We start from the raw sequence: 227245 nt of genomic DNA on the forward strand, positions 1-227245 counted from the left end.
TTGTCGGGACGGTCGTGGCGGCTCCCGTGGCGTTCCGGCGAGCCCGTGGAGGTTGGGGAGGTCCCAGTCGCCCTCGACCGCGCGGACCGTCCCGGGAAGCGCCCGCGCGAGCCCGAGGGTGGTCGTCGTCTTCCCACACCCGCCCTTCCCGCCGGCGACCGCGATCATACGGCGGACTGGCTCGGCATCGGATAAGAACGTGGGGTCGAAACGGGGCACGGATCCCCGCAGGATCGCGGAGTCAACGTGGGATCGCGGAGTCAACGTAGGATCGCGGAGTCAACGTAGGATCGCGGAGTCAACGTAGGATCGCGGAATCGATGCAGGATCGCGGAGTCGATGCGGGAGCGTCGGGGCCTCGCGAGCTAGTCGTGACAGCAGCCGCCGGCCTCGCCGCCGAAGTCGACCGAGAGCGGCTCCGAGATCGCTTGGTTGACGGCTTCGAGCCGGTCGGTCAACTCCTCCTGTGCGTCGAGGTACTCGGCCATCTTCGGCATCGAGTGGAGTTCCTCCTGGACGCGCTGGACCTCGTTGAGGCCGGTTTGGGTCGCCTGGCCGGTCTGTTGGGCCGCCATAAACTCCTGTCGGAGTCCCTCGAACTCGTCGATCTTCTCCTGGACCGCGTCGTCGTTCTCGACCGCCGTTCGGGCCTCCTCGAACCGTTCGTACTCGGGGAGCTGGGTGATCCGGTCGCCGAGCTGTCGGCCGAGGTCCTCGACGGTGATCGCTTCGGCACTCATATTCCGGCGTTGGTGGCGCGACGGTTTCAACCTGCCGGATGCGGGGATCCGGTCTCGAACGCGGGGTTCGGGACCCGGACCGTCTCACCGATGTGCGTCGACGAACGCGACCACGTCGGCCAGTTCGTCGGGGCCGACGCCGTGGCCGACCGGGTACGTCTCGTAGGTGACGTCGGCGCCGAGCTCCTCGAACCGCTCGGCGGCCCCCTGCACGCGCTCGGCCGGGATGACGCGGTCGCCCGTACCCCCGCCGATGAAGACCGGTTTGTCCACGATCCCCTCCGGAGCCAGGTCGGTGTGGGAGTCGGGAAGGTAGCCGTGCAGCCCGACGACCCACGCGAACGTCTCTGGCGACTCGAGTACCAGGCTCAGACTCGTGATCGCGCCCTGACTGAACCCGAGCAGTCCCAGTCCGTCCGGGTCGAGCTCGTAGGCGTCGACCGCCGCCGCGACGCTCTCGGCGACCAGATCGAGGCTCCGCCGGAAATCCTCCGGATCCGGCTGGCTCTGATGGAGCCCGCCGCCGGAGAGGTCGAGCTCGTACCACGTGTACCCGCCCTGAAGCGGGTCGGGAGCGCGGAGGCTGACGACGTGGACGTCGTTCCCGAGCTCGTTCGCGATCGGCAGGAGGTCACGTTCGTCGGCGCCGCGTCCGTGGAGGACGAAGACGGCCGGCTTTCCGGCCGGGTCATCATCGGGCGCGACGTGGACGTGCTCGAGCGGGATCTCGCTCATACTCCCCGTTCGATCGCCGTCGGGATGTGCGTATCGGCTCAAGGCGTCTCCTCGCGGACCGCCGCCGGTTCCGTGTGGATAGACCGCACGGGCTGGCGGCCCGAACGGGCGATTTAACCGTCGTGGACGGTATCGTTCGTGTATGAGCGGCGGGTCAACGGAGGGCGATCTCACGCGGACGGGGATGGCTCTCAAACACGACCGGGAGTGGGACTACGAGCTGGAGCGCGTGATCGACGCGATCGAGGAGCGGGACGCCTCGACCGTCGGATTGCAGTTCCCCGAGGGACTCAAGCGACGCGGCCCGAAGGTCGCGGACGACCTTCGCGAGCGCGCGCCGGAGGACGTCACGTTCATGCTCTCCGGGCAACCCTGCTACGGCGCCTGCGATCTCGACACCTACCTGATGCGGCGAACGGACGTCTTCGTCCACTTCGGACACACGCCGATGAAGGAGTCCGACAAGATCATCTACGTGCCCCTCTTCTCGAACGTCGACCCGTTCCCGATCATGGAGGAGTCGCTCGACGAGCTCGCCGACCCCGAGGCGGACCCGGACGTCGGGCTCGTCACGACCGCCCAGCACATGAACCGGTTCGACGAGATGACCGAGTGGCTCGAGGAGCGCGGCTACGAGGTCCACACGCGCCGCGGCGACGACCGGCTCACCAAGGAGGGGCAGGTGCTCGGCTGCAACTACGCCTCGGCCGACATCGACGCCGACCAGGTGCTGTACGTCGGCGGCGGGAAGTTCCATCCCGTCGGGCTGGCGATGGAACACCCGGACAAGACCGTCGTCATCGCCGACCCGGTCAACAACGTCGTGACGATCGCCGACCACGAGAAGTTCCTCAAACAGCGGTACGGCGCGGTCCACCGGGCGATGGACGCGGAGACGTGGGGCGTCATCTTCTGTACGAAGATCGGACAGGGCCGCTGGGAGCAGGCCGAGGAGATCCTCGAGAACAACGACGACGCCTACCTCATCACGATGGACGAGGTCACCCCGGACCGGCTCCGGAACTTCGACATGGACGCGTTCGTCAACACGGGCTGTCCCCGGATCACGACCGACGACGGCCCGCAGTTCCACAAGCCGATGCTGACTCCCGGCGAGTACGAGGCCGCCGTCGGTCAGCGTCCGCTCGATGAGATCGAGTTCGACACGTTCCACGGCACCTGGTGACCGCTGCACCGAGGGACGCTTTTCACCCGGAACGGATCGCTCCGCCACATCGACCAGCAGCGCCGATTCTCAGCTCCGATCGTCAGCTCTAGTGGTCAACTCCGATCGTCACCGGCCGCCGCCTCGACGGCCGCGACCGCTTCACTTGGCGTGGCGACCGGCTCGAAGCGTTCGAACGCCTCGATCCCGTCGAGATCGTGCGTTCCGAGCCCGGCGATCGGCCGATCGTAGACCCCTGCCAGTCCGATCTCCGAGAGCGTTCCGGCGCCGCCCGCCAGCGCGATCACGGCGTCGCCGTTCTGTATCACGAGCGCGTTCCGCGCGTGGCCGAGTCCGGTCGCGATCGGAACCGTGACGAAGCGGTTCGCTGCCGCCCGCCGGTCACCGGGAAGGATCCCGATCGTGTCGGCCGGATCGTCGGCGGTTCGGGCGCCGCGACAGACGGCGGCCATCGTGCCGCCGAGGCCGCCACAGACGACGGTGTGGCCCCGGTCGGCCAGTTCGCTGCCGACCGCCTCCGCGATCCCTGTTTCCGTGTCGCTGATCGAACTCCCGCCGATGACGCTGACGCGCATACTGGCCCCTTTCCGGAGTCCAAGTTAGAGGGATCGATTCGCTGCGTCAGCTCTCGTCGGCGCCGTTCGCGGACCCGTCGTCGCCCGTTTCTTCGTCGGCCGTACCGTCCTCGTCGTCCTCGCTGGCTGCGTTGTCCTCATCGCCCTCCGTCTCGTCGCCCGATTCGGCCTCGGTGATGTGCGCGTCGGTGCTGACCGCCTCGAGGTCGACGCCGACTTCCTCGGCGACCGCGTCGAGGACCGCGCGCTGTTCGGCCATCTCGGTCTCGAGCTGCCGGACCCGGTCGCCGGTCTCGGTGACCGTCTCCTGTGTCTTTTCGACCTCCTCGCGCAGCTCGTTGAGTCGTTGATATGTCTGTTCGGCCTTCTCCGCGATCGCCTGGACCTTCTTGGCCGTGCCGCCGAGTCCCATACGCTTCGATACGACCGGAGGTATGTGTGCGTTTCCGTTCGCGGGCCGACCACCCCTGCAACGACCGCGAAGGCGATCCGCCGTCGTCCACGATCCGAGCGACTCCCGTCTCCCGTTTCGGTCAGGCGCCCTCCTCGATCCGGTCGTATCGGTCCCGGAACCGCGAGCGGCAGGAGCCGCAGCAGAAGTGGTACAGCGTGCCGTCGATGCGCGCGGATTCGCCCTCCTCGGTGACGGAGTTGCCGCACTCCACGCAGTCGATCGCGAGATCGACGTCCGGGCCGACCGTCGAATCCCACGCGTGGGATTCGAGCAGCCGGACCGAGACGTCCCTGGCCGCGTCGGGGTCATCGAGGACGTCCGCGAGCAGGTCGCCGACGACTGCCGGGTCGAGGGTGGCCGTGCAGACGACCTCGCCGTCGGCCGTTTTAAATGCGTGGTCGACGCGCTCGTGCTCGCGGAGGGCACCGTATGCTTCGTCGACCGCCGAAAGCGGCAGGTCGATCCGGACGAGGACGGCGACGCCGCTCGAGAGCGTCCCGGGGTCGACCCGGAGCGTGAACCCCTCGATCACGCCGATTTCCTCGAGCCGGTCGACCCGGTCGGAGACCGCCGGGGCCGAGAGGTCGACCCGGTCGGCGATGTCGCTGAAGGGGCGTCTGGCGTCCTCGCTCAATAAGGCGAGGATCTCGCGGTCGATGTCGTCGAGGGTGCGCATAGAGCGGTTTGGATGGCGAGGTTTAAACCTCGATCGGCTATCGTGTCCGAACCAGAACCGGGGTGAATGAATTCGTATCGAAAGGGAAACCGGCATCAATCATCGGTCCCAAGGTACGGATATGACGGAACTCACCGTATCCGGAATGTCCTGTGGCGGCTGTGAAACGGCGGTCGTCGACGCGCTCTCGGAGGTTCCCGGCGTCGAAGACGCCACCGCTGACCACGAGGCCGGGGTCGTCACGGTCTCCGGCGACGCCGAGACCGAGTCGGTCGTGGCGGCGATCGACGACGCGGGATACGAGGTCGTCGACGTCTGAGGTCGTCGACGTCTGAGGTCGGCGGCCGATTTCCCGACGACCATCGTTACCCTGGACGACCCTCCGCCGCGACGCGGCGTACGGTTTCGGCGGCATCCGCTCCGTAGGCGATGAACCGGACGTCCGAGAGCGTCTCCGGCGAGAAGGCGTCGATCTCCTCGCTGATGATCCGCGCCCCGCGCTCGAGGTCGAACCCGGCGACGCCGCAGCCGAGGGCCGGCATCACGAGCGACCGGTAGCCCTCGCGGTCGGCGCGTTTGAGCGCGTTGTGCGTTGCGAGTCGCACGCTCGCGGGCGTCGCCTTTCCGTCCCCGTAATGGGGCATCGCGGCCGCGTGGATCACGATCTCCGCGTCGAGGTCGTACGCGTCGGTGACCGCGGTCCCGCCGAGGTCGACCGGTCCCTTCGAAACCGCCTCCCCGTTGATTCCGGGGCCGGCGCCACGTCGGAGCGCGCCGGCGACTCCGGATCCCATTCGAAGGCTGGTCCCGGCGGCGTTCACCAGGACGTCGGCGGACCGTTCGGCGATGTCGCCCTGGACGACTGTGAACTCCATACGGGATCGTGGCAGTCCGAGACGCAAAACGACACCGGCGGGTCGGGACTCGCGGCGGATCCGAGGACGGGGTCCCGAACGTGAGGACGGGCCGGCACGCGAGGATCGGTTCCGAACGTGAGGGCGGGGCCCCGACCACGAGGGCCAGTTCCGAACGCGGGAACGAGCCCCGAACGGACGGAAGGGGAAGGTATACGACGGGGGCGTCGCATCGACCGGTATGGACCGTGTCGCGATCATCGGCGCGTCGATGACGCAGTTCGGCGAGCGTGACGGCTGGGTGCTCGATCTCCTCTCGAAGGCGGGCACGGCCTGCCTCGCGGACGCCGGCGTCGACGCGAGCGAGCTCGACCATCTCTACGTATCGAACATGGCGAGCGGCGAGTTCGAGGGCCAGACCGGGATCCCGAACGCGTTGGCCCACGATCTGGCCGCGACGCCCGCCTACACCGCCCGGATCGACCAGACCTCCTCCTCGGGCGGCGCGGGCGTGTACGCCGCCTGGCAGTCGGTCGCCTCCGGCGCCTCGGACCTGACGATGCTCGTCGGCGGCGAGAAGATGACCCACCGGAGCACGGCCGAGGCGACCGACGTGATCGCCTCGCTCACGCATCCGGTCGAGTACAAACACGGCGTCACGCTCCCCTCGTTCGCGGGGCTGACCGCCCGGCTCTACCTCGAGACCTACGACGCACCCCGCGAGTCGCTGGGCAAGGTCGCGGTGAAGAACCACCGCAACGGCGTCGACAACCCCCACGCGCAGTTCCGGAAGGAGGTCGACCTGGAGACCGTCCTCGACTCGCCGATCGTCGCCGACCCGCTGCGCCTGTACGACTTCTGTCCGATCACGGACGGATCGGCCGCGCTCCTCCTCTGCCCCGAATCGGTCGCCGAGGAGTACGTTCCCGCCGACGAGTACGTTACCGTTGCGGGGATCGGCGGCGCGACTGACACCCACGTCGTCCACGAGCGCGCGGACCCGACCACGATGGGCGGCGTCGTCGACTCGAGCGAGATCGCCTACGAGATGGCAGGACTGGGGCCGGACGACGTCGACGTCGCGGAGCTGCACGACATGTTCACGATCCTGGAGTTCCTCCAGTCCGAGGATCTGGGCTTCTTCGAGAAGGGCGAGGGGTGGCGGGCCGTCGAGGAGGGCGTCACCGACCGGGACGGCGAACTGCCGATCAACACCTCCGGCGGGTTGAAATCAAAGGGCCACCCGCTGGGCGCCTCCGGCGTCGCCCAGGTCTACGAGATATTCGCCCAGCTGACCGGGCAAGCCGGATCACGGCAGGTCGAGGCCGACGTGGGGCTCGCCTGCAACGTCGGCGGGTTCGGAAACTGCGTGACGACGACCGTGATGGAGGCGGGACGATGAGCGATCCGAACGCTGCCGGCGACGACGAGCCCGTCTTCGAGGCGGCGGAGTACGCGGACGGCACGGTGACCTACCCGCCGCATCCGGTCGGACCGAACGGCGCGGACCGGGTCGGGACGATCGACCTCCGCGAGTACGACGCGGCGGTGATCACCTGGACGGAGTCGACCGCCACCCCGCCGGGCGTGCGCGCGCCCAACACGCTCGCGATCGTCGAGTTCGACCTCGGCGAGGAGTACGACGGCCCGCCGGTCCGGGCGATCGGTCAGGTGGCCGACAACGCCGACGTGGACGTCGGCGACCCGGTGACGCCGGTCCACGCCGAGGAGCTCCGCGATCCCGACGCCGGGATCCGCGAGCCCGACAGCCAGGACTGGGACGGCTTCCGTTTCGAACCGGTCGAATAGTCGGGCGGGTCACGTAGCCAGGCCGGTCACGCGGTCGGCCCGCCATCCCCATCGCCCCGTTTGTCGTCGTCCTGTTTCCCGTCGTCCTCGCCGTTCTCCCCCTCGCGGTCGTCGTCGTCCCGCGCTTCGTCGTCCTCTCCGTTCGATTCCGGCTCGCCGTCGGTCTCGAGGCTCCGCTTTATCGACTCGAGTTCGGCGTCGACGTCGACCTCGGGTGCGTCCGAGTCACCGTCCCCCGACTCCGATTCCGGGTCGGCGTCGTCGTGCTCGTCGTTCGAATCGTCGTTCCGCGTCGGCTCGGTGACGTCGATCGAGACCGGTTTCGACCCGGCCCTTCCGGATTCGGACGTGACGCCGCCCGCGTCGTCGTCACGGCTGTCGCTCGACCGTCGTCGGCCGGATCGCTCCGGCTCGCCGGTCCGATCACGGTTCTCCGCGTCCGCCAGCAGGCCCTCGATCTCGGCGGTGAGTTCGCGCGCGTCCTCGAGGATCTCCCGGGAGGTCGCCTCCTGCGGGAGGTCCGACTCCGAGAGGGCGCGGCGGAGCTCCGAGAGCGAGCGCGTGAGCCCGGCGGCCGCCCCGTCGCGAACGTCCGCGAGCCGATCGCCTCCGGTCCGGGCTCGGTCGCCGCCGCGACGACCGGACATCGATCGATCGGCGGCCGGGCGCAGCTCGCCGTCAGGGTCGGCCAGACGGAGCGACGCCTGGAGCAACTCGAGCGACCGGATCGTCGTCTCGAGCAGCGCGATCAGCGTCGGGATCGTGTAGCGCTCGGTGAGCCGCAACAGCTCGACCGGATTCGGCGGCCGGAACGGTGGACGCCGGCCCGAGCCCGGGATCGGACTGCTACCGCCGGACCACAGTCCCGACGTCCGACGCTCGGACTCGAGATCCGACCGGAGCTCGGCGAGGACGTCGCTCAGTTCCGCGAGCCGGTCCTCAAGGGGCTCATCGAGGCGGTCGTCGGTTGGGTTGGTCTCGTCGGTTGGGTCGGTCTCGTCGGTCGGGTCCGACTCGTCGGGACGGTCGCGGTCGGAGGGAGTCATTACCCGGGATACGTCGTCCGGCGTCAAAAGGCTACGTGGCACGGAACCCGCTACTCGAATCGCGCGCGGCCGTACTGGACCGGCCACTCGACCTCGGCGCCGAGTTCGTGGGCCGCCTCCAGCGCCCACTGCGGATGGCGGAGATGTTCCCGGCCGAGCGCGACGACGTCGGCGCGTCCGTTCCGGACGAGCGCGTCGGCGTGGGTCGGATCGGTCACCTTGCCGACGGCCGCGACCGGCACGTCGGTCTCCTCGCGGATCGACTCGGCGTACGGGACCTGGTATCCGGGACCGGCGTCGGGAACCTGCTGGTCGGGGTGGATCCCCCCGCTGCTGACGTCGATCAGGTCGGCGCCCGCATCTGCGAGCGCGGGCGCCAGCCGGATCGAGTCCTCGAGGTCCCACGCCTCGCGGTCGGGGAGCCAGTCGGTCGCGGAGATCCGGACGAAGACCGGCTTCCCGTCGGGCCAGACCTCCCGGATCGCGGCGGTCACCTCCCGCGTTAGCCGGGTTCGGTTTCGGAAGCTTCCGCCGTACTCGTCGTCCCGGTCGTTCGCGACCGGCGAGAGGAACTCGTGGAGCAGATAGCCGTGGGCGGCGTGCACCTCCGCGATCTCGAAGCCCGCGTCACGTGCGCGTTCGGCCGCCGCGACGAACGCGTCGATCACGTCCGCGACGTCGTCGTGATTCATCGTGCGCGTTCGCGGCGGCTCGGCGTCGGGGTAGGGATACGGCCCGCTCGGCGCGATCGTCTCCCAGCCGCCCTCGTCGGGGCCGAGCGGATCGTGACCCTCCCACGGTCGCGTGGTGGCGGCCTTTCGCCCGGCGTGTGCGAGCTGGATCCCGGGCGTCGCCCCCTGTGACCGAACGAACGAGGCGATCGGCTCGAGCGCCTCGGCGTGGTCGTCCGACCAGATCCCGAGGTCCTGCGGGGATATCCGCCCCCGTGGCTCGACGGCGGTCGCCTCCGTCATCACGATCCCGGCGCCGCCGACCGCACGGGACCCGAGATGGACGCGGTGCCACTCCGTCGGGAACCCGTCCTCGGCGGAGTACTGGCACATCGGCGACACCATCACGCGGTTCCGGATCTCGGTCTCCCGGAGCGTGACCGGGGAAAACAGCGATGGCATATCGGATCGACGGCCCCGGAACGGTAAGGCGATCCGATCGACGTCGGCGGGGGATCGCGACGTGGAGCCGCCTGCGACGTGCAATCCCTCGCGACGTGCAATCCCTCGCGACGCGCAATCGCGAGGGAGCCGCGCGCGGCGGCGCGCGAAGGGAAACGCCTTAATGGACTACGCGCGCAGTTTCGGTGTATGAGCAACGGCGAGGACGACCCGGACGACGCTCCCGAGGAGGCGTCGGCCGATCAGGACGTGGACGCACCCGACCTCCCCGAGGACGTGACCGAGGAGAGCCTGACCGAGTACCTCGACGAGATCGAGGCGCTGCTCGACGACGCCGAGACGGAGGCCGACCTCGACGACGTCGAGGCGCTGCTCGACGACGCCGCCGACTCGCTCGCGGACGCCGACCTCCCGGAACCGGACGAGGAGGACGAGGACGCGACGGACCCGCGGGAGACGCTCGAGTCCCGGATCGACGACATCCGGTCGGCCCTCGAGGACGCCCGCGGCCCCTACGCCGAGGACGTCGTCGAGTCCATCGAGGAGGCGATCGGGACGATCGAGGACACGAAGTGGACCGCCGACGGGACGGCCGATATCGAGGACGCGATCGAGACGTTCGCCACCGACGTGGCGACCGAGCTCGACGTCGACGTCGAGCCCGAGACGGACGACGTCGACGCGCTCGTGTTGACCCTCGAGTCCATCGCGGAGGCGGTCTCCGACGCCGGCCTCGATCCGGACGCCGACGCCGACACGATCGGCGCGCTCGTCGAGAGCGTCGAGACGCTGTCGGACGACCTGGAGGCCGCCGAGGAGTGGGACGACCTCGAGACGCACGAGCAGCTGCACGCCCAGGGCTTTTACGACGTCCTCGGCCACTACAAGGACTACCCGGTCGAGTGGTCCGCGCTGAAGGTCCACGAGCAGGAGGGCAACGTCGAGATGATCCTCCTCGCGCTCGATTCCTTCCAGTCGGAGTTCATGGAGCGACACTGCCTCGAGGCGCTCCAGCGGATGGGCAAACGCGCCGCGACCGAGGACGCGGTCGACCGGATGCTCGAACGAGCCGGCAAACGTGACAAGCCCGCGATCCGGATCCTCGGGAAGATGGCCGCCGAGGAGGCGACGGAGACCCTCGTCGAGTACGTCGACACCGATTCGGACCCGCAGCTGCAGAAGGTGACGTTCAAGGCGCTCGGGGAGATCGGCGCGACGGAGGCCGTCCAGCCGCTGGCCAACAAGCTCGAGATGGAGAACGATCAGGTGCGGCCCTACGCGGCCCGCGCGCTCGGACTCATCGGCGACACACGCGCGATCGATCCCCTCGCTGAGACGCTCGAGTCCGACGACTCCGACGACGTCCGCGCCGCGGCCGCCTGGGCGCTGCGCCAGATCGGGACCGCGGACGCGCTCGAGGCGGTCGCCGAGTACGCCGACGAGCGTGTCTTCATCGTCCAGACCGAGGCCGAGAAGGCCGAGACGGCGCTCGAGGCGGCCGCGAAGCCCGCGTAGACGGCACCGGCAGTCGCGTTTCCGTTCGTTCGGGTTCGTTGCGACTCGTTCAGTTTCGGTTTCGTCCGTTCGACTTCGGTTTCGTCCGTTCGACGTCAGCTTCGTCCCTTCGGCGTTCCGATCGGGACGCGCCGGATCCGGCGTCCGGCCGGCGATTCCGACGTCTTCGCCACCCGGAGGTTTATAAGCGGAAGCGCGCCAGACGCCCCGTGCGATCGATCGACGTCGGAACGGCTCGTCTCCGGTGGTGGTTTCGCCTCCTCGTCGTCGCGCTCCTGCTCGGGACGGCGGTCGGCGGCGTGAGCGTCCCGAGCGTCGCCGGCGCGTCCGGCCCGAGCGTCGCCGGCGCGTCCGACCCGATGACGCTGGCCGATGGTGCGGACCAGCCGGCGGTCCCGTCACCCCGACACGCCGGATCCACGCCGCCCGACGCCGACGTAGCTTCGTCGGTCCCCTCCGAGGAGGATCCATCAGCCGCCACCGACGGGAACGCGTCGACCACGGCCGGCGCCGCGGCAGCTGCCGCCGACGGGGTCATCGTCGAGCTGTATCCGAACCCGATCGCTGCCGGAAACGAGGGCGAGTACCTGATCGTCGACCTCCCGGTCGCGGGGAACTGGACCCTCTCGGACGGGTACTACGACACGCCGATCCCGGCGAACGTCTCCGGACGGGTAGCTCTGAGCACGGCGCCGGCCGCCGCGAGCGACCACGTCGACGGACCCGTCCGCCGGCTGCCCGAACACTTCCCGCTGTCGGCGTCGGGCGACCGGATCGTCCTCGCCTACGAGGGGGAGCCGGTCGACGTCGTCGCCTATGAGCGTGCTCGGGAGGCAGAGGTTTGGAACCGGTCGTGGGAGGGACTCCGCGGCAACGGGTGGCGGCCGTACGGGTACCAGCCGCACGGCTCCGGCACCGACGAGCCAGCCTCGACACGGGGATCCGGATCGGCTCGATCGATGCGGCCGACGAACCGGACCGCGGAGGTGGAGGCGTTCGTCCTTCCGGACGCGAGCGACGCGCCGCTGTCGGCGGTCGAGGGTGCCGAGGACCGGCTGTTTCTCGCGGGATACACGCTCTCGTCGACCCGGATCGCCGAGGAGCTGATCGCGGCCCACCGACGCGGCGTGACCGTTCGGGTCCTCGTCGAGGGCGATCCGGTCGGCGGGTTCTCCGCCGGCACCGCCCGAACGCTGGATCGCCTCGCCGACGCCGGGATCGAACCGCGCGTGCTCGCCGGCCCGCGATCGCGGTTCGCCTACCATCACCCGAAATACGCGGTCGTCGACGGCCGGGCGGTGGTTCTCACCGAGAACTGGAAGCCCTCGGGAACGGGCGGCGCGGCCAACCGCGGCTGGGGCGTCACGGTCTTCGACCGGGGATTCGCCGACGAGCTCGCGTCGGTGTTCGATCGCGACGCGACCGCGATCGACGCGGTTCCGTGGACCCGCTTCCGTGAGAACGTGACCGTTCACGGCGGCGGGCGGGCCAACGGAACCTATCCGTCGCGGTTCGACCCGCACCGGACGACCGCCTCGAACGTCGAGCTGCTACTCGCACCGGAGAACGCCGCCGACGGGATCGTCGACCGGATCGACGCCGCCGACGAGCGGGTCCTCGTGACGGTCCCGCGGACGGCCGGACCGGAGTGGCGGCTCCTCGAAGCAGTGATCCGGGCTGCCGAGCGGGGCGTCGAGAGCCGCGTGCTCCTCTCGAACGCGTGGTACGACGCGGAGCAGAACGAGGCGATCGCCGCGAGGCTGAACGACCGGGCCGCCGCCGAGTCGATCCCGCTGTCGGTCGCGGTGACCGAGCCCCGAAGCCGGTACGCGAAGATCCACGCCAAGGGGCTGGTCGCGGACGACGCCGTCGTCGTGGGGAGCCTCAACTGGAACCCCTCGGCGGCCACGCTGAACCGCGAGGTGCTCGTCGCGTTCGAGAGCGCCTCGGCCGCGGACTACTTCCACGCCGTGTTCGCGGCCGACTGGCGCGGCGGCAGCGTCCAGTTCCCGATCGGTCTGGCCGGCGGGCTCGCGGCCGTCGGCAGCGCTGCGTGGATCCTGGTTCGTCGGGAGGTGTCGTTCACGTGAGAAATCGATCCGACGTCGGTACACGGCGCCGGCGGTCAGCGCCGACCGACTCTCGGCCGTCGATCGACCGTTGACTGCCCGTCCTACTCCTCGAGAACGGTTGCCGAGGAGAGCGCCTCGTCGATCTCGGCGTCGGCCATCTTCTCGACGAGCGACTCGATGACCTCCTCCCGGCGACCTTTCACGAACTTGATCGATCCGACGACGAGGTGGCCGCCACCGGAGACGCCGGCCTCCGGGAGTTCCTCGTTCAGCTCGGTGACCATTCGCGGAATGTCGAGCCTGACGCCGTCCGACCGGAGCACCGCGAAATCCGGCCCGTAGCCGACGGTTATCACGGGATCGCCGGTCTCCTTGACCTTCGTGTCGTGCAGCTCCCCGGTCGTCTTCCCCGGCGCGGGATAGGTGAACCGATGGGCGTACTCGTCGAGGTCGACGCGGTAGAGGTGCGCCTCGGAGGCGAGCCGCTCGTGCTCGACGTGGCCCTCGAGCGCCGAGAGCTGCCGGTCGACGTCGCGCTCGGCGCGCTCCGAGAGGAACTGGACGAGACGCTCGTGGCGGTCCGAGTCCTCGCAGCCGACGTTCAGAACGTCGTTGACGAGCGTCTTGCCCTCGGAGTAGCGGAGCCAGTGGGCGGCGTAATCGAGCGCCTCGCCGATGTCGAGGACGTCGTCGCGGTCGTAGCCGGCCGCGTCGGCCAGCTCGAGGTAGTCGGTCATCGTCTCGGCCTTCGACCGGTCGGAGAGCCCGGCGACCGCCGGAACGTGGTCCAGCTCGCCGTCGAACGTCGGGTCGATGAGGCGGGCGAGCTCGACGCACATCATTCCGGTCGTGATCCGGTAGTCCTCGTCGTAGAGGTACGGGTTGACGTGGGCGTCCAGCAGCGGCTCGACGGCCTCCGGGTCGGGATGGTGGTGGTCGACGGCCGCGATCGGGATGTCGTAGTGCGCGAGGTTCTCGTAGGCGGGAACGTCCTCCTCGGTCGAGCCGTTGTCGAGCATCAGCAGGAACGGCAGCTTCTGTCCGTGCCGCGCCTGCCCGTCGAGCGCGAAGTTGAGGTCGCGGGTGACGTCCTCCATCTCGTAGTAGGGCGCCTTGCTCGGCAGCCGCTTGAACAGGTGTCGCGGCGCGTCGAGGTCCTCGTGAACCGTTTGAACGAAGTTCTCGAGGGCGTGCTGGACCGGAATGGCCGCACACATTCCGTCGCCGTCGGCGTGGTGGCGAACGCGGATCGGCCGTCCCTCCAGGACGGTTCGTCGCAGGAGCCGCGCGAGATCGCGGAGGTCGTCGTGGATCGGCTCGAAGGCCGTCCACTCGACGAGCGGAGCGACGTCGCTCGGCTCCGCGCGCTCCTCGATGCTCGACTCGAGCCGCTCGCGGGCCGCCGCCTCGCGGTCGCCCGAAAGCGGGGTCATCGAATCGACCTCGATCTGGAGGGCGTCCTCGCGGGTCTCGACGTCGCCCTCGACGCGGACGAGGTCGCCGACCGAGACGTCGGGATACGCCCGTACGCCCGCCTCCTCGAAGGCGGCACAGGAGACGATCCCCGAGGCGTCGGAGACGGCGAATATCGTCGGCCCGCCGGTCTGTTTGGCCTGTACGACCTCGCCCTCGATCGTGACGTTGGTGGCCGGCTCGAGGCCACGAATCCGCGTGATGTTCGGTTCGTGCTCGCGGATCTCGGTTCGGTAGTCCGTCGGTGCGGCGTCGTCGAACGCGATGTCGCCGTTCTCCCGGATCTCCTCGAGGCGAACCACGAGCCGGTCCCCGACGCCATACTCGTCCTGGAGGTTCGACTCGTGGACGAGTCCCGAGACGGCATCCGAGACGTCGACGAAGACCCCGTACTCGACGACGCCGTTGACCTCGGCGTGATAGTACTCTCCCGTCTCGACGTCGGCACGCGTGCAGTCCGGCGCGAGATCGTAAACCACGGCCCGATCGGCGGCGCCGGCATCGGTCGCCGTGTCGGGATCGACCGTCGAATCGGACGCGGCGGCTGTACCGTTCGTCCGGCTCGGTTCCGCGTCGTCGACGTACTCGAACGTGTCGGTCCCCTCGGCGATGTCGGCCTCGGGTTCGGGACTCGAATCGTCCCGCGTGCCGGAATCCCCGGCGGTCTGGTCGGTCATACCGACCGATTGACGGCGAGCCGGTGTTAAGCTTGTTATCTCCGGTTTCGGACCCGAGTCCCGGAGCACTGGCGACGCGGACTCCGGAATCCCTTTGAATCGACGGAGCGGAGGACGGAGTATGCGCCTGTTCCGGTCGGACGAGCTTCTCGGGATCGCCCGGGAGACGATGGAGTTCATCCTCGAGGCGTGCGAGGACACGCACCCGAACGAGTATATGGGGTTCCTCCGCGCCGAGGACGCGCGCAAGCTCGATCTGGACACGGACCGGTCCGGACAGGTGATCACGGACGTCCTCGTCATTCCGGGCACCGAGTCGAACCCGGTCAGCGCGACCGTGCGGACGAATATGAAGCCGAACGACGTCCAGTCGGTCGGCTCGGTTCACTCCCATCCGAACGGGGCGCTCCGCCCCAGCGCGGCGGATCTGGCGACGTTCGGGCAGGGACAGGTCCACATCATCGTCGGCGCGCCCTACGAGTGGGGCGACTGGCGGGTCTTCGACAACGAGGGCGATCCGACGACGATCGACGTGCTCGACGTCGAGCTCCCGGAGTCACACTTCTTCGATTTTACCCAGGCGGACATCGACCGCGAGCTGGAGGCCGAGGGCGTGGACGCTCGGGATGCAGGCATCGCGGACGCAGGTGACGAGGACGGAAACGGACAGGAGGACGCCGATGACGGGGACGATTCCACCGGGTGGTTGCGGTGACTCGCGTGCTCGCACAGGGAACCTTTGATCTCCTGCATCCCGGCCACGTCCATTACCTCGAGGACGCCGCGACCTACGGCGACGACCTCCACGTGATCGTCGCCCGCGCGAGCAACGTGACCCACAAACGCCCGCCGATCCTCTCCGATGAACAGCGGCGCGAGATGGTCGCCGCCCTGGCCGCGGTCGACGAGGCACATCTCGGCCACGAGTCCGACATCTTCGTGCCCGTCGAGCGGCTCGATCCGGACGTCATCGTTCTCGGATACGACCAGCACCACGACCGGACGGCCATCGCCGACCAGCTCGCGGAACGGGGACTCGACTGCCGGGTCGAGCGGGCGAGCCCACGCGAGTCGAAATACGAGGACGAGGTCCTCTCCACGGGCGCCATCATCGACCGGATCCTCGCGGAGCGTGGTGCCGACGCGGACCGGAGCACCGACGCGGACCGGAGCACCGACGCGGACCGATAGCCGGTTCGGTCGACCGATCGAGGGAGCGTTCGCCGAAGCGCGGGAGATATATGTGGTCGACCCGAATCCCCGATCAGTGACCGTACCCGACCGCGTCCCCGCGTTGCTCTCGGCCGCGACGATCGGGATCTACCTCCTGCTGATCGTCGGCGCGACGACGGCCCTCTCGGAGGCGACCACCGCGTGCGCCGCCTGGCCGGCGTGCGGAACCGGGTACACGATGCCCACGGAGCCGATCGGCTGGGTCGCGCTCGGCCACCGGCTGGCGGCGGTCGTCGTCGGCCTCCTCGTTGTCGCGGCGGCGGCGGCCGTCTTCCGCGACGGCGCCGCCGATCGGGTCCGAATCGCGACGGCGATCGTCCTCCTCGCGTATCCGATCCAGGCGGGCTTCGGCGCCTACATCGCGACCACGGCGACCACGCGGGTCGTCTCGGTTCTCCATCTGGCCACCGGGATCGCCATCTTCGCCACGTCGCTGGCTGCGCTGACGTGGTGGCTCGAGGCTGCCACCGGGGATCCGGACGAGGACCCCTCTCCGTCCGGTTTCGCCGACGCCGATCCGGTCGACGACGACCCGTCGCCGTCCGAGTCCCCGCCGATTCCGGCCGACGGCTGGCCGCGACGCGTGGCGACCGCGCGGGCGTACTTCCGATTGATGAAGCCGCGGCTGATGTGGCTGCTGTGTCTCGTCGCCGCGGCGGCGATGGCGCTGGCCGCGGGAACGGTCGACGGAGCGGCGTTCACGCCGCGAACCGTCGCCCTCACGCTCGTCGGCGGCTCCCTGGCGATCGGCGCCTCGGGGACGTTCAACCACGTGTTCGAGCGCGACGTCGACAGGCGGATGCAGCGAACCGCCGACCGGCCGCTCGCGCTCGATCTGATCCCGGTCACCCACGCGGTGGCCTTCGGGCTGCTGTTGGCGGTCCTCTCGGTCGCCCTGTTCTGGCTCGTGAACCCGCTTGCGTCCGTGCTCGGGCTGACCGCGATCGCGTTCTACAGCGTCGTCTACACGCTCGTGTTGAAACCGAACACCGTCCAGAACACCGTCCTCGGTGGGGCTGCCGGGTCGCTCCCGGCGCTCATCGGCTGGGCCGCGGTGACCGGCGAGATCGGCGGCGGCGGGCTGTTGTTGGCCGCACTCATCTTCCTGTGGACGCCGGCGCACTTCTACAACCTGGCGTTGGCCTATCGCGACGACTACGAGCGCGGCGGCTTCCCGATGATGCCGGTCGTCCGCGGCGAGACCGCGACGCGGCGGCACATCCTCTGGTACCTCGGAGCGACGCTCGCGGCCGCGGCGGTCCTCGCCGCGGCGGCCGACGCGCTCGGAGTCGTCTACCTCGTCGCCGGCGTCACGCTGGGCGCCGTCTTCCTGTGGACCGTCGTCAGGCTCCACTACGAGCGGACGGAGGCCGCGGCGTTCCGCGCGTTCCACGCGTCGAACGCCTACCTCGGGCTCGTGTTGCTCGCGGTCGTGTTCGACTCCCTCGTGGTCTGAGGCGCGGACGGAACGGCACGTGAGCGGGTGAAACGGGAGGGGTTCCGGACGCCACGGGGCGGGGACCGATCCGAACACGCACTGCACGCCCACGGCACCGAAAGCGAACCCCTTAGGCGGGCTCGACCCGCAGCGACGGGTATGGAAAACGATCCGGACGTCGACGGGGGAGGCGTCGGCGATCAGGGCGTCGACGGGGCCGGCGATCCGGTCCTGCGCGCCGACGACGTGCGCAAGTCCTACGGCGAGGTGACGGCGCTCTCGGGTGCCGACCTCGCGGTCGGCCGCGGCGAGGTCTTCGGGCTGATCGGCCCGAACGGAGCCGGAAAGACGACCCTCGTCAGGGCACTCACCGGAACGACCGCGGTCGAGGGAACCGTTCGCGTGCTGGGGACGGCGCCGGACGCGGTCGATCCGGAGCGCGTCGGGCTGCTCCCGCAGTCGTTCGACCCGCCGGGCCGGCTCACGGCGCGCGAGCTGGTGGCCTACTACGCCGGGCTCTACGACGACGCGCGCGACGTGGAGGCGGTCCTCGAGGCGGTCGGGCTCGCGTCGGACGCGGACGCGTGGTACGAGACGCTCTCGGGCGGCCAGCGGCGCCGGGCCTGCGTGGCGACGGCGCTCGTCAACGACCCCGACGTGCTCTTTCTGGACGAGCCGACGACCGGGATCGACCCGGCGGGCAGACGGGACATCCACCGCGTGATCCGCGAGGCCGCCGCCGCGGGGGTGACCGTCTTCCTGACGAGCCACGCGATGGGTGAAGTCGAGCGGCTCGCCGACCGCGTCGGGCTGATCCGCGAGGGATCGATCGTCGCCGTCGGCTCGCCCGAATCCTTGATCGCCGCCCACGGCGGGGAGCCGACGCTCACGCTCCGGCTCGAGGGGGCCGCCGAAAGGGACGTCGTCGAGTCGGGAGTGAAGGCAGTCCGCTCCGGCACGCCGTACGATGCACGCCGGGCGGGGACGACCACCGCGCGGGGCGGTGGCGCGGCCGGTATGGCCGGTGCGGCCGGTGCGGCCGGCACGACCGATGCGGCAGGCGCGGCGACGATCGAAATCACCGGCGTGCCGCTGGAGGGAATCGGCGCCGTCGTCGACGCGGTGACTGACGCGGGAGTCGGCGTCGAGTCGGCGTCGTGGAGCGAGCCCTCGCTCGAGGACGTCTATCTCGAGCTCACCGGCGAGGCGTATCGGCCCGCCGGTCCGGAATCGGGGACCGAGGCGAGTACGGGCGCAACACCGGAGCCTGAAACGAAAGCGGGAGGGGACTCGGAGCGACCCGAGTCGACCGCCGCGGAGGGATCGCGGTGAGTCGCGTTCGTCGGATCCGGGCGGAGGCGGTCGCGGCCGCCCGGTCGTTCCTGCGACGGCGGACGGCGGTGTTCTTCACCTTCTTCTTCCCGGTGATCCTCGTCGTGATCTTCGGAGCGCTCGTGCGGACGCAGCCGACCGGCGGCGGCCTCTTCGCCGAGCCGGCCGGCTACTACCTGCCGGGATACATCGGCGTCGTCGTGCTGTTCACGCCGCTGTCGCGCGTCGGCTCCGAGATCGCACGCCATCGCGACGGGAACCGGTTCGAGAAGCTCGCGACGACGCCGCTGACCCGGGTCGAGTGGCTCCTCGCGCACACGCTGGTCAACGTGGCGATCATCGGTCTGGCAAGCGTTCTCGTCTTCGGACTCGTGCTTCTCGTGACGGACGCGGCCGTGCGCGTCACCGCCGCGCTGCCGGCCGTGGCGGCGTTCGTCGTCGTCGGTGTCGCGGCCTTCTGCGGCGTGGGCGCAGCCCTCGGGTCCCTCGCCGACACGCAGGACGGCGTGATCGCCGCCAGCAACACGGTCGCGCTCCCGATCCTCTTTCTCTCCGAGACGTTCGTTCCGCCGTCGCTGCTGCCCGAGTGGTTCCTCCCGGCGGTGGCGGCCTCGCCGCTGACCTACTTCGCGCGCGGGGTCCGGGCGATCACCTACGACGGCGGCCCGTGGCTCGGCGACCTGGCCGTGCTGTCGGCGATCGCGGTCCTCACGCTCGCGGTCGGGTCACGGCTGCTCCCTCGGACCGATTGAGCCAGCGATCGCGGTTCGGAGCCCGCCGATCCACCGCGGTCGGCGGTTAACGATCGACGGTCGCAGTCAGCGGTCTGATCCGGTCCTGCCGTCCGACGACGGGTTTTCGTCCGACGGCGGCTTCTCGTCCGACGCCGGCTCCTCGTCCGATGACGGTTCCTCGTCGGCGATCCAGCGGAAGCCGCCGGTAGCCGCCTCGTTCTCGGCCGCATCGGACGTCCTATGCTCGGCCGCATCGGACGTGTCGTTCTCGACCGTGTCGGGCGCGTGCTCGCCCGATTCGGTTTCGGCCGGTTCGGATTCGGTAAACGAAGCGCCGCGTGCCCGGCGGTCCGCCAGCGCCGACCGGAGCCGGACCGTGAGATCTTCGCGAAGCCGGTCGGCGTCGGCCGCGTCGACGTCCAGCGCGGCGGCGTCGCGGCCGATGAACCCGCCCGAGCCCGCCGTATCGGCGACGACCGTGGCGATCCCCCACCGCCGCTGGAACACCGTCCGGCGGTCGATCACGGTCTGGATCCGGTAGTACGGGACGATCCGCGTCTCCCGTTTCCAGAAGCCGACGCGGGTGAGGAGGTGGTTCTCGCCGAGCCAGTAGCCGCGGTGTACCCACTTGTAGTGGGCCGCGACCGGCGCGAGGAGCACCAGGCCCGCCGCACCGTACCACGGGATCGGGGCGGCGATGACGCGGTCGACGCCGAACGCGACCGCCGTGAGGACGGCGACGATGGCTGCGTACCGGATCGCGTACCTGACGCGAACGCGGCCGGGCGGCCGGCGAAACTCCGGATCGCCGAACGTCTCGATGTCGCGGGCCAGCTCCCGGACGCGGTCGGTCCGTGCGAGCGGGACGGCCGCCTGGCTGCCGTACGTGCCGCCCTGTCCCGGGGCGTAGCCGGCCGTCTCGATCGTTAGCGTCGCGTACCCGGCCAGCCGCTTGGCCGGGTTGTCGGCGATCGTCAGGCTCTGCACCTTGTCCGTCGGGATCGATCCCGAGTACCGCTTGAACAGCCCGCGTTCGTATCGGAGGTCGTCGCCGGACCGGGTCAGCCGGAACCCGTAGTAGTTGGTGATCGCCACGGCCGCGCCGATGAGCCAGGAGGCGACGAGCAGTAGCCCGACGGCGATGACGCCGGTGATCGTGACGACGAGGGCGGTCGTGGTCGGCAGGTACCCGGAGAGCACGGGCACCGATCCGGAGCCGAGGAACGCCAGCACTCCGATGAGCCGCGGGTCGAACGAGAGCGCCCCGACGAGCGCCAGCTCGGTCGGTGACAGGCTGAACAGTTCGGTCTCCGTGTCCCCGGTCGGGATGCTGTCCCCCGAGCCGTCGACGTCCGACCCGGCGGCGGTCTCGAAGCCGCTCGCTTCCCCGTCCTCGCCCCGCGACGCCTTCCGCCGCCGGATCTCGCGCTGGAGCTCGTCGGCCCGCTCCGCCGACACGTATCGGATCGCACCCTCGGTGGAGGATCCGCCGGCGGTTTCGAGGTCGACGGCGGCGATGCCCAGGAGCCGCTGGAGCACGTTCCGGGAGACGTCGACGTTCTGGATCCGTCCGTACGGGATCTCCCGGTCGCGGCGGGAGATCACCCCCGACCGGACGTCGAAGGTGTCGGCGGTGAACTCGTACTCGAACCGCCGGTAGTAGGCGGCCTCGTACGCGAGCGCCGCGCTCGCGACCGCCGCGCCGATGCCGATCGCGACCACGCCGCCGATCGTGCCCGACGTCCCGACGAAAAACAGCGCGACCAGGATCGTCGACGCCTTCTGGAGGGCCCGGTACGGCACCGATATCGGCGACAGTCTCACACCGCGTCCTCCCCGTCGGCACGGATGGCGAGCCGTTTGAGCGTCTCACGGAGGTCGTCGGCGTCCTCGGGGGTCAGCCCCGGGATCCGGACGTCGGCGCCGCGCGAGCCGGCCGTGTAGACGACGCAGGAGGCCAGTCCGGTGGCCCGTTCGACGGGGCCGCGCCGGGAGTCGACGTGCTGGATCCGGACGAGCGGCACGACCGTCCGAACGGTGGTGACCACCCCGCGGTCGAGATACAGCGCGTCGTCGCGGATCGCGTACGACCAGCGCCGGTACCGGACGATCGCGTACGGGACCGCCAGCGCCAGCGCGAGGCCGCCGACGAGGGCGGGCAGCCACCGCGGCGTCTCGACGAACCGGCCGACGGCGGCGGCGAGGGCGGCGAGGAGGGCGGCGACCAGGACCGAACGGAGGATCCACACGACGCGGATGCGGGGGTTGAGGCGGCGCGTGGTCGACGCCGGATCCGGGGGCGGCGGCGACTCGTCCGGGGAATCGGTGTTCATACCCCGGTTTGTTCCGCGTCCGGTATAAGTCTCGGGAGGAGGTGGGATGCGTCAGTCGGCGGCGATCGGTCCGGATCGTGGCCGATGTGGGTTCCAGTGCCGTGAGTGGCAAAATATGTCACGACCGAACGCACCCGAAACTGACTTCGGGGATGGCGGTGAGGTCGACCCATGGGCAACGACGACCCGTTCGAGAACATGCTCGCCCAGATGGACCGCGCCGAGACGTACGCCGACGTCGACCACGGCGTGTTCGAGCGGCTCAAATATCCCGAGCGGACGCTCAAGGTGACGCTCCCGGTCGAGCTCGAATCGGGTAACATCGAGGTGTTCGAGGGGTATCGGTGCCAGTTCGACAGCGCGCGCGGCCCTTTTAAGGGTGGCGTCCGGTATCACCCCAGCGTCACCCAGCGGGAGGTCGAGGCTTTGGCCGGATGGATGACCTGGAAGTGTGCGCTGGTGGACCTCCCGTACGGGGGCGCGAAGGGCGGCGTCATCTGCGAGCCCAAGGACCTCACCGAGAACGACCTCGAGCGGCTCACCCGGCGGTACACCGAGGGGATCCGTCGGCTGATCGGCCCGGAGACGGACGTTCCGGCGCCGGATATGAACACGAACCCGCAGACGATGGCCTGGATGATGGACACCTACTCGGTGTACGAGGGGTACACGGTGCCGAAGGTCGTCACCGGCAAGCCGCTCGAGATCGGCGGGACCCCCGGGCGCGTGGCCGCGACCGGCCGCGGCGTCTCGATCGTCACCGAGCGCCTCTTCGAGTACCTCGAGAACGACCTCGACGACGCGACGGTCGCGGTCCAGGGGTTCGGCAACGTCGGGTCACACGCCGCGCGACTGCTCGACGACGCCGGGGCGCGGGTCGTCGCGACCTCGGACGTCACGGGCGCCGCCTACGACCCGGACGGGCTCGACGTGCCGACGCTCGGCGCGCACGTGGACGCCGGCGGGCTGATCGAGGAGTACACGGCCGGCGACCTCAAGGGCACGGACCGCACGCGGTGGGACGAACCCGAGATGATCTCCAACGCCGAGCTGCTCGAGCTGGACGTCGACGTGCTCATCCCCGCGGCGGTCGAGGGGGTCATCACCGCCGAGAACGCCGACCGGGTCCGGGCGAACGCGATCGTCGAGGCCGCCAACGGCCCGACGACCGTGGCGGCCGACGAGGTGCTCTCGGAGCGGGACGTCCAGATCGTCCCGGACATCCTCGCGAACGCGGGCGGCGTCATCGTCTCCTACCTCGAGTGGGTGCAGAACTCCCAGGAGTTCTCCTGGCCCCTCGAGACGGTCAACGCGGAGCTCGAGCGTCGAATCGGGTCGGCCTTCGACGAGACGATCGAACGGTATGACCAGGGTGACGTCCCCGACCTCAGGACCGCAGCCTACACGATCGCCCTCGAGCGGATCGCGCGCGCCCACGAGTACCGCGGGCTGTTCCCGTGACCCGCGTGGGCCGTTCTCGTGACCCACGGACGCGAAAGGCGCCTTATAAATGGCGGACGCTTTCGAGGCCGTCACACCCGGCGGATCCGGTCGGCGGTGACCGGGAGCGACCGGCAGTAGTGGACGAGCGGATCCCCGTCCGGGTAGTCGTACCCGTTGGCCGCGAACAGCGTGTTGGCTCGGATCTCGGCGGTCGCCTCCCGGATCGGCCAGGGGTCGTGGTCGATGGCTCCACAGTAGAGCCCGCCGGGCAGCGGTGCGTCGGCCCCTGCGGTGGCGTAGAACCGGTAGTTCTCGACGAGGAACGCCGCGCGCGTTCCGGGCTCCGGCGGGGCGGGTTCGGGGTCGTTCGCCGAATCCGCGGGTCGGACGGTCGCGTCGAACGCGACCGGATCCACGCCCGGATGCGTTCGTCGGCTCCGAAAGTGAACGGCCGTGACGGGCGGATCCGGCGTCGCGGCTCCGCCGGCAGCGTTCGCGTGCCGGTCCGCGCTCGGGTCCGCGGTCCCGTACTCGCGTCGAACCGACGCGTCGGCGCGGTAGTACGGCAACGCGAACAGCGTCCGCGCGATCGCCACGCCGATCGGGTCGTCGGCGTCGAGCGAGTGGAAGTAGACGCCGCGGCCGGCCGGCCCGTCGACGTAGGTCCGCAGGTTGAGCTCGACGAACGAGAGCCCGATCGGGAGCCCGCGGAGCCGGATGTCGTCCATTCGGAAGGGAACCACGCCGAGATAGGCGTCGCCGTCGACGGTGGCCACCTCGAGCCGGTCGGGGATCCGGTCCGCGACGACGGCGGGATCGACCGGCCAGTGGAGGAACGCGACGTCCGTCCAGGTCATCCCGATCGGGTCACGGCCGAGCATACCGACGCGTGGGGCGGCCGACCCAAAGGCCTCACGCCGTCGAGACGAGGTAGACGCCGCCGATGGCGCAGACGATCCCGACGACCTTCCGGAGCGTCACCGACTCGCCGAGCGCGAGGACGCCGATCACCGAGCTGAACACGAGAAAGGTCGCGAAGATCGGCGTGACGACGCTCACGGGACCGAGCGCGAGCGCCCGGTAGTACGAGAGGATGCCGATCGCCAGGAAACAGCCCGCGCCGAGCACGTAGACGACCTTCGGGTTCCCGACGTGCCCGGTGAAGTCCTGGCCGCTGACGAGCACGACGGCGATCGCGGCCGCGACGAGGATGATGTTGGAGATCGCCGCGGCGACGTCGCTGGGGATCGCGTTCGCCCCCGACGTCGCGATCCGCATCAGGGGCGCGACGAGGGCGTAGGCGGCGACGGCCAGCAACGAGTAGGGGACGTACGGTTGCATGGTCTTGCCTCGATCCTGCGCGGTGGTCGGCTTGTCGGTTCCGATCGCTGAACGTCTTTCCGGGTCTCGCGGCGTTCGCGACCGGAACTCGCCGTTCCCGTGACCGTCCGGGATCCGCCGTCGTCCGCCCCCGTGGCTGTCGTCTTCCGTTCCCGTGGCCGTCGTCGTCCGTCCCCGTGGCCGTCGTCCTCCGCCCTCCGTCCTCGCAGCCGTCGTCGCAGCACGATCGACCACACGGATCGGCTCGAACGAGGCGGGCGACTCGACGCGGTCGGACGGCCGAAGCAATCGAACAACATATAATAAAAGAATAATATATTGAAATTCAATAGTTATCGAAACGCCACGGTATCCTCCGATCGTTCGGGTTCGAGGCGAAACGGGATATATTCCGGGTTTTAAGCCGTGAAACGATCGTTTACGGAACTCGTCACGATCGACGGAAAAATCGAGCCATATTCGACCTCGTCGCGAATTTTCGGTTTAACCGGCCTCTTCCCCGGAGTAATGCCGAGCCAACCAAACGATGTCGCGAACCGACCGATCGCTCCTAGTAATCATCATAGAATATATAGAATTTATAAAGCATAGATAATATTATATTTATTCCGACCAAAACGCCCGGCGTCGGAAACGCGTTCGGGATGGGGATTACAATATTAGGAGTGTAAATCGAGTCGGCGGTCAGGAGTATTCGAGCTTCAGCTCAATCTCGTTGGTGGCCGCCAACAACAGGTCCGGATACTCGCTGCGGAAGAGTTCGCCCTTGAATCGGTGTGCCGGGCCGGCGATGCTGATCGCGCCGTACACCTCGCCGTTGACGCCGGTGATCGTCGAGGCGACCGCCCGCAGGCCGAGGGTCGACTCCTGCTCGTTGAACGCGTACCCGCGTTCGCGGATCTCCTCGATCTCGGCGAGCAGCGTCTCGCGGTCGTCGATCGTGTGCGGCGTCACCTGTGACACGCCGTGTCGGTCGAGGACGTCCGCGACGAACTCGTCCGAGGAGGCGGCGAGGATGGCCTTCCCGGCCGCACTCGAGTGTATCGGGCCCCGCTTGCCGATCGTCGCGTCGGTCTTGACCGCGTTCGTGCCCGCCTCGGTGTAGACGTACATCCGACGACCGCCGTCCTCGACGATGAATTGCGAACGCTCGTCGGTTTCTCTGGCGATCTGGTCGACCTTCTCCTTGGCCAGGTCGAAGACCGGCTGGCGGGTCTGTGCGTGACCGCCGAGGGTGAGAAACCGGAGCCCGAGGTGATAGACGTCACCCTCCCGGTCGAGGTATCCGAGGTCGTCGAGCGTCGCGACGTGCCGGTGCACCGTGCTCGAGGCCATGTCCAGGTGCTCGGAGAGCTCGTCGATCCGGGCCCCGTCGAGTTCCTTGAGGGCGTGGACGATCGCGAACGTCTTCCGCGTCGTCTGGACGCCGCCCCCGTTCGTGTTCGCCATACGAACCGTACCGGTCGTGAATATATAAAGTCCCGCATATCGGAACGAGATACTGCCGCTCATCCCCGGCGATATGGGCTGGAACCGGGTCGCATCCGAATCTGATTCCGATCGGGCCACGCCCGTTACGTTATTTCGTGCGTATTCCGTATGTTTCGTACTCGTTCCCGAATCACGATCGTTATTGATCACTATTATTGGCAATAACATCGTCCTTCATTCAGCATCCACGACGAATCGACCGAGGAGTCCAATATCCAAGTTATCCCGTATTCCGGGACGGTCGAATCACGAACGCCTCGCTTACGGTCCGGTTCGCTTACGGTCCGGTTCGCTTCGGTCCGGAGCACGAGCACCGGCGGGAACGCGAGCCGATCGAGGGGAGAGCGATGGGTGGCGCGTGACGATAAGTGGAACGTGACGATGAGCGGAGCGCGACGATATGAAGGCGCGGCGAACGGGAAGGCGGTGGACGGGGAGCACGCTGGTGGGTCGGCAGCCAGGGACGTCGATGAGCGGGGCCGGAGCGACGACGTGGATGGCGATGCGGACGGGGACGTCGGCTCCCGCCGCGGCGGGACCCGGTTCAAAAGGTAACGACGGAGTCGTGACGACCTATTCCAGCAGCTCGGTCCGAAGTCGCCCGTCGTCGACGACGACGGTGTCGTCGAGCCGAACGGTCGGCGTCCGGATCACGCCGTCGAGGTGGATGTCGCTTTTGGTCGACCCGCCGAGCGACTCGTTGTCGCCGACCGCGAAGTGGATCGTGCCTGCACGCTTTTTATCCTCCGCGAGGTTTCCGATGAGCTTCGCCTTCGGATTCGTGCCGATCGCGAACTCGGCGAGGTTGCGGCCGTTTGCGTCGTTCGCCTCGAAGATCGCCTCGAGCTCCTCGGCGTCGGCGCCGCCGTCGACGTCGACGACGAACCCGTCCTCGAGGGTCAACTCGATCGGCTCCTCGAGCTGGCCGATGTTGTCCATCGAGACGTCGATGACGATCGTCCCGTTGGCGGTCCCCTCCTTGGGGTGGGTCGGCGCCTCGCCCGGCGGGAGGGTCGCGAAGCCGTACTCCTCGTGGAAGTAGCCGTCAAGCGAGAACGACTGGCAGCCCTCGATGCTGAACTCCACGTCGGTGCCCTTGTCGCTCGTGACGTGTGCGTGGTCCGCCTCGGTGATGATGTCCGCCAGCGCCTCCGTGCGCCGCCGGAGGGTCTCGAAGTCGACGGTCATCGCCCCCTCGACCATCATGTCCTCGGTGACGCTCCGAAGGATCCCGGTCCGGGTTCCGGCCTCGGCGGCCCGCAGCCGCGCTCGCGTGTGCGTGATCGCGTGTGTGGTGCAGGTGAAGGCGACGTCGGCCGTCTCCATCGCGTCCGCGACCATGTCGAGCGGCTCGTTGCCGTGGCTCTCGAGCAGCGGCATCACCGCGGTCACGACCTCGGCGTCGATCGCGTTCGCCGCCGTCGCGATGCTGCGGGCGACCTCGACCTTCCGCGGGTCGGCGATCACGAGGACCTCCTCGCCCTCCTGGACGTTCAGACAATCCTCGACGATACCGCGTGCGGCACTGGCCATTTCCAAGTCTAACATAGGTGACCTACTCACGCATTGCCGGCGACGGAAATATACTTTGGCTTCGCGGTCGCGCGCTTCCGCGGCGAGCCGGTTCGCACCCGGACGTCCCGTCCGGGCCCGGCGGCCGCGGCGCTTGCCTCGCTACTCCAGCGTGTAGTAGCCCGTGCCGTCCATCAGGCGACGCTGGGTCCGATACACCGTCACCGCGTCGACGGTGCCGGCGTCGGCGTCGACGTCCGCCGTGGCGGACATCGTGCCCTTCGGGTGCCCGAGCGTCACGGTGTCGCCGTCGAGGTCGGCGACCTCGTTCGGGATCGTCCCCGGCAGCAGCGCCGCGGCCGAGGTACAGGAGACGCCGGTCACGGCGTAGACCGGGTGTAGCTTCCCCATACTCATGTATCGAGCGAGGAGGTTGACTTCCGACGCCGCGACCGTCTCGCCGGTCGCGGTCTCGTAGTCGGCCGGCGGCGCGACCCAGACGATCTTCGGGTAGCCCGGCGACTCGGTCGACGCCCGTTCGGGGTCGTCGACGAGCCCGAGCTCCGCACAGACCGTTCCGCGGATGCGCTCGAGACGTTCGAGAAGCGCCTCGTCCGTGTCGACGTCCTCCTGTCTCTCCGTGGCGGTGAGCCCGAGGTCGGCGGCGCGGACGAACGCGATGGGCGTCGTGACGTCGATCACGCTCATCTCGATCGGGGCGTCCTCGCCCTCGACGTCGAGCTCGATTGTCGGACCGCCGAGCGGGAACAGCTCGTCGGTGACCGCGCCGGCGGGGTCGCGGAAGGTCGTGTCGTTCTTCGCGCCCGTCCCCGGGACGCCGTGGACCTTGAAGTCGCCCTTCGTCGCGGCGGCGCCGTCGGCAAGCGGCACGTGCTGGTCGATGTACGTCTCCGTGTTCGTGTTGTACAGCGCGAGATCGACCGCGTCGGCGTCCTCGTCGACGTCGACGAGCCCCTCGTCGACCGCGAACGCGCCGATCGCGCAGGTGAGGTTCCCGCAGTTGCCGCCGTAGTCGATGACCGGTTCGTCGACGGCGACCTGGCCGAAGGTGTACTCGACGTCGACGTCGGCCTCCTCGCTGGGGCCGACGATCATCAGCTTCGAGGTCGTCGAGGTCGCGCCGCCGAGCCCGTCGATCTGACGGTCGTCCGGGCTGCCGAACAGCGAGAGGATCGCCTCGTCCCGGTTCTCGTCGGGCACCTCGTCCTCGCGGATGAACACGCCCTTGCTCGTGCCGCCACGGACGATGGCGCACTCGAGGGACTGCTGGTCGCTCATTCGCTCGCTCCCGTGACCAACTCGTCGGCCTCCTCGGCCGCGATCTTCCCGTAGACGGCCGCGTTCGACAGGCCGGTGCCGCCCGGATAGTTGTCGAAGAAGAGGCCGCCGGTGGTGTTGCCCGCCACGTACAGCGAGTCGATCGGGCGGCCGACCGAATCGAGCGCGCGCGCCTGCGTATCCATTTTCACGCCGCCGAAGCCGAACGTGATCCCGCCGGTGACCGCGTAGCCGTAGAACGGCGGCTCGTCGATCGGGAGCGCCCAGTTGCTCTTCTCGAGCTCGAGGCCCTCGGTCGCGTTGCCGTCCAGCTCGTCGGGGTCGAACTCGCCGGGGTCACACGCCTCGTTGAAGCGCTCGATCGTCTCGGCACCGTCTTCGGGCGAGTCACAGCCGAGCTCGGCGAGGACCTCCTCGACGCTGTCGCCGACGACCGGGTCCGAGGGGCCGGTGGCGCGCATGTGCTCCTTCAGCGGATCGTCGATGACGATGAACGCCTCGTGGCCGGGCTCCTCGAAGATGATGCGGCCGAGCTTCGCGTAGGTGTGCGCGCGGGCGTCCTCGCCCTCGTCGAAGAAGCGCTCGCCGTCGTTGTTGATGAGCACGCCGAACTGGTAGCCGTCGACGCGGTTGGCGCCGCCCTCGAAGGCGGGCGCACCGCGGTCGATCAGGGCCATGTGTGCGCCGCCCCACTGGCCGGTTCCGTCGGCGCCGGCGTCGATGAGCATCTCGATGCCCTCGCCGGTGTTGTACCGGCTGCCGCGGACCGTCATCGCGTCGTAGTCGGAGCCGTAATACTTGGTCCGCTTCTCCTCGCTGGACTCGTAGCCGCCGGCGCCGACGATCACCGCGTCGGCGCGGAACTCGACGATGCCGTCGTCGGTTCGGGCCTTGATGCCGGCCGCGGCACCGTCGTCGTCGACGAGCAGCTCGCGGGCCTCGGTGCGGTAGTGGAACTCCGCGCCGTCGTCCTCGGCGGCCGCCACGAGGTCGGCGACGAGCTCCTCGCCGTCGAAGAAGGTGCGCGCGACGGTGTAGCCGACGTTGAGCGGCTCCATGTCCCAGGAGACGCCGCGCTCGGTCAGCCACTCGACCGTCTGCCCGGCGTTGTCGACGAGCGTTCGGGCGATGTCGTCGTCGGCACGCCCGTTCGTCTGCTTCATGATGTCGTCGAAGAAGTCGTCGGCGCTGTAGTCGGGAACGGCGAACTCGTAGCCGAACCGCTCCAGGTCCGCGTCGGTCGAGGGCACCCGGAACGACTCGCTGAACCGGGTGTGGCCCCCGCGGTGCTCCTTCGGCGCCTTCTCGAGGACGGCAACCTCGTGGCCCAGTTCGGCGGCCCGATTGGCGGCGGACAGTCCGGCGATCCCGCATCCCACGACGACGACGTCGTACTCCCTCGTTGCACTCATAGCTCTAGGTTAGTGCAACCGATAGATTGTAATAGGTGTTTCGTCAGCGGGACGAGGCGGTCCGCCTCCGGATCGGCAATGGGACCGTCGATCCCGACGGACCATCGGTTGCCGCCAGGTCGAGATTTGAGGCGTCAGAAACCTATTTACGTGCCTCATTGAAAGGGGAAAGCACGATGCACTCGGTTCAGGAGATGAAAGGTGCGAGTATCGTCGTCGAAACGTGTGCGGCCGTCGATCCCGGCGAGGACGTGTTGGTCGTCTCGGACTGGAAGGTCTCGGGCGTGGCCGAGCGGGTGGCCGCGGCCGCCAAGGAGCGCGACGCGAACGTCTCGATGGCGCTTATGGACCCGCGTGAGTACGACGGGAACGAGCCCGAGGAGACGATCGCGGCCGCGATGATGGAAGCCGACGTGATCATCACGCCCGTCCACCGGTCGATCACCCACTCCAGCGCCGTCGCGGAGGCCAAGGAGAACGGCGCGCGCGTCATCAGTATGGTCAAGTTCACCGAGGAACAGCTCGTCACGGGCGGGCTCTACGCCGACTACGAGGGTATGCGGCCCCACTGTGAGGAGATGGCCCGGAAGTTCACGGAGGCCAGCGAGGCGCGCGTGACGTCCCCGCAGGGGACCGACGTTACCGTCGGCCTCGAGGGACGCGACGGGAACGCCCACCCCGGGATCGCCGACGAGCCGGGCGAGTTCACCGCGCTGGTCCACATCGAGTCGAACATCGCCCCGGTCGAGGGAACGACCGAGGGGACGGTCGTCTTCGACGGCGCGATCCCCAACCTCGACATCGGCGTCCTCGAGACGCCCGTCGAGATGGAGATCGAGGACGGCGCGGTCACCTCGGTCGAGGGCGGCAAGGAGGCCGAGAAGATCGCCCGCGTCTGGGCCGACCACGACGACCCCGCGGTCTACAACATCGCCCAGCTCGCGGTCGGGATGAATCCCGAGTGTCCCGAGTTCAACGGCTGGTTCTCCAACGACCACGGCCGCTACGGGAACGTCCACTTCGGGATCGGCACCAGCAGCAACCTCGGCGGGACGACCCGCGCGCCGGTGCACTTCGACGCGATGATGGCCGAACCGACCCTCGAACTGGACGGCGAGGCGGTCGTCGAGGACGGGGAATTCACGTTCTTCTAGCGATCCTCGCATCCCGGGATCGTTCGTCATATTTCATCCACCGGACGGCGCCGAAGGATGACGACTTAAAACAGTACCAAAAATTATTTAAGTACTACTGGTCTCTTACCAGTCGGGTATGGCAGATAAACACACGACCTCGTCTACCGACAGACGTTCATTCATCAAGTACGCCGGAGCCGCATCGGCAGCCGCGATGACCGGCCTCGCCGGCTGTTCCGGAAACGGCGGCGGCAACGGAAACGGCGGCGGCAACGGAAACGGCGGCGGCAACGGAAACGGCGGCGGCAATGGCAACGGCGGCGGCAACGGAAACGGCGGCGGCAACGGCGACGGCAACGGTGACGGAAACGGCGGCGGGAGCGACTACCCGAACCAGGACATCCGCTACATCGTTCCGTTCTCGGAGGGCGGCGGTACCGACACCTACGCGCGCCAGATCATCCCGGAGATGGCGAACGAGCTCGGCGTGAACATCGCCATCGAGAACATCTCGGGCGCGGCGTCCCTCCGCGGGACCGGCGAGCTCTACTACTCCGACCCCGACGGCTACACCTTCGGCGGCTTCAATCCGCCGTCCACGCCGGTCTCGGCGATGGTGAACCCGCCGGACTTCGACCTGCAGGACCTCGTCGGCGTGGGCGCGTACGCCCGGACGCCGTTCGTGATCGTCGCGAACCCCGAACACGAGATCGAGAACATGGAGGACCTCGTCAGCCGCTATCAGGAGGGCGAGCTCTCGACCTTCGCCGGCAAGGAACGCGGCGGGGTCGACCACGTTCTCGCGCTCCTGATGCAGGGCAACGACGACTACAACCTCGCGTGGGAGCAGTACGTCGGCTACGCCGGGTCCGGTCCCGCCGTGCAGGCGTGTGTCTCCGGCGAGGTGCCGGCCACGATCAGTACCGACACCGCGGCCGAGGCTGCCGTCTCGGACGACCGCGTCGATACGGTCGCCTGTCTCTCCAGCGAGGGTACCTCCGTCTTCCCCGACCTGCAGTCGGTCACCGACGAGGGGTTCTCGAACATCGACTTCCTCGGCCAGCTGCGCCGCGGAATGTTCCTCCCGCAGGGTGCGTCCGACGACATCGTGCAGACGCTCACCGGCGCGCTCGAGACCGCGCTGCAGACGGACCGCGTCCAGGAATGGTCCGAGAACACGGGGAACGTGATCGAGTACGGCGGACCGTCGGCGGCCGAGGACGCCGTCGCGAACGCCTTCGAGCAGGTCCCCGAGAACGTCGACCTCGAATCGATCCGTCAGTCGTCCTAATCGGCTGCTCCCCGGTTTCGACGGCTCGTTCGAACAAACGGATATTTTTATAACAGTGTGCTCATCAATCACGTACGTATGGTGGCTATGACAGAACACGCATCGCATCCGCGTTCCGTCGGTGAACCATGACCGCACAGGAACTGTACCGCCGCCTGGTTGAGGACGTCATCGACGCCGAGAAGCTGCTCGTCGCGATGATGGTCGTCTCCTCGGGCTATATGCTCTGGGGAACGACCCAGTTCAGCATCGATCGCGCCGCGCGATTCCCTCGACTCGTGGCGAGCGTCGTCTTCATCGGCTCGCTGCTGCTGTTGTTCCAGGCGTACCTTCCCGCCGTGTTACGCAACGCGCTGCTCAGCGAGGGCGCGGCCTTCGAGGCGAGCGACGAGTTTACCGAAAAGGAGTCGGAGATCGAGGAACCGACGGCCGAGACCGAGTCGGAGGAGATCTCGTCCGTCGGTCGGCCGATCCACGACTCGGTGTTCACCGCCATCTCGGTGGTCGGCTACGGACTCGTCGGCTACGCGATCGGCCTCCTGTGGGCGAGTCCGCTGTTCGTGCTGCTCTACGCCCGCTGGTTCCGGATCGACCTGCTGCGGACCGTGATCCTCGCAGTCATCGGATTCGGGATCGCGTATAGCTTCATGATCGTCCTCACCGTCCCGATGGACGGCGGGGCGCTCCTCTTCCAGGATGGTGTCTCATGGCTGCCACGATAGCCGCCCTCACGGAGGCCGCCGGAACGCTGTTCAGCTGGCCGACCCCGCTGTGGGTCGCCGTCGGGCTGATCCTCGGGATGATCGCGGGCGCGCTTCCCGGGGTCGGATCGTCGCTGGGGATGGCCATCGTCCTTCCGCTGACCCTCCCGTTGGGACCGATCAACGCCCTCGTGCTGCTGGTGAGTATGTACAGCGGCGCGATGTACGGCGGCAGCATCGCCGCGATCCTGGTGAACGTTCCCGGGACCGGCGCCGCCGCCGCGACCACCTTCGACGGCTATCCGATGTCGAAGCAGGGACGGGCGATCGAGGCCCTCTCGATATCGGCGACGTCCTCGGCGCTCGGCGGGTTCCTGACCGTTCTCACCCTGATCGCGATCTCGCCGATCCTCATCGAGGCCGTCCTGCTGTTCGGAACGCCGGAGTACTTCCTGATGGCGGTGCTCGGGCTCTCGATGATCGGCGTCGTCGCACAGGGGTCGGTCGTGAAGGCGATCATCGCCGGCGCCTTCGGAATGTTGCTGACGACGATCGGGATCGCGCCGAACTCCCCGGAGCTGCGGTACACCTTCGGAAGCCTGGCGCTGTACGACGGGATCGACTTCATCGCGGCGCTGATCGGGATGTTCGCGATCGCCGAGATGATCAAGCTCTCCGCCCAGACCGGCGGGATCGCCGACTCGGACATCGACCTCGACGGGAGCGTGCTCGCGGGCATCAAAACCGCGATCAGCCGTCCGGTCACGCTGATCAAATCCAGCTTCATCGGGATGTTCATCGGCGCCGTTCCCGGCTCGGGAGCGACCGTCTCGAACTTCATCTCCTACGGCGAGGCGATGCGGAGCTCCGACAACCCCGAGGCGTTCGGGAGCGGCGAGCCCGACGGCGTGATCGCCTCGGAGGCGTCCAACAACGGCACCATCGGCGGGTCGCTGATCCCGACGATCTCGTTCGGGATCCCGGGCAGCGGATCGACCGCGGTCCTGCTGGGCGGGCTGTTGATGCACGGCCTCCGTCCGGGTCCGCAGCTGTTCGACGCGGAGCTGGCCACGACGTACACGTTCATGCTCGCTCTGCTGGCGGGGAACGTCTTCATCCTCTTCGTCGGCGTGTTCGTCGTGACGCGGCTGGGACACCTCACGCAGGTCGACACCAAATACATCGTTCCGACGATCATCGTCCTCTCGATGATCGGCGGGTACACGCTCCGAACGAACTGGGTCGACGTCGCGACCGTCGTCTTCCTGGGGCTCTTCGGATATCTGATGGTGAAGTACAACTACTCGGTCATCGCGTTCGTCCTGGGAGTCGTCCTCGGACCGATCGCGGAGGAGAACCTCATCCGGTCGCTCCAGCTGTCGGGCGGCTCCTACGACATCTTCGTCACCAAGCCGCTCTCGCTGCTCATCGTGATCGCGATCCTGGTCATCCTGTTCGGCCCGGTGGTCAAACCCCAGCTCGAACGGCTGATCTCCTGACGGCGGAGCAGTCTGCGGCTTTTCGACGGCGGACGTGATCCCGTTTTGTGACCGCCGGTACGATCCACGTTTTCCACGGCGCCGACCACGTCGATCCCGGTCGATCGGCGCCCGATTCGAGAGCGACGTCGGGACCGATCCGAGGTTCGAACCGGGGTTCCGAATGTCCCGGCGGTATCCCGGGGTTTCGACAGATATATTCGCCGATGCGTCATCTGGCCAGCCAATGCCAGCAGACGACGGTGGCTCGTTCTCGCCACCGACCCGGTTCGAACGGGTCCTGTCGGTCGAGGGGATAGGAGTCGGTCTCGCAGCAGTCATACTCGTCGCCGGGACGTGGCTCGTCTCGGTCCCGGGGATGAGCGCCGAGAGCCAGACCGTCCTGACCGTCTTCGGCGTGGCGTTGGCGCTGTGGCTCTCGAAGGCGGTGCCGTACACGATCTCCAGCGTGCTCGTGGTCACGCTGCTGTTCGCGCTCGGGGCGGTCGACAGCTTCGAGACGGCCGTCGGCGGGTTCGCCTCCACGCTCGTGTTCTTCCTGTTCCTCCTGTTGCTGCTCGGCCAGACGATCTCAAGCGTCGGCCTCGACGAACGGGCGGCCCAACGGCTGCTCTCGGCCCAGAGCACGCCGAAGCGGACGGTTCGGTCGCTCGGGGCCAACATCTTCGCGCTCTCGTTTCTGATGCCCTCGGCGGTCGCGCGGGCGGTCACCTTCATTCCGGTCGTCAGGCGGCTCACCGAGACGTACGGGCTCGCGGAGGACAGCGACTTCACCCGCGCGTCATACCTCGTTCTCGGCCACGTGAACCCGATCGCCTCGATGGCGCTGATGACCGGCGGCGGGATGGCGATCATCACCTCGCAGGTGATCAACGCCGACGTCCGGACGATCACGTGGGTCGAATGGGCGATCGTGATGATTCCGCCGGTGATCGTGCTCTACGGGCTCTCGACGCTGGCCGCGGTGCGCATCTACGACGTCGACGACACCGTCACGATCGACGACAAGGCGGCGACCGACGGCGGGGACCCGACCGCAGAGAACGAGGGGAAAACGGCGGACGACGTGGCGGACGACCCGTCCGCCGACGATCCGCCGACCGACGGTCCGGTCGACGACCTCGCTGAGTCCGTCGTCGACGGGACCTCGGAGCCGCTCACGCGCGACCAGCGCATCGTCGGCGGCGTGATGGGCGCCACCGTGATCGCGTGGATCCTCGGATCGTTTTTGGGCGTGCCGACGATCGTTCCCGCGATCGGGGCGGTCACCGCCCTGTCGCTGCCCGGCGTCCGGATCATCACCGCCGACGACGTCGCCGACGTCAGCTGGGGGATCCTCTTTCTGATCGGCGCGATGTTTTCGATCCTCGACGTGATGGAGACGTCGGGCACGCTGACGCTGCTCGTCGAGACGATCACGGTCTACATCCCCTTCGCCGCGATGGCGCCCTGGCAGGTCGTCGCGACGCTGCTCGTGATCGCCGCGGTGCTCCGGTCGTTCTTCTCGACCGCCTCGGCCGCGATCATCATCGTGCTCCCCATCGTGCTGGAGTTCGCGGCGTTCCTCGGCGTGAACCAGCTGTTCCTGGCCTTCTCGGTGCTCATTATGGTCGGGTCGACGACGTTCCTCCCGTTCAACACGACGTCGGTCCTGCTCTCGTTCGATTACGGTCCCCTCTCGAACCGGGACGTCCTCGCCTTCGGGCTGGTGACGATGGTCTTCGGAAGCGTCGTGATCGTTGCCTCATGGCTGTTCTACTGGCCGCTGGTGCTGTAGACGTCGACCGGGACGACTCGCTCGTCGTCACCGCCGCCGGATCGCCGTCACCGCCGCCGGATCGCCGCCACCGTCGGCGGGATCAACGTGCCCGCCCGCCGTCGCCGCCGTCCGGCGTCACGAACTGACGGCAACTACAACTTATAAGACCCACCCCGTCGTTGTACCCGATAGCTATGACAGTAGTCGTCACGGTCGACGTCGAGACCGCCGCCGACGAAGCCGACCGGTCAGCGGTGATCCGCGAGGCGGCGAAGATCGCATCGGCGTTCGACGAGGAGCTCCACGTCGTGCACGTGTTGAGCCAGTCGCGATTCAGGGAGATGGAACAGGAGAGCGTGGAGGACACCGGGAAGACGATCGAGATGGACGCCATCCGGGAGGTCGCCCGTGACGTCGCGGACGAAGCCGCGTCCGGGGTCGTCGAGGAGTACACCCCCGTCGGCCTCGTCGGGTCGGCGGACGACGAGATCGTAAAGTACGCCAAGCGGCAGGACGCATCCTACGTCGTGCTCGGCGGCAAGCGGCGCTCCGCGGTCGGGAAGGCGCTCTTCGGGAGCGTCACGCAGTCGGTGCTTCTGAACGCGCCGATGCCCGTGCTGACGGTGCCGCCCGAAGACGCCGACGCGTGATACTCGATGACCGACCGACTCACGACGCTCGTTGACCAGGACGTAAAGCCACGCGGCCCGCTGCAGGCGGGCCTCGACGACCGCTTCGACGTGACCGTCGGGGGATCCAACGTCCCCGCGGAGCTGATCGCCGACCTCGAGGGGGTCGACGTGCTGTTCACCACCTCGCGGCTCCCGCTCACCGAGGCGGTGATCGAGGCGAGCTCGCTGTCGATCATCGCCAAGATCGGGACGGGGCTGGACAGCATCGACCTCGAGGCCGCCGAGGAACACGGCGTCACCGTCGTCTACACGCCGGGAATGAACGCCCGCTCGGTCGCCGAGCACGCGCTCACCCTGCTGTTGGCGGTCAAGCGCAACGTGCGGATCGGCGGGAACGCGCTCCGGGACGGGAAGTGGCGCGACGAGGTGCCGAACGCCAGCCCCGTCACCGACACGACCGTCGGGATCGTCGGGTTCGGCAACGTCGGGAGCCGGCTGGCCGGGCTGCTCTCGGGGTTCACCGCGGAGGTGCTGACGAGCGACCCCTACGTCCACGAGATCGACACGGACGTCACCGGCGCGACCCTGACGGACCTGGAGACGGTCGTCTCCGAGTCGGACGCGGTCGTCGTCACCGCCGAGCTGACCGCGGAGACCGAGGGCCTGATCGACGCCGAGGTCCTCTCGACGATGAAGGACTCCGCGGTCCTCGTGAACACGGCTCGCGGCCCGATCGTCGACCAGGACGCCCTGATCGAGGCGCTCGACGCCGGGTCGATCGCGGGCGCCGGCCTCGACGTCTTCGAGGAGGAGCCGCTGCCGGCCGACTCCCGGCTCCACGAGTTCGACAACGTCGTGGTGACGCCGCACATCGCCGCCTCCTCCGAGGTCGCCCGAACGAACATCGTCGAGACGCTCGCCGATCTGACGACGCGATACCTCGCCGGGGAGCCGCTGCCGGAGCGGTTCGTCGCGACCGCGGCCGACGCTCCGGTGCAGGAGTAGATCGACCGAACCGATCTCCGGTGACGGAACCGATCCCCGGTGACGGAACCGATCCCCGGTGACGGGACCGGTGGTCAACCGCCACCCGACCCGACGCAGCGGGCGCTCGGCGGGAAAGCGCGTGTTTTTTTACGCCGCTCGGGCAATCGACACTCGATCATGACCACGGACCACGTAACCGTCCCCGAGGACGGCGAGAAGATCACGCTCGCCGACGAGGAGACCGGCGAGCTGAACGTTCCCGCCAACCCGATCATCCCGATCATCCACGGCGACGGGATCGGAACCGACGTCGGCCCGGCCGCACAGCAGGTGCTCGACGCCGCCGCTGAGGCGACCGGCCGCTCGATCGCCTGGATGCGCGTCCACGCTGGCGAGTCCGCCCGCGAGAAGTACGACGAGAACCTGCCCCAGGAGACCGTCGACGCGATCCGCGAGCACCGCGTCGCGATCAAGGGTCCGCTCACCACGCCGGTCGGCGCCGGCTTCCGCAGCCTGAACGTCGCGCTGCGCAAGAAGCTCGACCTGTTCGCCAACGTCCGCCCGACCTACTACCTCGAGGGCGTCCCGTCGCCGGTGACCGACCCCGAGGAGATGGACATGGTCACCTTCCGGGAGAACACCGAGGACGTCTACGCCGGCATCGAGTGGGAGGCCGGCAGCGAGGAGGTCCAGCAGGCCAAGGAGTTCGTCGAGGAGGAGATGGGCATCGACGACATCATCCACGACGGTCCCGTCGGCATCGGCGTCAAGCCGATCACCGAGTTCGGCTCGAAGCGGCTGATCCGCGAGGCGATCGACTACGCGCTCGCGAACGGCCGCGACACGGTGACGCTCGTCCACAAGGGGAACATCATGAAGTTCACCGAGGGCGCGTTCCGCGACTGGGGCTACGAGCTCGCCGAGGAGGAATACGGCGAGGACGTCATCACCGAGGACCAGCTGTGGGACGAGCACGACGGCGACCAGCCCGAGGGCACCGTCGTCGTCAACGACCGCATCGCGGACAACATGCTCCAGCAGGTCCTCACGCGGACCGACGAGTACGACGTCGTGGCGACGATGAACCTCAACGGCGACTACTTCTCGGACGCCGCCGGCGCCCAGATCGGCGGCCTCGGCATCGCGCCGGGCATCAACCGCGGCCACGGCCGCGCGCTCGCCGAGCCCGTCCACGGCTCCGCGCCCAAGTACGCCGGCGAGGACAAGGTCAACCCGACCGCGATGATCCTCTCGGGCCGCGAGATGCTGGAGTACCTCGGCTGGTCCGACGCGGCCGACCTCGTCCGCGACGCGGTCGAGGAGACCATCGCCTCCGGCCGGGTCACCTACGACCTCCACCGGCAGATCGAGGGCGGCGAGAAGCTCGCGACGAGCGAGTTCGCCGACGCGGTCGTCGAGAACATCGAGGACCTCGCGTAGACGCTGCGCCCGCGGCCGCGCCATCGCGGTTGCGGCGGCGCTTCCGACCACGACGCGCTTCATACTTTTCGACGCGCTCGACGTTCGACCACTGGCGAGGCCGAGGTATAAATACGCTCCGCGCATCCCTCGCGTATGGTACGCGACTACGATCGGGACGCGATCCCGTCGGTGTACAACCTCCAGGACGCACCGGCAGCCCGGGAGGGGCCCGGCTTCAGGCAGGTGGTCTTCCGCGGGATCGACCAGCTGATCGGCTTCACCGAGATCGGTCCCGAACGCGAGGCGAGCCCGCCGCACGACCACCCCTTCGAACAGATGAACATGCTGCTCGACGGCGAGCTCGACTTCCTCGTCGACGGCGAGCGCGTCTCGCTGGAGCGGTACGACGCCGTGACGATCCCGCCGGAGGTCGAACACGCCTCCCGGGCGGTCTCGGAGGAGACGGCGACCCTGCTCGCCGTCTGGCCGCTTCGTGAGGACCGGGTCGACGCGACCGACTACCAGCGGGAGTTCCCGACCGCGAACCCGGACGCGTGAACCTCGGTCGCCCAACCCCGGACGCGTAATCCCCGGCCGCCCGAACCCGGACCGCCCAAACCCGAACCGCCCAAACTCGAACCGCCCGAAAACAACCGGCAGCCGCTGCCGGATCCATCCCCGATAGGCCGACGGCCGTCCTCCGGGCGGTATGGATCTCTCCGGACGCACGGCGATAGTCACGGGCGCGAGTCGGAACATCGGCCAGGCGATCGCGATTCGACTGGCCGAGGCCGGCGCGGACGTGGGGTTGACGGCCCGGTCGAACGAGACGGGATGCCGTGAGACCGCGGACCTGATCGAGGAGACCGGCTCGAGCGCGGCCGTCGAACTGGGCGATCTGGCGGACCCCGAGGCGATCGAGCGGGTGGTCGAGGGGCTTCGCGACGAGCTCGGACCGGTGGACGTGCTCGTGAACAACGCGACCGTCCGGCCCTCGAAGCCGTTCGACGAGATCGAACCGGAGGACGTCGACCGCGTCACCGACGTGAACTTCCGCGGGCTCCTGCTGACGACGCAGGCGGTCGTCCCGGAGATGCGCGAGCGGGGCGGCGGCTCGGTGATAAGCCTCATCGGCGCGATGGTCTACCTCGGCAAGCACGGGCACGCCCACTCGTACGGCTCGAAGCTCGGCATCGAGGGACAGGTACGCCAGCTCGCCACCGAGCTGGGGTCGGACGGGATCCGCGTCAACGGCCTCTCGCCGGGACTGATCGACGTCGACCGTACCCGAACCGAGGAGTGGGAGCGGATCGAGCGGGAGGTGATCGAGTCGACGCCGCTGGGCCGGCTCGGACAGCCCGAGGAGGTCGCTGACGCCTGCTGTTTCCTCGCCTCCCCGGCGTCCTCCTTCGTCACCGGCCAGGTGCTTCACGTCAACGGCGGCACGTACCCGACGCCGACGCTGGTGCCGGAGTGAACGCGGAAATGGGGAGTTCCGACCCTACAGCACCCGCCGGCTCCAGCCGCCGTCGACGGGGATCACGGAGCCCGTGATGTAGCTGGCGGCCGGCGAGGAGACGAACGCGACGGCCTTCCCGAACTCCTCGGTGGTGCCCATCTCGGCCACGGGCAGCTCCGCGACGCGCAGCTCGCGGACCTCGGCCTCCGAGATCCCCTCGCGCTCGGCGCGGGCCTCGATCTTCTCCTCGATGCGGTCCGAGAGGACCCCGCGGGGGGCCACGCAGTTCGACCGGATCCCGTGGTCGCCCTCCTCGTTGGCGAGGACCTTCGAGAGCCCGTAGATGCCCGGTCGGAACACGTTCCCGATCGTGCCGTGAGGCGTCGGTTCCCGGGCGGAGGCCGCCACGAGATGGGTGATCGCGCCGCCGGACTCCCGCAGCGTCGGCAGCGCGGCCTTGCAGAGCGCGACCGTACTTCTGAGCACGTCGTTGTACCCCGAATCGAAGGCGGCCAGCGACGTGTCCGCGAACGACGTGTTCTCCGGCCCGCCGTGGTTGGTCACGAGGACGTCCAGCCCGCCGAGCTCGTCGATCGCCGACTGGACCGCGTCCTCGATCGCGTCGGCGTCGGAGAGGTCCAGCTCGACCGGCACGACCGCCGACGACTCGCGGTCGGTCGCCTCGAGGATCGACTCCCGTGCGGTCTCGAGGTTCTCCGGATTCCGCGAGGCGATCGCGACCGAGGCACCCTCGGCGACGAACTGCTCGGCCGCCCCGCGGCCCAGTCCCTTGCTTCCCGCCGCGATGAACACAGACGCGTCTTCCAGTCCGAGATCCATACCCGCGTGTGGGGCGCCCGCAGGTTAACCGATCCGGTCGCGGACGGCCGATCGATCGCTTGCAGCCGCCGGAACCGTTCGGACGTTCGCCGGAACCGTTCGGACGTCCGCCGAAACCGTTCGGACCTCCGCCGAAACCGTTACCGATGCGCCGAGCCGACGGTGTTCGATGCTCGATCGCCGTCCCGATTAAATATTTATAAAGTGATAGTTTTAAGATAGAAAAACGAATACGAATCCTCCGGCGTGTTCGTCGGCTCGCTCGCATCTTATAAAGGAACGCCCGTTTTTAACGGATCGACATATAAAGGGGCGTTCGATTATTTATATGACCTCCCGGGGATCGCCGTTGTGAAACCATTTGGAAATACTACCGTATCCGACGTGTTTCTTATAAATAATGTGGTTGTTTGAGCGATCCGGTTCGGCGGCCGGTTCCGGGTACGGTGCCTACAGATTGGACTTGCCGGAGCCGCCGTCGATCGGGATCGCCTGGCCGTTGATGTAGCCGGCCTTCGGCGAGGAGAGGAACGCGACGGTGTTGCCCAGCTCCATCGGGTCGCCGATCCGACCGAGCGGGTTCGAGGAGCCGCGCTCCTTGAGGCCCTGCTCGTAGCTCTCGTACTCGCCGCGCTCGACGCCCTGCTCGATCAGGTCCTCGATCCGGGAGGTCTCGTGGGCGCTCGGCAGCACCGCGTTGGCGCGAACCTCCGGCGCGAGCTCCTTGGAGACCGTCTTCTCGAGCCCGATGACGCTCATCCGGACCGAGTTCGAGAGCACCAGCGAGTCGATGGCCTCCTTGACGCTGCGGGAGGTGATGTTCACGATCGTGCCGCCGCCGTCGGCCTGCAGGGGGTCGGCCGCCTCGCGGACGAGCCGGACGACGCTCATCACCAGCAGGTCGTAGGCCTTGTACCAGTCCTCGTCGTCGGTCTCCATGAAGGGACCGCTCGGCGGGCCGCCGGCGGAGGTGACGAGGTGGTCGAGACCGCCGAACTCGTCGACGGTCGTCTCGACGAGATTCCGGATGTCGTCCTCGTCGGTCAGATCGCCCTGGATCGGGAGCACGCGGGCCCCCGCTGCGGCCTCCTCGCGAAGCTCCTCGGCGGCCGCCTCGAGTTCCTCCTCGTCGCGGCCGTTGATCGCGACGTTGACGCCCTCGCGGGCGAGCGCGGTCGCCGATGCGTTCCCCAATCCACGGCTCGAGGCCGTGACCAGTGCTGCGTTGCCGGCTATTTCCAGATCCATACCAACCGGTACCGAACCAGCCACTAAAACCCTTCCCGAATCCGGCCGGATCGACCGGAACCGACGACGCCTCGATCCGCGCACGGCCACGAAGTTTCGCCCGAGACGGAATCGTTATCACGCGTTGTGACAACACCGGGTATGGACCACGTCGCATTCGACGACGCGGAGACGTACGAACCGGACGAGGGCTGGATGCGCGCCGCCCTCGCGGGCAGCGACCAGTTCTCCTTCGAGTGGTTCGAGAAGCCGCCGGGGCACAGCTCCCCGATGCACGACCACGAGAACGAACAGGTCTGCCTGTGTCTCGAGGGCGAGCTCACGCTTCACGCCGAGGACGGAAGCTCGATCACCCTCGAGAAGTACGACTCCGCGCTCATCGAGTCCTGGGAGACCCACGCCGTCGAGAACACCGGCGACGAGCGCGCCGTCGGGCTGGACGTCTTCGCGCCGGGTCGGTCCTTCGACTTCTGGACCGACCGGGAGGAATGATGTCGGAGGGACTGGCGTCCGGAGCGCTGCGGTTCGCACGGACGGTTGACGGCACGGCGATCGTCGGCGACGACGAGGGGTTCGTTCCCCTCGCGGCCGCGCTGCCGGACGCCGACGGCGACCCGATCGCGGCCGCGCGCGCCGCCGAGACGATCGACCTCGACGCCGCGCCGGCCGACCGTATCCCGGAGGCGGACGTCCGGTTCGCCACCCCGTTCGACCCCGGCAAGCTGTGGGGGATCGGGCTGAACTACGCTGACCACGCCGCGGACCTCTCGGAGGACAGCCCCGACGAACCGGCGAGCTTCATGAAGCCGACGACGGCGCTCACCTCGCCGGGCGGCCCGATCCGGCTGCCGGCCGCAAGCGACCGGGTCACCGCGGAGGCCGAGCTCGGGATCGTGGTCGGTCGGACCTGCCGGAACGTCGACGAGTCCGACTTCGACGACGTGATCGCCGGGTTCGTCCCGATCATCGATATGACGGCCGAGGACATCCTCCAGCGGAACCCCCGGTTCCTCACCCGGTCGAAGAGCTTCGACACGTTCCTCGTGATGGGACCGTGGCTCTCGGCACCCGCAACGACGGACCGGCTCGACGACGTCGCGGTCCGCACCGAGATCAACGACCAGACGATCGCCGAGAACGGTCTCGAGGCGATGCACTTCTCGCCGCCGGAGCTGCTGGCGTTCCACTCCCGGGTGATGACCCTCGAGCCCGGCGACGTCATCTCCACCGGAACGCCAGGAGCAGGCGTGATCCGGCCCGGCGACCACGTCCGGTCGGTCGTGGAGGGCGTCGGCACCCTCGAGGCGGACGTCCGCTGAACCGCTCCTGACGGAGAGTCGCTGCGGATCGTTCGCGGCGGAGAGTCGCTGCGGCCCTCGAGAGGGGTCGATAGCGAGGCCGTGCCCGATTCGAGTGAGGACGTATATATGCCGCCGGCCCCTCGACCGCGTATGGTACACGTCGGAGACGAAGCCCCCGATTTCACGGTCCCGCTCGCCGGCGGCGAGGCGTATAACGACCTGACGGAGTTCACGCTCTCCGACCGGATCGGCGACGGGCCGATCGTGTTGGCGTTTTACCCCGCCGCGTTCACGAGCGGCTGCACCGAGGAGATGTGCACCTTCAGCGACCGGCTCCGGAGCTTCGAGGAGCTGGACGCCGACGTCTACGGGATCAGCGTCGACCTCCCGTTCGCACAGAACGTCTGGATCGACGAGGAGGATCTGTCGATCCCGATGCTCTCGGACTGGAACCACGAGGTGATCCGAACGTACGACGTCGTCTACCCGGACATGTACGACCAGGTCGAGGCCGCCCAGCGTAGCGTGTTCGTGATCGACGACGACGGGATCGTGACGTATCGGTGGGTTCGCGACGGCGACAACCCCGACTTCGGGACGCTCGTGTCCGAGGTTCGCGACGCGGTCGCGGACGCACGCGAGTGACCGCTCGATCGCGACCGGTCGACGTCGGCCGACCCCGGCCGTCGACGACGATCGGCTCTTTTTAAGGTATCACGGACGAAGCCGTCGCTATGAACGTCCGTCACCTCGCGCCGCGGGCCGGCGCGCTCGCGTGTCTGGCGACCGCGGTCGCCGGGGCCGCGCCGTTCCTTCTGATCGACGGCCACGCCGAGCTGCTCGGCGACTACTACGGGGCCGGCCCGGTCGGCCTCACGACGATCGTCCTCTTCGCCGCCGTCGGCGTGGTCGCGTTCGCCTCCGCGGAGCGCGGAAACGTGGACCCCGTCACGATGGCCGGCGGGCTCGTCGTCCTCGGCGTCGTCCTCGTGGTCGGGTCGGCGCTCTGGTGGCTGGCGATCGACGAGACGGTGCTGTACAGCTTCCCGCGGGAGTACCGGTGGCTCGAGTGGCATCCGCCCGTGGTCGTCGCCGCGTCGATCGCGGTCGCGATCGTCGGCGGCGGCTACGCGCGGGCCGTCCTCGAGTGACGGCGGCGTGGCGGCACGGTGCGTCGACGGCGGCTACGTGCGGGCCGGACCCTGCAGTCGGGACCCCGCGGAACGAAAGGCCCTTAAGGTGGACCGGTGTACGTGTAGGTGGACTAGGTCGGGCGGTTAGGCCCCGCTCGCAACCCGCGAGGTAGTCTTCAGCGGGGACCGAACGCCGGGAGAGTCCGGTCGGACCGACTCGGGCCCCGGGAGCCAACGTGGAAGCCTCGTCCGACGGGGACAGCGGTTCGCGGCGCCCGCTCGCAGGAGCGGTCCGCCGTGGTTCGTCGGCGGCACCGGGTCAGGCGCGGAAGCGAGCAGCCCATCGCCGGACGTGCGTCGCTCGTCGGATCGCGGGGTGGAGGAGGCAACCGGGATTCCCCGTGTCGGAACGCCGGGCAAACCCGGTCGTCCACCATTCATACCGCGTTCGTGTTCTGACTGCCCAGCGGTCACTCCGTCGCGCCGTCGCGCGACGCGACGACGTCGGCCAGGATCTCCTCGAGTTGTGCCGCCTCCTCAACCGTGAGCTCCGCGCTCGCGATCCCCGTGCCGTGGTCGCCGGCGGTCGTCTCGATGCTCACCACGATCCGGTCGTTGTCGTCGGTCGTCTCGACGTCGATCGACGCGTAATCGGGCGATTCTCGCGGTAAACCGACGGAGAGGTCGCTCTCGCCGACGCTCACGTCGATCGAGGTTCGGTCCGGTCGGTCCAGGTCGATCGTCGTCCACGGGTCCGTCTCGCTCATAGGGCCACCAACGGCGGCGATCCCCTTCAGTCGTCCGGCGACTGGAGCCGTGTACTTATAAGGGGTCTCCGCCGAACGTCGGAGCGTGACCGACCCACGGACGGTCCGCTGTCTCGGCTGTGACCGGGCGATCGACGCGGACGCCCGCGTGTGTCCCCACTGTGGCGAGCTCCAGCCGACGCCGATCCTCGCCGCCGGGGCGGTCGTGGTCGGGGTGTTCGCGTTCCTGTTCGGATTCCTGCTCGGGGCGTTCACGGTCGGGCTCACCCGGTGGGTCGGCTTCGCGCTCGCGGTCGTCGGATTCGGCCTCGTCGTCGGCGGCTACACGAGCTACCTGGACGCGAGGGCACGACGGGGCGGCCGGGCGCGGTAGGCGTCGCCATCGTCGACCCGTGGCCGCCCTCTCCGGCAGCACGCCGATCGATGGGTTCGAGGGATCGGGGACCGAAGCCGGCGTATGACTGATTCGACGCGCGGGGGCCCGACGTCCGGTGCCGACGATATCGGGGGAGACGACGCGACCGACGACGACGCAACCGACGACGCCGGCGCGACCGAGCGGATCGTCGAGAGTGACGGCGTCACCGCGAAGTACGTTGAGACCGACGACGAGCGCGTGCTGACGTTCACCCGCGAGGGTCGGACCGCGGCGATCGTCCAGAACGCCACCGGGTACGCGATGGTGAAGGTCCGGACCGCGCCCGACGGGGACGAACTGGAGCGGTACTACGGGTTCGATATGGCGCTCGATCACGCCGCCGAGCGGCTCGGCGTGACGGTCGCCGACCTCCCGGTTCCCGAGGCGGCCGCGGATATGGGAATGTGACCGCGGCGGTCCCGGCCGCGTCGGTCGCGCGGCCACTCGTCGAGCTACACCGGTCGCGCGGTGGCTCGCCGAGCTGCACCGGTCGCGCGGTCACTCGCCCAGTTGGAGGCCGTCGCGCCAGTAGAACCAGGGGCCGAAGACGAGGTAGGTGCCGGCCAGAAACAGCAGCGCGAACGCGAAGACGCGGCCCCAGTAGCCGGTGACGCCGATCGCGATCGCCTGGACGACGCCCATCACGATCGCGTCCTGCGCGTGAAGGTCCGGGTAGGTTATCCGCGAGACCATAAGCGCCGCGAGCAGGGCGGTTTCGGGGACCAGCACGACCGGATCGGTGTACCCCGCCAGGACCGTCGCGGCGATGATGGTCGCCGCGAGGGTCGTCTGGACGCCCTTCGTCTCGTCGCTGTCGAGGTCGTAGGCCGCGTAGAGCCCGAGCCGCGTGACCGCCATCGCGACGTAACACGCGCCGACGCCGATCCCGACCAGGAAGGCCGGATCGGTGGTCCCCATCCCGGTCGACTCGAGGGTGATCGCGACGATCGTCGCGGGGGCGACGCCGAACGTCGCGACGTCGGCCAGCGAGTCGAGGTGGTCGCCCGCGGGCGTGGAGCCGCGCTTCCGGGCGATGATCCCGTCGAGCGCGTCGGCGATCGCGCCGAACAGCACGAGCCGGGCCGCCAGCTCGACGTCGACGGTGGCCGCGGCGACCGCGAGGAAGCCGATCGCCGCGTTCGCGACGGTGACGGCGTCCGCGAGCCCGAGCCGGCCGGCGAACCGCGGCTTCATACCCATCGGGTCGTGGACGGGCTTTTTACGTGTTGTTATTCCCAGAACCTGGGACCGGACCGCGGTACATAAGCCCGCGGCGACCCAAGGAACGTGTATGCAGCGGAGACGGTTCCTCGAACGCGCGGCCGGGGCGGCGACGGTCGCGGCAGCGCTCCCGATATCGGGATGCTTGGGGAGCGTTGCCGGGGGGCAGTCCGAGCGTGACTACGACGTCGGGATGACCGCGACGACGTTCCGGCCCCAGGAGGTCACGATCGCGGTCGGCGAGTCGGTCACCTGGCGGAACACGAGCGCGCGGACCCACACCGTCACCGCCTACGAGGACGCCATCCCCGAGGACGCCGACTTCTTCGCGACCGGCGGCTACGAGGACGAGGCGACCGCCCGCGAGGAGTGGTGGAGCGACCGCGGCGGCGCGCTGGAGAACGGCGATGAGTTCACTCACACCTTCGAGATTCCGGGCCGATACGATTACGTCTGCGTCCCCCACGAACAGGGCGGGATGATCGGCGCCGTGATCGTCGAGGGGTGACCGATGGTCCCGACGGTCGCCGACCTGTTCGGCGTCGACGTGGCCCTGTTCCTGCTGGTCGGCCTGCTCGGCGGCGCCCACTGCATCGGGATGTGTGGCCCCCTCGTGACGGTCTACGCCGATCGGATGGGCCCCGGCGCGGATGAATCCGGGTCGGGCGGGGCCGGAGCGGACGGGCTCGGGCCGGACGCGGTCGGAACCGGATCGCCCGGCGCGGGCCGCGACTCACACCTCACCACCTACGAGGTTCGCCAGCACGCGCTGTTCAACGTCGGACGGGCGACGAGCTACACCCTGATCGGCGCGCTCCTGGGCGCGCTCGGCGGCGCGGTCTTTCTCACGGTCGAGTCGATCACAGCGACGGCGGGGCTGGTTCGCGGAGTCGTCGGCGTCCTCGTCGGGCTGTTCGTGGTCGCGATCGGCGCCCGCTACCTGCTGGGCGGCGCCGCGGCCGGGATCCATCTGCCGGGGCTCGAGCGCGTCACCGGCCGCCTGATGACCCACGTCGACCGGCTCGCGAACGGCCCCGGGATCGTCCTCCTCGGCGGGCTCCACGGGCTGTTGCCCTGCCCGATCCTCTACCCGGCGTACCTCTACGCGTTCGCCAGCGGCTCCGCGGCGTCGGGCGCGGTCGCGCTCGCTGCGCTCGGCATCGGGACGATCCCGGCCGTCTTCGCCTACGGGACCGTGATCGAGGCGGTCGACGCGGTCCACCGCAAGCGGCTCCATCGCCTGCTCGGCGTCGTGTTCCTGGCGCTGGGATACGTGCTGTTCGCTCACGGGCTGATGAGCCTGGGCATTCACGTCCCACACCCGATGTTCCCGTTCTACGACCCTCTGAGCGGGGCCGGCGGCCACTGACCGTGCTTGGCCACGGTCGCCGGACGAACGGGACGATTCCGACGTCCGATCCGGTTCCGGACACGCCGGTCGGCCCCAGACGCAACAGTCATTCACCTCCGGATCGAACTCACTGCAACGCGAACGGTCGGCCCATCGCGACGGAGCACGTCGCGGCGAGCCGACCGACCCACGTCCCCATTCCATGACCGAGGACCAGACCTGCACGCTGTGTGAGCTGCCCGCCGCCGACGTGGTCGACGAGGACGGCAACCCCTTCTGCTGTCCCGGCTGCCGCGACGTCCACGAGGCGCTGGGTTCGGTCGACGACGTCGATGCGGACGACGTCCGCGACCGGGTCGGCGAGGCCGACACGGGAGCGAACCGGGAGGGACCGGGAACCGGAAACGCGGCCGGGACCGATTCCGATCCCGTGGTCCCCGACGACCACGAGCCGACGTTCCTCGAGGTCGACGGGATGCACTGTGCGACCTGCGAGGCGTTCATCGAGTCGGCCGCCGAGGCGACCGAGGGCGTCAGCGCGGCCAGCGCGAGCTACGTGACGGAGACGGTCCGGATCGACCACGACCCCGAGACCGTCTCGCCGGCGGACCTCCAGGCGGCAGTCTCCGGACTCGGATACAGCGCGTACGACCGGGACGACGCCTTCAGCCGCCGCCGGGCCGACGCCATCGCGACGGTCCGGCTCGCGGTCGGCGTGCTCGTGGGGATGATGGTGATGTTACAGTACGTCGCGATCATCTATCCGACGTACTTCGACGGCCTATTTTATACCGACGCGATGGCCCGGTTCCTCACGGACGCGCTGCGCCACTCCTCGAGCACGTACTTCTACGGCTTCATCGGCATCCTCACGACCATCGTCGTGGTCGTGACCGGCAAGCCGATCCTCCGTGGCGCCTACGTGAGCCTCCGGACCCGGTCGCCGAACATGGACCTCCTCGTCGCGCTGGCGGCGATGAGCGCGTACGCCTATTCGGTCCTCTCGATCGCGACCGGCAAGGAGCACATCTACTTCGACGTGACCGTCGCGATCATCGTGATCGTCACGATCGGCACCCACTACGAGACGTCGATCAAGCGCCGCGCGACCGAGCGGCTCTCCGACCTGACCGCCGTCCGCGTCGACGAGGCGCGCCGGCTGGTCGGTGAGACCGCAATCGCTCCCGATGACGTTGCGGCCGCCGCCGACGTGACCGACGCTAACGTGACCGACGCGACCGACGCCGCCGACGAACCGACCGCTGCCGCCGAGACGGAGACCGTCGCGATCGAGGACCTCGAGCCGGGCGACCGCCTGCTCGTCAGAGCCGGCGAACGCGTCCCGGTCGACGGCGAGGTCGCGGACGGCGAGGCCGCGGTCGACGAGTCGGTCATCACCGGCGAGTCGCTGCCCGTGGACAAGCGGCCGGGCGACGCGGTCGTCGGCGGGTCGGTCGTCGCGGACGGGGCGCTCGTGGTGACCGTCGGCGCGGACGCGACGAGCAGCCTCGACCGGATCGCCGAGCTCGTCTGGGACCTCCAGAGCTCCAACCACGGGATCCAGGCGCTGGCCGACCGGCTCGCCACGGTCTTCGTGCCCGTCGTCCTCGCCATCGCCGCGGTGGCCGCTGCGGGGACGCTCCTCGTCGGCGCCGCGCCCGCCGAGGCGCTGCTGGTCGGGCTCACCGTGCTCATCGTCTCGTGTCCGTGCGCGCTCGGGCTCGCGACGCCGCTTGCGGTCGCCGCCGGGATCCGCGACGCGCTCGCGCGGTCGATCGTCGTCTTCGACGACACCGTCTTCGAGCGCGTCCGCGAGGCCGACACCGTCGTCCTCGACAAGACCGGGACCCTCACCACCGGCGAGACGCGGGTGGTCGACCACGACCTCGATCCCGACCTCCTCGAGCGTGCCGCCGCCCTCGAGGGGCGGTCCGCCCACCCGGTCGGCACGGCGATCGCGAACGCGGTCGCGGACGCGACGGACGGTGGCGACCCCGACGCGCCGGCGACCGACGGCGGATCGCCGGTCGTGTCTCGACGGTCGGACGCCGACGTCGAGGGTGACGCCGATCTCGAGGATGGAACCGATTCCGATGGCGACGACGCTGCCGATGCCGATGCCGACGTCGCCCCCGACGCTGACGTCGCCCCCGACGCTGACGTCGCTCCCGACGCACGCCGCGTCGAGTCCTTCCGAAGCCACCGGACCGGCGTTTCGGGAGTCGTCGACGGCGAGGAGATCCTGGTGGGTCACCCCGACCTCTTCGCGGAGCGCGGCTGGACCGTGCCGGACGCGATCGCCGACCGGATCGCTGATGCGCGCGCGGTGGGTCGCGTTCCGGTCGCGGTCGGTCGCGACGGCGAGGCGGAGGGGACCATCGTGGTCGGCGACGATCTCCGGGACGGATGGGCGGAGACGGTGACCGAGCTCGACGACCGCGGCGTCGACGTCGTCGTCCTCACCGGCGACGACGAGCGGGCGGCGACGGTCTTCGCCGACCACGAGGCGGTCTCGCGGGTGTTCGCCGGCGTGCCGCCGGAGGGGAAGGCCGAGACCGTCGGACGGCTCTCGGCGACCGGCACGACGGTGATGGTCGGCGACGGGACCAACGACGCGCCGGCGCTGGCGCGTGCGGATCTGGGGATCGCGCTGGGCGGCGGGACCGCGATGGCGGCCGACGCCGCCGACGTCGCCATCGTCGACGACGATCTCCGGTCGGTGACGACGACCTTCGACCTCGCCGCCGCCGCGGGCCGGCGCGTGAAGGGGAACATCGCCTGGGCGTTCTGTTACAACGCCATCGCCATCCCGCTGGCTGCGCTCGGGGTGTTGAACCCGCTGTTCGCCGCGGTCGCGATGGGCACGAGCAGCCTGCTCGTGGTGGCGAACTCCTCGCGGCCGCTCGTGAGCGACGGCGAAACCGAGGACGACGCTTAAACCGGGAACGACGCTTAAAAATGCGGGGACGGCGACGGAACCGGTCGAACCGGAATCGAATCGGCCGTCGGCGTCAGTCCACGTTCCAGTCGGTCTCGATCTCGGGCGGATTCACGAGCGTCTGATAGACGACGCAGTATCGCTCCGTCGCCCGCTCGAAGGCCGCCGCCGTGTCGGGATCGATCGCATCCCCGTCGGCCGGATCGACGTCGATGGAGAGGCGGACGTCCTCGAAGCCGACCGGTGCGTCCGCCGTGACGCCCATCGTGCCCCGCAGGTCCAGGTCGCCCTCGACCTCGACGCTGATCTCGGCGTCGAATCCGAAGTTCTCCGCGACCGCCTGCGCGGTGAGCTGCGAGCAGGCCGCCAGCGCGCCGAGCAGCAGGTCGCCCGAGCAGGCGCCCGCTCCCGGCCCGCCGGCGCCCTCGTGGAGCTCGGCCTCGTAGATCGCCCGGCCGATGTCGACGTTGCAGGCGCGGCCCTCCTCGGCCTGCTCGGAACCGGTGGCGGACAGCGTCACCTTCGCCGCCTCCGGGTTCTCCTCGTACTCCGCCTTCAGCGGCTCCTGGATCTCGGTCAGGTCCCGATCGGTGGATTCGGACATACCCGCCACTCCGCGGGGGCGGCAGGAACGGTTTCGGAGAGCGACAAATACCGCCGTCGTCTCGGACGCGTGACTCCTCCGACGCTTGCGGCCCGATGCCCTACTCCTCGACTGCGCTTGCGGCCCGGACGATCGTTTCCTCCCCGAACTTCGGGCCGATCAGCTGGAGGCCGACCGGGAGCCCCTCCGCGGTGCCGGCGGGCACGGAGATCGCGGGCAGGTTCGCCAGGTTGACCGGCGTTGTGTTCGCGTCGGCGAGATACATCGTCATCGGGTCGTCGATCCCCTCGCCCAGCTCGAAGGGGAGCACGGGCATCGTCGGCGAGGCGATCACGTCCACGTCCGCGAAGGCGTCGTCGAAGTCCGACCGGACCCACGCGCGGGCGTCCTGGGCCTTCGCGTAGTACTTCTCGTGGTAGCCGGCCGAGAGCGCGTAGGTGCCCAGGAGGATCCGGCGTTTGACCTCCTCGCCGAAGCCCTCGGATCGCGTCTCGGCGAACGTCTCGTTCCAGTTCCCGTCGTGGCCGGCGGAGTGGCCGTACCGGACGCCGTCGAACCGCGCGAGGTTCGAGGAGGCCTCCGAGGTCGCGATGACGTAGTACGCCTGGACGGCGTGCTCGACCGACGGGAGCGAGACCTCGACCGTCTCGGCGCCCTGCGCCTCGAGGTCGGACAGCGCCGCCTCGACGGTCTCGACGACGCCCTCGTGGGCGCCCTCGAAGAGTTCCGGGACGACGCCGACCGTCATTCCCTCGACGTCGCCGTCGGCCGCGGCCGCGTAGTTCGCGTCGGCCCCGGCCTCGCGGGTCGTCGCGTCGTGAGGGTCGGGACCGGCGATGACGTCGAGCAGCGCCGCCGCCTCCTCGACGGTCCCGGCGATCGGGCCGACCTGCTCGAGGGAGTTGGCGTACGCGATCAGCCCGTACCGCGAGACGAGCCCGTAGGTCGGCTTGATCCCGACGACGCCGCAGAAGGCCGCCGGACAGCGGACCGACCCGCCCGTGTCGGTCCCGAGCGCGACGTCGGCCTCGCCGGCGGCGACCGCGGCCGCGGACCCGCCCGAGGAGCCGCCGGGGACGCGGTCGGGGTCGACGGGGTTGCGCGTCGGGCCGAAGTGGGAGGTCTCCGTGGTCGTCCCCATTCCGAACTCGTCCATGTTCGCCTTGCCGACGATCGTCGCGCCGGCGTCGGCGAGCCGCGTCACGACGGTGGCGTCGTACGGCGGCACGTAGCCCTCGAGCATTCGGGAGCCGCAGGTCGTCTCCACGCCGGCCGTCGAGATGTTGTCCTTGACCGCGACGGTGGTTCCCGCCAGCGGCCCGTCGTCGGCCCCCTCGATCGTCTCCTCGGTGATGAACGCGTTGACGTCGGCCATCTACGACACCCGCGGCCCGCGGAAGTAGCCGTCCTCCGTCTCCGCCGCGTTCCGGAGCGCCTCGGACTGGGTGAGTCCCTCCCGAACCTCGTCGGGACGCATCACGTTCACCAGCTCCGCCTCGCGGTCGAACTCGGGGACCTCGTCCAGCGTCTCGAAGTACTCGAGGATCTCCGCGAACTGTTCGGGGAACGCCTCCCGCTCCGCCGCCTCGAGGTCGACGCGGGCGAGGCCGGCGACGTGGTCGACGTCCTCGACGTCGACGTCGGTCGCGTCAGCCGCCTCGGCCGCGTCCACCGTGTCCGCCGCGTCCGCGGCCGCCTCGGACCGTTCGTCGGGCGAATCGCTCATACCGGAGAGTGTGACGGCCCGGGAGTAAGGGTTTCGAATCGCGCGACGGACGACCCGATCGCACGTCGGATGGGCCTACTTCGGCGTGACCTCGAAGGTCGGGGCCACGCCGCGGAGGGTTCCCCAGACGGCACTGGCGATCGGGACCGCCCAGAGCGCGGCGTATATCGCCTGCGTGATCGGGTTCGAGAGCAGGTAGAACCCGACCTTCGCGCGTCGGGTCGCCAGGGGGACCGCGCGTCGGGTCGCCGCGTAGGTGCGGCGCGTGAACTCCGCCCAACAGAGGAGGTTGAACGCGACCAGAACGGTCACGGCGGTCGGCAGCGTGATCCCGCCGCCGGCGATCGCGACCCACGCGACGACGATGCCGACCGGGACGCCGACGAAGTTCGCGACCGAGAGGGCCTGGTTGGCCACCGTGAACGTCCAAAACCGGATCCGCTCCCGGAGCGTGAACTCCTCGCGGAACAGGTGGGCGTACGGCCCCCCGACCCAGCGGCGCTTCTGCCGGACCCACGCCCGGAAGTCGGTCGGACAGAGGTCCCGGACGTACCGGTCGACGATCCCGAGCCGGTACCCCTGGAGGTAGGCGGCCACGCCCAGAGTCATGTCCTCGGTGATCGCGTCGGGGTCCCAGGCGCCGAGCGCGTACAGGTCGTCGACGCCGACGAAGTATCCCTTTCCGAGCAGCTGATAGGGGCCGGTGCTGGTCCGCGCGTAGATCGCGTCCGACCACGCCGCGATCCCCATCGCCTCGAGGGTCGGCAGCCAGCCGTCAGCCACGTTTCGGACCGTCTGTTTGGCCTGCACGATGTCGTATTCCTCGAGTCCGCCGACGGCGAGGCGGAAGGTGTCCGGCGGGAGTTTCGTGTCGGCGTCGGAGACGGTGACGACGTCGTCCGGTTCGAACGACAGCGAGGCGAACGCGTAGGTGAGCGCCGCGGCCTTGGTTCGCGGGACGAAGTCCCCGGCGATCAGCCGCGCGTTCGCTTGCAGATAATACGAGAGTCCCTCCCGGTCGACCGCGTGCGGGACGACGTCCCAGCCCCGATCGGCCGCCGTCGCGGCCAGGTCGTCGACGTACCCGCCGACGAGCTCGTCGTCCGCCTCGTGGATCACGTAGACGTGGATCGACTCGGTCGGATACTCCTGGGCGAACACGTCGGCGATCGTCTCCTCGATGACCGCCCGGCGCTCGTTTCGGACCGCAAGCAGGACGTGTATCGGTCGGATACGCTCCGCGTCGGGCGTTTCCGTGCCGCCAGCCCCGCCGTCGCTCATCCCACTGCCGTCGCCCATCCCACCGCCGTCGTTTACCCCACCGCCGTCGCCCATCCCACCGCCGTCGTTCACTCCACCGCCGTCGACGGCGATCGCTTGCTCCTCCGCGATGACGTTGACCGGCTGGGTGTACAACAGCGAGGCCACCGAGAGGTTGATCAACCCGTAGACGACCTGCGTGGTCACGAACAGGCTCAGAAGCACCGGAAACAGCGGCTCGAGCACGCCAGTGACTGCTCGGCCATGGCATATGAAGGTTGGTACGGCGGCGAAAGACGGGCGTCCGGCAGCGGCACGATGACGCGTTCGGCAACGACGCGCTGATAGGACGTCCGCCGGGCTATCGGTACGCCGGGGCAGTCGCCGTCCCACGCCGGGGCAGTCGCCGTCCCGCGGATTCCCACGCGGTTCGGGATGGTCTGACACGGGAGACTTTTTACCACAGGGGAGGTAGCCACGGACATGATCTCACTCGAGGACGCCGTCACGGCTCGGCTCGAATCACACGGGGAGCGGTTCGAGGTGCTGATCGACCCCGACGCGGCGCTGGCGATGAAACGCGGCGACTTCGAGGGCGACCTCGAGGACGTGATCGCCGCCGAGGACGTCTTCGAGAACGCCTCCCGCGGCGACCGCCCCGCCGAATCCGCCCTCGAGGAGGTGTTCGGGACGACCGACCCGATGGAGATAATCCCGGAGGTGGTCGAGCGCGGCGAGATCCAGATCACCGCCGATCAGCGCCGCGAGATGCAGGAACGCAAACGGAAGCGGCTCATCAACACCATCGCGCGCAACGCGATCAACCCCCAGATGGACGACTCGCCGCACCCGCCCGAGCGCATCGACCGCGCCCTCGAGGAGGCCGGATTCACCGTCGACCCGATGGAGCCCGTCGAGAACCAGGTCGACGACGCCTTGGAGGCGCTGCGTCCCGTGATCCCCATCCGGTTCGAGGAGATCACGGTCGCCGTCCAGCTGCCGCCGGACTACGCCGGCTCCGGCCAGGCGAAGATCCGCGAGTTCGGCGACCTCGAGCGCGAGGAGTGGCAAAACGACGGCTCGTGGGTCGGCGTGGTGACGTTCCCGGCCGGCCTCCAGAACGACTTCTACGACCTGGCCAACGAGGTCTCCTCGGGCGAGGCCGAAACGCAGGTCGTCAAGGACAAGGACGACCTCCGGACGCGGTGACGCTCAGGGGGCGTCCTCGCCACTGAGACGAGCATCGTCACCGACGATCGAGACCCGGTGGCCGTCGGGATCGCGAACGCGAAACCCGCCGTCGATCGGTTCGAGCGCGCCGGCTGCATCGTTCGCGTCCGCGATCCGGGCGGCGTCGGCTTCGGAGTCGTCGCTCGCCAGGCCGAGATCGACGTGGAGGCCACCACGCGCGCCGGCGATCCCGAGATGGGGCTCCCACAGCTCCAGATCGAACGGGCCACGCAGGCGCACGCGGGGACGGTCGGAGCCGCGATCGACGACCTCGAAGCCAAGCGACCGGTAGATCGCCTCGCTTCGTTCGAGGGACGCGACCTCCAGAACGACCTCGAAGATCCCCGTCAGCTCGGGCGCGTCCTCGTCCCGGACGGCGGTGCCGGCGTCGTCACCGGGGTCGTCGTCACCGCAGTCGCCGGTTTCGCCGTCGTGATCGCCGGTCGTTCCCTCCGTCGTTCCGATCTCGACGCAGTGGCCGTCGGGATCGTCGACGTACAGCGACCGGTAGGAACCGAACGTCCGTTCGACCGGGTCGAGGTCCCGACAGCGTGCGATCCAGGCGTCGTAGGCGTCCCCGGTCGTCGAGAAGGCAAAGTGGGTGTGGACGCCGCCTCGCGGGACCGACCGCGGGCGACGGAGCACGAGGTGTGATCCGGAATCCCCGACCGCGTACGCGACCTCCCGGTCGGTGCGTCGGACGCGATCGCGACCGAGCCCGAGCCGGTCCTCGTAGAACGCACGTGCGCGATCGAGCGAACGAACTTCGAGCGCGAGGTGTGTGAGTCGGGTGACGGTCATCGGTGCGGGGATCGGATGAAGCGGAGGGTGACTGCCGGAACCGAAGCCGACCGATCTTCGGGCGGACCGGGCGGAATCGACGGCGACGTGGCCGGCTACTCGTTCGTTCCGGTCGCGCGGTGGAACGGCTTGTTCGCGATCGTCTCGCGGAGGTCGGCCAGGGAGTCGCGACCCGCGTCGCTGGCGGCGGACATCACGGCGAAGACCTCCTTCCGGGAGACCTTCACGCCGGTCTCGGTGAGCGCGTCCTCCGGGCGCGACCGGAGCTCCCGAAGCGTGCCGACCGCCAGGAGGTACGGGACGCTCCAGGCCGCCATCGTGTTGCCGTGTTTCAGCGGCATCGTCTCCAGGTACGCCTGCGCGTCGTCGAGGAACGAGTGGGCGTACTCGGCCGTCCGGTCGACGACGCGGGCGGAGGACTCGTGGTTCTCGGGGTCGACGATCGACTCCTGGTCGACGCCCTCCGCGGCGAGCCACTCGGCGGGGATGTAGACGTTGTTCTCGGCGGTGTAGTCGTCGTAGACGTCCTTCGAGACGTTGACGAGCTGGAGGAGGAGGCCGAACTCCTCGGCGGTGTCGTAGAGACGTTGGACGCGCTCGTCGTCGACGTCCGCCCGGGTCAGGAGGTTGGTGATCAGCGTGCCGACGGTGCCGGCGGCGTAATAGCAGTACTGCTCGAGCTCGTCCCGGTCGTCGATCCGGAGGCCGCCCGCCTCCGCGTGGCGGTCGAGGAACATCGCCATTCCGTCGACCATCTCCCGGACCGGCGGCACGATGGCTGCCCGGACGTCCTCGGGGAACTCCTCGAAGGTGGCGACGACCGTCGGCGACCGGGCGACGACCTCCCAGTCGGCGTTGCGCTCCCCCTCGGGTGGGACCCACTCGTCGACGGCCGCGCGGAACTCGTCGACGTCGGTGTCGTCCTCGGGATCGAGCACCGCGTCGTACGTCTCGAGCACGTCGGTCTGTGCCGCCGGCGGGATGTGACCCGCGTCCTCGACCGTGTCGGCGACCCGGCAGAGGAGATAGCCGAGACAGATGTGGCTCGCCATCGGTTCCTCGAGAACGTCGACGGTCAGCGCGAAGGTGCGAGACACGCCCTGCACCGCCTCGTGACACCAGTCGAGGTCCGCTCGGGCGGCCTCGGGGTCGCCGCCGGCGGCCGACCGTGAGTCGGCCTCGCCGGCGGATATGTTACGTCCGCTCATTCAGATATCGATCGGTAGGGTGCGAGGGGTAAAAAGTCTCGTGGGGACGGTCGGGAGTCCTCGCGGCTTCGTCTCGCGGCTGACGAGCGCGTTCGGATTCCCGGCACATTATAAATAGATATAGATATATGATATAATATATTTAAATATAAGTACTGTTTGGATTATATTTCCGTCGATCGACGGAATGCAGTCGACTTCCCGTCGTATGAACCGCTTATCCGCCGTCTTTCAGGTGAGTGAGCGTGATTAAACGTGTCTCGGGAATGGATCGATGAGTCCGTGGGGACGTGTGGTCGAAGCGACGAAATAGGGATGATACTTGGGCTTAGATGGTGATATCGTTCGTCATCGATCCGTGACCCGTTGATACATATGATATCATATATTTAAAATCAATACATATATTATACTAAATGTGTAATCAATCAATCACTCTCGAGGAGAGCAGCTCCGCGACGAGGACGATCGACAGGGAGAAGACGACGATCACGGTGCCGACGGCGTTGATGGAGGGATTGAGTCCCGTCCGGATCATGGAGTAGATGACGATCGGGAGCGTCTCCGTGTTGGTGCCGATCCAGAAGAAGGTCTGGGTGAAGTTGTCGAAGGAGATCGTGAACGCGAACAGCATCCCGGCGACGACGCCCGGGAGAATGAGCGGGAACGTCACCTCGAGGAAGGCGCGCGTCTCGGAGGCGCCGAGGTTCTTGGCGGCCTCCTCGAGGGACCGGTCGAACCCGTACAGCCGGGAGGAGACGACGAGGATCACGAACGGGAGCGTGATGATGACGTGGCCGAAGACGACCGACGCCATCGTCCCCTGCACGCCGAAGAGGTTGTACAGCGTGAGCATCGCGATCCCGGTCACGACCCACGGGACGACGACCGGCGACATGAAGACGGTGTTCAACACGCTCGCGTCCAGCAGCCGCGAGTCGAAGTCGTTCCGCACCATCCCCAACGCCGTGATCGTGCCGACGATCCCCGCCCCGATGGCCGCCAACACGCCGATCTGGAGGCTCTGAAAGACCGCGGCCGTGAGCCGTTCGTCCTCGAGCATCGTCGCGTACCACTCGAGGGTGAACCCCTCCATCGGGAACGCGGGCACGCGCGCCTCGGTGAACGAGAGCGCGATGACGATGACGATCGGCGCGTACAGGAAGACGTAGACGCCGCCGGTCAGCAGCCGGAGGAGCCGACCGCCGGTCCGGTCGGAGACGTCGACGCGCTCGAGGAGTGCGTGGATCCCCCTCACGAGGCCTCACCTCCGCCGTAGAGCCCCTCGAGTCCGACGACCCGGTTGAACAGGAACACGATCAGGAGGACGAACGCGGTCACGGCGATGGCCATCGCGCTCCCGAGGCTCCAGTCGAAGTACTGGATGTAGGTGTCGCCGATCACGTTCGCGATCATGATGTGGCTGTCGCCGCCCAACAGCAGCGGGATCACGAAGGCGCCGAACGCGAGCACGAACGAGATCGCGACCCCGGTCGCGGCGCCCGGGATCGACTGCGGAAGCGTGACCTCGTAGAACGCCTGCAGCTTGTTCGCGCCGAGGTTCTTGGCGGCCTCGACGTGTGACTCGTCGATCTTGTCCATCGAGACGTACAGCGGCAAGACCATGTACGGCAGCAGTACGTGCACCAACCCGACCACGATCGCGTTCTGGCTGAACAGCAGCCCCATCGGCTGGTCGACGACCCCGAGGACCTCGATGAAGAGGTAGTTGATGATTCCCTGCTCGCTGAAGATCAGCCGCCAGGCGTACGTCCGGATGACGAGGTTGATCCAGAACGGCAACACGATCAGCAACACGAGCACGTTCTTCCACCGGGTGTCGCTGAACGCGAGCAGGTACGCGACCGGGTACGCCAACGCCAGCGTCGCCAGGGTCGTCTTCACCGAGATGACGAACGAGTCCCAAAAGACCGACGTGTAGAGGTCGTTGTTGATGAACTCGACGTAGTTCCCGACGGTGAACCGGATCGCCTCCTCGGGCGGCGCCTGCTGGAGGACGCTGTAGAACACGATGATGGCGATCGAGACCAGAAACGTCGACAGGACGAGGAGTCCGACCAGCAGCTGTACGGCGGGAACGATCCGCCGGTTCCGGTAGACGTACCCGTTCAACCGGTCGACCGCCGCGAGAACCGACTCGGTGAACCCGCCAGGGATCGAACCGCCGCCGAGCGACGTCATTGTCCCTCCAGCAGGCAGACGTGATCCTCGGCGTTCCAGTACACCAGCACGTCGTCACCCGCCTCGAAGGCAGTCCCGGACTCGCGGCCGGTCGTTTCGACGACGATCTCCTCCCCGTCGGCGTCGACGAGGAACGTGGTCTCCTTGCCCTGGAACGTCTTCGACCGGATCGTTCCCGACACGGCGACGTCGCCGTCCGGCTCCGCTGACGCCATCCGGAGATTCTCCGGCCGGACGGAGAGGGTGACCGCGTCCCCCGCGTCGACGTTGCCGTCCAGCCGATCACCGGACGCGTGTACCGATCCGGCGGGAAGGTCCTCGAGCGCGATGGTCGCCCGCGTTCCGTCCATCGCGTCCACGGTGCCCGCGAGGAGGTTCGACTCCCCGATGAAGTCGGCCACGAAGCGGTTCGTCGGCTCGTGATACACCTCCTCCGGCGTCCCGATCTGCTCGGCGGTGCCGTCGTTCATCACGGCCAACCGGTCGCTCAACGAGAGGGCGACCTCCTGGTCGTGGGTCACGTAGATGGTGGTGATCCCCAGCTCGGTCTGGATCCGCTTGAGCTCGAACTGCATCTGCTTGCGCAGCTTCAGGTCGAGGTTGGAGATCGGCTCGTCCAGCACGAGCACCGAGGGCTCGATGACGAGCGCCCGCGCGAGCGCCACGCGCTGTTGCTGGCCGCCGGACAGCTCCCCGGGTGATCGGTCCTCCATCCCCGGGAGGCCGACGAGCTCGAGGCTGTCGGCGACGCGCTCGGCACGCTCCGCCTCGGGAACGCCCTCCATCTTCAGGCCGAACCCAACGTTCTCGCCCACCGTCTTGTGCGGGAACAGGGCATAGCTCTGGAACACCATTCCGACGTCGCGTTCGTAGGGAGGTCGGTCCGTGACGTCGTCGTCGCCGATCGAAACGGTTCCGTCGGTCGGGCGTTCGAACCCGGCGATCATCCGCAGCGTCGTGGTCTTGCCGCAGCCGCTCGGCCCGAGCAGCGAGAAGAACTCCCCCTCCTCGATCTCGAAGGCCATGTCCTCGACGGCGCGGACGTCGCCGAAGTCCTTGGTCAACTCGGTCACGGTGACCGATCGGGAGTCGGATTCCGTCATCGTTCCACCCGCATCACGGAATCACCCGAGCATAATGCTTGCCGAATACGTCGAGGTTTTGATGGTTCGAAGCGCACGATTGTTGCCTCGGTGAACGGGTCACTGTCGCGTGATCTCCTGGAACCGCTGGGCCCACTCCTGCTGGTTCGGCGCGAAGACGTCCTGGTCCCAGATGTGGATCCGGTCCGGGTACTGGACGTCGGGGATCTCCTGATAGGACTCGGGGGCGTCGCTGAACGCGTTGGCCTGACCGTAGTGGATCTCCTCGGCGAGCCGTCGCGACGGCTCCTCCTGAAGGACGTAATCTAAGAGCAGCTCGGCGGTGTATCGGCGCGGGTCCTCGATCTCGTCGTTGATCGCCCACACGCTCACGTAGCCCGTCGCGCCCTCCTCGGGAAGCGTGTACTCGACGGGAACGCCCTCCTCGTCCCGGAGCGACTGCACCCGACCGACCCAGCAGTTGCCGGCCACCGCGGACTCGTTCGTGTACAGCTCCTCGGCGGTCGCGGCGGAGTCCCACCACTGGTACATGTATTCGTTCTGCTGGCTGACCCGGTCGAAGACGGTGTCGACCGCGTCCCCGCCGCCCTCGAGCGTGTTGAAGTCGATCCCCTCCTCGAGCGCGGCGTTGCCCACCACCGGCGCGGTGAACCCGCTGTAGGTGAGCTGGCCGCTCAGCTCCTCGGTGTACAACTCCGACCAGCTCGTGGGCGCCGAATCGAACGTCTCCGTGTTGTAGGTCAGCCCGTAGGCGCCGTAGGTGTTCGGGACGTGGTGCACCCGGTCGCCGGGATCGTAGGGCACCTCCTCCGGGTGGAACGTTTCGATGGCGTCGTAATGTGGGATGTTCTCGAGCCGGAGCGGCGCGAAGATGTCCTCGTTCACGCCACGGTACAACGCCGGGTCGACCATCAACATCGCGTCGAGGTCGACCTGTCCCGCCCGGATCTGCGAGATGACCTGGTTCGCGTTGCCGTACGGCTGCAGGTCGACGGAGACGCCGTACTCCTCCTCGAAGGGGGTGATGATCGTCTCGTCCATCGCCCGCAGCCACGCGCCGCCGGTGGAGTAGAACGTGATCTCGTCGGCGAGCTCCGGATCACCGGACCCGGTCGTCTCCCCGTTCCCGTCGCCGTTCCCGTTTCCGCCGCCGTTGCCGTTCCCGTCCCCGTTACCGCTGCCGTTGCCGTTTCCACCGCCGCCGAGGCAACCGCTTACGGTGGCTCCGACGGTGACGCCGACGGCCGAGTTCCGGAGGAACCGTCGTCTCGTTGCGTGGCCCTCGCTACCGCGATGTCGATCAGTGTCTGTCATTGGCTGACACTCCCTATTCGTGAGTAATCCATATTAAATTTTTCTACAATATTCGCCGCTACCAGCCGTGTACTTTCGTCGAAGGTCGCGATTCGAGGAGTTCGGTCGTCGAGGAGCCCGGTCGTCGAGGAGCCCGGTCATCGAGGAGTTCGGCCGTCGAGGCGTTCAGCGGTCGAGGAGCGCCGCCCGCCGGCTCTCGTCTCCCGCCGGCACTCAGAACTCGATCCCGCCGCCGTGACCCCCATCGTCGTCCGCGAACCGCGACAGCGAGAAGAACTCGAGGTCGGTCAGCTCCGACCGTCCGTCCTCGATCAGGTCGGTCATCAGCCGACCGATCGCGGGCGCGTGTTTGAATCCGTGCCCGGAGAAGCCGCACGCGAGGTAACAGCCCGCGGGTCCACACTCGTCGAGGATGAAATCGTGGTCCGGCGTGTTGGAGTAGACGCCGCTGTACCGCCCCTGGACCCCGGCGTCCTCGAGTCCGGGAACGTACTCCGAAAGCGTCGCGTGGAGTTCGAGCAGCGTCTCCTGGTCCGGCGTGTTCCGGTAGTCGTCGGGATCGCAGGTCTCGCCGGAGTGGTGCGTCGCGATGAGGGCGCCGCCGCCGAACTCCGAACGTGCGTAGTACCCGCCCGGCAGACCGGCCGTCGGGAGCACGTCCGGATGTCGCTCGAGATACTCCTCGCTCGGGTCCAACAGGATGACGCGCTCGCGCGACGGCGTGATCGGCACGTCGACGTCGAGCTCCGCGGCGAGACGCGGGGTCCACGGTCCGGCGGCCAGAACCGCCGTCTCACATTCGACCGAACCGTCCGTCGTCTCAACCGCCGTGACGGTGTCGTCCTCGACGTCGAATCCCTCGACCGCCACGCCGGTGACGACCGTGCCGCCCGCGTCCTGCACCGCGCGGGCGAACCCGGACGCGACGTCGGTTCCGTCGGAGTAGGCGGCGTCGTCGTCGCTCACCGCGAAGTCGAACTCCTCGAGGTCGAACATCGGGAACTCCCGCTCCATCGCCGCGCCCTCGTATCGGGAAACGGGACGGTCGAGCCGCTCGAGGATCTCCCGGCCGTTCTCGGCGTAGTCGGCGGTCTCCGTTCCCTCCGCCGCGAAGGTGACGCGGCGGTTCCGCTCGAAGGCGATCGGCTCGCCGACCTCCTCCTCGAAGCGGCTGTAGAACCGATAGCTCCAGTCGGCCAATCGCGTGTAGCGCTCCTTCTCGCCGTAGTGTCGTCTGATGATCGCCGAGGAGTCGCCGGTCGATCCGGCGCCGATGGCGTCCTTCTCGAGCAGGGTCACCTCCCTGTCGGCCTCGGTGGTCAGGAAGTAGGCGATGCTCGTGCCGATGACGCCGCCGCCGATGACGACGACGTCGGTCTCCGTGGGTAGCTCGGGGGTCGTGCTCATGCTGTGGATCGCTGGTTCGCGGGTCTCGTTGTTTCGGTCGTCGACGTCGATTCGTCCGGTCACCGCCTCGATCGCGTCACTCCTTGACGATCAGTTCGCGCGGAACGTCGGCCAACACCTCCGCGCCGTCCTCGGTCACGCGGAACGACTCGCTGATTTCGATCCCGTAGTCGTCGAACCAGACGCCGGGGATCATGTGGAACACCATGTTCGGCCGCAGCTCGGTCTCGTCGCCGGGACGGATGCTCACCGATCCCTCCACCCAGGAGGGCGGGTACCCGATCCCCGTCGAGTACCCGATCCGGGATTCCTTCTCGACGGTAGTGCCCGCGATCTCCTCGCGCCAGGCTCGTTCGACCGACTCGGCGGTCACGCCGGGTTCGACGGCGTCCAGGGCCGCCTCCAGGCCGTCGATGATGACGGCGGCCGCGCGTTCGGCTTCGGCGGGCGGCTCGCCGAGGAACATCGTCCGCGTCAGCGGGGAGTGATACCTGTTCACCACGCCGGCGAGCTCGAGGATGACCGGCTCGCCCGCCTCGTACTCCTCGTCGGTCCACGTCAGGTGCGGCGACCCGGTCCCCTCGCCGGCGGGCATCAGGGGCACGATCGCGGGGTAATCGCCGCCGGTCCCGTCCGCGCCGCTGTAGAGAGCCTCGTGAACCGCGGCCGCGGCATCACACTTCCGGACGCCCGGTCCGATCGTCTCGATCCCGACCTCCATCGCCCGCTCGGAGATCGCGGCGGCTCGCTGGTGGTACTCGATCTCGGCTTCGCTTTTGACCATTCGGCAGTAGTTGACCAGCTTCGTCGCGTCCTCGACGGCCGCGCCGGTCGGCAGCGCGGCGGTAAACGCCTGATGGGCGCGAGCGGTGTAGTAGTCCGCGTCCAGTTCGACGCCGATCGTTCCGTCCGCGAGCTCCCACTCATCGAGGCGGTCGACGACGAACTCCATCGGGTGCAGCTCGGAGTCGACGTAGTCGTCGGAGTAAAGCAGGACGTGTTCCCGGTCCAACCACGTCGTCTCGCGGGCGCACGTGAGGTCCTGTTCGCGCCCGATCCAGACCGGCTGGTCCCGGTCGTGCGTGACCGCGAGGATCTGCGGCACATAAAAGGAGTAGGCGTCGTACCCCGAGAGGTAGTAGATGTTCGCCGGATCCGTCACCAGGAGGACGTCGAGCCCGCGATCGCGCATCCGTCGCTTGGCGGCTCGGAGTCGATCACGAAACTCGGACGTACTGAACGGCACTGACGCTGTCGAACCCATACCACCACCTGCGATCACGTTATACATAAGTTCTTTTATTATTTTATTTATACTTGGTCGGCTCGACGCGTGGCCGTCCGACTTCTGACGTCGGTCCCGGTCGCCGCTCCGGTTCAATATACACGAATTTCGTTGTTTTACATACGAAATCAGTGTACGATGTTCGGCTTCGCGACCGCGGTCGAGGAACCGCCGTTCGGGCGGATGTGTCGATCCCTCGGAGCCACGCACACATCGGTCGACGTCTCCCGACGTGGCGTTCGAGATGTGCGAACGAAAAACACGATGATCGTTCACAATATACGTCGTCTCGGATCGATCCGGCGCTTCGTCCCCGACGTGGATCCGATCTTAAAATTCGATTGTGAATGGATTCATTTAACTCTCCTCTTCGTGATTTAACCGTCGGCGTCGAAAGCCGTTCGATCATTGCGAACTTTAATGTGCGTGGGGTGTTGCCATCCCGTATGGACCGAACGCTCGAAACGACGGAGACGTCCTTCGACGTCATCGAGGCGATCCAGGACCTCGAGGGTGCCACCCTCTCCGAGCTCCGCGACCGGATGGACCTTCCGAAGAGCACGCTGTATTACCACCTCAACACGCTCGAACGGCGCGGCTATCTGATCAAGGAGCGTGGCGAGTACAACGTCGGGCTGAAGTTCCTCGTCCACGGCCAGTACGCCAGAACCCGGCGGCCCGAGTTCGAACTGGCGCGGGAGTCGACGTCCCGGCTGGCGAACCAGCTGAACGAGAACGCCGACTTCTCCGTGGAGGAGCACGGCCAGCTGATGGTGATCCACCACGTGGTGGGCGAATCCGCGAAACACGGGTTCCAGCTCGGACAGGCCGAGAACATGCCGACGACCGCGGCCGGAAAGGCCATCCTGGCCGAGTATCCCCGGTCGCGCGTCGAGGAGATCGTCGCCGAGCACGGCTTCGAGGGGACGGATCGGGCGCCGACCTCGGTCGGGGAGCTTCTCGATCGCCTCGAGACGGTCCGCGAGCGCGGGTTCGCGGTCAACGACGAGGAGTGGGTCGAGGGGCTCTGTGCGATGAGCGGGGCGGTGACCCATCCGGACGGATCGGTGCTCGGCGCGTTGAGCGTGATGCTTCCGAGCTTCCGGTTCGACGAGGAGACGATGGAGAGTTACGCGCTGCCGCTCCGGGAGTCGATCGATCGACTCGAGGGACGACTTGAGTCGCAGTATCGGTCCGAATAGATTACAGGGATATATTTGTAATTCTCCGAACGGCCGTCACGGGGGGCGAAAAGCGGTTTACACGGCCCGATGCCGTTCGACGTACATTCCATATCTATGTCCCTTCCATAGAAATATATGTAGTCAGGTACTTATTCGTATGACGTTCACCGTGACGATCGCCGCATAAACGCCGGTCTCGAGGAGACGTCCGTCCGATACGCATTATAAACGCGATCGTCGATATAAACACTATATACCGGGAAAACCGTCTATACTGGCGTATTCGTTTCCATATCTCCTATTTTTACGTCGAAATCATACCGTTCCTCCGGCCGAGGAGGTCAATTACGGAGATCGATCGAAGCCGCTAAACATATTATTTATTGTATACTAATGTATTAGTTATGTCCGGCTCGAAACGTAGAACGGGAGTCGAAGACGCCACCGTCAAACGGTGAACGTCGACCGGAACGTTACTCCTCGAGGATCGCGTCGACGAGCGTCTCGTGGTCGAAGTCGTTGATCGGGTGGCTCTCGTTTTTGACCGTCGTGATCACGAACTTGGAGCTCGTGCGCCGGATCTCGTCGATCGACTCGTAGGACTCCACGAGGTCCTCGACCATCCGTCGGTCGGTGACGTGTGCGATGACGATGAAGTCGGTGTCGCCCATCGTGAAGTACACCTGGTTGACGCCCTCGATCTCGCCGATCCGCTCGCCGACTGACTCGTGGTAGCCCTCCTCGTATTCGGCGTACACCTCGCTTATCAGCACGATGGACAGCCCCACCTTCGACAGGTCCATCTCGTAGAGGTCGTTCCGGATGACGCCCTTCTCGCGGAGCTGCTCGATCCGGTAGTGGACGGTCGATTTGGGGATCCCGGTGTGTTCGTGGATCCGCTCCGGGCTGTTGATCCGTTCCGAGGCGATCGTCTCGAGGATGCGTAGGTCTTTTTCGTCCATGGTGATGTGGCAGGCTCGAACGCGGATCGAACCCGGCGGACCGGCGGTCGTGTCGCTCGGATTCGAACCACGTTCAGTTATCCTGCCTTACTTCGACTTATGTATTAATTCTTTCCCATCGCCACGTATTCTCCGGTACTTTGCTCCCTCCCGATCGCCGTTTCCGCCGCGACACGTGCGTCACCGTGTGACTGTTTGATCACTCTCGCCGGTTATTACACGCTTACCGTTGTAAGTTCATTCCATTCCGCCCGACAGATGAATAAAAGTTCAAAATATCCTCGTACTCGATACGTCGTCCCGATTTATCTCCCTCTCTTGGATAGAAATTCAGGACTCCGACGTGCCCGGACGGAATCGATCCGGGATCGTGGATCCGCTGCCGCTCAACGGCCGCCGGTCACGCGAGCGTCGGCCAGAACTCCGCGTGGTGGTCGACGGCGTCCGCCACGGCGCGACGCGCGGAGTCGACGTCCTCGTCGATCCAGGCGAGCGGGTCCGCCACGTCGGAGTCGATCCCGAGCGCGCCCTCGAGCACGCCGAGGGTCGCGTACGCGAGGTGGCTCACCTGATAGCCGCCCTCCTGGACGATCGCCAGGTTCCCGCCGGCGTGTGCGTCCGCGAGCGCGGCGATCCGCGCGCCGAGGGTCTCGAACCCGGCCTTGGTGACGACGTTCCGCCCGAGCGGGTCGACCGTTCCCGGGTCCTGGCCGGCGCTGACGAGCAGCAGGTCGGGGTCGTACGCCTCGAGGACGGGGGCGACGATCCGGTCGAGAACGAGTTCGTATCCCTCGTCGCCGGTGCCGGGCGGCAGCGGCACGTTCACGTTGTATCCAGTTCCGTCGCCGGTGCCGACCTCGTCGAGGTTCCCCGTCTGCGGGTGATGCTCGGGGTCCCACGACCGGTGGTCGTTGTGGATCCCGACCACGCAGACGTCCTCGCGGTCGTAGAAACACTCCTGGGTCCCGTTGCCGTGGTGGACGTCCCAGTCGACGACCGCCACCCGGTCGACGTCGCGCGTGGCCAGCACGTGGTCGGCCGCGACGGCGACGTTGTTGAGATAGCAGAACCCGTCGGCCCGGTCGGGCTGGGCGTGGTGCCCGCTCGGCCGCACCAGGGCGTACGGGACGTCGTCGTCCGGCGTCGAGAGGGCGTGCTCGGCGGCGCTGCGGGCGGCGCCCGCCGCGTGGCGCGCGGCCCGGTAGGTGTGTTCGTTCGCGCCAGTCTCGGCGGTGAGCCGGCCGCCGCCCTGCTCGCAGAACGCCCGCAGTTCCTCGAGATAGGACGGCTCGTGCGTTCGCGTGAGCTGGTCGCGGGTCGCCGGGTCGGGCTCGACCCACTCGATCCGGTCGGGGATCTCCGTCCGGAGGATCCGGTTCACGTTCCGCATCCGCTCGGGCCGGTCGGGGTGCGGCTCGCGGTAGGCGAGACGCCCCGTCCACTCGGCCTCGTTTTCGCCGGCGGGGTGGTCGTGTGCGAGGAAGCTGTCGTGCCAGAACGCGGTCGCGGTGCGCATCATTTCGGCGGCACGGCCGGCGGTTTCCTCAATCTTTCGGCCGGCGGGCCGGCGGGATCCCCGACCACTTCGATCCTCGGATTATGAGGTATCGATGAGGTCGAAGGACGTCCCGGCGTCCGCGTCCGTGGCCGCCTCGTAGGTGACGCGTGCGGCGGCGACGTCCTGGATCGCCAGGCCGGTGGAGTCGAAGACCGTGATCCCGTCGTCGTCGGTTCGGCCGGCTTTCTTGCCGGCGACGATCTCGCCGATCTCCGCGTAGATGTGGGGATCCGCGATCTCCCCACGCCCGTACGGGACGTTGATCTCTCCCGAGTGAGTGGTCTGATCGTGGTCGTCGATCGTCAGCTTCGCGGCCTCCAGTACCGCGGTCTCGAGCTCCTGCTTGCCCTCGGCGTCGGCGCCCATCGCGTTGATGTGGGTGTGCTCGCCCACGTCATCGAGGCTCACGATCGGGTCGCGGACGGGCGTGACCGTCGAGAGGACGTCGCAGGAGGCGGCCTCGGCGATCGACCCCTCGCGGACGTCGAACTCCCCGGAGAAGTGGTCGATGAAGCGCCGGACGCGCTCGTCGTCGAGGTCGCTGACGACGATCTCCGTGATCGGTCGCACCTCGGCGATCGCCTCGACCTGCGTGTACGACTGGATGCCCGCCCCCACGATCCCCAGCGTCGACGCGTCCTCGACCGCCAGGTGGTCGGTCGCGACCGCCGCCGCGGCGCCGGTGCGCTGCATCGTCAGCGCCGTCCCGTCCATGATCGACAGCGGGAGCGCCGTCTCCGGGTCCGAGTAGATCATCGTCCCCATCACGGTGGGGAGGTCGTGCTTCTCGGGATTGTCCGGGTGGACGTTGACCCACTTGATCCCGGCGGCGTCCCAGTCGCCGGCGTCCATGTACGCCGGCATCGATCGGAAGTCGCCGTTGTATCGCTCCAGCTCGACGTAGGACTTGGCCGGCATCTGGACGCTGCCGCGCTCGTAGGCCGCGAAGGCTTCCTCGACGGCGGGGATGACGTCGGTCATCCGGGCATACGTTTCGACGTCCTCGCTGGACAGCAACAGGACTGACATACCACCGGGTCTCGGGTCTAGGATAATAAAACCAATTATTTCGGAAACGTTGGCTCCCGTTTCATCGACGATCGTCTCGTTAGATCCTATCCGACTACACCGGCAGCGGATCCGCGATTGCCCGCCCGGCCGCCGCCCGACCGTCGCCCTGCCGCCGCCCGATGTCAGTTGGTTCGGTGGTGGACGCTGACGATCAACCCGATGCCGAACTGAACGAGGCCGGATCGCGCGCTGGCGGTCGGTTCACGCCGTCACGACGCCGTTCCGCGACCGACGGCACAACTAATATATAGTATGACCGTGAAGGATTTACTCGGATGAGCTCCGATCAAACCGCACGACAGTTGGCTAACGATCCAGATTGGATCCCCCACTGGTACGATCCGGACGGCGACAGCGCCCCGATAACCGACGGCGAGGGCGCGCGCATCATCGACGACGAGGGCGAGTCGTACCTCGACTTCATCGCGTCGCTCTACTGCGTCAACGCCGGCCACGACAACCAGGCGATCATCGACGCGGTCAAAGAGCAGCTCGACCACATCCCGTACGTCTCCTCGGGCAAGGAGAACGACACGCGGACGGAGCTTGCACGCCGGCTGGCCGAGGTCTCCCCGGATCCGCTCACCGACGTCGTCTTCTCGGTGTCGGGCAGCGAGGCGAACGAGCTGGCCGTCCAGTACGCCCGCGAGTACCGCGACGCCCCGAAGGTCCTGACCCGATGGCAGTCCTACCACGGCAGCACCTACGGGACCGCCGCGCTGACCGCCGACCCGAGCACGCGGAACAACGTCAGCTCCCACGCCGCCGTGACCGGCTCCGGCAAGTTCCTGCCGCCCCTCCCGTCGGTGTTCGACGCCGAGGGGGAGGAGCTCGCCGAGCAGGCGGCCAACCACGTGGAGTACGTGATCCGCAACGAGGGTCCCGACTCCGTGGCCGCCATCCTGATGGAGCCGGTGGCCGGATCCAGCGGCGCCTACCCCGCCCCGGAGGGGTACTTCGAGCGCCTGCGGGAGATCTGTGATAAGTACGGGATCCTGCTCATCGCCGACGAGGTGATCGCGGGGTTCGGTCGCTGCGGCGAGATGTTCGCGATGCAGGACGAGGGCGTCGACCCGGACATGATCTCGTTCGCGAAGGGCGTGACGAGCGCGTACGTCCCGCTCGCCGGCGTCCTGATGCGGAAGGACATCGCCGACGAGATCCGCGAGGACGGCACCGAGGTCGGGCAGACCTTCGCGGGGCACCCGCTGGGCTGTGCCGCCGGGCTCGCCGCGATCGACGAGTACGAGAGCCACCTCATCGAAAACGGTCGGGAGATGTCCGAACTGCTGGAGGAGGGCCTCCACGACCTCGTGGACCGGTACGACGAGATCTCACACGTCCACGGCAAGGGGCTCCTGTGGGGCATCGTGGTGGAGAACCCCGAGACCGGCGAGGAGTTCGCGAACTCCTGGGTCGACGGCGGCGACGTCGACAACCCCGTCAGCGAGGTCGTCGGCGAGGCCAAGGATCGCGGCGTCCTCGTGGGGCTCGGACGGCCGGATTACCAGATCACGCTCTCCCCGCCGCTGTGCATCGACGAGGACGACGTCCAGGAGGCGCTCGACGCGCTCGACGAGTCGTTCGCCGCCGTCTTCGAATAGTTGGTCGCCGTCTTCGAGTAATTCGCCGCCGTCTTCGAATAGTTGGTCGCCGTCTTCGAGTAATTCGCCGCCGTCTTCGAATAGTTGGTCGCCGTCTTCGAATAGTTCGCCGCTGCCTGCGAGCAATCCGGCCGACTTGACCTCGTTTTCCCGCTACGGTTCGCAGTACGCCGCGAAGTTCTCCAGCACCGCCGTCGCGTTACACTCCGCGAAGGTGTGGTCGCCGTCGGACCAGTCGCTGGGCCGGTCGCGCACGCGCTCGGTGAACTCCGGATGGAACTGGACGGTCCAGACCGGCGCGTCGACGTGTCGGGTGCAGAAGTAGTCGTTGTACTCGGTCTCGGCGATCGGCTCCATCCCCTCGCCGGGCTCGACGACGAGGTCGGAGTGGAGGACCGGAACGACCGGATTCACGCCCGCCAGGATCGTGTCGTCCGCGTCGAGCGTGCGCATCTCGACGAAGGTCGCCCGCCGGCGGTCCTCGATCACGTCGCCGCCGAGCGCGTAGTTGACCAGCTGGTGGCCGAAACAGACGCCCAAAAGCGGGATCGATTCCTCGAGACAGCGCCGCACGAGCTCCATCTGCGTCTCGAACCAGGGGTAGCCGTCCTCGTAGACGCTCGCGGTGCTGCCGCTCACGATCACGCCGTCGAACGCCGAGAGCGGGGGCGTCTCGGGGTCCTCGGCGTAGACGTGGTACTCGCTGTCGGGCGTGAACTCGGCGATCTCCGGGCCGAGATACCGATACTCCGGGTTCACTTCGTCGTCGAGGACGAGGATCATCGACCGAACCTCTCATCCGGAGAAAGATAAATTATTGTACCTCGACCGCAACCCACATCCAGACGGTGGCAGACACCCAATGAGACGATCTACCATACAGCGAACGATCCGCGAGGAACCCGACCACCGGGGGGCGATGCTCGAATGAGCGACGCGGCAGACCGGATGGTCGAGACGATCGAGGACCCGGCGATCGACCACGTCTTCGTCGAGTTCGCGGACATCAACGGGATCTCCCGGTCGAAGCAGCTCACCGCGGACGCCTTCCTCGAGAAGTGGGCGGACGGACTCGCGATGAACCTCGTGCTGCTGGCCCAGACGCCGCGCAACCACGTCCCGGAGGGATCCGGACTCGGCGCCGAGATCGGACACGCCGACGGCACCGTTCACCCGATCCCGGAGACGACGATGCGGCTCCCCTGGCGCGAGAACGCCGTCCGGGTCCTGTGCACGTTCTTCCACGAGGACGAGCGATTGGCGTGCTCGCCGCGGGCGGTCCTCGAGTCGGTGCTTGCGGCCAACGACTTCGGGTTCGACTTCTATGCTGGCAGCGAGCTGGAGTTCTACCTCCTCGAGGAGGGCCCCGGCGGCGAGTACCTCTCCGCGACGGACGACAACCACGAGTGCGTCTCGTGGGCGACCGAGGAGGTCGCCGACTTCTACGACCGGCTCGTCGAGTGGGCCGACGGCTACGGGATCGACCTCACCGCGCTTCACCACGAGCACGGAGCCGGCCAGCTCGAGGTGCTGTTCGACTACGGCCGCCCGCTCGCGCAGGCGGACACGACCTTCGACTTCAAGCGGCTCGTCAAGCAGGTCGGTCGCAGCTTCGACCAGTGGCCGACGTTCATGGCCAAGCCCTTCGCCGACCGGTCGGGCAGCGGCTACCACCTCCACGTGAGCGCGTTCGACGACGCGGAGAACGTCTTCGCGGCCGACGCGAGTGACGCGGACGGAACCCTCTCCGAGCGCGGTCGGCACTTCGTCGGCGGGCTGATGGAACACGCCGACGCGCTGGCCGCGCTCGGGACGCCGAGCATCAACGGCTTCAAGCGGTTCGAGCCGAACTCGTTCGCGCCCTACACCGCCTCCTGGGGGTACGACAACCGGATGACCGCGGTCCGCGTTCCGCCGGGAGTCGTCCGGCCGGAGAACCGGATCGCCAGCGCCGACGCCAACCCCTACCTCGTCATCGCGGGGACGATCGCCGCGGGCCTCGACGGACTGCGGCGCGAGCTGGAGCCCCCGGCGCCGACCGAGGGCGACCCGACCGGCGACCGGCCGGAGCTCCCGCGCTCGCCGGAGGTCGCGCTGCGGGCGCTGGAAACCGACGACGCGATGGTCGATCTGCTCGGCGAGGACGTCGTCCGCGTCTATGCGGCCTCCAAACGGCGCGAACTGCAGGCCTTTCGGGACCACGTCACCGACTGGGAGCGCGACCAGTACGTGAAGACGGTCTAGGGATCCCTTCGGCGCACGGGAAACATTCAGTATGGTTCCTTTCGTTGGAACGCGTAGAGAAGACTCATGACGGATGCAGCCACCCTGTTAGAGCCATTTGTCGTACAACCCCCGACTCTGAATGAACGGCGGGCGGCACGGATCGCCGAGCGTGAGTTCGGGAAGCCGGGAACCGCGACCGAACTCGGCGGGGAACGGGACCAGAACTTTCGGATCGACGCCGCCGACGGCGAGGCGTACGTCCTGAAGGTCTCCAGCCCGGCGGATGACGAGGCATCGCTCGATCTACAGACCGAGGCGCTGCGTCACATCCGACGGACCGATCCCGACCTCCCGGTGATGGAGCCCGTGTCGACGATCGATGGGTCACCGTGGACGACCGTCGAGGACGGCGAGACGTATCACGTGCGGTTGTTCACCCACGTTCCGGGGCGCCCCGTTCCGGGCCAGGACCTCGACGCGGAGGCCCTACAGGAATACGGGGCGATGGTGGCGCGGCTCGGGAGGGCACTCCGCGGCTTCTTCCATCCCGACGCCGACTACGACATCCTGTGGGATCTGCAGCACGTCCCCGAGCTTCGGTCGCTGCTTGACAGCATCACTGACGCCGAGCGACGCGAGCTCGCCGAGCGCATCCTCGATCGGTTCGAGAACCGGGTGGACCCGGGCTTCGACTCGCTCCGTGCGCAGGTGATCCACAACGACCTCACGCTCGACAACGTCCTTCTGGACGACGCCGATCGCGTCAGCGGCATCGTGGACTTCGGCGACCTCACCCACACGGCCCTCGTGAGCGACCTGGTGATGGCGGTCGCGAGCGTGATGTACCGCCGTGACGACCCGATCGAGGCGGCCCGGGAAGTGATCCGCGGGTACGTCGGCGTCACGCCGCTCGAGGACGAGGAGGCGGAATTGCTGGCGGATCTCGTCGCGGCACGGCACCTCACCTGGGGCGTCACCGTCGCGTGGCGGCTCGAGGAGCACCCCGAGAAGACGGACGCCCACAGCGTCGACGGCGTCGACGACGGATGGGACCTCCTGCGGTCGCTCGATGAACGGGGGCTGGACGCCGTCAATCGCCGGCTCCGAACCGCCGCAAAATCCGGACTCGCCCCGTATTCCCGACGGAACACGTCGGAGTTACTGTCTCGACGACGGGACGTGCTCGGATCGTCGCCGCTCTCGTATGACGATCCCGTTCACTTCGTCGACGGCGATGGGGTGTGGTTGTCCGACCCGGCCGGGCGACGCTACCTCGACGCGTACAACAACGTTCCCGTCGTCGGTCACGCGAACCCGGCCGTGGCGAACGCCATCGCGGGACAGGCACACACGCTCGCCACCAACACGCGGTACCTCCACGAAGCGCCGGTGGAGCTGGCCGAACGGATCCTGGCGACGATGCCCGACGAGCTGGACCGCGTCCTGTTCGTCAACTCCGGCAGCGAGGCGACCGACACAGCGTGGCGACTGGCCACGGCCGCGACCGGAAACGAGGGCGCGGTCGTCTCGGAGCACGCGTATCACGGGATCACGGAGGCGACGACCGCACAGTCCCCGACGATCTGGCCCGAGGGGATGGATCCGGACCACGTCGAGACCGTCGCGCCCCCGATCGACGATGCGCACCACGGGGACCGAACGGCCGCGGATCCGGTCCAGGGGATGACCGAATCACTGGCGGCCCTCGAGGAACGGGGGACTGACGCCGCGGCGTGGACGTTCGATCCGCTGTTCACGAGCGACGGGATCTACCCGCCCGACGTGGAGCGACTGACGTCGATGGTCGATCGCGTTCGCGAGGCGGGGGGACTCGTCATCGCGGACGAGGTGCAGTCCGGGTTCGGCCGCTCCGGGGAGTCCCTCTGGGGCTTCCGGAACGCGGACATCATCCCCGACGTCGTCACGCTCGGCAAACCGATGGGCAACGGGCATCCCGTCGCCGCCGTCGTGACGCGGTCGGAGATCGCCTCGACCCTGTACGACCGGACCGGCTTTTTCAGCACGTTCGGCGGGAACCCCGTCTCCTGTGCGGCCGCGCTGGCGGTGCTGGACGAGATCGAGGAGAACGACCTGCTGGATCACGTCGTCGACGTCGGCGCCTACCTGGAGGACGGGCTCGCGGAACTGGCTGCGGAACACGACCTCATCGGTGACGTTCGTCGGAGCGGACTGATGATCGGCGTGGAGCTCGTTCGGGATCGCGGGACGTGGGAGCCGGCGACGAGCGAGACGACCGCCGTCGTCAACGGACTCCGGAAGCGCCGCGTGCTCATCGGGTCGACCGGCGCGGACGGGAACGTGTTGAAGATCCGGCCGCCGTTGGTGTTCGAACGGACCCACGCGGATCGTCTCGTGACGGCGTTGGACGACGTCCTCTCGGATCTCACGCGTCACGGCTGAAAGCGTCGGTTCGAGCGAGCGATTCAAAAGATCGACTTGAGCGGGCGGTTTTCGCGATCGGTTCGACCGCGCCAGCCGGCGTGTACGTGTGGGGAGACGATGTGTGAGCAGGTCGCGTCAGGCGACGTGTGGAACAAACGTCGACCGCGTCGTCGAAACGAACGGCGTTGGAAACGAGGGCGATCCTATCGCTGGCGGAGCAGTTCGCTGATCACGATGAGCGAGATGCTGAACAGCAGGACCATCGCGCTGATCGCGTTGATCACGGGGTCGGTTCCGTGCTGGACCTTCGACCAGATGTAGATCGGGAGCGTGTTCTCCACGCCGCTCGTAAAGAAGGCGATCAGGAAGTCGTCGAACGAGAGCGTGAACGCGAACAGCGCGCCGCTGATGATCCCGGGCATCAGGATGGGCAGGGTGACCCGGCGGTAGGTCTGCCACTTGCTCGCGCCCAGGTCGCGGGCGGCCTCCTCGAGCTCGGGATCGAACCCGCGCAGACGCGCGCTCACGGTGATGAGCACGAACGGAGTCACGAAGACGAGCTGGCCGAGCATCACGGTGCGCAGGGACGTGTTGAACCCGATCATATTGAACCAGAGCAGCAACGCGATCCCGAGGATGAGTCCGGGGATCGTCATCGGCGCGATGACGAGCGCGCGGAACAGTCCCTTCCGGCGGAAGCTCCCGCGGACCAAGGCGATCGCCCCGAGCGTGCCGAGGATCGTCGCGCCGGTGGTGACGAACGCGCCCACGTAGAGGCTGTTGAGCGTGGACTGGATGAGCCGGTCGTCGTTGACCATCTGGACGTACCACTGCATCGTGAACCCGTCCCAGGGGAACCCGGAGAAGGTCCCCTGCTCGAAGGAGAAGAGGATCAGGACGGCGATCGGCGCGTACAGGAACCCGAAGACGAGGATCGCCCAGACGGGCATCCAGTATCCACTGACGGCGTTCAACACCGTATTCATCGGCGACTGGCCCGCGGACTCCTCGGCGGCGCTCCCGTCGGAAGTGGCGGCGTCGACGCTCATCGTTAGAACATCTCCTCTATGTCGGTGTAGCCCATCAGACTCCACAGCACGCCGCCGACGATCAACATCAGAACGCTGCCGAGGGCGGCCCCCAGCGGCCAGTCGCTACCGATGCCGAAGGCGTACGCGATGCGGGTCCCGACGAACAGCTCGCCGCCGCCGATCATCGCGGGCACGATGTAGGCGCCCATGCTGAAGATGAACACGAAGATGATTCCGCCGACCAACCCGGGGATCGAAAGGGGGAGAACGATCCGCTTGAACACCTCGCGTCGGCTCGCCCCCAGGTCGTAGGCGGCCTCGATCAGCGACTCGTCGAGCTTCTCGAGGCTCGTGTACAGCGGGAGGATCATGAAGGGCAACCAGAGGTAGGTCAATCCGAGCCAGATCGAGAACTTGGTGTTCAGGAGCCAGCCGATCGGCTCGGAGATGAGCCCGAGGGAGACCAACAGCCCGTTGAGCACGCCCTCCGTGCCGAGGATGATCTGCCAGCCGTACACGCGCACGATGTAGTTCGTCCAGAAGGGAATCATCACGAGCACGAGCAGGACGTTCTTGTACTTCCCGCCGAACCGGGCGATGTAGTAGGCGAACGGGTAGGCGACGACGACCGCCGTCGTGGTCGTCACCAGCGCGATCAGCGTCGTGTTGATGAACGCCACCCGGTTGGCCGCCCTCGTGTACACCGCGGTGTAGTTACTGAGGGTGAAATCCAGCGTTACCGCGAGGCTTTCCATCCCGGTCGTGGCGATGTAGAACATGATCGCCACGGGAGCCAGGAAGAACAAAACCTCGAGAAGGAGGATGGGCCCGCCGGTCACGAGGAAGCTGTTCGACTCGCGGACGCGATCGAGTATGGTTCGAAGTATGGTATCTGTTCTACTGTGAGTCTCCACCATACTCCCTGTTGATCGAACTCAGTCCAATATATCTTCCGATCGCGAAAGCGATATCGCGGGCGGAACGTTCACGAAACCGGCCCCCCACGCAGGAATCGAGGCGCGTCGAACCGCCATCCGTATCGAACTAAAATCCAAGAATGAACCGGTGAGTTGGACTCGATGGAAGAAAACCCACTCATTGATGAACTATTAGGAAAGATTTATATACGAGAGCACGACATGCTACTATAGACTCACGATGACTTCCCACACACCCGAATCGAGCGACACGTCCGAACGACCGATGGATGCGTCCGGCCGATCGATGGCCTCACGGCGTCGGTTCATCCAGGCGACGGGCGCGGTCGGCACCGCGGCGGTGGCCGGCTGTCTCGGCGGCGGCACGACCGAACTGAACGTCCTCACCTGGGAGGGATACGGAACGGACGCGATCGTTGATACGTTCGAATCCGAGCACGACGCGACGGTCAACATCAGTCTCCTTTCGAGCGACCCCGAGGGGTTGAACATCCTCGAGAGCGGCGGGACGGAGGATTACGACCTGCTCACGCTCAACAACACGTGGGCGGCGCGCCACGCGGAGGCGGGGACGATCGAGCCGCTGTCGCCGGACGACTTCCCGGCGATGGAGAACTTCCTGAGCGAGTTCCAGTGGCCGTTCAGCTCCTTCGAGTACGACGACGAGATGTACGCGCTGCCCACGCGGTGGGGCTGGGACACGCTGACGGTCAACACGAACCAGGTCGAGGAGGGCCATTACGACTCCTACGAGGTGCTCTGGACGGGCGGTCCCGACGGACAGTACACCGACCGGATGGGGATTATGGACTGGCCGACCTGGAACATCCCGAAGATCGCCCAGACGCTCGGCTACCCGCCGTTCGAGCAGACCGACGAGCAGCTGGACGACGTCTTCGACCACCTGGTGCAGATGTTCGACCAGTTCACCGCGATCTACAGCGGAACCAGCGCCATCCGCCAGGCGTTCCTCCAGGAGGACATCGTCATCTCCCCGGTCGGCAACTTCACGATGTCGGAGCTGCGCGCGGAGGGCAACGACTGGGTCAACGTCGTGCTGCCCGAGCAGGGCGGCATGCAGTGGACCGAGGGAATGTGTCTGGTGAAGGACCCGAGCGACCGCGAGCTCGCGATCGAGTTCATGAACACCGTCATTTCGCCGGAGGGCCAGCGCAGCATCGCCTGGGAGCCCGCGGCGAAGAGCCCGCCGGTCAACACGGAGTCGTTCGACCTCTTCAGCGCCGACGAACAGGAGGCGCTGATGTTCACCGAGGAGGGCTTCAGCGCGGCCGAGGAGATCGCCAACCGGACCACGCCCTACGAGTTCTCCCCCATGACCGACCAGTGGACGGATATGTGGGAGGAAGCGAAGGCCGAAAGCAGCATCTAAGCGCCCACGTCAGCCTTCAACACCCGGGTGTTCATTACCCGGGAGTTCATTATGAGCACCAAAATGGATACACACGACCCCGAGGAATCGGCCGACACGGACCACGACGAGGCGACGGACGGGACGGCCCCGGCCACGGACGGCGCCGCGGCGACGTCGACGCGCGGTGCCGTACAGCTGGATGAGCTCAGAAAGGAGTTCGACGACGTCGTCGCGGTCGACGGCGTGAACCTCGAGATCGAGGCCGGCGAGTTCCTCACCCTGCTTGGCCCGTCCGGCTGCGGGAAGTCGACGACGCTGCGAATGATAAGCGGGCTGGAGACGCCGACCGACGGGACGGTGTCGATAAGCGGCGAGGACGTCACGAACCTGCCCGCCAACGCGCGCAACACCAGTATGGTGTTCCAGGAGTGGGCGCTGTTCCCGCACATGACCGTCGAGGAGAACATCTCCTTCGGCCTCGAGATGGACGGCGTTCCCGAGGGCGAGCGCGAGGAGCGCGTCACGGAGGCGCTGGAGATGGTCGAGCTGCCGGGCTATCACGAGCGCCCGGCGACCGAACTGTCCGGCGGCCAGAAACAGCGCGTCGCGATGGCGCGCGCGATCGTCCGCGAGCCGGACGTTCTCCTGCTCGACGAGCCGCTCGCGAGCCTCGACCGGAAGCTCCGCCAGCACATGCAGGTCGAGCTCAAGGAGATCCAGGAGCAGCTGGGGATCACGTTCATCTACGTGACCCACGACCAGGAGGAGGCGCTGACGATGTCCGACCGGATCGCCGTGATGAACGACGGACGGATCGAGCAGGTCGGCCCGACCGACTCGCTGTACAAGTCGCCGGAGACGCAGTTCGTCGCCACGTTCATCGGCGAGACGAACCTGTTCGAGGGGACGATCGACGGCGACGGCGCCACCCTCGAGACCGACGACGGACCGGACGTCGCCATCGGCGAGTATCCCGACCACGCGGGCCGATCCGTCGGGGTCTCGGTCCGGCCCGAGGAGGTCGTTCTCACGCCGCCCGGCGAGAGCCGCGGCTACGCCAACGAGTGGGCCGGCACCGTCACCGACGCCATTTATAAGGGGTCGCTGAAGGTGTACCAGGTCGACGTCGACGGCCACGCCTTCCAGGTCGAACGGCAGGTCAACGAGGAGGTCGACGAGTTCGAGGCCGGCGACGACGTCACGGTGAGCTTCCCGGTCGGCGCCTGCGAAGTCATCCTCGAATGACGTCCTCCCCGGCGTGAACGCCGGGACTCTCTCGCTGTTTTAGGACCGTGGTTTCGGATCGACGTCGAAGAAGTCGACCGCATTACGGCGTAAGACGCGCTCGTGGCTTCGTGGGAACGCCGCTCGCGTGTCGTCGATCAGCTCGGCGACCGGTAGTGAACGCGGGTACGTTGGGTAGTCGGTTCCGAACATGATTCGATCCGTGTAGTCGCGAAGCCGATCCATCGGCAGTTCTCCCTCGCGGACGCCGATCAGATCGTGCACCCGGTCCCCGACCGCGACGGCGGTATCGAACATCACGTTCTCGTACCGGTCCGCGAGGTCGAGGAAGGCGTCGGTTTCGAACAGCCCCAGATGGGGCACACAGAGGCGAAGGGAGGGGAACCGCTCGAGAACGTCCGCCGTCGCGGCCGGTCCCACGAGGTCGGAATCACGATAGAACGGATGCGAGGAGGCGTGGATAACGACGGGGAGTTCGCGTTCAACCGCCAGTTCGCATACCGGATCGAGTCGTCGGTCCGACGGGGGGAACTCCTGGACGGGGCAGTGGAGTTTCACCCCGGTGAGACCGGCGTTCAATCCGTCCCGAACCACGGACTCGGGGTCGTCATCGGCCGCATGGACGGTGGCGAGTCCGACGACGTGGTCGAGCGGCTCGATCCGTTCGGCAACCAGCCGGTTCATTGAACGCGCAACGCCGGGTTCGTGTGCGTATGGAAAGCAGACGGCTCCGGCAAACGCGTCCACGTAGTCACGGATCTCCTCACCCGTCACGTCCGGGACCGACCACCCGACTTCCCGTTGAAACCACTCGTGGACGGCCGAAAGGACGCGATCGGGAAGCAGATGAACGTGTGCATCCACGACCGGAGAGACGTCTTGTGGTGGGTGATCGGATGACTGCATCGCTTCGTCGTAGAATCGGTGGCGTCGTTTAAGATCCTTTCCGTTGATCGATCTGCGTCGTCGACGTCGGCGCCCGGAGTCGACGCCGATGTCCGGAGTCGACGCCGCGGTCCGGAGCCGAGTCCGGGTCCCGGAAGCCGACGTCAGTGATTGGGAGCCGGACTCAGTCGTCCTCCCCCGGCGCGATCGGGTCGTACCGGTCGAGGACCTCCTGCCGGCTCTCGAGGTCGAGGGATTCGCCGTCGTATTCGGCCACCTCGGCGAACAGTTCGTCGACGTACTCCACGTCGCTGCCGACGTACGCGCCGATCACGTAGACGGCGACGTTCAGCGGCAGGCCGATGATCGCGCCGGTGAAGCCGGCCAGTTCGGCGATCGGGCCGCCGACGCTGGGCGCGAGCAGGAAGTTGATGCCGTAGGTGGTGGTGAGTCCGACCACGATCCCGGCCAGCGCGGCGGTCGCGTTCCCGCGCTTCCAGACGAGTCCGAGCGCGATCGGCGGGAACAGGTGGACGATCCCCTCGTAGGTCCAGATGGCGATCCGGGCCAAAAGCGGGAGGTCGAGCGTCGCCAGGTAGTAGGCCGCGAGAACCCAGGCGACGATGACGACTCGGGAGATGTTGACGGCCTTCCCCGTCGAGATGTCGGGTTTGAGCTCCTTGACGATGTTCCAGGAGGTGACCACGCCGAGGGTGGCGAGCTGGGAGTCGATGCTCGACATCCCGGCGGCCAGCACGATGACGCCGACGCCGGCCAAAAGCAGGGGCCCGCCGGCCGCCTCCGCCATCACGAAGAACGCGCTCTGGCCGGCCTCCGCGGCCTCGGGGACGAGCCCGACGCCCAACCCGAGCACGAGAACCATGAAGGAGGTGATGGTGACGAGGATGGGTGCGCCGACCGCGACCTTCTTGACCTCCGTGACGTCCTTCGCGAGGAAGATCCGGTTGAAGATCTCGAGCCAGGCGTACCCGCCGATCGTCCCGGTGAGGATGATCGACGCCCAGTAGCCCGTCGATCCCTGCACGGTGAGCAGTTCGGGCTGTTGGGTGGCGACCTGGTCGAGCAGGGGTCCGAAGCCGCCGAAGAGGTTGGTCGAGATCCACGCCAGCGCGATGAAGACGATCACCGTCGAGATGATCCCCTGCACGAAGTCGGTGACGACGACGCTGCGCATCCCGGAGAACACGATGTATCCGAGGACGACGGCGGTGATGATCCCCATCCCGACGTCGAACGGGACGGTGCCGTTCGTCGCCTCGTACATCAACATCCCGAAGGTCTTGATCGACAGGACCTGCCAGGGCGCGCCGATGACGATCGCGCCGATCGCGACGAGGACCGCCAGCGTCGGCGAGTCGAACCGGAGCCGGATGAAATCCGGCATATTGTAGAGGTCGTGGAGTTTTCCCCACTTCCAGATCCGGGGCGCGATCGCGTAGTAGACCACCAGCCCGGCGATCGTGTACAGGACGATGTAGAAGGCGATGGCGCCGCTCGTGCCCGCCATCGCGAACCAGCTCGTGTAGAAGCTCGCGATGATCCACGTCGCGAGGACGGTGAACAGCATCATCCACCACGGATACGAGCGCCCGGCGACCGCGTACTCCTCCATCGTCTGGTCCCGAAGCCGGCCGTACACGAGCACGACCGCCGCCAGGAGCGCCAGATACGCGAACAGCAGGACCGCCGGGAGGACGTCCGAGATCGCCATTAGACGAGCTCACCCCGAATCGATTCGACCCAGTAGAGCGCCGCGAGCCCGGCCGCTATCAGGACGCTCACGATGAACACCCAGAACAGGACGAACGAGAGGCCGAACACGAACGGCTCCATCCGGTTGAAAAAGCCGAACAACGGCGGCATCACCGTCGCGAACAGCCCGACGAAGTAGAGTCCGAAGGCGAAGACCACGGTTCGGCGATCGAGCCCGGTGATGAACCCGGTTATCGGTCCGTTCGACGTGTTGCGTGTCGTTGACATACTTCGGAACGTTCGATCCGAAAGCAGGTATATAAATCTGTTTGATAGTTGAACAGGAAACAACCTGTGGACGTAACTCGGCGTGTCTGACGAATGTATCGAACCGTATCCAAATGTGGGGTCATCGCCGTGCAGGACGGCGGCCGCGGCGTTCGGAGCGACCACATGACGGACTCCCGAAATTATCCCCGATCGACGGCGACGGTCGATGAAGGTTTATTAGCATCCAATCACGACCTATGGGTATGCTCCACAACCGAGGTCCGTTATTGACCATCGACGTCGGACGCAGGGAGACCTCAGAGGAGGACATCGCGGAGATCAACGAGCGGTACATCGGCGGTCGGGGCGTCGGCACCCGGCTCGCGCACGAGCGGATCCCGTTCGACGCCGACCCCCTCGGCCCGGAGAATCGGCTCGTGTTCACGACGGGACCGATGCAGTCGGCGACGATGAGCTTCACCGGCCGGATGAACGTCACCGGCGTTTCGCCGCTGACCGACGGGCTGCTCTCGAGCAACGCCGGCGGCTTCATGTCGCGCAACTTCGTCGATACGGGCTACAGCGCGGTCGAGATCGCCGGCGAGAGCGACGAGCTGATCGCCATCCACGTCCGCGACGACGGGATCGAGTTCGAGGCCGTCCCCGAACTCGCCGGCGAGACGGTCGGCGACACCGTCGCCTACCTCGAGTCGGAACGCGACATCACCGCCGACCAGACCGCCATCATCGGCCCGGCCGGCGAGAACGAGGTCCGGTTCGCCTCCATCATGACGTCCGAGGAGCGCGCGTTCGGCCGCGGCGGGCTCGGCGCCGTCCTCGGCGCGAAGAACGTCAAGGCGATCACCTTCGAGGGCGACTCGGCGCCCGAGATCGAGATCCCCGCCACCCAGATGGACGTCCACCGCGAGGCCGCCACCGACGACAACATCATGAAGCGGCAGGGGACGGTGGCCGTGATGGACCTGGCCAACGCGATGGAGGGGCTGCCCTCCTACTACTTCTCCGAGCGCGAGTTCGCGGGCGTCGAGGGGATCAACGGCTCGGCCGTCGAGGAGAAGAAGTACAAGAAGGGCACCTGCTCGGCCTGCGCGTTCGCGTGCAAGCTCCCGACGCGGGACGAGGAGCGCGGCGTCGAGACGGAGGGCCCCGAGTTCGAGGTCGCGATGGCGTTCGGCTCGAACTCCGGCGTCGACGACATCGTCGACGTGATGCAGTCGAACGAGCTGTGTGACCAGTACGGCCTGGACGCGATCTCCGCCGGCAACACCGTCGCGGCCTACCTCGCCAGCGAGGACGAGTTCGGGAACGTCGACCTCATCCACGAGACCGTCGAGAAGATCGCCCGCCGCGAGGGCGTCGGCGACCTCCTCGCGGAGGGGATCGACCGGTGCCACGACGAGCTCGGCGTCGAGAACTGGTCGGTCAAGGGGATGGACTTCGCGGCCCACGAGGGGCGCGTCCTCCACGGGCAGGGGCTCTCCTACGCCGTCTCCAACCGCGGCGCGGACCACATGTACGCGACCTTCTACTCCGTCGAGTACCCCCTCGTCCCCGAGGAGGACGCCCTCGACCCCGAGGGGACGCTCGGGAAGGCCGACCGCCTCGTCGAGCGCGAGAACCTGATGGCGCTCAACGACGCCGGCGTCGTCTGTAAGTTCTCCCGGGACTACATGAACCCCGACCGCTACGAGGCGCTGTTCGGCGCGGACTTCGAGGACCTCCTCGCCGTCGGCGGCCGGATCGTCACCCTCGAGCGCCACTTCAACAACCAGCGCGGCCTCGACCGGGACGACGACACGCTCCCGTACGACCTCCCGGACCTCGAGGAGGCGCTCGACGAGTACTACGACGCCCGCGGCTGGGAGGACGGCGTCGTTCCCGCCTCGGCCGTGCCGGCCTGACGCGACTCGACCGTGCCGGCCTGACGCACTTGGCCCGTTGACGGGCAGCCGGCCGTCGCTGCCGACGATCGCGTGCCGAAACGCGGGCGACACGCGGGCGGAACCCTACCCCACCGCAGCCGGCACGCGGGCTGAGTCCCTAGTTCTCCTCGGCGACGCCGCACCAGTCCATCGCCGTGAGCGCGATCGCCTGTGCGGTCTCGACCAGCGAGTCGATCTCGACGTGTTCGTCGGCGCCGTGGGCGTTCGCCCCGCGCGGACCGAGCGATATCGCCGGGATGTCGTAGTAGAGCTGGTAGAACCGCTCGTCGAGGCCGCCGAGTCCGCCGACGTACTCGGTCTGCCCGCCGGTGACCGCCTCGGCGTGCTCGGTCGCCAGTCGGACGATCGCTTCCTCCGTGTCGACCTCGTGGGGGTCGGCGTCCCAGCCGAACCACTCGATCTCGGGCGGGTGCTCGCTGAGCCACGGGTCCTCCTCGGCGACCGCGGCCACCGTCTCGGCGATCTCGGCACGGACCTCCTCGCTCGTTTCCCCGGGCGGCCAGCCGACGCGGCCGGTGAGGACCGCCTCGCCGGGGACCTTCGAGATCCAGTCGCCGGCCTCCATCACGCTGACGCTCAGGTTGGTGACGCTCCCCTCCGCCCGGGGATCCTGGTTGACCGCCGGTTGGTACTCGATCCGCTCCCGACGCCGTTCGTCGAGGGCCTCGAGGGCCTGATAGACGCGGGTCGCGTGGCCGAGCGCGTTCTCGCCGGCGTACTTGAACGCGGTGTGAGCCGCCTCGCCGGGAACCGTGATCCGGAAGTAGGAGACGCCGGCGCCGGCGATCCCCACGTTGGGGATCCCGAACGGCTCCGCGATGATCGCGGCGTCGGGGCGATACCCGCGCTCGAGCGCCGACAGCACCCCGCCGGTGCCGCCGGACTCCTCCTCGATCGTCGTCTGGAGGTGGAGGTCGCCCGCCAAGTCGACGTCGAGCTCCTCCAAGACCTCGAAGGCGTGGATGAACGCCGCGATCCCGCCCTTCATGTCCAGGGCGCCGCGTCCGTAGACCCGTCCGTCAGTCACGGTCGCCGCCCAGGGGTCGTACTCCCAGTCGGCGACCGGGTTCGGGTTGACGACGTCGACGTGACCGCTCAGCGTCAGCGAGCGCCCGTCGCCGCTTCCCGCCCGGGTCGCGACGAGGTTCTCGCGTCCCTCGTAGCCGTACTCCTCGTAGGAGACCGTCTCGAAGAAGCCCGGATGGTCGCGCAACCGCTCGATCGACGGCTCCCACGTGTCGATCTCGAGGTCGTGGCCGGCCAGCCGGTCGTGGACGACGGCCTGTGCCGGCCCCTCGCGTCCGGAGACCGACTCCGCCGCCACGAGATCCCCCAGAAAATCGAGCATTCGATCCTGCGTTTCGGCTATCCGGTCGCGGACCTCCGTGTGCATACGGTCGCCATCCGAGTCGCGTGGGCATATACCTTGGTGCAGCGGCACACGAATCCGGGAGCGTTCGATTCTCTCCCCGGCCCCGATCTTAATTGCTGAACAGAATTCGTATAAAATATATGGAATAAATATTTATCTACCTAGATCGTTTTCAGTGGGACAATGTCCAAGGACTTTCCGCTCCCGGACGACCTGCCGGTTCCGGAGGACGACGGTGCAGCCGACCACCTCCAGGGAATGACGATGCCCGACGTCTCGCTCCCGGCGACCGACGACACGGCGGTCGAGCTTCGCGAGCTGCCGCCCCGCACGGTCATCTACGTGTATCCGCTCACGGGACGGCCGGACGAGGACGTGATCCCGGAGGGTTGGGAGGACGTTCCGGGCGCCCGGGGCTGTACGCCCGAGTCACGCGGGTTTCGCAGCCATTACGACGAGCTTCGGGACGCCGGCGTCGGCGACGTCTTCGGGCTGTCGACGCAGTCGACCGCGTACCAGCGCGAGGCTCGCGACCGGCTCCATCTCCCCTTCGAGCTCCTGAGCGACGCCGAGCGGGAGCTGGCCGACGCCCTCGACCTGCCGACGTTCACCATCGAGGGCGAGGAGTACCTGAAACGGCTGACGATGGTCGTCACCGACGGCCGCATCGAACACGTCTTCTACCCCATCTTCCCCCCGGACGAGCACGCGGACGAGGTTCTGGAGTGGGTCTCGAACGCTTCGGATAGCTGACGCCCGATCGTCGCCGAATCGACGCCCGATCGACGCCGACACGATTTTGGTTCCGTTCATCGACGAGCTCGTCGTCACGCCCACCCGCGTCACGCTCGCCCTCGTCACGTCCACCGTCGTCACGTCCACCGTCGTCACGTCCACCGTCGTCCCGCGTGCGCTCGTCGAGCGATCCGTCCGAGTACTCGACGGGCGTCCATCCCTATTAACATATTATATATGGCTATTATACTGAAATATCTATATAATTAGTATATAAGAGTAGACGCCATCGTCTGATGGAGCGTATCCCGCGAACGGTCCGTCATTCGAGACGGTTCGGATGGTCGGCTGGCGGGCGGAGCCGTGACCGCGTCCGACCTTCGGGACACTTATAAGCGGCCGTTCGTGATCGGCGGTTTCCTCCCGGAGATCCGTGCGTCCGGACCGTCTTCCGTTTCGGTCGGGTTCGATTCCGTCATCGCCGTCATATCATATTTATATACTGTATTAATATAATATGTTTTCCGCCGTTCGGACGACGCTCCGACGATCGCGGCGCGCGAAACCACTGACCGCCTGACCGCGAACCGCCCGCCGGTTCACTCCGAACCGTCCGTCGGCTGACCGCGACCGATCCGACCGGAGCGACCGGAGCCCGGATTTCGACAGCGTTTATGACCCGTGTTCACTACTGGCGCCCATGGACGGGATAACCTTCGGCACCGGCGGCTGGCGGGCGGCGGGAGACGAGTTCACGGACGAGCGCGTGCGGGCGGTGGGGCAGGCCGTGGCGACGTATCTCCGGGAGACCGGGACCGAGACCGGCGGCACCGTCGCGGTGGGGTACGACGCCCGAGCCACCTCGGAGGACGCCGCCGAGAGCCTCGCGGACGTCCTGTCGGGGAACGGGTTCGACGTGCTCCTCACGGACCGGGATCGACCGACGCCGGTGCTCGCGTACGCCGTCGCCGACCGCGGGCTCGACGGCGGGCTGATGGTGACCGCCTCGCACAATCCGCCCGAATACAACGGCGTGAAGTTCGTTCCGTCGGACGCGAACTCCGCGATGCCGGCCGTCACCGAGGCCATCGAGGCGCGCCTCGAGCCGCCGCGCAGCCTGCCGGCGGCGGACCACGGCACGATCGAGCGGTTCGACCCGATTCCGGCCCACGCCGACCACTCGATGGCCCTCGTGGCCGACTACCTCGACGTCGACCTCTCGGGGATGACGGTCGTCTACGACGCGATCCACGGCAGCGGCCGCGGGGTCACGGACGCGCTGCTCGAGGACGCGGGGGCGACGGTGATCCGCCGGCGGTGCGAACGGGACCCGACCTTCGGCGGCCAGGCGCCCGAGCCGGGCCCGGAGACGCTCGCGGGCCTCCCCGAGGCGGTGGCCGACCACGACGCCGACCTGGGGATCGCCAACGACGGCGACGCCGACCGGATCTCGATCTGTACGCCCGACCGGGGCGTGCTGAACGGCCACCTCCTCTTCGCGGGAGTCTTCGACGCGTTGCTCGAGGACGCGGGAGCGAGGGGGCCGGCGGTCCGCACCGTCTCGACGACGTTCCTGATCGACCGGATCGCCGAGGCCTACGAGGTCCCCGTCCACGAGGTGCCCGTCGGGTTCAAGTGGGTCGCCGACGGGATGGCCGCCCACGACGGGCTCTTCGGCGGCGAGGAGTCGGGCGGGTACACGATCCGGGGCCACATCGGCACGAAGGACGGCGTGTTGCTCGCGCTCCTCGCCGCCGCCGCGGCGGCCGCGGAGCCCTTCGACGACCGGATCGACCGTCTCTTCGAGACCCACGGCCGCATCTACGCGGACAAGCGGAGCGTAGCGTGCGACGAGGCGGCGAAGCCCCGGCTCGTCGAGGCGCTCGAGGCCGACGTTCCCGACCGGATCGCGGGGGAACCGGTCGCCGAGACCGTCACCGTCGACGGGTTCAAGTTCCTGCTCGATGACGGCTCGTGGGTCCTGCTCCGCCCGAGCGGGACCGAGCCGAAGATCCGCGTGTACGCGGAGACCACCGATCCGGACCGCCTGGAACCGCTTCTCGAGGCCGGTAGCGACCTGGTCGCCGCCAGGCTCGGCGGGGCGGACGGGGACTGACCGGGCTCGGCGGGGCGGGACGGGAGGACTGGCCGACCCGGACCGGACGACGGACTGGCCGACCGATGCCGGACCGTCCGACGGGACGCTTTCGTCGGTCGGCTCCCGAAACATCCTTATAGGTCGTGTTAGTATCACGTTCCATGGCTGCGGCTCTCACGGTAGACGGTGTCATGAAGCGGTTCGGGGACGTGGTCGCCTGCGACGACGTGTCCTTCGAGCTGGAGCAGGGGGAGTTCTTCTCGCTGCTCGGACCGAGCGGCAGCGGCAAGACCACGACGCTCCGGATCGTCTCGGGATTCGAGACCCAGAACGACGGCACCGTCCACATCGACGGCGAGGTCGTCAACGACGTGCCGCCGAACGAGCGGGACGTCAACCTGGTCTTCCAGGAGCTCGCGCTGTTCTCGCACCTGACGGTCCGTGAGAACCTGGCGTTCGGACTGAAACGCGACGGCGTCGACGCGGAGACGATCGACGCTCGCGTCGCCGAGTACCTCGAACTCGTCGACCTCGAGGGGTACGAGGACCGCGACGTCCGGGACATGTCCGGCGGCCAGCAGCAGCGCGTCGCGCTGGCCCGCGCGCTCATCAAGGAGCCGCCGATCGTGCTGCTCGACGAGCCGCTGGCGAGCCTCGACCGAAAGCTTCGGAAGGAGCTTCGGGTCGAACTGGCCCGGATCCAGTCGGAGACCGGAGTCACGTTCTTTTACGTCACGCACGACCAGGAGAGCGCGATGAGCATGTCGGACCGGCTCGCGATCATGCGCGACGGGAAGATCCAGCAGATCGGGACGCCCGAGGAGGTGTACGACGAGCCGGCCAACCCGTTCGTCGCCGACTTCATCGGCGACGCGAACGTCTTTGCCGGCCGGATCGGCGTCGAGGACGGGGTCGCGACCCTCACGGACGGCGACCTCTCGGTCCCGCTTCCGGGCGTCGACGCGGTCGGCGAGGCGACCGTCGTCGTCCGTCCCGAACAGGTCCGCCTGCGCGAGCCGGACGCGGACGGCCTCCCGGTCCGGATCACGAACAAGGAGTATCACGGCTCCTACACGCAGTACATCGCGTCGACCGCGGACGACCGTCAGATCCAGATCGAGTCCGACGAGACGGACTACGAGATCGGCGACGAGGCGTCGGTGACGGTCGCGGACGCACGGGTGTTTCAGTGACTCGTGAATCGGTGATCGGACGCGTTCCGGCGATCGGATACGTTCCGGCGTTCGCCGACCCGCCGGTCGGCCGGACTCGATCGCGAACGAGAAGTCACAATACGTAGGACGGACGTTTTCGATACCGATGATGCACTTCGTGGGCGTCGACCTCGGCGCGAGCAACGTTCGGGCAGCCGTCGGGGATCGGACCGGCGAGATCCGCGCCACTGCGCGTGCGCGAACGCCGGCCGGTCCGACCGGCGCGGCGGTCACCGACGCGGTCCGGGAGGTCGTCACGGCGGCGTGTTCGTCGGCTGACGTCGACTCGACCGACGTCGCGGGTGCCGGCGTCGCGTCGATGGGACGCCTCGACCTCGCGGCCGGCGCGGTCGCGAGCGCGCCCAACGTCGACGCGGACGTGGGGCCGATCCGGCTCGTCGGTCCGCTCGCGTCGCTGCTCGATCTCGACCGGGACGCGGTCACCCTGCGCAGCGACACGCAGGCCGGCGCGGTCGGGGAGCGGTTCCACGCGCACCCGGACGTCGAGGACCTCGTGTACCTGACGATCTCCTCGGGGATCGGGGCGGGCGTGATCGCCGACGGCGAACCCCTCACGGGGCGTGACGCCAACGCCGGCGAGGTCGGCCACATCACGATCGCCCCCGAGGGCGGGATGACCTGCGGCTGCGGCCGCGAGGGGCACTGGGAGGCGTACTGTTCGGGGAACAACGTTCCCCGGTTCGCGCGGGCGCTGCACGAGCGCGACCCCGTCGACACGGCGGTCCCGCTCGCTGACGAGGGGTTCGACGCCGCTGACGTCTACGCACACGCGGGCACGGACGCGTTCGCGGACCGCGTCCTCGAGCGCGTGACGGCGCTGAACGTCCGCGGGGCCGCGGCCGTCGTCCACGCCTACGCGCCGCGGGTTCTCGTGGTCGGCGGCGCGGTGGCGACCAACAACCCCGAGACCGTCGTGGAGCCGATCCGCCGGCGCCTTCCCGGGGAACTCGTGGTCGATGCGCCCGAGGTCACGCTCGCCGAGCTCGGCGACGACGCCGCCCTCGCGGGCGCGCTCGTGCTGGCGATCCCCGATGCGGACCGTCCGTGATCTCCTATGTGAACCGTCCGTGATCTCGAAAGCGGCGGTCGCGAACGGTGAGCCCGAAAGCGGCGGTCGATGAACGACCGGCTCGCGCCGGCCACAGAACCGCTTGCCCTCAGAACCGCTCGCCGCCGCTGCTGTAGAACCAGTCGTCGGGATAGGGGTACCACCACTCTTGGAGCGACGGGTTCCAGTCGATGACCCCCATCTTCGTCCGGCGGAACGCGTTCAGCCCCTCGCGGCCGAGCTCCCGACCGATCCCGGAGTGCTTCCACCCGCCGAAGGGGATCGCGTCGTTGTCGATCATCGGGTTGTTGACCCAGACCATCCCCGCCTCGAGGGTCTCGTAGGAGCGCATTGCTTCCTCGAGGTCGGTCGTGAACACCGACGCGCCGAGGCCGAAGTCGGTGTCGTTCGCGAGCTCGAGCGCCTCCTCGAACGAGGAGACCGAGCAGACCGGCGCCACGGGACCGAACGTCTCCGCCTTCATCACGTCCATCTCCGGCGTCACGTCGGTCAGCACGGTCGGCTCGTAGAACCAGCCGACGTCCCGGTCCGGCGGGACGCGCCCGCCGTGTGCGACCGTGGCGCCGGCCTCGACGGCCGACCGGACCTGCCGGTCGACCTCGTCCCGGGCGCGCTCGTCGACCAGCGGGCCGATCTCGCTCTCCTCCAGGCCGTTGCCGACCCGGAGCCCGGCGGCCATCTCCACGAGCCCGTCGACGAACTCGTCGTGGACGGCCTCGTGGACGAAGAAGCGCTCCGAGGAGGTGCAGACCTGCCCGGAGAGGTGGAACGCCGCGGTCGCGGAGCCGGCGATCGCGACCTCCATCGGGGCGTGCTCGGAGACGATCATCGGGTCGTTCCCGCCGGCCTCGATGACGCTCGGCTTGATCCCCTCGGCGGCCGCCGCGTTCACCTTGCGGCCGGTCTCGACGCCGCCGGTGAAGGCGATCGCGTCGGTGTCGTCGGACCGTATCAGCGCCTGGGCGGTCCCGCCGTCGCCGGTGACACACGAGACCAGTCCCGCGGGAAGCTCGCTGAAGTGACGCATGAACCGCAGCGTCGACAGGGGCGTCCGCTCCGAGGGTTTGACTATCGCGGCGTTGCCGGCCGCGAGCGAGGCCGCGACCGTCCAGGCCGTCAGCAGGACCGGGAAGTTCGAGGGGACGACGTGAACGCTGACGCCGTAGGGGAAATACCGGTGGAACTGGAACGACTCCGGCTGCGTGGTGCCCGGGATCGATCCCTGGTCGTCGCGCGCCAGCTCGGCGTAATAGCGGAAGACCGGACCCACGTTGGCGATCTCACCCTCCGCCTCCGGATACGGCTTCCCGTGTTCCCGCGTCATCAGTTTCGCGTCCGCCTCGTGGTCGGCCGCCTCGATCGCGTCGGCGACGCCGTGGAGCGCGTCCGCCCGGGTCGTCGGGTCCGTTCGCTCCCATTCGGCCTGCGCCCGGACGGCACGGTCGACCACCGACTCGACCTCCGCGGGGCCACAGACGGCGATCTCGCCGACCGGCTCCTCGGTCGCGGGGTCGATCACGTCCAGGCTGTCGTCCGACCGGCTCTCGCGGAACTCGTTTTCCCGGAAGACCTGCCGACCGAAGGGGTCGAACCCGGTCATCGGATCATGTACACCTTCCGGACGGTCTCCTCGATGCGACAGGTGCCGGTCCAGCCGGCCGGGAACAGGACCGTGGTTCCGGGCTCGATATCGATGACGGTGCCGTCCTCGTGGGTGTACGTCGCCCGCCCCTCGAGGAAGTAGCAGAACTCGTCGCGGTCGACCTCGCACGCCCACGTGCCGGGGGTGCAGGTCCACACGCCGCTCTCGGAGCGGCCGTCGGGGCCCTTGTGGATGACCGTTCCGGCGGTGCGCGACTCGCCCTCGATCGGCTCGTCGACGACGCCCCAGTCCTCGAGGTCCGCGTCCGCGAGGGCGGCCGGGTCCTGGAGGACGCTCGCGGACGGCGCCCCGCCGTCAGCCATCGCCGACGACGGCTCGTCGTCAGCCACCGCCGACGCCTCGTCGTCAACCATGGGTCTCCAGGACGTCCTCGAGCAGCGTCGCCGCCTTCTTCCGGCCGTCGCTGGACTGCATGTCCTCGGCGGTGCGCTCGACGTTCTCCCGGATCGTCCCGTCGGTGAGACACGTCTCGATCGCCCCGGCGAGCTCGTCGTCGGTCCAGTCCGACCGGTGCAGCTTGATCCCGTGGCCGGTCTCGTCGACGCGCGTGGCGTTGTCGTGGCCGTCCCAGACGTACGGCATCACGATCGCCGGCGTCCCGTAGTAGAGGCACTCGTTGAACGTGTTGTTGCCGCCGTGGTGGATCACCACGTCGGCCCGTTCGATGACGGTCTGCTGGGGGAACCAGCTCTCGATCGCCACGTTGCCGGGGACCTCGAAGTCCTCGTAGGCGTCCTCGTAGTCCCCGACGTTGACGAGACACCGGTACGGCTGCGTCCCGAGGAACTCGATCAGCCGCTTCATCAGGTCGGTATCGCCGGCGCCGAGGCTCCCGAAGCTGAGGTACAACAGGGGCGCGTCGTCGTCGGCCTCCAGGTCGGGGACCTCGTAGGACTCGTCCTCCTCGCGGATGCACCCGTTGAGGTACTGGAAGCGGTCCGGATCGAGCTCGTTCCACCGGTCCCAGCGAAGCCGCTCGGGGTACTTCAGGAGGTTCAGGTACGGCGACGTCTCGTAGAACAGCCCCCGCGGGTACGGGTCCTCGCCGTGCTCGGCCAGGAACTCGTTGAACCGCTCGTGGACGTCCCCGATGACCTCCTCGTAGCGCTGCTGGAACTCGTGGAAGTTCTCGACGTCGTCAGCGCGGGCGCCGGACAGGTGCGGCGGGATGTTCGGATCGGGGATCTCGTTCTCCGAACACGACGTGATCCGGACCCAGGGCACGCCGTACTGCTTGGTCGACGGGAAGAGGATCACGTTGTCGACAACGATCAGGTCGGGATCGATCTCCTCGAGGACGTCCGGGAGCTCCGTCTCGGCCCACTCGGCGGAGGCGACGATCGCCTCGTAGGTCTCCTCGACGTAGTTGTCGAGCTGGTCGATCGGGTCCTTGTCGAAGTTCGGGATGTGGGTGTTGATGAACTCCTCCCAGCCCGCGTCGGCGTCCGGGTCGGACATCGGCACGTAATGCTCCTCGAAGCCGTACTCCTCGAAGACGCCCTCCATGCTCGGGTCGCAGATGAACACCGGCTCGTGGCCGCGGTCGCGACACACCTGGGCGATCCCGACCGAGTTGAGCGCCGGGCCGTACGCCGCCTCCGGGAAGAAGGCGATCGTGGCGCCGTCGGTCATCGGTCACCTCCGGCGGTCGCTTCGGGACTGGCCACGCGTCGAGTGCCTCGATCTGGGTGCGTGTTGCTAACGCCCATGGTTCGAGGGAACAGACCGACGGAATATAAACCTCACGTTACCACGGAGCGTTCCGGCCTCGACCGCGAGACCCGACGTCGCTGGCTGGCGTCGCGAGCAACGCGGAGGTGCCATCTCATCGCGAGCCGGCACCGCGATCATCACGAGCCGGCACCGCGACGTCGGAGCATCAGACGGACATCAGTCACCGAACGAACGTCGGTCACCGAACGAACGGCGGACGACGATCGTGGCGGTCGCGGCCGGTCCGGTCAGTCGATCCGGGGATCGAACCGGGCCGCGAACAGCGCCACGAGCAGCCCCGACAGCAGCAGCATCGCGCCGATGGCGTTCATCTCCGGCGTCAGGTGGCGGCGGAGCCGGTCGAAGATCAGCAGCGGCATCGTGAACGTGTCCGGACCGCTCACCATGAACGTGATGATGAACTCGTTGAGCGAGAGCAGCATCGCGAAGATGAACCCCGAGACGACCGACGGGAAGATCTGCGGGAGGATGACGAGGACGAACGTCTCGGCGCGGGTCGCGCCGAGATCGCGTCCCGCCTCGGTGATCGCCGGCGGGAACGACCGCACCGCGGCGTAGATGATCAGGAACGTGTAGGGGAACACGTAGATCACGTGGCCGACGAGCACGGAGAGGAACCCGAAGTCGATCCCGATGACCGAGAGGTACAACAGCAGCGCGATCCCGATGAAGATGACCGGGATGAACATCGGCAACAGCAGCGATCCGATGAGCCACCGGATCCAGTCGCCGGCGTCGTTCGCCTCCAACCGCGTGAATCCGTACGCCGCGGGAAGGGCGAGCAGCGTGGCGACCACCGCGCTGGCGACCATCAGCCGAACGGACAGCCACAGCGCGCTCCAGAACTCGGCGTCCGCCGCCAGGTCCCGGTACCACTCCAGGGTGAACCCGGTCAGCGGGAAGAACCCGAGGTCGTTGGCGTTGAACGACATCACGATCACGAGCGCCATCGGGACGTAGAGGAACGCGATCGTCAACCCCGCCAGCCAGCGGGTGACGTCCAGGTTCGACGGTATCCGGGCATCGAGGGCGTCGCCCAGCGTCCCGATCGCTGATTTCCCCGCCATCAGGTCATCACCTTCCGGAGGGTGAGCCATCGCGAGAGCCCGGCCAGCACCACGAGGACGAACGCGAACAGGACGACGCTATACGCCGCCCCGAGCGGCCAGTTGAAGCTGTCCTTGAACTGATTGACGAGGACGTTCCCGTACCACAACGTCCGCGGCGACCCGACGAGTTCGGGCGTCACGTACGCGCCGATCGCCCGTCCGAAGATGAAGACGAACGACAGGACGATCCCGGGCATCGCGAGCGGCAGGATCACGTATCGAAGGACCTCGAACCGGTTCGACCCGAGGTCGTACGCCGCCTCGATCTGCGAGCCCGGGATGGCGTCGACGGACCCGTACATCGCGAACAGCGAGTACGGGAGGTAGATGTACACCATCGTCGCGATCACCGCGAACTCGGTGTACAGGAGGCTTATCGGCTCCGCGACCGCGCCGACCCCGGTCAGCACCTCATTGATGAGCCCCTTGTCGCCGAGCATCAGCATCCACGCCCAGGTCCGGACGATGTAGTTCGTCCAGAACGGGGCGATCGCGACGAGGATGAACAGCGCGCCGGCCCGCCCGTCGAGCGTCTGGCCGCCGTACCACGCGACCGGGAACGCCATCGCGGTCGTCACGACCGCGATCACGAGCACCTTCGCCAGCGTCTTGGCGAAGATCGCCACCGTCCGCGTCGAGTCGAACAGCGCTCGGTAGTGCTCCAGCGAGAAGCCCGGATTCCAGAGGTTCCCCTCCATCGGCCAGAAGCTGAAGTAGATCGCCCACACGAGCGAGAACAGCCCGATCCCGACCATCACGGCGACCGCCGGCGCGGTCAGCGCGAGATCGCGGAGCGTCCGACCCCGACCGTGGGAGCGGATTCGCGGGAGCTTCATGTGGCGTGTTCGGTGACTGTGCCGGTCACGGGACTATCCCTTGAGCTCCTGCCACATCTGCTGGGCGGTTTCGAGCTCCTCGTCGCCGAAGTAGCGGCGCATCCGGAGCCGGTCCTCGTTCTCGAGGACGACCGACCGGTGGTCGCGCTCGGCGTCGGTCATGTCCTCGCGGGCGTCGAGGTTGATCGGGAGGTTCCCCGCGTTTCGCATCTGCTGGATCGACGCGTCCGGTGAGGAGTAGTGGTCCATGAACTCGACCGCAAGGTCCGGATTGGGCGCGTCCGCGGCGAGCTGGTGGGCGTCCGCGTAGCCGTCGGTCCCCGCCGGCGGAACCGCCATCTCGACGGGGTGGTCCTGGTCCATCGCCAGGAAGCCGGTGAGGTCCCACCCGTGTTGGACGACGACCTCCTCGTTGGCGATCAGCTTCAGGTGCTGGTCCTGCGTCGCCCAGAGCGTTCGATAGGAGGGGAAGACCGCCTCCAGGGCGTCCCGACAGGCCTCGAGGTCGCTCGGCGGGTGCGGATGGTCGTCTCCGAGATAGTACCCCGCATCGGCGAAGGCCGCGATCGCCCAATCGCGCATCGCGATCCGGCCGTCGAGGTCGTTGGACTCGATCGTCTCGGGATCGAACAGGTAGTCCCAGGAGAGCTCGTCCGGCTCCTCGTCGATGACGTCGGTGCGGTACATCGGTCCGGTCATCCCGTACGCGTACGGGATCGCTGTCTGCGTACCGTCGATGACACACCCCGGCGCCGTCCGGGCGCGCTCGACCAGGTTCCCGAAGTGGCTCATGTCGTCGGTCGGGATCGGTTCGACCAGGTCGGCGTTCCACAGCGGCTCGACCCAGTTGTTGGTCACGCCGATGACGTCGACCTCGCCCTGATACTGCGTCCGCATCAGGCCGACCGCCTCGGAGTTCGTCGTCAGGCTGATGACCTCGACGTCGACGCCGTGTTCCTCCTCGAACGGTTCGACGATCGAGTCCGGGTAGTAGAAGTTGTACCCGAGGATGGTCAGGGTTCGATCCCCGGACCCGCTGCTCCCCTGGGTCGCGCCGTTTCCGCTCCCGTCGCCGTTTCCGTCCCCGTTGCCGTCGCCGTTCCCGTTCCCGCCGCCGTTTCCACCGTCACCCAGACAGCCGGCGAGTCCCGTCCCGAGCCCGCCCACCGCACCGAGCGTCGCGAGGAATCCACGCCTGTCGTTCGACGGAGTCGAATCTGCGCGACTCGACGATCGCGTTCTTGTCATGGTTCGTCACGACAAGTGCAATCATACTATATAACCCTTGTGAACAGGTGGCAGTAGACGCCGCGGACGACGAGGCGCCGGACGGGATCGGGGATGCCGAACGGGGGTCCCGAACCGGATCGGAATTCGTATATCTCAAATTTTATCGGTGCGGGTCGCGATCGTGACGTATGGGATCGGATACCGACGACGGACGACGGCTCGAAACGGTCCGGAACGCCTTCGAGATCGTGGAGTCCCTCAAGCGGCGGGACGGCGCGAGGCTCACCGACCTGGCGACCGAGTTCGACGTCTCCGACGGGACGATGCACACGTACCTGAACACGCTGCGTGCCGACGGACTGGTATATAAGGCCGACGGCGAGTACCGCCTCTCGCTGGAGTGGTTCACGCTGGGCACGGAGCTCCGGGAACGGATGCCGGTCTACCGCCACGGGAAGGGGCCGGCGGACGACCTGGCGCGACGAACGGGGGACCTCGTCTACCTGGCGGTCGAGCAACGCGGGCGCGTGTACTACCTCTACCCGACGCGCGGCGACGACGCCCCCGAGCCCGCGACGTCCGTCGGGACGGTTCGACCGCTGCACGCCGTCTCCGCCGGAAAGGTACTGTTGGCGGCGATGCCCGACGGGAAGCGGGAGCGCGTCCTCGAGGACCTCACCTTCGAGCCGGTCACCGAGAAGACGATCGTCGACCGTGACGAGTTCCGCGAGGAGCTCGAGCGCATCACCGACCAGGGACACGCGCTCAACGACGAGGAGGAGTTCCTCGGGTCCCGCACCGTCGCGACGAGCATCGCCCACCCCGATCGGGGCGTGGCCGGCGCGATCTGCGCGAGCGGGCCGAAAACCCGGTTCGACGACGGCTACATCGACGACCTGCTCCCGGCACTCAAGGAGACGGCCAACCGGATCGAGATCAACCTCCAGCGGTCCTGAGTCGTCCGCGTTTCGGACCAAATATTCGTTATATACGAATTCAATTCCATTGGGACGATTTACCGTATCACAGGGGGCGATATCCGCGTCGAAATGCGGAGCTCCGAGAGGTTCCACCCGACATTCATTACAGAATTATGCTTGTAATATCCATTTTGAGGAACGAGTATATTCGTTATATACGAAATGATGTGATCTCCGGAAACAAAACCATTAATATGAGATGTCGTATAGACTCGCCAATGACACGTCACTGCGAGGGTTGGTGACCGATGCGGATCTGCATCGTCGGAGCGGGGATCGCGGGCTGTCACGCGGCCTTCGACCTCGCCGCCGACCACGACGTAACGGTGCTCGACCGGGTCGGGATCGCCGCCGAGGCGACCGGGTACTCGGCGGGACTCGTCGCGCCCACGCAGTATTACCCCGACCGCCCCGCGATCGCGCGCCACGCGAACGGCTTCTTCGCCGACTTCGACGGGTCACACGGCTTCGAGTTCACCGAGCGGGACCGGTTGGACGTCGTGACCGAGGCGGAGGCCGAGACGGTCCGATCGACCGCCGACGAGCTCGCGGACGCCGGCTTCCCCGTGGACTACCTGGCGGCGGACGAGATCCCGGACCGATATCCCCGGATCCGGCCGGACGGCTTCGCCGGAGCGGTCCGGTACGGTGACACCGGCTGGGTGGACCCGTACACCTACGCGACCGCGCTCAAGGCGGCCGCCGAGGCCGACGGCGCGACGTTCGAGGTCGGCGTCGAGGTCGAGAACGTTCGGCTCGGACGGACCGACGACCACGCCGCCCGGACCGACGACCACGTTATCCGGACCGACGACGGTCGCTACGAGGCCGACGCGGTCGTTCTCGCCGCCGGCTGGCGGACTCGGAGCCTCTTGCCCGGCGACCTGGAGGTTCCGATCCGGCCCTATCGGACCCAGTGCGTCGTCCTCGAACCCGAGACCCCGCTCGGGGACTCGACTCCGACCGGTCGGATCGGCAGCGAGCACCTCTACTTCCGCCCGGAACACAACGGCGACCTCCTGATCGGGGGCGCCCACGACACGATCGCGGACCCGCGAGCCGCCTCGACGGACGCCGACGAGTCGTTCACCCTCGAGGTCGCCGGGTTCGCCCCGACGTTCTTCGAGGGGTTCGACGACGCCGGCCTGCTCAACGGCTGGGCCGGGGTCGACACGGCCTCCCCGGACACCCGCCCGATCATCGACTCGCCCGTCGGCGCGCCCGACTCGCTGGTCGTCGCGACCGGGTTCAACGGGCTCGGCGTGATGACCTCGCCGGTCGTCGGACCGACGGTCCGCCAGCGGCTGACCGGGGAGCCGGCGCCGTTCCCGGCCGAGACGTTCGCCGCGGACCGCTTCGACGACGTCGGCACCGACTTCGAGTACGTCTCGACCTCCGAGGTGTGACCGACCGGGGATCGCTGCCTGGCCGAGCCCTCCGGGAAAAGTCATTTTTCATATCGTTCTTATAAATAATAATAATATTGGTATTTCTCCCGGGCGATCGATGATCGATATCCGTGATCCGACATCGATGATCCATCTCCGTGATCCACCCGGGAGGATGGAGAGATCCGTCCCGTTGCTCATCTCCGGTACCGATACCGCGTTTTCGCTTCCGTTTGCTCCCGCCTCCCGATTCCGGGACTGGTCGAACGGATCGGCCGACGGACCACCCGGTCGTGGAACGCACGGTTTATAAACTCGAGCGGGAGCGGAGACGGGGAAGCACGATCGGAGGCGGTAGCGAGGGACGGTCGACGATCGCACCGTCTCCGGGATCGGGATGACGAACACATATTCTTTTAATATATTCTCATAAATTGGTGATTTTGTGACGTGACTCGGTCAGTCGGCGAGCGACCACTGACGATTGACGACGTTCGATCACCCTCCCACGAGCGACGTCTCTCCCACGAGCGACGTCTCGCGGCGAGTCATCGCTCCGGTTCCCGCGCTTCGGGTCCCGCGCTTCACGCGTCCCGTTTCGAGTGACCGACGGGCATCCAACAACACTTATCCCGATCCTCCGGCTTCGCGGATATATGAGCGAGACCGATGCTCAGGCCGACGTCACGGTCGTCCTCCCGGACGGATCATCCCTCACCGTACCGGCCGGGTCGACAGTCGAGGACGTCGCCTACGAGATCGGCCCCGGGCTCGGTCGCGACACGGTCGCCGGGAAGATCGACGGCGAACTCGTGAGCAAACACGAGCCCGTCCACGACGGGGCCGAGATCGAGATCGTGACCGAGGACTCCGACGAGTATCTCACGGTCCTCCGTCACTCCGCGGCCCACGTGTTCGCCCAGGCGCTGCAGCGGCTCCACCCGGAGGCGAAGCTGACGATCGGCCCGCCGACCGACGACGGGTTCTACTACGACGTCACGGGCGTCGACCTCGACGAGGACGACCTCGCGGAGATCGAGACGGAGATGGAGGCGATCCTCGAGGCCGATTACGACATCGAGCGCGTCGAGCGCGCCCGCGAGGAGGCGCTCGACATCTACGCCGACAACCCCTTCAAACGCGACATCCTCGAGACCGAGGCGGCCGGCGAGGACCCGGTCAGCTTCTACGTCCAGGACGACTGGCAGGACCTGTGTCAGGGTCCGCACGTCGACTCGACCGGCGAGATCGGCGCCGTCACGCTGCGCAACATCTCCTCGGCCTACTGGCGCGGCGAGGAGGACAACGAGAGCCTCACGCGCGTGTACGGCACGGCCTTCGAGTCCGAATCCGACCTCGAGGAGTTCCTCGAGATGCGCGCGGAGGCCGAGGAGCGCGACCACCGGAAGATCGGCCGCGAGATGGATCTCTTCTCGATCCCCGACCACTCGCCCGGCTGCGCCCACTACCACCCGAACGGGATGCGGATCCGCCGCGAGCTCGAGGAGTACATCCGCGAGAAGAACGACGAACTCGGCTACGAGGAGGTCTGGACGCCGGAGCTGAACAAGGCCGAGCTGTGGAAGCCGACCGGCCACTACGACGCGTTCAAGGAGGCGGGCGAGATGTTCGCCTGGGAGCAGGACGACACCGAGTACGGCCTGAAGCCGATGAACTGCGCGAACCACGCGCATATCTTCGACGACGACCAACACTCCTACCGGGACCTTCCGCTGCGCTACTCCGAGTTCGGCACCGTCTACCGCAACGAGCAGTCCGGCGAGCTGTCGGGCCTCCTGCGCGTCCGCGGGCTCACCCAGGACGACGGCCACGCGTTCGTCCGTCCCGACCAGATCGAGGAGGAGATCCGCCGGACGATCGGCGTCATCGAGGAGATCTACGAGCAGTTCGACCTGGAGATCATTTATAAGATCGAGACGCAAGGGGACAACTCCGTGGGCAGCGACGACATCTGGGAGACCGCCACGGACGCGCTCCGGACCGCCCTGGAGTCGAAGGGGCTCGAATACGACGTCGAGGCCGGCGAGGCAGCCTTCTACGGCCCGAAGATCGGCCTGGACGCCCGGGACGCGATCGGCCGCGAGTGGACGATCGGCACCGTGCAGGTGGACTTCAACATCCCGCAACGACTCGATCTCACCTACACCGGCGAGGACAACGACGAGCACCACCCCGTGATGATCCACCGCGCCCTGCTCGGCAGCATCGAGCGGTTCATGGGCGTGACGATCGAGCACTTCAAGGGCAACTTCCCGCTGTGGCTGGCCCCCGAGCAGGTCCGCGTCCTGCCCGTCTCCGACGACACGCTCGGGTACGCCCACCGCGTGAAGAACGCGCTCGCCGACGCCGGCCTCCGGGTCGAGGTCGAGGACCGCGACTGGACCGTCGGCCGCAAGATCCGCCAGGCGCACGACGACCGCCTGCCGTACATGGTGATCGTCGGCGGCGACGAGGAGGAGTCGGACACCATCTCCGTGCGCGACCGCTTCGAGAACGAGGCGGACGGCGTCGAGCTGGAGGCGTTCGTCGACCATCTCGTCGCGGAGCGCGAGGAGAAGCGGACCGAGCCGAACTTCATCGACGCCTAGACCGGGTCCGTTCCGGTTCGTCCACGCCCCGACGCCCGGCCGTCGCACTTTTCACGCGTCGCTCGGTACTCGGGGGTATGTCCGACCGAGCCGAGACGCGAGGAACGGCCGAGGGCGCCCCCGACGTGGGCGAGCTGACGCCGCCGGATCGCACCCTGATGGGCCCGGGGCCGAGCGACGTTCACCCGCGCGTGCTGCGGGCGATGAGCACGCCGCTGGTGGGCCACCTCGACCCGTCGTTCGTCGAGATGATGGACGAGGTCCAGGAGCTGTTGCGGTACGCCTTCCGAACCGACAACCGGTGGACGATCCCGGTCTCGGGGACCGGTTCGGCCGCGATGGAGGCGGCGATCGGCAACCTCGTCGAGCCGGGGGACACGATGTTGGTCCCGACGAACGGCTACTTCGGCGGCCGGATGGCCTCGATGGCCGGCCGGGCCGGCGGCGAGGTCGTCGAGGTCGACGCGCCGTGGGGCGAACCGCTCGACCCGGCCGACGTCGCGGCCGCCTTCGACGAGCACCAGCCCGACGTCTTCGGGTTCGTCCACGCCGAGACGTCGACCGGCGTCCTGCAGCCCGAGGTTCCGGAGCTGACGGCCATCGCCCACGACCACGACGCGTACGTGATCGCCGACACCGTCACGTCGCTCGGCGGCGTGGAGCTGCGCGTCGACGACTGGAACGTCGACGTCGCCTATTCGGGCCCGCAGAAGTGCCTCTCCTGCCCGCCGGGCGCGAGCCCGCTCACGCTGAACGACCGCGCGATGGACAAGGTGCTCGACCGCGAGACGGACGCGCGCTCGTGGTACCTCGACCTATCCCTGCTGGAGGGCTACTGGGGCGACGACCGGTCGTACCACCACACCGCGCCGATCACCAACGTCTACGCGCTCCGCGAGGCCCTCCGGCTCGTCGCCGAGGAGGGGATCGAAAAGCGCTGGGCCCGCCATCGCGAGGTCGCCGGCGACCTGAAGGCGGGCCTGCAGGAGCTGGGCCTCGAGATGAACGCGCCGGACGACTACTGGTTGCCGAGCCTCAACGCGGTCCGAGTGCCCGACGGCGTCGACGACGCGGCGGTGATCGACCACCTGATCGCCGAGTACGACCTCGAGATCGCCGGCGGGCTCGGCGATCTGGCCGGCGACATCTGGCGGATCGGTTGTATGGGTCACTCCGCGCGCCCGAAGAACGTCGAATACCTGCTTGCCGCCCTCGAGGACGCGCTCGCCGAGCAGGGAGCTTTATAAGCGATCTCGGCCGGCGGACGAAACCGGTCCCGCGGCGGGCGAATGAAACCGGTCCCGTGGCGGGCGAATCGGTCCGGCTGGATCCGGCGCGAACCGGGGATACGCCTAAGACGCGGGCCGTCGAACCTCACCTATGGGCGACCGACCGTGCGACCGCGTGTTCTGTCCGGCGTGTGACGCGCCGGCGACGACGCAGGACGCCGAGTGTCCCGACTGCGGCGCGGCGCTCCCGGACGAGGGGCGCTAGCGCCGCGGTGCCGGTCCGGGTCAAGCACGTAACCGACGACGGGGATATATACGGGTCGTCGCCGAACCCACGGGCAGCGAGACCATGGACGACCAAACTGCCCAACTCGTGGCCGAGCTGCGTGAGGACGACGCCCGGAAGCGGGCCGTCGACCTCCTCACGGAGGCTCCGCGAACGCCCGCGGAACTGCGTTCGGAGACGGGGCTGGACGCGGCGGAACTGGATCCGATCCTCGAGGCGGCGCTCGAACAGGAGCTGCTCGAGCGCGTCGACGGGGACCGGCTGGCGCTCACGGAGTGGGGCGAGCGGGCGGCCGAGTTCGTCCTCGTGGAGGACTGGAACCCCTCGTCGCTGTCCACCAAGAAGGGACGCACGTTCGACGTCCTCGCCGACGGGGAGTGGCACTGCTCGGAGTGCGAGCTCTCGGGGTCCCAGCCGGCCGCCTACATCCGGGACTTCCGCGACGAGGGGTTCGAGTTCGTGAGCACCACCTCCGGTCGCGGCGAGTACGCCAGACGGTACTGTGAGACCTGCGGCGAGGAGACGACCCACCGGCGGCTCAAGTACGCCTTCCCGAGCGCCAAGCCGATCACCCGTCAGGAGATGCCCGAGTCGTTCAAAAAGCGGGTCCGCGAGCTCTACGACGGGCGGGACGCCTTCGACCTGTCGACGCCCGGCGGGACGCCGGAGGTCGACCACCGACGGCCGCGGATCCGGTGGGACGAGCCGGAGGACTTCGACTACGAGTCGATGAGCGACGCGGCGATCCGCGAGCACTTCCAGATCCTCTCGGGACAGCACAACCTCCTCAAGAGCCGCCAGTGCGAGCAGTGCGTCGAGACCGGCGAGCGGCCGCCGTTTTTCGGGGTCGAGTTCTACTACGAGGGCGGCCCCGAATACGAGGACGACGTCGGGTGTGAGGGCTGTGGCTGGTACAACCCGCACCGGTGGCGCGACGCCCTCACGGACGTGATCGAGCGCGCCGAGGAGTGACGGACCGGAACCGCCGGGCGATCGAGCGAGCCGTCGACCGATCGTCGGTCGAAATCGAAACGGTCGGCGACGGTGCACGTCCACGGTCGGTGACGGATCACCGGTCTCGCGAGGGTCGGTGCTTCACAACCGCCGGCGTCAATCCCCTCGGATAGTGGCAACGGACAAACCTTTAGTGGGTCGGAAACCGGCGTGTTTCTGTGAATACTTCGAACTCCGTTACTCGTCGCCGACTTCTCTCCGGGGTGCCGACTGCTGCACTGCTCTCGATCACCGGCTGTGTTGGTGGAGGCGACTCCCAGGACGACGTCCAGGATTCGGACGGTGACGGAGTGATCGATAGCCAGGACTACGCTCCACAGGACCCGGACGTTCAGGAGAAGAGCGACTTCCAGGATACGGAGACGACGCCCGAGGCACCTCCCGAAACGACGACTGAGGCTGCTCCCGAAACGACGACTCCAGCCACACGACTGGCTGACGAAGCATTCACCGAATACAGCGCGGGCGTGAATGACACCGACTCGGGTGAATCGGAGTGGGGAACTGGAAACGATTTCATCAACTCGGATGACTTTACGGGGGCTAAATCAGCGTTCCAAGACGCACGAGAGGGATATGCCGAGGCGAAACGGCATTTCGAGACGACCGTCGAGTTGACCGTCCAGCTCGGCAACCAGGACGCGAACGAGGTAGCAAGCGATGCCCTTCGGACGGCGGAAAAGAACGTCACTGCTGCAAATAAAGTGATTGATTCGATGGATGCGGCCATTGAATACGGAGTTGACTCCGACGAATACGACCAAGCGGCACGAGAAGCGCGCGAGTACGTGGATGAGACGTCGAATGATGGGTATGAAATCGGTGGGGTGGACGAGTTCAGAGACACGTTAAACGTCTGATGTGCTGGGATGGGAGGGATTTGAACCTCGCTCACACGTGCTCGCTTCGCTGCGCGCGTGTTCGCTGATTCAAATCCCTCCACCGTAACGCCGTCGCTCGCGAGTTTGCTCGCGACGGCAGGACGGGCCGGGAGGGATTTGAACCCCCGACCGACGGATTAAGAGTCCGTCGCTCTCCCTAACTGAGCTACCGGCCCTCACGTCCCCCTACCCGGGTCACCATAAAAGGACTTTCGTCTTCGCGGTCCGGTGGTTCCCCGTTCCGCGGTCCGGTTCCCCACGCCGCCGGCGACGCTATCGTTCTCGATACCGGGGGACGCAAGCGCGCCTATTAAGTGTCGGGCCGCCGGAACCTGCGTACCGATGAGTACAGGGGCGAGCGGGACGGCACGGACGCGATACGCGATCCTCGGCTGTGGAAGCGTCGGCCACGCGGTGGCCGAGTCGCTGACCGACCGCGGCAAGGACGTGTTGATCCTCGACCGCGACGAGAGCCGGGTCGAGGCGCTCCGCGACCAGGACCTCAACGCCCAGGTGCAGGACATCGCCGACCCGAGCGTCGCGGACGTCGTCGCCGACCGGGACATCGTCCTCATCCTGGCCTCCGACGTCGAGGCGAACAAGGACGCGGTCACGGCGCTCCGGGAGCGCAGCGACGACCACTACGTCGTCGTCCGCGCCTCCGACCCCGTCAGCGAGGACGAGCTGCGCGAGCTGGGCGCCGACGTGGTGATCAACCCCTCCACGGTGATCGCCGACTCCGCGCTGCGCTCGCTGGAGACCGGCGAACTGGAGTATATGGCCCGCCAGCTCGCCGACATCCTCTCCGAGACGGACGGGGAGATGGCGATCCTGACCCACGACAACCCCGATCCCGATTCGATCGCCTCCGCGACCGCGTTGCAGGCGATCGCGGAGTCGTACGACGTCGAGGCCCACATCATCTACCCGGGCGAGGTCGGCCACCAGGAGAACCGCGCGTTCGTCAACCTGCTCGGGATCGAGCTGCGCTCGCGTGCGGAGGCCCCGCCGCTTGCCGACTACGAGACGATCGCGCTCGTCGACCACGCCAAATCCGGCGACCCCGAGATCACGATCGAGGCGGACGTCGACGTCTACATCGACCACTTCGACTCCGACCGCGAATACGACGCCCGGTTCGTCGACATCCGCACGAACGTCTCCTCGACGTCGACGATCCTCACGAAATATCTCCAGGAGTTCGACCTGTCGCCCTCGGAGGCGGTCGCGACCGCCCTTCTGTACGGCATCCGGGCGGAGACGCTGGATTTCAAACGCGACACCACGCCTGCGGACCTGACCGCCGCGGCCTACCTTCACCCGTTCGCGAACCACGACACCCTCGAGCAGGTCGAGTCGCCCTCGATGTCGCCGGAGACGCTCGACGTGCTCGCGGAGGCGATCCAGAACCGCCAGGTACAGGGTAGCCACCTCTTCTCCAGCGCCGGCTTCATCCGCGACCGGGACGCCCTCTCGCAGGCGGCCCAACACCTGCTCAACCTCGAGGGGATCACCACGACCGCGGTGCTCGGCGTCGCCGACGAACACATCTACCTCGCGGCGCGCTCGAAGGACATCCGCATCAACATCGGCAACGTCCTCCAGGACGCCTTCGAGGATATGGGCGAGGCGGCCGGCCACTCCACGCAGGGCTCCGTCGAGATCCCGCTCGGCATCTTCACGGGGATCGAGACGAACGAGGAGAACCGGGACACGCTGTTGCAGCTCACCGAGGAGGCGGTCCGCCGCAAGCTCTTCGACGCGATGGGCGTCGAGGGGTCCGAGGGGTCGAACGGGTCGTAGTCGGCTGGGTCGGAGCCGGTCGGGTCGGAGCCGGTCGGGTCGCCGTCGTCGGTCGTCGACGACGCACCCGTCCCGCCGACTACGCGACCGCTTCGTCGACGTCCTCGTCGCCCTCGACGTCGAGCCGCTCGATCACGTCGTTGATGAGGATGACGTCGCCGACCGCGCGGACCCAGCGATACGGAACGATGACGCCCTGACCGGGCTGGACGCGCGACCGGAAGAGCTCGCCGTTCAGCTCCGCGAGCGCGAGCCCGGTGACGGCCTCGGCGTCGAGGTCGAGACGGACGTCCTCGACCTCGCCGACGAACACTCCGTTGTTCGAGTACACTTCGCGACCGACGAGGCTCGTGATCTCGTCCGGCGTTGGTTCCATACACGCGTGGTCACCAGCGTGCCTATTAAGCATTGGCTGTCCGGCCGACGGGCGTCTGACGGCGACCGTCGGAGCCGGCCACGCGCTGCACCGCGGCCGCCGGGGACGGCGACGCGAACGGCGAAAGTACCAAGCCGACACGTCGAGACGAACGCGTATGCGACTGGCGGACTACTGGGGCGTCGGCCCGAAGACGAGCGAGCAGCTCACGGCGGAACTCGGCGCGGAGGCGGCCATCGAGGCGATCGAGTCCGCGGACGTTCGCGCGCTCGTCGACGCGGGGATCCCGCGCGGACGCGCGACTCGGATCCTCCGACGTGCCGCGGGCGAGGCGGAAATGGACGTGCTCGCGACCGGCGACACGCGGTCGGTCTACGACGACCTGCTCTCGCGCGCCGCCGGCTACGCGCTCACCGACCACGCCGCCGACCGGATCCGCGTGCTCACCCCGCTGGCGGACCGCGACCGACTCGAGGACCGCCTCACGGACGTCCTCGCGGCACGGGACGCCTGGACGGACCTGACCGACGCGGACCGCGAGCGGGTGCGGGAGGCCTTCGCGGCCTACGACGAGGCCGGCGGGTCCGACCGAGCGGCCGTGGAGACCGCGATCACGCTCAGGGAGGTCGATCTGGCGGGCGAGCCGTTCGCCCCGCTGGCCGACCTCGACCCGGAGACGCTCCGGGAGGCGGCCGGCGCGCTGGGATACCTCCGGGAGCCGACGGCGTCGGACGGGCGGGGGGACGGGACCGGGGACGACGTCGAGGTCCTCGAGGGTGCCGACGCGGAGCTCGACCGGCTGCGCGAGCAGCTCGCCGAGGCGAGCGAGCTCGAGTCGTCCGCGTTCGACGTGATCGACGCCGTGCGGGACGGCACGGTCCGTGATTTCGAGTCGTTCAAGGGCGGCGTGGTCGACCACGTGGCGACGCGGACGTCGATCGATCCCGGCCGGATACGGGCCGCCGCCCCCGAGGACGCGGTCGACGCGGCCGACTTCGTCTCGGGAACCCTGCGGACGCTGCGCGAGGAGCTGTCCGAGACGGTCGCCGAGCGCGAGGCGACCGTGGCCGCGGACCTCCGTGACCGGATCCACGGGGCTGACGGCGACGTCGAGACCGCCGTCGAGGTCGTCTCGGAGGTGGCGTTCCTGCTCTCGCTGGGCCGGTTTGCGGCCGCGGAGGACCTCCGGCGCCCCGAGCTCGTCGCGGACGGGCTCGCGGTGTATCGCGCCCGAAACCTCTTCATCGAGGGTCCGGTCGAACCGGTCACCTACGCGGTCGGGGACCATTCGATCGGTTCCGGCTCGGATACCGACGATTCGAGCGACGAAGTGGAACACGGCGGCGCGATGGACGCCGGCCACCGGTCGCCCGCGCCCGCGGCGTCGGCGTTGCCGCCGACGGGCGACCGCGTGACGGTCCTCACCGGAGCGAACTCGGGCGGGAAGACGACGCTGCTCGAGACGCTGTGTGCGGTCGCGCTGCTCGCCGCGATGGGGCTTCCCGTGCCGGCCGATCACGCCGAGGTCGGCCGGTTCGACCGGATCGTCTTCCATCGGCGGCACGCCTCCTTCAACGCCGGCGTGCTCGAGTCGACGCTCAAGTCGGTCGTGCCGCCGCTCGTGGAGTCGGGCCGGACGCTGATGCTCGTCGACGAGTTCGAGGCGATCACCGAGCCCGGACGGGCCGCCGACCTGTTGAACGGGCTCGTCGACCTGACGGTCGACCGGGGCGCGCTCGGCGTGTACGTCACCCACCTCGCGGACGACCTGAGCCCGCTGCCGGATCGCGCGCGGATCGACGGGATCTTCGCCGAGGGACTCACGCAGGACCTGGCGTTGCAGGTGGACTACCAGCCGCGGTTCGGAACCGTGGGCAAATCGACGCCGGAGTTCATCGTCTCGCGGCTCGTGGCGAACGCCGACGACCGGGCCGTCCGCGGCGGCTTCGAACGCCTGGCCGAGGCGATCGGCGAGGAGGCCGTTCAACGGACGCTCTCGGACGTTCGATGGTCGCCGGAATAACCGGGAGTGTGCCTGCGCGCCGCGGACCGGAACGAGCCCGGTCGGGCCTCAGGCCTCGACCGGGTGCTCGAGCGAGTCGAGCAGCGTCTCGACGTTCGCTCGTTCCTGGTCGGCCAGCTGCTGGGGATAGATCCCGACCGGGATGAGGAAGTCCTCCTCGTGTCGCAGCGACCCGGTATGAACGTTCACGTCGACCTCCTGGCCCTGGAAGGTCGCCGTGCCGGCGAAGATCGCGACCTCGTAGTCGGTGCCGAGCGTCGTGGCGGTGGTCCGTGCCCGCTCGTCGGTCACGCGCAGTCCCTCGTACTGTGAGGCGACCAGGTCGACGAGTTCGGCCTCGCCGTACTCGCTGACCGGGTTGAGCGACTGCCCGGCGATCTCGAAGGCCGGCGTCGAGACGACGGCGAACACTCCGGCTCGCGCGTCGCCGAGGAGCGGGATCTCGAAGGACTTCTCGTAGGTCGCCACCGCGTTCGTGGCGATCACCGTTCGCTCCTGGCCGGCGATCTCGAAGGTCTCCTCGAGCGTTTGCTCCTCGATACCCTGCAGCTCGTAGCCGGTCGCCTCCGAGACGTTCGGCTGGACGCGAGCCGGACTCGCGCTCTCCTCGAGCGGCTCCGACCCCGTGAGAAACCCGAGACAGCCGCTCGCGGACGCGAGCGTCGCCGCACCGATCCCCCCGACGATCGACCGTCGCGTTGGCATGACTCCGAGTTACGAGCGTGTATATATAAACGGCGTGGCGCGACGGCGTCGTGCCGGATGGCCATACCGAGCGAGGTCCGGGCACGCACGGACACGACACGTTCGGCTTCGACTCACGTTCGGCTTCAAACGAGGGTTTCATTTTTGTCTTTTCAGGCCGATTCTGGGGAACGATCGTTTTATTATAACCGAGTAATAATGGTATTTAAGCTATATATGGTCGAATATATGCATTAAACTGAAATTATAAGTGGTTCAGTTGCCTACCGGCGGATATGTCAACCCGATCGTCGACGACGCTCGACCCGACCTGGACCGATCCGACCGACTGTCCCTTCTGCGGCGCGTCGCTTCCCGACCCAGGGGCGGGGTTCGTCGACCACATTCGCGAGAACGAGGCGTGCGAGGAGGGCTTCGACGACTGGCGGGAGAACGTCACCGGGGACATCCGCGGCGGGTGGAGCGGATAAACTACCCTACACTACTTCCTCGGCGCTCTGCGCCTCGCTCCGTGAGGTCGGAGGCTCCACCTCGAATTATGCTGATCGCGGACGTCTTTTAAGTCGTCTCCGGCGGACGACCCGGTATGGAGCTTCACCACGTCGGGATCGCGACCCGCGACGTCGACGCGCTCGCGTCCCTGTTCGCCGACCTGCTGGGGATGTCGGTCGTCCACGAGGAGCAGGTCGACGGGATGCGGGTCGTGTTTTTACGGGGTGACGGGGGCGGACGTCTCGAGCTGCTCGAACCGGCCGCCGACGGCCCGATCGCGACCTACCTCGACCGGCACGGACCGGGGATCCACCATCTCGCGCTGTCGACCGCCGACGTCGCGGCCGCGCTCGAACGGGCTCGCGAGCTCGGCGCGGAGCCGATCGACGACGCCCCGCGGCCGGGGGCGTGGGGACACGAGGTCGCGTTCCTCCACCCGGACTCGACCGGCGGCGTGCTTCTGGAGTTCGTCGCGGCGTCGCAGTGATCCGGATTCCGCATCAGCAACCCGGATCTCGCATCGGCAACCCGGATCTCGCATCGGCAACCCGGATCTCGTTTCGCCGACCCGAATGTCGTTTCGTTGACGACGGTTTTTAAGTAACGGCGCGCAGGATGGGGACGTATGGTCGCGTTCGAAGCCGTCGACGTCGCGTTGGTGATCGCCGGACTGTTGCTGGCGTTCGTCGGCGCCGCGGTCTCGGTGTACGCCGTGACGCTCACGGGCTTTCTGGTCGGCGGCGGGATCGGATCCCTGATCGCCCCGTCGCTGGCCGGAGTCGTCGGGCTCGAGGGGTTCGCGCTCTCCGCGGTCGCCGTCCTCGTCGGCGGCGTGGCCGGCGCGGTGCTCGCGTACGCGGGACTCTCGGTCGCCGTCCTCGGGATCGGCGCCGTCGTCGGCGCCTTCCTCGGCCGCTTCGCCGTCGGCCCGTTCTACGTGGAGGGACTCCTCCCGCTTGCCGGCGCGACGCTGGCGGGGATGGCCGCGGGCGCGCTGCTCGGATTCGTGCTCACGCGAACGACCCTCGTGTTCTCGACCGGGTTCATCGGCGCCGCCTTCGCCTCCCGGTCGCTGACGGTCGCCGACTTCGAGGCGGCCGCCGACCCGCTCTCGTTCGCGCCGCTGCTGTTCGACCCGACGGCTCCCGCGTTCCTCGCGGTCCTCGTCTTGGGGATACTCACCCAGCTGGGGCTGTTCCGGCTCGGGTACGTCACGACGCTCGTCGGGCTTCTCCCCGGCGCGCGACGGTGGACCGCGAGCGACGACGGCTCGGAGTCGGCCTGAGCGCGTCGCTGCCGCCGGCGCCGTGGTGGAGGTTCGGAGTGCCTACTCGTCGCCCGCGGACAGCGGCGTGAGGAAGGGATCGGGATTCTCGTGGATGAACGCGCCGGCCGCCGCGCCGTCGTCGCCGATGAACCGGGTCCGGAACTCGCCGGCGTCCCGCGCGTCATCGGCGATCTCCTCGAGGTCGGCGAGCGGGATCGCCCCGGCCAACAGTATCATCCGTTCCTCGTCGGTGGCCCGCAGCTCGGTCACGAGGTAGAGCGTCTCGTCGGCGGTCGCGGCGTACACCGAGGAGTCGGTTATCGTGTCGGTGCCGACCTCCTCGATCGCCGTCGCCTCCTCGCCCGGGAGGATGTACGTGATCCCTACCGGCGGGCGTTCGATGATCCCCGTCGCCGAGGCAGTGACGGTGACGACGTCCCAGCCGCGCTCGCGGTAGCCCTCGGCCATCGCGTCCCGGTCGGCGAGGGTCGCGTCCCACGCGTCGTCGGGGTCGGTCTCGTCCATATCCACCGTCTCGCCCACGCGTGGAAAAAGACGGTGGTCGGTCGGGAACGCCGGCGAACGCGAGAGCGGGAGGTCGACCGATGCGGGGACGGGACTGCCCGAGCGCCGGCGCGTCGGCGTGCGGGACGACCGCCGGTCAAGGGTTGGCGAATCGACACGCGGAGAAACGTTGAAGTGTCGGATCGACGAACGGCCGGTATCCGGTGATCGACCGTGACTGAGACCACGTCGTCCGACGGTGACCCCGATCCGACCGACCTCCGGTGGGTCGGCCCCGCGACGGCGACCGAACTCGACGCGGCCGGGATCGACGCGACGGACATCACCGCCAAGCGCGTCTCCTACCGACTGCTCGTCGACGCGGGGGTGAATCCCGGCGTCGCCGCCAAGATCCGCCGCGAGCACTCGCTGTCGTGGTCCTTCGAGGCGGGCGATGGTCTCGAGAGCCGGTCGGCGCAGGTCCGCGGGCTCGGCCGCGAGGAGGCCGACTGGATCGCGGCCTCCGCCGGCGACTGGGCCGACCGCTCGGTCACGGGCGAGGACGAGAACGCGGACGCGGACGGAAACGCGGACGGGAATGAGAACGCGGACGGAGACGAGAACCGAACCGCGAACGAAGACGGCTCGAACGACCCGACGAACGACGCGTGGTCGCCCGGCGACTGGCCCGACGTCGATGGTCGGGACGCCGCCCGATCCGACGAGACGGCTTCACCGTCCGGACGATCGGAGGCGGAGGCCGACGGCAGCGGCGACCCCGAACTGGCGGAGGCGGCCTGGCGAAAGCGGTCCCGGCCCACGCCGGTGACCGATCTCGAGGCCGTCGATCGAGCCGGCGCCGACCTGCTGTCCGAGGCCGGGATCACGTCGGTTCGGAGCCTCGCGACCGCCGACCCGGAGCACGTGGCGGACGTGTTGGACGTCGACGCCGATCGAGTGAGCGGCTGGCACGAGGCGGCGCGGTCGGCGAGCGACTGAGGGGACGCGGTCGACAAGGATTGAGGGGACGCGGTCGGCAGGACTCGTGGCACCTGAACGCGACCACGCCTGAGCCCCAACGACGACCGCGAGCGACGGTACCGTAGTGTTTTTGATGACGTTGCCGGAACGTGTACACGATGATTCACGACGCCGACGACGCCATCACGCGAGACGGCAAGCTCCTGATCCTGGCGTACGACCACGGGCTCGAGCACGGTCCGGTCGACTTCGAGCCGAACCCGGAGACGGCGGATCCGGAGCGTGTCTTCGAGCTGGCGACCCACGACGCGGTGACCGCGCTGGCCGTCCAGAAGGGTGTCGCGGAGGCGTACTATCCGTACTACGAGTCGGACGTCTCCCTCCTGTTGAAGATCAACGGCACCTCGAACCTCTGGATGGGCGAGCCCGACTCCGCGGTCAACTGCTCGGTCGAGTACGCCGCCGACCTGGGCGCCGACGCGATCGGCTTCACCCTCTACGGCGGCTCGAACCACGAGATCGAGATGGCCGAGGAGTTCCGCGACGCGCAGGAGGACGCCCGGGAGCACGATATGGGCGTCGTGATGTGGTCGTACCCGCGCGGACAGGGGCTGAAGAACGACACGAGTCCGGACACGATCGCCTACGCGGCCCGCCAGGGCCTCGAGCTCGGCGCGGACGTCGCGAAGGTGAAGTACCCCGGATCCGCCGCGGCGATGGCCGAGGCCGTCCGGATGGCGGGTCCGACGAAGGTCGTGATGTCCGGCGGCTCGAAGACCGACGACCGCTCGTTCCTCGAGACGGTCGAGTCGGCGATCGACGCCGGCGCGAAGGGACTGGCGGTCGGCCGGAACGTCTTCCAGCGGGAGAACCCGGTCCAACTCCTCGACGCGCTCGAGGGCGTCATCTTCGAGGAGCTCCCGGCGGCCGAGGCGCTGGAGCAGGCCGGCGGGGATCCGGAGACCGCGGCCGAGTGATGTCGGACGACGACTCCGCAGGCGACCGCACCGTTCGGGACGTCGTCGAATCGGTGTTCGACGTGGTCGCCGCCGCGGCCCCGGAGATCCGCCGGGCGCTTCCCGGCCGGCGCGTCGAGAGCGGGACGGACAACCCCTCCGGCGAGACCGTGATGGCCGCGGACGTCTATGCCGACGAGCTTTTGGCGGACCGACTCGCCGCGGTCGACGACGTCGGGGAGTTCGCAAGCGAGGAGCGGGAGTCGGTCGCGGATGTTGGGACCGGTCTCGCGGTCGCGATCGATCCCCTCGACGGCTCCTCGAATCTCCAGTCGAACAACGCGATGGGCACCGTCGTCGGGGTCTACGACGCTTCGCTTCCCGCCTCGGGCCGGGACCTGGTGGGGGCGGGCTACGTCCTCTACGGACCCATCACCACGATGGTCGTCGCGACCGCGGACGGCGTCCGCGAGGAGGTCGTGGAGGCGACGACCGCGCCCGGCGAGGGCGGCGAGAATGCGGGAGGAACCGTGACCCGGTCGGTCGTCGAGGAGTCGATCGAGCTGCCCGCGGACCCGACCGTCTACGGGTTCGGCGGGCGCGTCCCCGACTGGCCGCCCGACTTCGAGTCGTACGCCCGCGAGATCGAATCGGAGCTCAAGCTGCGGTACGGCGGCGCGATGGTCGGCGACGTCAACCAGGTGCTCACCTACGGCGGGGTGTTCGCCTATCCGGCCCTGCAGAGCGCTCCCAACGGGAAGCTCCGCCTCCAGTTCGAGGCGAACCCGATCGCCTACGTCCTGGAGCAGGCGGGCGGCGCGGGATCCGACGGCGAGCGGGACCTCCTCGACGTTGAACCGGACGGGCTCCACCAGCGAGTCCCGCTCCACGTCGGCTCGGAACGGTTGATCGACCGGCTCGAGGACGCGCTGGCGTAAGGCGGGACTTGGCGGCAGGATGCTTGCGGGAGAGTCCGCTCCGCCTCACTCGCCGAGAAGCCTTATTACTGCTCGGGCGGTGGGTCCGGTATGTTCCGCGGGGAGGACCGGGGGGTCAGCGAGGTGCTCGGGTTCGTGCTCGTCTTCTCGCTGATCGTCGCCTCGGTCGGGATCGTCTTCACGGCCGGTCTGAGCGGCCTGCAGGACGTGCGCGACGCCGAGCGCGTCACCAACGGCGAACGCGCCATCGACGTTCTCGCGGAGAACTACGACGACGTCCTGACCGGCGCGCCCTCGCGATCGACGCAGATCCGGCTCGCGGATGCCAGCCTGCGGATCGGCGACCCCGTGACGTTCGAACTGGAGAACGAGACCGATCCGCTGAACGTGTCGCGGATCACGTTCGCCGTCGACGACGAGGCGGTCCACTTCGTCGACGGCGCGGTCATTCGCGAGAGTCCCGGCGGGGCCGTGATGCTGCGCGAGCCGAGCGGCGTTCTCGACGCGAGGACGGTCGTCCATCGAACCCGACTCCGCACCGGCGGCGTTCCCGCGGTGGTCGGCGGCGGGGACCGTACGGTACAGGTGCGATTGGAACGTCGCGGCCAGTCGAGCGTGCGCGTCGTGACCGCCCCGACGAGCGTGACGCACAACGTCACGACGGACGCGGACACGATCGGCGCGTGGCGTCGCCACTACGAATCCCGGGGCGGGTCGTGTGACGTGACCGAGGACGTCGAGGGGACGGGTCGTGACCGCCTCTCGTGTACGTTCACGGGCGTCGAGGAGCTCCGGATCGTGAACCACGACGTCGCGCTCTCGGTCGAGTGATCCGGCGAACTCGACGATAGGCCGTTCTCAGGCGAACTCCAGGATACGCCATTCTCAGGCGAACTCGACGACGACGCCGTTCTCGGTGATGTGGAGGTAGGTGATGTACCGCCCTTCCCCGCTCGCGTCGTATCTGAGCGTCAACGCGGAGGAGTCGGGATCGAGCTGATTGCCCTCGCCGTTGCCGCCGGTCGCGTACTCGACCTCGAGGTCGAAGCTCGGGCCGAGCTGCGCGGCGTAGTAGCCCACGGGCTCTATCACGGCGATCGATTCGCCGTCGCTCCGCGTCACCTCGTTGCCGTCCGTGCCGACGATCGTCGCGTCGTCGTTCACGCTCCCCCAGTCGTAGACGGCGTCGTCGGGAGCCGAATCCGTGGTGTAGGTGAACTCCTCCGTGCTGGCGAAATCGACCGTCAGGTCGCCGTCGCCGCTACAGCCGGCGAATTCGTTGTCCGGCTCGGTGCCGGTCGAATCACGCAGCCGCCAGTGGTGTGTGTCGGTCCCGTTGCCGTAGAGGATATGCGTATCGAAGGTCGCCTCGCATATCGGCGTCCCCGCTCCCTGTCCGTTGTCGAACTCGAGCAGGGCCTCGAACCGCCGATCGCCGTTCTCGGCGTGGAAGCTGACCCACGCGTTGTTCGGGTTTGAGATCGCCAATTCCGTCGAGAAGTCCTCGAGGGCTCCCTCGCCGGCCAGTCCTCGGACCGGGACCGACCCGCCGTCGCCGGGCCACTCGAAGACCCCGCCGCCGCCGATCGCCTCGAGCTCGAGGAACACGGTGCGGCTCGTGTCGACGTCGTCGGTGACGTCGGCGGGAAGGTCCGCGGGATTGACGACGTTGCCGGTCGTTCGGCGCTCGAAGTACTCCCGCCAGCCGTCGTGGTAGTCGCTCTCGACGGCGACGACGACCGAGCCGTTCGTGACGGGATTCGTGGAGTCCGGATCCGCGGGGTCCGGGAACACCCGGGTCGTCCCGTCGCCGGTCAGTCGAACCCGCGAGGGGCCGCCGCTCGCCACCGTCTCGCCGGCGGTCACCGAAACGATCGGGAGGGTCAACGTGGCACCGCGGTAGTGGAACTGCGGCGGGGAGACCATCCGGGCCGCGCCGCCGCCGTCGGTCCGCCAGACGCCGCCGCCCTGATACGCGACGGTGTGGTTCCCGTTCCGGTAGACGACCGACCCGAGTGTACTGTCCGCGAGGGTGTGTGCCTGGTCGTTCCCGCTTTCGTTCACGTGCCACACCTGCATCCGGCCGGCCTCCTCCGCGACCGCCATCGTCCCCTCCGTGTCGCCGGTCGCCATCGATTGGGTCCCCGTCTCGCCGAGGGCGACCATCGACGCCTGCGAGGCGAACTGGGTCATCACGTGCTCGCTCCGCTCGACGTCGGCCGTTTGCTGGGTGTCCGTGATCGCGGCTGACCCGAACGTGACCACGGTGAGCGTCCCGACGAGGGTGATCCCGATCAGGAGCACGACGCCGATCGGCGCGGTGGCCGCTCGGTCCGCTCCGTCCCCCCGAAGATGTCCCCCGACGCCCGTCATATGGGCGCCAGTACGCCGCGACCGGCCTTAAGGGTACGCCCGAGGCGATGGCGCGCCGAACGGTCTCGGGAGCTCGGACGAGCCACTCGGAGCGCTACTTGGACGAGCCACTCGGAGCGCTACTTGGGAACTACCCGATCGCTCCGCGCTCGAGCTGGAGCTCCCCGCTCCCGTCGTCGTATCGGATCACGACCGGGCCGCCGGCGACGGAGGCGTCGCTGACGGGGGTGTGCGTCACGACTCGCGTCGTGTACGTCGCCGACCCGTCGGTGTTCTCGAGGTGGATCGTGGCTGTGTACGGCGGATCGCCGCCCGCCGATCCCGTCACGCGGACGGTATATCCACCGCCGGCGATCCGCGATCGGAGCGGAACGGCGACTTCGACCGTCGGCGATGCGGACGATCCCGCGGCTTCGACCAGCCGATCGGCGTCGGCATAGCCCGTGGCCACCCGCTCGCCCGCCACCTCGAAGCCGGTCGTTGCCGCCGCAGTCTGCTGGTCGGCGAGCACGTTCCCGCCGGCGACGAACAGCCCCGAGACGAGCAGCGAGGCGATGACCAGCCCGAGGACGTAGCCGACCACGGTCGAGACGCCGCGTTCGTCGCCGGCGAGTCGCTTACACACCATCGTACGGTGCCTCCCCCGGGGCGACCCGGATCGAGGTCTCGTACCGGACGTCCTCGGACCGGTACCGGACGTCGTAGCTCACGTCGTAGACGACCGCCTCGATGATCGGATCTCCGTCGTCCGGGTCGGCGGGGTCGTCGTAGGCGTCGCTCGGCGTGCTGTCGATCGATCCGGCCGGTTCGTTCACCTGCAGGTCGTACGACCCCGTGACTGCGTCGCCGTTCCAGTAGGCGATCGAGTGATCGCGACCGACGGAGGCGAAGAACGAGTCGTCGAAGGTCGTCGTGTCTTCGGGGTCGTCGCCCGGAGCGACGGTGCCGTTGGTGACGTCGACGACGATCGTCCCCGATCCGACACAGACCGGGTCGGAGAGGTCGGCGTCGTCGGCAGCCGCATCGACGGCGCCGTCGACGTCCCGACGGACGAGACAGCTCTTGCTTGAATCGTCCGGGTTCTCGTACAGGTGGAGCGCGTGTGCGTCGCCGAACGCGACGAAGAACGAGTCGGTGACGTTCGCCGGATCGCCATCGGGATCGATCGACTCGCTGGGGTCGGCCTCGATCGTGTAGTTCCGAACGCTGACGGACGTCGCGAGCGTCCAATTGTGTCGCGAGGGGTTTTCGGCCGGGTGGAAGTGGTCGTCCGTGCCGGTCGGCTCGTCGCTGATCCTGGATCCGTCCGTCGTCGCCACGCCCGTGACGGTCGTCACTCGCCCGCGTCTCGCCGCGTGCCGGGTGGAGGCGTTCTCCCAGGCGGTGATCCCGTCCTCGACGGTTGCGCTCAGCGTCGCGTGGGTCGCGGTGCCGTCGTGGTCGTTCGCCGACGCGAGGAGGCGTTCGCCGACGTCGGCGGCCATCCCGTGATATTCTATCGGGACGTCGGCGTCGGCGCCGGCGTCGCGGGTCGCGAGGGTGCCGGAGTAGATGACGCTGTTCAAAAGCACCGCCAGCGTGACGAACAGGACCGCGAGAACGATCGCGGCGACGAGGAACAGCTGGCCGCGGTCGGTTCGCGACTCCGTGCTGGTGTGTGTGTCACTCTCCGGAACCACACTCACATCCGCCATACCGTCACCTCCACCTCGACCACGTTGAACGCCGGCGAGTCCGCGCCGTCGACGTCGCGGTCGACGAAGTAGGTCCCGTTGCTCGCGGCCTCGGCAACCGTCTCGCCGGTCGCGCTCCCGTCGGCCGCGCGGATCGCGTCGGCCTCGAACAGCGTCACCTGGTGGGTCGCCGTCGCGGCGTGGTCGCTCGGCGTGCCCAGTTCGATGAGCGGCTGCCGACGGCGGTCGCCGTCGTGGAGGTAGTAGAGGTTCACGTTGACCGCGGTCCCGCGGTCGAGGAACGTCTCCGAGAGGGCCGGCGCGAACGCCGGCACGTTCGGTCCGGTCGGGATCCGTCCGTCGTACTGTCCCTTCCCTCCGGTCGCGCCGTGGAACCGATCGTCCTCGGCGGAGGTGTTGTAGTACAGCAGCGTTCGTTTGAGGCTCCCGTTCTCGGCCTCCCCCGCGAGCAGCCCCTGCGCCAGCTCGGCCTGCTGGGTCTCGATGTGCTGGTTCGAGGTACTGCCGGACAGCGGCGTCACCGCCGTCACCTGCAGCGCGAACAGGATCGCCGAGAGCAACACGATCGCGGCCGCGACCGCCTCGAGGGTGTGTGCCTGTCCGCGCGAGTCGCGACCCATCTCACCACACCCTCACGACCAGCCGGTAGGTCCGCTGCTGTCCGGTCCCGTCATCGAGAAGGACGATCCGGCGTGCGACGGTCACCGTGCCGATCCCGTCGGGGTCGGGGCCGGCAGCGGGCGTGACGGACGTACCGTCATAGGACAGGCTCGGCGGAGACCCGCCGACTGACCGGGGTTCGATCGTCACGTTCACGACGTGGTCGGTCGCGAGCGCCTCGGCGGGCGTCGTGGCTCCCTCATCGAATCGGCAGTCGGCGCCTTTCGGTTCGTCCTGTTCCAGCTGCCGGAAGAACGCGGCCGTGCACGTTTCGTTCAGCCGATTGCCGTCGGCGGGATGCCCGAGCACGTCGCCGGACAGCGACTCGGCGAACCGGTCGGCGGCCTGGGTGGGATCGACGTCCTCGAACGGCGTCATCATTCCCGGGAGGAACGCGACGACGAACACCACGACGATGAGGAACGTGCTCGCGCCGATCGCGAAATCGAGCGTGGTCTGTGCGCGTCCGTCCGTCCGCGTCGCTTCACGTCCGTCCGTCCGCGTCGCTTCACCCCGGTTCGTTCGCGTCGATTCATCGAGATCCATCCGTGTTACCGCGCCGAGATCCATCCGTGTCACCCCACGTAGATCCACGTCGCGAGGGCGATGCTCAACAGCACGATCACGAACTTGACGCCGGAGATGATGTCGGCGTTGCGGATGTAGCCGCTGATGAACCCCGAGAGGATCGCCTGGATCGTCACGGCGTGGAAGAACAGCAGCGACAGGAGCTCGGGGTTGACGCCGCCGCCGAAGTCCATCTCCCCGGCCTGGTTGCCGCTCGCGGCGGCGTCGCCGCCGGAGTCGACGAGCTGGGCCATCACGTCGATGAACTGCGTCTGGAGGATCGCCATCACCCCGAGCAGGGTCACGTAGGTCATCAGGATGATCGCCACCTGCATCCGGGTGCGCGACTTCCGCTCGCGGTCGATGTCGTCCTGGTTCTCCGAGGCCTGCGCCGCGGTCGTCAACACGTCCGTGATCTGGGAGGAGGCCTCCTGTGCCTCCGAGATCAGCTTGACCGTCCGGGCGAGCCGGGGGATGTGGTACTTGTTGTTGAACTCGATGAACGCCTCCCGGAGGCTCATCCCGTAGTTCACCTTCGCGTACATCACGTCGAACTCGTCGGCGAGCTTCCCGGAGGAGGTCTCCGAGACCGTTCGGATCGACTCCAACAGGGTCTGGCCCGTGTCGTTGGCCGAGGAGAGCTTCCGGAGGTTCTCGGAGAGCTTTCCGACGATCGCCGTCCGTGACCGCTCGTGCCACTCGTGGAACACGGCCAGCGGAACGAGGGTGAGATACAGCGGGACGTACGCCCAGATGACGGTGCTCCAGACCGGTCGCGCGATCCAGGCGTCGACGGTCGTGGGCGCGGCGCCGAGCACGACCGCGTTCGCGACCAGGACGACGGCGGCGGGAACGGTCAACACCAGCGTGTACAGGGGGTTCTGCTTGAAGAACAGGTGCGGCTGTTTGAGCAGCTCCAGCGTCTTGTGGGTTCCCTCGCGGCCCTTGATGCGGTCGAAGACCGAGTGTCGGCCGACGAATCCCTCGACGAGGCCGAGATGGAACAGCCCCTCCTTGCTCGTCGTCTCCAGGCGGTCGCTGCCGTCGCCCGGCCGGAGGTAGCCGTCGCCGGGCTCGTCCTGTTTCACCGTCGAGACGAGCACGAGGAACCCGACGCCGGTCAGCGGAATGAGCAGGTAGACGGTCGCGTACAGCAGCCGGTCGTCGGAATCGCCCATCATCCCCATGATGACGAGGAGGATGATGAGCAACAGCGGGAACAGCGAGAGCGTCATGTACATCTCGCCGAACAGCTCGAGCGTCTCGAGGGTCATCTCCTGTTGCTGTTTGGCCGTTCGGAGGTGTTTCTCCTTCTTGTCGCTCAGGAACCGCTCCATATCCCCTCCGGAGTTGACGATCGAGAGCATGTCGGTGAGAAACTGCGAGAGCTCCTCGGAGGGCGTCTCCATCGACTGCTGCCGGATGGCGTTCCGGTAGTCGGTGCCGAAGTACTCGGTCTCGTTGACGATGCTCTGGAACTCCCGCGAGACCTCGCCGTAGGTGTCCTCGGCGGCCGCCATCGCCCGGAGGATCTCGAGTTGATTCAGCCCGCCGACCGACAGCGCGTACATGAACGACACCGAGTCGGCAAGCAGCATATCGATCTCCCGCTTGCGCGACGACGAGCGCGAGTACGGGACCACGAGCAGGCTTCCGAACCCGAGCACGAACCCGATCGACCCGAAGACCAGTCCGGCGATGAACACCGCCGTCGGAACGGCAAGCGACCGAAGGAACGCCGCGAGCTCCGGGTCCGGAACCGGAATGCCGAGCCGAACCGCGTTCGGGTCCACGATGCCGACCGCGAAGGCCGTATAGCTGGCGAACGATCCGACCACCCAGAGCACGAGGCCGGTGAGAATCCCGATCCCGAGCGCCTTCGAGACGTACAGCTCGACGGTGTCGGTCATCCGTGCCTCGGTCAGCTTCGCCTCGATGTCCGCGACGAAGTCGCCGTCCGGGTCGAAGACGAGCTGAAAGACGGGGTAGAACGCGGTCCCGAGCAGGTCCGTGCCGGTCGCGGCCTCCTCGGGTCCCGAGACGCTCATCGGTCCGTCACTCCCCGTCGGTGGTCGCTCTGCTTCCGCCGGCTCTGCTTCCGCCGGTGGTCGCTCTGCTTCCGCCGGTGGCGACTCCTCCTCCGCCGTCGATCACTCGGTAAGACGTGTGGGGGCGGCGCGGCGGTCATTCTCCCGACCCGCCGTCCTCGATCGGCCCGAATCCCCACTCGTCGATCTCGGCCTCCGCGTCGTCGTCGGAATCGACCGGGTCACTCGCTTCGTCCGGTTCCTCCGTTTCGTCCGGCTTCTCCGTTTCGTCCGGCTCTCCCGATCCGGATGGACCGGAGCCGTCACCGTCCGATCCGTCGGCGGCCTGCGGTTCCGTCGGCCGGTTCGGATTTCGGAGCGACAACGACTCCTCCGCCCCATCGTCCGATCCCGGGGTCGTGTCCGCCACCGTCCCGGTCGAGTCGTCGGGAGCGGCCGGATCGGCCTCCCCGGACCTCGTCCTGTCCGTGGATCGGGCATCCCCTGGCTGCGTCTCGCTCGATCCAGCGTCGCCCGGTTCGGCGTCGTCCGGTTCGGCGTCGTCCGGTTCGGCGTCATCCGGTTCGGCGTTCGGTTCGATCCCGTCGGGGTCGATCTCGTCGGAGTCGACCGTGCCGGCTTCGACCGCGCCCGAGCCGTCGTCCGTCGATCCGGCCGCCGCGGCGATGGACTGCAGCGTCGACCGGTCGGCCGCCGGATCCGCCTCGACGTCCGACGCGGCGGGAACGTCGACGAGCGCGTCCGCGACCGAGTCCGGGACGGTGCCGCGATACTCCGCGAACAGGGCCTCGGCGTCGGCGAGGATCTCCTTGGCCTCGGCCAGTCCGTCCTCGCCCGGCTCCGGACGCGGCACCATCGCCTCGGTCTCTGGGTCGACGTTGATCTGGACCGACTCCATCTCGCGGAGGTCCTCGAGCGAGCTGCGCAGGCCGTCGTTGGCCATCAGCGCGAGGATCGTCTCGGGGTCGTTGATGAACGCCTGGAAGGTGGCGGCCACCTCCGCGTAGGTGTTGAGCCCGCGGTCGATGAGGTACGCCAGAACGACGCGGCGTTTGAACAGCTCCGCGTCCAGCGTCTCCCGGTCCCAGCCGCGGTCGAAGATGATCTCCTCGAGCGTGCTCGACTCGCCCATCCGGAGGAACTCGTCGGTCTCGGCCTGCCACTGGAAGACGTCCTGGACGTTTATCTCGTCGTTCTCGGCGTCGTAGTGGTTGATCTCGGTGAGCGACTTGTTCCGTCTGACCTTCCGACCCTTCACGCGCGTCGACGACTGGACGGAGACCAGATCCAGCGCCGTGAACATCGTCTTCGAGACGTTGATCGGGTCGGTGGTGAACCGCTTGAGCACCTCCCCGACGGAGTCGGCGTGGAAGGTCGTGTAGGTCGTGTGGCCCGTCGACATCACCTGGAAGGCCGTCCGTCCCTCCTCGCCGCGGATCTCGCCCATTACGATGTAGTCGGGACGCTGGCGGAGCGCGGCCTCGAGCAGGTCGAACTCGTCGACGTCGCCCTTGTCGTCGTCGCTGAAGGAGGGCCGGGTGACGGAGGCGATCCAGTTGCGCTGCGGGAGCTCGACCTCGCGGGTGTCCTCGATGGAGACGATCTTCGAGTTGGACGGGATGAAAAGCGAGACCGCGTTCAGGCTCGTCGTCTTCCCGGAGGCGGTCCCGCCCGCGAAGATGAGCGACTTGTGGTTCTCGATGCACAGCCACAGGAAGGCCATCTCCTCCAGCGAGAACGTGTTCCAGTTGACGAGGTCGACCGGCGTGAAGGGGACGTCCTTGAACTGCCGGATGGTGTAGTTCGTGCCGTGGTCGGAGACCTCCGTGCCGAGGGTGAGCTGCGCCCGCGAACCGTCCGGCAGCGTACAGTCGACCTGCGGCGACCGCTTGGAGATCCCCTTCCCGGAGCGCTGGGCGAGCTTCACGACGAAGTCGTCGAGCTCGGTCGTCCCGTGGTGGACGTTCGAGATGAGCTGTTCGTACTCGGAGTGGTAGACGAACACCGGGGAGTCGTATCCGTCACAGGAGACGTCCTCGACGTTGATGTCGTACTTTATCGGGTCGATCCGCTCGTAGCCGATGAAGTCGCGCTTGAGGTAATACAGCAGCTTCTCGACCTGGTACTCCGAGAGCGTCTCGGCGTCCTCCTCGAGGACGGCCGGCTCCGGACGGGCGGCGATTCCCTCGAGGGTCCCGTGGTCGTCGGAGTCGGGCGGCTCGTAGCCGAGCGCCTGCGCGATCCGGCCCGCGATCCCCCCGGTCGGCTCGAATCCGAATCGCTCGAAGGCCGTCTCGATCGAGCTCGCGTCCGACTCGCGCGAGTAGAGGTCGTACCGGTCGAGCAGCCGGTAGGTCTCCTCGGCGATCACCGCCTTCCGCTCCGCCTCGTCGCCGCCGGCGATCGACTCGTCGGCGTACTTGATCGACGTGCGCAGCTTGCCGGTGAGGTAGTCGTTGATGTCGGTCTCGATCTCGGTGCGGTACGGCTGGACCGCGTAGTACTTCTTCTCGTTCTCCTTCGTGGAGTGAAAGAGTATCACGAACGCGTACGGCTTGTTCACCCAGTAGCGCTCGATCTCCCGGAAGTGCGACTTCTTCGCGGTCGGGACCGCCTTCTCCAGGTCGTACCGGTTGACGAGCGTGGTCGTTCCCTCGGCGGTCGCGAAGAACGCGTCCTCGTCGACGTCGTCGGCGACGTTCACCGTCCGCTCCTCGACCGCGCTCGAGAGGTGGGCGGCGAGCCCGGCGCCGGCGGACAGGAAGGCATCGGTCGCATCGGGATCGAAGCCGAGCGCCGCCGCCGCGTCGAACGGCTCGGCGTCGCCATCGGCCCCGGTCGGCGGCTCGCCGCGGTCGTCGTAAAAGTACTCGTGCTTGTAGTCCTCCCAGGTGTAATACCCCTTCGCGACCGGAACTGAATCGAGGTCGTACCGCCGTGCACACCGGTCGCGGAGCGTCTCGCCGACGGCGGCCGCGGTCGCGATCCGGTCCCCGAGCGCGGCGGGATCGATCCCGGACCCGTTTTCCGGGACGCCCCCGGCATCGTCGGCCGGATCGAGATCGGCCCGACCTCGCTCGGCATCGGGGCGGTCCGGCTCGCCGTCGGCGTTCTCAGCCATTACCCGCACCAATCCCGGGAGAGGCAAAAAGGCTTCCACCAAACTCGTCAGCGAGACAACCCGTCGCGGTCGTTTTCGGCGGGATCGGTCGATCGACGGACACGCCGGCGCCGTCCGCGGGACGGTCCGGTGATCGCGGTTTCCGCGGGAGCTCCGTGAATCGAGCCTCCCGCGAGGTTTTTCCACCAGGACGCCGGAGCGGGAGTGTGAGCCGATCGGACCGGATCCCCGTCGTCGCGCTCCGCGATCCGACGGTTCGGCGTCGGATACGCGACCGGGCCGCCGAGGAGTTCCTCGGCGACGCGTCCAGCCTGCTGGCGACGCTCGGCATCTGCGCGGTCGGCGTGCTCGTCGGGGGGCGCTTCTACGTCGCGACGATGCCCGCGGTGCCGACGCTGCTGTGGCCGCTGTACGCGGACTCGCCGACCGCGCTTGCCCTCGTGATGCTCGCGCTCGCCGCGCTCCTTCCGACCGTCGGGTCGGGTCGCGCGGCGCGCGAAACTCCGACTAACCGGCCGCTCGCGTACCTCCAGACGCTCGCGTTCGTGTGGCTCGTCAAATACGGACTCTGGCCGCTGGTCGCGTTGAACCGCCACGCCGACCTCTACCTCGGGTCCCCCGACGCGCTGGCGTCCTACTGGGGGATCCTGGTCACGCATCTGCTGTTCGTCGCGCTGGCGCTCCTGCTGCCCGCGATCGGTCGGACCACCCGCGGGGCGTTGGGACTCGCGCTGGGACTGTCGCTGTGTAACGACGTCCTCGATTACGGGTTCGGATTCCACCCCCCACTTCGATACGATCCCGGCGTGGTGCTGCCGGTCGTGACCGTCGCGATCGGCGTCGGCGCGGTCGTCCTCGCGAACCGGTCGTTCCGCCGGCTCGGGGAGTAAGGGAGGCTCGCGCCGGAAGCGATCCTCGACGTCGACTATACGAACCCGGATGCCGTTACTGGCCTGCCGGAGGGATATTTGAAGGGATGTGGCGGACGAGACGTTCAACCTGATTCCGGTGAGGGACGGGAATTCGTTCGTGGAGCCGCTAGAGCATCGTTCGAAGCGGATGCTGGCGAAGTCTTATTTAAACGATGTTATGGAAACTCGTCCACGATGGCGTGGCTGACCGACCGCGACCGTATCCGCCAGTTGGGATGGCATCCACCGTCTGGGGAGGATTCGACGGAGGTCCTGCGAGCGAACGTATCAATGCGCCAGTGGGAAGCTGCGGCGGGAGTCCCACGAGGAACGCATAAATGCGCTATCGGAGGGTTCTGCCAGAGTATCACAAACGAACGTATGAATACGCTAGCGGGAGGACGCGGCGGAAATCCCCCAAGGAACGTATGAATGCGTTAGCAGGAGGACGCGGCGGGAGTCCCCCAAGGAACGTATGAATGCGTTAGCAGGAGGACGCGGCGGGAGTCTCGCGAGCGAACGACGTGAGCGAGCGGGACTACGCCGCGGCCGCGAGTGAACGCAGTGAACGAGCGGACGCGGCGGGATTCGAACCCGCGATCGAGAGGTTAGGAACCTCTCGCCCTATCCGCTAGGCCACGCGTCCACGAGAAACGGTCGTCGATCGTCGGCCCGGTCGTCGGCGATGCGGCGGGGAAAGCGCCGTCGGCCGCGATTATTTCGACGACGATTCGGTTTCGGTTTCGGTTTCGGTCTCGGTCGCGGACTCCTCGTCGGTCGCGTCCGAGGACGTCGAGTCAGCGGACGTCGAGTCGGCCGACGCGTCCGTGCTCGTCGAGCCGGCAGCAGCCTCCTCGTCGCCCTCCTCGCCCTGCATCTCCTTGAGCTCCTCCTCGACCTCCTCGCGGCCCTTCTTGAACTCGCCCATCGCCTGGCCGGTCGAGCGGGCGAGCTTCGGGATCTTGTTCGCGCCGAACAGTAACACGAGGACGAGCAGGATGATGAGGAGTTCGGGACCGACGGGAAGCGGGCCGAACAGTGGGATCGAAGGTACCATCTCACCTCGGAGTAGCCCGGTTATTATTATATGCCTTTTGCCTTTCGACCCCCGTCCGTGCGGAGCGGCTCCGCCCGCGTCGTCGACCGCTCCGGCGGGTGGTGCGTCTCACCGACGGGCGGTGGCGCCTCACCGCCGGAGATAGCCACCGTCGACGTGGAGCGTCTCGCCGGTGATCCACTCGGCCGCGTCGCTCGCCAGGAAGACGACCGCGGACGCGACGTCCGCCGGGTCGCCGATCCGGTCGAGCGCGTACGCGTCCAGCAGCTCGTCGGCGTACTGCTCGACGAACGCCTCGGTTGCTGGGGTGTGGACGGTGCCGGGACAGACGCAGTTCACGCGGACGCCGTCACCGCCGACCTCCGTGGCGAGGGTCTTGGTGAACGACCGGTTGGCCGCCTTCGCGGCGCCGTAGACCGCGAGGCCGGGGTCGTTGCCGCGGTAGGAGGAGCTCGCGTAGTTGATGACGACGCCGGAGCGGTCGACCAGTTCGGGCAGCGCGGCGTGGGTGCAGTTCAACGTCCCGTAGAGGGAGACGCCGATCTTCCGGTCCCAGTCCTCGGGGTCGGACTCGCGAAACCGCCGGGCGCCCGCGACCCCCGCGTTGTTGACGAGGACGTCCAGGCCGCCGAGCTCCGCGACCGCGGTCTCGACCAGCGCCCGGGCCTCGTCGTAGTCGGAGACGTCGACCTCGACCGGGAGCGTCTCGGTCCCGTACTCGGAGCCGATCGTCTCGGCGGTCTCCTCGGCGGCGTCGACGTCGACGTCGGCGACGACGACCGCGGCCCCCGCCTCGGCGAACGACGCCGCAACGGTCTCGCCGATCCCTCGTCCCGACCCCGTCACGCAGACGACCTGTCCCGAGAAGTCGAGCGCGTCCTCGAAGGCCTCGAGCATCGGGGTTACCGTCCCTCCCATTCGACGTCGACGTCCGTGCCGAACGCCTCGACCGCGCGGTCGTAATCCCGCGTCTGCGAGAGCGACAGCCACGCCCGGTTGCCGTACTGGAGCGCCTCCTCGAAGCCGACCTCGCGGGTGCGGTCGGCGGCCTCCTTGATGGTGCGGACCGCGAGCGGCGGTTTGTCGACGATCGAGTCGACGAACGACTCCACCTCGTCCGCCAGTTCCGCGGCCGGGTGGACGTGGTCGATGATCCCCTCCGCCGCGGCCCGCTCGGCGTCGATCCGCTCGCCGGTCATACACAGCTCCTTCGCGCGGCTGACGCCGACGATCATCGACAGTCGCTGGGCACCCCCGCCGCCGGGAAGGACGCCGAAGTTGACTTCGGGCTGGCCGAACGTGCTCCGCTCGCTCGCCAGCCGGAAGTCTGACGCGAGCGCGATCTCCAACCCGCCGCCGAGACAGAGGCCGTCGATCCGCGCGATCACCGGCGGCTCGCACCGCTCGATCGTCTCCGCCATCTCGTGAAATCCGTCCGGGATCCGCTTCTTCTCGCCGTAGTCGGTGATCGACCGCATCTCGCCGACGTCGAGGCCGCTGCTGAAGGCCCGGTCGCCGGCACCCGAGACGACGATCGCCCGGACGGCCACGCCCGTTCGGTCCTCCTCGAGCCGCCGAAACCGACGGAATCCGTCGATGAGTTCCCGCTGCATTCGGTCGTTGATCGCGTTCATCGAGTCCGGGCGATCGAGTTCGATCCGTCCAACGCCGGCGTCCTCGTCGAACGACCAGGCGATCGCGTCGTAGTCGGGGTCCGACATCATCCGAACGGTGCTCGAGACATTATTAATGATTTACGATGATAATTTATAAATATTACATATATGATTGTATGATACGATCGTGTATAATCACCGCGGTGAGAGACAACATACCTCACTACGTGTACTGACCGACGATTCAGGGGCATCGGTCGGCGATCCACGGCGTCGGTCGGCGATCGGCCGACCATTCGCCGCCGATCGGGTCCGACGAGAGCCTCGTGGTGGCGGATGGCTTTTAAGTCAGTCGTCCATCAGGGGCGAACGATGGACATCGACGACGAGGATCCCGCCGACGGGAGAGTCGAGACCGACGCGGCCGAGTCGCGACGGGAGTACGACCCGGCGGCCGATCACGCGTTCCCGGACGGGCGGGTGAACGAGGTGCTCGAGGCGATCGAATCCGACCCCGAGATCGGAACGTACCTCGAGGCACAGAACGTCAACGCGGTCACTCGGAAGGGGTACAACGACCACGGGGCCAAACACATCGAGATCGTTCGGGACCGCGCGTTGCGGCTGTACGACCTGCTCAAGCGGGCGGGCGTCGAATTCAACGGCGCCGCCGACCAGGGCCTCGACGAGGCCGACGAGGCGGTCGTGATCGCGCTGGCGGCCACGCTCCACGACGTCGGGCACGTCGTCCACCGCGACGACCACTCCTACTACTCGATCCCGCTCGCGGCGGACCTCCTCGACCGGTTCCTCCCCGAGTGGTACGACACCGCCGCCGCGGTCCGGGTCAAGGCCGAGGTGCTCCACGCGATCCTTTGTCACCATACCGAGGAGACGCCGCTCACCCGGGAGGCCGGCGTCATCCGCATCGCCGACGGACTCGATATGGAGCGCGGGCGGTCGCGGATCCCCTACGAGAAGGGCGGCCGCGGGATCAACACCATCTCCTCGCGGGCGATCGAGCACGTCCGGCTGCGGACCGGCGACGAGAGCCCGGTCGAGGTGGAGATCACGATGAACAACGCCGCCGGCGTCTACCAGGTCGACTCCCTGTTGAAGGCGAAGCTCCGCGACTCGATGCTGGAGGACCAGGTTCGGATCGTCGCGATCAACACGAAGGGCGACGACGAGGACCGGCTCGTCGAACGGATCGAGCTGTGAGGTGATCGGCCGTTCGACGGGGCCACACGATCGATGGCGGTTCTCGCGCGATGAACTCCACGCCGGAGGTCACATCGCCCCGAGGATACGAACGAGGTTGTGGACGGCCGCCAGAAGCGAGAGCGCGCCGACGCCGCCGAACATCACCGTCAGCACGACGGTCCGGTTTCGTTTCGCGATCGCGACCGGGAGCGCGATGAGCACCATCCCCGCCAGCTTCGTCGCGATCATCCCGCGAACGAGCCCGTAGCGGTCGATGAGCGCCCGGCCGACCGGGGATCCCTCGACGAAGGGGCCGAACGCGATCGCGGCGTACGTGGTGGCCACGTCGGCGAGGATCCCGACGAGAAACAGGCCGACGGCGAACCGAAGTCGACGATCCCACGGATCCGAATTGCTCGGCCGGTCGGCGGTCGAGCGGTCGGCGGTCGGACTCCCGGCGTCCGAGCGGTCGGCGGTCGGACTCTCGGCGCCCGGCGGGTCGGCAGTCGAACTCTCGGCGGTCGAGCGTTCGACGGTCGTCCGACCGGCGCTCGCGTCGTCGGACCGCGGGCGGCGCTCCGTCACGATTGCGACCACGAGCGAGGCCGATAAAAAAACGACGACGGCGGTCGACGACGACCGACGGCAGCTGACGACGACCGACGACGTTCGATGGCGGATCGCGATCCGACCGATCCGGCGTCGGCTACCAGACCAGCCCGATCAGCACCGTGCCGGCCGCCACGAGCGTGATGATGAGGACGCCGCGGCCGATCCCGCTGCGCAGCTCCGCGTGAATGCCGGCCCGACGGGCGGCGGATCGGGGATTCATCGCGGTCCACTCGATCGCGGCCACGAGCCGCATCGTGAACCGGTCGACGGCCGCCCACGACTCGGTGACGATCCGGACCAGCCCGCGGCCGGCATGGAAGAACGCCGGATACGTGACGGCGTCGACGTCGCGCATCCGGTGAGCGAGCCACGCCAGGGGTCGCTTGAGCGCGAAGAAGCCGACGAAGCCGGCGGTCAACAGCGCGGCGGATTCGGTCAGGTGGCCCGTGCTGTAGGGGTGCAGCTCCGCGAGCAGGTACTCCGTGTGGGGCATCAGGCCGAGCAGCGTCTCGTAGGAGACGCCCAGATAGATGCAGGCGCCGGCGGCAAGCGCCATCCCGACGGTCTGGAACGGCGTCGCGTCGCGCGGCGAGCTCGAGGCGCTGCCGTGGAAGAACGTGTAGTACCCGAGCTTGATGAAGGACATGAACGTCCCGACCCCGCCGAGGATGAGCAGCCACCAGAGCAGCCCGCCGTCGAGGGCGATCGTGAACCGGTGGATCTCGTGGGCGGAGTCGATCACCATCCCCTTCGAGACGAAGCCGTTGAATCCCGGCACGGCCGTGATCGACGCGGCGCCGACCAGATAGATCACGAACGCGATCGGCGTCTTCCGCCAGAGACCGCCCATCTCGCGGATGTCCTCCGTCCCGGTTCGGTAGATGATCACGCCGAGGGCCATGAACAGCAGGCTCTTGTAGAGGACGTTGTTGAGCAGGTGGGCGAAGCCGCCGGCCAGCGCCTTCTCGCCGACGTAGCCCGCCAGGCCGATCCCCGCGAGCATGTACCCGACCTGCGCCTGGATGTGATACGAGAGGAGCCGGCGCGGGTCGTACTGCAACAGCGCGAAGAAGGCGCCGTAGACGGCCATCGCGCCGCCGAGGTAGGCCATCCACAGCCCGCCCTCGGGGAACGCCCGGTAGAGGACGTAGACGGCCGTCTTGGTGGTGAACACCGAGAGGAACACCGACGCGGCGATGTGGGGCCGCGGGTAGGTGTCCGGCAGCCAGGTGTGTAGCCCGATGAACCCGCAGTTGACCCCGATCCCGAGCGCCGCCAGCAGCGCCGCGGAGTCGTGGATCCCGGTCTCGGCCGTGAACAGGAAGCTCTCGACGGCCCCGAAGTGGACGACGACCGCCCCGAGCAGCACCGTCCCGCCGATGCCGTGGAAGATGGCGTACCGGAAGCCGGCCCGGACCGCCGCCCCGCCGTGATGCCAGACGAGCAGCGTCGAGGTGACCGCCATCAGCTCCCAGAAGACGATCAGCGTGAGCCAGTCGCCCGCGTAGATCGTCGCGACCGTCGACGCGACGTAGATCAGCGCGAGCCCGGTCATCCACCGCGGCGCGTCGCTGCCGTAGGCGTAGATCACCGCCGCGGTCGCGAGGAACCCCACGACGACGCCCATCAGCCGGGAGAAGTCGTCGATGTTGAAGAAGACGACGTCGAACCCGAGAAACGTCGTCGCCAGGTGCGGCCCGTACGTCGCCGGGTCGAAGCTCACGGCCTGCACGAACACGAACGCGGTCGCGGCCGCCCCGAGCAGGTGCCCGAGCCGCCGCGGCAATACGACTGCCAGGACCGCCGCGATCGCCACGAGCAGGTACGGCGGGATCGTCGTCAGGGAAACCCCGCCGATCGCACCGGTTACGAGCGCCACGCTGCCCGTCATAGGCTCACCCCCGCTCCCTCGAGGCGCGTCTCGACGATGAGCTCGATCAGGTCGAGGAAGGCCATCTCGCTCGGAATCACGCCGAGCAGGACGGCAAGCGTCATCGCCGTCAGGATCGGCGCGAGTATGAACCACGTCGTCTCGCGGCCCAGCAGGGCCGATGCACCCCGGATCGACGTCCAGCCGCCCGGCGGCGGGCCGCCGTGGTGAGCGTGGTCGTCGTGGTCGTCGTGGACAGCGTGGTCGCTCCGGACATCGTGATCCGCGTGAGCGTCGTGGCCGTCGTGGTCAGCGTGGCCGTCGTGGTCAGCGTGTCCGTCGTGGTCGTGTGCGTTGGCCCCGTCACCGTCGCTGCTCCCGTCGTCGACGTCGTTCGCCCGGTCGTCGGATCCGTCCTCCGGAGTGAACGGAACGTCGGTGTCCGAGGGATTCATATCGACCGCGTAGTTCCCCGTGTCCACGCGTTCCGCCGGTTCCGAGAAGTCCCGGTCGCCCGGCGTGAAGTCGGGACGGACGACGCCGTCCTCGCCGCCGACGTCATCGTCCCCGCTAACGGCGGTTTCGTTCCCGCCGGTCTCACCCGCATCGGCCGCGTCGTCGTCGGCCTCCGCGTCCGGGATCGGCGTCTCGGCGTCCGATTCCGTATCCGCCTTGGCGTCCGATTCCGTATCCGCCTTGGCGTCCGATTTTGCATCCGTTTCGGCATCCGGTTCGGCGTCGCCGCTTGGTTCGTCGCCGTCGTCGCTCGACTCGTCGCGGTCGCCGCCGTCGGTCCTGACGGCGTCGATCGTGGCGGTCGTCCGGCCGCCGAGCGGGAACTCGACGAGCGGCTTGGCGTCGTGGGCGTCCTCCGCCTCGAAGAAGGCGGTGTAGACGACCGGCCAGAAGTACGCGATGTTGAGCACGCCCGACACCAGCAGCGCGCCGGCGAGGTAGTAGCCGACCGGCGTCGCCGCGCCCATGGCCACCCCGCCGACCAGCATGTAGAACTTGCTCACGAACCCGGCGACGAGCGGGATGCCGGCCATCCCGGCGGCAGCGACCGTGAACGCGGCCATCGTCACCGGCATCCGCTTGCCGATCCCGGCCATCTCCGAGATGTAGTCGGTGTGGGTCTCGACGTGGATGCAGCCCGCACAGAAGAACAGGGTGAGCTTCATAAAGGCGTGCGCGGGGATGTGCAACAGCGCGCCAACGAGCCCGTGCCAGCCGAACAGTCCGAGCCCGAGCAGGATGTAGCTGAGCTGGCTCACCGTCGAGTAGGCGAGCCGCTGTTTGAGGTGGTCCTTCCGTATGGCGATGATGCTCGCGGCCGTGAGCGTGATCGCCGCCATCACCGACAGCCAGACGCCCACGCCGAGATCGAAGACGACCTCGGGGCCGAAGACGTCGAGGACGACCCGCGAGACGCCGAAGGCGCCGGACTTGACGACCGCCACGGCGTGGAGCAGGCCCGACACCGGCGTCGGCGCGACCATCGCCTCGGGAAGCCACTGGTGCAGCGGCATCAGACCGGCCTTCACGGCGAACCCGACCCCGAGCAGGACGAACGCGATCTTCGCCATCAGGGGGTCGCTGTTGGCCGCGGTCGCGAGCGCGTCCATCCCGCCCGCCGAGAAGGCGACGGTCGGCTCGCCCACGAGGCCGGTGAGCCAGTAGACCATCACGGTGCCGGCGAGCACGAGCACGCCGCCGCCGAACATCGTGTACGCGAGGTACTTCCGGCCCGCCGACCGCGCCTCGGGCGTCTCGTCGTGGGCGACGAGCGGATAGGTCGCGATCGACAGCAGCTCGTAGAAGACGAAGATGGTGACCAGGTTGCCGGCGAAGGCGATCCCCATCGTCGTCGACAGCGAGACCGCGAAGGCCGCGAAGTACCGGGTCTGGTTGGGTTCGTCGAGCCCGCGCATGTACCCGATGCTGTACAGCGACGTGATGATCCAGAGGCCGCTGGCCAGCACCGCGAACAGCATTCCCAGCGGGTCCGCCCGCAGGGTGAACTCGACGTACGGCAGGAAGGTCACGACCTCCGTGACGTAGACGGTTCCGGCGAGCACGCCGGGCAGCAACGAGACGACGGCACCGAACTTCGCGACGGCGGCCAGCAGCGTCCATCCCTCGCGCAGGTTCGGCCGCCGATGGGACGCGACGATGGCCCCGCTGGCCACGAACGATACGAGAACGACGAACAACGGTCGCAGTGAGTCGACTTCGGTCATTCAGATCATCCTCCCGAGGAACGGTTCGAAGAGGTCGTATGCGGCGAAGCCCGCGAACCCGAGCCCGACCGCGGTCACCGTGACGACCACGAGGACCACGAAGGCGCCCGTCGGGACGTCGCCGTGCCCCTCGCGGCCCCCATCCGGCTGGGTCGACGTGTTCGGCTGGGCCGGGGCGTCCGACTGGGCCGGGGCGTCCGACTGTGTCGACGCGTTCGGCTGGGTCGGGACGTCCGCGGCGTGCGTGGACGACCCCGCGTCGCCGGGTCCGGGGTCGGCGCCGGCGAAGTACAGCTGCTCGACGATCCGGGCGACGTACGCCAGCGTGAACAGGGTACTCACGAGCATCACGGCCGCGATCCCGAGCCCGGCGGGATCGCCGGCACCGGCGGCCTCCACTGCGCCGAGCGCGATGTACCACTTGCCCAGGAGGCCGACCGAGGGCGGGATCCCGACGAGCGCGAGCCCGAGGACGACGACCGCCCCCGAGAGGTACGGCGCCCGCCGCGCGAGGCTCGCGAGGTCGGCGACGCGGCGCGCGCCGTAGCCGTACGCGAGCAGGGCGACGCCCAGGAACAGCCCGAACTTGAGCAGGCCGTGTCCGAGCAGGTGGACGATGCCGCCCAGCAGCGCCGTCTCGTTGGCCAACGCGATCGCGGCGACGATCATCCCGAACTGCGCGACGGACGAGTAGGCGAACAGCCGCTTGAGGTCGGACTGCATCGCCGCGAGCGCCGAGCCGACGAGGATCGAGACCCCGGCGGCAAGCAGCATCGCGTTCGTGATCGCGCCGTTCGCGGCGAGGAACTCGACCGTGAAGACGGTGTAGGTGATGCGCAACAGCGCGTACGCCGCCGACGTGGAGACCAGCGCCGCGATGAACGCCGTCACCGCGTCCGGCGCTCGCTGGTAGGCGTCCGGCTGCCAGACGTGCAGCGGGAAGACGGCGATCTTCAGCGAGAGGCCGACGACGATGAACGCGTAGCCCGCCCGGATCAGGGGGTCGCCGTAGCCGACGGCCGCGATCGCGGACTGGAGGTCGATCATGTTCAGCGACCCCGTCGCGAGGAAGGTGTAGCCGACGCCGATCAGATACAGCGAGGCGCCGACGGTTCCGACCAGGAGGTACTTGATCGACGCGTACGCGCTGGCACCGGACCGGTCGGCCGCGACGAGCGCGTAGGTCGTCAACCCGACGATCTCCAGGAAGACGAAGAGGTTGAACAGGTCGCCGGTGAGCGAGATCCCCATCAACCCGCCGGTCAGCAGCAGGTATCCGGAGTAGAAGGCGTTCCCGCGCGGGCCGATCACCCGCGAGAGGACGAGCGTGCCCGCCGCGACGAGCGCGACGAGAACCACGAGCGCGGCCGACAGCTCGTCCGCGACGAGCTCGATCCCGTACGGGCGCTGCCAGCCGCCCAGCTCGTGAACGATCCCGTACTCGGTCGGCGCCCCGACCACGAAGACCGTCCGGGCGATCCACGCGGCCATTCCGACGAGCGAGACGGCCGTCACCGCCGCGATCGGCCAGCCGATCCGGTCGTACCGTCCGCCCAGCAGCAGCGGGAACGTCGCCGCGAGGATCGGGACGACGATCGCGAGCGGGAGCAGCAGATCGCTCACGCGCGTTCACCCCCTTGGGAATCGGCACCGGCCGCCGGCAGGTCGTCCTCCTCGGCCATCGCCTCCCGGAGCGCGTCGGTTCGCAGGGTTCCGTACTCCGTGTAGATCCGGACGCAGAGCGCAAGCCCCACCGCGGTGAGGCTCACGCCGACGACGATGGCGGTCAGGACGATCACCTGCGGGAGCGGGCTCACGAGGGTCGCCTCCGGCGCGCCGCCGCTCTCGACGATCGGTATCGACCCGCCGTGAACGTACGCGGAGGCGATGAAGAACAGGAAGATCGCGGTCTGGAACAGGTTGAGTCCGATGATCTTCTTCACGAGGTGCGGGTTGGCGATCATCATGTACAGGCCGATGCACAACAGTGCGGTGAACACCGCGTAGGCGTGTCGCGTCGCCAGGACGTCGAGGGCGAGTTGGATCGGTAGGTGGTCGGTCATCGGTCGGTCTCCGTGGTCGTGTGGGTGTCAGCTCCGTCGTCGGTGGTTGCATCGGCGATCTCGGTTTCGGTCCCCGCGCCGGCCCGGTCGTCGAAGCCGGCCGCCAACAGGAAGAACAGGCCGACGAGAACCCCGGCGACGATCGGCGCGATGCCGAGGATCTCGACGCCCTCCATCCCGTATTTCACCGGATGCGGGATCGGCAGCCGGGCGTACTCGAGGAAGGTCCCGCCGCGGGCGAGCCCGACGAGGCCGATCCCGCCGAAGACGAGCACGCCGCCGACCGCGAGACCGACGACGACGACGTTCGTGAACCACTCGCGCGTGGCGTCGATCCCGAACGCGAAGGCGATCATCAACACGACGGCAGCGGCGATCGCGCCGCCCTGGAACCCGCCGCCGGGCGAGCCCGCACCGTGGAAGGTGACGAACAGCCCGTAGGTGAGCGCGAACGGCGCCACGACCTTCACGGTCGACATGATCACCTGGCTTTCGGTGTAGGGCGTCTGCTGGCGCTGGACCGCGGAGAGGTGCGGCCGGTCGGCGTGGCCCGAGTAGGTCGGCTCGATCGACGGCTGATCGGTCGCTGCGCCGGAGTCGGCAGCGCCGTCCTCCGCAGCACCGGTGTCCGCAGCGCCGTCCTCCGCAGCACCGTCCTCCGCAGCGGCAGCGCCGTCCTCCGCAGCACCGGTGTCCGCGTCCGTGGCGCCGGCAGCGTCGTCGGCCGTGTCCGTGGCGCCGGCAGCGTCATTCCCCGCCCCGACGGTGCTGGCGGCATCGTCGCCGGCGTCAGGTTCGCGTCCGCCGTCGCCGGCGTCGGTCGGGTCGCTCACGAGAACACCTCCCGGTGGAGCACGAGCATCGTCGCGATCCCGGCCCCGAAGACGACGACGGCCTCGCCGAAGGTATCGAACCCGCGGTAGGAGGCCAACACCGCCATCACCGTGTTGCCGACGCCGGTGTCGGCGTAGGTGTTCTCGAGGTAGTAGCCGGTGACGTCCGGGTTCGAGTAGACGGGCGCGCTCGGGTCCCCGACGGCCGGCATCTGCGTCACCGTCGCGAGCATCACGACGCACAGCCCCCCGACGGCCAGCGCCGCCGTGGGGTTCACGCGCTCGAAGACGGCCTCGTGGTCCATCCGCGAGGTCTTCGCGATCGTGAGCAGCAGGAGGACCGTCGTGACCCCGGCGGAGATCGCCGCCTCGGTCAGCGCCACGTCCGGCGCCCGGTAGAACGTGTACAGCGCCGCCATCCCGAGGCTGTAGGCCCCGAAGACGATGATCGACGAGAGCACGTCGCGGGCGAGCGCGGTCACGACCGCCGTCGCGATCACGAAGACGAACAGCGCCGCCTCGATCGCGGTCACCGCGGCGCTCATCGGCGCTCGTCCCCCTCGGTCCACGGCACGTTTCCGTCCTCGAAGGCCGCCCGCGCGACCGCGTGGGCGGCCGTCGGGTTGGTCACGAAGACGAAGAACAGCAGGATGGCGGTCTTCACCGACGCCCCCTGCCAGCCGAGCGTAAGCGCGACCGCGGCCAGGCCGAAGCCGGCGCCGAGCGTGTCCGCCTGTGAGGCGGTGTGGGCCCGGGCGTAGACGTCCGGAAGTCGGATCACGCCGGTCATCGAGACGAACGTGAAGAACAGCGCCCCCGCAAGCAGCGCGAGGACGAGGACGACACGCGCCGCCGTGATCGGGTCGAGCGCGTCCAGGGCCATCAGAGGACCCCCCCGCGTTCGACGGTGAACTTCGAGACGGCGATCGCCATCAGGAAGTTCAACAGCGCGTACACGATCGCGATGTCCAGGAACGTCGGCTCGTCGAGCGCGGCACCAAGCAGCGCCAGGATGACGACCGTGTTCGTCCCGAGGACGTTCACCGCGAGCACGCGGTCCTGCATCGTCGGGCCGACCACCGCACGGTAGAGCATTCCGAGCGCGAGGACGACGAACCCGGCCGCGCCGGCCAGCAGCACGTCGCCGAGCGTGTAGCCGCCGGCGACCGCGACGTCGGCGATGCTCATCGGCGGTCCTCCGTCTCGTCGGTCTCGTTCGACCCAGTCTCGTCGGCGTCGGCCTCGACGACCGTCTCATCGGCGTCGATCCCGTTCAGCCCCTCTTCACGACCGCCGTCGGTGGCCGCGAACGGCATCGGTTCGTCGGCGTCCGGCCCCTGCAGGACCGCGCAGTCGTCGCGTTCCCGGGGCGTCGGCAGCCGGGCTGCCTCCCGACCGTAGAAGACGAAGCGAGTCCACCGCTCGAGCCCGCCGTCGAAGAGCCCCTCGCGGGCCCACGGGATCAGCGTGTGGACGTACAGGTCCGCGTCGCGCGCCCGGACCGTCAGCGTGCCCGGCGTCAGCGTGATCGAGTTGGCGAGCGTCGTGACGGGCAGTCCGGACCCGACGAACACGCGCATCCGCGTCATCGTCGGCTCGATCGGCAGCGACGGCGAGAGGATGACGCGGGCGACGACGACGTTCGATTTCATGATCTCGAAAAACAGAAACGGCACGTAGATCACCCCACGGACCAGACGAAGCGGGGAGTCCCGCAGCGTCGGGTCGTGGTCGAGGCTCACCTGCGACAGCGAGATCGCGACCACCAGGGCGGTCGCGACGCCGGTGACGAGATCGAACGGAGAGGTGGGATCGCCCAACACCAGGTAGAACAGCAGCGACCCGCCGAAGACGGTGGCGAACCGCGGCCCGGTGATCTCCGAGACGAGCCGCTCGCGGCGTGACGGGCGGTCGACGGGGGCCTCACGGACCTCGAGCGGCGTCGATGCCAGCTCGAACTCCATCGGCTGGAGAAGGGTCGTGTTGCCGACCGGGGTGTACTCGGGGTCGAGCACGACCGTTCCGATCCCGTGAGCGTCGGCGTACTCGTGGAGGCGGTCGGCGTACTGGCGCGGGCCGAACAGGTAGACGTCCTCCGCGATCAGCGCGGTCTCGACGTCGACGGTTCCCTCCGGAACGTCGGCGTCGGCGAGGTCGTAGCGCGCCCAGTCGGCGGCCTGCTCGAGCAGCGTCCGCGCCGTCCGCCGGCGGTCGTCGATCCGGGGATCGTCCTCGCGCCAGGCGGCGAGATAGACGAAGTGGATCGCCGAGACGTCGCCATCGGCGGCAGTCCCCACGACGTGGGCGACCGTCGACCGCAGCGTGGCGGTGTCCTCGATCGGGACGACGACCCGGTCGTTAGCCACCGGGACCACCTCCGGGGAGCGTAGTTACGACTGGTGTGGGCGACATACGAGGTTCTCGTTCGAGGAGTGGCACGGACTCCTCAAAACAGTTCTTATCTTCGGGGGCGTGACGCGTCACTCCGGTGCCGGTCTACAACGGATCCCTCGAGCGACCGTCGTCAGCACGTACTCGAACCACGGCGCCGAGGAGGATCACGGCCAGCGCGACGCCGCCCGCGATCCAGAAGACCGGCAGTCCGCCGTCGTCGTTCCCGTTTCCGCCGTCGTCACTCCCGCTTCCGCCGTCGCTCCCCGACGTGGTGGGTGCTTGGGTCCCCTGATCCGCCGTCGCAGGTGCGGTCGCCGCCTCCACGACCAGCGTTTCGGTCGCGGTGTCCGTTTCGCCGGCGTCGTTCGTGACGGCGAGTTCGACCTCGTACTCGCCGGGCTCGTCGAACGAGGTGGTCGCGGTCTCGCCGGCGTAGGAGTCGCCGTCGACGGTCCAGTCGTACGCGACGATCTCACCGTGTTCGGTCGTCGAGTCGCTTCCGTCGAGCGTAACGGACGATCCCGACGTCGACGTGGCCGGATCGAGGGCGATCGCGGCGTCGGGCTCGCTCACGGCGCTGACCGAGAAGTACGAGAATCCGGGCGTTTCGGCCTCGAGAACGACCGCCGAGTCGGTTTCCTCGGCCACCGTCGTTTCGAGCGCCTGCCACTGGCCGTCGACGAAGCGGTTCGCTCTGAGTTCCGACGGCTCCGCATCGAGTTCCGAGAGGCGGTCGGTCGAGACGCGCATTCGGACGGTCGCGGCCTGGTCGGTCGCCGAATCGGGAACGTCGATGCGGGACACGGACGCGGCCGATCCCGGCACCGACGTCTCGGTCGCTTCCCGGTCGATCTCGGCGACGGTGACGGTTCCCTCGACCGCGTCGGACTCGAAGGTGATCGAGTCGACGGGCGACGTGTCGGCGTCGAAGGTCACCGCCGCACGGTTCGCTCCGTCCTCAACGGCCACGTCCGCACTGGCTTCGCTGACGACGGGCGCCTCGGACAGCGCCTGCGCCACGTCGGTGGCGGGACCTGCTCCGGTCGCATCATCCTCGGAGCCGGTATCGGATCCGCCGGCTGCGGCGCCACCGCCGCCTCCGCCGCCGCCACCGCCGCCACCGCCACCGCCACCACCGCCGCCGGCCGATCCGTCACCCGAGCCCTCGTCCCCGTTCGGGGTCCCTTGGTCGTCGGGCGTTCCGGACTCCGGCGTCTCGGTTTCGCCGGTCTGATCGTCATCGGTATCGCTTTCGGACTGATCGGGAACGCCCTCGAAGGTGAGGTCGATCTCCTGCACGTCGCCGGACTCCCAGGTGGCGGTCTCCGCCGCCGTCGTGTCTCGGACGACGAACGTGACCTCGTCACCGGCTTCGGCCTTCCGGACGACGAGCTTCCGATCGAGCGCGTCGGACCCGCCGTATTGCCCGGCCTCGGTCACCTCGATGGATCCGTGCGGCTCGCCGTTCACCATCGCGACGATCTCGGTTCCGACCGGCGCGGGCTCCCCGTTGACCGTCACGTCTCCGTAGTAGGCAGCCGGCGCTGGAACGGGACCGCTGCCGTCGTCGCCGTGATCGGCTGCCGCGAGGCCGGCGATTCCGGCCGCGCCGACGAGGAGACACGCGGCGACGACCACGGTCGCGAGGACGGTTGATCGATCGGACAGGCCGACGCGGACGGTGCGCGCTGGTTCCATGCGGGTGGACTGGGACGGGTCGGTATCGTCTGTCATCATATGAATGTAATAAAAACGTGTTCGGAGGGTGGTCAGTCGCCGATGCGCCGTCGCGTCGCGATCGCGGCCGCGGCCAGCAGCGCGATCAGGGTGACGAGGATTCCGAAGCCGGGGATCCCCTCGTCGGTCGGTTCCGGCGTCGCCGCGGTGTCGGCCGGTTCGGCGGCCGTTTCAGTCGGCGTTGCGGGCGTCTCGGCCGCTTCGACCGTCACAAGCACGGTCGTCGTGTCGGTCTCGCCGGCGTCGTTCGTGACGGCGAGTTCGACCTCGTACTCGCCGGGCTCGTCGAAGGAGGTGGTCGCGGTCTCGCCGGCGTAGGAGTCGCCGTCGACGGTCCAGTCGTACGCGACGATCTCACCGTGTTCGGTCGTCGAGTCGCCTCCGGAGAGCTCAACCGACTCTCCGGTCGTGACGGTTTCGGGAGCCACGGTCGCCACGGCTTCCGGCTGGCTCACGGCGCTGACCGCGAACAGGGAGAACCCGGGCGTCTCGGCCTCGAGAACGACTTCGTCCTCGCGCTGCTCGGCGACGCCGGTCTCGAGCGGCTCCCAGTCGGTTCCGTCCCGTGAACGGAACGCGTGGAGCTGTTCGGCCGTCGCGTCGGCCGCCTCGAGCCGGTCCGTCGACACGGTGAACCGGATCGTCGCCGGCGTGTCGCTCGCCTCCTCGGAGACGGTGATCTCCTGTAACGCGAGCTGGCTTCCCGGCGAGGGGTCGACGGCGTCGGTGGTCGGGTCGAGATCGGAAACCGTCACGTCGCCGACGTAGTCGTTCGTCTCGAGCGCGACCGACTCGACGCCCTCGACCTCCTCGAAGGACGCGACCTGCCGGCCGCGCTCGGCGTCGAGGGTCGTTCCGACCGTTTCGGTGGCCACCGGCTCGACGTCGATGGACGGTTCCGGCGCGTCCGAAATCCCTCCACCGCCGCCACCGCCGCCACCGCCTCCGGGTGCACCGCCATTGCCGCCGCCATTGCCGTCGTCGGCAACCACGGTGATCTGCCCCGATTCCGTCGCGTTCTCCGTCTCGACGGTCACCTCGAGGGTCCCGACGTCGTCGGCGTCGGTGGCGTACGTCAGCGTGGGCGTCGCCGTGTCGCCACCGGCCAGCGTGACCTCTCGGGAGTCGACCTGGCTGCCGTTCACCAGCAGCCTGACCGTCTGGGTGGCCTCGAGGCCGCCGGTGTTCTCCAGGTCAGCGTCGATCGAGATCTCGTCGCCGGCGGTGACCTCGCTCGGCGGGTCGCCGAGCGACGTCACGTCGAAGAACGCCGGCGCCTCGGCGACGGTCACGTCGACCGACCGGGCGTCGTCGCCGGTGTCGACGGTCACGTTGATGGCGCCGACGTCGTCGCTGGTGGGCGTGTACGTCAGCGTGGGCGTCTCCGTACCGCCGCTGCTCAGCGTGACGTCCCGGGAGTCGACCTGGCTGCCGTTCACTAGCAGCGTGACGGTGCGCGTGTCCTGTGCCTCGCCGGTGTTCTCCAGATCCGCGTCGATCGAGAGCGTGTCGCCGACCATCACGTTCGTGGTCGGGTCGTTGAGCGACGTCACCTCGAACAGGGCCGGATCGAGCACGCTCACGGTGGCGGACGCGGAGTCGTCCAGCGTCCGCGCGGTGAGGTCGAGCTGGTCGCCGTCGGTGACGTCCGGCGTGTAGCTGAACGTCACGGTGGCTTGCTCGGAGGCGTTCAGCTCGACGCTCCGCGAGTCGATCACCGTTCCGGCGTCGACGAGCTCGACGGTCTGGAGGTCCGAGGCCGACCCGGTGTTGTTAACCGTGGCGTTGACCGTGTACGTCTCGTCACGGGTTGCATCCTCCGGCGCAAAGCTCTCGACCGTGAAGTCGGAATCCGGCCGCGTCTGTAGCGGATCCTCGGTCGCGAGCGCGCTTCGGATGATGTAGTCCTCGTTCTCGACCGGCTCGCTGGCGGACGATCCCCACCAGTTGCTGGTGGCGTCGACCTCGCTGTCGATGACGTGCGCGTGGATGCCGTTGGACTCGAGCGCGCTGTTGCGAACCACGGCGCTCGGATTCCCCTGCGAGAGGTTTCCAGCGACGTTGGAGACGCGAACCCCGATGTCGCCGTTGTTCCGGATCGTGGACTGTCGGACGTCGTTGTCCGGGGCGTACGCGTCGACGCCGACCGTCGAGGAGTGGACGCCGGATCCGCGAACGGTGTTGTCGGCGCTCCGGAGGACGATCCCGCGCCGGTCGGACCGCGCGACGCGCGCGTACTCGATCCGGCTGTCGCCGGCGCCGTCGACCAGCAGGCCGATCCCGGAGTCGACGACGGAGGCGCCGCGGAGCGTGTTGGTGCCGTTCGTTTCCTCGATGCCGACGTCCCAGTTCTCGACGCGGACGTCCGACACGGTCGCGCCGTCGCCGGCGAGCTCGATCGCCGAGCCGTTTCCGTCACCGACGAACCGGAGGTTCGAGACCGTGACGTCGGCTCCGGTCACGACCAGCCCGGTCTCGGCGTTGCGCGGCGAGTTGATCGTCGGCATCGCCGTCGGCCGTGCGGGTTCGATGGTGATGCCGTCCGCATCGACCGTGATCGTGTTCCGCTCGGTGTAGTCGCCGGCAGCGACTTCAACGACGTCGGTCGTCGCGTCGGTCGCCGCCGCGTCGACGCCGGACTGGATGCTGCCGAAGTCGACCGGGATCGTCCGGCGCACGGTCGACCCGTTCGTCCGGACCTCGACGTCGCGGTCGAAGGTGCCGGCGCGCGCCTCGGCCGGCGGCGTCACGGCGAGCGTGACGGTCGTCGTGTTGCCCGGCCCCAGCTCGCTCACCTCGACGGTGTCGTTGACCGACGCCGCGGCGAGGTACTCGAGCTCGACCGTCGCGTTCGTGGCGTTCAGGTCGCCGACGTTCTCGACGGTCGCGTTGACCGCGGCGGAGTCGCCCTGGGTCGCCGTCTCCGCGTTGGAGTCGGGGAGGAGCTCGGTCGAGACGACCTCGAGCGTTCCCGGCGTCGGCTCCTCGACGGTGAGCGTTCCCTCGGCGGAGCCGTTCTCGCTGGCGACCGTGTACGGGATCGCCTCGCCGGCGCCGACCTCATCGGTGTCGATCTCGAACTCGACCGTCGTGTCGCCGCTGGCCGGGAGGGTTTCCTCTGTGGTTTCGAATTCGGTCCCGTCAACCGAGAGGGAGACCGTCTGGGTCCCCTCCTGCTCGCCGATGTTCGTCACGTCGGCCGCGACGGTTACGGTTCGATTCGTGAAGACGGGGTCGGTCGGGCCCTCGAGGTCGGAGACCCGGAAGTTCGGATCCGCGGGCGGCTCCTCGACTGAGACCGTTCGCTCGGGACCCTCGATCGCGTCGTTCGCGGCCAGCACCGCGAAGGAGGTCTCGCCGGTCTCGGCGCTGGAGACGTCGTGGGTGAACGTCACGGACCGGCTCTCGCCGCCGGCGACCGTGATCGTGGACTGGTCGACGATCTGGCCGTCGAACCGGAGTCGAACCGTCTCGGTGACGGACTCGTCCCCGACGTTCTCCGCGGTGATGCCCACGCGAAGCGATTCCTCGGTCGTGACCGGGTCGGTCACCGACGTGAGCTTGAGCGCGAGCTCGCCGGGCGCGCCGACAGCGATAGTGTCGCTGCTCGCGTCGTCGGTCGTCGCGGCGGTCACCTCGAGTTCGCCGGGCGACTCGGGCGTGATCGCGTCCGAGAACTCGAGGACTCGCGCCTCGCCGGCGTCGAGTTTCGCGGTTTCGGTCGCGATCTCCTCGCCGTCGGACAGCAGCCGGACCGTCGTCTCGTTGTTCGCGAGGCCGCCGACGTTCTCCACCGTGGCGAAGGCGTCCGCCGGAGTCCCGGCGATCGTCTCGTCCTCGGCGTCGAGGTCGACCTCGAACTCCGCGTTCTCGCGCACGGTGACCGTCTCCGCGGCCGAATCGTCGTCCGTGCTCACGGAGACGTCCAGGTCGCCGACGTCGCTGCCGCGCGTTTGATACGACTCGCTGATCGAGACCGGGTTGTCGCTGCCGTTCAACGACTCGGTCTGTACGTGGATCTCGCGTCCGTCGACCGTCACGGCGAACGTCTGGGTGTCCTCGACCTCCCCGGTGTTGTTGATCTCGGCGTCGATGCCGATCGCATCGCCCTGATCCACCGCGGAGACGTTGACGTCGAAGTTCTCCACGGCGAAGTTGGGCGCCTCGCCGATGTCGATCGTCCGGGTGGAGACGTCGTCGACCGAGCCGGTGCCGTCGTTCTCGACCCCGGCCTCGAGCACGCGCGTGACGTCGTCCTCGGTGACGTTGATCGCGATGCCACCGCTCTGCTCGTCGACGACCGTCTCGGTCGTGCCGGCCGCGAGGTCGTCGACCTGCACGGTTCCCTCGACGGAGTTGTTGAACCGAACCGTGACCTCGCCGTTGCCGGCGCGTCCGCCGACGTTCGTGACGTTGATCGTCGGCGTGAACTCGTCGTCCGGCGCGAGATCGGAGACGTTGCTCGCCTCGACGATCGTCGTCTCGAACTCGGGGGCTGCGGTGACCGTGACCGACTCGGCGGCCGCGGCGTCCTCGCTCGCGACCACGAGATCGATCTCGGGCGCGTCACCTGGCCGGACCGGCACGGTCACGCCGGTCAGGGTCTCCGATCCGGTTCCGTCGAAGCTGACGTCCGTGCTGTTGCGAACCTCGCCGTCGACCCGGAACTCGATCGTCTGTGCCGTCGATTCGGTGCCGAGGTTCTCGACCGTCGCGTCGACGGTGATGTTGTTCGTGTTCCCGGCGAACGGCTCGTCGACGGATCCGGTCACGTCGACGTTCGTCACGTCGAGGAACGCATCGCGGTCCTCGACCGTGACCGGCACCGTCTCGGCGTCGTCGGGGCTCTCGACGGTGAGATCGAACCCGGCGTCAGTGTCGTCACCGGAGGTCTCGGCCGTCGCCTCGACGTCCGTTATCTCGCCGGGCTCCAGCGTCACCGTTTCGTTCGTGAGCTCGGTGTCGTCACGGGAGTCGGTGACGGTCACGTCCTTCGTGGCGCTCGTGCCGCCGACGTTCTCGACCTCGGCGACGAGCGTGGCGTCCTGTCCCGCGACGACGTCGAGGGTCGACTCGCCCTCGATCACGTCGACCGCGAACTCGGCGGACCGGTTCACCGTGACGATCCGCTGCGTCGCGTCGTCCGCGGTCGCGGCGGCTAGCGTCCGGTCGCCCGCGTCGTCCGCGTCGGTTTCGTACTCGACCGCAACGTCCTGACTCTCGCCGGCACTGAGGGTGAGCTCCTCGGTCAGGATCGTCGCGTCGTCGATCGTGACGGTGAGGTTCTGCGTGGCCTCCTGGCCGCCGGTGTTGTTGACGGTCGCGGTCCCGCTCACGTTCGTGCCGGGATCGATCGGCGAGGTGAACCCGGAGAGCGAGACGTCGAACTGCGGCGGCTCCTCGACGGTGACCGTCGTCTCGGCCGTTTCGTGGCCGGTGTCGACCGTGAGGGTCAGATCCGTGCTGCCGTCGACGGAGACGTTGCTCGTCGGCACGGCCACGAACGTCTGCGCGCTCGCGCCCGAGTCGATCGTCTCCGTGACGTTCGTCTCGGCGACGGTCGTGCCGGTCGCGTTCGTGGCCACGACCGAGACGGTCGCGCTCCCGCTCACACCCGTGTTGTTGAGGGTGAGCGTGAGCTCGACGTCGTCGCCGGCCGTCACCGGATCGGTGACGTTGACGTCATCGATCGCGAACTGCGGTTCGACCACGGCCGCCGCGAGGTCGACGCGCTGGACGTCGCCGGACTCCCACGTGACCGTCTCGGAGCCGTCCTCGGCGGTGACGCTCGTGACCTCGGTCCGGTCGATGTTCCCGTTGTTCACGAAGAACCGAACCTCGGCGCCGTCGTCGCCCGCACCGCCCTCGACGAGGAGCTTCTCGTCGAGCGCGTCGGGGCCGCCGTAGGTGCCGGACTCGTTGATCGTGATCGAGCCGGCCACGGTCCCGTTGATCTCGGCCTCGATGACGGTGCCGGCCGGCGCCGGCTCGCCGTCGATCGTGACGTTGCCGTAGTAGCTGGCGGGCGTCTGCGGCGGGCCCTCGGTCTCCTCCTGGGCCGCGCCGACGCCGACGGCCGGGCCGAGCACGCCTGCCGGCGCCCACAGCACCAGACAGACCGCGAGGGCGATGACCGCCGCGGATCGACCGGCAGCGAGCCAGCGGGAGGGGTCACTCATCGGTCGCCCTCCCGTGGCGTGTCGCTCGTTCGGTGGCGGCCGCGCGGCTCACGGGCCCACCTCGGTGGGCACGCTGGCCGGACCGCGGCCGCCGGTATGCTGGAGAGGACATTGGACTGCGGGGTTAGTCCTCGTCCAGGTTGACGGCCTTGAGGTACTCGTCCAGCGTCAGCCCATCGTAGGTGGCCGGGTGAACATCGCTGTCCTCCCCTTCTTCGTCGATGAGGGTCCAGTAGCCTCTGTACGGGGAGTAGTCGTACCGCTCGCTCGCGCCGAACGGCTGACTCCTCGTCTGGTCGGCGAACTGGTAATCAAGCGAGTTCTCGACCGTCGCATCGGTCGTGTCGAACGCCGCGTCCGTCGTGTCGCCGGCTCGAGTCGGGCTCACCAAGTTCCAGCCGGTCGTGACCTCGGTCGGGTCGGGCTTCGTCGTCCCGTCGAAGTCGTTGTCGAACTCCATCACCGCGGAGGCGGTTTTACCGTCCTTGACGACGAGGATGTAGGCAGATAGCGCATTCGGCGTCGTCGATTCAGCGTCGAGCGTCCCGTCAGCTGTCGAGAGCCAGGTATGCTGGCTGTTATCGTATGCGTAGATGGTCTCGACGTTCGACAGATTCACCGTCTCGGCCAGCGTGCGCTCGCTGGGTGCCGGGAACGCGATCGTGCTGACGCCCGACTCGAGGGTCAGGTCGCTCGCGAACTGCCGTGTGGCAATGTTATCGTCGCTGTCGGTCTTGTTGACCTGCTCGTGTGGAGCCGTCAGGAACGGGTCGTAGTACGTGTCGTTCACGGCCTCGTCGAACTGGCCGGAGCTCTGTGGGCCGTCTGCACTACCCCACCAGTTGAGCCAGGCGTCGAGGCTCGTGTCCGTGGCGCTGGCCGCCTCGATGCCGTTGTCCTTAATGTTGTTATACGTTACATCGACTTCGCTGGCGTTGGCGTTGGTGATATTGTAGCCCTGATAGTTCTCCTTGATGATGTTCTCCTGCCCGACCACGTAGACGCCGAACTCGCTGTTGTTGTGGATCGACGACTCGAGGATCTGGACGTTTTCCGGTACGACCGTGTCGCTGTGTGTCTTCACGACGACGCCGTCAGTGTTGTTGCTGATCTCGCTATTATGGACGGTGATGTTCGAGACGGAGTCGAAGCCTCCATCTCCGTCTCCCCAAACCGTCGTAACGACACCCGCGTGGAACCCTTCAACGTGGGCACCGCCAATGTCGACGTTCTTCGTCTCAGTTCCGCCGTCGTAGACGAGGATCCCGTCGAAGCGGTGGTAGTCTCGGTCCGCGTGGTTCAGATCGCTACCGATAACGGTCGGGTTCTCGACGTCGACGTTCGACCCTTGGATCCGGATCCCCTGTGCGTGGTCGGCATCCTGCTTCCGGTCCTCAGCTGCAATCCGATGGACGGTGATGTTCTCCACGCTAACATCGTTCTTGTTGATGTAGAGGGCAGCGGTGCCGTCATCGTTACTGGAATCAGCATACCGGATCGTTGGCTGATTGTTCGGATCCTCGGCCTTCAGAGTAATTCCAGCCGTGTCGATCGCGACGGACTCGTTGTACGTTCGACCTGGCACGACGATCGTCTGGCCCTCGTTTGCGGACGCGATCGCGTGGTTGATCGTCGGGTGTTCCGTTCCTTGATCCACGTTTTTGATGCCGTCCGCCTGTTGGGTTCGCTCGGCATCAGTGTACCACGGCGTGACGTTCACCGTGTCGAGATTGTCGACCACCGTATCGAAGTCCGGATATTGTGCTCCCCACCAGTTGTGGGTGGCGTTGAGCGTATCCGGATCATCTACATTGTTGGTGTTGTATCTGATACTGACATTTGTGAAGTTATTCTGAGTGACGGTGTGTTCTTCACCGAGATCTCCATATTCGTGGAGGTAGAGACCGAGTGCGTCTTTGTAGGTTGCCTCGGGGCTCCCATCACCAACAGCGATTCCGTCAATGTCGTTATGTTTGATGGTGAAGTTCTTTGGTCCCGCATTAGGATTCGCACCGGTATCTGAAGAGAAATCGATACCGAGTGCGCCTGCGCTGTTTTCACCGCCGATATTCCGTATTGTATTATTTTCAACAGTTAAATTCTGGAACCGTTCATTGGGATTGATCCCCTTCGCGACAGACTCGTCCGATTCAGATTCTACACTCGTAATATTCCGAACGATGTTGTCTCGGACTGTGACGTTTTTAGCCGTTTTATCCTCAGTATTCTTTAAATCGAGAGAGATACCAGCTGGTCGGTACGTATCACTGATATCCTGTACGACATTGTCCTCGATGAGGATGTCTTCGACTCCACCATTCGGTTCCAACCTAATACCGTACTGGCCGTGGGTGTCCGTATCGTCCAAATTAGTCGTTACTGTAAATCCGCGAACAGTAACGTTTGACTCCGTGATCATCACTCCTTCTGTAGCATCAGCTGAGATCGTCGTAGAGTCAGCGCCAGCAGTCGACTCAAGCGTGAGGCCCTCCACTCCGATCGTAACGGATTCTTTGTAAGAACCGGAGCCCACCTTCACAGTCGCGTTTTTAGATGCAGATGAAATCGCAGCGGAGGGACTGGTCCAGATGCGGGGCGCATATTCGCCGTCGGTGACGCGAACGACCGATCGATTAAAGGTATTGTCGTTGTTTTCGAAGGTGCTCTGGATATTCAGATTTGATGAAGTGGAGTTATCGAAGACGTGAACATCAGTGTTTCCAGTAAAGTGGTTTCCTTCCAGAGTAATTCCTGATGCATCTATTGTTCCGATAAATCCTTGCTTCTCCCCATCTCCGAAGACACGGACACCGACAGTGTTATTCTCGATTTGAACGTTGTCAACCGAGACTGCTTTTGGAGAATCACTCACGCTGCCCACTACAGCGAACCCAATTCCGAATTCGTTATCCGAAACTGTACCACCGGAGATGGTTACGTCCTCAAGCGTAGCCTCATCAGTTTGTGTTGAAACACCGATGCCAGTATGGAAGCCGCTTGCATCGACGTTTTCGAGTGTAACGTTGCTGGTATCACTCGGTGAACTTTCACCGGCGTACGCATCAAGGACTGTGACACCTTGATCGTTGTTTCCGCCACCCCCTTTCACGATATCGAGGTCTGAAAGGCGTGTATCCGAAGCAGACACGCGAACACCCTGTGCGATTCCGCTACCGGATGCATTGCGTTCAATGCGTAGTCCGTCGACTGAGACTCCTTCAGCCTCAACAGAGATGGTCGGTGAGCCATCTGAAGTGGTCTCACTCTGATCCAGACGAATCGTTGGCGTAGCGCTGCTCTCCGCAGCCAACGTTACATTAGCTGTATCAATGCTCAATTCGTCGCCGGTATACTCATATGTTCCATCCTCAACAATAATCGTATCTCCATCGCCGGCGTTATTGATCGCGTCCGAAAGGGCTGCGCTGTTACCAACGGTTACCTCCTCGGCCGCCGCACTTCCGGTAAACGCCATCCCCATCGCGACGACCGACAGCACCATAATCGCCGCGAGGAAGACCGCCCGCGATCGTGAGCGATAGCCGTCGCTCGTAGTCGTTGTCATTCTTGACCACTCCCCACACCATTGGGGCGGACTCCTACCCAGCGTCCGCCGTCCGTTATGTTCGATGTCATGTTCGTACTCACCGTATGCGTCGACAGTCCACCCAGGGATCGACGACGTCGTCGCACCCAATAGTTGCTGCCGACCGCATATACCAATGGTATCTACCAGCGTCTCTTAAAGATTCGGGAGGCGGTGAGCAAGTGGGTCATCGAAACCGGCTGCATGCAGTCGGATCCGTGGTTGGTTCCGGGTACTCGACACGACATCCCTATCGAACCGCCGTGCTGGACGTCGAGCCGGCGACTGACGATCATCGCGCCGATCGGCACGATCGGGGACGGGCGCTCGTCGGTGCCGCCGCTCTCGACTCGAAAGTCGAACACGATGTCGACGTGGGACGGAAAAACCGATCGTCCAACCGTGGGACGCGGCCCGGGCTCGGCGGACCCGACGACTCGGGTTCGCTACTCCTGGTGCAGTTCCCGTTCGATCAGCTCGTCGAAGTCGGCCTCGTCACACTCGTACGCCTCCCGGTTTCGGGCGACGACGCGGCCCTTTTCGGTGATCACGTAGAGGCCGCTGTTCGGGGCCGGCCCAACGCGGTCGAGGAGGTCGTAGTCCGCCAACACCGGAAGGCGGGTGTTGATGTACGACCGGTTTCGGTCGAGAATGTACGCGAGGTTCGCCGCGTTGTTCCGCCGACCGTCAATGAGGGCATCGAGGATCTCGAAGTCGGTCGGAACGGTCAACCGCATCGGCCGATATAACTCGTGCAAATATAAAGTCCTTATTGATTCGGGTGCGAGTTATAATTACTTTAAGAGGAATTTCTTGAAATGTTCCGGAATTGTTGAACCTCGTCTAACCGACCGGTGACTGAACGCGCGAGCCGCCGCGAGGGCGCCCGACCCCAACGTCCGACCGATCAGGACGTCGTTCGGATCGTTCGCCGCGCGGCATCCAGGTCCGCCATCGCGCGTTCGTGGCTCTCGATCGCCTGGTCGAGGCAGGCGACGATCTCCTCGCGGTCGAGGTCGGCGTCCTCGTGGGTCACGTACAGGAGATACTGCTCCAGGCAGACGTTGATGTGCACCTGTGCGTCGAGGATCTCCTTGAGTATCTCCCAGTCGACGGCGTTCGTGTCGGTCATATCCGTATCCCCATATCGTGGATGGTCGATCCGATCCGGCGCATCCAGACTATCATTTCTATAATCATTTTTAGTTTTTGGTCTGACGGGTTCCGGCCGAGCTATCGCGACCGAACCCGAACGCCGTCGTCGCGGTGCTCGACCACGGCGTCGAACAGCCCGCGGAACGTGCTTACGGTCCGCTCGTCGTGAGCATCGGGATCCAGGTGGAACCGCGCGGTCGCATTCACGGCCGCGCAGTGGCCGGTGATCCGGTTGACGAACCGATAGCCACGCTGGACGTCGACGTACTGCAGCAGCGTCGTGATCGAGTCGAACTGGAGGTCGACCCGATACCCGCGATCGGTCCAGGCGTCGATCCGTTCGGTGATCCGGATCCCGAGCGGCGTCAGCGCGCCCGGCGAGCTCACGGCGAGGACCGAGAACGCCGACTCGGTGCCGTCGACCGCGGTCGCGGTCGGTCCGGTACAGAGGATCGCTCCGTCGGCCGGATCCGTGCCGACGCGTCGGTCCCACGCGCCGAGACACCGACGCGGCGCTCCCGCCAGCGAGACCAGCAGTACGCCGGCGTCGGCGGGGTCCACGACCGGCCGATCCGGAAACGGGGGCGCGGCGGCAGCGTCCGTGGTTCCGTCGAGGACGAGGACGGCGCTTCCCGGATCGATCGCCGTGGCTGGATCCGCGGCGTTCGTCCCGTCGGGATCGGCGCTCATCGATCGCCGTCGCCCTCGCAGTCGAGGAACTCCTTGGCGGTCCGGAGGTCGTCGATCGCCTGCGCGTGGCCGTCGATCGCGTCCTCGAGGCTGGTCTCGATCTCCGCCTCGCTCAGCTCGAACTCGTCGTGCGTGGCGGCGAGGAGGTACCGCTCCAGGCTCGTGTTCGTGTGCGACTGTGCGTCGATGATGGCTTTCACCACGGTCCAGTCGATCTCCGAGGGATGGGGCGGGCTCATCACCTGGCCCCCGTGGTCGAGAATCGGCTTGCGGCAGTGGAACTGTCGCGTCGTTCGAACATCACGCGGTTCTCGTCCCGGCATCCTAGTTGAACGTTCGGCGGGGGACGGGCGATTCGATCGTGGCGACACGGGTCGCCACGATCCGATCCGCCGACTGGCGGTCGCGGACGGACTTCGGGCGGCTTGGATGGATAACACATTTCTCCCACACCTGGTTTATACCGATGGTATATACTGTTAATAAATTTACTATACCCCACGTATTTGTTGAGTTTCGTCGCTCCGTAGAATTATATAACTTCACCCCGATTCGTTCAAGAACCGCTCGTTCGTGGTTCGATATTGGATATTACCCAAATATATCCACGGAGAATACGGTATACGGAGACTGGGAAATCTGCGACGAACGACCGGAACGGTCGGACCACCGCCCGCTCGGTCGCTGACGTCTCCACGGACGTTCGATCGATCGAGGCCGCCGCGCCCGACGATGGTTCACGCCCCGAGCACGTCCGCCAACCGCTCGGCGACGCGGCCCGCGACGACGTCCTTGCTCCCCTGGACCTCCTCGACGTCGTCCGGGTCGGACTCTCCAGCGACGAGCAGCACGCGCGTCTCGTCGGCGCCCATCACGCTCGCGTCGTTGGCGACGACGAACGAGAGCCCGACGCGGTCGTAGATCCGGTTCGCCTCCCGCACCATCGCCGCGTCGTCCCCCGACGTCTCGGCCTTGAATCCGACGATCGGCAGGTCCGGATGCGCGCTCCGGACGGCGTCGATCAGCTTCGGGGTCGGCTCCAGATCGACCGAGAGCGGCGATCCGGACCGGATCTTCTCGTCGACCGCGTCCGCGGTGAAATCGGAGATCGCCGCGGCCGACACCAGCGCGTCCGCGGTCGCGCAGGCGTCCGTGACCGCCGCCAGCATCTCGTCGGCCGTCTCGACGGGGACCACGTCCGCGTATCCCACTGCGGGACCGTCCTGCACGAGCGTGACGTCCGCGCCCCTGATGTAGCAGGCGCGTGCGACCGCGCGCCCTGTCTTGCCCGAGGACCGATTGGTCAGGATCCGGATGGGGTCGATGTACTCCTTGGTCGCGCCCGCGGTGACGACCACGTGCGCGCCGGCCAACGAGTCGGGCGTCGTGGCGCGGGCGACCTCGGTGAGGATCGTTTCCTCGTCGGCGATCTTCGCCTTCCCCTCCTCGATCCGGGGCTCGGCGAAGCTCACGCCCCACGACTCCAACGTGTCGAGCGCCTCGAGCACGCCCGGGTGGTCGTACATCGGCTCGTGCATCGCGGGCGCGAACACGACCGGGACGTCGGCGCCGAGCGCGGTCGTCGCGCACGTCGTGACCGGCGTGTCGTCGATCGCCGCCGCCATCTTTCCGGCGGTGTTGGCCGTCCCCGGCGCGATCAGCAGCACGTCCGCCCAGCCGTCGACGCCACAGAGCGCCACGTGCTCGACGTCGCCGGTGATCTCCGTGACCACGTCGGCCTCGGTCGCGAACCCGAGCGCCCACGGGTGGACGATGTTCGAGGCGGCCCCCGTCATCACCGCGCGCACGGACGCGCCCCGGCGGCGGAGCTCGTGGGCGAGTTCGACGGTCTTCACGGCCGCGATGCTGCCCGTCACGCCCAGCGCGACGTTGACCCCCGAGAGCATTAGCCGGCCGTTCGGGCGTGGCGGTTAAATACTCCCCCGAAACGCCCCGGGGCCCATCGGGACCCGCCATACCTCACGCCTCCCCGGTGCCACGCCTCCCCGAACCTCCGAAACGGCGGCCGGCCGAAACACACTTGACCGTCCAGCGACGCATCGCAGGCGTATGCCCTCCAGCATCCTCCTCCAGGAAGGAGCGATGGCGTTCGTGTTTCTGTTCGGCCTGCTGCTGTTGGCCGTCCAGCTCGCGCTCATCGTCTGGACGTATTCGGACGCGCAACGGAACAGCAGTCACCCCGCGTTTCTGTGGGCGATCGTGATCTTCTTCGCGCCCCTTTTGGGGATCGTGTTGTACCTCCTGCTCGGCCGCGACCGGGTGTAGTCGCGGCACGGCGTGTCGTCGCGGCTCCGGACCCCCCCGCCTCACTCCTCCGGGATCCGTCCGCGATCGTCGTCGACCAGGCTCGGGTGCGTCCGCTGTCGCTCCCCGTGTGGCTCGGCGAGGTACTCCCGCATCGCGGCGAGCGACTCCCGCTCGCGGGCGCGGCGCTCCGTCTCCGCGATCTCCTCACACCCCGGCGGGACCTCCCGGCCGCGGTCGGTGAAGTAGCCCTCCGGGGCGATCCAGTCGTGGTAAAAGGGAACCTCCGCGTCGTGGATCAGCGTGATCGCCGTCTCGGCCCCGTCGCCGGCCGCGACGATCGCCTGATGGTACCGCTCCGCCAGCCGCCCGGCCACGTAGAGCCCCTCGACCGAGGTCCGGCCGTGCCCGTCGTCCTCGACGTACGTCTTCGACCCCGCCGCGCGCAGATCCGCACCGACCGGGTCCAGGTAGGAAGCGTCCGACCAGGAGGTCGCGATCACGCGCTCGGCGAGGATCGTCTCGGGGGCCCTCCCATCGCCGTCGTCGTCTTCGGTCGTTTCCTCCCGCTCCAGCACCGCGCGAAACCGTGGCTCCCGATCGGTTTCATCGCGGTCGGTCCGGCCGGCCCGGTCGCCCCCGTCAGTCCCGTCGATCGGATCGAGGTCCGAAACGTCCTCGAGCCGCGTCACGCGTCCCCGACGCAGGTCGGCGCCGTTGCGGGTCGCCTGCGACCGTCCCATCTCGAGGAGCAGTCGCGGGTTGATCCCGGCGGGGAAGCCGAGGTAGTTCTCGACGTGTGCGTTGCGCTTCAGGATCGACTCGCCGGCGGCGACGACGACGGTGTCCAGGCCGGCGCGCGCGGTGAACGTGGCGGCGGACAGTCCCGCCATCCCGCCGCCGACGATCAGCACCTCGTAGGGGTTCGACTCGGGCATACGCGCCGCTCGGCGTGGCGGGAATATATAAAATCTGGAATCGAGCCGCGGTGGCGGTCGCGTTACTCCTCGTCGCCGTCGGCGTCCGACCCGGCGTCGGTTTCGGACTCGTCGTCCGCCGTTGCGTCGTCATCGTCCGACTCCTCGTCCTCGGCGAGCAGCCCGTGCTCCTCGAGGATCGCCTCCTTCTCCGCGGTCGAGCGCTCGTGGAACGTCTCGTCGTCGACCGTCACGGTCCCGACGCCGACGCCCTCGGGGCGTAGCCCCTCGTCGTTGACCTCGGCGAGCGCCTCGAGCGCGAGCGCGACCGCCTCGTCGGTCGAGAGGTCCTCGCTGTAGTGCTCCTCGAGGTACTCGCGGATGTCCGACCGGTTCGAGCCGACCGAGAGCGCCTTCCACTCGTAGGGAGTGCCGGACGGGTCCGTCTCGAACAGGCGCGGCTCGCCGTTCTCGATCCCGCCGACGACCAGCGCGACGCCGAACGGGCGCGCGCCGCCGACCTGGGTGTACTGCTGGATGTGGTCGGTGATGTCCTTGGTCAGCGTCTCGATGCCGATCGCCTCGCCGTACCGCAGGCGGTTCACCTGGGCCTGGCGGCGGGCGAAGTCGATGAGCTTGCGCGCGTCGGCGACGTGGCCGGCCGAGGCGACGCCGACGTGGTCGTCGGCCTTGTGGATCTTCTCGACGCTCGCCGGCTCCATCAACGACGACCGCGCGCGCTTGTCGGCGACGAGGACGACGCCGTCCGCGGCGCGAACGCCGATGCTCGCGGTGCCGCGCTTGACGGCCTCGCGGGCGTATTCGACCTGGTAGAGCCGACCGTCGGGCGAGAAGATCGTGATGCCGCGGTCGTACGCCTGCTGTTGGGCTTGTCCCTGCATATGGTATCACTCGAGATCGAGTCGCGTCGCGCCGACGTGGCCCGACTCCGCCGACACGTCGACCGCGTCACCGCGGACGACGGCCGGGCGGTCGGCGCCCTCGAACGCGACGTGTCTCTGTTCGGCAGGTCGGCCCGCCCGACCCATATATCTTTCTTCACAGGCCCGAACCGTCCCCGAAACCCCGCGAACGGACACCCCGACCTGCTCGTCCTCGATCGTCGCAATGCAGGCGATCGCGGCCCGCGCCGGCGACACGTGTCCGCGCCGAACCCGAACGACCGCCTCGCCCTCGCCGGCCGCCTCGTCGTGCGTGAACGACAGCACGGACAGGTCCGCGTCCGCGCTTCCCGGGTCCCCCAGGAGGTTCCCCGCCGCGTACCAGATCGCCCGCTGGAAGTCGCGCCGGCCGATCGACGCGCCGGGCCACGTCTCGATCCCGACGCCGAGGTACCGCCACCGCGGCCGGAGGTGTTTCGGGAGGTGTTTCACTCCCCCACCTCCGGCCCGAGGTCGGCGGTTCCGTCGTCGTCCCCGATTCCGTCGTCGTCCCCGATTCCGTCGTCATCTCTGATTTCGGCGTCGTCGTCTTCGATTCCGGCGTCGCCATCGCTGCATTCGACGTCGGCGTACCGACCGCGTCTGACGCCGGGCTCGACGAACGATTCCGAGAGACGATGGCGGTTCCGGTCGGCGATCCGCTTCCACGCGTGGAGACCTTCGTCGATCGCGTCAGCGTCGAATCCGATGACTTCGCCGACCGCCCGCAGCTCGCGGGGCGCGCGGAGCTCGAGGTGCGACGCCGCCGTCGCGCTCACGACGTAGGGCGCGTCGTAGTGGTCGACGATCTCCCGCAGCTTCCGGAGGTCCGAGAGGGCCTGCACGCGGCGTCCGCCGGTCGACCGGAGGACCGGCCCGAGGTCGAACTCGATGGCCACGCCGTGGTCGACGGCGGCCTTCACGAGCACGTGGTTCACGTCCCCGCGGTCGGCCATCGGCGCCGAGAGCACGTCGACGCGGTCGGACTCGACCGCGAAGCGATTGAGCGCGTTCGACCCGCCCCGGACCGACAGCACCGTGAAGTCGGGCCGAAAGTTTCCGACCGACCCGCTTGCGGCGGAGGGATCGGCCGCGTCGATCTCGGCGCCGGCGACGACGTCGATCCCGTATTCGTCGCCGACCGCCGCCAGGTCCGTCCCGTTCGAGGCGGACCGCGTCCGGATCACCAGCCCGGAATAGCCGAGTCGAGCTGCCGTGGCGGCGAGCCGGGCGACGGTGCTCTCGCCCGCCGGATGCGCGTGGACCGCCTCGTACATACGCCGGCGTTCGCCGGCCGGGGATTTGGGGGTTGCGCTTGCCGAAGCGACGCCGTCTCCGACGTCGGTATCGTCGGGATCCGATCGCGTCACTCGTCCCCGCCGACGCCGTCGGGGTCGTGAACCGCGGTGACGACGTCGACCGCGGCCCGGTTCTGTGCGACGTCGTGGACGCGGACGATGTCGGCACCGCGCTCGACCGCGACCGCCGTCCCGGCGACAGTCGCGGCCCCGCGGTCGTCGTCGTCGTAGCCGAGCGATCCGAACATCGATTTGTGGGAGTGGCCGATCAGGACCGGGCACTCGAGCGCCGCGAACTCCTCGACCCGGGAGAGGATCTCGAACTCCTCCGTGGGGGACTTGGCGAACCCGAGTCCCGGATCGACGATCACGTTCTCCCGGTCGATCCCGGCGGCCTCGGCGCGGAGGATCCGCTCGCGGAGGGCGGCGATCACGTCGTCGACGACGTCCTCGTACTCGACCACGGTTTCGGGGTCGACGGGAGCATCGAGGCTGTGCATCACGACGACCGGGCAGCCGGCCTCGGCGACGACCTCCCGCATCCGCGGGTCCTCGAGCCCGGTCACGTCGTTGATGACGTCCGCGCCGGCCGCGAGCGCCGCCTCCGCGACGGCCGGCTTACGCGTGTCGACCGAGATCGCGACGTCCCCGCGGGCGACGGCCGGCAGCTCCCGGAGCGCCTCCACGGCGGGGACCACGCGGTCGATCTCGTCGTCGACCGGAACCGGGTCGGCGCCCGGGCGGGTCGACTCGCCGCCGACGTCGATGATCCCCACGCCGGCGTCGATCATTCGGCGTGCACCGTCGACGGCGTCCTCGAGCGTCCCGTGTCGCCCGCCGTCGTGGAAGGAGTCGGGCGTGACGTTGAGGATCCCCATCACCGTCGGTCCCTCCTCCCAGGGCCAGTCGGCATCGGTCGCGTCGACCGCTTGACCGGCACCGGCTGCGTCGTCGGTTCGATCGGCATCAGCCGCGTCGGCCGCCTCGAACTCCGGAATTCCCGCTCGTTCGCGGATGGTTTCGGCCAGCCCGGGGAGCCCCTCGTGGCCGCCGTTGTGGTCCGAACCGTCGATCGCGTCGGCCAGATCACGGAGCCGGTCGACGGTCCCGCCGAGCACGACCTCTATCGATTCCCCGCCGGGGCCGACGCCCGAGACCGCACACTCGACGTCGGCGCCGAGCGCAGCCCGACGGACCGTTTCCGCCCGCGTCGGGTCGAGACGCGTCCGGAGGACGCGGTATACCAGCCCGTCACGAACGCGGTCGCGGTCCGCGTCGGCCACGTCAGCGTCCGCGAGCAGCGTCTCGGCGTCGGCGAGGCTGTCCGTCCGCTTCGGAACGACCCGGCGCGTGTAGCGTGCGCGACCCTCCGCCACCGCGAACAACGACCCGGCGAGGAGAACGCAGTCGTCGGGATCGGCGCGTTCGACCGCGGCCTCGAGGGCGTCCGCCACCGCGGGCTCGACCGTCACGTCCCCGATCCCGACGTCGTCGAACGCCGCCGCCAGCACGTCGGGATCCTCCGCACGTGGGTGGTCGGGCTCGCAGGTATGGACGGACGCCGGCGTCGGCAGGGCCGCGATCGTTCCCGCGTGGTCCTTGTCGTGCATCGCCCCGAACGCGAGGTGGAGCTCGTCGTAGTCGTACTCCGCCAACGTTCCCGAGAGCGTCCGGCAGGCGGCGGGATTGTGGGCGCCGTCGAGGATGACGAGGGGATCGGTCCCGAGAACCTCGAACCGCCCCGGCCAGGTCGCCGTGGCGAGCCCGTCGGTCACCGCCGCGTCCGGGATCGGAGCGGTCGCCGTCGGCGTGGAGTCGCCCCCGGTCTCCCCGTCGTCGTCGGGGTCCCCGTCGTCCCCGCCGCCCTCGAGTCGGGCGACCGTCGCGTGGGCGAGCGCGACCGCGATCGCGGCGTTCGTCGCCTGGTACTCGCCGACGAGCGGGAGACGTGCGTCGTACTCCCAGCCGGGACCGACGACCTCGATCCGGGAATCGGTCGGGCTCCGCCGCCCCGACCGCGTCTCGATGCGTCCGTGGTAGGCGGCGGTCACGTCCGGATCCGGGTCGGGATCCGAGACGGTCGGTCCGTCGACCGTCCGGATCTCGCCGCCGACGTCGGCGATGACCTCCCTGACGACCGACAGCGCGGTCCCGCCGCAGGCCGTGACGACCGGGGTTCCCGCGCCCGCGATCCGGGCCTTGGTTCGAGCGATCTCCTCGATCGAGTCGCCGAGGATCGCCGTGTGTTCGAGCGACACGTTCGTGATGGCGGCGGCGACCGGATCGACCGCGCTCGTGGCGTCGTACTCGCCGCCGAGGCCGACCTCGAGGACCGCGACGTCGACGTCCCGACGGGCGAACTCCCGGATCGCCATCGCGGTGACGACCTCGAAGAAGGTGAGCGGGTCGCCGGAGGCGGCCCGGTCGACGAGCCACGGGCGCGTCCGCTCGACGAACGCGGCGATCGCGTCGTCGCTCATCGGGCGGCCGTCGACGCGGACGCGCTCCGAGAGGTCCTCGAGGTGCGGGGAGGTGTACAGGCCGACCGTCCGGTCGCCCTGCCGCAGGATCGATTCGGCGATCCGGGCGGTGCTTCCCTTCCCGTTCGATCCGGCGATCTGCACGAACTCCAGTTCCTCCTCCGGGTTTTCGAGGTGGTCGAGCAGCGCCTCGATGGAGTCGGTCCCGGGACGAACCGAGAAGCGGCGGAGGCCGAACAGGAAGTTCGCCGCCTCGTGGTAATGCATATACCGTCACGGTCGGGCGGGGCGTCGCTTGAGGGTGACGATGTCGACGATCGGACGCGACCTCGACGTGGGGCTGGCTACGGCCTCGACGTGGGGCTGACTACGGCCTCGACGTGGGGCTGGCCTACGCTCTCGGTGGTGGCGAACGCGAGGACACACGAGCCGGCAGCCCCGGCCGCAGGAGGAACGTTAAAATCCGACCACGCCACAGGTAGCAACGTGAAGCGAATCAGGCTCGGGAACGCCGTCTTCGAGGGACTCAACGACGTCTACGTCCTCGACGGGGAGACGACGGCCCTCGTGGACACGGGGATATCCACGCCGGCGGTCGAATCGGAACTGGCGGACGGACTCGCCGAGTTCGGGCTCGAGTTCGCCGACGTCGACGAGGTCCTGCTCACCCATTGGCACCAGGACCACGCCGGCCTCGCCGGCGCGATACAGCGCGAAAGCGGCTGCGTCGTCCGCGTCCACGAGGCCGACGCCCCGCTCGTCTCGGGCGCCGAGTTGCCCCCGTCGAGCGACCCGGAGCTGCGACGGGAGGTCTTCGACCGGTGGGGGATGCCCGACGCGGCCCGCGAGGAGCTCGCGGAGGTGCTCGACGTCAACGAATCGTTCCGCGAGGTGGACGCCGACGTGACGCCGTTTGCCGACGGCGACCGGTTCACGATCAACGGGATCGAGCTGGAGGCGATGCACCTGCCCGGCCACGCCGCCGGGCTCGCCGCGTTCGCGTTCGACCGAACCGGCGTCGACACGTCCGCGCTCGACGACGCCGGGCTCGACGACTCCGGGCTCGATGATCACGAGGCGGAGACGGGGACGGGACCGGAGCCGACCCGTGACGGGTCCGGGGACGAGGTCGCCTTCGTCGGCGACGCGATCCTTCCGCGGTACACGCCGAACGTGGGCGGCGCGGACCTCCGGATGACGAACGCCCTCGACCAGTACGTGAACAGCCTCGTGCGCATCATCGACCGGGAGTGGTCGGTCGCCTACCCCGGCCATCGGGACACGATCGCGGACCCGAGCCGGCGGGCCGCGGTGATCCTCGAACACCACCGCGAGCGCACCGAGCGCGTCATCGACGTCCTCCGCGAGCACGGCCCGCTCGACGCCTGGAGCGTCTCCGCGCACCTCTTCGGCGACCTCTCGGAGGTCCACATCCTCCACGGCCCCGGCGAGGCGTACGCCCACCTCGAGCACCTCGCGGACGCCGGCGTCGTCGAGCGCGAGGGGACCGAGTACCTCCTTCTCGACGACGATCCCGACGTCAGGTCGCTGTTCCCCGAGACGCGGTTCTACGGTCGGGTCGAGGCCGAAACGGAGGGACGCTGAGGGACCCACGACTTCCACGTTCTCCCGGTCCGCCTCTTCCGACTTCCGTCCCTTCCGACTTCCGTCCCGTCCGACTTCCGTCCCGTCCGATTCACCGCCGCCAGAAGCTCCCCGTGAACACGACGAGCACGGGCAGGATCTCGAGGCGGCCGATCCACATCAGGAAGACCATCCAGAGCTTCGAGGTGGCCGGCAGGGCGAGGTACGACCCGAACGGACCGAGCCGGCCGAACGCGGGCCCGATGTTGCCGATCGCGGCGAGGCTGGCGCCGATCGCCTCCAGGGCCGTCAGCTCGAGTCCGATGCGGGCCGCGTCGAGCGCGATCACGAGCACGCCCGCACCGAACAGTCCGAGGTACAGCAGCGAGAAGACGACGACGCCGCGAATGGCCCCCTCGTCGACGACGGTCCCGGCGAGCCGGATCGGCTGAACCGCGTCGGGATGGGCGGTCCGGAACAGCTCGCGGCGGAGGACTTTCACGATGATCAGCCAACGGATAACCTTGATCCCGCCACCGGTCGACCCGGCCGACCCGCCGACGAACATCGCGAACAGCAGCGTGAGCTGGCCGTAGGTGCCCCACTGGGCGAAGTCGCTCGTGGCGAACCCGGTGGAGTTCAGCAGCGAGCCGATCTGGAAGGCGGCGTGCCGGAGGGCGGGCTCGACGGTCCCCTCGGTCGTCCCGCCGATCTCCAGCGGCGGCGCGACGCCGGCGTACAGCAGGCCGAAGACGACCGCGACGAAGGCCGCGACCGCGCCCGCGTAGGTCCGCAGCTCGGTGTCCCGGAAGAACTCGCGCGTGTCGCCCGCGAGGACGTGCCAGAACAGCGCGAAGTTGACCCCGGCGACGACCATGAACGGGATGATCGCCCACTGAACGGCGGCCGAGAAGGCCGCGATGCTGTCCGACTGCGGCGAGAACCCGCCCGTCGGCATCGTGGAGAAGGCGTGCGCGACGGCGTTGAAGAGGTTCATCCGCGGCGCGAACCCGGCCAGGTGGAGCCCGTAGAGGACGACCGCAAGCAGGAGGGTGAATGCGAAGTAGACCTTCCAGAGGACTCTGGCCGTCTCCTGGATGTGCGGCGTGAGCTTCTGAAGCTGCGGCCCCGGCGCCTCGGCCTGGATGAGGTCGGCGCCGTTGACCGCCAGCTCGGGGAGAATGGCGACCATCAGGACGATGATCCCCATCCCGCCGAGCCACTGGGTGAGCTGTCGCCACAGCAGCAGGGCGTGGGAGTGTCGGTCGGTCGAGATCTCGCCCATCACGGTGGCCCCCGTGGTGGTGAACCCCGACATCGACTCGAAGAGCGCATTGACCGGGTGTGCAAGCGTCGAGGCCGTGCCGTACCCCGCCAGCAAGTACGGGATCGTGCCGACGACGCCGACCGCCAGCCACGCGAGCGCGACGAGGAGGAGTGCCTCCCGCGGACCCAGGTCGGGCTCGGGGTCGGCCCGCTCGAGCAGGATGCCGAGCCCGAGCACGCAGAAGATCGACGCGCCGAAGACCAGCAGGTCCTCGCCGTACACGAGCGCGACGACGAGCGGGATCGCCATCGCGACGGCGGTGTACTTGACGACCGTGCCGGTGACGGCGACGCTCGTCCGCCAGTCGACCCTCACCGACCCGGACACGCGGCGTCACCTCCCGGTCGCGCGTCCGGACGAGGCGCGGCCACGTCGGCCCACACTGGCGTGCCCGTCTCGGTCCGCGTGTGCGTGGCCGCGCCGACCCGAACTCGAGACATATTCCTGCCGAGACGGGGGCCCGGCAAGAATCCACCGAGTTCGGGACGACCGATCCACCGAGTTCGGGACGACCGAGGAGATCGGACCGTTGCCGTCACGACCGCCAGTAGGCGGGCGTCAACAGCACGAACACGGGGATGATCTCGATCCGGCCGACCCACATCAGGACGATCATCGCGGCCTTCGTCGCGTTCGAGAACGGGTGATAGCTCCCGAACGGCCCGGCGACGCCGAAGGCCGGACCGATGTTGAAGAAGGTGGCCGCGGCCGCGCTCATCGCCTCGAACTCCGAGATCTCGAGGCCGGCCCGCGCCCCGTCGACCGCGACGAACGCGGTGAGCGCGAAGAAGATCACGACCGAGAGGAGCGTGTACGCATAGACGTCCCGAACCGTCTCCTCCTCGACGACGGTTCCGGAGAGTCGGATCGGGCGGACCGCGTCGGTGTGAACCGCGGTGAACAGGTCCCGACGGAACCCCTTCATCACGATGATCCACCGCAGGAGCTTGATCGAACAGGTCGTCGAGCCGGCCATCCCGCCGAGGAACATCAGCAGGAACAGCACGTGTTTCGCGGCCGGCGACCAGCCGTTGAAGTCGACGGTCGCGAACCCGGTCGTGGTGAGGATCGAGACGACCTGAAAGGTGGCGTGGCGCAGCTTCGCCTCGAGCGGGAACGACACGCTCGGGTCCGTGAGGAGCAACAGGGCCATCAGCACCGTCGTTCCGACCACGACGCCGACGTAGTAGCGGAACTCCTCGTTGCGAACCGGGCGCAGCCAGTCGCCGCGGATGAAGTGGTAGATCAGGATGAAGTTCGTCGCCCCGATGAACATGAAGGGGATGATCGTCCACTGGGCCGCCCGCGAGAACGCCCCGACGCTGCCGGGGGCCGGCGAGAATCCCGCCGTCGCGACCGCGGTGAGCGCGTGTGCGAGCGCGTTGTACGGCGTCATTCCGGGCGCTATCCCGACGAGATGCAGGACGTACAGCGCGCCCGCACAGGCCAGCGTGATGCCCGAGTACAGCGACCACAGCATCCGCGCCGTCTCCTCGATGTGCGGGGAGAGCTTGTGAACGTCCTGGGTCTGCGTCTCCGTCTCCATCAGCTGGGTCCCGCCGATCGACAGCTGCGAGAGCACCGAGATGGCCAACACGAGCACGCCGAGCCCGCCGAGCCACTGGATGACCTGCCGCCACATCAGGATCGACCGCCCGTGTACCGAGAAGTCGACGAGCACGGTCGCGCCGGTGGTGGTGATCCCCGACATCGACTCGAAGAGCGCGTCGACAGGGTGTGCGATGACGCCGTTTCCGGCGACGAGAAAGGGGATCGCGCCGATGAGCCCGACGGCAAGCCACGCGAGCGCCACCATCAGGAACGCCTCGCGGCCGCCCAGATCGGCGTCCCCTGAGAGCCGTTCGAGCCCCCGCCCGACGCCCAGCGTGACGGCGATCGTCACGAGGAACGGGAGCAGCGGTTCGTCGTAGTAGCCCGCCAGAATCAGCGGAAACGACAGCGGCACCGCGATCCAGACGAGGATGCTCCCGACCAGCCCGAGGCTGGCCCGCCAGTTCACCCGAACGGGACGGCGTCGCCACCGGGCGATCCGGTCGGCGATCCCCGTGGGGTCCGGGAGCGAGGGCATTTCTGGGGGAAGTTACGGTCGGACGGTCACAGGAGCGCGGTTACTTCGTCGACGACGGGCGTTTCGACGAAGACGACGACGTGGTCGCCGGCGCGGATCTCGGTGTCGCCGCGCGGGACGATCAACTCCCGGTTGCGGGTGATCGCGCCGATGACGACGCACTCGGGGAGGTCAGCCATCGCGTCCCGGATCGTTTTCCCGGCGAGCGCGCTGTCGGCGCTGATCTCCACCTCGAGCACCTCCGCCCTGTCGGACTCGATGAACGCGACGTTCTCCGCCGATCCGGACTGGGTGAACCGCGTGATCTCCTCCGCGACGACCTCCCGAGGGGAGACGCCGACGTCGACGCCGACCGTCTCGAAGAGGTCGACGTAGGAGGTCCGGTCGATGACCGCGACCGTCCGCTCGACGCCGAGCCGCCGCGCGAGCAGACACTCGAGGAGGTTCTTCTCGTCGGAGTCCAGCGTCGAGACGAGGATGTCCGCGTCGCCGACGTGTTCCCGCTCGAGAAAGCCCATGTCGGTCGCGTCCGACTCCATCACGAGGGTCTCCGGCAGCTGCTCGGCGAGGGTTCGCGCGCGCTCGTGGTCCTGCTCGACGAGACGCGGGGAGAGGCCGCGCTTCTCGAGCAGCCGGCAGACGTGATAGCCGATCTCGGAGCCGCCGATGACGACCACCTCGGCCGACTCGTCCGGCGACTCCTCGGGCGCGATCGTTCGGGCGAACGTCTGGACGCTGTGGGGGGAGCCGATGACGACCACGCGGTCGCCCGCCAACAGACAGGAATCGCCGCGGGGCACCTCGACGTCGCCGTCCCGAAGGATCGCGGCGAAGGTGAGCGAGTCGAACCGGTCGGCCTCCTCGACGGTCTGGTCCACGATCGGCGACCCGTCGCCGATCTCGAACTCCGCCATTTGAACCCGTCCGCCGGCGAAGACGTCGACGTCGCGGGCCGCCGGCAGCCCCACCACGCGCACGATCGACTCCGCGGTGAGGAGGTTTGTGCAGACCATCAGATCGATCCCGAACGCGCCCTCGTCGTGTTCCCACGTGCGGAGGTATTTCGTGTTCTTGATGCGCGCGATGGTGAACGCCGAAGGAGTGATCGCCTTCGCGGTGGAGCAGGCGACGATGTTCGTCTCGTCGTCGTCGGTGGTGGCCAACACCATGTCCGCCTCCCCGATGTCGGCCTCCTCGAGCGTGTCCAGATCCGTCCCGTCGCCGGTGATCGTCAGGACGTCCAGCGCGTAGGTCAACTCGTCGGCCCGGTCGGCGCGGTTCTCGACGACCACGACGTCGTGGTCGTGCTGGAGGTCGGCGGCGATGCTCTCGCCGACCTGGCCCGCTCCGATGATGACTACGTGCACGGAGCGGCCTCCTCGTGTCTCATACGCCGGCGTTCTCGGAGGAAGGGTAAATGGGTTGTGTCCTCCGTATCGAGACGCGGTACCACGGGACGGGATCTGCGGCGTCGTTTCGACCACCACCGATATCCACGCCCTCCCGTCCGCGACCCACCGTGGACGGACGGTCGATGGGGACATCGATTAAGTGACTTCATCACGCGCGTCTCAGTTATGGACGAGGTGGCGGACGGCATCCTCGTCGGGACGGAAGCCGACGCCGCCGATGGATCGTCGCTCCGGGCCCACGAGGTCGACGCAGTCGTCTCCCTGACCCATCACGCTCCGAGCACCGGCACGGTTCCTCGTATTGACGTTCCGATGGCTGACGGGCCGCGGAACGAGTACGACGCGTTCGTCGAGGCCGTGACGGAGGTGGTCACGCGGCGTGAAAGCGGCGACCGCGTCCTGGTCCACTGTTCGGCCGGGGCCTCCCGCAGCCCGTCGGTTGCCGCAGCGGCAGCGGCGCAGCTCACGGGCATCGGTCTCGAGGAAACCTTCAACCGGATCATCGACCGCCGACCTGAGGTGGATCCGCACGACGCGCTGGTTCGACGGGCCGTCAGGTACACACACCGGCGTTCCGGCGACGAACCCGGATAGCGTGGTCGTGGAACTCGACACGGTCCGTCTTCGCGCACCGAGCGTCACCACCCACCGAGCGTCACCACCCACCGAGCGTCACCACCCATCGATCGTTACCGTGCATCGGGCTTCTCCGCGTCATCGTCGACGCCCGTTGCACCGAAGAGAACACCCTTAAGAGGCTCGGCGGGAACTCATTCGTGGGAACAGCACAGCCGCAAGTCTGACTCGCCGGGGCGCTCGCCCACGGCTCGGGATTGCGGCAGTGCACCGCGAGTCCCCGATGGGGGGGCCCGCGGTCACGCTTTTGCGGTTGTGCCGTTCCAACGACAGACAATGGCACGAATGCATACACGCCGCCGTGGCTCGTCCGGTTCGGACAAGCCCGTGGCAGACGACTCGCCGGAGTGGAGCGACGTCGACGCCGAGGACATCGAGTCCCGCGTCGTCGAACTGGCGGAACAGGGCTACGACCCCAGCCAGATCGGAATGAAACTGCGCGACGAGGGCGTGACCGGCACGCCGATCCCGGACGTCAAGCTGGCGACCGGCAAGAAGGTCACCGAGATCCTCGAGGAGCACGACGCCGGCTCGTCGGTCCCCGAGGACTTCCGGAACCTCGTCGAACGCGCGATCGGGCTCCGTGAACACATGGAGGAGAACCCGCAGGACCACCAGAACAAGCGGGCGCTCCAGAACACGGAATCGAAGATCCGCCGGCTCGCCGACTACTACCGCGGCGACCAGCTCCCCGAGGACTTCACGTACACCTACGAGAACGGCGTCGAACTCCTCGAGGAGTAAGCGACCGCCCGCTCACCCGTCGACCCCACCCATCCACACGACCCGATGACCGAATCCGCGACCGCATCCGACGCGACGCCCGAAACGATCGCCGGCGTCGTCCGCGACGCGCCGTTCATCCGGCTCGTCGCCCGCGACGACGGCGACTCCCTCGCAGCGGCGGCGCTGCTCGCGGGGGCCGCACGCGGCGTCGGCACGCCGTTCCAGATCCGGACCCATCCGGATCCGGCCGGATCGGTCGCCGGCGCCGCCGAAGCCGCGGAGTCGGGCCGGACCGCGGGAAGGGATGACGAGGTCCACCTGATCGTCGGCGCCGGCGCCGCCGAAACGCCGGATCCGTCGACGATCGCGGTCTACGCGCTCGATGCCGACGGCCGCCCCGCGAGCACCGCGGCCTTCGCCGTCGGGACCGAGCTCGGGGTCGACCTCGATCCGGTGCTCGCGCTCGCCGGCGTCGTCGCCGCCGGGTCCGTTCCGGGAACGGACGGGTCCGGGGACGCGCTCGACGTCGCGACCCGACGTGGGATCGTCGAGCGGCGTCCCGGCCTTGCCGTCCCGACCCCGGAGACGGACGCGGGACTGGCGACCGGGATCGCCGCCTCGACGCTGTTCCACGCGCCCTACTCGGGCGATCCCGACGACGTCCGGGCGGCGATCGGCGCGGACGTCCTCGCGGACGCCGACCGCCGCCGGATCGCGTCGGTGGTCGCCGTCGACGTGGTCGCGCCGCCCGCGGCGACGTCGCGTGCGTCCGCGGCCGTCGAACGCGCGCTGCGGCCGTACGCGACGACCGGCCCCGTGGGAACCGTCGGCGGCTACGCCGACGTCCTCGACGTGCTCGCACGCGAGGCCCCCGGGACCGGGATCGCGCTCGCGCTCGCCGGCACGGGCGGAGCCGACGTGGGTGACGATCACGACGTGAACGACGACCTGCGATCGGCCGCGCTCGAGACGTGGCGGGCACACGGCACGGCCGCCCACGCGGCGGTCGCCGGGGCGACAATGGCGCGATACGACGGCGTCTCCGTCGCCCGCGTGTCCGCGCCGGCGGCAACGCTGCCCACCGTCGCCCGGCTGCTCAACCAGTACCGATCGCCGGAGCCGATCACGCTCGTCGTCGACCCGGATGCGGGACGGGTGGCCGCCGCGGCCACCGACCCGGCCGGCGTCGGCGACGCGCTTCGTCACGCCGCCGCCGAACTCGACGGAACCGGCTGGGGCGGACCGACGCGGGGCGGCGCACGGGTTTCGATCGACGACGACGGTTCGGCCGTGATCGCGGCCACGAGGGAGGCGCTATGAGCGGCAACGGTAACGCCGACGGCGACGGCGACGTCGATAGCCCGCCCCGGACGGCGACCGTCCGGACGCGACACGACGATCCGGCGCTCGTCCGGGACGCGTTGGCGCCCGACAACACCGACTCGATGGAGGCGCGCGTCGACGGCGACGCGGTCGTCTGTGCGATCGAGCGGGGGACGACCGGCGGCCTGCAGTCGACGGTCGACGACTACCTCGTCAACCTCGGAGTGGCCGACCGCCTCGTCGATCGCGGCCGGACCCACCGGCGCGCGGTCGCGGACGACCGGGACCGGACCGATCGGGGTCGGACCGATCGGGACCGGAACGGACGAACCCGAACGGGTCAGGATCGACGGACGAACGAGACGAACGGGCACACGACCGACGCAGACACGACCGACGCAGACACGACCGACGTAGACACGACACCACAGACATGAGCGAACGATCCGTATCCAAACAGACGCAGGAGAAGCGATGGTACTCGGTGCTCGCCCCCGAGCAGTTCGACCGGGACGAGATCGGCGAGACCCTCGCGGAGGAACCCGACCAGGTCGTCGGCCGGACGATCACGACGACGCTCGGCGACCTGAACCAGGACAGCAGCGGCAACAACACCAAGCTGACGTTCAAGATCACCGACGTCGGCAGCGACACGGCCTACACCGAGTTCGTGAAGTACGAGCTGACGCGGGATTATCTCCGCTCGCTCGTGCGGCGCGGCTCCTCGAAGGTCGAGGCGTCGATCACGGTCCTCACGACCGACGATTACCGCGTCCGGCTCCAGCCCGTGTCGTTCACGACGAAGAAGGCCGACCGCTCCCAGGAGCAGGCCATCCGCCGCGTGATGATCGACCAGGTCCACGAGGCCGCGGCCGACCGGTCCTTCGAGGAGCTCGTCGACTCGATCGTCGAGGGACGGCTCTCCTCGGCGATCTACGGCGACGCGAAGACGATCTACCCCCTTCGCCGCGTCGAGGTCCAGAAGCTCACCCTCGAGGCTCGGCCCGAGGAGGTCGCGGCCGAGGAGGAGGCCGCGGTGGACGTCGACACCGAGGACGTCGCGGTCGACGAGTAGCGCGACGACCCCGTTTCACTACGCGCTCGCGCCCGTCGAGACGAAACGTTGAAACGCGGCTCGCACGAACCGCTCGGTATGGAACTGCGGGTCATCGACAAGAGCGAGGCGGAACTCCGCATCGAGGTCGCGGGCGAGGACCACACCTTTATGAACGTCCTGAAGGGCGCGCTGTTGGAGGCCGACGACGTCGCCGCGGCGACCTACGACGTCAACCCCGAACAGTCGGGCGGCCAGACCGAGCCGATCCTGACCGTCAAGACCGAATCCGGCGACCCGCTGGACGCCCTCGAGGACGCCGCGGACGCGATCACCGAGAAGACCACGGCCCTCTCGGACGCGGTCCGTGCGGCCTGACGCCCGGCGACGCTCGCGCGTGGCTCTCCGTGGTCGCGACACCTTCTCGCGGCGGACCGGTTCACCGACGACGCGCTAGCGGCGGACCGGAACGCCGCGCTCGTCCAGATACTCCTTGACGTCGGCGATCGTGTACTCGCCGAAGTGGAAGATCGACGCCGCCAGCGCCGCGTCGGCGTCCGCCTCGGTGAACACCTCGTAGGCATCCTCGGGGCCGCCGCAGCCCGAGGAGGCGATCACCGGCGTCGAGACGGCGTCACAGACCGCGGTCATCAGCGGGATGTCGTAGCCGTCCTTGGTGCCGTCCCGGTCGATCGAGTTGATGAACAACTCGCCGGCGCCGCGCTCCTCGGCCTCGATGGCCCACTCGACGGCGTCGATGCCGGTGCCCTCGCGGCCGCCCTTTTTCGTGCACTCGAACCAGACCGACTCGCCGTCGGCCTCGACGTAGTGCTCGCCGGCCTCGTCGTATCGGCGGCGGGCGTCGATCGAGATGACGATACACTGCGAGCCGAACGCGGCCGCCCCCTCGTCGATCAGGGCCGGCCGGTCGAGCGCGCCGGTCGTGATCGATACCTTGTCGGCGCCCGCGCGCAGCGTCTCCTTGATGTCCTCGGTCGTGCGGATCCCGCCGCCGACGGTCAGCGGGATGAAACACTCGTCGGCGACGCCGCGAACGACGTCGAGCATCGTCTCCCGGCCGTCGGCCGAGGCGGTGATGTCGAGGAAGACGAACTCGTCGGCGCCCGACTCGTTGTACTTGCGCGCCAGCTCCACGGGGTCGCCGGTGTACTCCAGGTTCTCGAAGTTGACGCCGGTGTAGACGGCGGCGTTGCCGTCCTCGTCGAGGTCGACGTCGATACACGGGATGATGCGTTTCGTGAGTCCCATTCGCTGTCGTATCCTTGCTCGCGGACGGTACTAAAACCACCCGGGGCGTCAACCGGGGTCGAACGGCGACGGGGTCCGTTCCGGTCGAGGCACTCGCGGGAACGGTATCGGACGATTCACGACGCGACCAACGGCGGCGGTTCGCGACACGAACGCTGGCGGAAGGGGGTCACGGACGGCGGCGGAACGGTTTCCGCCCCGGGCCGCTCACAGCTCGACGCCGGACGGAATCAGGCTCTCGCCGCGGAGCAGGTTGCCGTCGGGGTCGTACACGAGGAAGGTCCGCTTGTCGTAGGTGACCAGCTCCTCGCCGTCGACCGTGATCTCGACGCGGTAGCGCCCCTCCTCGTCGTCGGCCGCCGACCGGCCGTATTCGCGGGCGGCCCGGATGAACCGCCGAACGTCGTCGGCCTCCTCGTTCAGCTCGAGCACGAAGTCGCCGGTCACCCGGTTGGTGACCGCGACGACGCCCTCGGCGTCGGGGGCGTCCTCCAGCGAGTCCCGGAGCCGGAACGCGACGTCGGTCTCGTCGGCGGCGAGCAGCTCGCCGTCCGGGCCGGTCAGTCGGTTCGTCAGTAACCCGTCGGGGCCGTGGAACGCGATCCGGACGAGCGGCTTTCGGTGACCGCCCTCGGCGTCCGGGTCGACGTTGTCGACCGTCAGTTCGAAATACTCCCGCCGCATCAGCTATACGAACGTTATCGGCCGGACGGTATGAACGTAACGCCCCCGGATCGTCCGCGGCCGTCCTCGACCGGCCGTGGCCGGCGGACGAGTCGGTCGGCGAAGGTGGAGCGATCCGGAGCGCCGTGGCTCGACGGACGTTTTTAAGTGATCCCGGGTCGGCGTGGTCGTATGGTCTGGGTACGGTCGGAGTACGCCGGGGAGCTCGCCGTCGTCTCGGCGTGGCTCGCCGCGCTGGTCCCCTGGAACGTGACGTACGCCTCGATCCCGGGGTACGGATCCGCCGTCTACCTCCGGTATCCGTTCCTCGAGGTGCAGTACCTGGTCGGGTGGGCGATCGACGACCGGTCCTTCTTCCTGCACTCGATCCCGGCGGCGATCTCGAACCAGGCGGGGCAGGTCGTCTACGACGCCTACCTCGCCTGGGCGGCGGGATCGGCGTTGATCGGCGGCGCCGTCCTCGTCTCGATCGTCTACTATCTGGCGGAGGAGCGCGTCGAGAACGGACCGGTCGACCCGGTCCGGCTCATAGGCGGCTTGCTTGCGCTTGCCGGCGCCGTTCTGCTCGTGGCGACGTACCTGCTCGTGACGCTGGGCGTGCCGGGGCTTCCGCTGCCGGTCGGCGCCCTGCTGCTCGTTGCCCTCGGGGCTGTGCTGCTCGGCGCCGATCGGCGGTGAGGCACCCTGACGTCGACCGACAATAAGCGATCCCTGACGTCGACCGCCGACGGAAACCCTCGGTCGCGGCAGTCCAGCTTTTAAGTCGACGCGGACCGACGACCGGGTAGGAACGCATGTCGGGGGACACGAACGCCGGGGACGGGGACGGCGGGCGGCTCGAGACCCTTCGTCGCCGCGCGGTCCGGACCTGGGAGATGCTCCGGGGCTCCGACATCACCGTCCGACCGTTCCGTCCCGGCGTGGACGGCCCTCTGGGTACGTTCACTCCGCCCGAAGGGCAAACGGAGGTCGATCGCTATTGGGTGAACGCCCCGTTCGCGTACGTCGTCGTGACCTACGACGACGAGGAGAGCAAACACCAGTACTACGCCGTCGAGCCCGACCTGGACGAGTTCACCACGTCGCTGCTTCGCCGCGTCGTCGACGACATCAGGGATCCGCTGCTCTTTCAGGAGGGCGCGGGGACGACCCCCGAGACGACGCTCAAGACCGAACTCGAGTCCCTGCTCGAACAGTACGGCGTCGCCGTCGATATGACGACCTTCCACGCGCTCGCGTACTACCTCTACCGCGACTTTCGGGGGTTCGGCAAGGTCGATCCGATCCTGCACGACCCCCACATCGAGGACGTCTCCTGTGACGGCTACGACCTCCCGATCTTCGTCTACCACGACTCCTACACCGACGTCGAGACGAACGTCTCCTACGGACAGGAGGAGCTCGACAACTACGTCATCCGGCTCGCCCAGCAGTCGGGACGACACATCTCGGTCGGCGAGCCGATCGTCGAGACGACCCTCCCGGACGGCTCCCGCGCCGAACTGGCACTGGGCGAGGAGGTCACTCCGAGGGGGTCGGCGTTCACGATCCGGCAGTACGCCGACGAGCCGTTCACGCCGATAGACCTGATCGACTACGGGACGTTCTCGATCGAGCAGATGGCGTACTTCTGGCTGTGCATCGAGCACAACAAGTCGCTCATCTTCGCGGGCGGGACCGCCTCCGGGAAGACGACGTCGATGAACGCCGTCTCGATGTTCATCCCGCCGCGCGCGAAGGTGCTCACCATCGAGGACACCCGCGAGCTCTCGCTGTACCACGACAACTGGCTCTCCTCGGTGACCCGCGAACGCCTCCACGAGGGCAGCGACATCGACATGTACGACCTGCTCCGGTCCGCGCTCCGGCATCGGCCCGAGTACATTCTGGTCGGCGAGGTCCGCGGCGAGGAGGCGGTCACCCTCTTTCAGGCGATGAACACCGGCCACACCACGTTCTCGACGATGCACGCCGACTCGATCGAGACCGTCATCAACCGGCTGGAGAACGAGCCGATCAACGTCCCGCGCGCGATGGTCCAGTCGCTCGATATGCTGTCGATCCAGACCCTCGCCAGGTTCGGCAACGAGCGCGTCCGGCGCGCGAAGGTGATCGGCGAGATCGGCGGGATCGACCAGCGGACCGGCGAGCTCGACTACTCCTCGGCCTTCGAGTGGGAACCGGAGTCCGACGCCTTCACCGCGAACGACTCGGAGCTGCTCGGGGAGATCAAGGAGGAACGGGGCTGGAACCGCGCGGAGCTGCTCACGGAGATAGACCGCCGCGAACGGTTCCTCGAGCTCCTCCGCGAGCTGGGGATCACGGGCTACAAGCGCTTCACCGCCCTCGTCAACGAGTACTACGCCGACCCGGACCGCGTGATGGAGCGGCTCGAGTCGAAGGCGGCGTCCGATCCGGAAACGGAGGCGTCGACGGCGTGATACGCTCCGACCGGAAACGACGGACCGACCGGAAACGACGGACCGACCGTGGAAACCGCCGTATCGGAACCCTCCGGCGATGATCCGATTCCTGCCGCTCGTGGCGCTCGCCGCCGCGCTCGGCCTCCTGTTGGCCCCCGCGGTGAGCCGACGAGCGGGACTGTTCGTCTCCCGGCTCGCGCTGTCGCTGTTCGGGGACTACGTCGCCGACGAGAGCCCGCGCAAGCAGGACCAGCGCGAGCTGTTGCGGTCCGCGCACGCAAGCACCACGCACCGCGTCTACGCCTCGAAGACGCTGCTGTACGCCGGCGCCGCCGGGATCGCGGGCGGAATGCTCGGGATCTACGCGGCCGCCGGCTTGCTGTACGCTCTCGAGGTCGGCGCCGACCGGATCGAGGCGGCGCTGCCGACGGGGCTCGCGTTCCTCGCCGACCTCGCCCGGCTCTCGACGATCGGGGTCGGCGAGTTGTTTCTCCTGTTGGTGTTCTTCTCGGGGACGCTCGGCGCGACGCTGGCGCTCGGCGTCTACTACGCCCGGTGGTTCGTGCTGGACCAGCGCGCACACGAGCGCGGGGCACGGATCGACGCGACGCTGCCGCGAACCGTCGCGTTCGTCTACGCGCTGTCCCGCTCCGGAATGACGTTCCCGACGGTGATGAACACCCTCGCGGAGAACGAGGACGTCTACGGCGAGGCGGCGACCGAACTCGGCGTCGCCGTGCGTGATATGAACACCTTCGGAACCGACGTCCTGACGGCGCTGCGGCGCGTCGCCCACCACACGCCCAGCGAGAACCTCGAGGAGTTCGCCGAGAATCTGGCGTCCGTGCTCGGGTCGGGACGGTCGATCTCGGAGTTCCTCAACGACCAGTACGATCGCTACCAGGAGGAGTCGGAGGCCCAACAGGAGCAGTACCTCGAGCTCCTGTCGACGTTCGCGGAGGCGTACGTCACGGTGTTGGTCGCGGGGCCGCTCTTCTTCATCACGATCCTCGTCGTCGTCGGGCTCGTCATTCAGGACACCGTCCCCATCCTCCGGATCGTCGTCTATGCGGGAGTCCCACTCGCCAGCGCCGGCTTCATCGTCTACGTCGATAGCGTGACGCAGCCGGTCGACGACTCGACGACGGCCGCGGTCGGTTCCGACGAGAGGGACGACTCGGCCGACGTTCCCGCCGACGCGACCGACGCCGACGAAACCGTCGACCCGACGGCCCGTCCGATCGGAACCCGACCCGACGGCGGACCGGCTTCCCCCGCCGGGAACGCCGGTGACGGGAACGCCGGCGACCGGTGGCGAGCGGACCGGGAACGGCTCGCGCAGTACGACCGGCTCCAGCGCCTCCTCGGCTGGGCCCGCCGACCGACGCGGCTGCTGTTGTGGCGGCCACACACCTCGCTGGCCGTGACCCTCCCGCTCGCCGCCGTCTGGATCTGGTCGACGGCGACCCCGATCCCCACCGCGTCGATCGACGCGCTGGTACGCGCGGTCGACGACGCCCTGGTACAGTCGACGATCCTCGTCCTCGCGGTCTATGCCGCGTTATACGAGATCCAGAGCCGGCGGACCGCCCGGATCGAGGCGTCCGTGCCGGACTTTCTCGACCGGCTCGCGTCGATCAACGAGGCCGGGATGACGGTCGTCGAGAGCCTCGACCGCGTTCGCCGGTCGGATCTCGACGACCTCACGCCGGAGCTCGAACGGACCTGGCGGGACGTCGAGTGGGGCGCGGACGTGGAGTCGGCGCTGTATCGGATGGAGCGGCGCATCAAGTCGCCGCTCGTCTCCCGGTCGGTCGCGTTGATCGTGAACGCGATGCAGGCCAGCGGCGACATCGCGCCGGTTCTCAACATCGCCGCCGACGAGGCGCGGGCGACTCGTCAGCTCCGGCGGGAGCGAAAGCAGGTGATGATGACCTACCTGATCGTGATCTACATTTCCTTTCTGGTCTTCCTCGGGATCATCGCCTCGCTGACGCTCGCGTTCATTCCGGCGATCGAGGGGGCCAACCTCTCGGGAGCGACCGCGGGGATGGGCGGCGGCGTCGCGAGCGGCGTCGGCGGCGGGATCACCGACGGGCTCGGGGAGGCGAACGTCGACGGGTACGAGTTGATATTCTATCACGCGGCGGTCATTCAGGGCGTCTGTTCGGGACTGATCGCGGGCCAGCTCGGCGAGGGCGACCTCCGCGATGGGGTCAAACACGCGGTCATCCTGCTCGTGGTGACCTACGTTGCCGCGGTCGCGATCGGCCTGATCTAGCCTCGACCGTCCGCGCTCGGCACGGCGGCGGACGCACGCCGGACGTCGGCCCGAGTCGCGTGGGTTTTTGGGGGACGAACCCGAACGCGACCGCAATGGCAGTTCGTCCCCCGAGCAACGACGCCGACGAACCGGACGCGATCGAGTTCGGGATCGCGGCGCTCGACGCCCGCCTGGAGGAATCCGACGTCGAGTTTCCGGCGACCCAACGGGAGGTGCTCGAAGGGCTCTCCTCGACGGCGATCCCGTACGATGCATCCGGACGCACCCTCGATCTCGGGGAGGCGTTCGATCGCGTCACGCGGGAGAGCTTCGAGACGCGTGCCGAGCTGATGAACGCGGTCCATCCCGTCTTCGAGGAACGTCGCCGTCAAGGCGGGTCGGTGTTCGACCGGCTCCGCGAGGCGCTCCCGTTCTGAGACGCCCCATTCGTTTCCCGTTCGTTTCAAGCGGACGTCGCCGTCGTGGGCGGTGCCGTCGTGAAACGACGTCCGTGGAGCGCGGTTTCGCGACGCTCCGCCGATCATCAGTCCCCGTCGCCGAGCCGCTCCCGGTGGAGCGTCAGTATCATATCCGCCAGGAAGCCGAACATCAAAAGCTGGATCCCGAGCAGGATCCCCGCCGCGGAAACGATCGCCAGGATCTCGTGTCCGATGCCGTGAGCGATCCAGTCGTAGAGCACGTAGATCGCCACCAGGATCCCGCCGATCGTCGCGATCGTTCCGACGCTTCCGAAGTAGAACAGGGGGTTGTTCGTCTTCGCCTTTCGGTACAGCTCCAGAAAGATGATTCCCCCGTCACGGATCGGATGGAGATTGGTGTCGGACCCCTCCGGTCGGGGGCGGTACGTGATCGGAACGACCTCGACGGTGAGGTCGCGTTTGACGCACTCGACGGCCATCTCGGTCTCGATGCCGAACCCCTCGGCGGCAAGCGAGAGTGCCTCGAACGACTCCCGCGTGAACGCACGGTAGCCGGAGAGGATGTCCCGATAGTCCTGTCCGTGGATCCGGGCGAACGCCCGGTTTATCAGTCGGTTGCCGATCCGGTTGAGTCGCGTCATCGCGCCGGGGCGTATGTCCGCGAATCGGTCGCCGATGACGTGGTCGGCCCGCCCGTCCCGGAGCGGCTCGAGCATCGCCGGTGCGTCCGCGGCGTCGTAGGTCGCGTCCGCGTCCGCGAGCAACACGAACTCGGCGTCGATGTGGTCCCGGACCGCCTCACGAACGGCCTGTCCCTTCCCCTCGCCGGACTGTTCGATCACCCGAGCGCCCGCCTCGGCGGCGAGCCGTTGCGTCCCGTCGGTCGACCCGCCGTCGACGACGAGGACGTTCTCGAACCCCTCCTCACGGTAGGCGGCGACGACGTCCTCGATCGTGGCGGCTTCGTCCATCGTCGGCAGAAGCACACACACGTCGGACGGTCCGGCCATCGTCGAGTCGTGGTTCGCGTGACCGGTTAAGTATGGGGGTTTGGAACTCACCGTGGCGGGTTGCGGTTCATCTTCCCATCCACCGATCGCGTCGACGCAGGCGGGAACGAGGGAGCGCTCCCGACACACAACCACTATACGCGACGCTCGACTAGCGGGGCGTAATGCCCGACACGCCCGAGAAGCCGGACGATCGACCCGACGGATCGTCCGGCGACCCGTCACCGTCCGCGTCCGTCCGTGAGCCGGACGTCGGGGACGGCGCCGACGCGGGCCAGCCACGCGGTTCCACGACGACCGCCGACGGCGACGCCGAACCCGGATCGGTGACCGTGGTCGGCACGGCTCACGTCTCCAGCGAGAGCGTGACCGAGGTCGAGGAGACGATCGAACGCGAGCGACCGGACGTCGTCGCCGTCGAGCTCGACGAGGGACGGTACCGACAGCTCCAGGGCGAAACGCCCGACGACCTGGACGCGAGCGACCTCCTCAAGGGGAACACCGTCTTCCAGTTCCTCGCCTACTGGATGCTGTCGTACGTCCAGACCCAGCTCGGCGAGCGGTTCGACATCGAACCCGGCGCGGACATGCTGGCGGCCGTCGAGACCGCGCAGTCGCTGGGGATCGACGTCGCCCTCGTCGACCGGGACATTCAGACGACGATGCAGCGGTTCTGGGCCCGAATGACGATCGCCGAGAAGCTCCGGATGGTCGGCGGTCTCGCGTTCGGCGTGACGGACTCCCGGATCGTCGGGATCCTCGTCGGCCTCTTCGTGGGGTTGCTGGTCGGCCCCGCCATCGGCCTGTTCGGCGGGTCGATCGGGGTCACCGACGCCGTCCTGCTCCGGGTTGCCGGCGGTGCCCTCGTCGGCGGCGTGGTCGCGTATCTGGTCGACGCCCTCGGATCCGGAGCGCTGGAGCCGGAATCACGCCTCGTCGCCGCGCTGGGCGCCGGGCTGGCGGCCGCGGGGGCCGTCGCGGCTACGGGCGCCCTCGACGGCGTCCTGACCGCGTGGCTCGGTCCGTTCACGATCCGCGCGATCGGCAGCCTCGGGCTCGGCCTGATCGGGGGCGTGACGCTGGGCCTGTTCGCCGCCGGCGTGCTCAGCCTGTTCGGCGGCCTCGAGCCGACCGATGAAGGCGGGATCGAGGAGCTGGAGCTCTCCGAGCTGACCGACGCCGACGCCGTCACGATGATGATGGAGGAGTTCCGACAGTTCTCCCCGGGCGGCGCGGAGGCGCTCATCGACGAGCGGGACGCCTACATCGCCCATCGACTCGTCGCGCTGCGGGACCGCGGGTTCGATGTCGTCGCCGTCGTCGGCGCGGGTCACCGGCAGGGGATCGAGTCGTACCTCGAGAACCCCGCGACGTTGCCGCCGGCAGCGGACCTCGTCGGGACCGAGCGGGCACGAAACCACCGGATTCCGTGGGGGACGATCCTCGGCTACGCGATCTCGATCGCCTTCATCGGCTTCTTCGTCCTGCTGGCGATGGCGGGAGTCGGCAACGAGTTCCTCCTCCGACTGTTCGCGGCGTGGTTCGCGATCAACGCCGTCTTCGCGTTCGCGTTCGCGAAGATCGCCGGCGCCCGGTGGACGTCCGCCGGCGTCGGCGGCGCGGTCGCGTGGATGACCTCGATCAACCCGATGCTCGCGCCGGGCTGGTTCGCCGGCTGGGTGGAGCTGCGAAGCCTCTCGGTCAACGTGAGCGACGTCGCCACGCTGAACGAGCTGCTCTCCGATGAGACCAAACCCGTGCGGCAGATACTCGCCGAGATGTTCGAGGTGCCGCTCTTCCGGCTGATCATGGTGGTCGCGATGACCAACGTCGGCAGCATCGTCGCCAGCTTCCTGTTCGCGACGTATCTTCTGCCGCTGTTCGGTGCCGAGATCGGCGGGATAGACGGCGTTTCACGGCTGATGCTCGAAGGGGCGCGAAACAGCGCGGACGCGATCTGGGGGGCGGTGACGGCGCAATGAGTCGGCGACACGGCGGCCGCGGCGTCGCGATCGGCGGCCTCCAGTTCAGCCGCACCGAACTGCGGGATCTGCTCGTCGCCTGGCTCGCGCTCGGCGTCGCGTTCGCCGTCTTCTTCGAGGGCGGGGCGGGAGCGATCGCCGCGCTGCTGTCCCCGGTCGGCATCGTGTTGGTGGGAATCAGTCTGGCGACGGCCGGCGTCGCGTTCCTCCTCCACGAGGTCGCCCATAAGGTCGTCGCGGTCCACTATGACCAGATCGCCGAGTTCCGAGCCGACCACGGGATGTTGTTCCTCGCGGTGATGTCGGCGTTCCTCGGATTCATCTTCGCCGCGCCCGGCGCGGTCCACCACCGGGGGCGGCTGACGCCGCGGGAACACGGCCACATCGCGCTGGCGGGCCCCGCGGTGAACCTCGGCCTCAGCGTGCTCTTCGCGCCGGTTCTCGTGGTCGGATTCGCGACGCAGTCCACGATCGTCTCGGTGCTCGGCGCGCGCGGCGTCGCGATCAACCTCTTTCTCGCGGCGTTCAACCTGATCCCGTACGGTCCCCTCGACGGGAAGACCGTGATCGGCTGGAGCAAGCCGGTCTGGGCCGCCTGTTTCGTCGTCTCGGCGGTCGCGACGGCCGGGTTCCTGTTCAGCGGTGTCGGCGTGTACGCGTTCTGAACCCCGTTCTCGCTGCGTTCAGCGGTCGTTGCCGGCCCTGATCGACCGCCGTCGATCGACAAGCGGTGTGCTTTTGGACCGCCGAACCGGCTGCACGAGTATGACCGAGGACGGGGACTCCGGATCGGACGCCGCCGGTGACGGCGGAGACGACGGACGTGATGGAGACAATGGAGACGCGGAGCTCACCTACGCGGAGTCGGGCGTCGACATCGACGCGAGCGAGGCCGCGACGGCGGCGCTCATCGGCGCCGTCGGCGATTCAGAGGGCGATTACGCCGGCCTGCTCGACATCGGCGACCGCTATCTCGCGCTCGCGACGGACGGTGTCGGAACGAAGCTGCTCGTCGCCGAGGCGCTGGGCGACTACTCGACGATCGGCATCGACTGCATCGCGATGAACGTCAACGACCTCGTGGCGGCCGGGGTTCGGCCGGTCGCGTTCGTCGATTACCTCGCCGTCGAGGACCCCGACGAGACCGTCTCCGAGCAGGTCGGGCAGGGACTCGACCGGGGCGCCGACCGCGCCGACATCGAGCTGGTCGGCGGCGAGACGGCGGTGATGCCCGAGGTGATCCGCGGGCTCGACCTCGCGGGCACCTGTGCCGGCCTCGCTCGGTCCGACGCCGTCTTCGATGGGATAGCTGAGCCGGGCGACGCGCTGGTCGGGTGGCCCTCGTCGGGGATCCACTCGAACGGACTGACGCTCGCCCGGACGGCGGCGACCCGGAACCACGAGTACGCCGATCCGTATCCATACGACGGCTACGAGACGGTCGGCGAGGCGCTGTTGGAGCCGACCCGGATCTACACGGACCTCCTCGATCCGCTCCGCGAGCACGGGGTTCGCGGCGCGGCCCACGTGACGGGCGGCGGCTGGACCAACCTCGAGCGGCTCGGCGAGCACCGATACGTGATCGAGGATCCCTACCCCGCCCAGTCGGTCTTCGAGTTCGTGCAGGAGGAGGGGAACGTCTCCGAGGAGGAGATGCACCGGACGTTCAATATGGGCACGGGGTTCGTCGCCGCCGTCGACGCCGATCGGGCGTCGGCGCTCGCCGACGCGAGCGACGGGCGCGTGATCGGTCACGTCGAAGAAGGTGACGCAGTCGCGATCCGGGGACTGGAGTTGTAGCGCGGACCGGACGTATCGCGCACCGGGATCGATGACGCAGAACGGAGACGGTCCTCCGGCGATGGATGGCGAGCAGGGGACGCGTCGCGTGGATCCACCCCGGCGCGTACCGCACCCGCCCGGACCGGGAGTGGACGGTTCTCAGCACATACGGGCGCTGGTTCGATATCCGGTTTAAAATCGAGGGAGAGGTGGATCGGCGACCGGCGAGTCGATCCGTTCGGGATCGGTCGGATGACCTAGGACAGATGCGCGGCGATGTCCGCCTCGGTGATGATCCCGACGGTCTCGCCCCCGTCGGTGACCATCACGGCCTTGTAGTGGTCCAGGAGGTTGCGCAGCTCGTCGACGGTCGCCTCGGGCGCGACGGTCGGGAACGACTCGCTCATCACCTCGCTGACGGGGAGCTCGCCGACGTTCTCGCCGGCGTGGACGATGTCGCCCTGGCTGATCGAGCCGACCGGAACGCCGTTCTGGAGGACGGGGAGCTGTGAGTACGCCTCCCGCTCCATCAGCGCGACCGCCTCCCCGGCGGCGTCGTCCGGCGCGACGCTGATGACGGTCTCGTGCATCAGATCGCGAGCCCTGACGACCTCGCCTTCGGCCTCCTCGAGGGCGTTGACGATCCGACGGAGCGTCGAGAGCCGCGGGTCGACGTCGCCCCCCTCGATCCGGGCGATGAGCGGCTGTGAGACGCCGGCAGCCTCCGCGAGGGCGCTCTGGGTCAATCCCAGCGCGTTGCGGCGCTCCCGGAGGTCCTGTGGCGTGGGTAGGTCCATACGGGGGATAACTATGGGTTATACGAAAAGGTTTCGGCGGCGGTCGATCTCGCCCGCAGGACGGGAAGAGATCGGATCGGTCGGCGAAGACGCGGGATCGACCGGCAGCGCCGGTTCGGCCTGCAGCGTCGGTTCGGCCGGCTATTCGTCCTCGTCGGCCTCGGTCTCGACGATCTCGATGACCTCGAGGGGGACGTCGCGGAGCGCGCCGCCGACCTCGCTTTTGGCGATCCGGGAGGCGTGCTCCTCGCTGTCCGCGTTGAAGATCTCGATCTCCAACAGGAGGCCGACGAGCGCGGTCCCGGCGGCGATGAACGCGGAGTCGAAGGGCTCGCCGCAGGCGGGACACGGTGTCGCGCCGACTTCGACCTCGACGTACTGCTTGTCGGTCTCGTTGAGCCGCTTGCCGGCCTCGCTGACCGCGACGCCGATGGCGTCATCGATGTCCTCGACGTCACGAACCAACCAGGCGGCCTCCATCGCGACCAGGTAGTTGCTCATACGTTGGGGTGGGGGCGGGAACACACGTGCTTTGCGGTTTGGCGTCGCCACGCCGTCGTCGGTCGGGCGCACGCCGGCGTCCCGATCGATAGGCGCACGACCCGTAGCGCTTTGCCATAAGTTATGCGAATGGTTCGGGAGACCCAACCGTTGTATCGGGATGGATCCGGCCACGGTACGATCGTGTGGCTGCCACGGCGGACCCGATGTCTGATCGCCTGACTGCGGCCGGATACAACTCTCCCTCCGGTGAGAAAGTTTATATATGACCTCCGTCTCGCTGGGAGCGAAGATCGATGCTCAGCCGCACCCGACACGCCGTCCGATTCGGCCTCCACCAGCTCACCGTCACCCTCGGAATCGCCCTGTTCCCGATCGTGCTCGCGGCCCGCCGGGCCGGGATCCCGATTCCGCTCCCGATCGGCCGACTCGTCCGAGCGACCGGTGCGGCCGCCGAGACCGCCGAGTGACCGCGGCCGACTGACGGCACCGGCGACGATCGCTTTCTTCCCGTCGTCGCTGGCTTGGCGACCGTCCCGGTCCGCCGCGACCCGCCGGGGACCGAAGGGTTGCCTTTATCAGCGCCCGTGGCGAACCGGAACGTAATGCGAACACCGACAGGCGACCTCTCGATGGAACCGTCGAGCGAGCAGCCGGTCTTCGGTCCGGAGCTCGGTGAGTTCACCGACCGCGAGCAGCGCGCCGCCGAGGCGAACGACGAGGAAGGAATGAAGACCGGGACGACGACCGTCGGGCTCACCACCGACGAGGGCGTCGTGCTGGCGACCGATATGCGCGCCTCGATGGGACACATGGTCTCCTCGAAGGACGTCCAGAAGGTCGAGCAGATCCATCCGACCGGCGCGTTGACCATCGCCGGGTCGGTCTCGGCCGCCCAGTCGCTCATCTCGACGCTCCGTGCCGAGACGAACCTCTACGAGGCGCGCCGCGGGAAGGACATGTCGATGCAGGCGCTCTCGACGCTCACCGGGAACCTGCTCCGGTCGGGCGCGTTCTTCATCGTACAGCCGATCCTCGGCGGCGTCGACGACGAGGGTGCCCACATCTACTCCATCGACGCGCTCGGCGGCACGACCGAGGAGGAGTACACCGTCACCGGCTCCGGCTCCCAGTACGCGCTCGGCGTCCTCGAACAGGAGTTCGAATCCGGCCTCTCGATCGACGACGCGAAGACGGTGGCGACGAAGGCCATCAAGTCCGCCGTCGAGCGCGACCTGGCCTCCGGCAACGGGATCAACGTCGCGGTCGTCACCGAGGACGGCGTCGAGATCTCGCGCCACAAGGAGATCGACGACCTGCTATAAGCGTTCGCGGGCGTTTCCGGGACCGGTCGACCGGTCGGCTGAACGTGCCGTAAACCGTTCCCGACGCGTTCGTTTTCGACGCATTCGTTCCTGACGCGTTCCGTTCTCGACGCATTCGCTCCCAACGCGTTCCGTTCCCGACGCGTTCCGTTCCTGCCCCGGAGACGCCGAGATCCGTCACCAATCGGTGAAGCTTCCGTCGACCAGCGTCTCGGTCTGGTGCTCGACGTACTCCCGCTGGGTCTCCACGACCGCGTCCTCGAAGGACGCTCCGTCGTCGATCCGATTCCGGACCCGGTCGCGTTTCCACCGGGCCGGCGTGGTTCGCTCGTGGGCCCGCCACCGGAGCGGCGCGATCCAGCGTTCCGCGGTCGAGGGAGCGCAGCCGGCCGACTCCAAGCCCGCGACCGCGTGGTCGAGGAGGTCCTCGAACAGCTCCTCGTGGTCGTGCGTGAGCTCGCCGTGGTTCCCGATCCACGCCAGATCCGCGTCGATCCCGTCCGCGACCGCGGCGTAGAAGTTCTCGCGGGCGCGCTCCCACGGCAGGTCGATGACGGGGTGTTCCCGGCGGGGCAGCTCCTCGAGCAGGCCGGCGAAGGCGGCCTGGAACGCGATCGAATCGCCGACGGTCGGCTGGGCGGGGATCGGCCGGAACTCGATCCGCGCGTTCGCCGACGAGCGCGTCGCTCCGTCGAAGACCGGCCGCACCCACCGCCAGTAGGTGCCGTGTTTGCTGCGGAAGGTGGCGAAGTCGTCGTCGAACCGGGTTCCGGGATCGGGGTCGACCGGCACGAACGACTCGTCGGCCGCGATCCGGTCGACGGCCTCCTCGACCGTCTCGACGTCCCGCGGGAACCGGACCTTGGGCTCGACGGTGCGGCCGTTCAACACCGACTCGAAGACGTGGATACGGTTTTCCTGTGCTCCCTCCGCGAGGATCCGCTCGCCGTCCCAGTCCGCGTCGTACAGCTCGGGCGGGAAGAACGGCGAGTTGACCCCGAGCGCCAGCAGCGGGCCCGCGATCCGCAGCGCGTAGCGGAAGTGGACGGGCAGCATCGCGGCCTGCGAGACCTGGTAGTGTGGCTGGATCGAGGTGATCAGGCTCTCCGGCATCACCGTCTTCGTGGTCATCGACACGCCGGGCGCCTCGAGCTCGACGTCGCGGCCGACCGACTCGTCGGCCGTCGCGTTCGCCATCGCATGATACCGGACCGCGTCGCTCATGTTCGTCGCGATGTGGACGCCGTCGATCTCGACGCTGTCGGTGAGATACTCCGTCGCGCTCTCGCCGGTCGGCGGGATCGTCCACAGGCCGTCGGATACGAGCCGCATTCCCTCGGCGGCGGTACACTCGAGGGCGGCCTGGAGACGGGCGCGCACCTCCGAGAGCTGCGCCTCGAGCCCGTGGTTCGAGAACGGCTGCGGGCTGGTCGACATCTCGGCGTTGTGAAGCCCGAGCTCCTTTTCGAACCCCATCAGCTCCAGCAGCCGGCGCGGAACGCGCATCAGGGAGAACTCCCCGTCGTGGGACTCGGCGTTCCACCGGCCGTCGCCGACGGCGTAGAACTCGTACTCGAACCCGACGATCGACTGGTGGTTGTCGAAGGCGCCGTCCCGAAGCCGCTCCTTGACGACCTCGGCGTCGGCTTCCGCCCGGGAGTGAAACGCCTCGATGTCGACGTCGAGGGCCTCACGGACGCGTGCGGAGAGCTCGTGGTCGGTGTCCATACAGGGTCCACGCGTCCACGGCGGTATAAATGTCCACGACCCGTACCGGCCAGTCCGCCCACGACCCGTGCTGACCGGTCCGCCCACGACCCGTGCTGGCCGGCTTCGGACGGCCGCCGATCGGCGCCACCCATCGGCGCGTTTTTTACCGGGACCCGCCGATCCGGCGTATGGAGTTCGCCGCGTTCGCCGCCCGTGCGGAGGCGATCGAGGAGACGGAGGCCGATCACGCGACGACCGTGCTCGTGGCGGCGCTGCTCGCGGACGCCGACGGGGACCTCGAGACGGTCGTCCGGTTCCTCCTCGGCCGCGTCTTCCCCGCCCACGAGACGCGCACGCTCGACGTCGGCCCGGCTCTCTGCCGGGAGGCGATCGCCAAGGCGGCGGGCCCGAACGTGGATACGGCCGACGTGGAGGACCGGCTCGCGGATCGCGGGGAGATCGGCGCCGTCGCCGCCTCGTACGACTTCGGCGGCCAACGCGGGCTCGCCGCCTTCGGCGCCGGGAACGGCACTCACGCCGACGGAGACGTCGACGGGTCCGGACCGACCGTCGCCGACGTCGATGGGACGCTCCGGTCCATCGCCGCGGCCGCCGGCGACGGCAGCGAGGGGACGAAGCTCGACACGCTGTTCGGCCTGTTCAACCGGATCGACCCGCCGGCGGCGAAGATCCTCGCCCGGCTCGTGCTCGGGGAGATGCGACTCGGCGTCGGCGAGGGGACCGTCAGGGACGCGATCGCGGAGGCGTTCCTCGCGACGGACGCAGCCACCCCCTCGGACGCGGGTGCGTCCGGGACCGACGGGGACGGCCGACGCGAGGATGCGGGGCAGGACGACGAAAACGGCGAGCCGGTCCTCACGGCGACCGACGAGGACGTCGCTGCGGTCGAACGCGCCCTGCAGGTGACCAACGACTACGGCCGCGTCGCGGCGATCGCCCGCGACCGCGGCCGGCCGGGGCTCGCGGACCAGCGGTTGGTCGTCGGCCGGCCGGTGCAGGCGATGCTCGCGCAGGCCGGCACGGCCGCCGACGCGCTCGCGGAGTGGGACCGGGCGGCGGTGGAAACGAAGTTCGACGGCGCGCGCGTGCAGGTCCATTACGCGCCGTCGTCTCCGACGTCGCCCGGATCCACCGCCTCCACCGCCTCCGCCGTCGACGCGACCGACGGCATCGGTCCGAAACTCTACTCGCGGAACATGGACGACGTCACCGCGGCGCTGCCGGAGGTCGTCGAGCTGGTTGCGTCGCGCGTCGACGTCCCGGTCATCCTCGATGGCGAGGTCGTCGCGGTCGACGAGGACGGCGACCCGCTCCCGTTCCAGGAGGTGCTGCGGCGGTTTCGACGGAAACACGACGTCGACCGGATGCGCGAGGAGGTCGACCTCCGGTTTCACGCCTTCGACTGCCTGCACGCCGGCGGCGAGGACCTCCTGGAGGCGCCGCTCGAGACGCGCCACGACCGCCTTCGCGAGGTGGTTCCGGACCTCGCGGCGACGCTCACGATCGCCGACGACGTGGAGACGATCGAGACGATCGAACGCCGGGCGCTGGACGCGGGCCACGAGGGAATCATGCTCAAGAACCCCGACTCGCCGTACACGCCGGGCGACCGGGGGAAAAACTGGCTCAAGCGGAAGCCCGACGTGGAGACGCTCGATCTCGTCGTGACCGGCGGCGAGTGGGGGGAGGGGCGGCGGGCGTCGCTGTTCGGCACGTTCGAGGTCTCGGTTCGCGTCGACCGGGCTGGCGACGGGGAGGAGGCCGTCCACGCGGACCGGCGGTTCGAGCCGGTCGGAAAGGTTGCGACCGGCATCACCGACGAACGGCTCGCCTCGCTCACCGACCAGTTCGAGCCGCTCGTCCGGTCCGAGGAAGGCACGACGGTGACGTTCGACCCGGCAGTCGTCTTCGAGGTCGGCTACGAGGAGATCCAGCGGTCGCCCACCTACGGCTCCGGCTACGCGCTTCGCTTCCCCCGGTTCGTCGGCGTCCGCGAGGACAAGGACGTCACCGATGCCGACACCCTCGAGCGTCTCGAACGGCTCGCCGACGCGCAGTGACTCGTCGCCGGGGGTGATCCCTTCGGCCCGCTTGCCACGTGACGGTAGCCTCAAGGCCGCGGATCGCAGATCGCGAGCCAATGACGGTTCGTTACGGCGACCTGACGGTGGAGTGGCTCGGCTACGCGACCGCGCGGCTGGAGACGGCCGACGGACTCGTGGCCTACACCGACCCCGGCAGATACGGGGTGCTCGACGACTACTGGGCGCGTGACGGCGACCTCGTCGTGGTCACCCACGACCACCACTACGACCCCGACGGGATCCGGTCGGTCGCGGCAGCGGACGCGACGATCGTGGTCTACGACGGCGTCGACGCGGACCGGATCGACCGCGACGTCGAGCCGGTGGCCGACCTCGCGGCCGACTACGAGGTCGTCCGCGTCGGCGAGACGGACCGCGTGACCGCCGGCGGCGCGACGGTCTGGTCGGTGTCAGCCTACAACGAGCCGGACGGCCCCCGGGCGCGGTCGGACGGGACGGTCCCGCACCCGGAGGGGTTCGGCTGCGGCTACCTGCTGTCGCTTTCGGGGACCACCGTCTTCTGGCCGGGCGATTCCGACGCGCTCGAGGGATTCGCCGAGCTCGACGTCGCGGTGTTCCTCGCGAACATCGGCGGCGGGGTGGTTTCGGACCGTCACGAGGCCGCCGACCTCGCCGAGCGGCTGGACCCCGAGCTGGTCGTGCCGATCCACTACGACACGATCGAGACGCTCGCGGCGGACGGGGGCGCCTTCGCCGCCGACGTCGCCTCGCGGTCGATCCCCGTTGCGCTCGACGAGCGCTCGGCGAACCAGTAGCGGGACCGTCGATTTCGCTCCCGTGAACCGTCCTCCTCGGCGTCCTCGACTCCATCGCGACGGAGTTGATGCAAAAGCGCTTCCCCGTCGGCTCCGGCCTCGCGTCGGACCGGCGCGGCCGGTCCGACTGATTCACGCTCGCTGAGGCTCGCGTGAACGTCGTCGAAGACGTGGCCGAGGACGCTTCGAATCTATGGACGAGGAGGATCCTTACCCGTCGTCGAACTCCATCGCGACGGAGTTGATACAAAAGCGCTTCCCGGTCGGCTCCGGTCCGTCGTCGAAGACGTGGCCGAGGTGGGAGTCACAGTTCGCACACCGGACCTCGGTCCGCCGCATCCCGTGGCTCGTGTCGGGTTGCGTCGTGACCGCATCGTCCTCGGCGGCGTAGAAGGCCGGCCAGCCGCAGCCGGAGTCGTATTTCGTGTCGGCGTCGAACAGGACCGTCCCGCAGGCGCCACACCGGTAGACGCCGTCGGCGTCGTGGTCGACGTACTCGCCGGAGAAGCGCGCCTCGGTGCCGGCCTCCCGGAGGATCCGGTACTCCTCCTCCGAGAGCCGTTCGCGCCACTCCTCGTCGGTCAGTTCGCTCGGGTCGACGTCCCCCGCGGGGCCGGAATCGGCGGTGGAATCGCTCATATCAGTTGATAGTCGTCGACCGCGGAAGGGCGTTTCGGCGGCTACTCCAGATCGACCGCGACGCCGAGATCCGCGAGCGTCTCGAAGAAGCTCGGGAACGAGACGTCGACGTGTTCGGCGCCCCGGACGGTCGTGTCCCCGTCGGCCGCGAGCGCCGCGACCGAGAGGGCCATCACGAGCCGATGGTCGCCGCGGCCGTCGACGGTCGCGCCCCGGAGGTCGCTCTTTCCGCCGCGGATCGTCAGCACGTCCTGGTCCTCGGCGACGCTTGCGCCCATCTCCGAGAGCTCCTCGGCCATCGCCGACACGCGGTCGGTCTCCTTGTACCGGACGTGCTCGCAGTTCACGATCCGCGTCTCGCCGTCCGCGACCGCGCCGAGCGCCGCGATCGTGGGCAGGAGGTCCGGCGTGTCGCCGACGTCGACCGTGACGCCGTCGAGGTCGCTGCGACCGGCGCGGATGGTCGCGGTCCCGCGGTCCCACTCGACGTCCGCGCCCATTCGGTCGAGCACGTCGACGATCGCGGCGTCGCCCTGCGCGCTCTCGACCGCGCCGCGGATCGTGACGGCGTCGCCGGGAGCCGCCGCGACGGCGCCCGCCGCGGCGAGGTAGGAGATCGACGAGAAGTCGCCCGGCACCGTGTACTCCCCATCCGCCGGGGCGTATCGCTGTCCGCCGGCGACGCGGAAGCCGTCCGCGCCCGCGGCCGCCTCGCTGCCGATCGGCTCGGCGTCGACGCCGAAGTCGGCGAGCACCTCGAGGGTGATGTCGACGTAGGGCGCGGACTTGAGGTCGGTCGTGAGGTCGATCGTGATCCCCTCCTCGCTTGCCCCCCCGGCCAGCAGCAACGCGGTGATGTACTGGGAGGAGACGTCGCCCGGGATGGCGACCTCCCCGCCCGTTATCGGGCCGAACACCACGAGCGGCGCCTGCCCGTTTCCGCGGGTCGAGTCCGCGCGCGCGCCGAGCTGCTCGAGCGCGTCGAGCAGCGGCCCCTGCGGGCGCGACCGGAGCGACGCGTCGCCGGTGAGGACGGTCCCGCCGTCCGCGAGCCCGGCGGCGCCGGCGACGAGTCGCGTCGTCGTCCCCGAGTTGGCGCAGTCGATGACGTCGTCGGGGACGGCCGGGTCGCCGGCGAAGCCGTCGACGACGAGCGCGTTCTCGGTGCCCCGGTCGGAGGCGTCCGCGTCCGGGTCGCGCTCGACCGTGCCGCCGAACGCCTCGACTGCCCGCGCGGTCGCCCGCGTGTCGGCGCTGTCCAGCGGCGACCGAACGACCGCGCCGTCGCTGTAGCCCGCCGCGAGGATCGCCCGATGGGTGTAGCTCTTCGAGGGGGGTGCCCGGACCGTTCCGCCGACGTCGCCGGGCGTGATGCGTGCGTCCATATCCGTCCGTTCGCCGCCGTCCGTATCAGCGTACCGGAGGCCGGCGACGCCGGACGATGCCTGGCTGATGGATCGAGTCGTCAGCAGCGTACGGTTTATACAACCGGGTCCGTTACCCGAAGGTATGCCTCAGTGTGAAATGTGTGGCGCCGATCAGGCCTCGCTGACGACGACGAAGGTCGAAGGCGCCGAACTGGAGCTCTGTGATTCCTGTACGGACTTCGGGACGGAGGTCCGTCAGGAGCCGGACTCCACGACCACGAGCAAGTACTCCACGTCCTCCAGCTCCGGCCGATCGTCCGGGTCGGGATCCGGTTCCGGGTCGGGGTCCGGCTCCGGCTCCGACGGCTCCTCCGGCGGCGGCGGCCGCCGGCGCGACATGTTCGACGAGATGGACGAGGTCGCGGCGGACTACGACGACCGCATCCGGGAGGCCCGCGAGTCGCGCGGGCTCAGCCAGGAGGAGCTCGCCGACCAGCTCAACGAGAAGGCGAGCCTCATCCGCAAGCTCGAGCGCGGCGACATCCTCCCGCCGGACGACGTCCAGCGGAAGCTCGAACGGACGCTCGAGATCTCGCTCGTCGAGGGGACCGACGTCGACGAGGAGTGGGACTCCGGCGACTCCTCGTCGATGACGCTCGGCGACGTCGTGAAACGGAAGGACTAGCCGACGGCCGCCCCGGCGTCAACCGTCCGCGCCGCCCGGCGCGGTGACGCCGTACGTCTCCGAGACGTGTGTTATCGCCTCCGCGACCGTTCCGGGGTCGTAGGTCCAGAACCCGAAGAACCGGTCGGGTTCCCGTTCCTCGGCCAGAAGCAGACACGCGTTCTCCTCGAGGCCGCCGCCGTCGTAGGCGACGAACCACGTCTCCCGGATCTCGGGCGCGCGCTCGACGTGCACGTCGAAGTCGGCGTCGGGAACCGGGCCCTCGGGCGCGGCGTAGCCGTGGACGGCCAGGTCCTCTCGCTCGGCCAGCCGGTTGTACGTCTCGACGGTCTCCCCGAGCGTCGCGAGCGTCTGGAACCCCGCGTGCAGCTCCCCGGACCCGATCCGCCACGCGCGGTCCTCGATCTCCCGCGATGCCGCCACCATCTTCCGTTTCGAGTAGGAGGTGAACGTCGTTTCGTCGAGCGCGTCGAGGACCGGGGCGTACGATCGCCGGTCGAACTTCGGGGACGTTTTCTCGGAGGTCGTTTCCTCCGAGGGTGTGTCCTCCGGGGCCGTCCCCGCCGGGGACAGGAGGTCGTCGACGGCGACCGCGGTGACGAACTCGTCGTCACGCGCGAGCACCGCGAACCGGTCGGGCGCGCCCGGGAGCGTGGCCTCGGTCACCACGAGGTTGCGGTCGGCGAACGTCTCCGCCAGCTCGTCGCGTGCGGCGGCGTTCGCGTTGACGACCGTCAGGGTCGCCGCGGTTGCCTCCACCCGGGCGATGAGTTCGATGAGCGACATTCGGAACGGGGCGTATGCGCCGACAGGGCGGTCGAACGCTTGTAGCTTTCGGCGATACGGATCGCGGCGAACAGGGGGCTTCGATCCGGGACGCCAGCTCGTCGGTCCGGGACGCCAGCTCGTCGGTCCGCCTCCGGGACGCGACGCGACCGGAGTATCAAACTATTTGCGCGGGCGGGGCCGACTGCGGGTATGTTCGTCCTCGTCAACCTGAAGGCGTACCCCTGTGACCCGATCGCGGTCGCGACCGCCGCACGCGACGTCGCCGCCGACGCCGGCGTCCGGATCGCCGTCGCGCCGCAGGCGGCCGACCTCTCGCGCGTCGCCGAGACCGGCGTCGAGACGTGGGCCCAACACGTCTCGCCGATCGACCACGGTTCCCACACCGGGTCGACGCGCGCGGCGGCGGTCGCCGACGCCGGCGCGGTCGGCACCCTGATCAACCACTCCGAGCGGCGGCTCACCCTCGCGGACATCGACGGCGCCCGCGCGGCGGCCGCCGACAACGACCTCGAGACGGTCGTCTGCGCGAACGACCCCGCCCAGGCCGGCGCCGCGGCGGCGCTGGGGCCGGACGCGGTCGCGGTCGAGCCGCCGGCGCTCATCGGCGGCGACGTCTCGGTCGCCAGCGCGGATCCGGGGATCGTCAGGGACGCCGTCGACGCGGTGACCGACGTCGACGAGGCGGTCGAGCTGTTCTGTGGCGCCGGCGTTTCGACCGGCGCGGACGTCGCCGCGGCCGCCGACCTCGGCGCCTCGGGCGTCCTGCTCGCCTCGGGGGTCGCGAAGGCCGACGATCCGCGAGCAGCCCTCGAGGACCTCGTCTCCGGCATCTAAGGGTTCGGGGCGGCGAGCGGGAAGCCGGTTCTCGGCGAACGCCGCGTATTACGCATCCAGCACGACCAGCGGCAGCGCCGCGGTCAGTCCCGCGAGGTAGCCGGCGAAATGCGCCCAGACGTTCGCGCCCGCCGGAACGAGTAGCATCGATCCGACGATCCCGGAGACGGCGACGCTCGCGCCCACGACGAGGGCGAACTCCCGTGCCGGATCGATTCGGCGGCCCGCCGGATCGCTCACGCCGGCCCGTCGCGTGTGGGTCCGGCTCGGTCGCCGAACCCCACGCCATCGAAGCCAAGCAGCCGCCAGGAGGCTCACCCCGGTCGCGACCGCCGCCGCGATCGGATACCGGGGAAAGTACCACACCGAGGACGGGGCTGCGAGGACGACGGCGACCGACGCCGGCGCCGCGACGAGCGCCAGCCGGCGCGGGATCCGCCCGGCCGTGACGCGGTCGGCGGCGACGAACCACACGACGAGGAGGAAGCCGAGCAGGCCGGTGTTGACGTCGGAGAATCCGACCGAGGGAACGTCGGTGATCGTGCCGAGCGTGGCCAGGGTCGCCCACGCGGAGACGACCGGAACCACGAGGAGACACGCGATCGTGACGACGACGAAGCGGTTGCGCCATCCCGCCAGAACGGACAGCGGGTACGCCACGCCCACGACCATCCAGTAGACGGCCACGTTGTGCAGGAGGTGGCCGGCGTCCGAATGGACGTAACTCGAGGCGAACGCCGTCCAGAGCGTCCACCGGCTCGCCAGCACCCCGTCGTTCGCGAGCGAGAACGCCCACGCCTCGCTGCCCGGCAGGAGGTGCGCGCCGACGAGGACGCCCGGGACGGCCAGAAAGATCGCCGAAAGCTCCACCGGGCCGGCGGCGCGCGCTCCCGTGACCGTCGCCGTCACGATCCGGCGAGCCGCCCCACGGATCCCGGGCCGAACCATATCGGATCGAGGCCGTCGATCGACAAAAACGATCGTTCACCGGCAGCGGCGGGGCGTCCCTCCTCGGACGCGGGGCGTCAGGACCGCGAATCAACGACGGACGCCACCGCCGTCCGATAGTGGTCGGCCGTGATCCGGACCGCCTCGGGATGGTCGGCCGCCGACTCGCCGTAGGTCTCGGTCACGTCCTCGATCGCGGCGAGGGCGGCTTCCCGACAGACGGACGCGAGCTCGGCGCCCGAGAGGCCGGCGGTCTCCGCGGCGATCGCGTCGAGGTCGACGTCGTCGGCGAGCGGCTGGTCCGCCGTGTGGACCTCGAGGATCGCGACGCGGGCCTCGCGGTCCGGGTTGGGGACCTCGACGTGGGTCTCCAGCCGGCCCGGCCGCAACAGCGCGGGGTCGAGGGCGTTCCGTCGGTTCGTGGCCGCGATCACCACGAGCGAGGGGTTCTCGGCGGCGCGGTCGAGCTCGGTGAGCAGCTGGGAGACGACGCGTTCGCCGACCGCGGATCCACCGGACGCGCTGCCGCCCGCGCCGCCCGTCCCCGAGCCGGAACCGCCACCCGAGCTCGCGCTGCTTCCGCCGCCCCCGCCGCCGCGGGCCGTCGCGACCGCGTCGATCTCGTCGAAGAAGACGATCGTCGGCGCGGTCTGGCGGGCGCGCTCGAACACCTCGCGGACGGCCTTCTCGGACTCGCCGACGTACCGGTCGAGCAGCTCGGGGCCGGCGACCTGGATGAAGTTGACGCCGCTCTCGCCCGCGATCGCCCGCGCGAGCAGCGTCTTGCCGGTGCCCGGCGGCCCGTGCAGCAGGATCCCGGTTGGCGGATCGGCCGCGGCGGCCTCGAAGAGGGGGCCGTACGCGAGCGGCCAGGTGACGGCCTTCTCGAGGGACTGTTTGGCCGACTCGAGCCCGCCGACGTCCGCGAACGTGGTCTCGGGCGTCTCCGCGACGTACTCGCGCATCGCGCTCGGCTCGACGGCGGTCAGGGCGTCCTCGAAATCGGACCGCGTCACCGTCACCGCCGTGAGCGGATCGCCGGCCTCGCGTGCGCGTCGCAGCGCCGTCATCGCCGCCTCCTGGGTGAGGCTCTCGAGGTCGGCGCCGACGAAACCGTGGGTGCGGGCGGCGATCGCCTCGAGGTCGACGTCGTCGGCGAGCGGGGTCCGCCGGGTGTGGACCTCGAGGATCTGTCGCCGGCCGGCCTCGCCGGGAACCCCGATCTCGATCTCCCGGTCGAACCGGCCGCCGCGACGCAGGGCCGGATCGAGCGCGTCGACGCGGTTCGTCGCGCCGATCACGATCACGTCCCCGCGGGCGTCGAGCCCGTCCATCAGCGAGAGGAGCTGGCCGACGACCCGGTTCTCGAGGTCGCCGCCGTCGTCGCGCTCGCCGGCGATCGAGTCGATCTCGTCGAAGAAGACGATCGCCGGGGCGTTCTCCCGTGCCCGATCGAACACCTCCCGGAGCCGCTTCTCGCTTTCCCCCTTGTACTTCGAGGTGATCTCCGGGCCGTCGACCGTGATGAACGTCGCGTCGACCTCGTTGGCGACCGCCCGGGCGATGAGCGTCTTGCCGGTTCCCGGCGGCCCGTACAGCAGGACGCCCTTCGGCGGATCGACGCCGAGCCGGGTGAAGAGCTCCGGCGAGGAGAGCGGAAGCTCGATCAGCTCCCGCACCAGGTCGAGCTCCTCGTCGAGCCCGCCGATGTCCTCGTAGGTCGCGCCCGTTCGGGGGGCCGCGGCTTCCTCCCGGCCGGGTTCGATGCCGTCGTCGCTCCCGATCGACGTGTTCCCGGTTCGGCTCCGGCTTTCCCCGCTTCGGGACGAGCCCGACGTTCCCACTCCGTCGCCGGACGAGCCCGACGTTCCCGTTCCGGAGCCGGCCGACCCCCGCGGGTTCGAACCGGAGCTGGGCGTCTCCGACGTCGGTCCGGACGCGTTCGAGCCGTCGGCGGGGACGTCACCGTCAGGACTGCCGGCGGGTACGTCGGCGGTCGAGTCGGCGGACCGGGGGGAGACGACCGAGACGTCGGTTCGGTCGGTGAGTCGCACCGTTCCCTTGGGGTCGGTCGCGGCCACGGTGAATCGGAGCCCGCCGAGCCGCTCGATGTGGACCGACTCCCCGGCCGTCAGGGGGCGGTCCCGAAGGTCGCGGGCGATCGACCGCTCGATCGTCTCCCGGTCGACGTCGACGTCCGCGAGGCTGGCGGGGGCCTCGACGGTCACGGCGGTGGCGTCGGCGATCTCGACCGGCGAAACGCGGACCGCGTCGCCGACCGTGACGTCGGCGTTGGCGCGGGTGTCGGCGTCGATGCGGATCGCGCCGTCGGGCACGTCGTGGCCGCCCGGCCACACCTTCGCGACCGTCGTTCGATCGCCCTCGATCCGGACCGTGTCGCCGCTGAGGACGCCGAGACGCGTGCGGGTCGACTCGGAGAGTCTGGCTATTCCGCGCCCCGCGTCGCGCTTCTCCGCGGCGCGGACGGTCAGCTCGACGTCCGCGGTGTCGTTCATACCTCCCGTTTCGTCCGGGGCGCCTTGAGGATTGCTCGAACGCGGACGGAACGCTCCGGAACGTGACGGCCGGCGGCAGCGATGCTCCCGGGAACGAGATGGCTGCGGACAGGTGAAGTGGCTGCCGGCGGGTAAACGTGGCTGCGGGCAGGTGAAGTGACTGCCGGCGGGTAAACGTGGCTGCGGGCAGGTGAAGTGACTGCGGGCAGATGAACGTGGCTGCGGGCAGGTAGGGAGACGAGCGCGACCGTGAGGTGACGCTACGGAGGCGTTCCCGTTCGTCGGATCAGATCTTGCTTTCGGCGTCCTCGGCGAGCTCCTCCATCCGCTTGCCGACGCGGCCCGCCGCCGAGAACTCGTCCTCGCTCATCGCCGTCGCGAGCGCGTTGCCGAGCACGAACACCGCGTGTTTGTGCTCGCTTTTGGACTTGTGGACGTGTGAGGGGTCGATGTCGAGTTCCTCGTAGGGGTCGAAAAGCTCCGACCGGACGTCCTCCCGTTCCCGGAAGTGTTCCATGATCGTCACCATCTGTTCGTGAAGTTCGAGGAGTTCGTCCTTATGCATACGTATGGATACGTTCGATGGCCTTTTAAGCGTTTTTGGCGATCCGTCCCACGGTCGGTTGAGACCGGCAATTCCGGGACGCTCGTCGATCGAACCGTGCCGCAGAGCGCCCCATCGTCCGCCGCCCGATCGTCGGTTCCCGATCAGAAGACGTACTCGTCCTCGTGGCCCATCATCCCCTCGTCCTCGAAGCCCGGGCCCTCCTCCTCGTCGGTCGGTCCGCTGGTCTTGTACGCCTTGATGCCGGTCGACAGGAGCTCCTCGATCGCCTCCTCGCGGTTGAGGAACTCGCCCTGCTCGACCATCTGGGCGATCTGCATTTCCTGGTGTTCCGGGACCGTGATCTCGACTTTCGGCATTCTCTATCCCGTGGTAATCCGAGGGGATATATAAACCTACTGCCAAACTCTCGGAATACGAAAAAATGAATTCCTCGATTCGCGATCTTACGTTTCATATCTAAAAAGTATTATTTAAAATATCGGAATCACCGGCGACCCGACATCCATAGGTGGATCCGTCCCCGATCCCCGGTATGGTCGAGGACGTCACGGACCTGTACCGGGAGTTCGGCGAGGACCGGCTTCCGCCGGGCCAGCGGCGGACGGACCGGTTTCCGGTGCTTTCCAAGAGCGGGACTCCGTCTTATAATCCTGCCGACTGGCGGTTCGAGGTGTACGGCGCGGTCGACACTCGACTCGAGTACGATCTCGAGGCGTTCTCGGAGCTGCCCCACGTCAGGCAGCGCCAGGACTTCCACTGCGTGACCGGCTGGAGCCGGTTCGACTGCGAGTTCGCCGGCGTCCCGTTCACCGAGATCGCGGACCGGGCCGGGATCGGATCGGACGTCGAGCACGTCCTGTTTCACGCGCTCGACGGCTACACGACCGACCTGCCGCTGTCGGCGTGTCTGCGCGAGGAGGTGCTGTTCGCCGACGAGCTCGACGGCGAGCCGCTCCCCGACGACCACGGCGGCCCGGTTCGCGTGGTGACCCCGCACAAGTACGCTTATAAGGGCGCGAAGTGGGTGACGGGCGTCGAGTTCCTCACCGAACCCGAGCGCGGCTACTGGGAGAAACGCGGCTACTCGAGGACGGCCGATCCCTGGAACGAGGAGCGGTATAGTTAGGGTCAAGGGCGTCGCCCACCGATCCCGTATCAATGGACCCGTCCGCGCTGGCCGACGCGCCGCGGCTCGTGAGCCGCGCCCGTCGGGTCGCCGATCCGGAGTTTCACGCCGTCTTCGAGGCGATCGAGACGCCGCGCGTCGTGTGGGGTGCGCCCGGGGAGTCGACGGTCGTCGGCGGCGGCGCGGCCGCGACCCTGACCGCGAGCGGCCCCGACCGGTTCGCGTCGATCCGCGAGAGCGCCCAGACGCTGTTCGCGTCGGGGGACGTCCACGCCGGGACCGAGGCCGCTCGCCCCCGGCTGTTCGGCGGGTTCGCGTTCCACGAGGCGGCCACCGACGGCTCGCCGTGGAAGTCGTTTCCCGAGGCACGGTTCGTCTTCCCGCGCGTACAGGTCACCGCGGCCGACAACGGGACGTGGGTGACGGTCAACGCGGTCGGCCCCGACGCCGACGCGGCCGACGTCGAACGACGCCTCGACGAGGCGGTCGGGACGTTCGGCGGACTCGGGGTCGCCGGACGCGGACACGTCGAACGAGACCCGGATCCGCGACCGGACCGCCCCGGAATCGTCTCCCGTCGCCGAACCACGACGCGCGAGGAGTGGCGGGCCGGCGTCGAAGCGGCGGTCGACCGGATCCGCGCGGGCGACCTCGAGAAGGTCGTCCTCGCGCAGGCGCTGGCCGCCGACCTCCGCGCCGACGCGCCCCGCGCCGCGACGGTCGACCGGCTCCGGAACCGGTACCCGAACTGCTACCCGTTCCTCGTCGAGACCGACCCGGCGGGCGCGGCCTTCGTCGGCGCCACCCCCGAGCGGCTCGTCTCGACGCGGGGTCGGACGGTCGAGACCGACGCGCTGGCCGGCACCACCGGCCGGGGCGAGACGCCCGCGGAGGACGAGTGGCTCGCCTCCGAGCTGGCCGCCGACCGGAAGAACGCACACGAACACGACCTCGTCGTCGACGCGATCCGCGACCAGCTCGCGCCGTTCGCGGCCTCCATCACCGCGGGCGAGCGCCGGATCAAGCGGCTGGCGGAGGTCCAACACCTCCACACCCCGATCACGGCCGAGCTCGAGACGAACACGCACGTGCTGGAGCTGGTCGAGGCGCTGCACCCGACGCCGGCGGTCGGCGGACTCCCGCCGGCGGCCGCGCTCGAGACCATCCGCGAGACCGAGCCGTTCGACCGCGGCTGGTACGCCGCACCGGTCGGGTGGATCGACGCGGCGGGCAACGGCACCTTCGCGGTCGGGATCCGGTCGGCCGTCCTCGAGCCGCGGGCGGCGACGCTGTTCGCCGGCGTCGGGATCGTCGCCGATTCGGACGCCGACGAGGAGTGGGACGAGATACAGCTCAAGTACCGCCCGATCCTGAACGAGCTCGAGGACGGGGACTGAGGCCCCGTCACGGAGCCGGAGTCGCCCGCCGGCTTACTGATACGGGACGCCGCCTCCGGCTTACTGATACATCCGCAGCGGGCGCGCCTCGGTGCTCTCCTCCTCGACGTCCTGCATCCGCATCGCCAGCTGCTCTTTGGCGCGCTGGATCTCGTCGGCACGGTCGACGAGCGCGTCCGTCGGGATGTCGACGTCCGCGATCGGTGCGAGCCCGTTGGTGATCAATGCCCGCGACGCCTCGGGGTCGGGGAACTGCGGATCGGACTCGACCACGAGCCCGACCGCAGTCGTGTCGTTCTCGAGCGCGTGCGAGAGGAGGGCGCCGGTGGGGCCGGTGACCAGCCCCATCTCGGAGGGCACGTCGATGCCGGCGCGCTCGAGGTGGTCGGCGCCGTCGCCGGTCGCGATCCCGTACAGCGCCGGCGGTTCCGTACCCTTCTCCGCCGGCCGGCCGGAGAGGTACAGCGGCGTGACGTCCTCCTCGGCGAACCACCCGGAGACGCAGTCGGCGAACTCCGTCGCCGCGGCCGGCGAGACCGGCACGTCGCTCTGCAGGACCAGCAGCCCCCGGTCGGGGTCGGCGTAGACCCGAACGGGCGTCGTCAGCCGCGAGTCGTCCTCGGGATAGGTCACGACCGGCGGGATCCCGTCGCAGTGGACGTTCGCGTAGTGCACCATGTCGAACGCCTCCACGATGTGGTCGGCGGCGATCTTTCCGACGAGCCCGACGCCCGGCAGCCCCTCGATCAGAAACGGCGCATCCAGATCGACGTCCTCGGCGAGTACGTTGATGCGAGCCATACGCGACGGTTCGGCTGCCAGCCACTTATAAGGACGCGCGGTCGACCGTGGATCGGTCGGCCAGCGGGGCGGGACGTGGCGGGCGTGGATCGCTCGGTCGAGCCTGCGGCGGGGAGTCGAAATCGACAAACCGACCGGTCGCGAACCCGACGTATGAACCCACTCGAGCGGTACCTTCCGCTCGTCGACGACGAGGACGCGTTCCTCGCGGCTTGCGACCGGCCGCTGCCCTCGGTCGTCCGCACAAACCCGATCGCGGCCACGCCCGAGCGCGTTCGTCGGGCGTTCGACGAGGAGGGGATCGACCACGAACCGGTCGACTGGCACGACGGCCTCTTCCGGCTGCCATCGGGGAGCCCGGGAACGAACTGGCCGTACGTTCACGGCTGGATCCACGGCCAGGAGGAGGTCTCGACGCTGCCCGGGCTCGCCCTCGACGCGCAACCGGGCGATCGCGTGCTCGACGCCTGCGCGGCGCCGGGCAGCAAGACGACCCAGATCGCGGCCGACATGGACGACCGCGGTACCCTCGTCGCGAACGATAACAACCTCGGCCGGCTCTCGGCGCTGCGGCACAACGCCGAGCGGCTCGGGGTCACGAACGTCGCCGTCACCAACCAGGACGCGCGAAACCTCTCGTTGCGGCCGTTCCCGTTCGACGCGTTCGACCGGGCGCTCGTCGACGTCCCCTGCTCGTGTGAGGGCACCTGCCGGAAGAACCCGGACGTCCTCGACGAGTGGACGCTCGACCACGTCGAGGCGATCGCCGGCGTCGGCAAGGGGATCCTGACCCGCGCCGTCCAGGCCACCCGCCCGGGCGGCGTCGTCGTCTTCTCGACGTGCACCTTCGCCCCGGAGGAGAACGAGGCCGTCCTCCAGCACGTCCTCGAGTCGGAGCCGTGCGAGCTGGAGGCGTTCGATCTCCCGCTTCACACCGAACCCGGAATCACCGCGTGGGACGGGGAGACGTTCGACGACGCGATGCGACGGGCCCACCGAGTCTACCCCCATCACAACGACACGGGCGGGTTCTTCTGTGCGAAGCTCCGCGTGACCGACGACGGGACCGCCGCCGATTCCGGGTCCGAGAGGATCGGGGAGGTGACCGCCGAATGAGCGAGGCGAACCCGCCGAGCAACGACGGCCAGCGCTTCGACCGGCTCCCCGAGACCGCCGCGGATCGGGAGGTTCCCGGCCGGCCGACCCGCGAGGAGGTCCTCGCGTGGTGGGACGAGCGGTTCGGCGTCGACCGGTCGATCCTGGAGCCGTACACCTTCCTCGAGAAGGGCGCCGGAAAGGTCTGGATCTACCGCGGGGAGGCGACCGACCCGTGCCGGATCGAGGCGCTGGGAATGACGTTCCTGCGGACCCGCCAGGAGCACTGGAAGCCGACGACGCGGGCCGTCTCCCGGTTCGGTCGGCACGCGAGCCGGAACGTGATCGAGCTCGAGCCCGCGGAGGCCGCCCGGTTCGTCGCCGGCGAGGACCAGCCGATCGACCGCTGGGACGGCGACTGGGGCTACCTGATTGCGGCCCACGAGCTGGCCGGCGGCCGGGAGCCGATCGGCGTCGGGCTCTACCTCCACGGCGAGCTCCGGTCCCGCGTGCCGAAGGGTAGCCGGACCGACGTCGGGCAGCTGGATCGTGCGGAGTGACTACGGGAAACGGCCGCGGAGAGTAGCACGGGGTCGAGCGGACGCCCGCGTCGAGGCCGGCGGTTTATAGGGGATGCCGACGGAGTGACGGTATGGTCGGCGAGGGGCGACGGTTCAAGCGCGCGGCCGGGGCGAACGTGCTCGGGAACGCGGTCAAGATCCTCGTTGAGGGGACCGCCGGGGTCGCGTTCGGGAGCGTCGCCCTCGTGGCCGACGCCGCCCACTCGGTCGCCGACCTCGTCGCCAGCCTCGTGGTGTTCGTCTGGGGCGGGGCCGCCTACGCCGACCCGGACGAAACGCATCCGCACGGCCACCAGCGCATCGAGCCGCTGACCGCGCTGTTCGTCGGCGCCGTCATCGTCCTGCTCGGCGCGAACCTGCTTCGGGAGTCCGCGCTCGCGCTGATCGAGGGGCCGGCGGTCGTCTTCGACCCGCTGTTGCTCGGCGCGCTCGCGTTCGCGATGGCGGACATGTATCTCCTGTACTGGTACACCACGCGGGTGAACGACGACCTCGAATCGACCGCCCTCCACGCGCTCGCGGTCGACTGTCTCAACGACATCTACACCACGATCGCCGCCGTCGCCGGCGTCCTCGGCGTTCTGCTCGGCTACCCCGTTCTCGACGCGGTCGCGGGCGGTCTGGTCAGCCTGCTCGTCGTCTATCAGGGGGTCGAGATCGCCCGCGAGAACGTGACCTATCTCGTCGGGGCCGCCCCGCCGGCGGAGGAGTACGATCGCGTTCGGGAGTCCCTGCGCGACCACCCCGCGGTCCAGGGCGTCCACGACCTCCGGGCCTTCTACGACGGGACCGACGTCGAGGTCGAGGTCCACGTCGAGGTCGACGGCGAGATGACGCTCCGGGAGGCCCACGACCTCGAGACCGAGCTGATGGACCGACTCAGGTCGCTTCCATCGGTCGGCGACGCCCACGTCCACCTGGACCCCTCGGGCGTGGGCGAGTGGAAGGACGCCCCCGACGAGGGGCCGGCAGCGAGGGTGGACCCCACAGCCGAAACTGACGGAGGCGAGTGAGCGACCGTCTCCGCAGCGAGCGCGAGGCGCCGTCCAACCGGCGCGTCAGACCGGCTCAAGCAACGATGGGTCGTCGTTCGACGGGTCGTTCACGCGCTCGGAGACCGGATACGCGCGCAGGTCGTCGGGAGCGATCGGATCGAGCAGCGACGCCGCGGTCTCGGGGTCCCCGTGGAGATATCGCTCCTCCTCGTCCGGCTCGAGGATGACGGCCATCCGGTGGTGGAGGTCGGCCACGAGGTCGTTCGGCTCCGTCGTGACGATCGAGAAGGTCTCGACCGGTTTCGGGCCGGCGTCCGCGGTCGGGTCGGATGTCGCGGCATCCGCGTCGGAGCCGGACCCGTTCCCGCCGCCGTTTCGGGCCCCACCGACAAACCGGTCGAGCCCCGTCTGGGTCGGCCCGTCGGGTTCGGGGGGTTCCCAGCGTTCATATATCCCGGCCATCGCGAACGGGCGGTCGTCCGCGAACGCGACGCGATACGGACGCGTTCCGGACCCCGTCTCCACCCACTCGTAGAAGCCGTCAGCGGGAACCAGACACCGACGTCGCTCGAACGCCGACCGAAAGGCGGGTTTCTCCCGGATCGTCTCCGCACGTGCGTTGATCAGACCCAGTCGCTCGTCCGCCCAGGCGGGCGTCAGCCCCCACTCCAGCCGGCGCGCCTCGGCCGGCTCGTCGGCGGTGATCACGGGAAGTTTCTGGCCGGGGGCGCAGTTGTATCGCGGCGTCGCGTCGGGAAACGCCGCGTCGAAGCGGGCCCGGAGGTCGCCACGGGACGTCGACAGCGAGTACCGGCCACACATACGTCCGGCTGGGTCCGCGAACGACAAAAGCGCTCGTGCTCCTCGATGCCCACCCCCGGTCGACCGCATCGCGAGGGGTTCAAGTGACCGGAGCGCGCCGGTGTGGGTGTGCGAATCGAGAACAGCTTCATCCCGGTCCGGGGCGTCGGCGAACGAACGGAGCGGCGGCTCTGGGAGCGGGGGATCACCCACTGGGACGCCTTCGACCGGTCCGTCGACGTGCCGGGAGTCGGCGCGACGACCGCCGATCGGATCGACGCGTTCATCGACCGGGCTCGCGACCGGCTTCGGGCCGGTGACGCCGCGTTCTTCGACGACGCCTTCCCGAGCGACCAGCGCTGGCGGCTCTACGAGGACTTCCGGGCGGAGACGTGTTTCTTCGACATCGAGACGACCGGCCTCGACGAGCAGGCCAACCGGGTCACGACCGTGAGCTTCCATCGCGACGGCGAGACGACGACGCTCGTCGCCGGCGAGGACCTCACCGCCGAGGCGGTCCGCGACCGGTTGGCCGACGCGGCCGTGATCGCCTCGTTCAACGGCGCGCGCTTCGACGTGCCGTTCCTGGAGACGAACCTCGGCATCGAGGTCGACACCCCGCACCTCGACCTGCTGTACCCCTGCCGGCAGCTGGGGCTTTCGGGCGGGCTCAAGGCGATCGAATCCGAGATCGGCATCGAACGCGACCGCCCCGACATCAGCGGTCGCGACGCCGTCCGGCTCTGGCGCGAGTACGAGCGCGGCGACGAGGAAGCGCTGGAGACGCTCGTCTCGTACAACCGGGCGGACGCGCGAAACCTGGAGACGCTGGCCGACGTCGTCTGTGAGTCCCTCCACCGCGACGTCTTCGGATCGGTCGCCGACTCGGCGGAGTAGACCGCCGAGTCGACCCCTCGACTGCCGAGTCGATCCCCGACGGCTAACTCGACCCGTGTCCGCTTGACCGCCCGACCGAACCGAAACGTTCCTACGCCGCGGCCGAGACGGCATCGGTATGACGCCGTCCCCGGACGACCGTCCTTCCGAGCGCCGCCGAGGGCGGATCCGCGGCCTCGACCCGCGGACGTGGAACCGGAATGACCGCCGGACGCGCGCCGCCGTCGCGACGATCGTCGTCTGTTCGCTTCTCGCCCGGACGGTCGCCCTGGGCGATCGACCGTTCCACTGGGACGAGGCACGGGTCGGGTACTGGACGCTCCGCTCGCTCGAGACGGGGAGCTACGAGTACCGCCCGGTCGCCGGCGGACCGGTCGTGTTCCATCTGAGCCGACTCGCGCTTTCGGTCGCGCCGCCGAGCGACGCCCTCGCGCGGCTCCCGTTCGCGATCGCCGGCGGGCTTCTCCCGGCCATCGCGCTCGTCCTCCGTGGGCGGCTCGGCGACGACGAGGCGGTCGCCGCCGCGGCGGTGCTCGGGTTCGCGCCGCCGCTTGTCCACTACGGGCGCTTCCTGCGCGGGGACGTGATCGCCGCCGGCGCGACGCTCCTCGCGGTCGGTTGGCTCGTTCGCTGGACCGACTCCGGGACCGGATCCACCCGGCGTACCCGCTACCTGTACGGCGGCGTCGTCGCCTGGGCGGTGGCGCTGGGCGCGTCCGGGTTCGCGGTCGCGACGCTCGTGCTGGTGGTCGCCGCTGGACTCGTCACGCTCGACCGACCGCGGATCGAGGGACGGGCGTCGAGCCTCGGCGACGCGGCACGCCGTGGCGGCCGATGGCTCGTCGATCGCGCGACGCCGCTCGCCCGCGCGGCGTTCGTGTTCCTCGGGACGTGGGCGGTGCTGTTTCTCCCGCGCGGCTCCGGCGGCGACGCTGGCGACGTTCCCGGCGGACTCGCCGGACTCGTCACCGACCCGATCGGGCTGGCGACACGGACCTACGCGGCTCCCGTCGAGGCGTTCATCGGGGTTCGCGTGGTCGAGCGGGCCGGCACGCAGTTCCTCCCGTTCGTGACCGGCGCCGTCTCGACGGCGCTTGCGACCGCGGCGCCGCTCCTCGCCATCGCCGTAGCCGGGTTTCTCGCGGACCGGTACGGACTCCTGGGGGGAGCGACGGGGAAGCGAGCCGCGGGCGGCCGACCGATCGTCCTGTTCGCGTCCGTCTGGGCCGGCCTCGGCCTGGTCGGGTACCCGGTCGTGGCGGAGGTGGTCGCGCCCTGGACGCTCGTGCACGTGCTCGTGCCGCTGGCGGTGCCGGCCGGCGTCGGGATCGCGGCCGTCTACCGGTACGGTCGCCGGGCTGCGGGGCAGTCGCTGGGTTCGAACGCGACCGCTTCCGGCACGCACGACGGTCGTGAGGCCGTCACGCGTGACGCCGAGCGAGCGACTGCCGGCGAGGCCGATCGGGTGACAGCCGGAGATGCAGCACGGGTCGCGGCGGCCGGACTCGTGCTGTTCGCGCTCGTCGCCCACGCCGGCATCGTCACGCTCGATGACGTCGCAACCGATCCGGGACCCGAGTCGGCGCTCGCGCAGTACGGCCAGCCCGCAGACGACCTCGAGCCGCTGGTCGGGGAGATGGAGGCGGCGATCGCGGACGCGGAGGGCGGGAACGCGCGCGTCGTCTGGGTCGGCGACCGGTTCCACCTCTCGACGGAGGCGGTCGCGGACCGTCCCCCGATCGAGACCGAAGCGGACCGCGAGGCGTGGGGCGAACGGCTGCCGCTTCCGTGGTACCTCGAACGCACCGGTGCGGAGGTCGGGAGCGTGACCGCGCCGAGCGCCCTCGAAGGGGAGCCCGCGGTCGTGATCGCCGATCCGGACCACGAGGGGTCGCTCGACGCGATGCTCCCCGCGCACGAGTCGCGGACCCTGCGGCTCGGGCTCTGGAACCGCGAGGTCGTCGTGTTCATCGCGAGCTAACTGCCACGGTCGGTTCGGAACGAGTCGGAGTGGGACGAGTCGGAGTGGAACGAGTCGGAGTGGGACGAATCGGGACGTCTCGGGTATTCAGCTCAGGCTTCCTGGATCGACCCCCTCACCGAAACCCCATCGCCTCGATCTGCTCCTGGTACCGGTTGCGGATGGTGACCTCGGTCACCTGTGCGACCTGGGCGACCTCGCGTTGGGTCTTCTTCTCGTTGCACAACAGGGAGGCCGCGTAGATCGCCGCCGCCGCGAAGCCGGTCGGCGACTTGCCCGAGAGCAGCCCCTGCTCGGCGGAGACGTCGATGATCTCGGTGGCCTTCGTCTGGACCTCCTCGCTGAGGTCGAGCGCCGAGGCGAATCGGGGGACGAACTGCTTGGGGTCGACGGGCTTGAGCTCCAGCCCGAGCTCCTGGGAGATGTAGCGATAGGTTCGGCCGATCTCCTTCTGGGGAACCCTGGAGACCTCGGCGACCTCGTCGAGCGATCGGGGGATCCCCTCCTGGCGGCAGGCGGCGTACAGCGCGGAGGTGGCGACGCCCTCGATCGACCGGCCCCGGATGAGGTCCTCGGCGAGCGCGCGTCGGTAGATGACGGAGGCGACCTCCCGAACCGAGCGGGGGACGCCCAGCGCGGAGGCCATTCGATCGATCTCCGAGAGCGCAAACTGGAGGTTCCGCTCGCCCGCGTCCTTCGTCCGGATGCGCTCCTGCCACTTGCGCAGCCGGTGCATCTGCGAGCGCTTTTCCGAGGAGAGGGACCGCCCGTAGGCGTCCTTGTCCTTCCAGTCGATCGTCGTCGTCAGCCCCTTGTCGTGCATCGTCTCGGTGATCGGGGCGCCCACGCGGGACTTCGACTGGCGCTCGGAGTGGTTGAACGCCCGCCACTCCGGCCCGCGATCGAGCTGTTGTTCGTCGAGCACCAGCCCGCAGTCGTCACACACCAACTCGTGGTCCGCGTCCGCGACGACCTCCGCGGAGCCACACTCCGGACAGGAGACCGTTTCGTCCGCCTCCTGCTCGGTCTCCCGCTCCTGCCCTCGCTGCCGGCTCGGACGTTCCATATAAGGTTTGTGGCTGGTGGCGTATTTAAAAGTTGGTGTCGGGTGCGTTATGATAACGCGGGTTCGATGGGACGGGATCCCGCTTCCCGCTGCCGGTTTCGTCGGCGGACGACTCGCAACCAGCCCGACGGGAACGGCCGGTCCGGTCCGGCCGACTACCGCCTCACTCGAGGTCGTCGACCGCGGTTTCGGCCGCGATCCGACCGTAGACGGCGGCGTTGGTGAGGCCGGTTCCGCCGGGGTAGTTGTTGTAGAACAGGCCGCCCGTCGCGTTCCCGGCGGCGTAGAGTCCGGGGATGGGGTCGTCGCGCGTGTCGAGCACCTCGGCGTCGGGCGTGACGGCCACGCCGCCGAACCCGAACGTCATGCCGCCGGTCACCGGATAGCCGGTGAAGGGCGGCTCGTCGATCGGGAGCGCCCAGTTGGACTTGGGCGGGTCGACGTCGGGCGCGTCGTTCCCGTCGAGGACGTTCGGCTCGTACGCGTCGAGGCCGTCTCCCTCGACCGTGCAGGCCTCGTTGAACCGCTCGATCGTCTCGACGGCGGTCTCGGGGTCCTCGACGTCGAGGCGTCTGACGAGGGATTCGATCGAGTCGGCCGTGACGGCCCGGCCGGGCCCCATGTGCGCGACGTCGTCGACGGTCTTCGAGTCGACGACGATGAACGCCTCGTGGTAGGGCTGCTCGAAGATCTCCCGACCGAACTTCGCGTAGGTGTGTGCGCGCGCGTCCTCGCCCTCGTCGACGAACCGCTCGCCGTCGTGGTTGAGGATGACGCCGTACTGGTAGCCGTCGATCCGGGTGATCCCGCCCTCGACATCGGGCGATTGGACGTCGATGATCGCCATGTGGGCGTCGCCCCACTCGCCCTCCGATTTGGCGCCGACGTCCATCGCGGCGTCGAGCGCCTCGCCGGTGTTGTACCGGCTGCCGCGGACCTTCATGTTCCCGTATCCGGGGCCGTAATACCGGGTTCGGCGCTCCTTGCTCGAGCCGTAATCGCCGGCCGCGAGGATCACGGCATCGCCCTCGAAGAGCGTGCGGCGTCCCTTGTGGCGGGCTTCGACGCCGGAGACCGTCCCGTCGTCGTCGCGCCGAAGGGACCGGGCTTCGGCCTCGTAGAAGATCTCGACGCCATACTCCTCGACGATCTCGACGATCTCGTCGACCATGTCCTCGCCGTGGAGCCAGACGCGTCCCGCGGTGTAGCCGGGATGGGGCGCCTGATACTCCCAGCTGACGCCGTGGTCGGTCAGCCACTCGAAGGTCGCCGGCGACTCGGAGACGAGCCGGTCGACGAGGTCCTCGTCGGCCCGGTAGTTCGTCACCTGCATGATGTCCGAGTAGAAGTCGGCGGTCGAGTAGTCCTCGACGTTGAAGCTCGCGTCGACGTCGACGTCCGCGGTCGGGATCCGGAACGACTCGGTGAACCGGGTATGGCCGCCGCGGTGTTCCTTCGGGCTCTTCTCGAGGAGACAGACGGACTGGTCAAGCTCCGCCGCGCGGAGTCCGGCGGCGAGACCGGCGATGCCACAGCCAATGACGACGATGTCGAAGGAGTGTCGGTTCATTATCGGGGTGTCGTCTCGGATCGATGGTCGGGTTGGTCGTCGGTCCGGCTCGATCCGAAGCCGGCTCGACCCGGAGCCGGAGCGACCGTCGGATCGGCCCGATCGTCGGCTTCGCTCGCGTTCAGTATTGCCATCGATCGCAATCGGGCGTTGGGTCAGCAGTAACTTAACCGTTCACGCGAACGGTCCCGTCCATCGCCGTGTGATAACTACTGCGCATTTACAAAGATACTTGTATAACCAGAGAATATGTAGTCGTATGAGCACCACCGATTCCACGAGCGTCGACGGACCGATCGCGGGGTGTCGACCGGCGGACGTCGAACCCGTCGTCGTCGACGGCACCGATCTCGAGAGCACCGCCCCCGAGTACCTGCGTGACCTCAAGTCCGAACTGTCGCAACGGGGCTACCAGCCCGCGGCGCTGGCGGTGCGGGCGTGTTTCGCGGAGGACTGTTCGCTCGCCACCCAGGAGGAGGCCGACCGGCTTCGCGGGTTCGTCCGCGCGGCCGCGTTCCTCGGTGCGGGCCGGATCGAGATCGCGATCGAGGACGTCGCCGAGCCGGAGACCGTGGAACCCGCGATCGCCGCCCTCTCCGAGCGGGCCGCGCGCGAGGGCGTCACGCTCCGACTCACCGGCGACGCCGAGATCGCCGGCTGATCGTATGGCCTCGCGGCGCTCCCTGGCGACGAAACTCGGCGTGGTCGCCGGCTTCGAGCAGCCGAGCGCCTCGCTCGAGCAGTACCCGACGCCGCCGGAACTGGCCGCACACGTCGTCCACCTTGCCGACCTCCAGGGCGACGTCGAGGGACGAACGGTCGTCGACCTCGGGTCCGGGACCGGGATGCTCGCGCTGGCGGCCGCGCTCCGCGGCCCGGCGCGGGTGGTCGGCCTCGAGGTCGACGCCGACCCGATCCGAACCGCCCGCGAGAACGAGCGACGCGTCGGGACGAACGCTCCGGTCCACTGGGTTCGCGGTGACGCGACCCACCCCCCGCTCCGGATCGCCGAACCCACGACGGTCCTGATGAATCCCCCGTTCGGCGCCCAGGACGGGAACCGCCACGCCGACCGCGGGTTCCTCGCGGCCGCCGGCGCGATCGCCGACGTCTCCTACTCGGTCCACAACGGCGGCAGCGAGGAGTTCGTCCGCGCGTTCGCCGCCGATAACGGCGGGACGGTCACTCACGCCTTCGCCGCCGAGCTGGACATCGAGAACCGGTTCGACCACCACACCGCCGACTCGGCCGCGATCGACGCCGAGGTCTACCGGATCGAGTGGACTAGCGACGAGTCGGCGGCCGACGCGGCGCGCTCCGATGGGTCGACGTCGGGAGCCTGATCGCCGTCACCCGCTGCAAGCGCAGCCACCCCGGCATCGACCGCTCCGCTTCCGACCGCCCCGCTTCCGACCGCCCCGCTTCCGACCGCCCCGAGATCGATCTCCCGCGCCCGTTCCCGTCCCTCGTACCGCTCGGCCTCGAGGACCCGGACCCGCGTTCCGTTCGTCTCGGCGTAGATGCGCCGGTCCTCGCGGACGAGGCGGATCCCGGAGAGGCGAACCGACTCGTTGTCGGCCGGAAGCGGCGCGGTCTCCGTGTCGTTCCCGTGTGCGACGGTGACCTCGAAGACGCCCTCCCGGGCCGCCACGGTCACGTTTCGCCCCGCGATCGTCGGCTCGGCGGTCGCCGAGTCGGAGACGTGGACGGTCCGCCGATCGCCGTCGTGCTCGAGATCGACCCGGTAGCTCACGCCCGCCCCGACCGCGCGCCAGCCGGTCCGGTGTGCGGTGACGGTCTCGCGCCAGCCGACGCCGCCGACGGCGACGTCACGGGAGCCCCAGTAGGCGAGATTCCCCCGGGAGACGGCGGTGATCCAGACGTCGCGCTCCTCGTTTTTGACGATCACCCCGGAGGTCGTGACGTTCGTCGCCCCCTCGAACGCCTCGACGTCGATCACGTTCACCAGCTGGTTGGGCACGTCCTCCGCGTAGGTCACCTCGTAGCCCTCGATCTCGACCGGCGTTCCGGGCGTCTCCTCGTCCGAGACGGTGATGAGGTTCGGGACGACCGAGGGGCCGACCAGGATCCCGAGCGCGGCCACCACCAACACGACGCCGACGATCCGCGGCGTGGCCGACCGGAGGGCTTCACGCATCGTCTCCGGGTTCGGAACCGCGTACGCCGGCAGCAGCGGTCGGTCGCTTCCGGCGACCGCGAGCGTGACGATCGCCGCAAGCAGGGCGACGAGCGCGACGCCGGCCGCCCGGTAGAGGACGTATCGCTCGTTCCCGAGGTACCAGTAAACCGCCCACAACGACCGCGAGGACGCGAACAGGAGGACGCCGGCGAAGACGACGACCGCGGACCGGGTCGCCGTTTCGCGGCGGCGGAGGAGGACGATTCCGACCAGGACGCCGAGCAGCAGTCCGACCGCGTGTCCCTGGATCGAGACGTTCGCCCACCACGGCGCGCCGTAGGAGGGATTCGCGGCGGCCCGCGTGACGGGCGTTCTGAACGCGTTGTACAGCAGGCTCACGAGCGACGAGCCGGCGAGTCCGACGATCGACCCGAGCGGGTAGTGGACGAGCGCGACCCCCCAGAGCGCGAAGACGACCCCGGAGAAGCCGATGACGGGGCCGATCGAGAGGACGCTCGAGAGAACTGCACCGCCGATGATCGCGCCCGGAACGACCAGGAACGCTCGAACGTATGGATTCGAACGCCACGACGCGAACGAACTCGCCCCGCGAGCGCGCGGATAGTGTCCGTAGGCGTACTCGGCGAGCGTGCCCGCGACGAGAGTCGCCAGGAGGTTGCCCGTGAGGTGGCCGAGGCTCGCGTGCGAGAGCCCCGCGAGAAGCAGCCCCTCGAGGTAGAAGTACGACCACGCGCGGAACGGGATCACGACCGGCGAACTGGGGTCGTCGATCCCCCGCTGGACGAACAGGTAGACGCAGATAACGACGCCCACGGCGACGAGCGTTCCCCACGGGACGCCGCGGAGAAGCCGGGAGCGGATCCGCCGCCCCCATCGCCCGCGCGGACGGTCGATCGCCCACACGACCGCGAACGCGAGAAGGAACGCGACCGGGACGGTTAGCCGGTGGATCGAGTCCCACTCCGGAAGCATACCCCGGATTCGATCGTGGTCGGTGAATAGCCTTCGGGTCGGTTGCGGTCCGATAACGGGCGTCGCGATCGCCGCGGTCGCGGGGTTACTCGACGACCTCGACCGCGCCGCGCATCCCGCTGGCCTGGTGCGGCGTACAGGCGTATCGGTAGGTCCCCGTCTCCTCGAATCGGTGGGTGAACGTCGCGCCCGACTCGCGGTGCAGATCGCTTTCGAACCGGCCGTTCTCCTCGACGACGTCGTGTTGTCCGCCCTCGCCGGTCCACTCCCAGACGACATCGGTCCCGACGTCGACCCGGACCGCGGCCGGATCGAACGCGAGTCCGCCGGCGGCACCCACCGCGACCGTCACGGTCGACTCGCCGGTGTGGTCATCCACGCCGTCATAGTTGTTGGCGCTTTCCAGCCAATCGTCGCCCCCGGAGGCGGCCGCGTCGCCGTCGCCGCTCAGACAGCCTGCCCCGAGCGCGAGTCCGGTCGTGCCGACCGCCGCGAGCACGGCGCGTCGGGAGGGGTTCCCGCGGTATCGCTCCATATTCATCCCTCGGATCGATCGCGGCAAAACGGCATCGATCGGTCGGGAACCGCGGTCGGCTGAGCACAACGCTCTTTGGAGCGGTCCGCGTAGCGACGAGTATGAGCGATTGGACGGACGCGATCGTCGGCGACAGAATGGCCGTCGATCAGGAGTTCAACGACCGCGTGATGAACTCCCGGTTCAGCAACCAGGAGTGGGGATTGATCATGACCGCCACGGAGTTCGACATCGAGCACGCCGACGACCCCGACCGGGCCCGGATCGTCGCCGACACCTCGAAGCTGCCGGATATGATGCCGGAGCTCGACTCGCTGCGCGAGCAGATGCCGGCGGCGGCCGGCGGGGGCGGCGACGACACGGGCGGCGGCCTCGGCGGCCTCGGCGGTGGCGGCGGAAGCGGGTCGGGATTCCTGCGGAAGGTCCGCGGCGCGCTCGGCCTGTCCGGCAGCGGGGGCGACGGCGGCGTCGACGAGGAGCGGCTGGAGGCGGCCGAGACGATGGTCCAGGAGTACGCCGACCGGCTCCAGCAGCGTCTCGAGGAGAAGGGGGAGTTCGAGCGCGCGCGAACCGCCTATCTGGAGTAGTCCGCGACGCCGTATCCGAAACCGGAGCGCGTGCCGAACCGTCGGTTAGGGACCGGTAGGGAGACCATTACTATCGGTTCGGAGGACTCTTCGACGACCATGTCCCGTTCGACGGACGGTACGATTCCGAACGACTCACGTTCGCATCGGCCGGACGACTCACGTTCGCATCGACCGGACGGTTCGCGTCCACGCCGACCTGAACGAATACGGCGCGCCGCCGAGCAGCTCGGCACCGTCCTGCAGTCGCTGGACCTCGAGGAGGAACCGGAGCTTGCGGACGAGCTGATCGATGCGATACGGGCGGCTGACAGGGCTTATGAGCTCGAAACCGCAGTTCGGTCCCCCCGTCGAAAGGCCGACGGATTTCGCTTTCCGGCGTCCATAGCCGACGGCCGGCTCCCTCGTGACCGGTGACCGGCGGATTCCCGCCCGTGTTTCGGCGTCACTCGGCGTCGCCGCTGTGGAACAGCGTCAGTTCCTCGGCCTCGTAGATGTTGATGAGTTCGGTGATGAGCTCGTCGTACTCCTCGTCCTCGACGCGGAGCCCGTCGAGCCGTTCGATCGTCTCCTCGTCCAGGTGTATCTGGGGCATATCGGTCGATTCGACGCCGCGGTTGATAAGTGATCGGGAGCCGAGACGGGCGTCGCGACGAGGGCTCAGCAGGGGAGCGGGATCATTCGTGGCTGCCGGGACTCACCAGCCGACCAACCGACCGACGAGCGCGAAGGCGCCGACCGCGACGGCCAGTCCGCCGACGAACAGCCCGTAGTTCGCCATCGTGTTGTCCGCCCGCCACAGGGACAGCGAGTAGGTCCGCCGTGAGATCGGCCAGAACAGCGGGACGCCCGCCGGCGTCAACGCGTCCGCGAGCAGGTGTGCGCCGACCGTCGCGACGCCGAGAACGAGGCCGAAGGCGCCGAGCCCGACGGCGGCCGTCACGCCGAGTTCGCTCGCCGCGAGCGATCCCGCCGCGCCGAAGCCGACCCCGACGAGCGCCGCGAACGCCAGGCTGTGGGTCGGCCCGCGGTGGGGCACGACCGGCAGGCGATGGTCCACGTCGGGCAGCATCGTGAACCACATCATCACGGCGCCCGCGAACACGGCGAGCGCGTCGGCGCCGACCGCGATCAGCCCCGCGCCGAAGGGGGCATAGACCGCGATCGACGCTCCGAGGTGACCGATCCGGTACACGACCGGGCATCCGCGTTCGGCACGTATGAACCGTCGGGTTTCGGTCGACGCCGGAGTTCCGATCGCATCGAGTTTCGAAGCGCATCGGATCTCGACGAACGCCGGGGTCGGCCGACCGGACGCCGCTCCACAAAACCTATTCGTGCGACAGCAGTAGTCCGGCTCGATAGATGTCCGACCGCCCGTCACGGCGCCGAATCGCGGACGCGGTGGGGCGACCTGCGGGCGCGATTCGGCGGTCCGTGGGCACGCTGTGGCGGAGCGCACGCGACCGCGCCGCGATCGACCGTCGCGCGCTTGCCGCCTTCCGGATCGGGCTCGGCGTCGTAATCTTGGTCGACCTCCTGCTCCGAAGCCGTCACCTGCGAGCCTTATATACCGACTCGGGCGTGTTGACCACGGACGCGCTGGCGAGCGCATATCCGCCGCTGGCCGGCGTCTCGCTCCACGCCGTCGCCGATTCGGTCGCGGGGCCCGCGGGCGTCGCCGCCCTGTTCGTCCTCGCCGGCGTCGCCGCGCTCGCGCTCGCCGTGGGGTACCACAGCCGGCTCGCCGCGGCCGTCTCGCTCGCGTTCGCGCTCTCGTTACAGGCGCGCAACCCGTTCGTCCTCAACTCCGGCGATCTGCTGTTGTGGCAGCTGTGTCTGTTCGCCACGCTGCTTCCGATCGGATCGCGGTGGTCGGTCGACGCGGTTCGACCGTCCGCGCGGTCCGACCGACCGCCGTCCAACCGACCACCGTCCGACCGAACGTCCACCGACCGGGCGTCCGCCGACCGAATGCCGACCGGACGGACCGACGTACAGGTCGCGTCGGTCGCGACCGCGGCCCTCCTCGTGCACGTCGCGCTCGTCTACGTCACGAACGCGGTCTTCAAGCTCCGCGGCGACCGCTGGATCGCGGGCGACGGCGCCGCGATCGCCTTCAGCATGGACCAGTTCACGGTGCTGCTGGGTCCGTGGGTCGCGGGGTCGCCGACGCTCCTGTGGGTCCTGAACTACGCGTGGCTCGGGTTGCTCGTCGCCTCGCCGTTGCTCGTTCTCGCGACCGGACGGGTCCGGACCGCGGTGGCGGCTGGGATCATCGGGGGCCACGCCGGAATGGTCATCACGATGGCGATCGCGGTCTTTCCGCTGGTGTCGCTCGTCTCGCTGCTCCCGTTCCTCGGCTCCGGCGTCTGGGACCGTATCGAGGACGCCACCGCGGCCGTTCGCGGCCGGTTCGCGGCCGCGGTTGGCGGTGCGTCCGACGACGGCAGCCGGGTCGCAAGCGGTCGTCTCGACCGTCCCCGGATCGGACGCGGCCTTCGGGCCGGCGCTCGGGCGTTCGCGGCCGCGTTGCTCGTCGGGACGCTCGTCTGGAACGCGGCCGTGCTCGGATACGTGGAGACGGGGGCGGGCGATGCCGGGATCGATCCGGCCGAGTACGGCTGGAAGATGTTCGCCCCGGATCCTTCCGGAACCGACCGCTGGTTCGTGATCGACGCCGAGCTGGCGAGCGGCGAGCACGTCGACGGCCTGGACCGCGGGTCCGTCACCCGCGAGCCGCCCCCGGACGTCGACGCGACGTATCCCTCCGCACGCTGGCGCAAGTATCTGATCGCGATCACGGTCGCCGACGATCCCGCCGTGTCGCGCTCCACCGCGGACTACGTCTGTCGGACGGTTGCCGACCGGACCGGACAGCGCGTCGACTCCGTCGAGATAACCTACCTCGAGCGTTCGACGTGGCCCGAGCCGAGCGCGGAGGTCGGGACGAACCGGCTCGTGACGCACGACTGTTGAGGACGCCGGTCGACGCGACGACGGGAAACGGACGAAGCGACCGTCGATGATGCCGGTCGAAACGACTTAGTCGGTGACGGGCGACTCCCCGGGAGTGACCGAACGGTGGCTTCTCGCCTGGGGGACCGGCTACGCGGCGGTGGGTGCGGCGTCGCTGTTGATCCCCCTGTACGCGATCGAGCTCGGCGCGGGAGCGTTTCTCGTCGGAGCGATGGCCTCGACGGCCGCCTTCGCGGGCGTTCCGGGGGCGATCCTGTGGGGCCGTCTGGCGGCGCGGACGCGTCGGCGGCGGCCGTTCGTCCTCGTCGCGCTCGCGTCGGTCGCGGGTGTGTTGGGGGTCATCCCGCTGTTGGGGTCCCCGTGGACGCTGCTCGTGGCCAACGCCGCCCTCTGGTTCGTCGTCTCGGCGGCCGCGCCCGTGCTCAACCTGATCGTCGTCGAGGGGGCCCCCGCCGCCGACTGGGACGTCCGGATCGGCCGACTCAACGCCGTGCAGGGGTACGGCTGGGTGGCGGGCCTCGTTCTCGGGACCGTCTGGACCGCCACCGTGGCGCGGATGCTTCCGGCCGCGACGGCACAGGAGCTGCTGTTCCTCGTGCTCGCCGCCACGAGCGCGGCGGCGACGCTCGCCGCGGTGCGGTGGTACCCGGAGCGTCCCACGACGAGCCCCGAGCGGTTCGCCCGCGTCTTTCACCGGCTGAACCGGACGGACTGGGGCGCGGGGCGATACCTCCGCGCGACGCCGTACGGAACCACCCGGCTCTACTGGGGGATCCGGGAGTGGGTCGACGCCCGACGACGCGGGCGGCAACCCGGCGGATCCTTCGACGCGCCGCTGCGGCGGTACCTGCTCGCTGTCGCGCTGTTCTCGGTCGGGTTCGCCGTCTTCTGGGGCCCGATGCCGGTCTATCTGACCGAATCGGGCGCCTCGACGGGGACCGTCTTCGTGTTGTTCCTGCTCGCGAACGCCGGCAGCGCGGTCTGTTACTCGCCGGTCGGCCGGATCGTGGGTCAGCGCGGCCCCTACGCGTTGCAGGCCGTCGCGCTCGGCGGTCGTGCCCTGCTGTTTCCCGGGATCGCGGTCGTCGGGATCGCGGCGCCCGCGGTCGCGCCCTACGCCAACGCGGTCGGGTTCACGCTGATCGGCGTGACGTGGGCGCTGATCGCGGTGACCGCGACCGGGATCGTCACGCGGTTGGCCGCGGAGCCGGTTCGCGGCTACGCGCTCGGCGCCTACACCGCGATCGCGGGCATCGGAACCGGCCTCGGGAGCGTCCTGGGCGGCGGCGTCGCCGAGGTGGCCGGGTATCCTGCGACGTTCGCCGGCGCGGGGCTCGTCGTGCTGGCGGCGCTCGGGCTGTTCCGACGGTCGGTCAGCCTGGATGGGGGAGGCTCGGACGCCGCGGCGTAGAGGAGAGAACTGAAAATAATAAATTTGATACTATCTGGAAATATTTTATAAATATATAATATCAAAATCTAGTTATTAACATAGTCTATGGTATATGTGTATTTTGAGTTCATAAATATGATGATGAGAAATATGCTTCTTCCAATTCACCGTTCTATATTAGATTAAAGGTGTGAATTACATAAATACAAGTAATACTGGTTTACTGATCGAAATATATTCGACTTGTGTTTGGATGTTGTCGATCTACGAATCTAGTTATTAAATTCGAATTATACTACTCGATGTATAGGATATATTTATTATGTATTTATGGTATTGTTGAAAATTTATATATAATCTATATCTGATTATTCGTCCGGTATCTGTTCGATTTATCCCCGAATATCTGTTCACGACGTTCGTATAGTTCGTCGGTGTTCCATCCGCCCGAACTGAATCCAACCCGTTCCACTTCTGGATTGGATAGGATTCCTACGCTATCTCCTGCAGCACGGACCGTACACCCGGTCATATCAGATGCTTCCGCGTTGGCGAGGAAGGCAGCTACTGGGGCAACCTTTTCCGGGGGATATTCGTCCGAATCCAAAATATTCTCAGTCATTTTTGTATATGCGATCGGGAGCAAAGCGTTGACGTGGATGTCGAACTTCTCAAGCTCGGTTGCAGCAGTTCGCATCAATCCGAGAACACCGGCTTTGGCGGCCGAATAGTTGGCTTGACCGACGTTTCCGAGTGCCGATGGGCTGGTCACACAGACGAACGAACGAGGATCGCTTCGCTCTTCGGCGGTTTCGCTCCATAATCTCGCAGCACTTCGAAGCAGTCCGAAATGTCCCCGCAAATGAACGGAGATCACGTCTTCCCAGTCGGATGCCGTCATCTCGGTCAAATAGGCGTCTCGAAGTAATCCGGCATAATTGATGACGCCATCGAGTCGTCCATACGTGTCAACAACTGTATTTATTAGCTCATCCGTATATTCTAGGTTGCTCACATCTCCAAGATGAATCGTTGCGGTGCCGCCAGCTTCTTCGACGGATTCCGCAATGGCTGCGGCGTTTTCCTCCTGGGTTGGTAGATCGTTTACGACGACGGTGTGACCGTTTCGGCCCAGTTCTTTACTAGTTGCTTTACCCAGTCCGCCGGACCCGCCAGTAACGATGAACGTCCGATCAGTCATTGTCTCATACCTAATACGGCAGAGATAGGATCTATGTGTCTCACGGCAGGCAAGATACAATTATAGTATATAATTTTAACGGTGATACGACCGGATCCGAGTGCAGCATACGTTCGTGTGTCAAAATGCGGAATCCCTACAAAGAGTTGCAGCAAGTACCACGGTAACAAATAGTTATATACCTATTTCATATCGAGTAGCCGTATGGCAAACGGCTCCGATCATTCGGCCGAGGATGCGTTTTGTGAAACACTCGGGATAGTCTTCGAAGAGGTTTCCGAAGGATCAGCGGTTGCTACAATGACGATAACGGATGAACATCTCAATTTTGGCGGAGTCCTCCACGGTGGCGCCGCTTTCTCGCTCGCGGACGCAGCTGCTGGGGCAGCAATGCAATCAGTACTTGAGGAAGATATCAGCACAGCGCTTGAAGCCAACATATCGTTCCTCTCGGCGGTTGATCCCGGTGAAGAGGTCGTCGCAAAGGCTGAGGTAACCCACAAAAGTCGAAAGACCGGTGAAGTGACCGTGTCTCTCGAAACGGAGGAGGGGGAACCAGTGGGATCGTATCGGGCACGAGCCTATCGGATTACATAATCTCGCCACGGTTCGGAGAAGGACTCGTGTACGACACGCCTACGAGGTTCCAGAAATGATGATCCGCACTATCTATGTCGATAGTTCAACAGCGTTTCCTCTGCAGCCTCTTTCAGAAGCCGAAGGATTCGATCCTGATTATCTTCATCCTGCATTTTTGAGGTAAGTGTGGCTACTGAAACGGTGCCCAGAAATTCTCCTTCCGCGGAGATCGGTCGCGCAGCGGTTCCCACGCCAAGTGCTTGTTCGTCCCAAGTTATGGCGTAGCCCTGCTCACGAATTCGGTCTAGTTCAGTCGCTAACTCCTTCGGATTCGTCGTCGTTTTTTCCGTTCTGGCTTCCAACTCCTGAGACACGATCGTCGAATCGCGTTGCTCCGGATCCATATTCGCCAATACGACTCTCCCTGCCGCGTGTGTATGAAGCGGTAGCCGGAGACCGGAATAGGTCCGTAAATCTAGTGAAGCGACGTCACCTTCCCTGTGAAGAACGATCCACTCACCGGATTCTTCAATTCCGAGAAACGCGGGCTCCTCGAGCTTGGATGCCAATCGTCGAAGTGGCTCTTGCCCGACTTTGAAGAGCGTTTGTCGATATTTCAATCGACTACCCAAACCCAATACCTTGTAGCTTGGTCGGTAGACGCCGTCGTCATTTCGTGCATATCCGCCCTCGGTCAATGTCGCGAGGTATTTATATGCAGTTGGACGAGCAATGTCCAATCGTTCAGCTAATTTGGATGGACCGATCTCACCCTCGGATTCGAGTATCTCTAAAACCTCCAACGCCGTCAGGACCGTCGTGAGTTGGTTTGAGGTGGTCATACCTGGATGTTATGCCCAAGGGACAAATGCGTTTATGAATATGTAACGAAGACGGAGAGAGATTCAAATCGTCGATCTGAGGTAACAGTTATTGAGGCTACTAGATGTCACGCCCGTCAATGACATACGTAATTAGATCACAAGGTGTGGCGTTTTCCTGGTCCCGAATTCGTTAGTATATTAGAAACGGACGGAGACGTCAAGCACCCTTAAATTACAGACATACTATTGTAATCAATCACTAGCTCGTTGGAGGTGGATCTCTGAAGACTGTTATATTAATCATCAGGAACCGCATTTGCAATTACTCTGGGACATATATTTCCATATAATAAACGGATTTCCGACCCCGAGACACAAGTCACACACAGTACCGTTTACCACCGGTTTCGCCTGAACGTACACCCAACCCTGACCGAGTTCATTCATCACTGAACGGTTTTATCGAACCGACAAGTAACGACGATGTGGCTCGGTAGAACGAGTGAAACAGCCCCGCATAATGCGTGGAAATCACCTAGAGACAACGCCCGCGAATGGAATAGCGAGGACTGGCGCCTCAGTTGTCGTTCTCAACGCGTATCAGATCCGTCTTGTAAACCGATAGATCGACGTCTTCCCTCGAAACCATCGACGGAGCAACTCGGACTTTGAGTCGCTCGCGAACCAACGAAGCGAATTCCTCCGAAATCTCTTCGTCCGTTCGATCCGTGTTCTCCTCGCGAACGACTTCGACGGGAATAGGATCGGTAAAGTGCACCTTGTCCTCTTCGGGCAGTATTATCTTCATCCGGGAACTCGCCCCCTCAACGTCGGCGAGTACCTCACGAATTCCTGCAGGATAGACGTTTTGCGCCTTGTATATCAACATATCGTCAGCTCGTCCAATGACCTGGATCTTCGGGGAGGTACGACCA

The 227245-nt window shown here is 68.1% G+C and carries 207 protein-coding genes, 2 tRNA genes, 1 other RNA gene and 1 pseudogene (2 of these 211 running past the window's edge); 96 read left to right on the forward strand and 115 right to left on the reverse strand.

The window, feature by feature from the left end; all coding sequences use genetic code 11:
• From BLV25_RS05760 to BLV25_RS05770, 3 genes are all read right to left on the reverse strand, one after another.
• Window positions 1-168, reverse strand: partial view of a MinD/ParA family ATP-binding protein gene (locus tag BLV25_RS05760; RefSeq protein WP_092731365.1) — the beginning only. 720 nt of this gene lie to the left of the window's left edge; only the first 168 of its 888 coding nucleotides appear in the window; its start codon is at window positions 166-168; its stop codon lies off the left edge, out of view.
• A gap of 197 nt (window positions 169-365) precedes the next feature.
• Entirely contained in the window at window positions 366-740 is a 375-nt protein-coding gene (locus BLV25_RS05765) for a YlbF family regulator (RefSeq protein ID WP_021073727.1), read from the reverse strand.
• An 84-nt stretch (window positions 741-824) separates the two neighbouring features.
• A complete protein-coding gene (locus BLV25_RS05770; RefSeq protein ID WP_021073728.1) occupies window positions 825-1475 on the reverse strand; it encodes an alpha/beta hydrolase in 651 nt (216 codons plus the stop codon).
• 142 nt (window positions 1476-1617) lie between these two features.
• Between BLV25_RS05770 and dph2 the strand changes: the two genes are divergently transcribed.
• Window positions 1618-2661: a diphthamide biosynthesis enzyme Dph2 gene (dph2, locus tag BLV25_RS05775; protein ID WP_021073729.1), complete on the forward strand. Its 1044-nt coding sequence runs from the start codon at window positions 1618-1620 to the stop codon at window positions 2659-2661.
• Window positions 2662-2756: 95 nt separating this feature from the next.
• Here the strand turns inward: dph2 and BLV25_RS05780 are convergent, their stop codons facing one another.
• The 3 genes from BLV25_RS05780 to BLV25_RS05790 form a co-directional block, all read right to left on the reverse strand.
• Complete coding sequence (locus tag BLV25_RS05780) at window positions 2757-3236, reverse strand: SLOG cluster 4 domain-containing protein (RefSeq protein WP_092731367.1); 480 nt, start codon at window positions 3234-3236, stop codon at window positions 2757-2759.
• A gap of 46 nt (window positions 3237-3282) precedes the next feature.
• Complete coding sequence (locus tag BLV25_RS05785; protein ID WP_092731369.1) at window positions 3283-3648, reverse strand: DUF5798 family protein; 366 nt, start codon at window positions 3646-3648, stop codon at window positions 3283-3285.
• 121 nt (window positions 3649-3769) lie between these two features.
• A complete protein-coding gene (locus tag BLV25_RS05790; RefSeq protein ID WP_021073732.1) occupies window positions 3770-4366 on the reverse strand; it encodes an AsnC family transcriptional regulator in 597 nt (198 codons plus the stop codon).
• 121 nt (window positions 4367-4487) lie between these two features.
• Here BLV25_RS05790 and BLV25_RS05795 point away from each other — a divergent pair, with 121 nt between their 5' ends.
• Window positions 4488-4685: a heavy-metal-associated domain-containing protein gene (locus BLV25_RS05795; protein ID WP_039401806.1), complete on the forward strand. Its 198-nt coding sequence runs from the start codon at window positions 4488-4490 to the stop codon at window positions 4683-4685.
• Window positions 4686-4731: 46 nt separating this feature from the next.
• On the opposite strand, the gene BLV25_RS05800 is transcribed toward BLV25_RS05795, so the two are convergent.
• Window positions 4732-5241, reverse strand: coding sequence for a macro domain-containing protein (locus tag BLV25_RS05800; RefSeq protein WP_092731371.1), 510 nt, complete (start codon window positions 5239-5241; stop codon window positions 4732-4734).
• A gap of 220 nt (window positions 5242-5461) precedes the next feature.
• Here BLV25_RS05800 and BLV25_RS05805 point away from each other — a divergent pair, with 220 nt between their 5' ends.
• Both BLV25_RS05805 and BLV25_RS05810 read left to right on the forward strand, forming a co-directional pair.
• Complete coding sequence (locus BLV25_RS05805; RefSeq protein WP_092731372.1) at window positions 5462-6622, forward strand: thiolase family protein; 1161 nt, start codon at window positions 5462-5464, stop codon at window positions 6620-6622.
• A complete protein-coding gene (locus BLV25_RS05810) occupies window positions 6619-7029 on the forward strand; it encodes a PhlB family protein (protein ID WP_092731374.1) in 411 nt (136 codons plus the stop codon). The genes BLV25_RS05805 and BLV25_RS05810 overlap by 4 nt, the downstream gene beginning before the upstream one ends.
• Window positions 7030-7055: 26 nt before the next feature.
• Here BLV25_RS05810 and BLV25_RS05815 read toward each other — a convergent pair whose 3' ends face one another.
• Window positions 7056-8075 (reverse strand): DUF7547 family protein, encoded by a 1020-nt coding sequence (locus BLV25_RS05815; RefSeq protein ID WP_256335657.1) that lies wholly within the window; start codon window positions 8073-8075, stop codon window positions 7056-7058.
• Between the two features lie 50 nt (window positions 8076-8125).
• Window positions 8126-9208 (reverse strand): NADH:flavin oxidoreductase/NADH oxidase, encoded by a 1083-nt coding sequence (locus BLV25_RS05820; RefSeq protein WP_092731376.1) that lies wholly within the window; start codon window positions 9206-9208, stop codon window positions 8126-8128.
• Between the two features lie 189 nt (window positions 9209-9397).
• Here BLV25_RS05820 and BLV25_RS05825 point away from each other — a divergent pair, with 189 nt between their 5' ends.
• Together BLV25_RS05825 and BLV25_RS05830 are read left to right on the forward strand one after the other, a co-directional pair.
• Window positions 9398-10723 carry a HEAT repeat domain-containing protein gene (locus BLV25_RS05825; RefSeq protein ID WP_092731378.1) on the forward strand — a complete coding sequence of 442 codons (1326 nt, stop codon included), beginning with the start codon at window positions 9398-9400 and terminating at the stop codon, window positions 10721-10723.
• Between the two features lie 209 nt (window positions 10724-10932).
• Window positions 10933-12813, forward strand: a complete 1881-nt coding sequence (locus BLV25_RS05830; protein WP_092731380.1) for a phospholipase D-like domain-containing protein — start codon at window positions 10933-10935, stop codon at window positions 12811-12813.
• Between the two features lie 83 nt (window positions 12814-12896).
• Here BLV25_RS05830 and BLV25_RS05835 read toward each other — a convergent pair whose 3' ends face one another.
• A complete protein-coding gene (locus tag BLV25_RS05835; RefSeq protein WP_092731382.1) occupies window positions 12897-14945 on the reverse strand; it encodes a DHH family phosphoesterase in 2049 nt (682 codons plus the stop codon).
• Window positions 14946-15066: 121 nt separating this feature from the next.
• Between BLV25_RS05835 and BLV25_RS05840 the strand changes: the two genes are divergently transcribed.
• The 5 genes from BLV25_RS05840 (at window position 15067) to BLV25_RS05860 (ending at window position 19700) form a co-directional block, all read left to right on the forward strand.
• Window positions 15067-15660 (forward strand): Mov34/MPN/PAD-1 family protein, encoded by a 594-nt coding sequence (locus tag BLV25_RS05840; protein WP_092731384.1) that lies wholly within the window; start codon window positions 15067-15069, stop codon window positions 15658-15660.
• A complete protein-coding gene (locus tag BLV25_RS05845; RefSeq protein WP_092731386.1) occupies window positions 15657-16136 on the forward strand; it encodes an adenylyltransferase/cytidyltransferase family protein in 480 nt (159 codons plus the stop codon). The genes BLV25_RS05840 and BLV25_RS05845 overlap by 4 nt, the downstream gene beginning before the upstream one ends.
• 76 nt (window positions 16137-16212) lie before the next feature.
• On the forward strand, window positions 16213-17634 hold the full coding sequence (gene cyoE / locus BLV25_RS05850; RefSeq protein WP_092731828.1) for a heme o synthase: 1422 nt from the start codon (window positions 16213-16215) through the stop codon (window positions 17632-17634).
• Between the two features lie 141 nt (window positions 17635-17775).
• A complete protein-coding gene (locus BLV25_RS05855) occupies window positions 17776-18948 on the forward strand; it encodes an ABC transporter ATP-binding protein (protein WP_092731388.1) in 1173 nt (390 codons plus the stop codon).
• Window positions 18945-19700, forward strand: coding sequence for an ABC transporter permease (locus BLV25_RS05860; RefSeq protein WP_092731390.1), 756 nt, complete (start codon window positions 18945-18947; stop codon window positions 19698-19700). The genes BLV25_RS05855 and BLV25_RS05860 overlap by 4 nt, the downstream gene beginning before the upstream one ends.
• Before the next feature lie 66 nt (window positions 19701-19766).
• Here BLV25_RS05860 and BLV25_RS05865 read toward each other — a convergent pair whose 3' ends face one another.
• Together BLV25_RS05865 and BLV25_RS05870 are read right to left on the reverse strand one after the other, a co-directional pair.
• A complete protein-coding gene (locus BLV25_RS05865) occupies window positions 19767-21506 on the reverse strand; it encodes a PH domain-containing protein (protein ID WP_092731392.1) in 1740 nt (579 codons plus the stop codon).
• A complete protein-coding gene (locus tag BLV25_RS05870) occupies window positions 21503-22015 on the reverse strand; it encodes a PH domain-containing protein (protein ID WP_092731394.1) in 513 nt (170 codons plus the stop codon). Before BLV25_RS05870 ends, BLV25_RS05865 begins: the two co-directional genes overlap by 4 nt.
• A 171-nt stretch (window positions 22016-22186) precedes the next feature.
• On the opposite strand from BLV25_RS05870, the gene BLV25_RS05875 reads away from it, so the two are divergent.
• Window positions 22187-23476, forward strand: a complete 1290-nt coding sequence (locus tag BLV25_RS05875) for a Glu/Leu/Phe/Val family dehydrogenase (protein WP_039401791.1) — start codon at window positions 22187-22189, stop codon at window positions 23474-23476.
• A 71-nt stretch (window positions 23477-23547) separates the two neighbouring features.
• Here BLV25_RS05875 and BLV25_RS05880 read toward each other — a convergent pair whose 3' ends face one another.
• The 3 genes from BLV25_RS05880 to BLV25_RS05890 form a co-directional block, all read right to left on the reverse strand.
• The gene (locus tag BLV25_RS05880) at window positions 23548-24339 is read right to left on the reverse strand and encodes a YqjF family protein (RefSeq protein WP_021073752.1); all 792 of its coding nucleotides are present in this window, start codon (window positions 24337-24339) and stop codon (window positions 23548-23550) included.
• A 31-nt stretch (window positions 24340-24370) separates the two neighbouring features.
• Entirely contained in the window at window positions 24371-24799 is a 429-nt protein-coding gene (locus BLV25_RS05885) for an EamA family transporter (RefSeq protein WP_039401788.1), read from the reverse strand.
• 684 nt (window positions 24800-25483) lie between these two features.
• Window positions 25484-26248, reverse strand: a complete 765-nt coding sequence (locus BLV25_RS05890) for an IclR family transcriptional regulator (protein WP_092731396.1) — start codon at window positions 26246-26248, stop codon at window positions 25484-25486.
• A 393-nt stretch (window positions 26249-26641) separates the two neighbouring features.
• Between BLV25_RS05890 and BLV25_RS05895 the strand changes: the two genes are divergently transcribed.
• On the forward strand, window positions 26642-26845 hold the full coding sequence (locus tag BLV25_RS05895) for a hypothetical protein (RefSeq protein ID WP_143114389.1): 204 nt from the start codon (window positions 26642-26644) through the stop codon (window positions 26843-26845).
• 18 nt (window positions 26846-26863) lie between these two features.
• Here the strand turns inward: BLV25_RS05895 and BLV25_RS05900 are convergent, their stop codons facing one another.
• From BLV25_RS05900 to tcuA (BLV25_RS05910), 3 genes are all read right to left on the reverse strand, one after another.
• The gene (locus BLV25_RS05900) at window positions 26864-27838 is read right to left on the reverse strand and encodes an aminopeptidase (protein ID WP_092731398.1); all 975 of its coding nucleotides are present in this window, start codon (window positions 27836-27838) and stop codon (window positions 26864-26866) included.
• A gap of 126 nt (window positions 27839-27964) precedes the next feature.
• The gene (locus BLV25_RS05905) at window positions 27965-29101 is read right to left on the reverse strand and encodes a 2-methylaconitate cis-trans isomerase PrpF family protein (protein WP_092731400.1); all 1137 of its coding nucleotides are present in this window, start codon (window positions 29099-29101) and stop codon (window positions 27965-27967) included.
• The gene (tcuA, locus tag BLV25_RS05910; RefSeq protein ID WP_092731402.1) at window positions 29098-30513 is read right to left on the reverse strand and encodes an FAD-dependent tricarballylate dehydrogenase TcuA; all 1416 of its coding nucleotides are present in this window, start codon (window positions 30511-30513) and stop codon (window positions 29098-29100) included. The genes BLV25_RS05905 and tcuA (BLV25_RS05910) overlap by 4 nt, the downstream gene beginning before the upstream one ends.
• Window positions 30514-30689: 176 nt before the next feature.
• Here tcuA (BLV25_RS05910) and BLV25_RS05915 point away from each other — a divergent pair, with 176 nt between their 5' ends.
• The 10 genes from BLV25_RS05915 (at window position 30690) to BLV25_RS05960 (ending at window position 41417) form a co-directional block, all read left to right on the forward strand.
• Window positions 30690-31667, forward strand: coding sequence for an aminopeptidase (locus BLV25_RS05915; RefSeq protein WP_021073760.1), 978 nt, complete (start codon window positions 30690-30692; stop codon window positions 31665-31667).
• A 118-nt stretch (window positions 31668-31785) separates the two neighbouring features.
• Window positions 31786-32940, forward strand: coding sequence for a Bug family tripartite tricarboxylate transporter substrate binding protein (locus BLV25_RS05920; protein ID WP_143114390.1), 1155 nt, complete (start codon window positions 31786-31788; stop codon window positions 32938-32940).
• Window positions 32941-33068: 128 nt separating this feature from the next.
• Window positions 33069-33662 carry a tripartite tricarboxylate transporter TctB family protein gene (locus BLV25_RS05925; protein ID WP_021073762.1) on the forward strand — a complete coding sequence of 198 codons (594 nt, stop codon included), beginning with the start codon at window positions 33069-33071 and terminating at the stop codon, window positions 33660-33662.
• On the forward strand, window positions 33647-35140 hold the full coding sequence (locus BLV25_RS05930) for a tripartite tricarboxylate transporter permease (RefSeq protein WP_021073763.1): 1494 nt from the start codon (window positions 33647-33649) through the stop codon (window positions 35138-35140). The genes BLV25_RS05925 and BLV25_RS05930 overlap by 16 nt, the downstream gene beginning before the upstream one ends.
• A gap of 226 nt (window positions 35141-35366) precedes the next feature.
• Window positions 35367-36917 carry an SLC13 family permease gene (locus tag BLV25_RS05935; protein ID WP_021073764.1) on the forward strand — a complete coding sequence of 517 codons (1551 nt, stop codon included), beginning with the start codon at window positions 35367-35369 and terminating at the stop codon, window positions 36915-36917.
• A 176-nt stretch (window positions 36918-37093) separates the two neighbouring features.
• Window positions 37094-37549, forward strand: coding sequence for a universal stress protein (locus tag BLV25_RS05940; RefSeq protein WP_092731404.1), 456 nt, complete (start codon window positions 37094-37096; stop codon window positions 37547-37549).
• A gap of 6 nt (window positions 37550-37555) precedes the next feature.
• The gene (locus BLV25_RS05945; RefSeq protein ID WP_092731406.1) at window positions 37556-38536 is read left to right on the forward strand and encodes an NAD(P)-dependent oxidoreductase; all 981 of its coding nucleotides are present in this window, start codon (window positions 37556-37558) and stop codon (window positions 38534-38536) included.
• 159 nt (window positions 38537-38695) lie between these two features.
• Window positions 38696-39958: an isocitrate dehydrogenase (NADP(+)) gene (gene icd, locus BLV25_RS05950; RefSeq protein ID WP_021073767.1), complete on the forward strand. Its 1263-nt coding sequence runs from the start codon at window positions 38696-38698 to the stop codon at window positions 39956-39958.
• A gap of 135 nt (window positions 39959-40093) precedes the next feature.
• Window positions 40094-40498, forward strand: coding sequence for a cupin domain-containing protein (locus tag BLV25_RS05955; RefSeq protein WP_092731408.1), 405 nt, complete (start codon window positions 40094-40096; stop codon window positions 40496-40498).
• Window positions 40499-40649: 151 nt separating this feature from the next.
• A complete protein-coding gene (locus tag BLV25_RS05960) occupies window positions 40650-41417 on the forward strand; it encodes an SDR family NAD(P)-dependent oxidoreductase (protein ID WP_021073769.1) in 768 nt (255 codons plus the stop codon).
• Between the two features lie 24 nt (window positions 41418-41441).
• Here BLV25_RS05960 and BLV25_RS05965 read toward each other — a convergent pair whose 3' ends face one another.
• Both BLV25_RS05965 and BLV25_RS05970 read right to left on the reverse strand, forming a co-directional pair.
• Window positions 41442-42239: an SDR family oxidoreductase gene (locus tag BLV25_RS05965; RefSeq protein WP_039401770.1), complete on the reverse strand. Its 798-nt coding sequence runs from the start codon at window positions 42237-42239 to the stop codon at window positions 41442-41444.
• A gap of 450 nt (window positions 42240-42689) precedes the next feature.
• Window positions 42690-43487, reverse strand: coding sequence for an SDR family oxidoreductase (locus BLV25_RS05970; RefSeq protein WP_021073771.1), 798 nt, complete (start codon window positions 43485-43487; stop codon window positions 42690-42692).
• A gap of 141 nt (window positions 43488-43628) precedes the next feature.
• Between BLV25_RS05970 and BLV25_RS05975 the strand changes: the two genes are divergently transcribed.
• The 5 genes from BLV25_RS05975 to ffs all read left to right on the forward strand — a co-directional run bounded on the left by BLV25_RS05975 (window position 43629) and on the right by ffs (window position 46357).
• Complete coding sequence (locus BLV25_RS05975) at window positions 43629-43979, forward strand: cupin domain-containing protein (protein WP_021073772.1); 351 nt, start codon at window positions 43629-43631, stop codon at window positions 43977-43979.
• On the forward strand, window positions 43979-44806 hold the full coding sequence (locus tag BLV25_RS05980) for a fumarylacetoacetate hydrolase family protein (protein WP_394327114.1): 828 nt from the start codon (window positions 43979-43981) through the stop codon (window positions 44804-44806). Before BLV25_RS05975 ends, BLV25_RS05980 begins: the two co-directional genes overlap by 1 nt.
• A 132-nt stretch (window positions 44807-44938) precedes the next feature.
• The gene (locus tag BLV25_RS05985; RefSeq protein ID WP_092731410.1) at window positions 44939-45433 is read left to right on the forward strand and encodes a redoxin domain-containing protein; all 495 of its coding nucleotides are present in this window, start codon (window positions 44939-44941) and stop codon (window positions 45431-45433) included.
• 89 nt (window positions 45434-45522) lie between these two features.
• Window positions 45523-45939 carry a DUF7548 family protein gene (locus BLV25_RS05990; protein WP_021073775.1) on the forward strand — a complete coding sequence of 139 codons (417 nt, stop codon included), beginning with the start codon at window positions 45523-45525 and terminating at the stop codon, window positions 45937-45939.
• A gap of 106 nt (window positions 45940-46045) precedes the next feature.
• Window positions 46046-46357, forward strand: an RNA gene (ffs, locus tag BLV25_RS05995) — signal recognition particle sRNA.
• A 34-nt stretch (window positions 46358-46391) separates the two neighbouring features.
• On the opposite strand, the gene BLV25_RS06000 is transcribed toward ffs, so the two are convergent.
• Window positions 46392-46688: a hypothetical protein gene (locus BLV25_RS06000; protein WP_092731412.1), complete on the reverse strand. Its 297-nt coding sequence runs from the start codon at window positions 46686-46688 to the stop codon at window positions 46392-46394.
• An 85-nt stretch (window positions 46689-46773) separates the two neighbouring features.
• On the opposite strand from BLV25_RS06000, the gene BLV25_RS06005 reads away from it, so the two are divergent.
• Both BLV25_RS06005 and BLV25_RS06010 read left to right on the forward strand, forming a co-directional pair.
• Window positions 46774-47061, forward strand: a complete 288-nt coding sequence (locus BLV25_RS06005) for a zinc ribbon domain-containing protein (RefSeq protein ID WP_021073777.1) — start codon at window positions 46774-46776, stop codon at window positions 47059-47061.
• 84 nt (window positions 47062-47145) lie between these two features.
• Window positions 47146-47514 carry a DUF7111 family protein gene (locus BLV25_RS06010; RefSeq protein ID WP_021073778.1) on the forward strand — a complete coding sequence of 123 codons (369 nt, stop codon included), beginning with the start codon at window positions 47146-47148 and terminating at the stop codon, window positions 47512-47514.
• Between the two features lie 90 nt (window positions 47515-47604).
• Here the strand turns inward: BLV25_RS06010 and BLV25_RS06015 are convergent, their stop codons facing one another.
• Window positions 47605-48300: a protein sorting system archaetidylserine synthase gene (locus tag BLV25_RS06015; RefSeq protein WP_092731414.1), complete on the reverse strand. Its 696-nt coding sequence runs from the start codon at window positions 48298-48300 to the stop codon at window positions 47605-47607.
• A 97-nt stretch (window positions 48301-48397) separates the two neighbouring features.
• Between BLV25_RS06015 and BLV25_RS06020 the strand changes: the two genes are divergently transcribed.
• The 3 genes from BLV25_RS06020 to BLV25_RS06030 all read left to right on the forward strand — a co-directional run bounded on the left by BLV25_RS06020 (window position 48398) and on the right by BLV25_RS06030 (window position 52616).
• Window positions 48398-48835: a cupredoxin domain-containing protein gene (locus tag BLV25_RS06020; RefSeq protein ID WP_021073780.1), complete on the forward strand. Its 438-nt coding sequence runs from the start codon at window positions 48398-48400 to the stop codon at window positions 48833-48835.
• A 3-nt stretch (window positions 48836-48838) separates the two neighbouring features.
• Window positions 48839-49696 (forward strand): sulfite exporter TauE/SafE family protein, encoded by an 858-nt coding sequence (locus tag BLV25_RS06025; RefSeq protein ID WP_039401760.1) that lies wholly within the window; start codon window positions 48839-48841, stop codon window positions 49694-49696.
• Between the two features lie 184 nt (window positions 49697-49880).
• Window positions 49881-52616, forward strand: coding sequence for a heavy metal translocating P-type ATPase (locus tag BLV25_RS06030; RefSeq protein WP_092731416.1), 2736 nt, complete (start codon window positions 49881-49883; stop codon window positions 52614-52616).
• A 73-nt stretch (window positions 52617-52689) separates the two neighbouring features.
• Here BLV25_RS06030 and BLV25_RS06035 read toward each other — a convergent pair whose 3' ends face one another.
• From BLV25_RS06035 to BLV25_RS06050, 4 genes are all read right to left on the reverse strand, one after another.
• Window positions 52690-53220, reverse strand: a complete 531-nt coding sequence (locus BLV25_RS06035; protein WP_092731418.1) for an OsmC family protein — start codon at window positions 53218-53220, stop codon at window positions 52690-52692.
• Window positions 53221-53320: 100 nt separating this feature from the next.
• The gene (gatA, locus tag BLV25_RS06040; protein WP_092731420.1) at window positions 53321-54595 is read right to left on the reverse strand and encodes an Asp-tRNA(Asn)/Glu-tRNA(Gln) amidotransferase subunit GatA; all 1275 of its coding nucleotides are present in this window, start codon (window positions 54593-54595) and stop codon (window positions 53321-53323) included.
• Window positions 54596-54892 carry an Asp-tRNA(Asn)/Glu-tRNA(Gln) amidotransferase subunit GatC gene (gene gatC, locus BLV25_RS06045; RefSeq protein ID WP_321166985.1) on the reverse strand — a complete coding sequence of 99 codons (297 nt, stop codon included), beginning with the start codon at window positions 54890-54892 and terminating at the stop codon, window positions 54596-54598. It lies immediately after the preceding gene.
• A 129-nt stretch (window positions 54893-55021) separates the two neighbouring features.
• Window positions 55022-56452 carry a glycosyltransferase family 2 protein gene (locus BLV25_RS06050; protein ID WP_143114391.1) on the reverse strand — a complete coding sequence of 477 codons (1431 nt, stop codon included), beginning with the start codon at window positions 56450-56452 and terminating at the stop codon, window positions 55022-55024.
• A 237-nt stretch (window positions 56453-56689) separates the two neighbouring features.
• Here BLV25_RS06050 and BLV25_RS06060 point away from each other — a divergent pair, with 237 nt between their 5' ends.
• Window positions 56690-57415 (forward strand): ribosome assembly factor SBDS, encoded by a 726-nt coding sequence (locus BLV25_RS06060; protein WP_021073788.1) that lies wholly within the window; start codon window positions 56690-56692, stop codon window positions 57413-57415.
• A gap of 3 nt (window positions 57416-57418) precedes the next feature.
• Here BLV25_RS06060 and BLV25_RS06065 read toward each other — a convergent pair whose 3' ends face one another.
• The 8 genes from BLV25_RS06065 to BLV25_RS06100 all read right to left on the reverse strand — a co-directional run bounded on the left by BLV25_RS06065 (window position 57419) and on the right by BLV25_RS06100 (window position 66735).
• Window positions 57419-58237, reverse strand: a complete 819-nt coding sequence (locus BLV25_RS06065; RefSeq protein ID WP_092731428.1) for a VOC family protein — start codon at window positions 58235-58237, stop codon at window positions 57419-57421.
• A 95-nt stretch (window positions 58238-58332) separates the two neighbouring features.
• On the reverse strand, window positions 58333-59445 hold the full coding sequence (locus BLV25_RS06070; RefSeq protein ID WP_092731430.1) for a phytoene/squalene synthase family protein: 1113 nt from the start codon (window positions 59443-59445) through the stop codon (window positions 58333-58335).
• A 424-nt stretch (window positions 59446-59869) separates the two neighbouring features.
• Entirely contained in the window at window positions 59870-60703 is an 834-nt protein-coding gene (locus BLV25_RS06075) for an ABC transporter permease (protein ID WP_092731432.1), read from the reverse strand.
• Complete coding sequence (locus tag BLV25_RS06080; RefSeq protein ID WP_021073792.1) at window positions 60700-61647, reverse strand: ABC transporter permease; 948 nt, start codon at window positions 61645-61647, stop codon at window positions 60700-60702. The genes BLV25_RS06075 and BLV25_RS06080 overlap by 4 nt, the downstream gene beginning before the upstream one ends.
• The gene (locus BLV25_RS06085) at window positions 61644-62750 is read right to left on the reverse strand and encodes an ABC transporter ATP-binding protein (protein WP_021073793.1); all 1107 of its coding nucleotides are present in this window, start codon (window positions 62748-62750) and stop codon (window positions 61644-61646) included. The genes BLV25_RS06080 and BLV25_RS06085 overlap by 4 nt, the downstream gene beginning before the upstream one ends.
• Before the next feature lie 99 nt (window positions 62751-62849).
• Complete coding sequence (locus BLV25_RS06090; protein ID WP_092731434.1) at window positions 62850-64064, reverse strand: ABC transporter substrate-binding protein; 1215 nt, start codon at window positions 64062-64064, stop codon at window positions 62850-62852.
• Between the two features lie 213 nt (window positions 64065-64277).
• Complete coding sequence (locus BLV25_RS06095; RefSeq protein ID WP_256335658.1) at window positions 64278-65534, reverse strand: NAD(P)/FAD-dependent oxidoreductase; 1257 nt, start codon at window positions 65532-65534, stop codon at window positions 64278-64280.
• Window positions 65535-65547: 13 nt separating this feature from the next.
• Window positions 65548-66735, reverse strand: coding sequence for a M24 family metallopeptidase (locus tag BLV25_RS06100; protein WP_092731436.1), 1188 nt, complete (start codon window positions 66733-66735; stop codon window positions 65548-65550).
• A 467-nt stretch (window positions 66736-67202) separates the two neighbouring features.
• On the opposite strand from BLV25_RS06100, the gene BLV25_RS06105 reads away from it, so the two are divergent.
• The gene (locus BLV25_RS06105; protein ID WP_021073798.1) at window positions 67203-67958 is read left to right on the forward strand and encodes an IclR family transcriptional regulator; all 756 of its coding nucleotides are present in this window, start codon (window positions 67203-67205) and stop codon (window positions 67956-67958) included.
• Between the two features lie 455 nt (window positions 67959-68413).
• Here the strand turns inward: BLV25_RS06105 and BLV25_RS06110 are convergent, their stop codons facing one another.
• From BLV25_RS06110 to BLV25_RS06120, 3 genes are all read right to left on the reverse strand, one after another.
• On the reverse strand, window positions 68414-68902 hold the full coding sequence (locus BLV25_RS06110) for an Lrp/AsnC family transcriptional regulator (protein ID WP_021073799.1): 489 nt from the start codon (window positions 68900-68902) through the stop codon (window positions 68414-68416).
• 400 nt (window positions 68903-69302) lie between these two features.
• Window positions 69303-70421: an arginase family protein gene (locus tag BLV25_RS06115; protein WP_092731438.1), complete on the reverse strand. Its 1119-nt coding sequence runs from the start codon at window positions 70419-70421 to the stop codon at window positions 69303-69305.
• A gap of 78 nt (window positions 70422-70499) precedes the next feature.
• A complete protein-coding gene (locus BLV25_RS06120) occupies window positions 70500-71489 on the reverse strand; it encodes an ornithine cyclodeaminase family protein (protein WP_092731440.1) in 990 nt (329 codons plus the stop codon).
• Between the two features lie 317 nt (window positions 71490-71806).
• Between BLV25_RS06120 and BLV25_RS06125 the strand changes: the two genes are divergently transcribed.
• The gene (locus BLV25_RS06125; protein WP_021073802.1) at window positions 71807-73135 is read left to right on the forward strand and encodes an aminotransferase family protein; all 1329 of its coding nucleotides are present in this window, start codon (window positions 71807-71809) and stop codon (window positions 73133-73135) included.
• Between the two features lie 153 nt (window positions 73136-73288).
• On the opposite strand, the gene BLV25_RS06130 is transcribed toward BLV25_RS06125, so the two are convergent.
• Window positions 73289-73918 carry a type 1 glutamine amidotransferase gene (locus tag BLV25_RS06130; RefSeq protein WP_021073803.1) on the reverse strand — a complete coding sequence of 210 codons (630 nt, stop codon included), beginning with the start codon at window positions 73916-73918 and terminating at the stop codon, window positions 73289-73291.
• Between the two features lie 144 nt (window positions 73919-74062).
• Here BLV25_RS06130 and BLV25_RS06135 point away from each other — a divergent pair, with 144 nt between their 5' ends.
• Both BLV25_RS06135 and BLV25_RS06140 read left to right on the forward strand, forming a co-directional pair.
• Window positions 74063-75379: a glutamine synthetase family protein gene (locus tag BLV25_RS06135; RefSeq protein WP_039401741.1), complete on the forward strand. Its 1317-nt coding sequence runs from the start codon at window positions 74063-74065 to the stop codon at window positions 75377-75379.
• Between the two features lie 66 nt (window positions 75380-75445).
• Window positions 75446-77782, forward strand: coding sequence for an aminotransferase class III-fold pyridoxal phosphate-dependent enzyme (locus BLV25_RS06140; RefSeq protein ID WP_092731442.1), 2337 nt, complete (start codon window positions 75446-75448; stop codon window positions 77780-77782).
• A 185-nt stretch (window positions 77783-77967) separates the two neighbouring features.
• On the opposite strand, the gene BLV25_RS06145 is transcribed toward BLV25_RS06140, so the two are convergent.
• Together BLV25_RS06145 and BLV25_RS06150 are read right to left on the reverse strand one after the other, a co-directional pair.
• Window positions 77968-78813: an ABC transporter permease gene (locus BLV25_RS06145; RefSeq protein WP_021073806.1), complete on the reverse strand. Its 846-nt coding sequence runs from the start codon at window positions 78811-78813 to the stop codon at window positions 77968-77970.
• A gap of 2 nt (window positions 78814-78815) precedes the next feature.
• Window positions 78816-79712, reverse strand: a complete 897-nt coding sequence (locus BLV25_RS06150) for an ABC transporter permease (RefSeq protein WP_092731444.1) — start codon at window positions 79710-79712, stop codon at window positions 78816-78818.
• 241 nt (window positions 79713-79953) lie between these two features.
• Here BLV25_RS06150 and BLV25_RS06155 point away from each other — a divergent pair, with 241 nt between their 5' ends.
• Together BLV25_RS06155 and BLV25_RS06160 are read left to right on the forward strand one after the other, a co-directional pair.
• Window positions 79954-81123, forward strand: coding sequence for an ABC transporter substrate-binding protein (locus tag BLV25_RS06155; RefSeq protein ID WP_021073808.1), 1170 nt, complete (start codon window positions 79954-79956; stop codon window positions 81121-81123).
• A gap of 51 nt (window positions 81124-81174) precedes the next feature.
• On the forward strand, window positions 81175-82350 hold the full coding sequence (locus tag BLV25_RS06160; RefSeq protein WP_256335659.1) for an ABC transporter ATP-binding protein: 1176 nt from the start codon (window positions 81175-81177) through the stop codon (window positions 82348-82350).
• Window positions 82351-82389: 39 nt separating this feature from the next.
• Here the strand turns inward: BLV25_RS06160 and BLV25_RS06165 are convergent, their stop codons facing one another.
• From BLV25_RS06165 to BLV25_RS06175, 3 genes are all read right to left on the reverse strand, one after another.
• Entirely contained in the window at window positions 82390-83256 is an 867-nt protein-coding gene (locus BLV25_RS06165) for an amidohydrolase family protein (protein ID WP_092731448.1), read from the reverse strand.
• A 163-nt stretch (window positions 83257-83419) separates the two neighbouring features.
• Window positions 83420-84967 (reverse strand): sodium:solute symporter family protein, encoded by a 1548-nt coding sequence (locus BLV25_RS06170; protein ID WP_092731450.1) that lies wholly within the window; start codon window positions 84965-84967, stop codon window positions 83420-83422.
• Window positions 84967-85236: a hypothetical protein gene (locus BLV25_RS06175; RefSeq protein WP_092731452.1), complete on the reverse strand. Its 270-nt coding sequence runs from the start codon at window positions 85234-85236 to the stop codon at window positions 84967-84969. Before BLV25_RS06175 ends, BLV25_RS06170 begins: the two co-directional genes overlap by 1 nt.
• 245 nt (window positions 85237-85481) lie before the next feature.
• On the opposite strand from BLV25_RS06175, the gene BLV25_RS06180 reads away from it, so the two are divergent.
• A complete protein-coding gene (locus BLV25_RS06180; protein WP_021073813.1) occupies window positions 85482-87140 on the forward strand; it encodes an aldehyde ferredoxin oxidoreductase family protein in 1659 nt (552 codons plus the stop codon).
• A 139-nt stretch (window positions 87141-87279) separates the two neighbouring features.
• Here the strand turns inward: BLV25_RS06180 and BLV25_RS06185 are convergent, their stop codons facing one another.
• Window positions 87280-88575, reverse strand: coding sequence for an ArgE/DapE family deacylase (locus tag BLV25_RS06185; protein WP_092731454.1), 1296 nt, complete (start codon window positions 88573-88575; stop codon window positions 87280-87282).
• A 162-nt stretch (window positions 88576-88737) separates the two neighbouring features.
• On the opposite strand from BLV25_RS06185, the gene BLV25_RS06190 reads away from it, so the two are divergent.
• The 4 genes from BLV25_RS06190 (at window position 88738) to BLV25_RS06205 (ending at window position 93670) form a co-directional block, all read left to right on the forward strand.
• Complete coding sequence (locus BLV25_RS06190; protein ID WP_021073815.1) at window positions 88738-89307, forward strand: peroxiredoxin; 570 nt, start codon at window positions 88738-88740, stop codon at window positions 89305-89307.
• A gap of 682 nt (window positions 89308-89989) precedes the next feature.
• Window positions 89990-91405, forward strand: coding sequence for a phosphohexomutase domain-containing protein (locus BLV25_RS06195; RefSeq protein WP_092731456.1), 1416 nt, complete (start codon window positions 89990-89992; stop codon window positions 91403-91405).
• 143 nt (window positions 91406-91548) lie between these two features.
• Entirely contained in the window at window positions 91549-92580 is a 1032-nt protein-coding gene (locus BLV25_RS06200; RefSeq protein WP_039401730.1) for an ABC transporter ATP-binding protein, read from the forward strand.
• Between the two features lie 127 nt (window positions 92581-92707).
• Window positions 92708-93670 carry an ROK family protein gene (locus BLV25_RS06205; protein ID WP_092731459.1) on the forward strand — a complete coding sequence of 321 codons (963 nt, stop codon included), beginning with the start codon at window positions 92708-92710 and terminating at the stop codon, window positions 93668-93670.
• Window positions 93671-93779: 109 nt separating this feature from the next.
• On the opposite strand, the gene BLV25_RS06210 is transcribed toward BLV25_RS06205, so the two are convergent.
• The 6 genes from BLV25_RS06210 to BLV25_RS06235 form a co-directional block, all read right to left on the reverse strand.
• Window positions 93780-95291: an aldehyde dehydrogenase family protein gene (locus tag BLV25_RS06210; protein WP_092731462.1), complete on the reverse strand. Its 1512-nt coding sequence runs from the start codon at window positions 95289-95291 to the stop codon at window positions 93780-93782.
• Window positions 95288-95707, reverse strand: coding sequence for a cupin domain-containing protein (locus BLV25_RS06215; RefSeq protein ID WP_218128608.1), 420 nt, complete (start codon window positions 95705-95707; stop codon window positions 95288-95290). Before BLV25_RS06215 ends, BLV25_RS06210 begins: the two co-directional genes overlap by 4 nt.
• Window positions 95700-96986 carry a glycosyltransferase gene (locus BLV25_RS06220; RefSeq protein WP_092731464.1) on the reverse strand — a complete coding sequence of 429 codons (1287 nt, stop codon included), beginning with the start codon at window positions 96984-96986 and terminating at the stop codon, window positions 95700-95702. The genes BLV25_RS06215 and BLV25_RS06220 overlap by 8 nt, the downstream gene beginning before the upstream one ends.
• A 329-nt stretch (window positions 96987-97315) precedes the next feature.
• Window positions 97316-98155, reverse strand: coding sequence for an ABC transporter permease (locus tag BLV25_RS06225; protein ID WP_176819442.1), 840 nt, complete (start codon window positions 98153-98155; stop codon window positions 97316-97318).
• Window positions 98155-99033, reverse strand: coding sequence for an ABC transporter permease (locus tag BLV25_RS06230; protein ID WP_092731470.1), 879 nt, complete (start codon window positions 99031-99033; stop codon window positions 98155-98157). The genes BLV25_RS06225 and BLV25_RS06230 overlap by 1 nt, the downstream gene beginning before the upstream one ends.
• A 33-nt stretch (window positions 99034-99066) precedes the next feature.
• A complete protein-coding gene (locus tag BLV25_RS06235; RefSeq protein WP_143114392.1) occupies window positions 99067-100281 on the reverse strand; it encodes an ABC transporter substrate-binding protein in 1215 nt (404 codons plus the stop codon).
• Between the two features lie 170 nt (window positions 100282-100451).
• On the opposite strand from BLV25_RS06235, the gene BLV25_RS06240 reads away from it, so the two are divergent.
• The 6 genes from BLV25_RS06240 (at window position 100452) to BLV25_RS06265 (ending at window position 108629) form a co-directional block, all read left to right on the forward strand.
• A complete protein-coding gene (locus BLV25_RS06240) occupies window positions 100452-101219 on the forward strand; it encodes an IclR family transcriptional regulator (RefSeq protein ID WP_021073826.1) in 768 nt (255 codons plus the stop codon).
• Window positions 101220-101491: 272 nt separating this feature from the next.
• Window positions 101492-102649, forward strand: a complete 1158-nt coding sequence (locus BLV25_RS06245) for an NAD(P)/FAD-dependent oxidoreductase (protein ID WP_092731475.1) — start codon at window positions 101492-101494, stop codon at window positions 102647-102649.
• A 638-nt stretch (window positions 102650-103287) separates the two neighbouring features.
• Window positions 103288-105240 (forward strand): threonine--tRNA ligase, encoded by a 1953-nt coding sequence (gene thrS / locus BLV25_RS06250; RefSeq protein WP_092731478.1) that lies wholly within the window; start codon window positions 103288-103290, stop codon window positions 105238-105240.
• Window positions 105241-105317: 77 nt separating this feature from the next.
• Window positions 105318-106487, forward strand: coding sequence for a pyridoxal-phosphate-dependent aminotransferase family protein (locus BLV25_RS06255; protein WP_021073829.1), 1170 nt, complete (start codon window positions 105318-105320; stop codon window positions 106485-106487).
• Window positions 106488-106818: 331 nt separating this feature from the next.
• Window positions 106819-107727 (forward strand): hypothetical protein, encoded by a 909-nt coding sequence (locus tag BLV25_RS06260; RefSeq protein ID WP_021073831.1) that lies wholly within the window; start codon window positions 106819-106821, stop codon window positions 107725-107727.
• A gap of 200 nt (window positions 107728-107927) precedes the next feature.
• Window positions 107928-108629 carry a hypothetical protein gene (locus BLV25_RS06265; protein ID WP_143114393.1) on the forward strand — a complete coding sequence of 234 codons (702 nt, stop codon included), beginning with the start codon at window positions 107928-107930 and terminating at the stop codon, window positions 108627-108629.
• A 123-nt stretch (window positions 108630-108752) separates the two neighbouring features.
• Here BLV25_RS06265 and BLV25_RS06270 read toward each other — a convergent pair.
• Window positions 108753-108826, reverse strand: a tRNA-Lys gene (locus BLV25_RS06270).
• Window positions 108827-108992: 166 nt separating this feature from the next.
• Between BLV25_RS06270 and BLV25_RS06275 the strand changes: the two genes are divergently transcribed.
• Window positions 108993-110453 carry a DHH family phosphoesterase gene (locus BLV25_RS06275; protein WP_021073834.1) on the forward strand — a complete coding sequence of 487 codons (1461 nt, stop codon included), beginning with the start codon at window positions 108993-108995 and terminating at the stop codon, window positions 110451-110453.
• Between the two features lie 79 nt (window positions 110454-110532).
• On the opposite strand, the gene BLV25_RS06280 is transcribed toward BLV25_RS06275, so the two are convergent.
• Complete coding sequence (locus BLV25_RS06280) at window positions 110533-110829, reverse strand: PRC-barrel domain-containing protein (protein WP_021073835.1); 297 nt, start codon at window positions 110827-110829, stop codon at window positions 110533-110535.
• Between the two features lie 157 nt (window positions 110830-110986).
• On the opposite strand from BLV25_RS06280, the gene BLV25_RS06285 reads away from it, so the two are divergent.
• Window positions 110987-112852 carry a MutS-related protein gene (locus BLV25_RS06285; protein WP_092731484.1) on the forward strand — a complete coding sequence of 622 codons (1866 nt, stop codon included), beginning with the start codon at window positions 110987-110989 and terminating at the stop codon, window positions 112850-112852.
• A gap of 48 nt (window positions 112853-112900) precedes the next feature.
• On the opposite strand, the gene BLV25_RS06290 is transcribed toward BLV25_RS06285, so the two are convergent.
• On the reverse strand, window positions 112901-113557 hold the full coding sequence (locus BLV25_RS06290) for a DUF6517 family protein (RefSeq protein WP_092731487.1): 657 nt from the start codon (window positions 113555-113557) through the stop codon (window positions 112901-112903).
• A 275-nt stretch (window positions 113558-113832) separates the two neighbouring features.
• Here BLV25_RS06290 and BLV25_RS06295 point away from each other — a divergent pair, with 275 nt between their 5' ends.
• From BLV25_RS06295 to BLV25_RS06305, 3 genes are all read left to right on the forward strand, one after another.
• Window positions 113833-114027: a DUF7501 family protein gene (locus BLV25_RS06295; protein WP_021073838.1), complete on the forward strand. Its 195-nt coding sequence runs from the start codon at window positions 113833-113835 to the stop codon at window positions 114025-114027.
• A gap of 116 nt (window positions 114028-114143) precedes the next feature.
• Window positions 114144-114536: a methylmalonyl-CoA epimerase gene (mce, locus tag BLV25_RS06300; protein WP_021073839.1), complete on the forward strand. Its 393-nt coding sequence runs from the start codon at window positions 114144-114146 to the stop codon at window positions 114534-114536.
• 138 nt (window positions 114537-114674) lie between these two features.
• Window positions 114675-115334 carry a phosphate ABC transporter permease gene (locus BLV25_RS06305; RefSeq protein ID WP_092731490.1) on the forward strand — a complete coding sequence of 220 codons (660 nt, stop codon included), beginning with the start codon at window positions 114675-114677 and terminating at the stop codon, window positions 115332-115334.
• 42 nt (window positions 115335-115376) lie between these two features.
• On the opposite strand, the gene BLV25_RS06310 is transcribed toward BLV25_RS06305, so the two are convergent.
• Complete coding sequence (locus tag BLV25_RS06310; protein WP_092731493.1) at window positions 115377-115841, reverse strand: DUF7529 family protein; 465 nt, start codon at window positions 115839-115841, stop codon at window positions 115377-115379.
• A gap of 213 nt (window positions 115842-116054) precedes the next feature.
• Here BLV25_RS06310 and BLV25_RS06315 point away from each other — a divergent pair, with 213 nt between their 5' ends.
• The 4 genes from BLV25_RS06315 (at window position 116055) to BLV25_RS06330 (ending at window position 119526) form a co-directional block, all read left to right on the forward strand.
• The gene (locus BLV25_RS06315) at window positions 116055-116819 is read left to right on the forward strand and encodes a DUF7409 domain-containing protein (RefSeq protein WP_092731496.1); all 765 of its coding nucleotides are present in this window, start codon (window positions 116055-116057) and stop codon (window positions 116817-116819) included.
• Window positions 116820-116959: 140 nt separating this feature from the next.
• Window positions 116960-117778 carry a class I fructose-bisphosphate aldolase gene (locus tag BLV25_RS06320; protein WP_021073843.1) on the forward strand — a complete coding sequence of 273 codons (819 nt, stop codon included), beginning with the start codon at window positions 116960-116962 and terminating at the stop codon, window positions 117776-117778.
• A complete protein-coding gene (locus BLV25_RS06325) occupies window positions 117778-118695 on the forward strand; it encodes a class 1 fructose-bisphosphatase (RefSeq protein ID WP_092731499.1) in 918 nt (305 codons plus the stop codon). Before BLV25_RS06320 ends, BLV25_RS06325 begins: the two co-directional genes overlap by 1 nt.
• A 90-nt stretch (window positions 118696-118785) precedes the next feature.
• Window positions 118786-119526 (forward strand): DUF7289 family protein, encoded by a 741-nt coding sequence (locus BLV25_RS06330; RefSeq protein ID WP_092731502.1) that lies wholly within the window; start codon window positions 118786-118788, stop codon window positions 119524-119526.
• A gap of 54 nt (window positions 119527-119580) precedes the next feature.
• Here BLV25_RS06330 and BLV25_RS06335 read toward each other — a convergent pair whose 3' ends face one another.
• The 7 genes from BLV25_RS06335 to BLV25_RS06365 form a co-directional block, all read right to left on the reverse strand.
• The gene (locus BLV25_RS06335; RefSeq protein ID WP_092731505.1) at window positions 119581-121068 is read right to left on the reverse strand and encodes a DUF7289 family protein; all 1488 of its coding nucleotides are present in this window, start codon (window positions 121066-121068) and stop codon (window positions 119581-119583) included.
• A 130-nt stretch (window positions 121069-121198) separates the two neighbouring features.
• A complete protein-coding gene (locus BLV25_RS06340; RefSeq protein ID WP_092731508.1) occupies window positions 121199-121696 on the reverse strand; it encodes a DUF7266 family protein in 498 nt (165 codons plus the stop codon).
• A complete protein-coding gene (locus tag BLV25_RS06345) occupies window positions 121686-122762 on the reverse strand; it encodes a DUF7261 family protein (RefSeq protein WP_143114394.1) in 1077 nt (358 codons plus the stop codon). Before BLV25_RS06345 ends, BLV25_RS06340 begins: the two co-directional genes overlap by 11 nt.
• Window positions 122750-123382, reverse strand: a complete 633-nt coding sequence (locus tag BLV25_RS06350) for a DUF7288 family protein (RefSeq protein WP_092731514.1) — start codon at window positions 123380-123382, stop codon at window positions 122750-122752. Before BLV25_RS06350 ends, BLV25_RS06345 begins: the two co-directional genes overlap by 13 nt.
• A gap of 1 nt (window position 123383) precedes the next feature.
• Window positions 123384-123992 (reverse strand): DUF7287 family protein, encoded by a 609-nt coding sequence (locus BLV25_RS06355; protein WP_176819443.1) that lies wholly within the window; start codon window positions 123990-123992, stop codon window positions 123384-123386.
• A 5-nt stretch (window positions 123993-123997) separates the two neighbouring features.
• Window positions 123998-126037, reverse strand: a complete 2040-nt coding sequence (locus BLV25_RS06360; protein ID WP_021073851.1) for a type II secretion system F family protein — start codon at window positions 126035-126037, stop codon at window positions 123998-124000.
• A gap of 136 nt (window positions 126038-126173) precedes the next feature.
• Window positions 126174-129374, reverse strand: coding sequence for an ATPase, T2SS/T4P/T4SS family (locus tag BLV25_RS06365; protein ID WP_394327115.1), 3201 nt, complete (start codon window positions 129372-129374; stop codon window positions 126174-126176).
• On the opposite strand from BLV25_RS06365, the gene BLV25_RS06370 reads away from it, so the two are divergent.
• Entirely contained in the window at window positions 129365-130048 is a 684-nt protein-coding gene (locus BLV25_RS06370; protein ID WP_092731520.1) for a DUF1405 domain-containing protein, read from the forward strand. The two genes, BLV25_RS06365 and BLV25_RS06370, sit on opposite strands and share 10 nt — an antisense overlap.
• A gap of 594 nt (window positions 130049-130642) precedes the next feature.
• Here the strand turns inward: BLV25_RS06370 and BLV25_RS06375 are convergent.
• The 4 genes from BLV25_RS06375 to BLV25_RS06390 form a co-directional block, all read right to left on the reverse strand.
• Window positions 130643-130715 (reverse strand) — tRNA-Arg (locus BLV25_RS06375).
• A gap of 69 nt (window positions 130716-130784) precedes the next feature.
• Complete coding sequence (locus tag BLV25_RS06380; RefSeq protein ID WP_092731523.1) at window positions 130785-131126, reverse strand: Sec-independent protein translocase subunit TatA/TatB; 342 nt, start codon at window positions 131124-131126, stop codon at window positions 130785-130787.
• 129 nt (window positions 131127-131255) lie between these two features.
• Window positions 131256-132044, reverse strand: coding sequence for an SDR family NAD(P)-dependent oxidoreductase (locus BLV25_RS06385; protein ID WP_256335660.1), 789 nt, complete (start codon window positions 132042-132044; stop codon window positions 131256-131258).
• Window positions 132029-132847, reverse strand: a complete 819-nt coding sequence (locus BLV25_RS06390; protein ID WP_092731841.1) for an enoyl-CoA hydratase/isomerase family protein — start codon at window positions 132845-132847, stop codon at window positions 132029-132031. The genes BLV25_RS06385 and BLV25_RS06390 overlap by 16 nt, the downstream gene beginning before the upstream one ends.
• Window positions 132848-133114: 267 nt before the next feature.
• On the opposite strand from BLV25_RS06390, the gene BLV25_RS06395 reads away from it, so the two are divergent.
• On the forward strand, window positions 133115-133963 hold the full coding sequence (locus BLV25_RS06395) for an HD domain-containing protein (protein WP_021073857.1): 849 nt from the start codon (window positions 133115-133117) through the stop codon (window positions 133961-133963).
• A 69-nt stretch (window positions 133964-134032) separates the two neighbouring features.
• On the opposite strand, the gene BLV25_RS17810 is transcribed toward BLV25_RS06395, so the two are convergent.
• From BLV25_RS17810 to coaBC, 18 genes are all read right to left on the reverse strand, one after another.
• Entirely contained in the window at window positions 134033-134530 is a 498-nt protein-coding gene (locus tag BLV25_RS17810) for a hypothetical protein (RefSeq protein ID WP_256335661.1), read from the reverse strand.
• Between the two features lie 121 nt (window positions 134531-134651).
• The gene (locus tag BLV25_RS06405) at window positions 134652-136448 is read right to left on the reverse strand and encodes a Na(+)/H(+) antiporter subunit D (protein WP_092731526.1); all 1797 of its coding nucleotides are present in this window, start codon (window positions 136446-136448) and stop codon (window positions 134652-134654) included.
• On the reverse strand, window positions 136445-138667 hold the full coding sequence (locus BLV25_RS06410; protein ID WP_092731529.1) for a cation:proton antiporter: 2223 nt from the start codon (window positions 138665-138667) through the stop codon (window positions 136445-136447). The genes BLV25_RS06405 and BLV25_RS06410 overlap by 4 nt, the downstream gene beginning before the upstream one ends.
• Window positions 138668-140290 (reverse strand): proton-conducting transporter transmembrane domain-containing protein, encoded by a 1623-nt coding sequence (locus BLV25_RS06415; protein WP_092731532.1) that lies wholly within the window; start codon window positions 140288-140290, stop codon window positions 138668-138670.
• Complete coding sequence (locus tag BLV25_RS06420; RefSeq protein ID WP_092731535.1) at window positions 140287-140730, reverse strand: cation:proton antiporter subunit C; 444 nt, start codon at window positions 140728-140730, stop codon at window positions 140287-140289. The genes BLV25_RS06415 and BLV25_RS06420 overlap by 4 nt, the downstream gene beginning before the upstream one ends.
• Window positions 140727-141563: an MnhB domain-containing protein gene (locus BLV25_RS06425; protein WP_092731538.1), complete on the reverse strand. Its 837-nt coding sequence runs from the start codon at window positions 141561-141563 to the stop codon at window positions 140727-140729. Before BLV25_RS06425 ends, BLV25_RS06420 begins: the two co-directional genes overlap by 4 nt.
• On the reverse strand, window positions 141560-142108 hold the full coding sequence (locus BLV25_RS06430) for a DUF4040 domain-containing protein (RefSeq protein ID WP_021073864.1): 549 nt from the start codon (window positions 142106-142108) through the stop codon (window positions 141560-141562). Before BLV25_RS06430 ends, BLV25_RS06425 begins: the two co-directional genes overlap by 4 nt.
• Entirely contained in the window at window positions 142105-142446 is a 342-nt protein-coding gene (gene mnhG / locus BLV25_RS06435; RefSeq protein ID WP_092731541.1) for a monovalent cation/H(+) antiporter subunit G, read from the reverse strand. The genes BLV25_RS06430 and mnhG overlap by 4 nt, the downstream gene beginning before the upstream one ends.
• On the reverse strand, window positions 142446-142751 hold the full coding sequence (locus tag BLV25_RS06440) for a cation:proton antiporter (protein ID WP_021073866.1): 306 nt from the start codon (window positions 142749-142751) through the stop codon (window positions 142446-142448). Before BLV25_RS06440 ends, mnhG begins: the two co-directional genes overlap by 1 nt.
• Window positions 142748-143929 (reverse strand): monovalent cation/H+ antiporter subunit E, encoded by a 1182-nt coding sequence (locus BLV25_RS06445; protein WP_256335662.1) that lies wholly within the window; start codon window positions 143927-143929, stop codon window positions 142748-142750. Before BLV25_RS06445 ends, BLV25_RS06440 begins: the two co-directional genes overlap by 4 nt.
• A 130-nt stretch (window positions 143930-144059) precedes the next feature.
• Window positions 144060-145691, reverse strand: a complete 1632-nt coding sequence (locus BLV25_RS16680; RefSeq protein WP_143114395.1) for a PGF-pre-PGF domain-containing protein — start codon at window positions 145689-145691, stop codon at window positions 144060-144062.
• A 35-nt stretch (window positions 145692-145726) separates the two neighbouring features.
• Window positions 145727-151873 carry a CARDB domain-containing protein gene (locus BLV25_RS06465; protein ID WP_092731556.1) on the reverse strand — a complete coding sequence of 2049 codons (6147 nt, stop codon included), beginning with the start codon at window positions 151871-151873 and terminating at the stop codon, window positions 145727-145729.
• Window positions 151874-151997: 124 nt separating this feature from the next.
• On the reverse strand, window positions 151998-155438 hold the full coding sequence (locus BLV25_RS06470; protein WP_092731559.1) for a surface glycoprotein: 3441 nt from the start codon (window positions 155436-155438) through the stop codon (window positions 151998-152000).
• 467 nt (window positions 155439-155905) lie between these two features.
• The gene (locus BLV25_RS06480; RefSeq protein WP_092731565.1) at window positions 155906-156196 is read right to left on the reverse strand and encodes a phage repressor protein; all 291 of its coding nucleotides are present in this window, start codon (window positions 156194-156196) and stop codon (window positions 155906-155908) included.
• Window positions 156197-156366: 170 nt separating this feature from the next.
• The gene (locus BLV25_RS06485; protein ID WP_092731568.1) at window positions 156367-156591 is read right to left on the reverse strand and encodes a hypothetical protein; all 225 of its coding nucleotides are present in this window, start codon (window positions 156589-156591) and stop codon (window positions 156367-156369) included.
• Between the two features lie 101 nt (window positions 156592-156692).
• A complete protein-coding gene (locus tag BLV25_RS06490; protein WP_092731572.1) occupies window positions 156693-157304 on the reverse strand; it encodes a DUF7504 family protein in 612 nt (203 codons plus the stop codon).
• Window positions 157301-157627 carry a hypothetical protein gene (locus BLV25_RS06495; protein WP_176819444.1) on the reverse strand — a complete coding sequence of 109 codons (327 nt, stop codon included), beginning with the start codon at window positions 157625-157627 and terminating at the stop codon, window positions 157301-157303. Before BLV25_RS06495 ends, BLV25_RS06490 begins: the two co-directional genes overlap by 4 nt.
• A gap of 414 nt (window positions 157628-158041) precedes the next feature.
• Complete coding sequence (gene coaBC, locus BLV25_RS06500) at window positions 158042-159211, reverse strand: bifunctional phosphopantothenoylcysteine decarboxylase/phosphopantothenate--cysteine ligase CoaBC (protein WP_092731578.1); 1170 nt, start codon at window positions 159209-159211, stop codon at window positions 158042-158044.
• A 163-nt stretch (window positions 159212-159374) separates the two neighbouring features.
• Here coaBC and BLV25_RS06505 point away from each other — a divergent pair, with 163 nt between their 5' ends.
• Window positions 159375-159590, forward strand: a complete 216-nt coding sequence (locus BLV25_RS06505) for a PLDc N-terminal domain-containing protein (protein WP_021073869.1) — start codon at window positions 159375-159377, stop codon at window positions 159588-159590.
• A 41-nt stretch (window positions 159591-159631) separates the two neighbouring features.
• On the opposite strand, the gene BLV25_RS06510 is transcribed toward BLV25_RS06505, so the two are convergent.
• The 5 genes and pseudogenes from BLV25_RS06510 to folP all read right to left on the reverse strand — a co-directional run bounded on the left by BLV25_RS06510 (window position 159632) and on the right by folP (window position 165472).
• A complete protein-coding gene (locus BLV25_RS06510; protein WP_092731581.1) occupies window positions 159632-160507 on the reverse strand; it encodes an FAD-binding protein in 876 nt (291 codons plus the stop codon).
• Between the two features lie 62 nt (window positions 160508-160569).
• Entirely contained in the window at window positions 160570-161388 is an 819-nt protein-coding gene (gene psmA, locus BLV25_RS06515; protein WP_021073871.1) for an archaeal proteasome endopeptidase complex subunit alpha, read from the reverse strand.
• 6 nt (window positions 161389-161394) lie between these two features.
• Window positions 161395-161880, reverse strand: a complete 486-nt coding sequence (locus BLV25_RS06520) for an Rpp14/Pop5 family protein (RefSeq protein ID WP_021073872.1) — start codon at window positions 161878-161880, stop codon at window positions 161395-161397.
• A gap of 131 nt (window positions 161881-162011) precedes the next feature.
• Window positions 162012-162704 (reverse strand): annotated as a pseudogene (locus BLV25_RS06525) (RNase P subunit p30 family protein); the annotation flags it as partial.
• Between the two features lie 89 nt (window positions 162705-162793).
• On the reverse strand, window positions 162794-165472 hold the full coding sequence (gene folP / locus BLV25_RS06530) for a dihydropteroate synthase (protein WP_092731584.1): 2679 nt from the start codon (window positions 165470-165472) through the stop codon (window positions 162794-162796).
• A gap of 219 nt (window positions 165473-165691) precedes the next feature.
• Between folP and BLV25_RS06535 the strand changes: the two genes are divergently transcribed.
• Window positions 165692-166810: an MBL fold metallo-hydrolase gene (locus tag BLV25_RS06535; RefSeq protein ID WP_092731587.1), complete on the forward strand. Its 1119-nt coding sequence runs from the start codon at window positions 165692-165694 to the stop codon at window positions 166808-166810.
• A gap of 91 nt (window positions 166811-166901) precedes the next feature.
• Here the strand turns inward: BLV25_RS06535 and BLV25_RS06540 are convergent, their stop codons facing one another.
• The 3 genes from BLV25_RS06540 to trkA form a co-directional block, all read right to left on the reverse strand.
• The gene (locus BLV25_RS06540) at window positions 166902-168443 is read right to left on the reverse strand and encodes a TrkH family potassium uptake protein (RefSeq protein WP_021073876.1); all 1542 of its coding nucleotides are present in this window, start codon (window positions 168441-168443) and stop codon (window positions 166902-166904) included.
• A gap of 208 nt (window positions 168444-168651) precedes the next feature.
• Window positions 168652-170205 carry a TrkH family potassium uptake protein gene (locus tag BLV25_RS06545; protein ID WP_092731590.1) on the reverse strand — a complete coding sequence of 518 codons (1554 nt, stop codon included), beginning with the start codon at window positions 170203-170205 and terminating at the stop codon, window positions 168652-168654.
• Between the two features lie 26 nt (window positions 170206-170231).
• Window positions 170232-171572 carry a Trk system potassium transporter TrkA gene (trkA, locus tag BLV25_RS06550; protein ID WP_021073878.1) on the reverse strand — a complete coding sequence of 447 codons (1341 nt, stop codon included), beginning with the start codon at window positions 171570-171572 and terminating at the stop codon, window positions 170232-170234.
• 210 nt (window positions 171573-171782) lie between these two features.
• On the opposite strand from trkA, the gene BLV25_RS06555 reads away from it, so the two are divergent.
• The 6 genes from BLV25_RS06555 (at window position 171783) to BLV25_RS06580 (ending at window position 175734) form a co-directional block, all read left to right on the forward strand.
• Window positions 171783-172211, forward strand: a complete 429-nt coding sequence (locus tag BLV25_RS06555) for a protein-tyrosine phosphatase family protein (RefSeq protein WP_021073879.1) — start codon at window positions 171783-171785, stop codon at window positions 172209-172211.
• A 318-nt stretch (window positions 172212-172529) separates the two neighbouring features.
• Window positions 172530-172997 carry a 30S ribosomal protein S15 gene (locus BLV25_RS06560; RefSeq protein WP_039401702.1) on the forward strand — a complete coding sequence of 156 codons (468 nt, stop codon included), beginning with the start codon at window positions 172530-172532 and terminating at the stop codon, window positions 172995-172997.
• Window positions 172998-173042: 45 nt separating this feature from the next.
• A complete protein-coding gene (locus BLV25_RS06565) occupies window positions 173043-174299 on the forward strand; it encodes a hypothetical protein (RefSeq protein ID WP_092731593.1) in 1257 nt (418 codons plus the stop codon).
• Window positions 174296-174739, forward strand: coding sequence for a KEOPS complex subunit Pcc1 (locus tag BLV25_RS17815; protein ID WP_256335664.1), 444 nt, complete (start codon window positions 174296-174298; stop codon window positions 174737-174739). The genes BLV25_RS06565 and BLV25_RS17815 overlap by 4 nt, the downstream gene beginning before the upstream one ends.
• Window positions 174736-175377 (forward strand): 30S ribosomal protein S3ae, encoded by a 642-nt coding sequence (locus tag BLV25_RS06575; RefSeq protein ID WP_021073883.1) that lies wholly within the window; start codon window positions 174736-174738, stop codon window positions 175375-175377. The genes BLV25_RS17815 and BLV25_RS06575 overlap by 4 nt, the downstream gene beginning before the upstream one ends.
• A gap of 78 nt (window positions 175378-175455) precedes the next feature.
• Entirely contained in the window at window positions 175456-175734 is a 279-nt protein-coding gene (locus BLV25_RS06580; RefSeq protein ID WP_021073884.1) for a DNA-directed RNA polymerase subunit L, read from the forward strand.
• Between the two features lie 75 nt (window positions 175735-175809).
• On the opposite strand, the gene hisF is transcribed toward BLV25_RS06580, so the two are convergent.
• Window positions 175810-176625 carry an imidazole glycerol phosphate synthase subunit HisF gene (gene hisF / locus BLV25_RS06585; RefSeq protein WP_021073885.1) on the reverse strand — a complete coding sequence of 272 codons (816 nt, stop codon included), beginning with the start codon at window positions 176623-176625 and terminating at the stop codon, window positions 175810-175812.
• 207 nt (window positions 176626-176832) lie between these two features.
• A complete protein-coding gene (locus BLV25_RS06590) occupies window positions 176833-177309 on the reverse strand; it encodes a DUF5793 family protein (RefSeq protein ID WP_021073886.1) in 477 nt (158 codons plus the stop codon).
• A gap of 171 nt (window positions 177310-177480) precedes the next feature.
• Here BLV25_RS06590 and BLV25_RS06595 point away from each other — a divergent pair, with 171 nt between their 5' ends.
• The 4 genes from BLV25_RS06595 (at window position 177481) to BLV25_RS06610 (ending at window position 182432) form a co-directional block, all read left to right on the forward strand.
• Window positions 177481-177987, forward strand: coding sequence for a DUF7549 family protein (locus BLV25_RS06595; protein ID WP_021073887.1), 507 nt, complete (start codon window positions 177481-177483; stop codon window positions 177985-177987).
• A 116-nt stretch (window positions 177988-178103) separates the two neighbouring features.
• On the forward strand, window positions 178104-179750 hold the full coding sequence (locus BLV25_RS06600; protein ID WP_092731596.1) for a type II/IV secretion system ATPase subunit: 1647 nt from the start codon (window positions 178104-178106) through the stop codon (window positions 179748-179750).
• 79 nt (window positions 179751-179829) lie between these two features.
• A complete protein-coding gene (locus tag BLV25_RS06605) occupies window positions 179830-182013 on the forward strand; it encodes a type II secretion system F family protein (protein WP_092731600.1) in 2184 nt (727 codons plus the stop codon).
• A gap of 95 nt (window positions 182014-182108) precedes the next feature.
• Window positions 182109-182432 carry a hypothetical protein gene (locus BLV25_RS06610; RefSeq protein ID WP_021073891.1) on the forward strand — a complete coding sequence of 108 codons (324 nt, stop codon included), beginning with the start codon at window positions 182109-182111 and terminating at the stop codon, window positions 182430-182432.
• 107 nt (window positions 182433-182539) lie between these two features.
• On the opposite strand, the gene aglJ is transcribed toward BLV25_RS06610, so the two are convergent.
• Window positions 182540-183445: an S-layer glycoprotein N-glycosyltransferase AglJ gene (gene aglJ / locus BLV25_RS06615; protein WP_092731603.1), complete on the reverse strand. Its 906-nt coding sequence runs from the start codon at window positions 183443-183445 to the stop codon at window positions 182540-182542.
• A gap of 164 nt (window positions 183446-183609) precedes the next feature.
• Between aglJ and BLV25_RS06620 the strand changes: the two genes are divergently transcribed.
• From BLV25_RS06620 to purM, 3 genes are all read left to right on the forward strand, one after another.
• Entirely contained in the window at window positions 183610-185427 is a 1818-nt protein-coding gene (locus tag BLV25_RS06620) for a TraB/GumN family protein (RefSeq protein ID WP_092731606.1), read from the forward strand.
• Window positions 185424-186092 carry a zinc metalloprotease gene (locus tag BLV25_RS06625; RefSeq protein WP_092731609.1) on the forward strand — a complete coding sequence of 223 codons (669 nt, stop codon included), beginning with the start codon at window positions 185424-185426 and terminating at the stop codon, window positions 186090-186092. The genes BLV25_RS06620 and BLV25_RS06625 overlap by 4 nt, the downstream gene beginning before the upstream one ends.
• A gap of 100 nt (window positions 186093-186192) precedes the next feature.
• The gene (gene purM, locus BLV25_RS06630) at window positions 186193-187227 is read left to right on the forward strand and encodes a phosphoribosylformylglycinamidine cyclo-ligase (RefSeq protein ID WP_021073895.1); all 1035 of its coding nucleotides are present in this window, start codon (window positions 186193-186195) and stop codon (window positions 187225-187227) included.
• A 239-nt stretch (window positions 187228-187466) separates the two neighbouring features.
• Here purM and BLV25_RS06635 read toward each other — a convergent pair whose 3' ends face one another.
• Complete coding sequence (locus BLV25_RS06635; RefSeq protein ID WP_021073896.1) at window positions 187467-188006, reverse strand: CBS domain-containing protein; 540 nt, start codon at window positions 188004-188006, stop codon at window positions 187467-187469.
• Between the two features lie 141 nt (window positions 188007-188147).
• On the reverse strand, window positions 188148-188507 hold the full coding sequence (locus BLV25_RS06640; RefSeq protein WP_021073897.1) for a DUF555 domain-containing protein: 360 nt from the start codon (window positions 188505-188507) through the stop codon (window positions 188148-188150).
• 296 nt (window positions 188508-188803) lie between these two features.
• Between BLV25_RS06640 and BLV25_RS17300 the strand changes: the two genes are divergently transcribed.
• Both BLV25_RS17300 and psmB read left to right on the forward strand, forming a co-directional pair.
• A complete protein-coding gene (locus tag BLV25_RS17300; protein WP_021073898.1) occupies window positions 188804-188977 on the forward strand; it encodes a hypothetical protein in 174 nt (57 codons plus the stop codon).
• Between the two features lie 135 nt (window positions 188978-189112).
• The gene (gene psmB / locus BLV25_RS06645) at window positions 189113-189832 is read left to right on the forward strand and encodes an archaeal proteasome endopeptidase complex subunit beta (RefSeq protein ID WP_021073899.1); all 720 of its coding nucleotides are present in this window, start codon (window positions 189113-189115) and stop codon (window positions 189830-189832) included.
• A gap of 177 nt (window positions 189833-190009) precedes the next feature.
• On the opposite strand, the gene BLV25_RS06650 is transcribed toward psmB, so the two are convergent.
• On the reverse strand, window positions 190010-191560 hold the full coding sequence (locus tag BLV25_RS06650; protein WP_021073900.1) for a type 2 periplasmic-binding domain-containing protein: 1551 nt from the start codon (window positions 191558-191560) through the stop codon (window positions 190010-190012).
• Between the two features lie 170 nt (window positions 191561-191730).
• Here BLV25_RS06650 and ligA point away from each other — a divergent pair, with 170 nt between their 5' ends.
• Together ligA and BLV25_RS06660 are read left to right on the forward strand one after the other, a co-directional pair.
• Window positions 191731-193623, forward strand: coding sequence for an ATP-dependent DNA ligase LigA (ligA, locus tag BLV25_RS06655; RefSeq protein ID WP_092731612.1), 1893 nt, complete (start codon window positions 191731-191733; stop codon window positions 193621-193623).
• 80 nt (window positions 193624-193703) lie between these two features.
• Window positions 193704-194423: an MBL fold metallo-hydrolase gene (locus tag BLV25_RS06660; RefSeq protein ID WP_021073903.1), complete on the forward strand. Its 720-nt coding sequence runs from the start codon at window positions 193704-193706 to the stop codon at window positions 194421-194423.
• Window positions 194424-194633: 210 nt separating this feature from the next.
• Here the strand turns inward: BLV25_RS06660 and msrB are convergent, their stop codons facing one another.
• Window positions 194634-195062, reverse strand: coding sequence for a peptide-methionine (R)-S-oxide reductase MsrB (gene msrB / locus BLV25_RS06665; protein ID WP_021073904.1), 429 nt, complete (start codon window positions 195060-195062; stop codon window positions 194634-194636).
• A gap of 41 nt (window positions 195063-195103) precedes the next feature.
• Window positions 195104-196447: a 3-phosphoshikimate 1-carboxyvinyltransferase gene (gene aroA / locus BLV25_RS06670; protein WP_092731615.1), complete on the reverse strand. Its 1344-nt coding sequence runs from the start codon at window positions 196445-196447 to the stop codon at window positions 195104-195106.
• A 124-nt stretch (window positions 196448-196571) separates the two neighbouring features.
• Here aroA and BLV25_RS06675 point away from each other — a divergent pair, with 124 nt between their 5' ends.
• Window positions 196572-197114 (forward strand): multiprotein bridging factor aMBF1, encoded by a 543-nt coding sequence (locus BLV25_RS06675; protein ID WP_039401689.1) that lies wholly within the window; start codon window positions 196572-196574, stop codon window positions 197112-197114.
• A gap of 18 nt (window positions 197115-197132) precedes the next feature.
• On the opposite strand, the gene BLV25_RS06680 is transcribed toward BLV25_RS06675, so the two are convergent.
• The gene (locus tag BLV25_RS06680) at window positions 197133-197900 is read right to left on the reverse strand and encodes a DICT sensory domain-containing protein (RefSeq protein ID WP_092731618.1); all 768 of its coding nucleotides are present in this window, start codon (window positions 197898-197900) and stop codon (window positions 197133-197135) included.
• A 192-nt stretch (window positions 197901-198092) separates the two neighbouring features.
• Between BLV25_RS06680 and tpiA the strand changes: the two genes are divergently transcribed.
• Window positions 198093-198737 (forward strand): triose-phosphate isomerase, encoded by a 645-nt coding sequence (gene tpiA / locus BLV25_RS06685; protein WP_092731621.1) that lies wholly within the window; start codon window positions 198093-198095, stop codon window positions 198735-198737.
• A 48-nt stretch (window positions 198738-198785) separates the two neighbouring features.
• Here the strand turns inward: tpiA and BLV25_RS06690 are convergent, their stop codons facing one another.
• The 4 genes from BLV25_RS06690 to BLV25_RS06705 form a co-directional block, all read right to left on the reverse strand.
• On the reverse strand, window positions 198786-199685 hold the full coding sequence (locus BLV25_RS06690; protein ID WP_092731624.1) for a rhomboid family intramembrane serine protease: 900 nt from the start codon (window positions 199683-199685) through the stop codon (window positions 198786-198788).
• A 77-nt stretch (window positions 199686-199762) separates the two neighbouring features.
• Entirely contained in the window at window positions 199763-202201 is a 2439-nt protein-coding gene (locus BLV25_RS06695) for an AAA family ATPase (protein ID WP_092731627.1), read from the reverse strand.
• Window positions 202202-202487: 286 nt separating this feature from the next.
• On the reverse strand, window positions 202488-202766 hold the full coding sequence (locus BLV25_RS06700; RefSeq protein WP_021073911.1) for a UPF0058 family protein: 279 nt from the start codon (window positions 202764-202766) through the stop codon (window positions 202488-202490).
• 143 nt (window positions 202767-202909) lie between these two features.
• Window positions 202910-203125: a DUF7120 family protein gene (locus tag BLV25_RS06705; protein WP_021073912.1), complete on the reverse strand. Its 216-nt coding sequence runs from the start codon at window positions 203123-203125 to the stop codon at window positions 202910-202912.
• Between the two features lie 176 nt (window positions 203126-203301).
• Here BLV25_RS06705 and BLV25_RS06710 point away from each other — a divergent pair, with 176 nt between their 5' ends.
• Together BLV25_RS06710 and BLV25_RS06715 are read left to right on the forward strand one after the other, a co-directional pair.
• Window positions 203302-203895, forward strand: a complete 594-nt coding sequence (locus tag BLV25_RS06710; RefSeq protein WP_092731630.1) for a sulfite oxidase-like oxidoreductase — start codon at window positions 203302-203304, stop codon at window positions 203893-203895.
• A 32-nt stretch (window positions 203896-203927) separates the two neighbouring features.
• A complete protein-coding gene (locus BLV25_RS06715) occupies window positions 203928-205292 on the forward strand; it encodes an isochorismate synthase (RefSeq protein WP_092731633.1) in 1365 nt (454 codons plus the stop codon).
• Between the two features lie 60 nt (window positions 205293-205352).
• On the opposite strand, the gene BLV25_RS06720 is transcribed toward BLV25_RS06715, so the two are convergent.
• The gene (locus BLV25_RS06720; protein WP_092731636.1) at window positions 205353-206093 is read right to left on the reverse strand and encodes a proteasome assembly chaperone family protein; all 741 of its coding nucleotides are present in this window, start codon (window positions 206091-206093) and stop codon (window positions 205353-205355) included.
• Window positions 206094-206246: 153 nt separating this feature from the next.
• On the opposite strand from BLV25_RS06720, the gene BLV25_RS06725 reads away from it, so the two are divergent.
• The 3 genes from BLV25_RS06725 to BLV25_RS06735 all read left to right on the forward strand — a co-directional run bounded on the left by BLV25_RS06725 (window position 206247) and on the right by BLV25_RS06735 (window position 208782).
• Window positions 206247-207209 (forward strand): RsmB/NOP family class I SAM-dependent RNA methyltransferase, encoded by a 963-nt coding sequence (locus BLV25_RS06725; protein ID WP_021073917.1) that lies wholly within the window; start codon window positions 206247-206249, stop codon window positions 207207-207209.
• Window positions 207206-207748 carry a DUF7122 family protein gene (locus tag BLV25_RS06730; protein ID WP_092731639.1) on the forward strand — a complete coding sequence of 181 codons (543 nt, stop codon included), beginning with the start codon at window positions 207206-207208 and terminating at the stop codon, window positions 207746-207748. The genes BLV25_RS06725 and BLV25_RS06730 overlap by 4 nt, the downstream gene beginning before the upstream one ends.
• A gap of 92 nt (window positions 207749-207840) precedes the next feature.
• On the forward strand, window positions 207841-208782 hold the full coding sequence (locus tag BLV25_RS06735) for a cation diffusion facilitator family transporter (protein ID WP_021073919.1): 942 nt from the start codon (window positions 207841-207843) through the stop codon (window positions 208780-208782).
• Between the two features lie 45 nt (window positions 208783-208827).
• Here the strand turns inward: BLV25_RS06735 and BLV25_RS06740 are convergent, their stop codons facing one another.
• Complete coding sequence (locus BLV25_RS06740; RefSeq protein WP_092731642.1) at window positions 208828-209586, reverse strand: SOS response-associated peptidase; 759 nt, start codon at window positions 209584-209586, stop codon at window positions 208828-208830.
• Between the two features lie 108 nt (window positions 209587-209694).
• Between BLV25_RS06740 and BLV25_RS06745 the strand changes: the two genes are divergently transcribed.
• Window positions 209695-210462, forward strand: coding sequence for a ribonuclease H-like domain-containing protein (locus tag BLV25_RS06745; protein ID WP_021073921.1), 768 nt, complete (start codon window positions 209695-209697; stop codon window positions 210460-210462).
• A gap of 118 nt (window positions 210463-210580) precedes the next feature.
• Window positions 210581-212443: a flippase activity-associated protein Agl23 gene (locus tag BLV25_RS06750; protein ID WP_092731645.1), complete on the forward strand. Its 1863-nt coding sequence runs from the start codon at window positions 210581-210583 to the stop codon at window positions 212441-212443.
• Between the two features lie 115 nt (window positions 212444-212558).
• On the opposite strand, the gene BLV25_RS06755 is transcribed toward BLV25_RS06750, so the two are convergent.
• Both BLV25_RS06755 and tcuA (BLV25_RS06760) read right to left on the reverse strand, forming a co-directional pair.
• Window positions 212559-213509, reverse strand: coding sequence for a transcription initiation factor IIB (locus tag BLV25_RS06755; RefSeq protein WP_039401672.1), 951 nt, complete (start codon window positions 213507-213509; stop codon window positions 212559-212561).
• 163 nt (window positions 213510-213672) lie between these two features.
• On the reverse strand, window positions 213673-215079 hold the full coding sequence (tcuA, locus tag BLV25_RS06760) for an FAD-dependent tricarballylate dehydrogenase TcuA (RefSeq protein ID WP_021073925.1): 1407 nt from the start codon (window positions 215077-215079) through the stop codon (window positions 213673-213675).
• A 259-nt stretch (window positions 215080-215338) separates the two neighbouring features.
• Between tcuA (BLV25_RS06760) and BLV25_RS06765 the strand changes: the two genes are divergently transcribed.
• Both BLV25_RS06765 and BLV25_RS06770 read left to right on the forward strand, forming a co-directional pair.
• Window positions 215339-215740 (forward strand): hypothetical protein, encoded by a 402-nt coding sequence (locus BLV25_RS06765; protein WP_092731648.1) that lies wholly within the window; start codon window positions 215339-215341, stop codon window positions 215738-215740.
• Between the two features lie 4 nt (window positions 215741-215744).
• Window positions 215745-216422, forward strand: a complete 678-nt coding sequence (locus BLV25_RS06770) for an METTL5 family protein (RefSeq protein WP_092731651.1) — start codon at window positions 215745-215747, stop codon at window positions 216420-216422.
• Here the strand turns inward: BLV25_RS06770 and BLV25_RS06775 are convergent.
• Both BLV25_RS06775 and BLV25_RS06780 read right to left on the reverse strand, forming a co-directional pair.
• Window positions 216347-218212, reverse strand: a complete 1866-nt coding sequence (locus tag BLV25_RS06775) for a rhomboid family intramembrane serine protease (RefSeq protein WP_092731654.1) — start codon at window positions 218210-218212, stop codon at window positions 216347-216349. The two genes, BLV25_RS06770 and BLV25_RS06775, sit on opposite strands and share 76 nt — an antisense overlap.
• Window positions 218213-218297: 85 nt before the next feature.
• A complete protein-coding gene (locus BLV25_RS06780; RefSeq protein WP_256335666.1) occupies window positions 218298-218747 on the reverse strand; it encodes a halocyanin domain-containing protein in 450 nt (149 codons plus the stop codon).
• Between the two features lie 101 nt (window positions 218748-218848).
• On the opposite strand from BLV25_RS06780, the gene BLV25_RS06785 reads away from it, so the two are divergent.
• Window positions 218849-219334: a DUF5799 family protein gene (locus BLV25_RS06785; RefSeq protein ID WP_021073931.1), complete on the forward strand. Its 486-nt coding sequence runs from the start codon at window positions 218849-218851 to the stop codon at window positions 219332-219334.
• Between the two features lie 445 nt (window positions 219335-219779).
• Here the strand turns inward: BLV25_RS06785 and BLV25_RS17305 are convergent, their stop codons facing one another.
• Both BLV25_RS17305 and BLV25_RS06790 read right to left on the reverse strand, forming a co-directional pair.
• The gene (locus BLV25_RS17305; RefSeq protein ID WP_021073932.1) at window positions 219780-219929 is read right to left on the reverse strand and encodes a DUF7557 family protein; all 150 of its coding nucleotides are present in this window, start codon (window positions 219927-219929) and stop codon (window positions 219780-219782) included.
• Between the two features lie 102 nt (window positions 219930-220031).
• Window positions 220032-220529, reverse strand: coding sequence for a metal-dependent hydrolase (locus BLV25_RS06790; protein WP_092731660.1), 498 nt, complete (start codon window positions 220527-220529; stop codon window positions 220032-220034).
• A 170-nt stretch (window positions 220530-220699) separates the two neighbouring features.
• Between BLV25_RS06790 and BLV25_RS06795 the strand changes: the two genes are divergently transcribed.
• Together BLV25_RS06795 and BLV25_RS06800 are read left to right on the forward strand one after the other, a co-directional pair.
• The gene (locus BLV25_RS06795) at window positions 220700-222313 is read left to right on the forward strand and encodes an HTTM domain-containing protein (RefSeq protein WP_092731663.1); all 1614 of its coding nucleotides are present in this window, start codon (window positions 220700-220702) and stop codon (window positions 222311-222313) included.
• Between the two features lie 94 nt (window positions 222314-222407).
• Window positions 222408-223724 (forward strand): MFS transporter, encoded by a 1317-nt coding sequence (locus BLV25_RS06800; RefSeq protein WP_092731846.1) that lies wholly within the window; start codon window positions 222408-222410, stop codon window positions 223722-223724.
• A gap of 340 nt (window positions 223725-224064) precedes the next feature.
• Here the strand turns inward: BLV25_RS06800 and BLV25_RS06805 are convergent, their stop codons facing one another.
• Window positions 224065-224907 carry an SDR family NAD(P)-dependent oxidoreductase gene (locus tag BLV25_RS06805; RefSeq protein WP_092731666.1) on the reverse strand — a complete coding sequence of 281 codons (843 nt, stop codon included), beginning with the start codon at window positions 224905-224907 and terminating at the stop codon, window positions 224065-224067.
• Between the two features lie 204 nt (window positions 224908-225111).
• On the opposite strand from BLV25_RS06805, the gene BLV25_RS06810 reads away from it, so the two are divergent.
• Window positions 225112-225504, forward strand: a complete 393-nt coding sequence (locus BLV25_RS06810; protein WP_092731669.1) for a PaaI family thioesterase — start codon at window positions 225112-225114, stop codon at window positions 225502-225504.
• Window positions 225505-225572: 68 nt separating this feature from the next.
• On the opposite strand, the gene BLV25_RS06815 is transcribed toward BLV25_RS06810, so the two are convergent.
• Entirely contained in the window at window positions 225573-226328 is a 756-nt protein-coding gene (locus BLV25_RS06815) for an IclR family transcriptional regulator (protein WP_092731672.1), read from the reverse strand.
• 559 nt (window positions 226329-226887) lie between these two features.
• Window positions 226888-227245, reverse strand: the 3' end of a protein-coding gene (locus BLV25_RS06820; RefSeq protein ID WP_092731675.1) for a phenylacetate--CoA ligase family protein. 998 nt of this gene lie beyond the right edge of the window; the window shows 358 of its 1356 coding nt (coding positions 999-1356); its start codon lies off the right edge, out of view — the gene reads right to left on this strand; its stop codon occupies window positions 226888-226890.

Origin of the sequence: Halopenitus persicus (assembly GCF_900107205.1) — an archaeon.
GTDB lineage: Archaea > Halobacteriota > Halobacteria > Halobacteriales > Haloferacaceae > Halopenitus > Halopenitus persicus.

Coding starts and splice junctions, on each gene's coding strand:
- BLV25_RS05765 (WP_021073727.1), bottom strand. CDS start 740: ATGAGTGCCGAAGCGATCACCGTCGAGGACCTCGGCCGACAGCTCGGC.
- BLV25_RS05770 (WP_021073728.1), bottom strand. CDS start 1,475: ATGAGCGAGATCCCGCTCGAGCACGTCCACGTCGCGCCCGATGATGAC.
- dph2 (WP_021073729.1), top strand. CDS start 1,618: ATGAGCGGCGGGTCAACGGAGGGCGATCTCACGCGGACGGGGATGGCT.
- BLV25_RS05780 (WP_092731367.1), bottom strand. CDS start 3,236: ATGCGCGTCAGCGTCATCGGCGGGAGTTCGATCAGCGACACGGAAACA.
- BLV25_RS05785 (WP_092731369.1), bottom strand. CDS start 3,648: ATGGGACTCGGCGGCACGGCCAAGAAGGTCCAGGCGATCGCGGAGAAG.
- BLV25_RS05790 (WP_021073732.1), bottom strand. CDS start 4,366: ATGCGCACCCTCGACGACATCGACCGCGAGATCCTCGCCTTATTGAGC.
- BLV25_RS05795 (WP_039401806.1), top strand. CDS start 4,488: ATGACGGAACTCACCGTATCCGGAATGTCCTGTGGCGGCTGTGAAACG.
- BLV25_RS05800 (WP_092731371.1), bottom strand. CDS start 5,241: ATGGAGTTCACAGTCGTCCAGGGCGACATCGCCGAACGGTCCGCCGAC.
- BLV25_RS05805 (WP_092731372.1), top strand. CDS start 5,462: ATGGACCGTGTCGCGATCATCGGCGCGTCGATGACGCAGTTCGGCGAG.
- BLV25_RS05810 (WP_092731374.1), top strand. CDS start 6,619: ATGAGCGATCCGAACGCTGCCGGCGACGACGAGCCCGTCTTCGAGGCG.
- BLV25_RS05815 (WP_256335657.1), bottom strand. CDS start 8,075: ATGACTCCCTCCGACCGCGACCGTCCCGACGAGTCGGACCCGACCGAC.
- BLV25_RS05820 (WP_092731376.1), bottom strand. CDS start 9,208: ATGCCATCGCTGTTTTCCCCGGTCACGCTCCGGGAGACCGAGATCCGG.
- BLV25_RS05825 (WP_092731378.1), top strand. CDS start 9,398: ATGAGCAACGGCGAGGACGACCCGGACGACGCTCCCGAGGAGGCGTCG.
- BLV25_RS05835 (WP_092731382.1), bottom strand. CDS start 14,945: ATGACCGACCAGACCGCCGGGGATTCCGGCACGCGGGACGATTCGAGT.
- BLV25_RS05840 (WP_092731384.1), top strand. CDS start 15,067: ATGCGCCTGTTCCGGTCGGACGAGCTTCTCGGGATCGCCCGGGAGACG.
- BLV25_RS05855 (WP_092731388.1), top strand. CDS start 17,776: ATGGAAAACGATCCGGACGTCGACGGGGGAGGCGTCGGCGATCAGGGC.
- BLV25_RS05870 (WP_092731394.1), bottom strand. CDS start 22,015: ATGAACACCGATTCCCCGGACGAGTCGCCGCCGCCCCCGGATCCGGCG.
- BLV25_RS05875 (WP_039401791.1), top strand. CDS start 22,187: ATGGGCAACGACGACCCGTTCGAGAACATGCTCGCCCAGATGGACCGC.
- BLV25_RS05880 (WP_021073752.1), bottom strand. CDS start 24,339: ATGCTCGGCCGTGACCCGATCGGGATGACCTGGACGGACGTCGCGTTC.
- BLV25_RS05885 (WP_039401788.1), bottom strand. CDS start 24,799: ATGCAACCGTACGTCCCCTACTCGTTGCTGGCCGTCGCCGCCTACGCC.
- BLV25_RS05890 (WP_092731396.1), bottom strand. CDS start 26,248: ATGGCGAACACGAACGGGGGCGGCGTCCAGACGACGCGGAAGACGTTC.
- BLV25_RS05900 (WP_092731398.1), bottom strand. CDS start 27,838: ATGTTAGACTTGGAAATGGCCAGTGCCGCACGCGGTATCGTCGAGGAT.
- BLV25_RS05905 (WP_092731400.1), bottom strand. CDS start 29,101: ATGAGCGACCAGCAGTCCCTCGAGTGCGCCATCGTCCGTGGCGGCACG.
- tcuA (WP_092731402.1), bottom strand. CDS start 30,513: ATGAGTGCAACGAGGGAGTACGACGTCGTCGTCGTGGGATGCGGGATC.
- BLV25_RS05915 (WP_021073760.1), top strand. CDS start 30,690: ATGCACTCGGTTCAGGAGATGAAAGGTGCGAGTATCGTCGTCGAAACG.
- BLV25_RS05920 (WP_143114390.1), top strand. CDS start 31,786: ATGGCAGATAAACACACGACCTCGTCTACCGACAGACGTTCATTCATC.
- BLV25_RS05925 (WP_021073762.1), top strand. CDS start 33,069: ATGACCGCACAGGAACTGTACCGCCGCCTGGTTGAGGACGTCATCGAC.
- BLV25_RS05930 (WP_021073763.1), top strand. CDS start 33,647: ATGGCTGCCACGATAGCCGCCCTCACGGAGGCCGCCGGAACGCTGTTC.
- BLV25_RS05935 (WP_021073764.1), top strand. CDS start 35,367: ATGCCAGCAGACGACGGTGGCTCGTTCTCGCCACCGACCCGGTTCGAA.
- BLV25_RS05940 (WP_092731404.1), top strand. CDS start 37,094: ATGACAGTAGTCGTCACGGTCGACGTCGAGACCGCCGCCGACGAAGCC.
- BLV25_RS05945 (WP_092731406.1), top strand. CDS start 37,556: ATGACCGACCGACTCACGACGCTCGTTGACCAGGACGTAAAGCCACGC.
- icd (WP_021073767.1), top strand. CDS start 38,696: ATGACCACGGACCACGTAACCGTCCCCGAGGACGGCGAGAAGATCACG.
- BLV25_RS05955 (WP_092731408.1), top strand. CDS start 40,094: ATGGTACGCGACTACGATCGGGACGCGATCCCGTCGGTGTACAACCTC.
- BLV25_RS05960 (WP_021073769.1), top strand. CDS start 40,650: ATGGATCTCTCCGGACGCACGGCGATAGTCACGGGCGCGAGTCGGAAC.
- BLV25_RS05965 (WP_039401770.1), bottom strand. CDS start 42,239: ATGGATCTCGGACTGGAAGACGCGTCTGTGTTCATCGCGGCGGGAAGC.
- BLV25_RS05970 (WP_021073771.1), bottom strand. CDS start 43,487: ATGGATCTGGAAATAGCCGGCAACGCAGCACTGGTCACGGCCTCGAGC.
- BLV25_RS05975 (WP_021073772.1), top strand. CDS start 43,629: ATGGACCACGTCGCATTCGACGACGCGGAGACGTACGAACCGGACGAG.
- BLV25_RS05980 (WP_394327114.1), top strand. CDS start 43,979: ATGTCGGAGGGACTGGCGTCCGGAGCGCTGCGGTTCGCACGGACGGTT.
- BLV25_RS05985 (WP_092731410.1), top strand. CDS start 44,939: ATGGTACACGTCGGAGACGAAGCCCCCGATTTCACGGTCCCGCTCGCC.
- BLV25_RS05990 (WP_021073775.1), top strand. CDS start 45,523: ATGAACGTCCGTCACCTCGCGCCGCGGGCCGGCGCGCTCGCGTGTCTG.
- BLV25_RS06000 (WP_092731412.1), bottom strand. CDS start 46,688: ATGAGCGAGACGGACCCGTGGACGACGATCGACCTGGACCGACCGGAC.
- BLV25_RS06010 (WP_021073778.1), top strand. CDS start 47,146: ATGACTGATTCGACGCGCGGGGGCCCGACGTCCGGTGCCGACGATATC.
- BLV25_RS06015 (WP_092731414.1), bottom strand. CDS start 48,300: ATGAAGCCGCGGTTCGCCGGCCGGCTCGGGCTCGCGGACGCCGTCACC.
- BLV25_RS06020 (WP_021073780.1), top strand. CDS start 48,398: ATGCAGCGGAGACGGTTCCTCGAACGCGCGGCCGGGGCGGCGACGGTC.
- BLV25_RS06025 (WP_039401760.1), top strand. CDS start 48,839: ATGGTCCCGACGGTCGCCGACCTGTTCGGCGTCGACGTGGCCCTGTTC.
- BLV25_RS06030 (WP_092731416.1), top strand. CDS start 49,881: ATGACCGAGGACCAGACCTGCACGCTGTGTGAGCTGCCCGCCGCCGAC.
- BLV25_RS06035 (WP_092731418.1), bottom strand. CDS start 53,220: ATGTCCGAATCCACCGATCGGGACCTGACCGAGATCCAGGAGCCGCTG.
- gatA (WP_092731420.1), bottom strand. CDS start 54,595: ATGGCCGACGTCAACGCGTTCATCACCGAGGAGACGATCGAGGGGGCC.
- BLV25_RS06060 (WP_021073788.1), top strand. CDS start 56,690: ATGATCTCACTCGAGGACGCCGTCACGGCTCGGCTCGAATCACACGGG.
- BLV25_RS06065 (WP_092731428.1), bottom strand. CDS start 58,237: ATGACCGTCACCCGACTCACACACCTCGCGCTCGAAGTTCGTTCGCTC.
- BLV25_RS06070 (WP_092731430.1), bottom strand. CDS start 59,445: ATGAGCGGACGTAACATATCCGCCGGCGAGGCCGACTCACGGTCGGCC.
- BLV25_RS06080 (WP_021073792.1), bottom strand. CDS start 61,647: ATGACGTCGCTCGGCGGCGGTTCGATCCCTGGCGGGTTCACCGAGTCG.
- BLV25_RS06085 (WP_021073793.1), bottom strand. CDS start 62,750: ATGACGGAATCCGACTCCCGATCGGTCACCGTGACCGAGTTGACCAAG.
- BLV25_RS06090 (WP_092731434.1), bottom strand. CDS start 64,064: ATGACAGACACTGATCGACATCGCGGTAGCGAGGGCCACGCAACGAGA.
- BLV25_RS06100 (WP_092731436.1), bottom strand. CDS start 66,735: ATGGGTTCGACAGCGTCAGTGCCGTTCAGTACGTCCGAGTTTCGTGAT.
- BLV25_RS06105 (WP_021073798.1), top strand. CDS start 67,203: ATGGACCGAACGCTCGAAACGACGGAGACGTCCTTCGACGTCATCGAG.
- BLV25_RS06110 (WP_021073799.1), bottom strand. CDS start 68,902: ATGGACGAAAAAGACCTACGCATCCTCGAGACGATCGCCTCGGAACGG.
- BLV25_RS06115 (WP_092731438.1), bottom strand. CDS start 70,421: ATGATGCGCACCGCGACCGCGTTCTGGCACGACAGCTTCCTCGCACAC.
- BLV25_RS06120 (WP_092731440.1), bottom strand. CDS start 71,489: ATGTCAGTCCTGTTGCTGTCCAGCGAGGACGTCGAAACGTATGCCCGG.
- BLV25_RS06125 (WP_021073802.1), top strand. CDS start 71,807: ATGAGCTCCGATCAAACCGCACGACAGTTGGCTAACGATCCAGATTGG.
- BLV25_RS06130 (WP_021073803.1), bottom strand. CDS start 73,918: ATGATCCTCGTCCTCGACGACGAAGTGAACCCGGAGTATCGGTATCTC.
- BLV25_RS06135 (WP_039401741.1), top strand. CDS start 74,063: ATGAGCGACGCGGCAGACCGGATGGTCGAGACGATCGAGGACCCGGCG.
- BLV25_RS06140 (WP_092731442.1), top strand. CDS start 75,446: ATGACGGATGCAGCCACCCTGTTAGAGCCATTTGTCGTACAACCCCCG.
- BLV25_RS06145 (WP_021073806.1), bottom strand. CDS start 78,813: ATGAGCGTCGACGCCGCCACTTCCGACGGGAGCGCCGCCGAGGAGTCC.
- BLV25_RS06150 (WP_092731444.1), bottom strand. CDS start 79,712: ATGGTGGAGACTCACAGTAGAACAGATACCATACTTCGAACCATACTC.
- BLV25_RS06155 (WP_021073808.1), top strand. CDS start 79,954: ATGACTTCCCACACACCCGAATCGAGCGACACGTCCGAACGACCGATG.
- BLV25_RS06160 (WP_256335659.1), top strand. CDS start 81,175: ATGAGCACCAAAATGGATACACACGACCCCGAGGAATCGGCCGACACG.
- BLV25_RS06165 (WP_092731448.1), bottom strand. CDS start 83,256: ATGCAGTCATCCGATCACCCACCACAAGACGTCTCTCCGGTCGTGGAT.
- BLV25_RS06170 (WP_092731450.1), bottom strand. CDS start 84,967: ATGGCGATCTCGGACGTCCTCCCGGCGGTCCTGCTGTTCGCGTATCTG.
- BLV25_RS06175 (WP_092731452.1), bottom strand. CDS start 85,236: ATGTCAACGACACGCAACACGTCGAACGGACCGATAACCGGGTTCATC.
- BLV25_RS06180 (WP_021073813.1), top strand. CDS start 85,482: ATGCTCCACAACCGAGGTCCGTTATTGACCATCGACGTCGGACGCAGG.
- BLV25_RS06185 (WP_092731454.1), bottom strand. CDS start 88,575: ATGCACACGGAGGTCCGCGACCGGATAGCCGAAACGCAGGATCGAATG.
- BLV25_RS06190 (WP_021073815.1), top strand. CDS start 88,738: ATGTCCAAGGACTTTCCGCTCCCGGACGACCTGCCGGTTCCGGAGGAC.
- BLV25_RS06195 (WP_092731456.1), top strand. CDS start 89,990: ATGGACGGGATAACCTTCGGCACCGGCGGCTGGCGGGCGGCGGGAGAC.
- BLV25_RS06200 (WP_039401730.1), top strand. CDS start 91,549: ATGGCTGCGGCTCTCACGGTAGACGGTGTCATGAAGCGGTTCGGGGAC.
- BLV25_RS06205 (WP_092731459.1), top strand. CDS start 92,708: ATGATGCACTTCGTGGGCGTCGACCTCGGCGCGAGCAACGTTCGGGCA.
- BLV25_RS06210 (WP_092731462.1), bottom strand. CDS start 95,291: ATGACCGGGTTCGACCCCTTCGGTCGGCAGGTCTTCCGGGAAAACGAG.
- BLV25_RS06215 (WP_218128608.1), bottom strand. CDS start 95,707: ATGGTTGACGACGAGGCGTCGGCGGTGGCTGACGACGAGCCGTCGTCG.
- BLV25_RS06220 (WP_092731464.1), bottom strand. CDS start 96,986: ATGACCGACGGCGCCACGATCGCCTTCTTCCCGGAGGCGGCGTACGGC.
- BLV25_RS06225 (WP_176819442.1), bottom strand. CDS start 98,155: ATGGCGGGGAAATCAGCGATCGGGACGCTGGGCGACGCCCTCGATGCC.
- BLV25_RS06230 (WP_092731470.1), bottom strand. CDS start 99,033: ATGAAGCTCCCGCGAATCCGCTCCCACGGTCGGGGTCGGACGCTCCGC.
- BLV25_RS06235 (WP_143114392.1), bottom strand. CDS start 100,281: ATGACAAGAACGCGATCGTCGAGTCGCGCAGATTCGACTCCGTCGAAC.
- BLV25_RS06240 (WP_021073826.1), top strand. CDS start 100,452: ATGGGATCGGATACCGACGACGGACGACGGCTCGAAACGGTCCGGAAC.
- BLV25_RS06245 (WP_092731475.1), top strand. CDS start 101,492: ATGCGGATCTGCATCGTCGGAGCGGGGATCGCGGGCTGTCACGCGGCC.
- thrS (WP_092731478.1), top strand. CDS start 103,288: ATGAGCGAGACCGATGCTCAGGCCGACGTCACGGTCGTCCTCCCGGAC.
- BLV25_RS06255 (WP_021073829.1), top strand. CDS start 105,318: ATGTCCGACCGAGCCGAGACGCGAGGAACGGCCGAGGGCGCCCCCGAC.
- BLV25_RS06260 (WP_021073831.1), top strand. CDS start 106,819: ATGGACGACCAAACTGCCCAACTCGTGGCCGAGCTGCGTGAGGACGAC.
- BLV25_RS06275 (WP_021073834.1), top strand. CDS start 108,993: ATGAGTACAGGGGCGAGCGGGACGGCACGGACGCGATACGCGATCCTC.
- BLV25_RS06280 (WP_021073835.1), bottom strand. CDS start 110,829: ATGGAACCAACGCCGGACGAGATCACGAGCCTCGTCGGTCGCGAAGTG.
- BLV25_RS06285 (WP_092731484.1), top strand. CDS start 110,987: ATGCGACTGGCGGACTACTGGGGCGTCGGCCCGAAGACGAGCGAGCAG.
- BLV25_RS06290 (WP_092731487.1), bottom strand. CDS start 113,557: ATGCCAACGCGACGGTCGATCGTCGGGGGGATCGGTGCGGCGACGCTC.
- BLV25_RS06295 (WP_021073838.1), top strand. CDS start 113,833: ATGTCAACCCGATCGTCGACGACGCTCGACCCGACCTGGACCGATCCG.
- mce (WP_021073839.1), top strand. CDS start 114,144: ATGGAGCTTCACCACGTCGGGATCGCGACCCGCGACGTCGACGCGCTC.
- BLV25_RS06305 (WP_092731490.1), top strand. CDS start 114,675: ATGGTCGCGTTCGAAGCCGTCGACGTCGCGTTGGTGATCGCCGGACTG.
- BLV25_RS06310 (WP_092731493.1), bottom strand. CDS start 115,841: ATGGACGAGACCGACCCCGACGACGCGTGGGACGCGACCCTCGCCGAC.
- BLV25_RS06320 (WP_021073843.1), top strand. CDS start 116,960: ATGATTCACGACGCCGACGACGCCATCACGCGAGACGGCAAGCTCCTG.
- BLV25_RS06325 (WP_092731499.1), top strand. CDS start 117,778: ATGTCGGACGACGACTCCGCAGGCGACCGCACCGTTCGGGACGTCGTC.
- BLV25_RS06330 (WP_092731502.1), top strand. CDS start 118,786: ATGTTCCGCGGGGAGGACCGGGGGGTCAGCGAGGTGCTCGGGTTCGTG.
- BLV25_RS06335 (WP_092731505.1), bottom strand. CDS start 121,068: ATGACGGGCGTCGGGGGACATCTTCGGGGGGACGGAGCGGACCGAGCG.
- BLV25_RS06340 (WP_092731508.1), bottom strand. CDS start 121,696: ATGGTGTGTAAGCGACTCGCCGGCGACGAACGCGGCGTCTCGACCGTG.
- BLV25_RS06345 (WP_143114394.1), bottom strand. CDS start 122,762: ATGGCGGATGTGAGTGTGGTTCCGGAGAGTGACACACACACCAGCACG.
- BLV25_RS06350 (WP_092731514.1), bottom strand. CDS start 123,382: ATGGGTCGCGACTCGCGCGGACAGGCACACACCCTCGAGGCGGTCGCG.
- BLV25_RS06355 (WP_176819443.1), bottom strand. CDS start 123,992: ATGGATCTCGGCGCGGTAACACGGATGGATCTCGATGAATCGACGCGA.
- BLV25_RS06360 (WP_021073851.1), bottom strand. CDS start 126,037: ATGAGCGTCTCGGGACCCGAGGAGGCCGCGACCGGCACGGACCTGCTC.
- BLV25_RS06380 (WP_092731523.1), bottom strand. CDS start 131,126: ATGGTACCTTCGATCCCACTGTTCGGCCCGCTTCCCGTCGGTCCCGAA.
- BLV25_RS06385 (WP_256335660.1), bottom strand. CDS start 132,044: ATGGGAGGGACGGTAACCCCGATGCTCGAGGCCTTCGAGGACGCGCTC.
- BLV25_RS06390 (WP_092731841.1), bottom strand. CDS start 132,847: ATGTCGGACCCCGACTACGACGCGATCGCCTGGTCGTTCGACGAGGAC.
- BLV25_RS06395 (WP_021073857.1), top strand. CDS start 133,115: ATGGACATCGACGACGAGGATCCCGCCGACGGGAGAGTCGAGACCGAC.
- BLV25_RS06405 (WP_092731526.1), bottom strand. CDS start 136,448: ATGACGGGCAGCGTGGCGCTCGTAACCGGTGCGATCGGCGGGGTTTCC.
- BLV25_RS06410 (WP_092731529.1), bottom strand. CDS start 138,667: ATGACCGAAGTCGACTCACTGCGACCGTTGTTCGTCGTTCTCGTATCG.
- BLV25_RS06420 (WP_092731535.1), bottom strand. CDS start 140,730: ATGACCGACCACCTACCGATCCAACTCGCCCTCGACGTCCTGGCGACG.
- BLV25_RS06430 (WP_021073864.1), bottom strand. CDS start 142,108: ATGAGCGCCGCGGTGACCGCGATCGAGGCGGCGCTGTTCGTCTTCGTG.
- mnhG (WP_092731541.1), bottom strand. CDS start 142,446: ATGGCCCTGGACGCGCTCGACCCGATCACGGCGGCGCGTGTCGTCCTC.
- BLV25_RS06440 (WP_021073866.1), bottom strand. CDS start 142,751: ATGAGCATCGCCGACGTCGCGGTCGCCGGCGGCTACACGCTCGGCGAC.
- BLV25_RS16680 (WP_143114395.1), bottom strand. CDS start 145,691: ATGACAGACGATACCGACCCGTCCCAGTCCACCCGCATGGAACCAGCG.
- BLV25_RS06465 (WP_092731556.1), bottom strand. CDS start 151,873: ATGAGTGACCCCTCCCGCTGGCTCGCTGCCGGTCGATCCGCGGCGGTC.
- BLV25_RS06470 (WP_092731559.1), bottom strand. CDS start 155,438: ATGACAACGACTACGAGCGACGGCTATCGCTCACGATCGCGGGCGGTC.
- BLV25_RS06480 (WP_092731565.1), bottom strand. CDS start 156,196: ATGCGGTTGACCGTTCCGACCGACTTCGAGATCCTCGATGCCCTCATT.
- BLV25_RS06485 (WP_092731568.1), bottom strand. CDS start 156,591: ATGACCGACACGAACGCCGTCGACTGGGAGATACTCAAGGAGATCCTC.
- BLV25_RS06490 (WP_092731572.1), bottom strand. CDS start 157,304: ATGAGCGCCGATCCCGACGGGACGAACGCCGCGGATCCAGCCACGGCG.
- BLV25_RS06495 (WP_176819444.1), bottom strand. CDS start 157,627: ATGCCGGGACGAGAACCGCGTGATGTTCGAACGACGCGACAGTTCCAC.
- coaBC (WP_092731578.1), bottom strand. CDS start 159,211: ATGCTCTCGGGGGTCAACGTCGCGCTGGGCGTGACGGGCAGCATCGCG.
- BLV25_RS06505 (WP_021073869.1), top strand. CDS start 159,375: ATGCCCTCCAGCATCCTCCTCCAGGAAGGAGCGATGGCGTTCGTGTTT.
- BLV25_RS06510 (WP_092731581.1), bottom strand. CDS start 160,507: ATGCCCGAGTCGAACCCCTACGAGGTGCTGATCGTCGGCGGCGGGATG.
- psmA (WP_021073871.1), bottom strand. CDS start 161,388: ATGCAGGGACAAGCCCAACAGCAGGCGTACGACCGCGGCATCACGATC.
- folP (WP_092731584.1), bottom strand. CDS start 165,472: ATGCATTACCACGAGGCGGCGAACTTCCTGTTCGGCCTCCGCCGCTTC.
- BLV25_RS06545 (WP_092731590.1), bottom strand. CDS start 170,205: ATGCCCTCGCTCCCGGACCCCACGGGGATCGCCGACCGGATCGCCCGG.
- BLV25_RS06555 (WP_021073879.1), top strand. CDS start 171,783: ATGGACGAGGTGGCGGACGGCATCCTCGTCGGGACGGAAGCCGACGCC.
- BLV25_RS06560 (WP_039401702.1), top strand. CDS start 172,530: ATGGCACGAATGCATACACGCCGCCGTGGCTCGTCCGGTTCGGACAAG.
- BLV25_RS06565 (WP_092731593.1), top strand. CDS start 173,043: ATGACCGAATCCGCGACCGCATCCGACGCGACGCCCGAAACGATCGCC.
- BLV25_RS17815 (WP_256335664.1), top strand. CDS start 174,296: ATGAGCGGCAACGGTAACGCCGACGGCGACGGCGACGTCGATAGCCCG.
- BLV25_RS06575 (WP_021073883.1), top strand. CDS start 174,736: ATGAGCGAACGATCCGTATCCAAACAGACGCAGGAGAAGCGATGGTAC.
- BLV25_RS06580 (WP_021073884.1), top strand. CDS start 175,456: ATGGAACTGCGGGTCATCGACAAGAGCGAGGCGGAACTCCGCATCGAG.
- hisF (WP_021073885.1), bottom strand. CDS start 176,625: ATGGGACTCACGAAACGCATCATCCCGTGTATCGACGTCGACCTCGAC.
- BLV25_RS06590 (WP_021073886.1), bottom strand. CDS start 177,309: ATGCGGCGGGAGTATTTCGAACTGACGGTCGACAACGTCGACCCGGAC.
- BLV25_RS06595 (WP_021073887.1), top strand. CDS start 177,481: ATGGTCTGGGTACGGTCGGAGTACGCCGGGGAGCTCGCCGTCGTCTCG.
- BLV25_RS06600 (WP_092731596.1), top strand. CDS start 178,104: ATGTCGGGGGACACGAACGCCGGGGACGGGGACGGCGGGCGGCTCGAG.
- BLV25_RS06605 (WP_092731600.1), top strand. CDS start 179,830: ATGATCCGATTCCTGCCGCTCGTGGCGCTCGCCGCCGCGCTCGGCCTC.
- BLV25_RS06610 (WP_021073891.1), top strand. CDS start 182,109: ATGGCAGTTCGTCCCCCGAGCAACGACGCCGACGAACCGGACGCGATC.
- aglJ (WP_092731603.1), bottom strand. CDS start 183,445: ATGGCCGGACCGTCCGACGTGTGTGTGCTTCTGCCGACGATGGACGAA.
- BLV25_RS06620 (WP_092731606.1), top strand. CDS start 183,610: ATGCCCGACACGCCCGAGAAGCCGGACGATCGACCCGACGGATCGTCC.
- BLV25_RS06625 (WP_092731609.1), top strand. CDS start 185,424: ATGAGTCGGCGACACGGCGGCCGCGGCGTCGCGATCGGCGGCCTCCAG.
- purM (WP_021073895.1), top strand. CDS start 186,193: ATGACCGAGGACGGGGACTCCGGATCGGACGCCGCCGGTGACGGCGGA.
- BLV25_RS06635 (WP_021073896.1), bottom strand. CDS start 188,006: ATGGACCTACCCACGCCACAGGACCTCCGGGAGCGCCGCAACGCGCTG.
- BLV25_RS06640 (WP_021073897.1), bottom strand. CDS start 188,507: ATGAGCAACTACCTGGTCGCGATGGAGGCCGCCTGGTTGGTTCGTGAC.
- BLV25_RS17300 (WP_021073898.1), top strand. CDS start 188,804: ATGCTCAGCCGCACCCGACACGCCGTCCGATTCGGCCTCCACCAGCTC.
- psmB (WP_021073899.1), top strand. CDS start 189,113: ATGCGAACACCGACAGGCGACCTCTCGATGGAACCGTCGAGCGAGCAG.
- BLV25_RS06650 (WP_021073900.1), bottom strand. CDS start 191,560: ATGGACACCGACCACGAGCTCTCCGCACGCGTCCGTGAGGCCCTCGAC.
- ligA (WP_092731612.1), top strand. CDS start 191,731: ATGGAGTTCGCCGCGTTCGCCGCCCGTGCGGAGGCGATCGAGGAGACG.
- BLV25_RS06660 (WP_021073903.1), top strand. CDS start 193,704: ATGACGGTTCGTTACGGCGACCTGACGGTGGAGTGGCTCGGCTACGCG.
- msrB (WP_021073904.1), bottom strand. CDS start 195,062: ATGAGCGATTCCACCGCCGATTCCGGCCCCGCGGGGGACGTCGACCCG.
- aroA (WP_092731615.1), bottom strand. CDS start 196,447: ATGGACGCACGCATCACGCCCGGCGACGTCGGCGGAACGGTCCGGGCA.
- BLV25_RS06675 (WP_039401689.1), top strand. CDS start 196,572: ATGCCTCAGTGTGAAATGTGTGGCGCCGATCAGGCCTCGCTGACGACG.
- BLV25_RS06680 (WP_092731618.1), bottom strand. CDS start 197,900: ATGTCGCTCATCGAACTCATCGCCCGGGTGGAGGCAACCGCGGCGACC.
- tpiA (WP_092731621.1), top strand. CDS start 198,093: ATGTTCGTCCTCGTCAACCTGAAGGCGTACCCCTGTGACCCGATCGCG.
- BLV25_RS06690 (WP_092731624.1), bottom strand. CDS start 199,685: ATGGTTCGGCCCGGGATCCGTGGGGCGGCTCGCCGGATCGTGACGGCG.
- BLV25_RS06695 (WP_092731627.1), bottom strand. CDS start 202,201: ATGAACGACACCGCGGACGTCGAGCTGACCGTCCGCGCCGCGGAGAAG.
- BLV25_RS06700 (WP_021073911.1), bottom strand. CDS start 202,766: ATGCATAAGGACGAACTCCTCGAACTTCACGAACAGATGGTGACGATC.
- BLV25_RS06705 (WP_021073912.1), bottom strand. CDS start 203,125: ATGCCGAAAGTCGAGATCACGGTCCCGGAACACCAGGAAATGCAGATC.
- BLV25_RS06710 (WP_092731630.1), top strand. CDS start 203,302: ATGGTCGAGGACGTCACGGACCTGTACCGGGAGTTCGGCGAGGACCGG.
- BLV25_RS06715 (WP_092731633.1), top strand. CDS start 203,928: ATGGACCCGTCCGCGCTGGCCGACGCGCCGCGGCTCGTGAGCCGCGCC.
- BLV25_RS06720 (WP_092731636.1), bottom strand. CDS start 206,093: ATGGCTCGCATCAACGTACTCGCCGAGGACGTCGATCTGGATGCGCCG.
- BLV25_RS06725 (WP_021073917.1), top strand. CDS start 206,247: ATGAACCCACTCGAGCGGTACCTTCCGCTCGTCGACGACGAGGACGCG.
- BLV25_RS06730 (WP_092731639.1), top strand. CDS start 207,206: ATGAGCGAGGCGAACCCGCCGAGCAACGACGGCCAGCGCTTCGACCGG.
- BLV25_RS06735 (WP_021073919.1), top strand. CDS start 207,841: ATGGTCGGCGAGGGGCGACGGTTCAAGCGCGCGGCCGGGGCGAACGTG.
- BLV25_RS06740 (WP_092731642.1), bottom strand. CDS start 209,586: ATGTGTGGCCGGTACTCGCTGTCGACGTCCCGTGGCGACCTCCGGGCC.
- BLV25_RS06750 (WP_092731645.1), top strand. CDS start 210,581: ATGACGCCGTCCCCGGACGACCGTCCTTCCGAGCGCCGCCGAGGGCGG.
- BLV25_RS06755 (WP_039401672.1), bottom strand. CDS start 213,509: ATGGAACGTCCGAGCCGGCAGCGAGGGCAGGAGCGGGAGACCGAGCAG.
- tcuA (WP_021073925.1), bottom strand. CDS start 215,079: ATGAACCGACACTCCTTCGACATCGTCGTCATTGGCTGTGGCATCGCC.
- BLV25_RS06765 (WP_092731648.1), top strand. CDS start 215,339: ATGAGCACCACCGATTCCACGAGCGTCGACGGACCGATCGCGGGGTGT.
- BLV25_RS06770 (WP_092731651.1), top strand. CDS start 215,745: ATGGCCTCGCGGCGCTCCCTGGCGACGAAACTCGGCGTGGTCGCCGGC.
- BLV25_RS06775 (WP_092731654.1), bottom strand. CDS start 218,212: ATGCTTCCGGAGTGGGACTCGATCCACCGGCTAACCGTCCCGGTCGCG.
- BLV25_RS06780 (WP_256335666.1), bottom strand. CDS start 218,747: ATGGAGCGATACCGCGGGAACCCCTCCCGACGCGCCGTGCTCGCGGCG.
- BLV25_RS06785 (WP_021073931.1), top strand. CDS start 218,849: ATGAGCGATTGGACGGACGCGATCGTCGGCGACAGAATGGCCGTCGAT.
- BLV25_RS17305 (WP_021073932.1), bottom strand. CDS start 219,929: ATGCCCCAGATACACCTGGACGAGGAGACGATCGAACGGCTCGACGGG.
- BLV25_RS06795 (WP_092731663.1), top strand. CDS start 220,700: ATGTCCGACCGCCCGTCACGGCGCCGAATCGCGGACGCGGTGGGGCGA.
- BLV25_RS06805 (WP_092731666.1), bottom strand. CDS start 224,907: ATGACTGATCGGACGTTCATCGTTACTGGCGGGTCCGGCGGACTGGGT.
- BLV25_RS06810 (WP_092731669.1), top strand. CDS start 225,112: ATGGCAAACGGCTCCGATCATTCGGCCGAGGATGCGTTTTGTGAAACA.
- BLV25_RS06815 (WP_092731672.1), bottom strand. CDS start 226,328: ATGACCACCTCAAACCAACTCACGACGGTCCTGACGGCGTTGGAGGTT.